At 68.0% G+C, this 205,801-nt stretch carries 198 protein-coding genes, 1 tRNA gene and 3 pseudogenes; 104 read left to right on the top strand and 98 right to left on the bottom strand.

Annotation, left to right across the window (positions count from 1 at the left end; genetic code table 11):
- Positions 1 to 297 precede the first annotated feature (297 nt).
- A complete protein-coding gene (locus ACLJRL_RS33320) occupies positions 298 to 513 on the top strand; it encodes a hypothetical protein (protein ID WP_410660311.1) in 216 nt (71 codons plus the stop codon).
- A gap of 216 nt (positions 514 to 729) precedes the next feature.
- Positions 730 to 1,035: pseudogene (locus ACLJRL_RS33315) on the top strand (glycosyltransferase); the annotation flags it as partial.
- A gap of 123 nt (positions 1,036 to 1,158) precedes the next feature.
- Here the strand turns inward: ACLJRL_RS33315 and ACLJRL_RS33310 are convergent.
- Positions 1,159 to 3,057, bottom strand: coding sequence for an FAD/NAD(P)-binding protein (locus ACLJRL_RS33310; protein WP_410660310.1), 1,899 nt, complete (start codon positions 3,055 to 3,057; stop codon positions 1,159 to 1,161).
- Between the two features lie 586 nt (positions 3,058 to 3,643).
- Between ACLJRL_RS33310 and ACLJRL_RS33305 the strand changes: the two genes are divergently transcribed.
- Both ACLJRL_RS33305 and ACLJRL_RS33300 read left to right on the top strand, forming a co-directional pair.
- Positions 3,644 to 4,897 (top strand): MFS transporter, encoded by a 1,254-nt coding sequence (locus ACLJRL_RS33305; RefSeq protein WP_410660309.1) that lies wholly within the window; start codon positions 3,644 to 3,646, stop codon positions 4,895 to 4,897.
- A 200-nt stretch (positions 4,898 to 5,097) separates the two neighbouring features.
- Positions 5,098 to 6,411 carry a GGDEF domain-containing protein gene (locus ACLJRL_RS33300; protein WP_410660308.1) on the top strand — a complete coding sequence of 438 codons (1,314 nt, stop codon included), beginning with the start codon at positions 5,098 to 5,100 and terminating at the stop codon, positions 6,409 to 6,411.
- A gap of 3 nt (positions 6,412 to 6,414) precedes the next feature.
- Here ACLJRL_RS33300 and ACLJRL_RS33295 read toward each other — a convergent pair whose 3' ends face one another.
- Positions 6,415 to 7,059 (bottom strand): TetR/AcrR family transcriptional regulator, encoded by a 645-nt coding sequence (locus tag ACLJRL_RS33295; RefSeq protein WP_410660307.1) that lies wholly within the window; start codon positions 7,057 to 7,059, stop codon positions 6,415 to 6,417.
- Positions 7,060 to 7,127: 68 nt separating this feature from the next.
- Here ACLJRL_RS33295 and ACLJRL_RS33290 point away from each other — a divergent pair, with 68 nt between their 5' ends.
- Positions 7,128 to 8,354, top strand: coding sequence for a lipase family protein (locus ACLJRL_RS33290; protein WP_410660306.1), 1,227 nt, complete (start codon positions 7,128 to 7,130; stop codon positions 8,352 to 8,354).
- A 67-nt stretch (positions 8,355 to 8,421) separates the two neighbouring features.
- On the opposite strand, the gene ACLJRL_RS33285 is transcribed toward ACLJRL_RS33290, so the two are convergent.
- Positions 8,422 to 8,829 carry a DUF3151 domain-containing protein gene (locus tag ACLJRL_RS33285; protein ID WP_410660305.1) on the bottom strand — a complete coding sequence of 136 codons (408 nt, stop codon included), beginning with the start codon at positions 8,827 to 8,829 and terminating at the stop codon, positions 8,422 to 8,424.
- Positions 8,830 to 9,060: 231 nt separating this feature from the next.
- On the opposite strand from ACLJRL_RS33285, the gene ACLJRL_RS33280 reads away from it, so the two are divergent.
- Positions 9,061 to 10,278: a hypothetical protein gene (locus ACLJRL_RS33280; RefSeq protein WP_410660304.1), complete on the top strand. Its 1,218-nt coding sequence runs from the start codon at positions 9,061 to 9,063 to the stop codon at positions 10,276 to 10,278.
- Between the two features lie 10 nt (positions 10,279 to 10,288).
- Here ACLJRL_RS33280 and ACLJRL_RS33275 read toward each other — a convergent pair whose 3' ends face one another.
- From ACLJRL_RS33275 to ACLJRL_RS33265, 3 genes are all read right to left on the bottom strand, one after another.
- Complete coding sequence (locus tag ACLJRL_RS33275) at positions 10,289 to 11,548, bottom strand: ATP-binding protein (protein ID WP_410660303.1); 1,260 nt, start codon at positions 11,546 to 11,548, stop codon at positions 10,289 to 10,291.
- A gap of 196 nt (positions 11,549 to 11,744) precedes the next feature.
- Complete coding sequence (fbaA, locus tag ACLJRL_RS33270; protein ID WP_410660302.1) at positions 11,745 to 12,776, bottom strand: class II fructose-bisphosphate aldolase; 1,032 nt, start codon at positions 12,774 to 12,776, stop codon at positions 11,745 to 11,747.
- An 83-nt stretch (positions 12,777 to 12,859) separates the two neighbouring features.
- A complete protein-coding gene (locus ACLJRL_RS33265) occupies positions 12,860 to 13,681 on the bottom strand; it encodes an LLM class F420-dependent oxidoreductase (RefSeq protein WP_410660301.1) in 822 nt (273 codons plus the stop codon).
- 50 nt (positions 13,682 to 13,731) lie between these two features.
- Here ACLJRL_RS33265 and ACLJRL_RS33260 point away from each other — a divergent pair, with 50 nt between their 5' ends.
- The 6 genes from ACLJRL_RS33260 (at position 13,732) to ACLJRL_RS33235 (ending at position 19,579) form a co-directional block, all read left to right on the top strand.
- Complete coding sequence (locus tag ACLJRL_RS33260; RefSeq protein ID WP_410660300.1) at positions 13,732 to 14,643, top strand: aldo/keto reductase; 912 nt, start codon at positions 13,732 to 13,734, stop codon at positions 14,641 to 14,643.
- A 147-nt stretch (positions 14,644 to 14,790) separates the two neighbouring features.
- Positions 14,791 to 15,681 (top strand): SDR family oxidoreductase, encoded by an 891-nt coding sequence (locus ACLJRL_RS33255; protein WP_410660299.1) that lies wholly within the window; start codon positions 14,791 to 14,793, stop codon positions 15,679 to 15,681.
- A gap of 6 nt (positions 15,682 to 15,687) precedes the next feature.
- Positions 15,688 to 16,161 carry a pyridoxamine 5'-phosphate oxidase family protein gene (locus tag ACLJRL_RS33250; protein WP_410660298.1) on the top strand — a complete coding sequence of 158 codons (474 nt, stop codon included), beginning with the start codon at positions 15,688 to 15,690 and terminating at the stop codon, positions 16,159 to 16,161.
- Between the two features lie 81 nt (positions 16,162 to 16,242).
- Positions 16,243 to 17,712: a flavin-containing monooxygenase gene (locus ACLJRL_RS33245; RefSeq protein ID WP_410660297.1), complete on the top strand. Its 1,470-nt coding sequence runs from the start codon at positions 16,243 to 16,245 to the stop codon at positions 17,710 to 17,712.
- Complete coding sequence (locus ACLJRL_RS33240; RefSeq protein WP_410660296.1) at positions 17,709 to 18,587, top strand: metal-dependent hydrolase; 879 nt, start codon at positions 17,709 to 17,711, stop codon at positions 18,585 to 18,587. Before ACLJRL_RS33245 ends, ACLJRL_RS33240 begins: the two co-directional genes overlap by 4 nt.
- On the top strand, positions 18,584 to 19,579 hold the full coding sequence (locus tag ACLJRL_RS33235; RefSeq protein ID WP_410660295.1) for a PDR/VanB family oxidoreductase: 996 nt from the start codon (positions 18,584 to 18,586) through the stop codon (positions 19,577 to 19,579). Before ACLJRL_RS33240 ends, ACLJRL_RS33235 begins: the two co-directional genes overlap by 4 nt.
- A gap of 4 nt (positions 19,580 to 19,583) precedes the next feature.
- Here ACLJRL_RS33235 and ACLJRL_RS33230 read toward each other — a convergent pair whose 3' ends face one another.
- Entirely contained in the window at positions 19,584 to 19,868 is a 285-nt protein-coding gene (locus ACLJRL_RS33230; RefSeq protein WP_410660294.1) for a YciI family protein, read from the bottom strand.
- Between the two features lie 152 nt (positions 19,869 to 20,020).
- Between ACLJRL_RS33230 and ACLJRL_RS33225 the strand changes: the two genes are divergently transcribed.
- The 4 genes from ACLJRL_RS33225 to ACLJRL_RS33210 all read left to right on the top strand — a co-directional run bounded on the left by ACLJRL_RS33225 (position 20,021) and on the right by ACLJRL_RS33210 (position 23,142).
- On the top strand, positions 20,021 to 20,596 hold the full coding sequence (locus tag ACLJRL_RS33225) for a SigE family RNA polymerase sigma factor (protein ID WP_410660293.1): 576 nt from the start codon (positions 20,021 to 20,023) through the stop codon (positions 20,594 to 20,596).
- A 91-nt stretch (positions 20,597 to 20,687) separates the two neighbouring features.
- The gene (gene nagA, locus ACLJRL_RS33220) at positions 20,688 to 21,899 is read left to right on the top strand and encodes an N-acetylglucosamine-6-phosphate deacetylase (protein WP_410660326.1); all 1,212 of its coding nucleotides are present in this window, start codon (positions 20,688 to 20,690) and stop codon (positions 21,897 to 21,899) included.
- Between the two features lie 22 nt (positions 21,900 to 21,921).
- Positions 21,922 to 22,368 carry a hypothetical protein gene (locus tag ACLJRL_RS33215; RefSeq protein WP_410660292.1) on the top strand — a complete coding sequence of 149 codons (447 nt, stop codon included), beginning with the start codon at positions 21,922 to 21,924 and terminating at the stop codon, positions 22,366 to 22,368.
- A 51-nt stretch (positions 22,369 to 22,419) separates the two neighbouring features.
- On the top strand, positions 22,420 to 23,142 hold the full coding sequence (locus ACLJRL_RS33210) for a DedA family protein (RefSeq protein WP_410660291.1): 723 nt from the start codon (positions 22,420 to 22,422) through the stop codon (positions 23,140 to 23,142).
- A 79-nt stretch (positions 23,143 to 23,221) separates the two neighbouring features.
- Here ACLJRL_RS33210 and ACLJRL_RS33205 read toward each other — a convergent pair whose 3' ends face one another.
- Positions 23,222 to 24,610 (bottom strand): FAD-binding oxidoreductase, encoded by a 1,389-nt coding sequence (locus ACLJRL_RS33205; protein ID WP_410660290.1) that lies wholly within the window; start codon positions 24,608 to 24,610, stop codon positions 23,222 to 23,224.
- A gap of 19 nt (positions 24,611 to 24,629) precedes the next feature.
- On the bottom strand, positions 24,630 to 26,114 hold the full coding sequence (locus ACLJRL_RS33200; RefSeq protein WP_410660289.1) for an MFS transporter: 1,485 nt from the start codon (positions 26,112 to 26,114) through the stop codon (positions 24,630 to 24,632).
- An 89-nt stretch (positions 26,115 to 26,203) separates the two neighbouring features.
- Here ACLJRL_RS33200 and ACLJRL_RS33195 point away from each other — a divergent pair, with 89 nt between their 5' ends.
- Complete coding sequence (locus ACLJRL_RS33195) at positions 26,204 to 26,734, top strand: TetR/AcrR family transcriptional regulator (protein WP_410660288.1); 531 nt, start codon at positions 26,204 to 26,206, stop codon at positions 26,732 to 26,734.
- Positions 26,735 to 26,803: 69 nt separating this feature from the next.
- Here the strand turns inward: ACLJRL_RS33195 and ACLJRL_RS33190 are convergent, their stop codons facing one another.
- The gene (locus ACLJRL_RS33190; protein WP_410660287.1) at positions 26,804 to 27,229 is read right to left on the bottom strand and encodes a PPOX class F420-dependent oxidoreductase; all 426 of its coding nucleotides are present in this window, start codon (positions 27,227 to 27,229) and stop codon (positions 26,804 to 26,806) included.
- A gap of 244 nt (positions 27,230 to 27,473) precedes the next feature.
- On the opposite strand from ACLJRL_RS33190, the gene ACLJRL_RS33185 reads away from it, so the two are divergent.
- The 3 genes from ACLJRL_RS33185 to ACLJRL_RS33175 all read left to right on the top strand — a co-directional run bounded on the left by ACLJRL_RS33185 (position 27,474) and on the right by ACLJRL_RS33175 (position 31,108).
- Positions 27,474 to 27,992 carry a MarR family winged helix-turn-helix transcriptional regulator gene (locus tag ACLJRL_RS33185; protein WP_410660286.1) on the top strand — a complete coding sequence of 173 codons (519 nt, stop codon included), beginning with the start codon at positions 27,474 to 27,476 and terminating at the stop codon, positions 27,990 to 27,992.
- Between the two features lie 4 nt (positions 27,993 to 27,996).
- Positions 27,997 to 30,273, top strand: coding sequence for an MFS transporter (locus ACLJRL_RS33180; protein ID WP_410660285.1), 2,277 nt, complete (start codon positions 27,997 to 27,999; stop codon positions 30,271 to 30,273).
- A gap of 151 nt (positions 30,274 to 30,424) precedes the next feature.
- Positions 30,425 to 31,108 carry a DedA family protein gene (locus ACLJRL_RS33175; RefSeq protein ID WP_410660284.1) on the top strand — a complete coding sequence of 228 codons (684 nt, stop codon included), beginning with the start codon at positions 30,425 to 30,427 and terminating at the stop codon, positions 31,106 to 31,108.
- On the opposite strand, the gene ACLJRL_RS33170 is transcribed toward ACLJRL_RS33175, so the two are convergent.
- The 7 genes from ACLJRL_RS33170 to ACLJRL_RS33140 all read right to left on the bottom strand — a co-directional run bounded on the left by ACLJRL_RS33170 (position 31,105) and on the right by ACLJRL_RS33140 (position 36,825).
- Positions 31,105 to 31,518: a VOC family protein gene (locus tag ACLJRL_RS33170; RefSeq protein WP_410660283.1), complete on the bottom strand. Its 414-nt coding sequence runs from the start codon at positions 31,516 to 31,518 to the stop codon at positions 31,105 to 31,107. The genes ACLJRL_RS33175 and ACLJRL_RS33170 overlap by 4 nt on opposite strands.
- Before the next feature lie 182 nt (positions 31,519 to 31,700).
- Complete coding sequence (locus ACLJRL_RS33165; RefSeq protein WP_410660282.1) at positions 31,701 to 32,447, bottom strand: SDR family oxidoreductase; 747 nt, start codon at positions 32,445 to 32,447, stop codon at positions 31,701 to 31,703.
- Between the two features lie 7 nt (positions 32,448 to 32,454).
- Positions 32,455 to 33,102 (bottom strand): nucleoside/nucleotide kinase family protein, encoded by a 648-nt coding sequence (locus ACLJRL_RS33160; protein WP_410660281.1) that lies wholly within the window; start codon positions 33,100 to 33,102, stop codon positions 32,455 to 32,457.
- Positions 33,099 to 33,995, bottom strand: coding sequence for a PfkB family carbohydrate kinase (locus tag ACLJRL_RS33155; RefSeq protein ID WP_410660325.1), 897 nt, complete (start codon positions 33,993 to 33,995; stop codon positions 33,099 to 33,101). Before ACLJRL_RS33155 ends, ACLJRL_RS33160 begins: the two co-directional genes overlap by 4 nt.
- A 6-nt stretch (positions 33,996 to 34,001) precedes the next feature.
- Complete coding sequence (locus ACLJRL_RS33150; RefSeq protein WP_410660280.1) at positions 34,002 to 34,823, bottom strand: ATP-binding cassette domain-containing protein; 822 nt, start codon at positions 34,821 to 34,823, stop codon at positions 34,002 to 34,004.
- Positions 34,820 to 35,809, bottom strand: a complete 990-nt coding sequence (locus ACLJRL_RS33145; protein ID WP_410660279.1) for an ABC transporter permease — start codon at positions 35,807 to 35,809, stop codon at positions 34,820 to 34,822. The genes ACLJRL_RS33150 and ACLJRL_RS33145 overlap by 4 nt, the downstream gene beginning before the upstream one ends.
- Entirely contained in the window at positions 35,806 to 36,825 is a 1,020-nt protein-coding gene (locus ACLJRL_RS33140) for a substrate-binding domain-containing protein (protein WP_410660278.1), read from the bottom strand. The genes ACLJRL_RS33145 and ACLJRL_RS33140 overlap by 4 nt, the downstream gene beginning before the upstream one ends.
- A 115-nt stretch (positions 36,826 to 36,940) precedes the next feature.
- Between ACLJRL_RS33140 and ACLJRL_RS33135 the strand changes: the two genes are divergently transcribed.
- The 3 genes from ACLJRL_RS33135 to ACLJRL_RS33125 all read left to right on the top strand — a co-directional run bounded on the left by ACLJRL_RS33135 (position 36,941) and on the right by ACLJRL_RS33125 (position 39,514).
- Entirely contained in the window at positions 36,941 to 37,975 is a 1,035-nt protein-coding gene (locus tag ACLJRL_RS33135; RefSeq protein WP_410660277.1) for a LacI family DNA-binding transcriptional regulator, read from the top strand.
- Positions 37,976 to 38,063: 88 nt separating this feature from the next.
- A complete protein-coding gene (locus ACLJRL_RS33130; RefSeq protein ID WP_410660276.1) occupies positions 38,064 to 38,933 on the top strand; it encodes a LacI family DNA-binding transcriptional regulator in 870 nt (289 codons plus the stop codon).
- A 47-nt stretch (positions 38,934 to 38,980) separates the two neighbouring features.
- Positions 38,981 to 39,514, top strand: a complete 534-nt coding sequence (locus tag ACLJRL_RS33125) for a GNAT family N-acetyltransferase (RefSeq protein WP_410660275.1) — start codon at positions 38,981 to 38,983, stop codon at positions 39,512 to 39,514.
- Positions 39,515 to 39,539: 25 nt separating this feature from the next.
- Here ACLJRL_RS33125 and ACLJRL_RS33120 read toward each other — a convergent pair whose 3' ends face one another.
- Entirely contained in the window at positions 39,540 to 40,568 is a 1,029-nt protein-coding gene (locus tag ACLJRL_RS33120) for a glycoside hydrolase family 76 protein (protein WP_410660274.1), read from the bottom strand.
- 73 nt (positions 40,569 to 40,641) lie between these two features.
- On the opposite strand from ACLJRL_RS33120, the gene ACLJRL_RS33115 reads away from it, so the two are divergent.
- Positions 40,642 to 42,786, top strand: coding sequence for a molybdopterin oxidoreductase family protein (locus ACLJRL_RS33115; protein WP_410660273.1), 2,145 nt, complete (start codon positions 40,642 to 40,644; stop codon positions 42,784 to 42,786).
- A 39-nt stretch (positions 42,787 to 42,825) separates the two neighbouring features.
- Here the strand turns inward: ACLJRL_RS33115 and ACLJRL_RS33110 are convergent, their stop codons facing one another.
- The 5 genes from ACLJRL_RS33110 to ACLJRL_RS33090 all read right to left on the bottom strand — a co-directional run bounded on the left by ACLJRL_RS33110 (position 42,826) and on the right by ACLJRL_RS33090 (position 47,923).
- On the bottom strand, positions 42,826 to 43,479 hold the full coding sequence (locus tag ACLJRL_RS33110; protein ID WP_410660272.1) for a TrmH family RNA methyltransferase: 654 nt from the start codon (positions 43,477 to 43,479) through the stop codon (positions 42,826 to 42,828).
- Positions 43,480 to 43,493: 14 nt separating this feature from the next.
- Positions 43,494 to 43,886 (bottom strand): DUF2784 domain-containing protein, encoded by a 393-nt coding sequence (locus ACLJRL_RS33105; RefSeq protein ID WP_410660271.1) that lies wholly within the window; start codon positions 43,884 to 43,886, stop codon positions 43,494 to 43,496.
- Positions 43,887 to 44,004: 118 nt separating this feature from the next.
- A complete protein-coding gene (pyrE, locus tag ACLJRL_RS33100; protein WP_410660270.1) occupies positions 44,005 to 44,568 on the bottom strand; it encodes an orotate phosphoribosyltransferase in 564 nt (187 codons plus the stop codon).
- Positions 44,569 to 44,627: 59 nt separating this feature from the next.
- Positions 44,628 to 47,162, bottom strand: coding sequence for an FtsX-like permease family protein (locus tag ACLJRL_RS33095; protein WP_410660269.1), 2,535 nt, complete (start codon positions 47,160 to 47,162; stop codon positions 44,628 to 44,630).
- Positions 47,162 to 47,923 carry an ABC transporter ATP-binding protein gene (locus ACLJRL_RS33090; RefSeq protein ID WP_410660268.1) on the bottom strand — a complete coding sequence of 254 codons (762 nt, stop codon included), beginning with the start codon at positions 47,921 to 47,923 and terminating at the stop codon, positions 47,162 to 47,164. The genes ACLJRL_RS33095 and ACLJRL_RS33090 overlap by 1 nt, the downstream gene beginning before the upstream one ends.
- Positions 47,924 to 48,056: 133 nt before the next feature.
- On the opposite strand from ACLJRL_RS33090, the gene ACLJRL_RS33085 reads away from it, so the two are divergent.
- The gene (locus tag ACLJRL_RS33085; RefSeq protein ID WP_410660267.1) at positions 48,057 to 48,644 is read left to right on the top strand and encodes a dihydrofolate reductase family protein; all 588 of its coding nucleotides are present in this window, start codon (positions 48,057 to 48,059) and stop codon (positions 48,642 to 48,644) included.
- A 22-nt stretch (positions 48,645 to 48,666) separates the two neighbouring features.
- Here ACLJRL_RS33085 and ACLJRL_RS33080 read toward each other — a convergent pair whose 3' ends face one another.
- Complete coding sequence (locus tag ACLJRL_RS33080; protein WP_410660266.1) at positions 48,667 to 49,434, bottom strand: SDR family NAD(P)-dependent oxidoreductase; 768 nt, start codon at positions 49,432 to 49,434, stop codon at positions 48,667 to 48,669.
- A gap of 68 nt (positions 49,435 to 49,502) precedes the next feature.
- Here ACLJRL_RS33080 and ACLJRL_RS33075 point away from each other — a divergent pair, with 68 nt between their 5' ends.
- Positions 49,503 to 50,645, top strand: coding sequence for a hypothetical protein (locus ACLJRL_RS33075; RefSeq protein WP_410660265.1), 1,143 nt, complete (start codon positions 49,503 to 49,505; stop codon positions 50,643 to 50,645).
- A 4-nt stretch (positions 50,646 to 50,649) separates the two neighbouring features.
- On the opposite strand, the gene ACLJRL_RS33070 is transcribed toward ACLJRL_RS33075, so the two are convergent.
- From ACLJRL_RS33070 to ACLJRL_RS33055, 4 genes are all read right to left on the bottom strand, one after another.
- Positions 50,650 to 51,366, bottom strand: a complete 717-nt coding sequence (locus ACLJRL_RS33070; RefSeq protein WP_410660264.1) for a hypothetical protein — start codon at positions 51,364 to 51,366, stop codon at positions 50,650 to 50,652.
- 191 nt (positions 51,367 to 51,557) lie between these two features.
- Positions 51,558 to 54,155, bottom strand: a complete 2,598-nt coding sequence (clpB, locus tag ACLJRL_RS33065) for an ATP-dependent chaperone ClpB (protein WP_410660263.1) — start codon at positions 54,153 to 54,155, stop codon at positions 51,558 to 51,560.
- 89 nt (positions 54,156 to 54,244) lie between these two features.
- Positions 54,245 to 55,429 carry an MFS transporter gene (locus ACLJRL_RS33060; protein ID WP_410660262.1) on the bottom strand — a complete coding sequence of 395 codons (1,185 nt, stop codon included), beginning with the start codon at positions 55,427 to 55,429 and terminating at the stop codon, positions 54,245 to 54,247.
- A gap of 75 nt (positions 55,430 to 55,504) precedes the next feature.
- Positions 55,505 to 55,936 carry a MarR family winged helix-turn-helix transcriptional regulator gene (locus ACLJRL_RS33055; RefSeq protein WP_410660324.1) on the bottom strand — a complete coding sequence of 144 codons (432 nt, stop codon included), beginning with the start codon at positions 55,934 to 55,936 and terminating at the stop codon, positions 55,505 to 55,507.
- A 346-nt stretch (positions 55,937 to 56,282) separates the two neighbouring features.
- Between ACLJRL_RS33055 and ACLJRL_RS33050 the strand changes: the two genes are divergently transcribed.
- From ACLJRL_RS33050 to ACLJRL_RS33035, 4 genes are all read left to right on the top strand, one after another.
- Positions 56,283 to 57,488 (top strand): globin domain-containing protein, encoded by a 1,206-nt coding sequence (locus tag ACLJRL_RS33050; protein ID WP_410660261.1) that lies wholly within the window; start codon positions 56,283 to 56,285, stop codon positions 57,486 to 57,488.
- Positions 57,489 to 58,023: 535 nt separating this feature from the next.
- Positions 58,024 to 59,124 carry an FAD-binding oxidoreductase gene (locus tag ACLJRL_RS33045; protein WP_410660323.1) on the top strand — a complete coding sequence of 367 codons (1,101 nt, stop codon included), beginning with the start codon at positions 58,024 to 58,026 and terminating at the stop codon, positions 59,122 to 59,124.
- A gap of 175 nt (positions 59,125 to 59,299) precedes the next feature.
- Entirely contained in the window at positions 59,300 to 60,049 is a 750-nt protein-coding gene (locus tag ACLJRL_RS33040) for a lytic polysaccharide monooxygenase (RefSeq protein WP_410660260.1), read from the top strand.
- Entirely contained in the window at positions 60,046 to 60,651 is a 606-nt protein-coding gene (locus tag ACLJRL_RS33035) for a DUF305 domain-containing protein (RefSeq protein ID WP_410660259.1), read from the top strand. The genes ACLJRL_RS33040 and ACLJRL_RS33035 overlap by 4 nt, the downstream gene beginning before the upstream one ends.
- Positions 60,652 to 60,718: 67 nt before the next feature.
- On the opposite strand, the gene ACLJRL_RS33030 is transcribed toward ACLJRL_RS33035, so the two are convergent.
- The 7 genes from ACLJRL_RS33030 to ACLJRL_RS33000 all read right to left on the bottom strand — a co-directional run bounded on the left by ACLJRL_RS33030 (position 60,719) and on the right by ACLJRL_RS33000 (position 68,080).
- Entirely contained in the window at positions 60,719 to 61,147 is a 429-nt protein-coding gene (locus ACLJRL_RS33030) for a heat shock protein transcriptional repressor HspR (protein ID WP_410660322.1), read from the bottom strand.
- 5 nt (positions 61,148 to 61,152) lie between these two features.
- Positions 61,153 to 62,322 carry a molecular chaperone DnaJ gene (gene dnaJ / locus ACLJRL_RS33025; RefSeq protein WP_410660258.1) on the bottom strand — a complete coding sequence of 390 codons (1,170 nt, stop codon included), beginning with the start codon at positions 62,320 to 62,322 and terminating at the stop codon, positions 61,153 to 61,155.
- 33 nt (positions 62,323 to 62,355) lie between these two features.
- Complete coding sequence (gene grpE, locus ACLJRL_RS33020; RefSeq protein ID WP_410660257.1) at positions 62,356 to 63,129, bottom strand: nucleotide exchange factor GrpE; 774 nt, start codon at positions 63,127 to 63,129, stop codon at positions 62,356 to 62,358.
- Positions 63,126 to 65,009, bottom strand: coding sequence for a molecular chaperone DnaK (dnaK, locus tag ACLJRL_RS33015; RefSeq protein WP_410660256.1), 1,884 nt, complete (start codon positions 65,007 to 65,009; stop codon positions 63,126 to 63,128). Before dnaK ends, grpE (ACLJRL_RS33020) begins: the two co-directional genes overlap by 4 nt.
- Before the next feature lie 167 nt (positions 65,010 to 65,176).
- On the bottom strand, positions 65,177 to 66,619 hold the full coding sequence (locus tag ACLJRL_RS33010) for an alpha/beta hydrolase (protein ID WP_410660255.1): 1,443 nt from the start codon (positions 66,617 to 66,619) through the stop codon (positions 65,177 to 65,179).
- Positions 66,616 to 67,287, bottom strand: a complete 672-nt coding sequence (locus ACLJRL_RS33005; protein WP_410660254.1) for a hypothetical protein — start codon at positions 67,285 to 67,287, stop codon at positions 66,616 to 66,618. Before ACLJRL_RS33005 ends, ACLJRL_RS33010 begins: the two co-directional genes overlap by 4 nt.
- Before the next feature lie 25 nt (positions 67,288 to 67,312).
- Positions 67,313 to 68,080: a DUF4097 family beta strand repeat-containing protein gene (locus tag ACLJRL_RS33000; RefSeq protein ID WP_410660253.1), complete on the bottom strand. Its 768-nt coding sequence runs from the start codon at positions 68,078 to 68,080 to the stop codon at positions 67,313 to 67,315.
- A 160-nt stretch (positions 68,081 to 68,240) separates the two neighbouring features.
- Between ACLJRL_RS33000 and ACLJRL_RS32995 the strand changes: the two genes are divergently transcribed.
- Positions 68,241 to 68,780, top strand: coding sequence for a YbhB/YbcL family Raf kinase inhibitor-like protein (locus tag ACLJRL_RS32995; protein ID WP_410660252.1), 540 nt, complete (start codon positions 68,241 to 68,243; stop codon positions 68,778 to 68,780).
- Between the two features lie 63 nt (positions 68,781 to 68,843).
- Here the strand turns inward: ACLJRL_RS32995 and ACLJRL_RS32990 are convergent, their stop codons facing one another.
- Together ACLJRL_RS32990 and ACLJRL_RS32985 are read right to left on the bottom strand one after the other, a co-directional pair.
- Positions 68,844 to 69,275, bottom strand: coding sequence for a GNAT family N-acetyltransferase (locus ACLJRL_RS32990; RefSeq protein ID WP_410660251.1), 432 nt, complete (start codon positions 69,273 to 69,275; stop codon positions 68,844 to 68,846).
- A 22-nt stretch (positions 69,276 to 69,297) separates the two neighbouring features.
- Positions 69,298 to 69,858: a TetR/AcrR family transcriptional regulator gene (locus ACLJRL_RS32985; protein WP_410660250.1), complete on the bottom strand. Its 561-nt coding sequence runs from the start codon at positions 69,856 to 69,858 to the stop codon at positions 69,298 to 69,300.
- A gap of 239 nt (positions 69,859 to 70,097) precedes the next feature.
- Here ACLJRL_RS32985 and ACLJRL_RS32980 point away from each other — a divergent pair, with 239 nt between their 5' ends.
- From ACLJRL_RS32980 to ACLJRL_RS32970, 3 genes are all read left to right on the top strand, one after another.
- On the top strand, positions 70,098 to 72,392 hold the full coding sequence (locus tag ACLJRL_RS32980; RefSeq protein WP_410660249.1) for a (Fe-S)-binding protein: 2,295 nt from the start codon (positions 70,098 to 70,100) through the stop codon (positions 72,390 to 72,392).
- Between the two features lie 193 nt (positions 72,393 to 72,585).
- Positions 72,586 to 73,107, top strand: a complete 522-nt coding sequence (locus ACLJRL_RS32975) for a DUF742 domain-containing protein (protein ID WP_410660248.1) — start codon at positions 72,586 to 72,588, stop codon at positions 73,105 to 73,107.
- A gap of 30 nt (positions 73,108 to 73,137) precedes the next feature.
- The gene (locus tag ACLJRL_RS32970) at positions 73,138 to 74,133 is read left to right on the top strand and encodes a cation diffusion facilitator family transporter (protein WP_410660247.1); all 996 of its coding nucleotides are present in this window, start codon (positions 73,138 to 73,140) and stop codon (positions 74,131 to 74,133) included.
- Here the strand turns inward: ACLJRL_RS32970 and ACLJRL_RS32965 are convergent.
- Positions 74,127 to 74,816 (bottom strand): CAP domain-containing protein, encoded by a 690-nt coding sequence (locus tag ACLJRL_RS32965; protein ID WP_410660246.1) that lies wholly within the window; start codon positions 74,814 to 74,816, stop codon positions 74,127 to 74,129. The genes ACLJRL_RS32970 and ACLJRL_RS32965 overlap by 7 nt on opposite strands.
- A gap of 121 nt (positions 74,817 to 74,937) precedes the next feature.
- The gene (locus tag ACLJRL_RS32960) at positions 74,938 to 75,420 is read right to left on the bottom strand and encodes a MarR family winged helix-turn-helix transcriptional regulator (protein ID WP_410660245.1); all 483 of its coding nucleotides are present in this window, start codon (positions 75,418 to 75,420) and stop codon (positions 74,938 to 74,940) included.
- A gap of 73 nt (positions 75,421 to 75,493) precedes the next feature.
- Here ACLJRL_RS32960 and ACLJRL_RS32955 point away from each other — a divergent pair, with 73 nt between their 5' ends.
- Positions 75,494 to 76,684, top strand: a complete 1,191-nt coding sequence (locus ACLJRL_RS32955; protein WP_410660244.1) for an FAD-dependent oxidoreductase — start codon at positions 75,494 to 75,496, stop codon at positions 76,682 to 76,684.
- On the opposite strand, the gene dcd is transcribed toward ACLJRL_RS32955, so the two are convergent.
- The gene (gene dcd, locus ACLJRL_RS32950) at positions 76,681 to 77,262 is read right to left on the bottom strand and encodes a dCTP deaminase (RefSeq protein WP_410660243.1); all 582 of its coding nucleotides are present in this window, start codon (positions 77,260 to 77,262) and stop codon (positions 76,681 to 76,683) included. The two genes, ACLJRL_RS32955 and dcd, sit on opposite strands and share 4 nt — an antisense overlap.
- Positions 77,263 to 77,275: 13 nt before the next feature.
- Positions 77,276 to 78,481 (bottom strand): oxygenase MpaB family protein, encoded by a 1,206-nt coding sequence (locus ACLJRL_RS32945; RefSeq protein ID WP_410660242.1) that lies wholly within the window; start codon positions 78,479 to 78,481, stop codon positions 77,276 to 77,278.
- Positions 78,482 to 78,593: 112 nt separating this feature from the next.
- On the opposite strand from ACLJRL_RS32945, the gene ACLJRL_RS32940 reads away from it, so the two are divergent.
- Both ACLJRL_RS32940 and ACLJRL_RS32935 read left to right on the top strand, forming a co-directional pair.
- Positions 78,594 to 78,664: transfer RNA gene (locus ACLJRL_RS32940), tRNA-Gly, on the top strand.
- 416 nt (positions 78,665 to 79,080) lie between these two features.
- On the top strand, positions 79,081 to 79,593 hold the full coding sequence (locus tag ACLJRL_RS32935) for a hypothetical protein (RefSeq protein ID WP_410660241.1): 513 nt from the start codon (positions 79,081 to 79,083) through the stop codon (positions 79,591 to 79,593).
- 4 nt (positions 79,594 to 79,597) lie between these two features.
- Here the strand turns inward: ACLJRL_RS32935 and ACLJRL_RS32930 are convergent, their stop codons facing one another.
- On the bottom strand, positions 79,598 to 79,867 hold the full coding sequence (locus ACLJRL_RS32930; protein ID WP_410660240.1) for a DUF3892 domain-containing protein: 270 nt from the start codon (positions 79,865 to 79,867) through the stop codon (positions 79,598 to 79,600).
- Positions 79,868 to 79,917: 50 nt separating this feature from the next.
- Between ACLJRL_RS32930 and ACLJRL_RS32925 the strand changes: the two genes are divergently transcribed.
- Together ACLJRL_RS32925 and ACLJRL_RS32920 are read left to right on the top strand one after the other, a co-directional pair.
- Positions 79,918 to 80,406, top strand: a complete 489-nt coding sequence (locus ACLJRL_RS32925; RefSeq protein ID WP_410660239.1) for a GNAT family N-acetyltransferase — start codon at positions 79,918 to 79,920, stop codon at positions 80,404 to 80,406.
- 26 nt (positions 80,407 to 80,432) lie between these two features.
- Positions 80,433 to 80,798 carry a hypothetical protein gene (locus tag ACLJRL_RS32920; protein WP_410660238.1) on the top strand — a complete coding sequence of 122 codons (366 nt, stop codon included), beginning with the start codon at positions 80,433 to 80,435 and terminating at the stop codon, positions 80,796 to 80,798.
- On the opposite strand, the gene ACLJRL_RS32915 is transcribed toward ACLJRL_RS32920, so the two are convergent.
- Positions 80,795 to 81,448: a hypothetical protein gene (locus ACLJRL_RS32915; RefSeq protein ID WP_410660237.1), complete on the bottom strand. Its 654-nt coding sequence runs from the start codon at positions 81,446 to 81,448 to the stop codon at positions 80,795 to 80,797. The two genes, ACLJRL_RS32920 and ACLJRL_RS32915, sit on opposite strands and share 4 nt — an antisense overlap.
- 86 nt (positions 81,449 to 81,534) lie before the next feature.
- On the bottom strand, positions 81,535 to 81,936 hold the full coding sequence (locus ACLJRL_RS32910; protein WP_410660236.1) for a DUF4279 domain-containing protein: 402 nt from the start codon (positions 81,934 to 81,936) through the stop codon (positions 81,535 to 81,537).
- 36 nt (positions 81,937 to 81,972) lie between these two features.
- On the opposite strand from ACLJRL_RS32910, the gene ACLJRL_RS32905 reads away from it, so the two are divergent.
- The gene (locus ACLJRL_RS32905; RefSeq protein ID WP_410660235.1) at positions 81,973 to 82,365 is read left to right on the top strand and encodes a pyridoxamine 5'-phosphate oxidase family protein; all 393 of its coding nucleotides are present in this window, start codon (positions 81,973 to 81,975) and stop codon (positions 82,363 to 82,365) included.
- Positions 82,366 to 82,401: 36 nt separating this feature from the next.
- Positions 82,402 to 82,929, top strand: a complete 528-nt coding sequence (locus ACLJRL_RS32900) for a GNAT family N-acetyltransferase (RefSeq protein WP_410660234.1) — start codon at positions 82,402 to 82,404, stop codon at positions 82,927 to 82,929.
- Here the strand turns inward: ACLJRL_RS32900 and ACLJRL_RS32895 are convergent.
- The 4 genes from ACLJRL_RS32895 to ACLJRL_RS32880 form a co-directional block, all read right to left on the bottom strand.
- Positions 82,926 to 83,264 (bottom strand): MmcQ/YjbR family DNA-binding protein, encoded by a 339-nt coding sequence (locus ACLJRL_RS32895; RefSeq protein WP_410660233.1) that lies wholly within the window; start codon positions 83,262 to 83,264, stop codon positions 82,926 to 82,928. The genes ACLJRL_RS32900 and ACLJRL_RS32895 overlap by 4 nt on opposite strands.
- Positions 83,265 to 83,422: 158 nt before the next feature.
- The gene (locus ACLJRL_RS32890) at positions 83,423 to 85,111 is read right to left on the bottom strand and encodes a bifunctional metallophosphatase/5'-nucleotidase (RefSeq protein WP_410660232.1); all 1,689 of its coding nucleotides are present in this window, start codon (positions 85,109 to 85,111) and stop codon (positions 83,423 to 83,425) included.
- A gap of 107 nt (positions 85,112 to 85,218) precedes the next feature.
- The gene (locus tag ACLJRL_RS32885; RefSeq protein ID WP_410660231.1) at positions 85,219 to 86,007 is read right to left on the bottom strand and encodes an alpha/beta fold hydrolase; all 789 of its coding nucleotides are present in this window, start codon (positions 86,005 to 86,007) and stop codon (positions 85,219 to 85,221) included.
- 15 nt (positions 86,008 to 86,022) lie between these two features.
- Positions 86,023 to 86,526 (bottom strand): GNAT family N-acetyltransferase, encoded by a 504-nt coding sequence (locus ACLJRL_RS32880; RefSeq protein ID WP_410660230.1) that lies wholly within the window; start codon positions 86,524 to 86,526, stop codon positions 86,023 to 86,025.
- Positions 86,527 to 86,676: 150 nt separating this feature from the next.
- Between ACLJRL_RS32880 and ACLJRL_RS32875 the strand changes: the two genes are divergently transcribed.
- The 7 genes from ACLJRL_RS32875 to ACLJRL_RS32845 all read left to right on the top strand — a co-directional run bounded on the left by ACLJRL_RS32875 (position 86,677) and on the right by ACLJRL_RS32845 (position 92,799).
- Entirely contained in the window at positions 86,677 to 87,324 is a 648-nt protein-coding gene (locus tag ACLJRL_RS32875; protein ID WP_410660229.1) for a VanZ family protein, read from the top strand.
- A 247-nt stretch (positions 87,325 to 87,571) separates the two neighbouring features.
- A complete protein-coding gene (mug, locus tag ACLJRL_RS32870; protein ID WP_410660228.1) occupies positions 87,572 to 88,150 on the top strand; it encodes a G/U mismatch-specific DNA glycosylase in 579 nt (192 codons plus the stop codon).
- A gap of 287 nt (positions 88,151 to 88,437) precedes the next feature.
- Positions 88,438 to 89,238 (top strand): response regulator transcription factor, encoded by an 801-nt coding sequence (locus ACLJRL_RS32865; protein ID WP_410660227.1) that lies wholly within the window; start codon positions 88,438 to 88,440, stop codon positions 89,236 to 89,238.
- A 141-nt stretch (positions 89,239 to 89,379) separates the two neighbouring features.
- A complete protein-coding gene (locus tag ACLJRL_RS32860) occupies positions 89,380 to 91,224 on the top strand; it encodes an acyl-CoA dehydrogenase (protein ID WP_410660226.1) in 1,845 nt (614 codons plus the stop codon).
- Positions 91,225 to 91,349: 125 nt separating this feature from the next.
- On the top strand, positions 91,350 to 91,625 hold the full coding sequence (locus ACLJRL_RS32855; protein WP_410660225.1) for a GlsB/YeaQ/YmgE family stress response membrane protein: 276 nt from the start codon (positions 91,350 to 91,352) through the stop codon (positions 91,623 to 91,625).
- 75 nt (positions 91,626 to 91,700) lie between these two features.
- Positions 91,701 to 91,994, top strand: a complete 294-nt coding sequence (locus ACLJRL_RS32850) for a GlsB/YeaQ/YmgE family stress response membrane protein (RefSeq protein WP_410660224.1) — start codon at positions 91,701 to 91,703, stop codon at positions 91,992 to 91,994.
- Positions 91,995 to 92,019: 25 nt separating this feature from the next.
- Positions 92,020 to 92,799, top strand: a complete 780-nt coding sequence (locus tag ACLJRL_RS32845; protein ID WP_410660223.1) for a leucine-rich repeat domain-containing protein — start codon at positions 92,020 to 92,022, stop codon at positions 92,797 to 92,799.
- Between the two features lie 3 nt (positions 92,800 to 92,802).
- On the opposite strand, the gene ACLJRL_RS32840 is transcribed toward ACLJRL_RS32845, so the two are convergent.
- The gene (locus tag ACLJRL_RS32840; RefSeq protein ID WP_410660222.1) at positions 92,803 to 93,267 is read right to left on the bottom strand and encodes an ester cyclase; all 465 of its coding nucleotides are present in this window, start codon (positions 93,265 to 93,267) and stop codon (positions 92,803 to 92,805) included.
- 70 nt (positions 93,268 to 93,337) lie between these two features.
- Between ACLJRL_RS32840 and ACLJRL_RS32835 the strand changes: the two genes are divergently transcribed.
- Entirely contained in the window at positions 93,338 to 93,814 is a 477-nt protein-coding gene (locus ACLJRL_RS32835) for a MarR family winged helix-turn-helix transcriptional regulator (protein ID WP_410660221.1), read from the top strand.
- 4 nt (positions 93,815 to 93,818) lie between these two features.
- Here ACLJRL_RS32835 and ACLJRL_RS32830 read toward each other — a convergent pair whose 3' ends face one another.
- The 3 genes from ACLJRL_RS32830 to ACLJRL_RS32820 are packed head-to-tail and all read right to left on the bottom strand — an operon-like array spanning position 93,819 to position 97,836.
- A complete protein-coding gene (locus ACLJRL_RS32830) occupies positions 93,819 to 95,666 on the bottom strand; it encodes a VanW family protein (protein WP_410660220.1) in 1,848 nt (615 codons plus the stop codon).
- A 27-nt stretch (positions 95,667 to 95,693) separates the two neighbouring features.
- Positions 95,694 to 95,987 carry a GroES family chaperonin gene (locus ACLJRL_RS32825; RefSeq protein WP_410660321.1) on the bottom strand — a complete coding sequence of 98 codons (294 nt, stop codon included), beginning with the start codon at positions 95,985 to 95,987 and terminating at the stop codon, positions 95,694 to 95,696.
- A 40-nt stretch (positions 95,988 to 96,027) separates the two neighbouring features.
- Positions 96,028 to 97,836: an NHL domain-containing thioredoxin family protein gene (locus ACLJRL_RS32820; protein WP_410660320.1), complete on the bottom strand. Its 1,809-nt coding sequence runs from the start codon at positions 97,834 to 97,836 to the stop codon at positions 96,028 to 96,030.
- Between the two features lie 179 nt (positions 97,837 to 98,015).
- Here ACLJRL_RS32820 and ACLJRL_RS32815 point away from each other — a divergent pair, with 179 nt between their 5' ends.
- Entirely contained in the window at positions 98,016 to 98,585 is a 570-nt protein-coding gene (locus tag ACLJRL_RS32815; RefSeq protein WP_410660219.1) for a hypothetical protein, read from the top strand.
- Between the two features lie 63 nt (positions 98,586 to 98,648).
- Here ACLJRL_RS32815 and ACLJRL_RS32810 read toward each other — a convergent pair whose 3' ends face one another.
- The 6 genes from ACLJRL_RS32810 to ACLJRL_RS32785 all read right to left on the bottom strand — a co-directional run bounded on the left by ACLJRL_RS32810 (position 98,649) and on the right by ACLJRL_RS32785 (position 104,614).
- Positions 98,649 to 99,113 carry an SRPBCC family protein gene (locus ACLJRL_RS32810; protein ID WP_410660218.1) on the bottom strand — a complete coding sequence of 155 codons (465 nt, stop codon included), beginning with the start codon at positions 99,111 to 99,113 and terminating at the stop codon, positions 98,649 to 98,651.
- Between the two features lie 35 nt (positions 99,114 to 99,148).
- A complete protein-coding gene (locus tag ACLJRL_RS32805) occupies positions 99,149 to 101,494 on the bottom strand; it encodes an oxidoreductase (RefSeq protein WP_410660217.1) in 2,346 nt (781 codons plus the stop codon).
- A 162-nt stretch (positions 101,495 to 101,656) separates the two neighbouring features.
- On the bottom strand, positions 101,657 to 102,424 hold the full coding sequence (locus ACLJRL_RS32800; protein WP_410660216.1) for an amino acid ABC transporter ATP-binding protein: 768 nt from the start codon (positions 102,422 to 102,424) through the stop codon (positions 101,657 to 101,659).
- Positions 102,421 to 103,224 carry an amino acid ABC transporter permease gene (locus ACLJRL_RS32795; protein WP_410660215.1) on the bottom strand — a complete coding sequence of 268 codons (804 nt, stop codon included), beginning with the start codon at positions 103,222 to 103,224 and terminating at the stop codon, positions 102,421 to 102,423. The genes ACLJRL_RS32800 and ACLJRL_RS32795 overlap by 4 nt, the downstream gene beginning before the upstream one ends.
- Before the next feature lie 70 nt (positions 103,225 to 103,294).
- Entirely contained in the window at positions 103,295 to 104,110 is an 816-nt protein-coding gene (locus tag ACLJRL_RS32790) for a transporter substrate-binding domain-containing protein (protein ID WP_410660214.1), read from the bottom strand.
- Between the two features lie 216 nt (positions 104,111 to 104,326).
- Complete coding sequence (locus tag ACLJRL_RS32785; RefSeq protein WP_410660213.1) at positions 104,327 to 104,614, bottom strand: hypothetical protein; 288 nt, start codon at positions 104,612 to 104,614, stop codon at positions 104,327 to 104,329.
- A gap of 210 nt (positions 104,615 to 104,824) precedes the next feature.
- Between ACLJRL_RS32785 and ACLJRL_RS32780 the strand changes: the two genes are divergently transcribed.
- The 3 genes from ACLJRL_RS32780 to ACLJRL_RS32770 are packed head-to-tail and all read left to right on the top strand — an operon-like array spanning position 104,825 to position 108,284.
- A complete protein-coding gene (locus ACLJRL_RS32780) occupies positions 104,825 to 106,486 on the top strand; it encodes a circularly permuted type 2 ATP-grasp protein (protein ID WP_410660212.1) in 1,662 nt (553 codons plus the stop codon).
- Positions 106,487 to 106,497: 11 nt separating this feature from the next.
- Positions 106,498 to 107,445, top strand: coding sequence for an alpha-E domain-containing protein (locus tag ACLJRL_RS32775; RefSeq protein ID WP_410660211.1), 948 nt, complete (start codon positions 106,498 to 106,500; stop codon positions 107,443 to 107,445).
- Positions 107,442 to 108,284 carry a transglutaminase family protein gene (locus ACLJRL_RS32770; RefSeq protein ID WP_410660210.1) on the top strand — a complete coding sequence of 281 codons (843 nt, stop codon included), beginning with the start codon at positions 107,442 to 107,444 and terminating at the stop codon, positions 108,282 to 108,284. Before ACLJRL_RS32775 ends, ACLJRL_RS32770 begins: the two co-directional genes overlap by 4 nt.
- 330 nt (positions 108,285 to 108,614) lie before the next feature.
- Here ACLJRL_RS32770 and ACLJRL_RS32765 read toward each other — a convergent pair whose 3' ends face one another.
- Positions 108,615 to 109,475: an alpha/beta fold hydrolase gene (locus ACLJRL_RS32765; protein ID WP_410660209.1), complete on the bottom strand. Its 861-nt coding sequence runs from the start codon at positions 109,473 to 109,475 to the stop codon at positions 108,615 to 108,617.
- Between the two features lie 84 nt (positions 109,476 to 109,559).
- On the bottom strand, positions 109,560 to 110,972 hold the full coding sequence (locus ACLJRL_RS32760; RefSeq protein WP_410660208.1) for a M20/M25/M40 family metallo-hydrolase: 1,413 nt from the start codon (positions 110,970 to 110,972) through the stop codon (positions 109,560 to 109,562).
- Positions 110,973 to 111,344: 372 nt separating this feature from the next.
- On the opposite strand from ACLJRL_RS32760, the gene pdhA reads away from it, so the two are divergent.
- From pdhA to ACLJRL_RS32725, 7 genes are all read left to right on the top strand, one after another.
- Positions 111,345 to 112,550 carry a pyruvate dehydrogenase (acetyl-transferring) E1 component subunit alpha gene (pdhA, locus tag ACLJRL_RS32755; RefSeq protein WP_410660207.1) on the top strand — a complete coding sequence of 402 codons (1,206 nt, stop codon included), beginning with the start codon at positions 111,345 to 111,347 and terminating at the stop codon, positions 112,548 to 112,550.
- 1 nt (position 112,551) lies between these two features.
- Positions 112,552 to 113,544, top strand: coding sequence for an alpha-ketoacid dehydrogenase subunit beta (locus tag ACLJRL_RS32750; protein ID WP_410660206.1), 993 nt, complete (start codon positions 112,552 to 112,554; stop codon positions 113,542 to 113,544).
- Between the two features lie 16 nt (positions 113,545 to 113,560).
- Positions 113,561 to 114,934, top strand: coding sequence for a dihydrolipoamide acetyltransferase family protein (locus ACLJRL_RS32745; RefSeq protein WP_410660205.1), 1,374 nt, complete (start codon positions 113,561 to 113,563; stop codon positions 114,932 to 114,934).
- A 148-nt stretch (positions 114,935 to 115,082) separates the two neighbouring features.
- The gene (locus tag ACLJRL_RS32740) at positions 115,083 to 115,649 is read left to right on the top strand and encodes a TetR/AcrR family transcriptional regulator (protein WP_410660319.1); all 567 of its coding nucleotides are present in this window, start codon (positions 115,083 to 115,085) and stop codon (positions 115,647 to 115,649) included.
- Positions 115,650 to 115,672: 23 nt separating this feature from the next.
- A complete protein-coding gene (locus ACLJRL_RS32735) occupies positions 115,673 to 117,622 on the top strand; it encodes an ABC transporter ATP-binding protein (RefSeq protein ID WP_410660318.1) in 1,950 nt (649 codons plus the stop codon).
- A gap of 258 nt (positions 117,623 to 117,880) precedes the next feature.
- A complete protein-coding gene (locus ACLJRL_RS32730) occupies positions 117,881 to 118,363 on the top strand; it encodes an FxsA family protein (protein WP_410660204.1) in 483 nt (160 codons plus the stop codon).
- A gap of 74 nt (positions 118,364 to 118,437) precedes the next feature.
- A complete protein-coding gene (locus tag ACLJRL_RS32725; RefSeq protein ID WP_410660203.1) occupies positions 118,438 to 120,174 on the top strand; it encodes an ATP-binding protein in 1,737 nt (578 codons plus the stop codon).
- Positions 120,175 to 120,186: 12 nt separating this feature from the next.
- Here ACLJRL_RS32725 and ACLJRL_RS32720 read toward each other — a convergent pair whose 3' ends face one another.
- A complete protein-coding gene (locus ACLJRL_RS32720; RefSeq protein WP_410660317.1) occupies positions 120,187 to 120,795 on the bottom strand; it encodes an SCP2 sterol-binding domain-containing protein in 609 nt (202 codons plus the stop codon).
- Between the two features lie 67 nt (positions 120,796 to 120,862).
- On the bottom strand, positions 120,863 to 121,498 hold the full coding sequence (locus tag ACLJRL_RS32715; protein ID WP_410660202.1) for an SCP2 sterol-binding domain-containing protein: 636 nt from the start codon (positions 121,496 to 121,498) through the stop codon (positions 120,863 to 120,865).
- Positions 121,499 to 121,625: 127 nt separating this feature from the next.
- Here ACLJRL_RS32715 and ACLJRL_RS32710 point away from each other — a divergent pair, with 127 nt between their 5' ends.
- Positions 121,626 to 122,291: a TetR/AcrR family transcriptional regulator gene (locus ACLJRL_RS32710; protein WP_410660201.1), complete on the top strand. Its 666-nt coding sequence runs from the start codon at positions 121,626 to 121,628 to the stop codon at positions 122,289 to 122,291.
- Here ACLJRL_RS32710 and ACLJRL_RS32705 read toward each other — a convergent pair.
- Positions 122,274 to 123,119, bottom strand: coding sequence for a MaoC family dehydratase (locus tag ACLJRL_RS32705; RefSeq protein WP_410660200.1), 846 nt, complete (start codon positions 123,117 to 123,119; stop codon positions 122,274 to 122,276). The genes ACLJRL_RS32710 and ACLJRL_RS32705 overlap by 18 nt on opposite strands.
- Positions 123,120 to 123,121: 2 nt before the next feature.
- Entirely contained in the window at positions 123,122 to 124,459 is a 1,338-nt protein-coding gene (locus ACLJRL_RS32700; protein WP_410660199.1) for a 3-oxoacyl-ACP reductase, read from the bottom strand.
- Positions 124,460 to 124,551: 92 nt separating this feature from the next.
- Between ACLJRL_RS32700 and ACLJRL_RS32695 the strand changes: the two genes are divergently transcribed.
- The 4 genes from ACLJRL_RS32695 (at position 124,552) to ACLJRL_RS32680 (ending at position 128,134) form a co-directional block, all read left to right on the top strand.
- Positions 124,552 to 125,841 (top strand): acetyl-CoA C-acetyltransferase, encoded by a 1,290-nt coding sequence (locus ACLJRL_RS32695; protein WP_410660198.1) that lies wholly within the window; start codon positions 124,552 to 124,554, stop codon positions 125,839 to 125,841.
- 70 nt (positions 125,842 to 125,911) lie between these two features.
- Positions 125,912 to 126,865, top strand: a complete 954-nt coding sequence (locus ACLJRL_RS32690) for an ATP-binding cassette domain-containing protein (RefSeq protein ID WP_410660197.1) — start codon at positions 125,912 to 125,914, stop codon at positions 126,863 to 126,865.
- On the top strand, positions 126,862 to 127,665 hold the full coding sequence (locus ACLJRL_RS32685) for an ABC transporter permease (RefSeq protein WP_410660196.1): 804 nt from the start codon (positions 126,862 to 126,864) through the stop codon (positions 127,663 to 127,665). The genes ACLJRL_RS32690 and ACLJRL_RS32685 overlap by 4 nt, the downstream gene beginning before the upstream one ends.
- 97 nt (positions 127,666 to 127,762) lie before the next feature.
- Positions 127,763 to 128,134: a YciI family protein gene (locus tag ACLJRL_RS32680; protein WP_410660195.1), complete on the top strand. Its 372-nt coding sequence runs from the start codon at positions 127,763 to 127,765 to the stop codon at positions 128,132 to 128,134.
- 76 nt (positions 128,135 to 128,210) lie between these two features.
- Here ACLJRL_RS32680 and ACLJRL_RS32675 read toward each other — a convergent pair whose 3' ends face one another.
- A complete protein-coding gene (locus ACLJRL_RS32675; protein WP_410660194.1) occupies positions 128,211 to 128,717 on the bottom strand; it encodes a DoxX family membrane protein in 507 nt (168 codons plus the stop codon).
- Positions 128,714 to 129,880: a glycerophosphodiester phosphodiesterase family protein gene (locus ACLJRL_RS32670; RefSeq protein WP_410660193.1), complete on the bottom strand. Its 1,167-nt coding sequence runs from the start codon at positions 129,878 to 129,880 to the stop codon at positions 128,714 to 128,716. The genes ACLJRL_RS32675 and ACLJRL_RS32670 overlap by 4 nt, the downstream gene beginning before the upstream one ends.
- Positions 129,881 to 129,951: 71 nt before the next feature.
- Between ACLJRL_RS32670 and ACLJRL_RS32665 the strand changes: the two genes are divergently transcribed.
- The 5 genes from ACLJRL_RS32665 to ACLJRL_RS32645 all read left to right on the top strand — a co-directional run bounded on the left by ACLJRL_RS32665 (position 129,952) and on the right by ACLJRL_RS32645 (position 135,453).
- Positions 129,952 to 130,713 (top strand): MerR family transcriptional regulator, encoded by a 762-nt coding sequence (locus tag ACLJRL_RS32665; protein WP_410660192.1) that lies wholly within the window; start codon positions 129,952 to 129,954, stop codon positions 130,711 to 130,713.
- A 280-nt stretch (positions 130,714 to 130,993) separates the two neighbouring features.
- Complete coding sequence (locus tag ACLJRL_RS32660; protein WP_410660191.1) at positions 130,994 to 132,184, top strand: AAA family ATPase; 1,191 nt, start codon at positions 130,994 to 130,996, stop codon at positions 132,182 to 132,184.
- 673 nt (positions 132,185 to 132,857) lie between these two features.
- The gene (locus ACLJRL_RS32655; protein ID WP_410660190.1) at positions 132,858 to 133,781 is read left to right on the top strand and encodes a GNAT family N-acetyltransferase; all 924 of its coding nucleotides are present in this window, start codon (positions 132,858 to 132,860) and stop codon (positions 133,779 to 133,781) included.
- 77 nt (positions 133,782 to 133,858) lie between these two features.
- A complete protein-coding gene (locus ACLJRL_RS32650; RefSeq protein ID WP_410660189.1) occupies positions 133,859 to 134,215 on the top strand; it encodes a YciI family protein in 357 nt (118 codons plus the stop codon).
- 23 nt (positions 134,216 to 134,238) lie between these two features.
- Positions 134,239 to 135,453, top strand: coding sequence for an RNA polymerase sigma factor (locus tag ACLJRL_RS32645; RefSeq protein ID WP_410660188.1), 1,215 nt, complete (start codon positions 134,239 to 134,241; stop codon positions 135,451 to 135,453).
- Between the two features lie 69 nt (positions 135,454 to 135,522).
- On the opposite strand, the gene mctP is transcribed toward ACLJRL_RS32645, so the two are convergent.
- A complete protein-coding gene (gene mctP, locus ACLJRL_RS32640; protein WP_410660187.1) occupies positions 135,523 to 137,166 on the bottom strand; it encodes a monocarboxylate uptake permease MctP in 1,644 nt (547 codons plus the stop codon).
- Positions 137,163 to 137,441, bottom strand: a complete 279-nt coding sequence (locus tag ACLJRL_RS32635; RefSeq protein ID WP_410660186.1) for a DUF3311 domain-containing protein — start codon at positions 137,439 to 137,441, stop codon at positions 137,163 to 137,165. The genes mctP and ACLJRL_RS32635 overlap by 4 nt, the downstream gene beginning before the upstream one ends.
- Positions 137,442 to 137,643: 202 nt before the next feature.
- On the opposite strand from ACLJRL_RS32635, the gene ACLJRL_RS32630 reads away from it, so the two are divergent.
- Together ACLJRL_RS32630 and ACLJRL_RS32625 are read left to right on the top strand one after the other, a co-directional pair.
- Entirely contained in the window at positions 137,644 to 139,260 is a 1,617-nt protein-coding gene (locus ACLJRL_RS32630; protein ID WP_410660185.1) for an alpha/beta hydrolase, read from the top strand.
- A 378-nt stretch (positions 139,261 to 139,638) separates the two neighbouring features.
- Positions 139,639 to 139,917, top strand: coding sequence for a helix-turn-helix domain-containing protein (locus tag ACLJRL_RS32625; RefSeq protein WP_410660184.1), 279 nt, complete (start codon positions 139,639 to 139,641; stop codon positions 139,915 to 139,917).
- Positions 139,918 to 139,921: 4 nt separating this feature from the next.
- On the opposite strand, the gene ACLJRL_RS32620 is transcribed toward ACLJRL_RS32625, so the two are convergent.
- The 11 genes from ACLJRL_RS32620 to ACLJRL_RS32570 form a co-directional block, all read right to left on the bottom strand.
- Entirely contained in the window at positions 139,922 to 140,497 is a 576-nt protein-coding gene (locus ACLJRL_RS32620) for an EndoU domain-containing protein (protein ID WP_410660183.1), read from the bottom strand.
- Positions 140,498 to 140,573: 76 nt separating this feature from the next.
- Complete coding sequence (locus ACLJRL_RS32615) at positions 140,574 to 141,818, bottom strand: DUF6297 family protein (RefSeq protein ID WP_410660182.1); 1,245 nt, start codon at positions 141,816 to 141,818, stop codon at positions 140,574 to 140,576.
- Positions 141,815 to 142,420 carry an ATP-binding cassette domain-containing protein gene (locus ACLJRL_RS32610; RefSeq protein WP_410660181.1) on the bottom strand — a complete coding sequence of 202 codons (606 nt, stop codon included), beginning with the start codon at positions 142,418 to 142,420 and terminating at the stop codon, positions 141,815 to 141,817. Before ACLJRL_RS32610 ends, ACLJRL_RS32615 begins: the two co-directional genes overlap by 4 nt.
- Positions 142,417 to 143,313: an LLM class F420-dependent oxidoreductase gene (locus ACLJRL_RS32605; protein ID WP_410660180.1), complete on the bottom strand. Its 897-nt coding sequence runs from the start codon at positions 143,311 to 143,313 to the stop codon at positions 142,417 to 142,419. Before ACLJRL_RS32605 ends, ACLJRL_RS32610 begins: the two co-directional genes overlap by 4 nt.
- Before the next feature lie 87 nt (positions 143,314 to 143,400).
- Positions 143,401 to 145,224, bottom strand: coding sequence for a phosphoenolpyruvate carboxykinase (GTP) (locus tag ACLJRL_RS32600; protein ID WP_410660179.1), 1,824 nt, complete (start codon positions 145,222 to 145,224; stop codon positions 143,401 to 143,403).
- Positions 145,225 to 145,655: 431 nt separating this feature from the next.
- Positions 145,656 to 146,381: a hypothetical protein gene (locus ACLJRL_RS32595; RefSeq protein WP_410660178.1), complete on the bottom strand. Its 726-nt coding sequence runs from the start codon at positions 146,379 to 146,381 to the stop codon at positions 145,656 to 145,658.
- Positions 146,382 to 146,589: 208 nt separating this feature from the next.
- Positions 146,590 to 148,425, bottom strand: a complete 1,836-nt coding sequence (locus ACLJRL_RS32590) for a dynamin family protein (RefSeq protein ID WP_410660177.1) — start codon at positions 148,423 to 148,425, stop codon at positions 146,590 to 146,592.
- The gene (gene grpE, locus ACLJRL_RS32585; RefSeq protein ID WP_410660316.1) at positions 148,422 to 148,934 is read right to left on the bottom strand and encodes a nucleotide exchange factor GrpE; all 513 of its coding nucleotides are present in this window, start codon (positions 148,932 to 148,934) and stop codon (positions 148,422 to 148,424) included. The genes ACLJRL_RS32590 and grpE (ACLJRL_RS32585) overlap by 4 nt, the downstream gene beginning before the upstream one ends.
- Positions 148,935 to 148,974: 40 nt before the next feature.
- On the bottom strand, positions 148,975 to 149,631 hold the full coding sequence (locus ACLJRL_RS32580) for a TetR/AcrR family transcriptional regulator (protein WP_410660176.1): 657 nt from the start codon (positions 149,629 to 149,631) through the stop codon (positions 148,975 to 148,977).
- Complete coding sequence (locus tag ACLJRL_RS32575) at positions 149,628 to 150,107, bottom strand: hypothetical protein (RefSeq protein WP_410660175.1); 480 nt, start codon at positions 150,105 to 150,107, stop codon at positions 149,628 to 149,630. The genes ACLJRL_RS32580 and ACLJRL_RS32575 overlap by 4 nt, the downstream gene beginning before the upstream one ends.
- 123 nt (positions 150,108 to 150,230) lie before the next feature.
- Positions 150,231 to 151,865 (bottom strand): dynamin family protein, encoded by a 1,635-nt coding sequence (locus ACLJRL_RS32570; RefSeq protein WP_410660174.1) that lies wholly within the window; start codon positions 151,863 to 151,865, stop codon positions 150,231 to 150,233.
- Positions 151,866 to 151,980: 115 nt separating this feature from the next.
- Here ACLJRL_RS32570 and ACLJRL_RS32565 point away from each other — a divergent pair, with 115 nt between their 5' ends.
- The 3 genes from ACLJRL_RS32565 to ACLJRL_RS32555 all read left to right on the top strand — a co-directional run bounded on the left by ACLJRL_RS32565 (position 151,981) and on the right by ACLJRL_RS32555 (position 154,348).
- Complete coding sequence (locus tag ACLJRL_RS32565) at positions 151,981 to 153,174, top strand: sensor histidine kinase (RefSeq protein ID WP_410660315.1); 1,194 nt, start codon at positions 151,981 to 151,983, stop codon at positions 153,172 to 153,174.
- A complete protein-coding gene (locus ACLJRL_RS32560; protein WP_410660173.1) occupies positions 153,171 to 153,827 on the top strand; it encodes a response regulator in 657 nt (218 codons plus the stop codon). The genes ACLJRL_RS32565 and ACLJRL_RS32560 overlap by 4 nt, the downstream gene beginning before the upstream one ends.
- 107 nt (positions 153,828 to 153,934) lie before the next feature.
- Entirely contained in the window at positions 153,935 to 154,348 is a 414-nt protein-coding gene (locus tag ACLJRL_RS32555; protein ID WP_410660172.1) for a VOC family protein, read from the top strand.
- A gap of 7 nt (positions 154,349 to 154,355) precedes the next feature.
- Here the strand turns inward: ACLJRL_RS32555 and ACLJRL_RS32550 are convergent, their stop codons facing one another.
- Together ACLJRL_RS32550 and ACLJRL_RS32545 are read right to left on the bottom strand one after the other, a co-directional pair.
- Positions 154,356 to 155,267 (bottom strand): SDR family NAD(P)-dependent oxidoreductase, encoded by a 912-nt coding sequence (locus ACLJRL_RS32550; RefSeq protein WP_410660171.1) that lies wholly within the window; start codon positions 155,265 to 155,267, stop codon positions 154,356 to 154,358.
- Positions 155,257 to 155,847 carry a TetR/AcrR family transcriptional regulator gene (locus ACLJRL_RS32545; RefSeq protein ID WP_410660170.1) on the bottom strand — a complete coding sequence of 197 codons (591 nt, stop codon included), beginning with the start codon at positions 155,845 to 155,847 and terminating at the stop codon, positions 155,257 to 155,259. Before ACLJRL_RS32545 ends, ACLJRL_RS32550 begins: the two co-directional genes overlap by 11 nt.
- A 190-nt stretch (positions 155,848 to 156,037) precedes the next feature.
- Between ACLJRL_RS32545 and ACLJRL_RS32540 the strand changes: the two genes are divergently transcribed.
- The 6 genes from ACLJRL_RS32540 to trmB all read left to right on the top strand — a co-directional run bounded on the left by ACLJRL_RS32540 (position 156,038) and on the right by trmB (position 160,995).
- Positions 156,038 to 156,976: an ABC transporter ATP-binding protein gene (locus ACLJRL_RS32540; protein ID WP_410660169.1), complete on the top strand. Its 939-nt coding sequence runs from the start codon at positions 156,038 to 156,040 to the stop codon at positions 156,974 to 156,976.
- Positions 156,977 to 157,005: 29 nt separating this feature from the next.
- On the top strand, positions 157,006 to 157,737 hold the full coding sequence (locus ACLJRL_RS32535) for an ABC transporter permease (protein ID WP_410660168.1): 732 nt from the start codon (positions 157,006 to 157,008) through the stop codon (positions 157,735 to 157,737).
- Between the two features lie 150 nt (positions 157,738 to 157,887).
- Positions 157,888 to 158,808 carry an ABC transporter ATP-binding protein gene (locus tag ACLJRL_RS32530; protein WP_410660167.1) on the top strand — a complete coding sequence of 307 codons (921 nt, stop codon included), beginning with the start codon at positions 157,888 to 157,890 and terminating at the stop codon, positions 158,806 to 158,808.
- Complete coding sequence (locus ACLJRL_RS32525) at positions 158,805 to 159,557, top strand: hypothetical protein (RefSeq protein ID WP_410660166.1); 753 nt, start codon at positions 158,805 to 158,807, stop codon at positions 159,555 to 159,557. Before ACLJRL_RS32530 ends, ACLJRL_RS32525 begins: the two co-directional genes overlap by 4 nt.
- A 215-nt stretch (positions 159,558 to 159,772) precedes the next feature.
- Entirely contained in the window at positions 159,773 to 160,267 is a 495-nt protein-coding gene (locus ACLJRL_RS32520; RefSeq protein WP_410660165.1) for a hypothetical protein, read from the top strand.
- Positions 160,268 to 160,287: 20 nt separating this feature from the next.
- Complete coding sequence (trmB, locus tag ACLJRL_RS32515; RefSeq protein WP_410660164.1) at positions 160,288 to 160,995, top strand: tRNA (guanosine(46)-N7)-methyltransferase TrmB; 708 nt, start codon at positions 160,288 to 160,290, stop codon at positions 160,993 to 160,995.
- Positions 160,996 to 161,273: 278 nt separating this feature from the next.
- Here the strand turns inward: trmB and ACLJRL_RS32510 are convergent, their stop codons facing one another.
- The gene (locus tag ACLJRL_RS32510; RefSeq protein WP_410660163.1) at positions 161,274 to 163,523 is read right to left on the bottom strand and encodes an FtsX-like permease family protein; all 2,250 of its coding nucleotides are present in this window, start codon (positions 163,521 to 163,523) and stop codon (positions 161,274 to 161,276) included.
- Complete coding sequence (locus tag ACLJRL_RS32505) at positions 163,523 to 164,218, bottom strand: ABC transporter ATP-binding protein (RefSeq protein WP_410660162.1); 696 nt, start codon at positions 164,216 to 164,218, stop codon at positions 163,523 to 163,525. The genes ACLJRL_RS32510 and ACLJRL_RS32505 overlap by 1 nt, the downstream gene beginning before the upstream one ends.
- 180 nt (positions 164,219 to 164,398) lie before the next feature.
- Here ACLJRL_RS32505 and ACLJRL_RS32500 point away from each other — a divergent pair, with 180 nt between their 5' ends.
- The 3 genes from ACLJRL_RS32500 to ACLJRL_RS32490 are packed head-to-tail and all read left to right on the top strand — an operon-like array spanning position 164,399 to position 168,144.
- The gene (locus tag ACLJRL_RS32500; RefSeq protein WP_410660161.1) at positions 164,399 to 166,174 is read left to right on the top strand and encodes a sensor histidine kinase; all 1,776 of its coding nucleotides are present in this window, start codon (positions 164,399 to 164,401) and stop codon (positions 166,172 to 166,174) included.
- Positions 166,171 to 166,821: a response regulator gene (locus ACLJRL_RS32495; protein WP_410660160.1), complete on the top strand. Its 651-nt coding sequence runs from the start codon at positions 166,171 to 166,173 to the stop codon at positions 166,819 to 166,821. Before ACLJRL_RS32500 ends, ACLJRL_RS32495 begins: the two co-directional genes overlap by 4 nt.
- Positions 166,822 to 166,836: 15 nt before the next feature.
- Entirely contained in the window at positions 166,837 to 168,144 is a 1,308-nt protein-coding gene (locus ACLJRL_RS32490; RefSeq protein WP_410660159.1) for an amidohydrolase family protein, read from the top strand.
- A gap of 295 nt (positions 168,145 to 168,439) precedes the next feature.
- On the opposite strand, the gene ACLJRL_RS32485 is transcribed toward ACLJRL_RS32490, so the two are convergent.
- The 9 genes and pseudogenes from ACLJRL_RS32485 to ACLJRL_RS32445 all read right to left on the bottom strand — a co-directional run.
- A complete protein-coding gene (locus ACLJRL_RS32485; RefSeq protein ID WP_410660158.1) occupies positions 168,440 to 169,333 on the bottom strand; it encodes a trypsin-like serine peptidase in 894 nt (297 codons plus the stop codon).
- A gap of 139 nt (positions 169,334 to 169,472) precedes the next feature.
- On the bottom strand, positions 169,473 to 170,159 hold the full coding sequence (locus tag ACLJRL_RS32480; RefSeq protein WP_410660157.1) for an SDR family oxidoreductase: 687 nt from the start codon (positions 170,157 to 170,159) through the stop codon (positions 169,473 to 169,475).
- A gap of 14 nt (positions 170,160 to 170,173) precedes the next feature.
- Positions 170,174 to 171,904 carry a hypothetical protein gene (locus tag ACLJRL_RS32475; RefSeq protein ID WP_410660156.1) on the bottom strand — a complete coding sequence of 577 codons (1,731 nt, stop codon included), beginning with the start codon at positions 171,902 to 171,904 and terminating at the stop codon, positions 170,174 to 170,176.
- Between the two features lie 54 nt (positions 171,905 to 171,958).
- Complete coding sequence (locus ACLJRL_RS32470; protein WP_410660155.1) at positions 171,959 to 172,579, bottom strand: class I SAM-dependent DNA methyltransferase; 621 nt, start codon at positions 172,577 to 172,579, stop codon at positions 171,959 to 171,961.
- 33 nt (positions 172,580 to 172,612) lie between these two features.
- A complete protein-coding gene (locus tag ACLJRL_RS32465) occupies positions 172,613 to 174,274 on the bottom strand; it encodes an SdrD B-like domain-containing protein (protein ID WP_410660314.1) in 1,662 nt (553 codons plus the stop codon).
- 163 nt (positions 174,275 to 174,437) lie between these two features.
- Positions 174,438 to 176,540 carry a PhoX family protein gene (locus ACLJRL_RS32460; protein ID WP_410660154.1) on the bottom strand — a complete coding sequence of 701 codons (2,103 nt, stop codon included), beginning with the start codon at positions 176,538 to 176,540 and terminating at the stop codon, positions 174,438 to 174,440.
- Between the two features lie 178 nt (positions 176,541 to 176,718).
- Positions 176,719 to 178,773: a PhoX family protein gene (locus tag ACLJRL_RS32455; RefSeq protein WP_410660153.1), complete on the bottom strand. Its 2,055-nt coding sequence runs from the start codon at positions 178,771 to 178,773 to the stop codon at positions 176,719 to 176,721.
- Between the two features lie 97 nt (positions 178,774 to 178,870).
- Complete coding sequence (locus ACLJRL_RS32450) at positions 178,871 to 180,088, bottom strand: MFS transporter (RefSeq protein ID WP_410660152.1); 1,218 nt, start codon at positions 180,086 to 180,088, stop codon at positions 178,871 to 178,873.
- Positions 180,078 to 180,227 (bottom strand): annotated as a pseudogene (locus tag ACLJRL_RS32445) (MarR family transcriptional regulator); the annotation flags it as partial. The pseudogene ACLJRL_RS32445 and the gene ACLJRL_RS32450, both read right to left, overlap by 11 nt.
- A 117-nt stretch (positions 180,228 to 180,344) precedes the next feature.
- Here ACLJRL_RS32445 and ACLJRL_RS32440 point away from each other — a divergent pair.
- Positions 180,345 to 180,977, top strand: a complete 633-nt coding sequence (locus tag ACLJRL_RS32440; protein ID WP_410660151.1) for an HAD family hydrolase — start codon at positions 180,345 to 180,347, stop codon at positions 180,975 to 180,977.
- 231 nt (positions 180,978 to 181,208) lie between these two features.
- Here ACLJRL_RS32440 and ACLJRL_RS32435 read toward each other — a convergent pair whose 3' ends face one another.
- Positions 181,209 to 182,291, bottom strand: coding sequence for an inositol-3-phosphate synthase (locus ACLJRL_RS32435; protein ID WP_410660150.1), 1,083 nt, complete (start codon positions 182,289 to 182,291; stop codon positions 181,209 to 181,211).
- A 62-nt stretch (positions 182,292 to 182,353) separates the two neighbouring features.
- Positions 182,354 to 182,899 carry a PadR family transcriptional regulator gene (locus ACLJRL_RS32430; RefSeq protein ID WP_410660149.1) on the bottom strand — a complete coding sequence of 182 codons (546 nt, stop codon included), beginning with the start codon at positions 182,897 to 182,899 and terminating at the stop codon, positions 182,354 to 182,356.
- Between the two features lie 246 nt (positions 182,900 to 183,145).
- Here ACLJRL_RS32430 and ACLJRL_RS32425 point away from each other — a divergent pair, with 246 nt between their 5' ends.
- From ACLJRL_RS32425 to ACLJRL_RS32415, 3 genes are all read left to right on the top strand, one after another.
- Positions 183,146 to 183,550, top strand: coding sequence for a DUF5318 domain-containing protein (locus ACLJRL_RS32425; RefSeq protein ID WP_410660148.1), 405 nt, complete (start codon positions 183,146 to 183,148; stop codon positions 183,548 to 183,550).
- A gap of 484 nt (positions 183,551 to 184,034) precedes the next feature.
- A complete protein-coding gene (locus tag ACLJRL_RS32420; protein WP_410660313.1) occupies positions 184,035 to 186,410 on the top strand; it encodes a transglycosylase domain-containing protein in 2,376 nt (791 codons plus the stop codon).
- Positions 186,411 to 186,572: 162 nt separating this feature from the next.
- Positions 186,573 to 189,128: a transglycosylase domain-containing protein gene (locus ACLJRL_RS32415; protein WP_410660147.1), complete on the top strand. Its 2,556-nt coding sequence runs from the start codon at positions 186,573 to 186,575 to the stop codon at positions 189,126 to 189,128.
- A gap of 70 nt (positions 189,129 to 189,198) precedes the next feature.
- Here ACLJRL_RS32415 and ACLJRL_RS32410 read toward each other — a convergent pair whose 3' ends face one another.
- On the bottom strand, positions 189,199 to 190,239 hold the full coding sequence (locus ACLJRL_RS32410) for a Gfo/Idh/MocA family oxidoreductase (RefSeq protein WP_410660146.1): 1,041 nt from the start codon (positions 190,237 to 190,239) through the stop codon (positions 189,199 to 189,201).
- Between the two features lie 55 nt (positions 190,240 to 190,294).
- Between ACLJRL_RS32410 and ACLJRL_RS32405 the strand changes: the two genes are divergently transcribed.
- The 3 genes from ACLJRL_RS32405 (at position 190,295) to ACLJRL_RS32395 (ending at position 193,728) form a co-directional block, all read left to right on the top strand.
- Positions 190,295 to 191,368: an ROK family transcriptional regulator gene (locus tag ACLJRL_RS32405; RefSeq protein WP_410660145.1), complete on the top strand. Its 1,074-nt coding sequence runs from the start codon at positions 190,295 to 190,297 to the stop codon at positions 191,366 to 191,368.
- 349 nt (positions 191,369 to 191,717) lie between these two features.
- On the top strand, positions 191,718 to 192,038 hold the full coding sequence (locus tag ACLJRL_RS32400; protein WP_410660144.1) for a hypothetical protein: 321 nt from the start codon (positions 191,718 to 191,720) through the stop codon (positions 192,036 to 192,038).
- Between the two features lie 136 nt (positions 192,039 to 192,174).
- Positions 192,175 to 193,728, top strand: a complete 1,554-nt coding sequence (locus tag ACLJRL_RS32395) for a glycosyltransferase family 87 protein (protein WP_410660143.1) — start codon at positions 192,175 to 192,177, stop codon at positions 193,726 to 193,728.
- On the opposite strand, the gene ACLJRL_RS32390 is transcribed toward ACLJRL_RS32395, so the two are convergent.
- The 3 genes from ACLJRL_RS32390 to ACLJRL_RS32380 all read right to left on the bottom strand — a co-directional run bounded on the left by ACLJRL_RS32390 (position 193,685) and on the right by ACLJRL_RS32380 (position 195,517).
- Positions 193,685 to 194,023, bottom strand: coding sequence for a hypothetical protein (locus ACLJRL_RS32390; RefSeq protein WP_410660142.1), 339 nt, complete (start codon positions 194,021 to 194,023; stop codon positions 193,685 to 193,687). The genes ACLJRL_RS32395 and ACLJRL_RS32390 overlap by 44 nt on opposite strands.
- 44 nt (positions 194,024 to 194,067) lie before the next feature.
- Complete coding sequence (locus ACLJRL_RS32385; RefSeq protein WP_410660141.1) at positions 194,068 to 194,583, bottom strand: hypothetical protein; 516 nt, start codon at positions 194,581 to 194,583, stop codon at positions 194,068 to 194,070.
- 154 nt (positions 194,584 to 194,737) lie between these two features.
- Positions 194,738 to 195,517, bottom strand: coding sequence for a deoxyribonuclease IV (locus ACLJRL_RS32380; RefSeq protein ID WP_410660140.1), 780 nt, complete (start codon positions 195,515 to 195,517; stop codon positions 194,738 to 194,740).
- Positions 195,518 to 195,636: 119 nt separating this feature from the next.
- Here ACLJRL_RS32380 and ACLJRL_RS32375 point away from each other — a divergent pair, with 119 nt between their 5' ends.
- The 13 genes and pseudogenes from ACLJRL_RS32375 to ACLJRL_RS32315 all read left to right on the top strand — a co-directional run.
- Complete coding sequence (locus tag ACLJRL_RS32375; protein WP_410660139.1) at positions 195,637 to 196,443, top strand: hypothetical protein; 807 nt, start codon at positions 195,637 to 195,639, stop codon at positions 196,441 to 196,443.
- Positions 196,444 to 196,565: 122 nt separating this feature from the next.
- Positions 196,566 to 197,450: a hypothetical protein gene (locus tag ACLJRL_RS32370; protein WP_410660138.1), complete on the top strand. Its 885-nt coding sequence runs from the start codon at positions 196,566 to 196,568 to the stop codon at positions 197,448 to 197,450.
- Positions 197,451 to 197,567: 117 nt separating this feature from the next.
- Positions 197,568 to 198,440 (top strand): hypothetical protein, encoded by an 873-nt coding sequence (locus ACLJRL_RS32365; RefSeq protein ID WP_410660137.1) that lies wholly within the window; start codon positions 197,568 to 197,570, stop codon positions 198,438 to 198,440.
- A gap of 100 nt (positions 198,441 to 198,540) precedes the next feature.
- Positions 198,541 to 198,861 (top strand): 30S ribosomal protein S6, encoded by a 321-nt coding sequence (rpsF, locus tag ACLJRL_RS32360; protein WP_174720483.1) that lies wholly within the window; start codon positions 198,541 to 198,543, stop codon positions 198,859 to 198,861.
- A gap of 17 nt (positions 198,862 to 198,878) precedes the next feature.
- Entirely contained in the window at positions 198,879 to 199,397 is a 519-nt protein-coding gene (locus tag ACLJRL_RS32355; protein ID WP_410660136.1) for a single-stranded DNA-binding protein, read from the top strand.
- Positions 199,398 to 199,473: 76 nt separating this feature from the next.
- Positions 199,474 to 199,722, top strand: a complete 249-nt coding sequence (rpsR, locus tag ACLJRL_RS32350) for a 30S ribosomal protein S18 (RefSeq protein WP_009085242.1) — start codon at positions 199,474 to 199,476, stop codon at positions 199,720 to 199,722.
- Between the two features lie 12 nt (positions 199,723 to 199,734).
- A complete protein-coding gene (gene rplI / locus ACLJRL_RS32345; RefSeq protein ID WP_410660135.1) occupies positions 199,735 to 200,190 on the top strand; it encodes a 50S ribosomal protein L9 in 456 nt (151 codons plus the stop codon).
- A 161-nt stretch (positions 200,191 to 200,351) separates the two neighbouring features.
- Positions 200,352 to 200,762: a hypothetical protein gene (locus ACLJRL_RS32340; protein WP_410660134.1), complete on the top strand. Its 411-nt coding sequence runs from the start codon at positions 200,352 to 200,354 to the stop codon at positions 200,760 to 200,762.
- Entirely contained in the window at positions 200,762 to 201,346 is a 585-nt protein-coding gene (locus ACLJRL_RS32335) for a DUF3558 domain-containing protein (RefSeq protein ID WP_410660133.1), read from the top strand. The genes ACLJRL_RS32340 and ACLJRL_RS32335 overlap by 1 nt, the downstream gene beginning before the upstream one ends.
- Before the next feature lie 2 nt (positions 201,347 to 201,348).
- Positions 201,349 to 202,716 carry a hypothetical protein gene (locus ACLJRL_RS32330; RefSeq protein ID WP_410660132.1) on the top strand — a complete coding sequence of 456 codons (1,368 nt, stop codon included), beginning with the start codon at positions 201,349 to 201,351 and terminating at the stop codon, positions 202,714 to 202,716.
- A 97-nt stretch (positions 202,717 to 202,813) separates the two neighbouring features.
- Positions 202,814 to 203,614, top strand: coding sequence for an ESX secretion-associated protein EspG (locus ACLJRL_RS32325; protein ID WP_410660131.1), 801 nt, complete (start codon positions 202,814 to 202,816; stop codon positions 203,612 to 203,614).
- 475 nt (positions 203,615 to 204,089) lie between these two features.
- Positions 204,090 to 205,499, top strand: a complete 1,410-nt coding sequence (dnaB, locus tag ACLJRL_RS32320; RefSeq protein ID WP_410660312.1) for a replicative DNA helicase — start codon at positions 204,090 to 204,092, stop codon at positions 205,497 to 205,499.
- A gap of 55 nt (positions 205,500 to 205,554) precedes the next feature.
- Positions 205,555 to 205,801: pseudogene (locus ACLJRL_RS32315) on the top strand (alkaline D-peptidase); the annotation flags it as partial.

Below are 205,801 nucleotides of genomic sequence, written 5' to 3'. Positions count from 1 at the left end.
CGACGGTCTTCACGAAGGTCTCGCAAAACCCAGGCCTCACGAGTGCTCACCCGCCAGCAGCCACCACATCCAAGCCTGCCAAACCCAGCTCGAACACAACCCATTAGGCCTCCTTGAGGGACTCTGAGTCCCTCAAGGAGGCCTTCACGGACTTTCGGGGCTGTCAAGCGGGAGGGTGCGGGGTTTCGTGGGGTGGGAGTGGCGCTCAGCATGTGGGCGGGTCTCAAGTGGCGTGATTAGCGTGAATCGGGTCGGCGCAAGTAAAAGCGCGCCCCGTTCCCCGCTGGAGGCCACCCGGTGTCCCGATCCGCCGCCACGTCCGCACTGGCCTTGTCCGCCCTGTTCCTCACCGCCTGCTCGTCCGCCGGCGGTTCCACGGGCGCCGACGCCGGGCCGCCCAAACCAGGCGGCACGCTGCGCCTGGGCATTTCGTCGAGCCCCGACTGCATCGACCCGCAGCAGGTCGGCACGAACGCTTCCCTCAACGTCGGCGCCAGCTGGTCGATTCGCTGACCGACCAGGATCCGTCCACCGACGCGATCAAGGCCCTCGGCCCGAAATCCCAGCTCGGCTCCGGCTACCTGGCCGTCTACAAGGGAACGACGGTCGTCGACCCGAAGACGGTGAAGATCGATTTCTCCGTTCCCAGCGCCCAATTCCTGCAAGCCAGCTCGACGATGTCGCTCGGGCACGCTGCCGTCGTGGCTCGACGGCCGTGACCGTCCTCTGGTGTACCTGACGCTGGGCACCGTCGCGTTCGGTGCCACCGAGGTGCTGCGCGCGGCGATCGACGGGCTTTCCCGGCTCCCGGTGGACGTCCTGGTCGCGGCGGGTCCCGGCGATCCGGCCGCTCTCGGTGACGTGCCCGCGAACGTGCACGTCGCCGGGTTCGTGCCGCAGAACGAAGACCTGCCGCGTGCGGACCTCGTGGTGCACCACGGCGGCATCGGGACCGTGCTCGGCTCGCTGTCGGCCGGGCTGCCGCAACTCGTGCTGCCTCAAGGCGCGGATCAGTTCGTCAACGCCGAAGCCTTGGAGACGGTCAACGCCGGGAGGGCGCTGCTCGGCGATCAGATCAAAGCGGACGCCGTCGAAGACCGGGGCTCGCGTGCTCCTCGACGATGGCCGGGTGCGCGAGGTCGCGGAGTTCGCGGCGCGCTAGCTTTCGGAGGTCAGGCGCAGGATCTCGCGGGCGACGAAGTCGTTCTGCCGGAAGGGAATCGCGTTGGTCCGGGGGCGAGTGAACGCTCCGGCGGACCGCGCCGAAGTGTGCGGCCCGAGCGCGAACCGGCGCTGATGCGGACGGCCCTCGCCGTCGAGCATCCGGCCGTCGGAGACCCGGGTGTGGATGCGGCCGGCGAGCAGCCTGTCGCCGGTGACGGTGTCGAGCACGGTCTCCTCACCGAGCGCGCCGCCGTCCCGTAACTGTCGCAAAAGGACGTCGGAGGCGCGGGTGATACTCGGTTCGGGCAGTCGTGCCTCGACGAGCGTGCGCGCCTCGGTCTCGCCAGGAAAGCTGTCCCCGGAGCCGACGAACACCTGACGGTCTTCGTCGGCCGTCACCCGCATGCCCGCGCCCAGGAAGGAAACGATCCCGGCTTCCTGGAGCGCGAGGAGTTCTTCGAGCCGTCGCGGTGGCGGCCCGCTGGCGAAGTACGAGAAGAAGCCCAGGAACCAACCGTCCAAATCAGACAGTTGCGAGGCCGCGTCGAGCCTTCCTGTCTGCAACAACGCGGGAAGCTGACCCATCACGGACAGGAGCGCGGTGAACGCGCCGAGATCCGCGCTGTACTCGGAATCCGCGCGGCGGCTCAGGTCTGCCTCGACGTGCTCACGTAGTTCCTTACCGAACTCCTCGGCCGAGCCGAACCGGACGTTTTCCATCGGGCGGTCGAGCCGGTCGAGATCGAGCCGGTCTTCCGGCGCCGGAACCGCCCGCGCCACCAGCGCGCCGATCTCGCCAGGTGACGTATCCGCGAAGGCGTCGGCGAAGACGGCGAAGTCCATGCGGACCCGTTCGGGATGCGCGGTGAACAGTTCACTGTAGTAGGCCCAGGCCAGTTCTTTCGAGATCAGTGGCCAGACATCGCGGCGGAAGTCGAGCTGTCCGGGTACGGAGCAGAGCCGCTCGATCGCATAGGAGTCGAAGAACCTGGGAAGCTGCAACGGTTTCCCACGCGACCGATAGCCGATCTTCGCGTGGTACGGCACGCCTCGACGCGATCCGATGTGGAGGATGGGCTCGGCGCCGCTGGCGTGGTACTTCAGCCCGCCGCACACCTGCTCTTCGAACCGGCCGCCGCGCCCTTCGGTCAGCAGCAGCATCAGATCGACGAACGCCAGACCGAATCCGCGCACCAGCACGGTTTCCCCGGGATCGATGGCCGAATAGTCGACGTCGGCGGTGTATCCGGCCGGGTAGTAGGCGAGCTCGTTGCGCACGGCGAACTTCGCCAGTTCGCTCTCACGCTCGTCCGGCTCCGCGTCGAGATGCCCGACGGTGAACAGGACGGCGTCCACCTTCAGCGGTTCCGCGCGGTCTTCCAGCCACAACGTCTGCGGCTCGCCGTCTTCGAGCCGCACCGCGCGGGTCCGGTGCTCGACGACGTCGATCCCCGGCGGGAGTTCCGTACGGACCTTACGGTGGAACCAGGCGAGATAAGCACTTTGCAGCCGCCGCGTCGGGAAGTGATCGCTCTGCAGTGCGTCGAGTTCGGCACGCAGGCTGTCGTCGACCTCGGCCGCGAGCGCGCCCGACCGGACAAGGCGGGCCCACTCGATCAGCGAAGGCCCGGGACGCACCGGGCCGTCGATCTTGACCGTGTCGTCGGTGAAGACGGTGACGTCCTCGGGCATCGAGTTCATCCGCAGCAGCGGCGACTGGTCGTATCGCCAGACCCGCCCCGCGCCGGCGGGAAAGGGATCGACGAGATGCACGACCAGCCGCCGCCCGCGGAGCAGCTCGGCGGCGTTCGCGCCGATCCGCTCCAGGACCCCCACCCCACGCGGACCGGCGCCCACCACCGCGAGCACATAGGGCAGGTCTGCGGTCCTCACGAGGCCGAAGCTACGCCCGGATTCCGGCAGGCGTCCGGCTTCTCAAAGGGCGGAACTCGTTGCCACAGCGAGGAGAACAGGCGCAGGCGGTGGCATCTCCGATCGCGCGCGAAGAGGTCGTCAAGCGCGAAGCCCCCGAAGGTCGTCCAGACCGTATCCGCACCGGAAGTGCCGGTGATCGACGACCATTAATCCGATCGGCCTAGTCGTTCACCCGTTCAGAGCACAGGCATCAGCGGGCTTTGTGACGCTGTCAGCGGTACACGGCGCGCACGGCACGGCCTGAGAGCACCTCACGCCGCGCCCTGGCCCGACGCCGGAATCCTCAGCGAACGAGCGCCGCCGGGCCTGGTTTTCCCCTCAACGGGACCGAAAGCACGCGAATCGACGGCGGATCGGCAAGTCACGACCCGGCGGGCGAAGTACGAAAAAGATCTCCAACTCCAGAAACCCGGCGAAAGAACCTAGCCAATCACCAACAGTCAGGAGACACTTACGTGAACGAATGACGCTTCGTGACGAGCTCGTGACCGCGTTACTCTCGGTCACGAGTTTGTCGCGTAATAAGGACCCTATTGGGGGCAGCATGGCTTCGGCCGGACGGGTCACCTACCGCCAGGTGTTCGGTGTAGCCGAGTTCCGCGCGCTCTGGTTCGCCGAACTTTTTTCGATCTTCGGTGATCAACTCGCCCGAGTCGCGCTCTCGGTCCTCGTCTTCACCGAAACCCGCTCCGCGACCCTCACCGGTCTCACCTACGCGCTGACTTACGCCCCGTCGCTGCTCGGCGGCATCTTCCTCACCGGGTTCGCGGACCGCTTCCCCCGGCGGACCGTGATGATGGTCGTCGATCTCGCGCGGGCCGGGGTGATCGCGCTGGTCGCCGTCCCGGTACTGCCGTTCTGGGTGCTGTGCGTGCTGGTCGGCACGGTCTCCCTGCTGAATCCGCCGTTCAAGGCCGCTCAGCTGGCGCTTCTGCCGCAGATCCTCGAAGGCGACCGCTTCGTCGTCGGCATGGCGATCCGCAGCATGACCGTCCAAACGGCACAGCTGGCCGGGTTCGCCGGCGGCGGTTTCCTGCTGACCGCGCTCGAACCCCATCTCGCCCTCGCGCTGGACGCGGTGACGTTCCTGATCTCGGCGGTGTTCGTCCGGATCGGCCTGGCGGCGCGCCCGGCCGCGGCGACCGGCGAGAAGCGCAAGTCGTTCTTCGCTTCGATCGGATCCGGCGGAAAGATCGTCTTCGCCAGCTCAGGGCTGCGCGCGCTGCTGCTGTTCACCTGGCTCATGGGCCTGCTGCCGGTCTACGAAGGGATCGCGGCGCCCTACGTCGCCTCGTCGGGCGGCGGCCCCGAAGTCATCGGCCTGCTGCTGGCCGCCGACCCGGTCGGCAGCGTGATCGGCGCGTTCATCTACTCACGCTGGGTGCCGGCGCACATCAGGCCGAAACTGATCGGGCCGCTTTCGGCACTGACAGCCGTCCCTCTGCTGCTGTGCTTCCTGCAGCCGGGTCCGGTGTCGTCGATCGTGTTGTTCGTGATCTGCGGCGGCTTCGGCACGGTGGCGCTCATGCAGGCGACGGCGTCGCTGACGCTGGCCGTGCCGGACGAGAGCCGCGCTCAGGTGATGGGGCTTTCGAACACCGGGCTGACCACGACGATGGGCGTGAGTCCGCTGATCGGCGGCGTTCTCGCCGACCAGGTCGGCCCGCAGTCGACAGTCGGAATCTTCGGGATTGCGGGATTGGTGCTGACGATCCCGCTGGCACTGGCCTGGTGGCGAGTGCTCGGTAGTGATCCGGATCGATGGCAGGAAAAAGATGCCGCACGCGCAGAACATTGAGGTTCCGCGCGCCGGCTCGATCGCGCGGCCTGCCGGCACGCGCCCCAGTTCACTGATCCCTACCGGCCATCGCTGGCACCTTTCCCTCGACCTCTCAGAGAAAAGTACACACCTAGGGAGCTTGTCGACAGCCCGCAAGTCGGTGGAAGCTGTCGGTAAGTAGGGGGTTTCGGAGAATGACGCAAGAGCCAGGGGGAAAGATGATCACATCGGAGGAACACGCTGGACATCGTTCGGCTCTCACGGTAGCGACGTGGGAGCTGTGGAAACGGCCTAAACACTGGATCGCCTACACCGGGCTGTCCGTGGTGACGATGCTGGCACTGACGGGGGTCTTCGCCGCATCGATTTCGATCACTTCTTCGCAGGTCCTGCTGTGTTTCCTGCTCGCGGGACTGGCGATCGCGCACACCGAGGCGACCCGCCGGATCGAGCGGCAGCGACGCAGCATGAGCGTCACCCCGCACATCAACATGACGTCGGTCTGGGTGCTTCCGGGAGCGATCCTGCTGCCGCCGCAACTGGCCGCGCTTCTCGTGACAGTGATCTACCTGCACCTCGGATACCGCAGCTGGGCGGGCCTCCGGACGGTCAACCCACACCGAACTGTGGCGAACGCCACATCGATGACGCTCACCGCGTTCGCCGCGTGGGCGGCCGTCCACTTCGCCGGCAGCGAGGATCCGACGTCGGTGACCTCGATCTGCGCGGCCAGCCTCGCGTTCTTCCTGATGAACGCCGTCTTCACCGGGACTGGCCTTTACTTCGCAGCTCCGAAGAAGGCTTCGACCCAGACGCTCCTCGGCTCCTGGGACGACAACATCCTCGAGGCCTCCACGGTCTGCATCGGCGGCCTGGTGCTCGCCGTGCTGCCGCACCAGCCGGTGCTCGTGCTGCTCGTCTTCCTGCCGCTCTACCTGCTGCAGCGCTCGGTGCTGATCAAGCAGCTGGAAGAGCTCGCGACGACCGACCAGAAGACCCAGCTGCTCAACGCCACGACCTGGCAGCAGGGCGCCGTCCGCGAGGTCGCCCGCGCCGAGCGCGAGAACGGCCAGTTCGGCGCGCTGATGATCGACCTCGACCACTTCAAGAACATCAACGACACGTACGGCCACCTGGCCGGCGACGACGTCCTCAAGGGCGTCGCGGCGCTGGTCAAGGCCGAAACCCGGGCCCAGGACCTCGCCGGCCGCTTCGGCGGGGAGGAGTTCGTGGTGCTCCTGACATCCTCGTCGAAGCAGGAGGCCGTCGCGGTGGCCGAGCGCATCCGGCAGCGGATCAGCGAGATGGTCATCAAGACCCGGGACAACGAGGGCAACTCGGTGATCATCGAGCAGCGGACGGCGTCGGTCGGCGTCGCGACGTACCCGCTCGACGGTCGTTCGATCGACGACGTGATGGCTTCGGCCGACGCGTCCGTCTACGCGGCCAAACGCAACGGCCGGAACAAGGTCGTCTCGTCGCCGGACCTCGGAAAGGTCACCGAGGAAGCCAGGGAGGCCGTCGCGGCCTGATCGCTACCTCAGCCTTTCCATCACGTCGGTGGCCGCGGTCCGAAGACGCACCACGCCCCCGACGGTGAACTCGGTGAGCAGGTCGATGAGCGCGTCCGAGTCGGGCGGCTCACCGTCCCAGCTCGCCTGGACGAGCGCTTCGGTCATCGCGAAGAACAGGGTGACCAGCGCCTTGTCCGCGCGGCCCGCGTCGACGCCGTGGCGCGCCCAGCGCTGCCTGCTCGCCTCGGTGTAGACCGCGGCGAGCCGCTCCCGCAGGCGGGTGAGGGCCGGGTCGCCCATGCGCTCGGCCTCGCGCAGGACCGGGAACGCCTCGGGGTTCGCCGCGACGAAGGCGAACATGTTGGCGTAGTTGCCGCGCGCCCAGGACCGGAGTTCCGGTTGCGAGAGGTCGAGCGCGGGCGCGCCGATGGCCGCGAAGGCCCGCTCCTCGATATCCGCCGCGACCTGGGCGAACAGCGTCATCCGGTCGCCGAACTGCTCGTAGACGGCCTGCCGGGACACCCCCGCGCGCCGGGCGATCTGCTCGATCGTCGCGGCCTGCGCGCCGTGCACGGCGAAGACACCGGCGGCCGCGCTCAGGACCTTCGCGCGCTGCTCGCCGACGGGGACCTTGCGCGGTCTCCCTCTCGGCGCCGGGCTTGACATTGTGCGCCACCTCACTGACTCTCTTTTTCGACACCCCTGTCGAAAATGTTGCTCAACGAGGAGCAAGCATGCGTCCAGGTTCCCGGCGCGGTGTTTCCGCTGCCGTCTCAGCGGCCACCATCGCGGCTCTGCTGACCTTCGGGGCTCAGCAGGCCACCGCGGCGCCGTCCTTCTACGACCCCCCGTCGCCGCTGCCCGCCGGTGCTCCCGGCGACATCATCCGGCACGAACCGTCCACGTTCTACGTCGATCCCGTGAAACTCATCAAGGCCGACGCCAACGTCCAGCGGATCATGTATCGCAGCACCGACACCCACGGCAGGCCGAACGCCGTGACCGGCACCGTCCTCACCCCGAAGAAGGCGTGGACCGGACGGGGCGAGCGCCCCGTGATCGGTTACGCCGCCGGGACGCAGGGCGTCGGTGACCAGTGCGCGCCGTCGAAAGCGCTCGCCGCGGGCATGGAATACGAAGGGCCCTTCATCGCCGGACTGCTGCTTCGCGGCTACGGCATCGTCGTCACCGACTACGAGGGCCTCGGCACCCCCGGCGTCCACACCTACGTGAACCGCGTCGCCGAGGGCAACGCCGTCCTCGACTCGATCCGGGCGGCGCAGCGCCTGCCCGAAGCGAACCTCCCGGACAGCGGCCCGGTGGCGACCGCGGGCTATTCGCAAGGCGGCGGGGCGTCGGCGTCGGCCGCCGAACTCCAGCCGTCGTACGCGCCCGAACTCGCTCTGAAGGGCTCGTACGCGGGCGCCGTCCCAGCGGATCTGGCCGAGGTCGGCAAGAACATCGACGGGCACTACGCGTTCGGATTCCTCGGCTTCACGCTGGTCAGCATGGACGCCGCGTACCCGGAACTGAACATCGCGGGCGTACTCAACGCCAAGGGCGTCGAAGCGTTCGAGAAGGTCAAGCAGGAGTGCACGGTCGACGCGATCTTCGGGCACGCGTTCACCCAGTCGAAGAACCTGACCAAGGACGGCAGGCCGCTGACCGCGTACCTCGCCGAGGAGCCGTACAAGACCCGGGTCGGCCAGCAGCTCATCGGCTCGCGGAAGCCGGGGCCGCCGACGCTGGTCGTCCACAGCGCACTCGACGACATCGTGCCGTACGCACAGGGTCGGACGATGGCGCGCTCGTGGTGCGCGAAGGGCGCGAAGGTGCAGTTCTCGACTTCGCTCGTCCCGACGCACGTCGGCGGGGCTATCAGAGCGTTCCCGGAGGCTTTCGCTTGGCTTGAGGGACGCTTCGCCGGACTGCCCGCGGTGGGGAACTGCGGGTTGTTCTAGGGGTCCCGGAGGCTATGAACGACTCGTTACTTGCAAATTTTGCAAGTAACGAGTCGTTCATAGCAGCTCACTTGAGGCCGGTCGCCTCAGCAGCGGCGGGGTCCGAGTCGCTGAGGAAGGTCCGGCAGCGGTCGTACTCCTCGGTCTCGCCGATCTTGCCCGCGGCCTTGCCGAGGACGGCGAGCGCGCGCAGGAAGCCCTGGTTCGGGCGGTGCGACCACGGCACCGGGCCGTGGCCCTTCCAGCCGGCGCGGCGAAGCTGGTCGAGACCGCGGTGGTAGCCGGTGCGGGCGTAGGCGTACGCGGCGACGGTCTCGCCGGCGTCGAACGACTTCTCGGCGAGCGTGGCCCAGGCCTCGCTGTAGTCAGGGTGTTCGGCGGCGACGGCGGCCGGGTCGCTCCCGGCGTCGAGCGCCGCCTGCGCGGCGGTGTGCTCGGGAAGGTGCGTCGGCTGGGGGCCGAGGAGGTTCGTCATGCGACCCATTTTCCTCGGGACCTGTGGCTAGAAGAACAGGCTCCCGAGAATGCCCCCACCGGCCAGTACCAGAGCGGCGACGAGTACCGCCGCGACGAGTCGTTTCGGCATCATGGCGGCACACCTTGCCTTGGTTCGCACGCTGGGCGCAAATCCACCACCCCTACGGGTGAACCCTGGTTTTCGACCCCAAATGCCCATCCCGTGATCTGTAGCAGGGAAGATGACTCCATGACAAAGGCGACAGAAGTGACCGGGGACCTTTCGCCGGGTGTCATCCCCCGCAGCCCCATCGCGAAGACGAGGCTGTTCTTCAAGCTCCACTGGCACCGCGGCGCGCCGGGACAGGCGACACCGGATTGGGTGCTGAACTTCTGCTACGGCATGTGGCTCGCGGCGTTCGCCTTCAAGATGGTGGGCTCGTCCTGGGACATGTCGTGGCATTTCATGTGGCTCCGGGACGACCTGGCTCCGCCGCATCTGATCAACACCGTCGGCACGGTGATCATCATGGTGCTCGTCGCGATCCACAGCTACACCGGGATGGGCGCCGACCGCCGCTCGCTCCGGCTGATGCAGATCGGGCTCGTGGTGTTCCTCATCGCGGCACCGCTGGACGTCATCAACCACCGCGTCAACGGCCTCGACCTGACCGCGTGGAGCCCGTCGCACATGATGCTCTACATCGGCACGGGCATCATGCAGGCCGGCGTGATCATGGGCTGGCTGAAGTTCGCCAAGCCGGGCCGGATGCGCACCGGCGTGCTGATCGGCCTGTGGGTGTTCTTCCTGGAGAACACGTTCTTCCCGAACGGCCAGCAGGAGTACGGCATCCTCGGCCTGCGCGCCTGGGAACGCGGAGCGCCCGAGGCCGAGCCCGAGCTGCTGAACTTCGCCGCGAGCCAGATCGGCCACGTCGTCGACCGGGCCGCCGTCGAGCACTTCACGATGCCGATCAACGACTGGGTCTACCCGCTTTGGGGCATCGGCGTGATGGCGCTGATCCTCGCGCTGGCGCGGCACACCACCGGTTTCCGCTGGGCCGGGACGACGGTCGCCGCCCTGTACCTCGCCTACCGCCTGGTGATGTGGCCGCTGCTGCTCGGGATGGGTTTCCCGGTGTCGGTCGTGCCGTTCTACCTGCTCGCCGTCGGCCTCGCGGTGGACCTGACGTTCCGCATCGGACGGGGTCATCCGCTGCTGACGGCCGGTGTCGGCGCGCTGCTGGTGACGGCGTTCGGCTACGGGATGTTGTGGGTGCAGTCGCAGTTCCGGCCGTGGATCCTCGGCGACGCGCATACGGAATCGGCGCCGCCGACCGCCTATTGGACGGCCGTGGTCTGCCTGGTCGGCGTCGGCGTGCTGTGGGCCGCCGCCGGGCCGGGGACGCGTGCGGCGAACTCTTGGCTTGAGCGACGTCGCGCGCGGACCGAGGTTCCCGCCGCCTGACCTCCGCGGGTCAGGCGAGCCACAACGAGGCCAGCGGGAGCGCCATCAGCCGGTCACCGAAGCTGATGGCGCCCTGCCTGCCTGTGTGCAGCACGATTCCCTGGGTGAACTGATCGCCGAGACGGTCGCGCAACTCGGCGAGGCCACGGAAGTCGGCCGCTGTCACCGTGTCCCGCGCCTTCGATTCGATGCCGACGACCTGGCCGTCGTCCCTTTCCAGGACCACGTCCACCTCCGCTCCACCGCTTACCCGCCAGTGGTACAGCCGCACCTCGGCATCGCTCCAGGTCGCTTGCTTGGCCAGCTCGTTGACGATGAAGGTCTCGACAAGCGGTCCCCGTGCCGGAGCCACCGGTTGGGCCAGGGATTCCGGGGACACACCGAGCAAGGAAGCGGCGAGTCCGGTGTCCGTGAGATGGAGCTTGGCGTGCTTTACCGCACGAGAAGTCAGGTTCCGTGACCACGCAGGGAGCCGATGGACCAGGAACACCGCTTCGAGCAATTCGACGTACCTGTTCACCGTCGTCCGATGAAGCCCTGTCTTGCTCGACGTGTTCACGCTGTTGTGCTCTTGCGCGGTGATGGAGGCGAGGTAGGACAGCAAGGCCGTCATGGCACTCGGTTCGTTGACCTTGGCCATCTCCCGAATATCGCGCTCCGCGATGGCTTGTACGTAGGCGCGGAACCAGGCTTTGCGCGCACGCGCGCCACCGAGCAACGCGGGCTCCGGAAATCCACCGCGGCAGATGCGGGTGAAGTAGTCCTTGCGATCGGCGTCCGGCACACCGAGTTCGAGCAGGCGGCCGGGTTCGTCGAAAGCAACATCGATGAATCGCTCGAAGATGCCTTCGAACTCGCCTTGGGAAAAGGGCCAGACGTCGACCACGACACCACGTCCGGCCAAGGACTCCGACAGGCTCGGGGTCGCCAAGAACCGGGTGGAACCTGCGAGAACGTAGCGCCCGGGCCTGCCTTCGGCATCGACCTCGGCCTTGATGGCCCTGATCAACGGGTCTCCCGCCCGTTGCACTTCGTCGATCAGCCTCGGCTCTGAGCCGGTGCCGGCGAAAGCGACGGGATCGGCGATGGCAGCCTGCAGGAGTTGCTCGTCATCGAGGTTGAACGAAGTCCCGCCACGCTGCTCGTGGAGGTGCCTGAGCATGGTCGTTTTGCCGGCCTGGCGCGGACCGTTGAGGATCACGACCCGGAAGCTCGACAGGTACTCCTCGGTGAGGGTGCAGCAGGCTCGCACCAGATCCTGATCGCCCATAGCTCCTCGAGACGTCGTTCATGTACATCTCACAGTACTCTGAACCGACATTTCACGATCGAGTGAACCGACATTTCACAGCAGCAAGAACCGACATAGTGCTGATCTTGACTTGGCACGTTCGGCTGCCCACCGGGGCATGAAAAGGGCCGTTGAGAACGAGTCCTGTCCTCAACGGCCCTCTACATCAGTCAGGTCAGGAGAGCTTGTTGCCCGCCGAACCCAGGGACTGCGCGGCCTCGACGATGCGCGCGGCCATGCCGGTCTCGGCGGCCTTGAGGTAGCTGCGCGGGTCGTAGACCTTCTTGTTGCCGACCTCGCCGTCGATCTTCAGGACGCCGTCGTAGTTCTTGAAGAAGTGTTCCGCGATCGGCCGCGTGAACGCGTACTGCGTGTCGGTGTCGACGTTCATCTTCACGACGCCGTACGACACCGCCTCGCGGATCTCTTCCGGCAGCGAGCCGGAACCGCCGTGGAAGACCAGCTCGAACGGCTTCGACCCGGCCGCGAGGCCGAGCTTCACCGACGCCGCTTCCTGGCCGCCCTTGAGCACGTCCGGACGCAGCTTCACGTTGCCGGGCTTGTAGACGCCGTGCACGTTGCCGAAGGTCGCGGCCAGCAGGTAGCGGCCGTTCTCGCCGGAGCCGAGCGCATCGATCGTCTTCAGGAAGTCGCCCTCGGCGGTGTACAGCTTCTCGTTGATCTCGGCTTCGACGCCGTCTTCCTCACCACCGACGACACCGATCTCGACCTCGAGGATGATGTTCGCGGCCGCGGCCTTGGCGAGCAGTTCCTGCGCGATCTCGAGGTTCTCGTCGAGGTCGATCGCGGAACCGTCCCACATGTGGCTCTGGAACAGCGGGAGCCCGCCGTTCTTGACCCGCTCGGCCGAGATCTCGATCAGCGGGCGGACGAAGCCGTCGAGCTTGTTCTTCGGGCAGTGGTCGGTGTGGAGCGCGACGTTCACGTCGTACTTCGCGGCCACGACCTGCGCGAACTCCGCGAGCGCGACCGAACCGGTCACCATGTCCTTGACCCCTTGGCCGGACGCGAACTCCGCACCGCCGGTGGAGAACTGGATGATCCCGTCGCTCTCCGCCTCGGCGAACCCGCGGAGCGCGGCGTTCAGGGTCTCCGACGAGGTCACGTTGATGGCCGGGTAGGCGAATTCATTCGCCTTCGCCCGGTCGAGCATCTCCGCGTAGACCTCGGGGGTGGCGATGGGCATCGTTTACTCCTCCTCGAAGCAGGCTGGTGCACCTCTCGGCCGCATCGTACGAGGTCGGCCGGGAGGTGCCTACAGCCGTTGCGTCAGAGAAGGACGGCGGCGAGCGCCCGGTAGACCGGCAGCGGGTCCTGGTTCAGTACCTGGACGCCCACGTGGTCCGCACCGGCTTCGATATGCGCGGTGATGCCGCGGGCGATCGTCTCGGCGTCGCCGTGCACGGCGAGCGCGTCGATCAGCCTGTCGCTGCCCTCGCCCGAGAGGTCCTCGTCGGTGAAACCGAGGTTCCGCAGGGAGTTCGTGTAGTTGACCAGGCCCAGGTAGAACTGGACGGTCGGTCGCGCGATGGCGCGGGCCTTCACCGGATCGGTCTCGAGGACGACCTTGTGCTCGGGCAGGAGCAGCGGACCCTCGCCGAGGATTTCGCGCGCCTGGCGGGTGTGCTCGGGCGTCATCAGATACGGGTGGGCTCCCGCTGTGCGGTCTCCTGCGAGTTTGATCACCTTCGGGCCGAGAGCGGCCAGCGCGCGGCCTTCGACGGGCACTCCGGCCGCGTCGAGCGCGTCGAGGTACTCGACCAGGGCGCCGTAAGGCTTCGTGAACTGCGAGGTGTGCTCCGGGTGCCCGGCCCCGACGCCGAGCAGGAAGCGGTCCGGGTGCTTCGCCACGATCCGCTTGTAGGACTCGGCGACCGTGGCCGCGTCGTCCTTCCAGATGTTGACGATGCCGGTGGCGACGGCGATCGACGTCGTCGCGTCGAGCAGTTCCTCCGCCTTCGAGAGGTCACCGTCCGGCGAGCCGCCGAGCCACAGGGTGCCGTAGCCGAGTTCCTCCAGTTCACGTGCGAGCTCCGGAGTGAACACACTCTCGTGCTGCCAGATGCCGATCCTGCCGAGTTCGAGTCCCATGATCCGAGCTAACACCTGTCCCCGCCGTTGTCTTCCCTTAAGTTCGAGACATGGCGAAACTCGGCAACACCGACCTCGACGTCCGGGGGATCAACCTCGGCGGGAACGTCTTCGGCTGGACCGCGGACGAAGAGCAGTCCTTCGCCGTCCTCGACGCCTACACGGCGGCGGGCGGCAACTTCATCGACAGCGCGGACCTGTACTCCGGCGGCGGTTCCGAAACGATCATCGGCACCTGGCTGACGAAACGCGGCCGACGCGACGACGTCGTCATCGCGACCAAGACCGGTATGTGGGACCAGCGGAAAGGGCTTTCCGCGGCGAACATCGCGGCGGCGGCCGAAGATTCGCTGCGCCGGCTCCAGACCGACCACATCGACCTCTACTACGCGCACATCGACGATCCGGAAACCCCGATCGAAGAGACCCTGCAGGCCTTCGACGTGCTCGTGCGCGCCGGCAAGGTCCGCTACATCGCGGCGTCGAACTACTCCGCGGAACGACTGAGCGAAGCACTGTCCATTTCGGACCGCGAGGGTCTGGCGAAGTACGTCGCGCTACAGCCGCACTACAACCTCGTGGAGCGCGGCTACGAAAGCGACCTGGCGCCGACGGTCGAGCGTGAAGGCCTGACAGTCCTGCCGTATTTCGCGCTGGCCAAGGGCTTCCTGGCCGGGAAGTACCGGTCGGCGGACAATCTCGGCGACAGCCCGCGCGCCGCCCGCGCGTCGTCCTATTTGGACGATCGTGGCAAGCGGGTGCTGGCGGCACTGGACGACGTCGCGGCCGCACGGGGTGTCTCGGTCGCGGCGGTCTCGCTGGCGTGGCTGTTCGCGCAGCCGACCGTCACCGCGCCCATCGCGAGCGCCCGCACGGTCGAGCAGCTGAACGATCTCCTGCCCGCCGCCGACCTCGACCTGACCCCCGCCGAGGTCGACACCCTCACCACCGCTTCGCGCTAGAACCCCCGCGTTTCGTCCTCTGGTTGCGGTGGTTCGCACCACGAACTACCGCAACTAGAGGACGAAACGCGTACTTACTTGTGGGTAGCTTACTCCGGGTAGGTTGGGGTACCGTCCGAGCGCAAGGGGCTCGGACGAGGAGGCAACGTGGCCAAGAACAGCGTGAACGGCAAGGTCGTCCTGATCACCGGCGCCGCGAGGGGCATCGGCGCGGGACTCGCCGAACGCCTGGCCGCGCAGGGCGCGAAGGTCGCACTGGTCGGCATCGAGGCGAAGGAGCAGCAGGAGGTCGCCGACAAGATCGGCGACAGCGCCCACGCCTGGGAAGCCGACGTCACCAGCTGGGACGACCTCGAGCGGGCCACCGCCGGCGTCGTCGAACACTTCGGCGGCATCGACGTCGTCATCGCGAACGCCGGTATCGCGACCTCCGGCTTCGTCCGTTCGGTGGACCCGGCCGCCTTCGAGAAGGTGATCGAGGTCGACCTTCTGGGCGTCTGGCGCACCTTCCGCGTCACCCTTCCGCATGTCATCGAGCGCAAGGGTTACCTGCTGGCGATCTCCTCGCTGGCCGCGATCACCCACGCCCCCGGCATGGCCAACTACGCCGCCGCGAAGGCCGGCGTCGAGGCGTTCTCCAACAGCCTCCGCGCCGAAGTCGCCCATCTCGGCGTGAAGGTCGGCGTCGCCCACCCGACCTGGATCCGCACCGACCTCGTCGAGAGCGCCGACCAGCACCCGGTGTTCGGCAAGCTCCGCGCCGGCATGCCGGGCCTGCTCGGCAAGACCTACCCGCTGAAGGTCGCCCTCGACCTTCTCCAGGCCGGCATCAACAAGCGCTCACGCACCATCCACGTCCCGCGCTGGGTCGGCGGGCTCAAGCTCATCCGCGCGTTCCTGCCGCCGATCATCGAGATCGGCTCCCGCGGCCGGATCAAGAAGGCGGATGCGGCCGCACTCGTGGACATCAAGGAGCGCGGCGCGTACGAATCTTCTGTGACCGGTCAGGCAGGCCGGGCCGCCACGAAGAAAGGCTGACCGCATATGTCCCGTCGCGACCAGATCCGCATGACACCCGACGAACTCGCCGCGTACCTCGACGAGCAGAAGGTCATCAACGTCGCGACGATCGGCCCCAACGGACGCCCCCATCTGGCCCCGCTCTGGTACTACCCGTACGAGTCCGGCATCGCGACCTGGACCTACGGCTCGTCCCAGAAGGCGAAGAACCTGGAGCGCGACCCGCGCGCCACGGTGCTCATCGAGGACGGCGAAAGCTACGACAAGCTCCGCGGGATCTCCCTCGAAGCCGACGTCGAGGTCATCACCGATACCCCGAGGGTCACCCAGATGGGTATCACGCTGATGCAGCGCTACGCGGGTGCGAAGCCGGGAGACCCGGTGCCCGACGAACTCGCCGGGTTCATCGGTAAGCAGGCCACGAAGCGAATCGGCCTGATCTTCCGCCCGACCAAGATCGTCAGCTGGGACCATTCGAAGCTCGGCGGAACGTACTGACAAGTAAGTAGTACTAGAAAGTAACTGTTACTTCCGGTAACGTCATCTGCGCACTCAAGGCCTCGAAGTGGAGGACGCCAGATGACCGAGCGGTTCAAGGTCGTGATCGTGGGCACCGGGTTCTCCGGGCTCGGCCAGGCCATTCAGCTCGAAAAAGCCGGAATCCGGGATTACGTGATCCTGGAGAAGGCGGACGAAGTCGGTGGTACGTGGCGGGACAACTCGTACCCCGGCTGCGCCTGCGACGTCCAGTCCCACATGTACTCGTTCTCCTACGAGCAGAACCCGGACTGGTCCCGGTCGTTCTCACCCGCGCCGGAGATCTTCCAGTACCTCAAGGACGTCACCGACAAGTACGGCCTGCGGCGCAAGATCCGGTTCGGCGTCGAACTCACCGGCGCCGACTGGGACGACGACGCCCGCCTTTGGCGCGTCCATACGAAGTCGGGTGACTTCGAGGCCCAGTTCGTGGTCTCGGGCGTCGGCGGCCTGCACATCCCGCAGGTCCCGAAGCTCCCCGGAATCGAAAAGTTCAAGGGCCAGACCTGGCATTCCGCGCAGTGGAACCACGAATACGACCTGCGTGGCAAGAAGGTCGCCGTGGTCGGCACCGGCGCCAGCGCGGTCCAGTTCGTCCCGGAGATCGCCCCCGAAACCGCCGAACTGACGCTGTTCCAGCGCACGCCGCCGTGGATCATGCCGAAGCCCGACCACGCCATGCCGGGCTGGGCCAAGACCGCGTTCCGGCGTATCCCCGGCGCGCAACGCCTGTACCGCAACGCGTTGTACTGGTTCCTCGAAGTGCGGGCGGTCGGCTTCAACGGCCATCCCGCGCTCATGAAGGCCGGGGAAATGGTCGCCCGGCGGCATATCGGCCGCAGCGTCAAGGATCCCGCGCTGCGCAAGAAGATCACCCCCGACTACACCATGGGCTGCAAGCGGGTGCTGATCTCCAACGACTACTACCCGGCGATCAACCGGTCCAATGTGGACGTCAACACCGAAGGCGTGCGCGAGGTCAAGGAGCACAGCGTCGTCGACGGGAACGGCGTCGAGCACGAGGTCGACGCGATCATCTACGGCACCGGGTTCAAGGTGACCGATGCCTTGGAATACCTGGACATCACCGGGATCGACGGCCGCGACCTCGCCAAGGAGTGGGCCGCCGAGGGCATGCACACGCACAAGGGGATCAGCGTTTCCGGCTTCCCCAACCTGTTCTTCCTCCTCGGCCCGAACACCGCGCTGGGCCACAACTCCGTGGTGTTCATGATCGAATCGCAGGCGCGGTACGTCGTCGAGGCCATCAAGCTCGCCGGCTCGCGCGGCGCCGCGGCGCTCGACGTCCGGCCCGGCGTGCAGGAGAAGTTCCAGCGCGAGATCCAGGACAAGCTGGTCAAGGGCGTGTGGACCCAGGGCGGCTGCAAGAGCTGGTACCTCGACGCGAAGGGCGTCAACCGCACGATCTGGCCCGGGTTCACCTGGCGCTACTGGCTCGAAACCCGGAAGGTCGATCCGAGCGACTACGAACTCAGCGGGAGGGCGTCATGACCGCTCAACCCGAGGAGCACGAGCAGATCGTCCTGCACGCGCGCGACGTCAAGTTCGACTGGGCGTCGCTGCCGATGCACTGGATCCCCGGCGAACCACAGGCGACGCACACGATCAACGTGCTGCACCTGGCGCTGCCGGAGGGTGAACGCTGGTTCGTCGAGGTGTTCAAGCAGGCCGTTCCGCTGATCCGCGACGAGCGGCTCAAGGAGGACGTCCTCGGGTTCATCGGCCAGGAGGCCATGCACGCCGAGGCACACGACGGCGCCGCCGGCCATCTCGAAGCCGCGGGCGTCAACGTGCGCCCGTACATCGCGCAGATGGAGTGGATGTTCCGGCGCCTGCTCGGCGATCGTGACCTTTCCGCCCAGCGGCGCGAAGAATGGCTCATCGAGCGGCTCGCGATCATCGCCGCGATCGAGCACTACACCGCGTTCCTCGGCCAGTGGATCCTCGACGCCAAAGCGCTCGAAGACGCGGACGCCCACCCGACGATGCTGGACCTCTTGCGCTGGCACGGCGCCGAAGAGGTCGAGCACCGCTCGGTCGCCTTCGACCTGTTCATGCACCTCGACGGGCGCTACGGCCGCCGCGTGCGCAGCATGCTCGTGGTGACCCCGGTGCTCGCGTGGGTCTTCTTGCGGGGCACCAGGTTCCTCATGCGCAACGACCCGACCCGGCCGGGCAAGACGAGTTTCCGCACGTACCTCCGGGTGGCGAAGCTCGGGCTGCTGCCGTCGGGCAGGCAACTGCGGCGCGAACTCGTGCCGTACTTCAAGAAGTCGTACCACCCCACGGAAACCGGCAACACCGATCAGGCGGTGGCGTACCTCGCGAGTTCGCCGGCCGCGCTCGCCGCCGACGACCCACGATGACGCGCCCGCTGCGGCTCGACGGCAGCGGGCGGACCGACCGCGTGATGGCGTCGCTGACCGGCGTCGTCGCGGTGTACCGCAGGCTCAGCGGGGTAAGCGGACGGCGACGGCCGCCGGTGCTCACCGTCGGCCGTGACCTCCCGCTGGTCGTGGACGATCTCCGTGTCGAAGCCGAGGGTGTCGTCAGCCTGCGCCTGGTGCACGAACGCGGCGAGGCCCTGCCCCGCTGGCGGCCCGGCGCGCACGTCGACCTCTCGCCGCGGCCGGGGCTCGTCCGGCAGTACTCCCTGTGCGGCGATCCGGACGACCGCTCGGCCTACCGCGTCGGCGTCCGGCTGCTGGGCGAAGGATCGACGGCGGTGCACGGCCTGAAGAAGGGCGCGAGGATCACCGCGCGCGGCCCGCGCAACGCGTTCCCGTTCGTGGCGAGCCCGGCCTACCTGTTCATCGCGGGCGGTATCGGGATCACGCCGATCCTGCCGATGGTGCGGCAGGCGGCGGCCGCGGGCGCGGACTGGCGATTGGTCTACACCGGCCGCGACCTGGCCTCGATGCCGTTCCAGGAGGAGCTTTCGACCTTCGGGGACCGCGTCTGGGTCCGGCCGGACTCCGAATACGGCATCCCCGCTTCGGGCGCCGAACTCCTCGAAGGCGCGCCCGGGAACGCTCCGGTTTACTGCTGCGGTCCGGTTCCGATGATCGTCGGCGTCCGGACGGACGCGGCGCTGCGGACGTCCGGGCCGGTGTTCTTCGAGCGATTCTCGACGCCGCCGATCGTCGGCGGGAAGCCGTTCCAGGTCACGCTGGGCCGCAGCGGCGTGACGCTGGACGTCCCGGCCGACCGCACGACGCTCGACGTCCTGCGCGAAACCGTGCCCGGTATCGCGTATTCGTGCCGTCAGGGGTTCTGCGGGACCTGCGAACTGCCGACGGTGACCGGCGACCGCGTCCGGATCTGCGTCGAACGCGAGCCGGTCACCCTCGATATCTGATGTTTCAGACCTGCTCGGGCAGCCAGGAGCCCAGGACCGGCTTCCACTCGCGGACGATTCGCTCCGCGACGACGCCTTCGAGGTGGTACGGGTCTTGCTCGAGGATCTCGTTCAGCGCCGCCTCGTCCGTCGCCTGATAGAGGGACAGGCCGCCGGAGCCGTCCCCGAGCGGGCCACCGAGCGCGACGACGCCCTGTTCGGCGAGGTCGGAGAGGAATTTCCGGTGCCGGGGGCGCACGTCCTCGAGCTTTTCCCGCACATACCGGATCTCCACCAGGAACCAGGCCATCGACGTCTCCAAGATCGCTTCAACAGGGCTGTGCTGAACGGTACCGACCTTCTCAGGATCCGATCAGGCAAGAGTCCTGCCCAACCCGATACGCTGACCGGGCGCCATGCACAGGTTGTGCTTCAAAGGGGTAAATGAACAGGTAGGGGTACATGCTCGAGGGCAACGCGGAACGCAGTGTCGAGGTGACCCTCGGCCAGCTGCGCACCATGGACGGACCGGTTACGCCACCGCCGCCTGCGGCGCCGCTGACCCTTGAAGACCTCTACCGCCAGCACCGGATGCGGCTCGTCCGGCTGGCCATCCTGCTCGTGGACGAGCCCGCCACCGCCGAGGACGTCGTCCAAGAGGCGTTCACCGGGCTGCACCGCAACTGGGGACGGCTGCGCGACGCCGCGGCGGCCGTCGGATATCTGCGCACCGCCGTGGTCAACGGATCACGCAGTGTGCTGCGGCGCCGCAAGACGGCCCGCGAGTACGTCGCCCCGCACGCGGTCAACGCGCGTTCGGCGGAAAGCCTCGCCATGCTGTCGAGTGAACATCAGGCCGTTGTGAGCGCTTTGTCCAAACTGCCCCCTCGCCAGCGCGAAGTTCTCGTCCTCCGTTACTACGGTGGGCTGAGTGAGGCCGAAATCTCCGAGGCCGCCGGTATTTCGAAAGGTACCGTGAAGTCAACCGCCAGCCGGGCGCTCGAGGCGCTGCAGAAAGCGATGCAGTCACCGAACTGATGCCCGGCCTTCATCTCGACCGCTGGGTTGTGCCGCCATGCTTGGTCCAGACCAATATATGCTGGGGGGCGTGAGAGGCGCCGGAGATTTCGTGATCGTGGGCGGCCGGGTTGTCACCCCGGACCGTGTACTCGACGACGGCTGGCTGGTCATCGCCGGCGGCAAGATCGTCCAAGTCGGCTCCGGGGCACCCCCGGACGTCGGCGATATCGAGTACGTCAATGCCGACGGGTGCTTGATCGTGCCCGGTTTCGTCGACACGCACTGCCATGGCGGTGGGGGCGGTTCGTTCTCCAGCGCGAATCCCGAGGAGCTGATGCGCGCCGTGCGCGCACACCGGCGCCACGGGACCACGACTATGCTCGGCAGCCTGGTCTCGGACCCCATCCCGGTGCTCAGAGACCAGATCGCGGCGCTCCGGGAGCTGGTCCAAGAGGGTGAACTTGCCGGTATCCACCTCGAAGGCCCCTTCATCTCGAAGGCGCGCTGCGGGGCGCACGACCCGGCGACGCTGATCGAACCGGACACGGCCACGGTCAACGCGCTGCTCGGCGCGGGCCGCGGTGACATCCGGATGGTCACCCTCGCGCCGGAACTGCACGGCGGCATCAAAGCGGTACGCCAGCTGGCCGAATCGGGCGTCATCGCCGCGATCGGACATACCGACGGCGTCGAAGACCAGATCATCCCCGCGATCGACGCGGGCGCTTCGGTCGCGACGCACCTCTTCAACGCCATGCGGCCGCTCCACCATCGCGAACCCGGCCCGATCGGCGCCCTCCTCGACGACGAGCGGATCACCGTCGAGCTGATCTGCGACCTCGTCCACGTGCACCCGACGGTGCTGCGGCTGGCCGCGCACCACGCCGGCAAGGGCCGCACGGTGCTCATCACCGACGCGATGTCGGCCACCGACGCCGCCGACGGCAGCTACATCCTCGGCCGTCTCGAGGTCGACGTGCGCGACGGCGTCGCCACGCTGGCCGGGAACGGCTCGCTCGCCGGCAGCACGCTGACCATGGACGCGGCCTTCCGCAACCTGGTCCGCGGCGCGGGTATCGACCTGCTCGACGCCGTCCGCGCGACCTCCGGCCGTCCCGCCGAACTGCTCGGCATCGCCGACCGGACCGGCTCGCTGCGCGCCGGGCTCGCCGCCGACCTCGTGCTGCTCGACCGCAACCTGCGGCCGGTGAAGGTACTGCGCCAGGGCGAGTGGGTCAGGGAGGCGGCTGCGGCTAGATTGGGCGCCACGGCCCCGCTGAACGGTGCGGTCGAAGGCGGTGTGACGGTCAGCGACGGGTAGCGGCGGAAGGGAGCGAGTCCGGATGAGCGAGCCCAAAGACCCTGAGAAGCTCCTTGCCGACGCTCTGCGCGCTCAAGCCGTCTTCGCTCCTTCGGCGGAGCGGATCACCGAAAAGTCCCCCGAAGCGGACACTGCGGATATTCCAGCCACTTCAGGCTCTTCGGACACTCCGGGCTCTTCGGACACTGAAGACACGTCGGCGACGCCGACCACCGAGCTGGCCCCGTCACCCGGCGGGAGCGAGCTGCCGCTGCAGTACGGGCTGCTTTCCGGCGCCGGCGCCGGCTCGCTCGAACGGGAGCGCGTCGCGCTGGAGGACGCCGAAACGGCCCGGCTCGCCGACCGTCCGGCACCGCCCCGAGCGGCCTCGACGGGCAGCGCGCCGCTGCCCGCGTACTGGGTATTGCTGCTGGCCGTGCTGCTCGGGCTGGCCGCCGGTTCCGTGATCGGGCTGCTCACGCTGATCTGAGCCGCCTCCCGTCGAGTGAAGGCACTCAGCGTCACCCTGTACCGTTTTGGTGTGATTCTCGCGCAGAACAACGTGACGACGATGGGCCTCCTGCCGGAGTGGCTCGACCCGCAGCACCTGCTGAGCGGGCTGACCGTCCCGGTCATCACCGTGCTCTGCCTGATCATCTTCATCGAAAGCAGCATCTTCCCGGTGCTGCCCGGTGACTCCCTGCTGTTCACCGCGGGCCTGCTCATCGCTTCGGGCCAGATCGAGGCTCCGCTGTGGCTGGTCTGCGTACTGGTCACCGTCGCGGCGCTGCTCGGCAACCTGCTCGGCTACGGCCTCGGCTGGAAGATCGGCCCCTGGCTGTTCCGCAACCCGGACTCGAAGTTCTTCAACAAGAAGTACGTCGACCAGACACACGCTTTCCTGGAGAAGCACGGGCCGAAGGCGGTCGTGCTGGCGCGGTTCGTGCCGTTCGTGCGGACGTTCATCACCTGGATCGCCGGCATCGGCAAGATGGACCCGAAGAAGTACTTCACCTACACCGTCATCGGCGGCATCCTGTGGGCCGCCGGGATCACCGCGCTCGGCCACCTGCTCGGCGACATCCCGTTCATCCGCGACAACATCGACGCGATCTTCATCCTGATCGTGCTGGTGTCGGTGGTGCCGATCGTGCTCGAGTACCTGAAGGCGCGCCGCGAGAAGAAGCACGCCGCCGCGGCCGGTCCCGCCGCTCCGGCCGTGGACGTCGACGCGACGCAGCAGCTCCCGCGCGTGCGCGACTGACCCTCTTCGCAATGCTATGAACGGCCCGTTACTTGCAAATTTTGCAAGTAACGGGCCGTTCATAGCGTCTGGGGCACGTTCAGAGGGAGAACATCGAACCCGGGTTGAAGAGGCCTTCCGGGTCCAGGGCCTGCTTGATCTGCCGGTGCACGCGAAGGCCGATCTCGCCGATCTCCCGGGCGAGCCACTCGCGCTTGATCTTGCCGACGCCGTGCTCGCCGGTGACCGTGCCGCCCAGTGACAGGCCGACTTCGAGGATCGCGTCGAAGGCCTTCTGCGCCCGTGCGAACTCGTCCTCGGAATCCGGCGAGTAGACGATCGTCGGGTGCATGTTGCCGTCACCGGCGTGTCCCACGACGGCGATCCGCAGCCCGACCTCCTCGCTGATCCGCTCGCAGCCGGCGATCAGTTCGGCGATCCGGGTGCGCGGCACGCAGACGTCGTCGGTCAGCCAGACGCCGTACAGTTCCAGCGCGTTGAGCACGACCCGCCGCGCCTGCAGCAGCATCTTGCCTTCTTCGAGATCGTCGGTGGCGTAGGCCAGATCCGCGCCGCAGTCGACGCAGATCTGTTCCAGCGCGGCGAGTTCGCGTCGCGCGACCTCGCCACCGGAGTCGGATTGCGCGAGCAGCAAGGCCTTGCAGTCCGAACCGGCGCCGAGATCGGTCTTGAGATAGGCCTCGGCGGCCTTGATGGACGTCGCGTCCATGATCTCCAGCAGCGACGGCACCAGCCCCTCGCGCACGACCCGCGCGACGGCTTCACCGGCGGCCTCGGTGCTGCTGAATCCCGCGACGAACGTGGAAGGCAACTGTGGCAACGGTTTCAGCGCGAGAGTCGCTTGGGTGATCACGCCGAGCGTGCCCTCACTGCCGACGAAGAGCCGGGCGAGGTCGTAGCCCGCGACGCCCTTCACCGTGCGGCGTCCGGTCTTCAGCAGCGACCCGTCGGCGAGCACGACTTCCAAGCCCAGCACGGAATCCGTGGTGACGCCGTACTTCACGCAGCACAATCCGCCCGCGTTGGTGGACAGGTTGCCGCCGAGGGTGCACCAGTCGTAGCTGGAGGGGTCCGGCGGGTAGAACAGGCCGTGTTTCTCCACCGCGTTGCGGAAATCGAGGTTGACCACGCCGGGCTGCACGACGGCGAGGCGGTTGCCCGCGTCGATCTCGACGATCTGGTCGAGTTTGGTCAGCACCAGCACGACGCAGCCGTCGATCGCGTTCGCGGCGCCGGACAGACCGCTGCCGGCGCCGCGCGGCACGATCGGCACCTCGAACTCCGCACAGGCCTTGACGACGGCCTGCACACCCTCCACATCGGACGGCAGCGCCACCGCGAGGGGCTTGCCGACCGGGGCCAGCGGCATCATGTCGCGGGAATACGCGTCCGTGACGTCGGAGTCGGTGAGCACCGCGGACTTGCCGAGATGCTCGCGGAGCCGGGTGACCAAGGCGTCGTTGCTCATGCCCTCATCGTAAGCCCCATCAGATCCGCACTGTGGAATCTTTCTTCCGATTGAGCAGAAGGTAGGCCTGAACACCTGTATAGACGAGCACGGCGGTACCCGCCCATGCGGTGACGTGCATCCCCTGAGTGAAGGCCTCGCGAGCCGACTCCAGGAGCGCCTGCCCCTCGTTCGGGGCGAGCTGGTGCGCGGTGGCGACGGCGCCGCCGAGCGTGTCCCGGGCCGCCTCGGCCGTGCCCTCGGGCAGGCCGGAGCGGTAGACCGCGGTCGCGACACTGCCGAGGATCGCGGTACCCAGCGCGCCGCCCAGCTCGAAACCGGTCTCCGAGATCGCCGACGCGGCACCGGCCCGCTCGGCCGGGGCGGCCGAGATGACGAGGTCGTTCGTCAGCGTCTCCGACAGGGCGACACCGCCGCCGAGCAGCGTGAACGACACCACGACGTACGCGAGCCCGCCGCCGGAGGAGACCTGCGTCAGCGCCAGGAAACCGACCGCGCCGATCAGAAGACCGACGCTGACCAGCACGGACACCCGGATCCGCCTGGCGAGCCAGGCCGCCAAGAGCGCTCCGGCGATACCCGCGACCGTCGCCGGCAGCATCCACAGCGCGGCCACGACCGGGGACAGCCCGAGCACCAGCTGCAGGTACTGCGGCACCAGGAACAGCAGGCCGACCATGGCGAACACGCCGAGCAGGTTCGTCACGACGGAACCACTGAAGGCAGGGTTCGAGAACAGCTTCAGGTCGAGCATCGGCTCGGCGAGCTGGTTCTGCCTGCGAACGAACACCACACCGAGCGCGAGCCCCAGCAGGATGCTGAGCCCGGCCTTGACCGTGAAGCCGTCTTCGGCGATCAGCTTGATGCCGTAGACGGCCGGCAGCATCGCGGCCAGCGAGAGCAGCGCCGACAACGGGTCGAACCGGCCGGGCTTCGGGTCACGCGCCTCCGGCAGCACGAACGGCCCCGCGACCAGCAGGATCACCATCACCGGGACGTTGATGAGGAACACAGAACCCCACCAGAAGTGCTCCAGCAGCCAGCCGCCGAGCACCGGCCCGAGCGCCATACCGCCGGAGAACCCCGCGCTCCAGACCGCGATCGCGATCCGGCGCTGCTTGGGGTCGAGGAAGATGCTGCGGATCAGCGACAGCGTCGACGGCATCAGCGTCGCGCCACCGATACCGAGCAGCGCGCGGGCGACGATCAGCATGAACGCGCTGGTCGAGAAGGCCGCGAGCACCGACGCGGCACCGAACGCCGCGGCGCCCATCAGCAGCAGTTTCCGCCGTCCGATGCGGTCGCCGAGCGTGCCCATCAGGACCAGCAGGCCCGCCAGCATGAACGAGTAGATGTCGACGATCCACAACTGCTCGGCACCGGTGGGCGCCAGATCCTCGGACAGGAACGGCAGCGCGAACCCGAGCACCGTCATGTCCACGCTGATCAGCAGCACCGGCAGCACCAGTACCGCCAACGCCCACCACTGCTTGCGCCTCGCCATGGCGCACTCTCCTTTAGCTAAACCGTCCAGACGGTACAGTTACCGCCCTGACCCGAAGGTAAACCGTCCAGACGGTATAGTCAACTGATATGGCGAAGCCCTCAGCGAAGGAACGCATCCTCGACTCGTACGAGGAGATACTCATCGATCAGGGCCCAGGCGGGGTCACGCTCGAGGCCGTCGCCGCGCATGCCGGGGTTTCGAAGGGCGGCCTGCTCTACCACTTCGGCTCGAAGGACGCCCTGGTCGAAGGCCTGATGGATCGTCTGGCCACCTTTTCGGAGGCGGACATCGAGCTGGCACTGGCGGCACCCGAGGGCGTCGTTTCGTATTACCTGCGCACCGCGATCACCGACGTCACCCAGCGCAAGCCGCTGCACCGTACGACCATGGCGACGATCCGGATCATGCTCAACGAGCCGCGGGTGTCCGACGTCGTGCAGGTCTACAACCAGCGGGTCCACGACATGATCAGCGAGAACGTCGACGACCCGCTGACCGCCGAACTCGTCATCCTGGTGGGCGACGGCCTCTACCTGCGGGCGGCGCTGGGCCGGGACGACCCCAGCTACCTGCTCGACCAGATCGACGAGATCAAGGCCCGCATCCAACGCAATTAGTCCTCTAGTTGCGGCCCTTGCGCGTGCAACTACCGCAACTAGAGGACGAATTGCGGAGGGGTGGGGCGCTTACATCTGGAGGCCGTAGAGGCGCTCGATGGGAATGGTCAGCAGGACACGCTGGTCGGCGACCATGGCGTCGCGGAACTCGTCCCAGTCCGGGTGCTCGCCCCGGGCCCGGCGGAAGTGGTCGACCAGGGCGTCGACCGTGGCGTCGTCGCGAGAGGCGGCGGTCGGCGTCAAGACGGCCGGGCCTTCGGCCACGACGTAGCCGTTGCCGCTCTCGGTCGCCACGTGGAAGGTGGCGCGCGGGTCGCGCCGGAGGTTCTTGGTCTTGGCGCGCGGCGCGGTGATCGAGATCAGGATCGCGCCGGCGTCCGCGTCGTAGAGGTAGTTGACGGTGGAAAGCTGCGGCCTGCCGTCACGCTTGATGGTGGCGAGGGTGCCGAAATCGCGGTCGGCGAGGATCGCGCGGAGCGCGGAGTCGTCGGTCATACCCCCTTCAAAGCGCCGCGAGCCCTTCTTGTTCCGCGAACCCCCAAAAGGACAAAAGGCCAGCTCAGTGTCCCCAAGACGGATGAACCGGACAGACCGGCACGAATAAATGTGCTTGCATACGGCAACTAAAGTGTTGTCCGACACACAAGGTGACTTTCGCCTTGCGAAGCACCCCCTCGGAGGAACATCCTTGCTCTAGGCAACTAGTTGCAGTGACCAAGCAATCGGCGAGAGAGACACCATGACACCCACGACACCCGGTACACGGTCGAAGGCCGATCTCGACCTGGCCGACACCCTCGGGCACGAACTGGTGCGACTCGTACGGCTGGTCAACCGGGCCAAGTCCCAGGTGTCCAAGCAAGGGCCGGACGGCATCGAGAGGGCCGCGTACGCGATCCTCTTCTGCCTCATCCACGTCGGCCCCCAGCGGACCAGCAAGCTCGCCGAGTTCCTTCACTCCGAGATCTCCACCATCAGCAGGCAGTCGAGTTCGCTGGTCCAGCACGGGCTCATCGAACGCCTCGCCGACCCCGAAGACGGCCGAGCCTGCCTGCTCGCACCGACCGCCGAAGGACTCCGGGTGTTCGAGGAGAACCGCAAGCAGCGGAACCAGTGGCTCGCCGAAGTGCTCGGCGACTGGTCCGACGCCGACCGGCAGACCCTCAACTCCCTGTTCAACCGGCTGAACAACGACATCGAACAAACATCTCCACAGTTCGCCGACCCCGCGTCGGCGTCGAAGGCCAAGGGGGCCTGAACAAATGAGTTCCGCAGTAGAAAGCCCGCCAAAGGGAATCCCGCCCGAAACTGAGGCAGAGGGACCCCGGCTCAGCCACCGACAGATCGTCACGATCCTGATCGGCCTGATGTCGGGCATGTTCCTGGCGGCACTCGACCAGACGATCGTGGGCACCTCGATCGTCCGGATCGCGAATGATCTCAACGGGTTCGACCTGCAGGCGTGGATCACCACCGCCTACCTGATCACCTCGACGATCGTCACGCCGATCTACGGCAAGCTGTCCGACATCTACGGCCGTAAGCCGTTCTACATCGCCGCGATCTCGATCTTCCTGGTCGGCTCGGTCGCCTCGGCGTTCGCGACGTCGATGTACGAGCTGGCCGCGTTCCGCGCGATCCAGGGCCTCGGCGCCGGCGGTCTGATGTCGCTGGCGATGACGATCATGGGCGACATCGTGCCGCCGCGGGAACGTGCCCGCTACCAGGGCTACTTCCTCGCCGTGTTCGGTATCTCCACCGTGCTCGGCCCGGTGCTCGGCGGGTTCTTCGCCGACTTCGACAGCCTCGGCAGCTTCTTCGGCAGCCCGATCGACGGCTGGCGCTGGGTGTTCCTGATCAACGTGCCGATCGCGATCGTCGCGCTGTTCGTCGTCGCCCGGGTGCTGAACGTGCCGCACCAGCGCCACGACCACAAGATCGACTGGTGGGGCGGGCTCGCGCTCGTCGTCGCCGTGGTGCCGTTCCTGATCGTCGCCGAGCAGGGCAACAAGTGGGGCTGGGGCTCGCAGAGCGCGATCATCTGCTACGTCATCGGCGCCATCGGCGTGGTCGCCTTCATCTTCATCGAGAAGCTGATGAAGGACGCGGCGCTGATCCCGCTGCGGCTGTTCAAGAACTCGACCTTCTCGGTCGCGATCATCGGCGGCGTCATCGTCGGTGTGGCGATGTTCGGCGCGATCATGATGATCCCGCAGTACATGCAGGTGGTGCTGGAGTTCTCGCCCACGGAGTCGGGTCTGCTGATGATCCCGCTGATGGCGGGCATCATGAGCGGTTCGATCATCTCGGGCCAGATCACCAGCAAGACCGGTCGCTACAAGGTGTTCCCGGTGGTCGGCACGCTGCTGATCGCGGCGGGCTCGTTCTTCTTCGCGCAGGTCGAGTACAACAGCGCGCTGTGGCACCCGCTGGTCGCGGCCGCGATCATCGGTCTCGGCCTCGGCGCCTGCATGCAGACGCTGATCATCGCGGTGCAGAACGCGGGCCCGCGCAGCGACATGGGCGTCTCGACCGCGTCGGCGACGTTCTTCCGGCAGATCGGTGGTACCGCGGGTGTCGCGGTGTTCCTGACGATCCTGTTCAACGTCCTGCCGGGCAACATCACCAAGGCGTTCGGCGGCAACGCGCCGACCGGTGAAGGCGCGGCGGCGCTGGGCGACCTGACGACGAACACGAGCGGTATCGCGAACCTGCCCGAGGCCATCAAGACCCCGGTCCTGATCGGCTTCACCGAGTCGATCACCACGGTGTTCTACGTGGCGGGCGCTGTCGCGCTGCTGGCGACGCTGGTCCTGATGTTCATGAAGGAGATCCCGCTGCTCGGCGGCTCGGCACCTTCGGCGGCTTCGGCCCTCGAAGGCGGCGAAGCACTCCTTGAGGAGGACAGCACGCCCACCTTGGTGACCACCCCGGTGGCTCCCGAGCCGGGCAAGCACGCCATGACCAACGGCCACTCCGGCAACGGGAACGGCGTGTACCGGGCGGGATCCGCGCAGATCAGCGGGCACGTCCGCCGGGACGACGCGACGAACGTGGCGGGGGCCGCGCTGACCCTGATCGACCACAACGGCAATCAGGTCGCCCGGACGAACACCGGCGAAGACGGCGTCTACTCCTTCACCGGGATCGTGGGCGGGCGGTACACGATCGTCGCCAGCGGACGCTGGTTCCGGCCGGTCGCGGCGACGCTGACCGCCTCCGGTGCCGGGGTGCTGCGCCACGACGTCGAACTGGTCAGCACGATCCTGCTGAGCGGGGTCGCCCTGACCGACGACAACCGGGTGGTGCCCGACGCGCGGATCACCGTGCTCGACTCCTCGGGCGGCGTCGCGGCCGTGGCGAGGACCGACGCGGAGGGCAACTACACGATCAGTGACCTGCCCGCCGGGACCTACACGGTGATCGCCAGCGGTTACCCGCCCGCCACGAGCCGGGTGGAACTGCTGGGCGGTGACCAGGCCGAACACGACGTCCGGCTGAGCTACGACCAGGCGCTGGACGAGCTGGTCCAGCACTAGTCACCAGCGCTATGAACGACTCGTTACTTGCGAATTTCGCAAGTAACGAGTCGTTCATAGCATCCGGCGGGGTGGGTGCCGGGCCTCTTGGACACCCCGAATCCACCGTTCGGCCGCGTGCGGTTCGCGGGGTACACGTAGGCTCGCGGACGTGAGTGAGGTGTACACCGAGGCCGCGGGTATCGGGGTGAGCTGGCTCGACACCGCCGGACCGGTACTCGTCTGGGTGATCGTGCTCAGCTTCATCTTCGTGGAATGCGCGCTGATCGTGGGGCTCTTCCTGCCCGGCGATTCCCTGCTGTTCGCGGCCGGGGTCGTCCTCGCGCAGCACGGCTCCGACCTGAACGCGTGGCTGCTCTCGGCCGCCGCCCTGCTCGTCGCGATCCTCGGCAACCAGGTGGGGTATTACATCGGCCGGACGACCGGGACGAAACTGATCGCGCGGCGCGGCGGCAAGGTGCTCAACCGGCACAACCTGGACCGCGCCAGGGCCTTCCTGGACCGCAAGGGATTCTTCGCCATCGTGGCCGCGCGCTGGATCCCGTGGATCCGCACGCTGGCGCCGCTCATCGCGGGGGCCGCGCGGATGGATCCGCGCCGGTTCGCGCTCGCGACCGCGCTCGGCGGGCTGCTCTGGGTGCCGACGCTGGTGTTGCTCGGCTACTACGGCGCCGGTCTGCTGGACGAACTGCCGTGGGTGAAGACCGTCGCGCTCTGGGTCAGCATCGCGTTCTTCGTGGTGGGCACGGCCTACGGCGTGATCCGCTACCGCCAGGAAATGCGGCGCCCGGTCGACGAGGTCGAGGACAGCACGACCACGCAGGACGCGGCCTAGACCTCGCGATCCGCCCAGATCTCCAGCTGGATCCCGTCCGGGTCACGGAACACGATGACCGCCGAACCCTCGAGCGTGCGTGACTCTTTCGCCGAGGTGTAGACGACGCCGTATTCGGAAAGCCGCGCCTCCCATTCGGCCAGTTCCGACCGCGAAGAGACCTTGAACGCCACGTGGTCCAGACCGGTTCTCCGCTCGTCGAACCGCGGGCGTTCGGTGTCCTGGTGCTCGACGAGCACCACGGCGAAGCCCTCGCTGGGCGAACGCAGCACGACCTTCCGCAGCCCGGTGTCCGGGTCTTCGCGACGGGTGTACTCCTCGAGCTCGAGCACACGGGCGTACCAGGGCACGCTCCGGTCCACGTCGGTCACGGTGAGTGCCAGGTGATGCACAGACATGAGCTTGGACATCGGGGGAGACCGTCCTGATCAAGAAGCTTGGGGGCGCCACCAGGGTGACACAGGCACATCGGACGGCGAGTGGTTCCGTCCGAGTTCCCACATGAATCGTGATATCGCCCCGGAAACACCGTTAAAACGTGGCTGAACCGACCGCGGACCCGATATCGAGCCGTGACCGCCGTAGTGATCGGCTAACGTCCTCCGCCGACGGTCAGCACCGTGCCCGTGCTGTACGAAGCAGCCGGAGAAAGCAGCCACAGCACGGCTTCCGCGACTTCCGCGGGTTCGCCGGCGCGTCCCATCGGGATGGTCGGGGCGAGCCGGTCCATACGGTCGGGCAAGCCCGCCGCGGCATGAAGTCCGGTGTGGATCATTCCCGGAGCAACCGCGTTGACCCGTACGGATTCTTTCGCGACTTCTTGCGCCACACCGTAAGTCATTGTTTCGACCGCTGCCTTGGTTCCCGCGTAATGCACCCACTCACCGGGTGATCCGGTTCGCACGGCAGTGGACGAAAGCGTCACTATCGCGCCGCCCGAACCGCCGTAGCGGGTGGACATCCGGCGAATGCCCTCGCGGACGCACAGGAAAACGCCCGTGATGTTGACGTCCACCACGCGGCGGACGACGTCCACTTCGTACTCGTCGAAGCGCCCGGGCGTGTTGCCGGTGACGGCCGCGTTGGCGACCACACCGGCGAGCGGGCCGAGTGCGACGGCGGCGTCGAACAAGGCCACGACGTCGTCTTCGGAAGCGACGTCCCCGCGTTGGGTGATCGCCTGCCCGCCGTGTTCGCGGACGCGGGCGGCGACGTCTTCGGCCGCGTCGGCGTCACCCGCGTAGTTGACGACGACGTCGTAGCCGCGCGCGGCGGCCAGTTCGCAGACCGCCGCGCCGATGCCCTTGCTGCCGCCCGTGACGATGAGAACCCCGGTCATAGGGCGATCATATGGCGAAGTTGACCAGGGGAAGGTTCTCCAGGACCAGGTCGGCCCGGTCGCTGGTCGACGCGATGAGGTCGGCGTTGCGCTGGTCGGAGCCGAGCGCGCGGCGGCGTGCGTCGACGAGCGAGCGGCCGTAGCGGCGGTGCCGCGAAACGAGCCTTTCGATACGCTCGGGTTCGTCCGGCGCGAGGAACCAAGCCTCGGCGAGGATCGGCTTGACGCCACTCCACGGGTCGTCCTGCATCAGCAGGTAGTTGCCCTCGGTGATCACCAGCGGGACGTCCGGCGTGACCGCGACGGCACCGGCGATCGGCTCTTCGATCTCACGACGGAACTCGGGCGCGTAGACGGTCTCGCGACCTTCGGCGAGCCTGCGCAGCATGTGCACGTACCCGGCCGCGTCGAAGGTGTCCGGCGCGCCTTTGCGCTCCACCCGGCCGAGGCGCTGCAGTTCCACCTGCGCGAGGTGGAAGCCGTCCATCCCGACCACGGCCGCCCTCGTGCCCAGCGCCTTCGCCAGGCCCCAGGCCAGCGTGGTCTTGCCGGACGCCGGCGCGCCGACGATCCCGAGCACGCTCCGCTGTCCCGGCTTCGCCATCGCCTGCGCCCTGGTCAGCAGGTCATCGAACACCGTAGGCATTGCAGTCATCGCATTCCCTTTCCCATTCCCGCGACCGCGGCCGTCCACGACCTCGGTCCCACATGCCGCACCCGTTCGGCGGCCACCTCGTTGGCGAACCCGATCCACGCGGGGACATCCCCGAAGCGCTCGTTCCCGTGAAACTGTGAGACCGCGTACGCGAAAGCTCCATGCCAGACATCGCCCGCGCCCAGCGTGTCACGCGCCTGGGTGACGGGGACGCCGACTGCACCGGATCCGTCCGCCGTCGACCAGCGGACCGGTTCGGGGCCCGCCGTCGTGATCACCACCGGGACGCCGTGCGCACGCGGATCGTCCCCGCGGTAGAGCGAGGAGCACGCGGCGATGTCCACCAGCGGCAGGAGTTCTTCGAAGACCGGCTTCCAGCTTCCGGCGTCGAGCACCACCGGTACCTTCCGCTCCCGCGCCCAGCGCGCGACGTGCACCGCGACCTCCGGATGGTGCCCGTCGACGAGCACACACCCCGGCAATTCGTCCTCTAGTTGCGGTAGTTGCGCGTGCAAGGACCGCAAGTAGAGGACTAATTGCGCAGGGGTGGAGGAGGTCGCGTGGGCGTTGCGTGAAACGACGGTGCGCTCACCGTCCCGCTCACGGACGACGATGGCGCTGATCGCGGGCGGGTCGGGCAGATCGGGATCGAGGTCGACGAGGTCGACGCCGTGCGCTTCGAGGTCGGCGCGAGCGAGTGCTGCCAGCGGGTGCGCACCGGCGATCGTCAGGAGCGTCGCGCCGGCACCGAGCGCGGCCACGGTCACCGCCGCGTTCGTCGCCGGCCCCCCGGCGGCGACGTCCATCGACAGCGAACGCACCTTCTCGCCCGGCGCCGGAATCTCGGCGACGCGCTGAACCTGGTCGACGGTGCACAGGCCCGCCAGCAGCACTCGCACTCACAAACCCGTGTGCACGGCTGAAGCGACCTCTTCGACCTCGCCGTTCTCACCGATCGTCAGCGCACCCGTGAGCAGGCCGACGACCTGGTTCATAGTGTGCGTCTTCGGCGAGACGACCGCGACACGCTTGCCGAGGCGATGCACGTGGATACGGTCGGCGATGTCGAACACGTGCGGCATGTTGTGGCTGATCAGCACCACCGGCAGGCCGCGGTCACGGATCCGGTTGATCAGATCCAGGACCTTGCCGGATTCGGCGACGCCGAGCGCGGCGGTGGGCTCGTCCATGATCACCGCCTTGGTGCCGAACGCGGCCGCCCGCGCGACCGCGACACCCTGGCGCTGCCCACCGGACAGCGTCTCCACCGGCTGCGTGATGGACTTGATGTTGATGCCGAGTTCGTCCAGGATCCGCTGCGCGTCGGCCCGCATCGTCGCCGTGTCCAGTTTCCTGAACAGCTGCCCGAACAGGTCCTGACGCCGTTTTTCGCGGCCCAGGAACATATTCGACGCGATGTCCAGCGCGGGCGCGACCGCGAGATCCTGGTACACCGTCTCGATACCGTAGTGGCGAGCATCCAAAGGGGACTTGAAGTGGACGGTCTCACCGTCCACTTTGATCTCACCGGAATCCGGGATCACCGCTCCGGACAAGGCTTTGATCAGGCTCGACTTCCCGGCGCCGTTGTCGCCGACGACGGCGAGCACCTCACCGGGGAACAGTTCGAAGTCGGCGCCGTCGATGGCGGTGACCCGGCCGTAGCGTTTGACCAGTCCCTGAGCGGCCAGAGTCGGTTCAAGCGTCGTGGGCGTCGTCATGACTGCTGCCTCCTCGCGAAACGGTCGACGCAGACAGCGCCGATGAGCAGGGCACCGGTGGCGACGTCCTGGTAGAGCGCGTCCACCCCGAGCTGGGTCAGGCCGGAGCGCAGGACCGCGACGACCAGTGCGCCCATCATCGTGCCGAGAACCGAACCCCGGCCGCCGAACAGGCTCGCGCCGCCGAGCACCACCGCGGTGATGGAGTCGAGGTTGCCGAGCTGGAAGGCGTTCGGGTCGGCGTTCGGCACGCGGCCGAGCGCCTGCCAGGCCGCGATCCCGACGATCACCCCGGCGACGATGTACACCGAAAGGATCGTCCGGTTGACCTTGATCCCGGACAGTCGCGCGGATTCCGGCGCGTTGCCGACCGCGTAGACGTGCTTGCCCCACGGCGTCCGCGTGAGCGCGTACCAAAGCACCAGGTACATCAGCAAAGCCAGCGTCATGCCGTAGGTGATCGGGATGCCGCCGAACAGGTACCGGCGGGTGCCGAGCCACTTGAGCAGGGTGTCGGCGACCGGGACGGCCTGTCCGCTCGCGAACAGTTTCGCGGCCGCGGTGAGCACGGTCAGCAGGCCGAGCGTGACGATGAACGGCGGCAGTTTGATCCGGGTGACCAGCGAACCGGTGACCATCCCGATCACGACCGTCGCCACGATTCCCAGCAGCAGAGCCCAGATACCGGGCACTCCGCCGACGATGAGCTTCGCCATGATCAGCGTCGCGAGCACCATCGCGGCCGCGTTGGCCAGGTCGATGCCCGCGGTCAGGATGATCAGCGTCTGCCCGAGGGCGAGCGTGCCGACCACCAGGGACTGTTGCACCACAAGGGAAAGGTTGTCGAGATCAAGGAAGGTGTCCGTGGACAGCGAGAACACCACGATCGCGACGAGCAGGGCCAGCGTCGGCCCGACGGCAGGCGCGCGCAGGAAGAACTCACCGACAGTCGGCCGTTCGTTGCCTTTGAGGGTCAAGGTTGTCATTTCGTCCCCCAGCAGTTCTCGAGGCCCCACTTGGTGTCCTGGCTTTCCACGCCGGAGATCGGCTTGTCCGTGATCACCGTGGATCCGGTGTTGACGAACCCGCTCGGTTTCTTGCCGGTCTTCGCGTATTCGACGGCCGCGAGCACACCCTGTTCGGCCATCTTCTTCGGGAACTGCATGACCGTGGCGGCGTACTGGCCGTCGCGCACGTTCTTGACGCCTTCGCAGCCGCCGTCGATCGAGCCCATCACGATCTGGTTCACCAGGCCGCGGGCCTGGAGCGCGGCATACGTGCCGCGGCCCATCGGCTCGTTCATCGAGTAGACGGCGTTGATGTCGGTGGTGCGCTGCAACAGGTTCTCCACGCCCTGCTGGGCGAGGCTCTGGTCGCCGTTCGCCGGCGTCTTGCCCTTGATCTCCGGCGAGGCGTCGGTCAGGCCGATGCCCTTGAGGAAACCGGTGTGCCGCTGAGTGTCCACTGTGGAACCGGCGGTGCCGTCCACCATGAACAGCTTCGGCGCCTTGCCGTTGAGCGCGGTCTTGACATAGGCGCCTTGCTGACGTCCGGCTTCGAAGTTGTCCGTGGCGAAGGTGGCGTCGACGGCGGTGTCGGGCTCGGTCGCGGTGTCGAGCGCGATGACGAGGACACCGGCCTTGCGCGCCCGGTCGATGGCGTCGAGGACACCGGTCGACGAACTGGGCGTGATGAGGATGGTGTTCGCACCCTGTTGCATGAGGTTCTCGATGGCCCGGACCTGGCCGTCGTTGTCACCGTCGAACTGGCCCGCGAGCGCGCTGAAATCCGCGCCGTTCGCTTCGGCGGCGGCTTTGGCGGCCGCTCTCAGTTCCACGAAGTAGGGGTTGGTGTCGGTCTTGGTGACCAGGCCGACCTTGGCCTTGCCACCGCCGCCCGCGTTCGAGCCGCCACCCCAGTGGCGTTCGACGGTGCACGCGCCGGTCGTGGTCACCGCGAGTGTGGTGACCAGGGCGAGCACTAGGAGACTGCGTTGTCTCATTGGGGATGCCCTCCGATTCGAGGCTATCGGCGATGGACCGGAAGGTAGACAGGGTTATGCTCACTCGCAAGCGTTTGCGCAAACGCTTGCAGGCAGACCTGACCGAGGATTGGTAATGCGGCCGTCACGCTCCTCCCGCCCCACCCAACGCGACATCGCCGAGCTGGCGGGAGTCTCGATCACCACGGTTTCGCATGTGGTCAACGGGACGAGAGCGGTGGCCGAGGAGACCAAGGCCGCCGTCCTCCGCGCGATCGAACAGACCGGCTACACCGGCGACGCCATCGCCCGTTCGCTGGTCACCGGCGGCACCCGCTCGATCGGCGTCGCGATCTCCCTGCTGGCGAACCCGTACTTCGCGATGCTCATGCAGGCGATAGAGCGCGAAGCCGCGTCGGCGGGGTACACCGTCCTGCTGGCGGACACGCACGACACCGTCGACACCGAGCGTGAGACGGTCCGGACGCTGCGCTCCCGCCGCGTCGACGGGCTGCTGATCACGCCGTCGCCGGGCGACGGTTCGGTGATCGGCGAACTCGTTTCGCTCGACGTCCCGACGGTGCTCATCGACCGGCTCTCCACCCGCACCGACGTCGACCAGGTCGGCACGGAGAACATCCAGTCGACGTCGGCGCTCACGGCGCATCTGGCGTCGCTCGGGCACCAGCGGATCGGCATGATCAGCGGCGCGGCCGGCCTGAGCACCAGCGAGGAGCGGATCCTCGGCTACCGGCTCGGCCTCGGCCGCTCAGGACTCACCTGGTCGGAGGATCTGGTCGCGTGCGGCCAGTCGTCACGAGCGGGCGGGTCGCTGGCGCTGAGCACACTGCTCGCGCTACCGGAACCGCCGACCGCGCTGGTGGTCGGCAACGACAGCATGATGGTCGGAGTACTGCACGAGCTGCGCCGCCGCGGGCTGCGCGCGGGGATCGACCTGCCGGTGGTGGTCTACGACGACGTCGAGTGGGCCGACCTGGTCGACCCGCCGCTGACCACGATGGCGCAGTCGATCGAGGAGATCGGTACCCAGGCCGTCCGGCTGCTGCTGGCCCGGATCAACGACCCGGCGCGCAAGGCCCAGACGATTCGGATTCCGCCTACGCTCCGCCATCGGGCGTCGTGCGGATGCGTACACGTTCACTCACATTGATGATTGTTGCGAGACTTTCCGGCCTCACCGGCGAGTGATGCTCGGTCAGCCGTTACCTTCATTCAAGCTCGGATGAAGGCGTGGAGCCATGACCGCACTATCCCCGGAGTTACCCCTGTGGGAGGACACCCCTGTCACCCACCGGTTCGGGGTGGCCATGGCGGTGCACGCGAACCCGTATTCGGGTGAACTCATCCGCGCCATCCGCCGGGCCGCACGCCGTCACGGTTGCGAAATCACCCTCGCCGACACCGGCGACAGCGTCGCCGAAGAGGCCGCGGTGGTCCGCGCGCTGCGAGCGGACCGCGTCGACGGTGTCCTGCTCGTCCCGGCCGCCGGCGACGAAGCGGTGATCAACGGACTGGTCCGAATGGGTGTGCCGACCGTGCTCGTCGACCGGATGGCCGGACGCAACGACGTCGACCAGGTCGGCTCCGAGAACATCCAGGCCGTCTGCGCGCTCGTACGGCACCTCGCCGGGCTGCGGCACCGCAAGATCGGCTTCATCTCGGGCGAAGACGACATGGCCACCTACGAGGAGCGCGCGCTGGGCTACCGGCTCGGCCTCGGCCGCTCCGGCATCCGGTGGACGTCCCAGCTGGTCGCGTGCGGACAGTCGACCCCGGGCGGGGCGGCCGCGGCGACCGCGAAACTGCTCGACAGCTGGCCTTCGCCCACCGCGCTGGTGGTGGCGAGCGAGGCGATGATGATCGGCGTCCAGTACGAGGCGCACCGGCTCGGCATCCGGATCGGGCGCGACCTCGCGATCGTCGGCTACGGCGACATGGAATGGGCGGGGCAGGTGACCCCGGCGGTGACCACGATGGCGCAGCCGATCGAGGAGATCGGGCGCAAGGCCGTCGAACTCCTGCTGGCCCGGATCACCGACCCTGAGCGACGACCCGAATCCGTACGGCTCGCACCGCGCTTCATACACCGTGCGTCGTGCGGCTGCTGAGTCACAACCCGCTGGTCAGAACCTCGCCGCCGGGTGAAGATGGCGGTATGACCGACCTGTGGACCGTGCACACCGCCGATCTCGAAGCCACCGTGCTGACCGCGGCGCGCGCTCTGCTGGACGACGCCTTCGACGGCGATTTCAGCGACGACGACTGGGCGAACGCCCTCGGCGGCATGCACACGCTGGTGTGGGAAGGCGGCGAGCTGATCGGGCACGCGTCGCTGGTCCAGCGGCGGCTGGTGCACAACGGGCGGGCCCTCCGGACGGGGTACGTCGAAGCGGTCGCCGTCCGCTCGGACCGACGTCGGCGCGGTCATGGCGACGCGATGATGGACGCGCTGGAGCGGGTCACACGGAAGGCGTACGACGTTGGCGCGCTTTCGGCGTCCGACGAGGCGCTGGAGTTCTACGCGTCGCGCGGGTGGCAGCTGTGGCGCGGTCCTTCGTCGGCGATGACGCCTTCGGGCGTGAAGGCGACGAAGGAGGAGGACGGGTCGATTCACGTCCTGCCGGTGGGCGGCGCTTTGGATCTGGACGGAGAACTCACCTGCGACTACCGCGAAGGCGACGTCTGGTGACCCCGCACCCGCCGCAAGTAGTCCTCTAATGGCGGGTGTGTTCGAGGGTGGCGGCGGCTTCGAGGAGCATCCAGGCGCTGGTCTGGACGGAGAGGTCGCGTTCGGGGGCGTCGGGAGCGAGGGGCAGCGAAGGCGCCGGAGTGGCCCAATCGGCGCTGAAGAGCGGTCCGTGCGGGGTTTCGGTGGCGCCGGACCAGCACGCTTCAGCCGACCGGATGACGATGTCGCGCGCCACCCCGCTGGGCAGAAGCGGCGCCGCGAGCGCCAGGTACCGCGCCAGGATCCCGGCGAACAGGCCGCCGTCCCCACCACCCTGACCCCGGATCACCCCGTTCGGCGCGACGTGTTCCGCGACCGCGTGAATGGTGTGCTCCACCCTGTCCATTTCGGACAGTTCGAGGCAGGCGCCGAGGTAGACCCCTTGGCAGTACGTGAAAATATGCTTGACCAGCTCACCGGTGTCGACGCGTAGCCCGTCCCACACCAGCCCCGTATCGGGATCGACGAGCCGCTCGGTCATCCAGCCGGTCAGCCCCTGCGCGTGCTGGGTCGAACCTTCGCGGGCGTGGAAGATCGCGGCCGGGCCGTTCGCGGGAGCGTTCTTGAACTGGTCGCCGACACGCCACCAGATACCGCCGCCCGCGTCCTCCGTCCAGCCTTCGCGCAGCCGCGAACTGATCGCCTCCAGCCCGCCGCGGACATCCAGCCCGAGATGCCCCACTCGCTGCAGCGCGAGGCCGAGCCAGGCGATGTCGTCGTAATAGTCGTTGGTCCACTTGCCGAAGTTGCGCAGCCGCACCGAGGCCACGAACCGCTCGATCAGCTTCAGCCGATCCGGTGAGGGGTCCCGCACGTGCGCATCGACGAGGGTGTCCAGCAGGTGCGCCTGCCACCAGTAGTTCCAGTTCCAGTGGACCCGCTGGCGTCCCGCGGGCGGCCAGCCGCTGCGGCCCAGCACGGTCCCGGGCAGTCCCCACACCCGGCGCAGATGCCGCTCGCGAAGCGCACGCTCGGCCGACGCGGCCCGTCCGGCGAGAGGTCTGTCCGCACTCATCGCGCCATCATCCCTTGCCCGCTGACATACCGCTCAGTATGTTGAGACGACCACCGACCCCGCGAGGTGCTTCATGACCACGGCACATGTGACCTGCCCCCTTTGTGAAGCCACCTGTGGCCTGGAGGTGACGATCGACGAAAAGCAGCTGGTCACCCGGGTCCAGGGCGATCGCGAGGACGTCTTCTCGCAGGGCTACATCTGCCCGAAAGGCGCCTCGCTCGGCGCGCTGCACCATGATCCGGACAGGCTCACCGCGCCGCTGGTCAAGCGCGACGGCGAGTTCGTCGAGGTCACCTGGGACGAGGCGTTCGCCGAGGTCGAGAAGCGGCTCCGGCCGATCATCGACCAGCACGGCAAAGACGCCGTCGCGGTGTACTCGGGCAATCCGACGGTGCACAACGCGTCGCTTGTGCTCTACGGCCGTGTGTTCTTCAAAGCCTTGGGCACCAAGAACTTCTACACCGCGACCACGGTCGACCAGATGCCCAAGCACTTCTCGTCCGGGTACCTCTTCGGCGACCCGCAGACCATCCCCGTCGCCGACCTCGACCGCACTGAGCACCTGCTTATTCTGGGCGCGAATCCGTTGGTGTCCAACGGAAGCCTGATGACGGCGGCCGACACGCGCGGCAGGCTGCGCGGGATCCAGAAGCGCGGCGGCAAGATCGTCGTCCTCGATCCGCGCCGTACCCGGACGGCCCAGCTCGCCGACGAGCACCACGCGATCCGGCCCGGCACCGACGCACTGTTCCTGTTCGCACTGGTCAACGTCCTGTTCGCGGAGAACCGCGTCGATCTCGGCCGGCTCGCGGAGCATGTCACCGGTGTCGAAGAAGTGCGCGCGCTCGCGGAGCCGTTCACCCCGGAGGCCGTCTCGCCCGCGACCGGGATCGACGCGGCCGAGATCCGCCGGATCGCGATCGCACTCGCGGACGCCGAACGCGCCGCGGTCTACGGCCGGATGGGGACCACGACCCAGACCTACGGCACGATCGCGAGCTGGCTGGTCGACGTCGTCAACACGCTCACCGGCAACCTCGACCGCGAGGGCGGCGTGATGTTCGCGCTGCCCGCGGCGTGGAAGCCGCGGCGCACGTCGCCGTTCACCAGCGGTCGCTGGAAGAGCCGCGTGCGCGGGTATCCCGAGGTGCTCGGCGAGCTGCCGGTGGCCACGCTCGCGGACGAGATCGAGACGCCCGGCGAGGGCCAGGTCCGCGCGCTGGTGACGATCAGCGGCAACCCGGCACTGAGCACGCCCAACTCCGCGCGGCTCACGGAAGCGTTGCGGCAACTGGACTTCATGGTCTCGCTCGACGTCTATCTCAACGAGACCACCCGGCACGCCGACGTCATCCTGCCCGGTCCGTCGCCGCTGGAGCGGCCGCATTACGACGTCGCGCTGTACACGCTGGCCGTGCGGAACGTCGCCAACTGGACGCCGGAAACGCTCGAGACGGACATGCCGCAGGAGTGGGTCACTCTGCTGCGGATGGCCGGGATCGCCGCCGGTCAGGGCCCGGACGTCGACGTCGCCGCGTTCGACACGATGGTCGCGGGAGAGACGGCGCGACGTACCGGCGTCGACCTCGCACTCGCGGAAGGGCGTGTCGGGCCGGCGCGGATGATCGACCTGATGCTGCGCGGCGGTCCGTACGGGCTGAAGCTGGCCGACCTCGAAGCCGCGCCGCACGGCATCGACCTCGGCGCGCTGAAGCCGCGTATCCCGGAGGTGCTCACCACCGCGAGCGGGAAGGTGGAACTGGCCCCGGACGCGGTGACCGCGGACGTCCCCCGGCTGCGCGCGGAACTCGGCAAGACACCGGACGGCGGCCTGCTGCTGATCGGGCGGCGGCACCTGAGCTCGAACAACTCGTGGATGCACAACCTGACGCCGCTGGTGCGCGGCGGCAACCGGTGCACCGTCCAGATTCACCCGGACGACGCCTCCCGACTCGGGCTGACCGACGGCGGGCTCGCCTCGGTGACGTCGCGGGCGGGGAAACTCGAAGCGCCGGTGGAGGTCACGGCCGACGTCCGGCCGGGTGTGGTGAGCATGCCGCACGGCTGGGGGCACGAGCCCGAAGGAATGCGGACGCGGGTCGCCACCGCGCACGCCGGGGTCAACTCGAATCTCGTCGCCGACGAGACCCTGCTCGACGTCCCGTCGGGCAACGCCGTGCTGAACGGGATCCCGGTCGAGGTCGCCCCCGCGTGATTGAAGGCGTGACTCGCGTGATTGAAGGCGTGACTCGCGTTACCAGGCTTGGGTGAGGTCGGCGTGCTGCCGGACCCAGGCGTGCATGACGATCCCGGCGGCGACGCCGGCGTTGATGGAGCGGGTCGTGCCGAACTGCGCGATCGAGACCACCAGCGCCGCGGCCTTCTGCGCCTCGGCCGACAGACCGGGCCCTTCCTGGCCGAACAGCAGCACGCACTCGCGCGGCAGTTCCGCGGTCTCGACGGGTTGCGACCCGGGAGTGTTGTCGACGGCGACCAGGGCGAGCCCCTCCTCGGCGGCGAACGACAGCAGCCCGGTGACGTCCTCGTGGTGGTGAAGGTGCTGGTAGCGATCGGTCACCATGGCGCCGCGCCGGTTCCAGCGCCGCCGTCCGACGATGTGCACCGCGGCCGCGGCGAACGCGTTCGCCGTCCGGACGACGGTGCCGATGTTGTGGTCGTGCTGGAAGTTCTCGATCGCCACATGGAACGGGTGCCGACGGCCGTCCACATCGGACACGATGGCCTCGCGCCGCCAGTAGCGGTACGGGTCGACGACGTTGCGGCGGTCTCCGCCGGTCAGGAGTTCGGGGTCGTACCGCTCGTCAGCGGGCCACTCGCCCTCCCACGGTCCGACGCCGACCTCTTCCCGCGCCACCCATTCGGTGGGGCCGGCTTCATCCGAGTTCACCCGGTGATTGTCACTCAGCCCATGCTGACGCGGTGCGCCGGTGCGTCGGCGTCGTCGTGCCGGTGACGCCAGCGCTGGATCGTTCCGACATACGAGACGATCACGGTCGCCATCGCGATCACGATGACCAGCGGCAGCGACGAGCGCGGGAAGATCGTGTCGTAGAGGTAGTAGGCGTTGAAGCCGCCGGGCAGGTCGCCGAGGCCTTGCTGGTGGCGGAACATGTTCTCCAGCGCGGTCAGCGGGCACGGCCACGGGAACACGTTGACCAGGACACCCCATGCGGCGAAGAACACATGCACGAAGATCACTTTCGGCCACCGCCAGGCGAGGAATCCGCCGAAGCCGATGAACAGCAGTGCGAAAATGTGCACCGCGACCGTGATGTTCGCGAGAAACGCCGACACCTCGAGCCCCCTTTCACGCCCCCACCAGCGACGTTACCCCTCTCTTATTGAGAAACGCTCACGAAAAAAGGGGACGTTCACCGCATTGATGCGGTGAACGTCCCCTCGAAACCGAGAGTTACGACAGACCGAGGTCGTCCTTGTTCAGAATGTAACGGTATTCGAGGCCCGCCTTCTCGATGGCCTCACGCGCTCCGGTGTCCCTGTCGACGACGGTCGCGACGCCGACGACGTTCGCTCCGGCCTCGCGCAGCGCCTCGACGGCGGTGAGCACGCTGCCGCCGGTGGTCGAGGTGTCCTCGACGGCCAGCACCGGCTGCCCCAGCACCTCGACGCCTTCGATCCGGCGCTGCATGCCGTGCTCCTTGACGGCCTTGCGCACCACGAACGCGTCGAGCACGACACCGTCGGTGGCTGCGGAGTGCAGCATCGCCAGCGCCACCGGGTCCGCGCCGAGGGTCAGCCCGCCGGCGGCGACGTAGGACCAGTCGTGGGTGAGCTGACGGAGCAGCTTCCCGATGAGCGGAGCGGCCGCGTGATGCAGCGTCGCTCGCCGGAGATCGATGTAATAGTCGGCTTCCTTGCCCGAAGACAAGGTCACTTTGCCGTGCACGACGGCCAGTTCGCCGACCAACCTGGCCAGTTCGAGTTTCGCCGCTTGATCCAACCCGGGGTACGCCACGGCCGAGAGTCTTACATACCTCTCGCCGGGCGCCCCCGGGGTGGATCCCCGATGCGTACTCAGTCACTGCCGGACGTCGCGGCGTCCACGGCCGGGCCACGGGTCGCCGCCCAGGCCGGGAGCAGCGTCGCCGTCAGGGCGAGCGCCGCGGCGATCCCGATGATGCTCAGGTAGATCAGCGGGGACCCCATCGGCAGCAGGGAATCCGTCGCCACCAGGCAGAACGGGACGATCGCGCCGGCCGAGACGACGGTGCCGAGCACGATCCCGATCAACGCGACGAGCCCGCCTTCGAACCCGGCCATCCGCAGCACCTGTGCCCTGGTCGAGCCGGTGAGCCGCTGCAGGCCGAATTCGCGACGCCGCCGCATGGTCGCCATCACCAGCGTGTTGGCCACCGAAATCACCGTGTAGGCGATGATCATCCCGACCAGCAGGTAGTTCACCCACGCGCCGACGGCCTGGTCCTTCGCGTGGGCCGCGACGAGCGCGTTCCGGTCGCCGACGGACACCGGCTGCCCGGCCGTCGCCTCGCGGAGCCGTTCGGTCAGCGCCGCCGGATCGACGTCCGGCGCCGCGCGGACGAGCACCTGCTGGGCGAGCCCGGCGGTGGTGTGCGGGGCCAGCAGGCCGGCCGGGAGCAGCAGGCTCTCGAAACCGGGACGCTGACTGGTCAGCGCGACCACCCGGACGTCGATCGGGGTGCCGTCACCGAGCCTCAGGCTCAGCGTGTCGCCGACTCCGCGGGAGAAGTCCTTCGCGAAGACCTCCGGGAGCGCGATCGTGGCGCCGGTCAGCGCGTCGAGGCTGCCCTCGGTCACCTTCGTGGCGGTCGTCGCCCCCGCGCCGGACGCGGTGAGGCCGATCGCCGGGCGCCCCTCGTCGGAGTCGTCGTACGGCGCCTCGACGAACACGTTGCTCGTGACGTACTCGGAAGCACCGGCGACACCGGGAACGGACTGGATCCGCCCGACGAGGTCCGGTGACAGCCCGCCGGCCGCCGAGCCGATCACGGCGTCGGCGCGGACGTCTTCGGTGAACGCCTGATCCGCCAGTTCCTGCTGGGTGGTCTGCAGGTAGATGTTCGCGGTCGCGATGCCCACCGCGAGCATGATCGGGGTGACCGCACCGGCCGCCCGGACGATTCCGGCGCGGGTGTTGAGCACGGCGAGACGGCCGTCGATGCCGCCGAGCAGGCGCATCGGCCACTGCAGGATCGCCGTCATCACCTTCGCGACGCCGGGCGTGATCATCGCGACGCCGAGCGCCCACAGGATCACCGCCGGGCCGGCGGTGCTGGCCGCGACCGGGCCGCTCATCACCGCGACGGTCACGATGGCCAGCGCGGTGCCGCCACCGAAGCAGAGCACGGCGAGCACGACACGCGTCGGCGTCAGCCACCGGCGGGTGACCGCCGCTTCGGCGAGCGCCTCGGTCGGCCGGATCTTGCCGGCACGACGGCCGGCGACGAAGGCGGCGATGAACACCGCGAGCATCGCGGCGCCCGCACCGACCACGGCGGGGAGCCAGCCTTGGTAGAACCGCAGCACCCCGGGCACGACACCGTTTTCGACGAGCTGATCGAACAGCCACTCTCCGAGGAACGGACCCAGTACCGCGGCGAGCGCGGTGGCGAGCAGGCCGACGGCCAGCGCCTCGCCGAGCACCATGCGCCGCAACTGGCGCGGGGTCGTGCCGATCGCCCGCATCAGCGCGAGTTCGCGTGAGCGCTGCTGGGTGGACAGGCTCAGCGTGCTGGCGACGACGAACATCGCGACCATCACCGAAAGCCCGCCGGACACCGCGGCGATGACGATCAGGTTGGAACCACTCGAATCGGCCTCGGGGAATTCCGCGACGCCGCGGTCGAGACCGCTCAGAACGGTCGCCCCACCGGCGGCCTTGACCACGCTTGCCCGCACCGCTTCGACGTCGGCGCCCGGCTCGGTGAAGACGCCGATGACGTCGGCCTTGCCCGGGTAGCCGGAGAGCCGGGCCGCGTCGGTGCCGGAGAAGAACACCGCGGACTGGGTGATCGAACGCGGCGCACCGGCCACGCCGGCGACCCGGAAGGTCTCGGTCTTCCCGCGGGAGGCGACCTCGACCCGATCGCCGGACTTCAGCCCCGACGTCGACTCGACGACGACCTCACCCGCGGCCGGTGCGGCGCCCTCGACCAGGGCGTACGGGGTCAGCGCGGCGGAATCCCAAGCGTGACCGAGCGCCGGCTGTCCGGCCGCCGCGAGCGGGAAGCTCACTTCGCTGACGACGTCCGAGACGCCGGGGACGGACCGCAGCCGCGAGACGAGGCCGCTGTCGAGCCGGACCCGCTCGGAAAGCCGCGCGGTCTCGAACTTGCGCTTGTCGTCGGAGTCGAGGGAGGCCGGGTCTTCGTTGGGCATGTCGAACGACTGATCGCCGGTGACGAGGATCGGCGCCGCCGCGAGCCGCTGCGGCTCCGCGTTGCTCCGGATCCCGGTCTCCATCAGGCCACCACAGGAGGCGACGATCAGCGCGCCGAAGAAGACGGCGATGAAGGTGCCGATGAAACCGCCCTTGCGCAGGCGCAAGGTCCGGAAAGCGAGTCGCAGCATCACGCACCCGCCGCAGATACCGGACGGCCCCAGGCACCCAGGTGGGTCATGCGTTCGGCGACGACGTCCGCGGTCGGCGCGTGCAGTTCGTCCGCGATCCGGCCGTCGGCCAGGAAGACGACACGGTCCGCGTACGAGGCGGCCATCGGGTCGTGCGTCACCATGATCACGGTCTGGCCGGTCGTGCGGACCGAATCGCGCAGGAGCCCGAGGACCTCGGCGGCCGTGCGGGTGTCGAGCGCGCCGGTCGGTTCGTCGGCGAAGACCACGGCGGGCCGGGTGACCAGCGCCCGCGCGATCGCGACACGCTGCGCCTGCCCGCCGGAGAGTTCGCCGGGAAGGTGCTTGCGGCGCCCGGTCAGCCCGACGCGGGCGAGGATCTCCTCGACGAGCCGCCGGTCCGGCCTGGTGCCGGCGAGCTGCTGCGGGAGCGTCACGTTCTGCTCGACGGTCAACGCCGGGAGCAGATTGAAGGCCTGGAAGATGAAGCCGACCCGGTCGCGGCGCAGCTTGGTCAGCTTCGTCTCGCTCATCCCGGCCAGCTCCTGCCCGTCGAGCACGACGGACCCCGACGTCGGCCGGTCCAGGCCGGCCGCGCAGTGCAGGAAGGTGCTCTTGCCCGAGCCCGACGGGCCCATCACCGCGGTGAACCCGCCGCGCGGGAACGCGAGGCTCACCCCGTCCAGGGCGATGACGCCCTTGCCGTACTCCTTGCGGACGCCGTCGAGCCGGACCGCGTCACCGTTCCACCCAGTGTTCATGGGAAAACCCTAGGAATCCCAGGTCGGAAGCACCCTGGGGCGAGCGTCCGTCTCCGGGGTAGGGCGAGCCCTACCCCGGCCTGGCGGCAAAGGACGGCGGGCATACTCGGCTCGACTCGAAAGGATTCTCTGGATGCGCAAGCTCGTGTACTACGTCGCCACCACCCTCGACGGTTTCATCGCGGGACCGGACGGCGCCGACCCCACCGGACCCGACGGGTTCTGGCCGATTCCGTCGGACTACCTCGAGCATCTGATCGCGGAGTACCCGGAGACCCTGCCCGGTCCCGCCCGCGCGGCGCTGAACGTGACGGCGGAGGGCACGCACTTCGACACCGTCGTCGAAGGACGGCGCAGCTACGAGATCGGGCTCAAGGCCGGCGTCACCGACGCCTTCCCGCACCTGCGTCACCTGGTCTTCTCGCGGACGCTCACCGAGAGCCCGGACGCCGCCGTCGAACTGGTCGCCGACGATCCGATCGCCACGGTCCAGAAGCTGAAGCAGGAGGACGGCAAGGACATCTGGCTGGTGGGCGGCGCCGAACTCGCCGGGGCGCTCTACCCCGAGATCGACCGGCTCGTCCTGAAGATGGCGCCGCTGACGATCGGCACCGGAATCCCGCTCTTCTCCCGCAAGGCCACCTTCGACCCGCAAAGCTGGAAACTCGCCGGGCACAAGGTGCTCGAAAGCGGCGCGGCTTTCGTCACCTACACGCGCTGACCGGTCGGCAGGGGTCGCGCCCTCAGGTGCGGCCCTTGCCACCGAAGCCGCCGCCGAGCTTGCGCAGCACGGCCCGCGGCAGCAGGCCGCCGACGGCCACCAGCGCCTTGTACTGCAGGCTCGGTACCGAGATCACCTTGCCGCGGCGCAGATCCGCGAGCGCCTCGTCCACCACCTGCTCGACGCCGAGCCAGAACGCCTTGGGGCCCGGCCGGTCGAGACCCGCGCGTTCGTGGAACTCCGTGGTGGTGAACCCGGGACAGAGCGCCATCATCCGCACGCCCTTCGGCAGCGAAGCCGCGATGCCCTCGGTGAACGACGTGACCCAGTTCTTGCTGGCCGTGTACGTCGAGCCGCGTCCGCTGAAGAACCCGGCGACGCTGCTGACGTTGATGATCGCGCCCTCACCGCGTTCGATCATCGCGGGCAGCGCGGCACGGGTCAGCCGCAGGACGGCCGTGACGTTGACGTCCAGCTGACGCTGCAACGCGTCCTGCGGAATGGTCCAGAACTCGCCGTTGAGACCGAAGCCCGCGTTGTTCACCAGGAGGTCCACCGGCTCCTCGGCCAGCCGCGCCTCGACCAGCGCCCGACCATCCACTTCGGACAGATCGGCGGCCAGCACGACGACGTCGACCCCGTGCGCCTCGATCAGTTCCGCGGCGAAGCTCTCCAGCCGGTCGAGATCGCGGGCGACGAGCACCAGGTCGTACGCCTCGGCGGCGAGCCTGCGCGCGAACTGCGCGCCGATGCCGGCGGTGGCGCCGGTGATCAGGGCGGTGTGTGTCATACCGGAAAACTACCCCTCGTGGGGGTCTGACATGCGACGATTCCGGTCGGGAAGTATCGTCCCGGATCATGGGGAAGCACAGTCGGCGCAAGCCCAGCTATCTGCCCAAGGTCGCGGCAGGCGCGGCGCCGCTGGCGCTGCTGTTCGCCGGCCCGGCCACGGCGCTGGCCACCCAGACAGACCAGTTGATCCCTCTCGGCAGTGTCCCGCTACCGCTCGATCACCACCGCGAAGGCACCCTCGATCGCGGTATCGGCGTCACGTCCGAGGGCGACAACTCCGTCCTCCGCGGCTTCGTGAACAGCACCGAACGGAACGTCTACAGCAAGAGCCTCGGCGACGCGAAGATCATCGCGGACGTCCGCCGGTCGACCAGCGAAAGCGTCGAGAGCCGCGACGGCGTCGTGGTCCGCCCGGACAAGGTCGGCGCGCTCACCGCGTCGAAGACCGCCGAGACGATCACGCAGGGCCAACGGGACACCGTCAAACTCGACCGCTACGGCAGCGTCGTGGCAGGTAACGAGACCAAGCTCGAACGGACCGGCGCGCGGCTGACCGAAGCCGCGCTCGATCCTCGCACCGGCCAGGCCTCCCTCGTCACCGCGGACGGCCGGGGGTTCGGCGCGTCCGAAGGGACCTATCACGCCGTCCGCCCGCTGCCCGGGTTCGGCGTGATCAACGAGACCGAACAGCACACCGGAGGCGGGACCGACCGCGCGCTGCGGCTCGACGGCGGATTCGCCGGCGACCTCGGCGGCGCACTGGAAACCGGACGCTCGTCCGGGCACGCTGTCGATCTCGGCGAGTACGCCGCGGTCGGGACGACGTCGGCGCAGCACGGCGGCGGCCGGTTCAGCGGCGTCCTGGACTCCTCGGGGGCCGGCCTCGGCCAGGAGCACGCCCTCGGTGGCAGCGCCGGTCCGGTGGCCGGGCTGGTGACGACCTCGCAGGACGCGAACCTGGCCCAGCGGGGCGCCGGGCTGACCGGCTCGGGCGCGAACACGATCAGCGGCGATCTCGGCGTCGACGAGCTCGCGCACGTCCACGGCACCACGACGACGTCGGCTCGCGGGCTCCTGCCCACCACCGATCCCACGCAGGCGGGCAACGTCCGGCAGTCCGGGACACTCGACCTGACGCTGCTCGGTCAGCAGCCGACGCACACCGGAGTGACCTTCGGCGCGCTGCCGCTGGAACTCAAGCAGTCCTGAATTTCTAGACGCTGTCCTGCGGCTCGACGTCGTCGGCCGTCTCGGACTGCCAGTGACGGCCCGGGGTCGGGGCGTTGTCGTAGTCCTCGTCGAACGGGTCCACGATGTCGGCGATCTCGCCGAGGTCGCGCAGCAGCCGCTCGAGCCGCGACGGCCCGGCGTTCGGGGCGACGCTCGCGAGCACCCACTCGTTCTCCAGCCACGCCACGCCGACGTCGCCGCCGAGCGAATCCGCCGCGTCGACGAGTTCCTGCGTGATCACCTTGCGGGCGCCCTCGGAATCGTCCGCGAAGGCGTAGCGCTGGCCGATCGGGCCGAGCATCTCCGGCATGTCCTGGCGCTGGAACGGCACGCTGGACAGCCACAGCTCCAGCGGCACCTCGTGCACCCGGTTGCAGCGCACGGCGACCACGACGGCCGGGATCTGGCCCTCGGTCTCGATGTCGAAGATGAAGACGGGACGGCGCCCGTCGGAGGTGAAGGTGGACCCGGCCACGACGTTGACCGCCGCCTGCGCGCCGAAGTAACCGATGGCGCCGCCGGACCACTGCCGCGGCAGCCGATCGTCCTCCTCGACGAACTGCCAGCCGCGCAACTCGGCCCAACGCATCCTCTCGCGATTGCGAGAGCCTTCCTTCGCCCGGTCGGCCGCGAGCAGCCCCAGCCCCGCCACCAACGCGACGGCGGCGACGACGAACCAGATCCACGCCGGAATACCCACGACCGTCAGGGTATCCCCCTGCGCTCGACGGAGGTGATCGCCGGGCGCCGTGTCGCGCCACCCCTTTCGGTGTGGCACGCCGGAAGAGCCGCCGAAACGTCGACAAATCGCTGTGTCGCCACCGAATCGGGCAGAAGTCCGTGAAGGCCTCCTTGAGGGACTCAGAGTCCCTCAAGGAGGCCTTCACGGACTTAGTCCACCCGGGCGACCGTTAAGGAGTCGGATGCCTCCTGGGCGGGGATGTCGACCCGGACGGTGTCGCCGTCCCGGACCTCACCGCCCAGCAACTGCTTCGCCAGCTTGTCGCCGATCGCCGACTGCACCAGCCGCCGCAGCGGCCGCGCGCCGTAGATCGGGTCGAAGCCGTTCAGGGCGAGCCACTCGCGCGCCCCGGCGGTGACCTCCAGCGTCAGGCGACGCTGGGCGAGCCGCGACGCGAGCCGCTCGACCTGAATGTCCACAATGGACGTCAGTTCGTCGGTGCCGAGCGCGTGGAACACCACGATGTCGTCCAACCGGTTCAGGAACTCCGGTTTGAACTGCCGCTGCACCACCGCCATCACGGCGTCGTGCCGCTGCCGCTCGTCGAGCGCCGGGTCGGCGATGGCCTGTGAGCCGAGGTTCGAGGTCAGCACCAGGATCGTGTTGCGGAAGTCCACCGTGCGGCCCTGGCCGTCGGTGAGCCGTCCGTCGTCGAGCACCTGCAGGAGCACGTCGAACACGTCGGGGTGGGCCTTCTCGACCTCGTCCAGCAGTACCACCGAATACGGCCGCCGCCGGACGGACTCGGTCAGCTGCCCGCCCTGGTCGTAGCCGACGTAGCCCGGCGGGGCACCGACCAGGCGCGCCACCGAATGCTTCTCGGCGTACTCGCTCATGTCGATCCGGAGCATCGCGCGCTCGTCGTCGAACAGGAACTCCGCCAGCGCCTTCGCCAGTTCGGTCTTGCCGACACCGGTCGGGCCGAGGAACAGGAACGAACCGGTCGGCCGGTCGGGGTCCGCGACGCCGGCCCGGGTGCGGCGCACCGCGTCCGAGACGACCTGCACGGCCTCCTTCTGCCCGACGACCCGCCTGCCGATCTCGTCCTCCATCCGGAGCAGCTTGCCGGTCTCGCCCTCCAGCAGCCGTCCGGCCGGGATACCGGTCCACGCGCTGACCACGTCGGCGACGTCGTCCGCGCCGACCTCTTCCTTCAGCATGACGTTCTGCTGGCTGACCTCGCTCTCGGCGGTCGCGGCCTCGAACTCCTTCTCCAGCGCGGGAATCCGGCCGTAGCGGAGTTCGGCGGCCTTGCCGAGGTCGCCGTCGCGTTCGGCGCGCTCGGACTCGCCGCGCAGCTGCTCCAGCTGCTCCTTGAGTTCGCGGACGCGCTCGATCGAGCCCTTCTCGTTCTGCCAACGCGCTGTCAGCGCTGTCAGCGTCTCCCGCTTCTCGGCCAGCTCCGAACGCAGGACGGCGAGCCGTTCCTTCGAGGGGACGTCGTCCTCTTTGGACAGCGCCATCTCCTCGATCTCCATCCGCCGCACGGCGCGCTCGACCACGTCGATCTCGACCGGCCGCGAGTCGATCTCCATGCGGAGCTTCGACGCGGCCTCGTCGACCAGGTCGATCGCCTTGTCCGGCAGGAACCGGGCGGTGATGTAGCGGTCGGACAACGTCGCGGCGGCGACCAGCGCGGCGTCGGTGATGCGCACCCCGTGGTGCACCTCGTACCGCTCCTTGAGCCCGCGCAGGATGCCGATGGTGTCCTCTGTGGACGGTTCGCCGACCAGCACCTGCTGGAAGCGCCGCTCCAGCGCGGCGTCCTTCTCGATGTGCTGGCGGTACTCGTCGAGCGTGGTCGCGCCGACCATCCGCAGTTCGCCGCGGGCGAGCATCGGCTTGATCATGTTGCCCGCGTCCATCGCGCCTTCGCCGGTCGCACCGGCGCCGACGATGGTGTGCAGCTCGTCGATGAAGGTGACGACCTCGCCCGCGGAGTCGGTGATCTCCTTGAGCACAGCCTTCAGCCGCTCCTCGAACTCGCCGCGGAACTTGGCGCCCGCGACCATCGAACCGAGGTCCAGTGAGATGACCCGCTTGCCGCGCAACGATTCCGGCACATCACCGGCGATGATGCGCTGTGCGAGGCCTTCGACGATGGCCGTCTTGCCGACGCCGGGCTCGCCGATCAGCACGGGGTTGTTCTTGGTGCGCCGCGACAGCACCTGCACCACCCGGCGGATCTCGGTGTCCCGGCCGATCACCGGGTCGAGTTCGCCGGCGCGGGCGCGCGCGGTCAGGTCGACGCCGTACTTCTCCAGGGCCTTGAAGGTGCTCTCCGGGTCGGCGCTGGTGATCCGCGCGGACCCGCGGACCTTCGCGAACGCCTCGCGCAGCGCGTCCGGGGTGGCGCCGTGCCGCTTGAGCAGGTCGGCCACCGGGCCGCCCTCGGTGGCGAGGCCGACGAGCAGGTGCTCCGTCGAGACGTACTCGTCGCCGAGTTCGGTCGCGAGTTTCTGCGCGTGCGTCAGCGCCTTGACCGCGTTCGCGTCGAACTGCGGGCTCGACACGGTGGCGCCGGTCGCCGACGGCAGCGCGCCGATCAGCGGCTCGAGCTCCTTGTGCACCTGCTCGGGGTCGGCCCCGACCGCGGTCAGGAGCGGCGCGGTCAGCCCCTCACCCTGCGCCAGCAGGGCGCCGAGCAGGTGTGCGGCCGCCACGTGCGGGTTCCCCGCCATCGTGGCCGCCTGCGCCGCCGACGAAATCGCCTGCTGGGTCTTCGTGGTCGGGTTGAAAGCGTCCATCCCTCACCTCGTACTGGGTAATGCTCGTTGGTCGGTCGACAGGTACAACGTCAGGAAAGTTGAGTCTGTTCCGCTCAACTCTGAATCGGTCAGCCTCCGCCCGGCGAGACGGCCTCGGCGGGCAGGCGCGGGCCCACCCGGCCGAGGCCGACGACGGCGGCGCAGGCGCACGCGGCGACGAGCACCCACGGGATCCAGACTGCCACGGAGAACAACGCGACGAGGGCCGGAGCGATCACGGCGGCGAGGGTGAACGCGTATTGGAAGGCCGCCAAGTAGCGCCCCCGCGCCTCCGGCGGCGCCGCGGCCTCGGCCAGCGCCCCGGACCGCGGGCCGAACGCGAGATCGCCCGCGGCCAGGACCAGGGTGGCGCCGAGCAGGTAGACCGGCTGGAGCACGCGCGGCACGAACACCACCGCGAGGCAGGCCAGGCACCACACCGCGAACAACGCGGAGCCCGTGCGCATGGCGGCGATCCGGGTCATCTTCCTGGTGACCCGCAACGCGACGACACCACCCAGACTGGTGACGACGGTGAGCAGGGCGATGATCGCGCCGGGAAGCCACCGCGGGCCCTGCAGCGCGTTGAAGACGTACACCGGCATCCCGATGAGGAAGAAGTCCATCGTGAGCGCGAAGAGCCCGCTGAACACGATCAGCGCCAGGTACGGCCGGTTCCGCCAGACCCGCGCGGGCGTCGAGAGGCGCCGAGGGCAGCGCCGGACGGACGGGACCATCGTCGCGAGGATCGCCGCGGCGACGACGAAGGTGAAGACGTCGACCAGGACCGCGACGTAGAGGCCTTGGGGCCCGATCCACACCAGGAGCCCGGCCGCCGCGAGGCCACCGAGCCCGAAGCCCGCGGAGCGGACCATCGCCGCTTCGGCGAACGGCCGGTCCTTCGGGCCATCGCCCGCGACGTCGGCTATGAGCGAGAACTGCGAGCTGTAGAACAGCTGCTGCCCGGCCGCGAGCATGACCGACGCTCCGACGATCCCGGTGAACCCGCCGGCCAGCAGATACGCGCCCACGCCACCGGCCTGCAGGAGGTGGGAGCAGATCATCACCGTCCGAGGGCCGACCAGATCGACGAACCGCCCGGCGATCGCGGGAACGAGGAGACCGGCGAACGCACCGAGCGTGACCGCCGCCCCTGCTTGGGCGAGGGGAAGACCCACCACCCGGATGACGAAGACAAGGCCCAGCGGGAGAAACAGTCCCGAGCCGAAGTTGTCGATTCCCAAGGCGACCAGCAACGCGACCCGGTTACGCACCGCTTCGACGCTACCGGGGTGAGAGCGCTACGAAAGGTCCGTTCAGTCAAGACCCACGGGTAAGAACGGCCGCCGTCAAACGTCGCAGGGTTGCGCGCCGAGCGCCGCACGGACATCCGTGTTCATTTCCGCCAGCCGCGTGGCCAGTTCGACGACCTTTTCCTCGTCCCAGTCACCGAGCGCGCGTTCCATGAACGCCAGATACCCGGCCCGGCGGCGGGACAACTCCTCGTGTCCCTGCGCGGAGATGCTGATGATCGACGCGCGGCCGTCCTCGGGCGCGGGGCGGCGGTCGACCATCCCGGCGGCGGACAGCTGGGCGATCTGGCGGCTCACCACCGAAAGGTCCACGAACCGTCGTTTGGCCAGTTCCGAGGGCCGGGCTTCGCCGTACTTCGCCAGGTCGGAAAGCAGCATCGCGGCGGCGGGATGAAGCCCCGGGTCGGCCTGCCAGGCCTGCATGATCCAAGCGTGCTGCAGCTGGGAGGCGGCCTTCAGCTCACGCATCAGTTCGACCCTGGCGTCGTCGGCGGAGCTGACCACTTGTCCTCCAAGCTACTTGTACAGTACAACTTTATTCGGCGACACTTGCGTAAGGCAACTATTAACCTCGTGAGATCCCCCACTGCCACCTGGACTCCAGTACACCCGTCCGGAGCAACGATGCGGGCAAAAGGCCTCCCGGCAGCTAGTCTCGCGGGCGAGCCGGAACCAGCCGACCGGCCGACAGGCACTGACCGGAGAGGTGAACGATCTGTGAATTCTTCTCCAGTGGTCCACCGCGGGGCCCAGATGTCAGAAAAGCCGTCTTGTCCGGCGTCTCGTTCGTGAAGAATCGGAATCCCCTTCCGGTATGCACTATCCGATCAGCGAATCCCAGCCCATGACAGCCGACGCGGTCAGTCCCCTTCCCCGGTCTTCAGCGCCGAGGGAAGCCCCACCAGCGGTCACCGCGATGGTGCGGCTCATCCGTGACACCTGGGCGAAGTCGGAACCCTTCGTCCCGGAGATCTCGCAGTTCTTCTACGGGATGCTGTTCACCCTCGCGCCCGCCACCCGGGACTTCTTCCCGATCAACATGGAGGTCCAGCGGGGCAGGCTGGTACGCGCGCTGGTCCACATCGTGCAGATGGTGGACCGGCCGGACGACCTCGTCCCGTTCCTGACGCAGCTCGGCCGCGACCACCGCAAGTTCGGTGTCATCCCGCGGCACTACGAAGCCGTCGGGACGGCGCTGCTCGCGTCGCTCAAGAACCACCTCGGCCCGGAGTGGACCCCGGATGTCGAACGCGCCTGGGCGGAGGCGTTCACCATCGCCGCCCGCGCGATGCAGGAGGCCGCCGCGGCCGACGTGAATCCTGCGTCGTGGTCGGCCACCGTGCTGGAACACCGCCGGCTCACCTGGGACCTCGCCCTGGTCCGGCTCCAGCCCGAGTTCCCGGTGCCGTACCAGCCGGGCCAGTACATGAGCGTCGAAGTCCCGCAGCGGCCGCGGCTGTGGCGCTATCTGTCCCCGGCGAACGCTCCCCGCGAGGACGGTGGCATCGAGTTCCACGTGCGCGCCGTCGACGGCGGCTGGGTCTCGCGGGCCATCGTCAGCCACACGCAGTCCGGCGACGTCTGGCGTCTCGGCCCGCCGCTCGGCAGGCTTTCGGTCGACCGGGCCGCCGGCCGCGACGTGCTGATGATCGCGGGCGGTACCGGGGTCGCGCCGCTTCGCGCCATTCTGGACGACCTCGCGCAGTGGGGCGACAATCCGAAGGTGCACCTGTTCTACGGTGGACCGTCGCGTGAGGACCTGTACGACCTCGACGAGTTGCGCGCGCTCGCGGCCACGAACCCGTGGCTCACCGTCACCCCGGTGGTCGAGCGCGGCGACGACGTCCCGGGATGTGAAACCGGCACCCTCGCGGAAGCCGTTACCCAGTACGGATCCTGGCCCGGTCACCGCATTCTCGTCTCCGGCTCGCCCACGATGATCCGGGCCACGGTGTCCCGGATGCTGGTCGCCGGCAGCGCGCTCGACCAGATCACATACGACCCCTTCACCATCGACTAGCAGGCCTTTCTCCTCGCTCGCCCAAAGATCACCGGCTGTGCTTTCACCGCGTCAGTGAATGCGATTTCGCAGTGCTGATCAGTACACCGCCGCGCATCGTTACGTTACTCGGTATTCACGGAAAGAAAGCCACCCGATCGGCGGATCACGTTTTGCCGAGAACTGGCGAAAACCACTGGTGGGGCACGAAAATCGTCCTGCATGATCACCTTTACCGAGCGCCAGATGGGGTTGACGGCGCGTATATATCTTGGTCCGATCGAGCGGGAAACATCCATTGGTGGATCCTTTTACGACGTTCGGGCATACAGTCGGATCCCCTCGGGGGAACACGAGCACCATCACGACATCGGGTCTGGAGAATATGCCCGATACAACTGGAGAACATCGTTCACCCATGACTGCCGAATCCGTGAAATACGAGCATCCACCGAGTTCGTCGAGATCTTCACCGTCGAGAACCCGGCCACCTGACACCGTCCCCGTTCCGGTCCCGCCCCTGGTCGAAGTGCCGGCGGCCGACAAGACCGTTCGGATGGCCGAACTCATCAGAGAGAGTTTTGCTTCTGTCGAAGCGAAAGCCGACGAGCTGTCCCAGTACTTCTACGGGGTCCTCTTCTCCGTTTCGCCGGACGCCAGGGCGTTGTTCCCGATCAACATGGCGACACAAAGGAATCGCCTGCTGCGGGCCTTGGTCTACGTCGTACAGATGGTGGACCGGCCCGACGAGCTGACCACCTTTCTCTGCCAGCTCGGCCGCGACCACCGGAAGTTCGACGTGCTCGGCCGGCATTATGACGCCGTCGGCGTCGCGTTGATCGCCGCCCTCAAACGGTTCCTGAAGGACGACTGGACGCCCGAACTCGAGGACGCCTGGGTCACCGCGTACGGCATCATCGCGAAGAGCATGCGGGAAGCCGCGGGCAAGGAGGTCGGCCCCGCGTGGTGGAAGGCCACCGTGGTCGAGCACCGCCGCGCCGCCCGCGACGTCGCCGTCATCAAGGTGCGGACCGAACAGCCGCTGCCTTATCGGGCCGGCGGTTACGTCAGCGTCGAAGTCCCGCAGCGGCCCCGGATGTGGCGGTACTTCTCGCCGGCGAACGCGCCGCACGACGACGGGACGATGGAGTTCCACGTGCACGCCGTACGCGGCGGCTGGGTCTCGCGCGCGATCGTCCACCACACCAGGGTCGGCGACGTCTGGCGCCTCGGCCCGTCACTGGGCGCGCTTTCGGTCCATCACACCGAAAGCCGGCCGCTGCTGATGATCGGCGGCGGCACCGGTGTCGCCCCGCTGCTCGCGATCCTCGACGAGATGTCGCGCTGGAAGCACAACCCGCCGGTGCACCTGTTCTTCGGCGGCCGGAAGCCGGAAGACCTCTACGCCCTCGACGACCTCCGCGGACTGGCCGTCATGTGCCCTTGGCTGACAGTGACCCCCGTGACCGAGGAAGGCACCATCGCCGGCGGCGATCGAGGCACCCTCTCCGCGGCGGTCGCCCAGCGCGGCGGCTGGAAGGACCGCGACGTGTTCGTCGCCGGCTCGCCGTCGATGATCCGCGCCACCATCGCGAAGCTGCTCGCCGGCGGCACCGACCTGGCGAGGATCAAGTACGACCCCTTCACCCTGGACTGAGCGCGGGTAGTTCGTCCGTATTAGGCCGATCAGCCGCTATGCCTGGGCTGTCCGGACCAGTAGGTCGGCGAATCATTGACCGCGGTCTCGGGCGGATTTATGGTCTAGACCACATTGCTCTAGACCACCTTGCTCCCCTTCACGGGAACACCGTCGTTCCATCCCAGGAGCCGGCATGACCGTCAAACGCAAACTCATGGCAGCCGCCGCCGGTGCGATCCTCGCCCCGATCGCCATCGTGGCCATCCCGCAGGTGGCCAGCGCGCACGGCTACGTGTTGTCCCCGCCCAGCCGCCAGGCGAACTGCGCACAGGGCAAAGTCTCGGGTTGCGGCAGCATCGTCTACGAACCACAGAGCGTCGAAGGGCCCAAGGGCCTCCGCAGCTGCAACGGCGGAGTCCCGGGATTCGCGCAGCTCAACGACGAATCGAAGCCGTGGCCCGCCGCCTCGGTCGGCAACAGCGTGACCTTCAACTGGAAGTTCACCGCCTACCACCGGACCACGAACTACGAGTACTACATCGGCGGCACCAAGGTCGCCGACATCAGCGGCAACAACGCCGCGCCGAAGGACCCGACGTCGCACACGGTGAACCTGAGCGGGTTCAGCGGCCGCCAGAAGGTGCTCGCCATCTGGAACATCGCGGACACCCCGATGGCCTTCTACAGCTGCATCGACCTGCAGATCGGCGGGGGCGGCAACCCGCCGACCACCACCACCAGCAACCCGCCGGCCACGACGACGCAGAATCCTCCGTCCAGCACCACCAACCCGCCCACGGGCGGCACCTGGGCGGCGGGCGCGGCCTACTCGGTCGGCAGCACGGTCACCTACGGCGGCCAGAGCTACCGCTGCCAGCTGGCACATACGGCGATCCAGGGCTGGGAGCCGCCGAACACCCCGGCGTTGTGGACTCGCCAGTGAAGTTCCGCCTGATTCTCGTCGCCGGTCTCGTGGCCCTCGCGGGCTGCGGGACCGGTGATGGCTCACCTTCCACCGCCGGTGCTCCGCTCTCCCCGGTGCCCCAGTCGGCCACGGGTGCCCCGGCGTCCGCGGAGTACAACGACGCCGACGTGATGTTCCTGCAGATGATGGCCGCCCACAACGATCAGGGGGTGGAGATCGTCAAGCTGGTGCACGCCAAACAGGCGCAGCAGCAACCGCTCAAGGACCTCGCGGCGGCCATCGAGGCGACGCAGCAGTCCGAGACGTCCGACCTGCGGAACCGGCTGAAGGCCTGGGGCAAACCCGAGACCGGCTCGGTGGATCCGCACGCGCACCATCACCACGGCGGCGACGGGCTCACGGACAAGGGCCTGCTCGAAGCACTGTCCAAAAAGGATGGCCCGGAGTTCACCCTCGACTTCGTGGACATCCTCGTCGCGCACCAGCACAACGGGGTCGCGCTGGCGAGGACGGAATTGAAGGACGGCAAGAACCCGGACTCGAAGGCCTTCGCTCAGCGAGTCGTCGACTCGCGCACCGGCGAAGTCCAGCAGCTCCGCGCTCTTGTTCCCGGCCAATGACGCAATTAGTCCTCTACTTGCCTTCTGACCGTGGTCAGGCGCCGGAAGGCGTCAGGCAAGTAGAGGACTAATTGCGCCTCTTGGGTTTCCAGACCACGAGTGCCGTCTGCTGCCTCAAGGTCACGAGGTCCTTGCGGTAGGAGGCGTGCACGGTCGCGGCCGTCTGTTCGGCGGTGAGATACGCGGCCCTGACCTCTTCGGTCAGTTCCGCGATCCGCGCCCGGAGCGCGTCGACCTGGTTCTCCAGCTCGATGATCCGCTTGATGCCGGCGAGGTTGACACCGTCCGATTGGGACAGTCGCTGCACTTCGCGCAGCAACGCGATATCCCGCATGGAATAGCGCCGTCCACCGCCCGAAGTCCGGCCCGGGGACACGAGCCCCTGCCGGTCATAGGACCGCAGGGTCTGCGCGTGCAGGCCGGAAAGCTGCGCCGCGACGGAGATGACGAACACCGGGGTGTCCTCGTCCGCATCGTTCGGAAGCCCGCCGAACATCATGCTCACCTGCCTTCGAGAAGTTCGGTGATCTCCGGTCGTGGGTCGTGCTCGGACATGGCCTCCGCGTAGGCCTCCAGGGCCTCACGGGCCTTGTCGTCCATTTTGGACGGAATGGACGCCTGCAGGGTGACCAGCAGATCGCCCTGCGCACCGTCCCGTTTCGCGATTCCCTTGCCTCGCACACGAAGCACGCGGCCGCTCGCCGTGCCCTGCGGCACCTTCAGCGAGACCTTGCCCTCGAGCGTCGGCACGGTGATCGTGCCGCCGAGGGCCAGTTCCGCGAAGGACACCGGCACGGAGATCGTCAGGTCGAGATTCTGCCGCCCGAACACCGGATGCGGTGCGACGTGCACGCGGACGTACAGATCGCCCGGCTGCGCGCCGCCGCGGCCCGGTTCACCCTGGCCGGCGAGCCGGATCCGCTGGTCGTCGTTGACGCCCGGCGGGATCCGCACGGTCAGCGTGCGGGTGCGGGTGCTGATGCCCTCGCCCGCGCATTCCGGGCAGGGGTCGTCGATGATCGTGCCGCGGCCGCGGCAATCGCGGCACGGCTCGGAGAAGGCGAAAGCGCCCTGGCTCCGGCTGACCAGCCCGGACCCCTGGCAGGTCGAACACGTCCTCGGGGAAGTCCCCGGCTTCGCGCCGCTGCCGCTACAGGTCGAACAGGTCGCCGGGCTCGACAGCCGCAGCGGCAGGGTCGCGCCCTTGACCGCCTCGGTGAAGTCGATCCGGACGTCGGTCTCGACGTCCGCGCCGCGCTGCGGCCGGTTCGCCGTGGCACCGGCGGCGCCGCGGCGGCCGAAGAGACCGCCGAGGATGTCGCCGAGCCCGCCGAAACCGGCCTGCTGCTGGCCCTGCTGCCCGAAGATGTCGCCGACGTCGAAACCACCGCCACCGCCACCACCCGGGAAGCCGAAACCACCCGGGCCGCCGGAGCCGAAGAGGCGACGTGCCTCGTCGTACTCCTTGCGCTTGGACGCGTCGGAAAGCACACCGTAGGCCTCGGAGACCGCCTTGAACTTCTTCTCCGCCTCCGCGTTGCCCGCGTTGGCGTCGGGGTGGTTCTCCTTGGCCAGCTTGCGATAGGCCTTCTTGATCTCGTCCGCGGTGGCGTCGGAGGAGACGCCCAGCTCACGGTAGAAGTCCTTACCGATCCATTCCCGTGCACTCACCGAACGTCTCCTCCTTTCACGCCGTTTCGCTGATCAGCGGTTGTTCTCATCGAAGAGCTCACCGTCGAGCGGGAGCTCGCCGCCCACGGGCGGGTCCACCGGGACGGCCTCGGCCACCGGAGCCGCACCGGGCTCGTGGTCGGTGACCCCGACCATCGCCGGACGCAGGACGCGCTCGCCGAAGCGGTAACCGCGGCGCATGACGGTGGTGACCGTCGGGCCCGCGACGTCCGGCGACGTGCTGTGCTGGACCGCCTGGTGCACGCTCGGGTCGAAGGGCTCGCCTTCGGTTCCGAACGGCTCCAGACCCGAGCGCTGCAGGCTGCCGACCAGCTTTTCGCCGACGGCCTTGAAAGCGCCGGTCAGGTCGCCGTGCTGCTCCGCGCGCTCGAGGTCGTCGAGCAGCGGGAGCAGGTCACCGACGACCGACGCCTTCGCGCCGGCGACGACCTGTTCGCGGTCGCGGTCCACCCGCTTGCGGTAGTTGGCGTACTCCGCCTGGAGACGCTGGAGGTCGGCGGTGCGTTCCGCCAGCTCCTTCTCCAGGCCGGACGCCACCGACACCGAATCGTCCACCAGGGAATCCCCGAGGCCGGGGCCCGCGTGGGTCGCGGGCTCCGGCTCGATGGGGGCCAAGGGCTCCACGGCTTCGTCGATCGGGGCGGCGTGCTTGGGGCCATCCTGATTTTCGGCGGCCGGGGCGGCCGGGCGGATTTCACCGGTCAGCGGATCGATCCGCCGACGGTCCCGCACGACTACCGGTTCCTCCGGGCCCCGGCCCGCGGTTTCGTCGTAGCGTTCAGTCACTTCTTGTCCTTCTCGTCCTCTTCGACGATTTCGGCGTCAACGACGTCATCGGCCTTGGCCTGCGAGCCGGCGCCCGCGGTGCCACCGGCGGCACCGGTCGCGCCTTCGCCCGCGGCGGCCTCATCGGCGGCGTTGCCCGCCGCGTTGGCGTAGAGCGCCGTGCCGAGTTCCTGCGAAGCGGTGTTCAGCTTCTCGATGGACTCGCGGATCTTCGCCGAGTCGGTGCCCTTGAGCGCCTCGTTGGCCTCGTCGATCGCGGTCTTGACCTTGCCCTTGAGGTCCTCGGGCAGCTTCTCGTCGTTGTCCTTGACGAACTTCTCCGTCTGGTAGACGAGGGTCTCCGCCTGGTTGCGGGTCTCCGCCTCCTCGCGGCGCTGCTTGTCCTCTTCGGCGTGCGCCTCGGCGTCCTTGACCATGCGCTCGATGTCGTCCTTCGGCAGCGCGGAGCCACCGGTGATCGTCATCGACTGCTCCTTGTTCGTGCCCAGGTCCTTCGCGAGGACGTGCACGATGCCGTTGGCGTCGATGTCGAAGGTGACCTCGATCTGCGGCACGCCACGCGGGGCGGGCGGCAGGCCGGTCAGCTCGAACATGCCGAGCTTCTTGTTGTGCGCGGCGATCTCGCGCTCACCCTGGAACACCTGGATCTGCACCGACGGCTGGTTGTCGTCCGCGGTGGAGAAGATCTCCGAACGCTTGGTCGGGATCGTGGTGTTGCGCTCGATGAGCTTGGTGAACACCCCGCCCTTGGTCTCGATGCCCAGCGAAAGCGGGGTCACGTCGAGCAGCAGGACGTCCTTGACCTCGCCCTTGAGCACGCCGGCCTGCAGCGCGGCGCCGACGGCGACGACCTCGTCCGGGTTGACGCCCTTGTTCGGCTCGCGGCCGCCGGTCAGCTCCTTGACCAGGTCCGACACGGCGGGCATGCGGGTGGAACCACCGACGAGCACGACGTGGTCGATGTCGCCGACAGCGACACCCGCGTCACGGATGACGTTGTTGAACGGCTTGCGGGTGCGCTCGAGCAGGTCCGAGGTGATCTTCTGGAACTCGGCGCGGGAAAGCTGCTCGTCGAGGAACAGCGGGTTCTTGTCGCCGTCCACGGTGATGTACGGCAGGTTGATGCCCGCGGAGTTCGAGCTGGACAGCTCGATCTTCGCCTTCTCGGCGGCCTCACGGATGCGCTGGAGCGCCATCTTGTCCTTGGTGAGGTCGATGCCGCTCGACGACTTGAACTTGTCGACCAGCCAGGTGACGATGCGCTCGTCCCAGTCGTCACCACCGAGGTGGTTGTCACCGGAGGTCGCGCGGACCTCGACGACGCCCTCGCCGATCTCCAGCAGCGAGACGTCGAACGTGCCGCCACCGAGGTCGAAGACCAGGATGGTCTGTTCCTTCTCGCCCTTGTCCAGGCCGTACGCCAGCGCGGCCGCGGTCGGCTCGTTGACGATGCGGAGCACGTTCAGGCCGGCGATCTGCCCGGCCTCCTTGGTGGCCTGCCGCTGTGCGTCCTCGAAGTAGGCGGGGACGGTGATGACCGCGTCGGTGATGGTCTCGCCCAGGTACGCCTCGGCGTCCCGCTTGAGCTTCATCAGCACGCGGGCGCTGATCTCCTGCGAGGTGTAGGACTTGCCGTCGATCTCGGTCTTCCAGTCCGTGCCGACGTGCCGCTTGACCGACCGGATGGTGCGGTCGACGTTCGTCACGGCCTGGTTCTTCGCCGGCTGTCCGGTCAGCACTTCGCCGTTCTTGGCGAAGGCGACGACGGACGGGGTGGTGCGGGAACCTTCGGAGTTGGCGATGACCGTCGGCTCGCCGCCCTCAAGGACGGCTACGACCGAGTTGGTCGTGCCGAGGTCGATGCCGACCGCTCGCGCCATGGTGTGATCCTCCTGCTTTGCTTGTGACCTGGGTGTTCGATCCCACCTTGAGTGGGTACTACGCAAGTTCTATCCGGATGGTGCGGCTTCCGTCAAGCCAGACTTGAGCCACCTGCACTCAACCTTGTACCCGGCTCAACGAGCGACCTGGGCTTCTTGTTCCCGACCTACCGGCAGACCATGCCGGGACCGGGTGTGAGCCCGCTCACCAGGTATTTCACCTCTTCGGTGCGGACACAGGCCGAGTTGAGCAGACCGGTGTGCCCGTACCCGGCGTCGACCAGCAACGCCGAATTCTCGATGTTCCGCGCGAGCCCTCGGGCCCACACCAGCGGCGTGGCCGGATCGTGCTCGCCACCGACCACGAGGATCGGCGCCGCGCCACGGACCTTCTGCGGTCGCGGCAGGTAGGCCGACGCGACGGGCCAGCCGGCACAGCCGCTCGCCATGTCCCAGAACTCCGAATACCGCCAGCTGTGCGGCGCGAGGACCTTCACGGTCAGTTCCATGGCCTTCAGGTCGGCGTACCCGGTGAAGGGCGAGCCGAAGTCGTGGCAGCCGATGGAGCGATACGCGCCGTACGTCGGGTCCAGCTGGGAGTGGGGCAGGAGGCCGTAGGCGTCCGGCTTCCCGGCCGTCGCGGCCTCGATCCCCTTGGCCAGGTAGGGCCACAGGAACGGCAGGGTCAGGTAGCCGTAGGCCCCGGACGACATCTCCTCGGCGGTCACGTTGCGGCCGAGTTGCTTCGAAGGGACACCTCCGGGCGTCCGCATGAGCGCGTCGTAGGTCGCGAGGACGTCTTTGCCGCGAAGCACGCACTCGTCCGACGTCGTGCACCACTTCGCGAAGTCGTTCAGCGCCCGTTCGGTCGCGACGGCTTCGTCGAGGACGGCCTGGCGCGTCGGCCGCGAGTGGTCGACGGCGCCGTCGAGCACCATCGTCCGGATCCGCTTCGGGTACTTCTCCGCGTACGCCGCGCCGAGTTCCGTCCCGTAGGAGACGCCGAGCCAGTTGACCTTCGGTTCGCCGAGGGCGACCCGGATCGACTCGATGTCCTCGGCGGCGCTCCAGGTGTCCACATGGGACAATTCCGGTCCGGTCCTCTTGAGACAGTCCTGGCCGGAAGCCCGGTTGTGCGCGATGAGCTTTTCGTAGTCCGCGCGGCTCTTCGGGAACCGGCTGACCGCGGGGTCGTGCAGGTTCGGCCCGCAGCTGACCGCGGGTTTGCTGTTCCCGACACCGCGCGGGTCGAAGCCGATGACGTCGAACCGCTGCCGCGCCTCGGCCATTTCCGGTTTGTCCAGCGCGAAGCCCTGGCCGCCGTACTTGAGCACCTCGACCCCGGAACCGCCCGGTCCGCCCGGGTTCGTCAGCAGGGAGCCGATGCGGCGCGCGGGATCGGTCGCGGGCAGTTTCGCCAGCGCGATCGAAATCGTCTTGCCGCTCGTCCGGTCCAGCGGGACAACGAGGTCCGCGCATTCGAGGGTCGGCGACGCTTCGGTCGCGCACGGTTTCCAGTCGAGCCGCGGCGCGGCGGACGCCGGCAGCGCGGAAAGCGGAAGAAGGGTCAGGGCGATGACGGCGGCGAGCGCCTTCGTGGCCGTCCTCATACCGGCTTCACCGTGACCTTGCCGGTGCCCGCCCTGAGGTCCAGGACGTTCGGCGAAGCCTGGTCCTGCCGCACACCGCCGGTCTCGACACCACCGGTGTCCGCGCTGGCGTTGATGCGATACGCGCCATCGGGAACAGTGACGGTGACCTTCCCGGTATCGGCCTTCGCGGTGACCGCACCCGGCCTGGCCAGCCCGACCTCGATATCCCCGGTACCGGTGGTCAGTTTCACCGGACCGGTCGAACTCAGGACCTCGAGATTCCCGGTTTCGCCCCGGAGATCCACCGCGGCGGCGCGGGCGAGCCGGACCGTGCCGGTGCCGATTCCGCCGGAGACCGCCATTTCACGCGGGATCACGACCTCGTATTCGACCCCGCACTGGCTGCAGCCGCCGAGGACCAGCGTGCCGTTCTCGACGCTGTGCGTCTTGCCGGGATTCCGCCCGGTGTAAGTCACCTCGCGGCGCAGCGACACCGGGGCCCCGTCCTCCACCCGGACGTCGACCCGGCCGGTCGGGACGTCCACCCGGATCGCGGTGATCTGCGCCGTGACGGGCTCGCCGTCGCTCAGCGTCTCGCGGCGTTCGATGGTGCAGCCGACGATGCCGAAGGCCACCAGCGCACCGAGTGCGAGCGCGCCGAGGACGCGCCGTTCTTTGTTCCCCATGAGAAAGAGTTCCCCCGATTGTCCGTCAGGCCGCTTGGACCTTGACGCTTCCGCTGTCGGTGTTGAGATCGAGCTTGTACTGGGCCGAGCTGGTCTGGTTCACGTCGATGTCGCGCCTGCCGCTGTCGGAGCTGCCGGTGACGTTGTAGTCGCCCGACGGGACGGTGACCTCGATCGAGCCGCTGTCGCTCTGCGCCTTGACGTTGGCGGCCTTGACCAGTTCGAGTTCGATACGGCCGCTGTCGGCGCGCACGTCGACGTTGCCGCCGAGCCGCTCGCCCTTGATCGAGCCGGAACTCGCGTTGACGGTGGCGTCCTGCCCGATGTTCGCGAGTTCCACGCGGCCGGAGTCGGACTGCACCTTCACCGTGCCGGGGACGTCGCTCACCTCGACGCTGCCACTGTCGACGCGGACGTCCACAGTGGACACACCGGCGATGTCGAGCGACCCCGAGTCGAGGCTGCCCGTGACCGGGATACCCGCCGGGATCATCACGTCGTAGCGGACCTCGCAGTTGTTCCCGCAGTCCGCCAGGACCAGGGTGTCGCCGTCCATGCGGAAGGCGTCACCCGGCTTGTTCCAGCGGTACTCGAACTCCTGGTGGACCTTCGCCGGACCGTTGCCCGTACGGATCTTGATGCCGCCCTCGCCGTTTTCGATGCGGACACTCTTGATCGTCTGGGTCAGTTCGGCGGTCGCCTCCGCGTCGGACGGCCACCACCAGCCGAGGCCGGTGAAGACACCGACGCCGATCAGGGCGATGCCTCCGATTGCGAGGAGTGGGCGCGCCATGGTCTTGAGTCCCTCCGGAGCAGGTTTCGTGTAGCTCGACGCTAAGGGCACCGCGGCGGACTGAACATAGGGGTAACCCCCGGGATCGTCCCTGATCCCGCGCCGGGGTCCTCGGGGTCCTAACCTGGCGGAGTCACCGGTTCCACACCCAGGAGGACGCATGCCGCAGGCACCCGATCCGTACGACTTCCTGCCCGATCTGCCTGCCTTCACGGTGAGCAGCACCGACATCGAGGAAGGCGGCTTCCTGCCGACACCCCAGGTGTCCGGGATCTTCGGCGCGGGCGGCGAAGATCGGTCACCGCAGCTCTCGTGGGACGGCTTTCCCGCCGAGACCAAGAGTTTCGCCGTGACTTGTTACGACCCTGACGCCCCGACCGCGAGCGGTTTCTGGCACTGGGCCGTGTTCGACATCCCCGCGTCGGTGACCGCGCTGGCGGCGAACGCGGGCGACGAGGCCGGGTCCGGGCTGCCGGAGGGCGCCATCACCCTGAAGGGGGACGGCGGCGTGAAGCAGTTCCTCGGCGCCGCCCCGCCTCCCGGGCACGGGCCGCACCGGTACATCTTCACGGTGCACGCGCTCGACGTCGAGAAGCTGGAAGTCGGCGAAGACGCGACGCCCGCTTTCCTCGGCTTCAACATCTTCGGCCACGGCATCGCCCGGGCCACCCTCACCGCCCTGTACGAAAACAAGGGCTGAGCGCAAGCTTCCCCAAGCGCGTGAGGGCCACCCTCAGGGACTCAGAGTCCCTGAGGGTGGCCCTCACGCACCTTTAGGGCGGGACCGTTCCATGTACTGGCCGGCCGGGGGGTCACCGAAGCCGAACGGGCGGTAGAGGTCGTGCGCGTCGGCGGTGTGCAGCATCCACCGGAACTCGGCGCCCGGCCCGTTGTCGACCATCTCCCGGACCAGTTCCTTGCCCAGTCCCGTGCCGCGCGCCTCTTCGACGACGAAGACGTCCGCGAGGTAGGCGCTGCCGATGCTGTCCGAGAACGCCCGCGCGAACCCGACCAGACGGCCGCTCGAAGTCTCGTACGCGCCGACGACGCGCCACGAGTTCCGGACGACCTTCTCGATCATCTCCCGGTCACGCCACTTGCCCCAGTAGGCGTCGGTGGAGAGGAACTTCCACACCACTTCGAGATCCACCCGCGCCGGGTCGTCGTCCAGTTCGTAGTCGCCGACAGTCCTCATGATCCGAAAGTTACCGGGAGGGTCAACGGGGTTTCAGGAGGTAGTCCACCACCGGCCGCAGCTCATCGGCCGAGGGCGGCTCGTCGTCGATGAGGCCCTGGATCAGCAGGCCGTCGATACCGGCGAGGAACACCCGGAAGGCGACCTCGTCGTCGTGCCGGACCATCGAGGTGAGCACGTCCAGCCAGCGCCGCGCGGCGGGCCGCAGCTCGGGTTTGCGCGCGGCCAGCAGGTACAGCTCGTACTCCGCCATCGTCCGGCCTCGCTGCGGGCCCAGCGCCTGCGCGAGCAGCCCGGCGACCTCTTCGGCGCCGCGGCTGCCGCGGGAACGGGCGCGGTCGATCATCCAGTAGACCTCGGTCGCCATATCCCTGGCGCACGAGATGAGGGTCGCGATCAGCAGGTCGTCGAGGCTGGAGAAGTGGTACGTCGTCGAGGCCGTCGGCACGCCCGCCTCGGTGGCGACCGTCCGGTGCGTGACGCCGGCGACGCCGTCGCGTTCGATCACGCGCAGCGCCGCCGCGATGATCTCCTCGCGCCGCTTCTCCCCGCGGGCCTTCCGGCCGTCGACCTGGATCTTCACTTGGTGCGCGCTCCCGACCTCGATCAACACGACACCACGGGGGCGCCTCTACGGCAATGGCCAACGCGAGCAGAAGGTGCGCTCGCGTCACAAAAACTACCTGGACGATCGTCCTAAAACAAAGAGAGGCGTACACCACATCGGTGGGACTTGGGCGCGGTCAGTGGGTTACCCATCAGTAAGAAGCATTAGTCTGCCCGAACCACCACACGCTTCATTCGGACGAAAGGCACCCGACGATGGGCGCTGTACAGCTGACGCTCGGCGGGATCGCGGTCCTGCTCGGCGTCGTCGCCTGGGGAATGTTCTTCGCGACCATCGCCCGCTTCGTGCGGGTGATCCGCCTCGGTCAGCCGGACTCGACCCGCAACGGCCCGATCACGGCGCGGATGAAGACCTTGATCAAGGAATTCGCCGCGCACACCCGGATGAACAAGGTCAAGAGCGTCGGCCCGGCCCACTGGCTGGTCATGTGGGGCTTCCTGATCGGGTCGCTCGCCCTGTTCGAGGCGTACGGCGAGGTCTTCGTCCCCACCTGGGGCTGGCCCATCCTCGACGACTGGTCGCTGTTCCAGCTGCTCATGGAACTGCTCGGGGTCGGCACCATCGTCGGCATCCTGGTCCTGATCTGGGTGCGCCAGAAGAACCACCCGCGCCGCGCCGACCGGCAGTCCCGCTTCCAGGGCTCCAACTTCAAGTGGGCGTACTTCATCGAAGCCGTCGTGCTCATCGAGGGCATCGGCATCATCGGCGTCCGCGCCGCGAAGTCCGCGCTGCACGTCCACGACACCCCGGTCTGGGCCGCGTTCGTCTCGCACCCGGTCGGCCTGCTGCTGCCCGCCAGCCCGAACCTGGTCTCGGTGTTCGCGTTCGTCAAGCTGATGAGCGCCACGATCTGGCTGATCGTCATCGCCCGCACGATGACCATGGGCATCGCCTGGCACCGGTTCAGCGCCTTCTTCAACATCTACTTCAAGCGCGAGGCCGACGGCGGCGTCGCGCTCGGCGCGCTCAAGCCGATGATGAGCAACGGCAAGGTCCTCGACCTCGAAGAGGCGGACCCGGACGAGGACACCTTCGGCGTCGGCAAGGTCGAGGACTTCAGCTGGAAGGGCTGGCTCGACTTCTCCACCTGCACCGAATGCGGCCGTTGCCAGTCGCAGTGCCCCGCGTGGAACACCGGTAAGCCGCTTTCGCCGAAGCTGCTCATCACGCAGCTTCGCGACCACGCCTACGCGAAGGCGCCGTACCTGCTCGCGGGCGGCAAGCGCGACATGGCGGGCGACGAGGTCGGCCTGTCCGGCGACGACATGTACGCGGGCATCGACGTGCTCGCGATCGCGGAGTCGCAGAAGGCGCTCATCGGCGACGACGGCGGCGTCATCGACCCCGACGTGCTGTGGTCCTGCACCTCCTGCGGTGCCTGCGTCGAGCAGTGCCCGGTGGACATCGAGCACGTCGACCACATCGTCGACATGCGCCGGTACCAGGTGATGATCGAGTCGTCGTTCCCCAGCGAGCTGAACGGCATGTTCAAGAACCTGGAGAACAAGGGCAACCCGTGGGGCCAGAACGCCAAGGACCGGCTCGCCTGGACCGAGGACCTGGAGTTCGAGGTGCCGGTGTTCGACGGCGACCTCGGCGACGCCGAGTACCTCTTCTGGGTCGGCTGCGCCGGTGCGTTCGAGGACCGCGCGAAGAAGACGACGCGCGCCGTCGCGGAACTGCTGCACATCGCGGGCGTCAAGTACACGGTGCTCGGCTCCGAGGAGACCTGCACCGGTGACCCGGCCCGCCGTGCGGGCAACGAGTTCCTCTTCCAGATGCTCGCGCAGCAGAACGTCGAGGTGCTGAACTCGGTGTTCGAGGGCCGCGAACGCAAGGCGCGCAAGGTGGTCGTCACCTGTGCGCACTGCTTCAACACCCTCGCCAACGAGTACCCGGAACTGGGCGGCCAGTTCGACGTCGTGCACCACACGCAGCTGCTCAACCGCCTGGTGCGGGAGAAGCACCTGACCCCGGTGGCCGCGGTCGCCGAGGACGTCACCTACCACGACCCCTGCTATCTCGGCCGCCACAACAAGGTCTACGACGCTCCGCGCGAGCTCGTCACCGCTTCGGGCGCGCAGCTGCGGGAAATGCCGCGGCACGGCGACCGCTCGATGTGCTGCGGCGCCGGCGGTGCGCGGATGTGGATGGAAGAGAAGATCGGCAAGCGGATCAACGTCGAGCGCGTGGACGAGGCGCTCGGCACCGCGCCGTCGAAGATCGCGACCGGCTGCCCGTTCTGCAAGGTGATGCTCAACGACGGCCTCACCGCGCGCCAGGCCGACGGCCAGGCGAGCGAGAAGGTCGAGATCGTCGACGTCGCGCAGCTGCTGCTGACCGCGGTCAAGCGGAAGCCGGAGCCGCAGCTGGTCCCGGCGGGCGCGCCGTCACTGGACGCCGTCTCAGATGCTGAACTCGACGGCGACACGGAAGTGCCGACCGACGAAACGCCCACCGGAACCCCGCTTCCGGAGGAGGACAAGTAGAACGTCAAGGCCGGAGGGGACTTTTCTCGCATTATGTGCGAGAGAAAGTCCCCTTCGAATTTATTTGGACTAGACCATTCCCTTCCGATACCCGTTCGGCGGTACACGGCGGCGATAAGCTGGCGTTTCCTCGTTGCCGTCGCCGTCCGCGAGGTTCCTTTCGGCGATCGCAGAAAAGGGGCGAGGAATTTCAATGGGCAACCGTCACGAACTCCGCACGGGCACCGAACACCGCCTCGCGATGCCGGGATCGTCGACAGGTCGCCAACCGTCCCGCTTTCCCTCCGCCATCGCGCTGGCCCGCCTGGCGCAGGAAGCGACCATCCCCAGCATTCCGGCCGCCCGCCGCCCTCCGCGCCAGCAACCGCCGCGCCAGCAACGCACGCGCGTTCGCCCGTACGTCCGCACAGGCGGACGCACGCAGTCCAAGCGGAACTTCGCCATCGAGGCGATGATCTCGGTGCGCGCCGACGCGCCCTGGAGCGCGCCGGGGTTCAGCGTCGAATTCCATTCGGTCCGATCACTCTGCCGCCGTCCGACTTCGGTCGCGGAAGTAGCCGCTTCACTCAGTGTTCCGCTCGGCGTTGCAAAGGTCCTTTTGGGTGATATGGCCGAACTCGGTCTGGTCACCGTTCATGAAACGCAAGCTGAATTCGATGGACATCCGGCGCTCGCGCTGATGGAACGGGTCCTGCAGGGTTTGCGTCAACTGTGAGATCCGCCATTCGGCGCTACGCTGCCGAAGGTGAGTGAAGAATCCGGCGGCGAAAGCACCCTGACCGTCCTGCTGGCCGGCGGGGTCAACCTCGCCATCGCGGTGATGAAACTGATCGCCGGGATCATCACCGGCTCCGGCGCGATGCTCTCGGAGGCCGTGCACTCGGTGGCCGACACGATCACCGAAGTCCTCCTGCTGACCGCGCTGAAACGCTCGGACCGGCCCGCCGACCGCGTCCACCCCTTCGGCTACGGCAAGGAGCGGTACTTCTGGTCGTTGCTGGCGGCGGTGTCGATCTTCGCCTCCGGAGCGATGTTCGCGCTCTACGAGGGCTTCTCGACGGTGTTCGGCGAAGCGACCGAACAGTCCGACCCGATCGTGGGCTACATCGTGCTCGCCATCGCTTTCGCGCTCGAATCGGTCTCGTGGCTTCAGGCCGTCCGGCAGGTGCGGCGCGACGCCGCCGAGTCGGGCCAGAAGGTGTCGGTCTACCTGCGGATGATCGACGACCCGGCCCCGAAGACCGTCCTGTTCGAGGACTCCGCGGCACTGATCGGCCTGCTGCTCGCGTTCGCCGGGATCGGCCTGCACCAGCTCACCGGTTCGCATGTCTGGGACGGTGCGGCGTCGATCGCGATCGGTGTCCTGCTGGCGCTGGTCGCCTACGTGCTCGGCCGCACCAACCGCGGCCTGCTGATCGGCAGGCAGGCCGACCCGAGGCTGGTGCGCGGAGTGCGGGACCACCTGGTGGCCGCGCCCGAGATCGAGGCCGTCGTCGACCTGCAGACCATGCTCATGGGCACCGACCAGGTCCTCGTCTGCGCCCGCGTCGACTTCGACGACTCACTGGGCGCGTCGGACGTCGAACGTGCCTGCGTCCGGCTGGCGGCCGAACTGACGGAGGCGTTCGGCGATGTCACCGAGGTGTTCCTCGAACCGGTCCCGCGCACGGATCCCGAGCTACGCGCGGCGGTACTGGCTCGCTACGGCGACATCGCCGAACGATGGGAAAAGGGTCAGTAGCCGAAGTTCTGCGTCCAGACCATGCCCTTGGTGGCCACGCCGACGCCGATCTTCTTCAGCTTGCAGTTGAGGATGTTCGCGCGGTGGCCTTCGGAGTTCATCCACGCGTCCATCACCTTCGCGGGCGTCGTCTGGCCCTTGGCGATGTTCTCGGCGCCGGGCTTGTCGTAGCCGGCGGCACGGATGCGCTGGTCGAAAGTGACGCCTTCGGGCGTCGTGTGCGAGAAGTAGTTGCGCGCGGCCATGTCGTCGCTGTGCCCCTGCGCCGCGGCGGCGAGGTGCGACTCGTTGCTGACCGGAGAGCAGCCCGCGTCGGCACGCTCGGCGTTCACGAGGTCGATGACCTGGCCGGCGAGCGAGCTGTCCGAAGAACGGGGCGGCGCGGGCGCCTTGCTGGGGACGGGAGCGGGCTTCTCGGGCTCCGGAGCGGGCGGCGGCGCGGGCGCCGAGGACGAACTCGGCGGGGCCGAAGAGGAAGTGGGGGTTTCCGAGGACGTCGGGGCGGGCGAGCCGGACCCGGGGGCGCCTGGCGCCGGGGAGGACGTCTGACCGAAGTACGAAGGCGGTTTCGCGAGCGAATCGCCGGCTCTGCCCTTGGTGTCGGGGACACTCAGGGAAAGGTTACTCAGCGCAGTGCCCTCGAACCGATCGGTCACCATCAAGTAGCTCGCGCTGGCGATCACACCGCCCAACAGGAAGCTGAGTGATACAAGCAGTAACCGGCTTCGCGCTCTATTGGGGGACACGGGGCCGAAAACTATCACGAACTGGTTACGGCAATACCCCCGAAAGTAGTAATACCGGTCAGCGGTCGCGCTCGGGCTCGCGCCTTCGGGTGATCAGACTTGTCGAGTCGTGAGTGATAGCGGTGGCGTCCGCGAGGAACCTGATCACCGCGTCAAGTTCACTGTCCGTGTACTTCTCGCAGGCTTCGCGTACCGATTTCACCAGGTGATCCCACAGCGGAGCGGCGGCGGCCATCCGGGCGCCGTCGATCTCGATGAGCACCTTCCGCCGGTCTTCGGGATGCGGCTTCCGCGCGACGATCCCCTTGCCTTCGAGCCTGTCAATGAGCGCGGTGATCGACGCCGGCGCGAGTCCCGAGAGCTGCGAGAGCGCCTTCGGCGTCTGCGGGCCGAAGCGGGCCAAGTAATCCGACACCTTCGCCTCGACGGCCGAAAGCCCGCTCTGCTCGGCGATGACCGTATGGAACATGACCGTCTCGGTCGACAGTGCCCGCGACCCGCTGAGGATCCGCTCGACCAGTTCCGCTCGCTCACTTGACACGCCCTCCAGCCTAACCGAGTATTTAGTTCGACAGAACGAATTAGTTTCTAAGAGATTCGATGAGGTGAACGATATGGCGAAGGTACTGATCGCCGGTGGGGGTATCGCGGGCACGATCACGGCGATCGCACTGCACGAGACGGGGCACCAACCGGTGATCCACGAGGCGTACGGCCGGACCGCTGAAGGCGTCGGCGCGTTCCTGACGCTCGCGGTGAACGGGCTGGACGCGCTGGCGCCGCTCGGCCTGAAAGACCTGGTCAAGAACCTGGGGTTCGACACCCCGAGAATCAAGATGCACCTGGGGAACGGCCGCGAGGTCGGAGACTTCCCCCTCGGCGGGCCGCTGCCGGACGGGACCGTGAGCCAGACCGTGCTGCGCTCGGATCTCTACATCAGCCTTCGCGACGAAGCCGTCCGACGCGGCATCGAGGTCCGCTACGGCAAGCGTCTGGCCGAGGCGAGCGAGACCGCCGGTGGCGTGCGTGCGACGTTCGAGGACGGCACCTCGTCAGAGGGCGATCTCCTGGTCGGCGCGGACGGTCTGCGGTCGCGGGTGCGGCGGATCATCGATCCGCAAGCGCCTTCGCCGCGCTACGTGCCGCTGCTGAACACCGGCGGCCTGGCCGAGGGGTTGCGACTGGACGCCGAACCCGGAGTCATGCACATGACCTTCGGCAAACGGCTGTTCTTCGCCCACGTCGTCCATCCGGACGGTGGTGTCTGGTGGTTCGCGAACGTCCCCCGGAAGCATGATCCCTCCCAGGCCGAGCTCGCCACGATGACCGGCGACGCCTGGCGCGAAGACCTGATCCGGCACCTGGCGGTGGACCGCACCCCGGCCGTCGAGATCGTGCGCGCGACGCGGGAGGTCTACCGACCTTGGGCGACGTATGACTTCCCGAGCGTGCCGACCTGGCGGACCGGCCGGATGGTGATCATCGGCGACGCCGCGCACGCGACCTCACCGGCCGCGGGTCAGGGTGCCGCGATGGCCATCGAAGACGCCGTCACGCTGGCGCGATGCCTGCGTGACGTGCCTTCGATCCCGGAAGCACTGGGCGTCTACGAAGGACTCCGGCGAGAGCGCGTCGAAGCCGTCGTCGAGCGCGGCAAGCGCAACGGCGACGCGAAGGCGGCCGGACCCGTCGGACGGGTGATCCGGGACTTCTTCATCACGCGGGCGTTCAAGAACCCGCCGGCGGAGGACCCGAACGCCTTCATGTGGCAGCACCGGATCGAGTGGGAAGCGCCGGTGGCTTAGCGCCAGGTGTCCACGCGGTGGAAGTTCTTGTACGCGCGGCTCGGGGTCGGCCCCCGCTGCCCCTGGTAGCGCGAGCCGGCCTCGTTGGAGCCGTACGGGAACTCCGCGGCGCTGGACAGGCGGAAGATGCAGAGCTGGCCGATCTTCATTCCCGGCCAGAGCGTGATCGGCAGGTTGGCCACGTTCGACAGCTCCAGCGTGATGTGGCCGGAGAAGCCGGGGTCGATGAAGCCCGCGGTGGAGTGGGTGAGCAGGCCGAGGCGGCCGAGGGAGGACTTGCCCTCCAGGCGGCCGGCGAGGTCGTCGGCGAGCGTGACGGCCTCGAACGTCGAACCCAGCACGAACTCACCCGGGTGGAGGACGAACGGGTCCTCGCCCTCTTTTTCGACCAGCGACGTCAGCTCGTCCTGCTGAAGCTGCGGGTCGATGTGGGTGTACTTGCTGTTGTCGAACACGCGGAAGTAGCGGTCGAGGCGCACGTCGATGCTCGACGGCTGGACCATCGTCGGGTCGAACGGGTCGACGCCGAGACGGCCGGCGTCGAGCTCTTTACGGAGGTCACGGTCGCTGAGGAGCACGCGATCAGCGTAGTCAAGCGGCCTTCATGTGCCTGCCGTAGGTGGGGTCGAGCCGGAAGACCTTGGTCAGCTGCCGGATGTAGTGCCGCCGCCCGACGGCCCCGAGCCGTTCCTGGAGCGCCGTCGCGCCCGGCACCATCCGCCGGACGGTCTCGGCGGCGAAGTTGACGCCGGCCACCGCGACCACCGCCGCCTGCGCGATCGGGTCGTCGGGCAGGTCGAGGAAGTCGGCGTTGGTCTTGCCGAGCAGCAGCCTGCTGATCGACCCGTGCGCCACGACCGAGACATGCGAAAGCACCTTGCCCGCCACGCCCCGGCCCTCGCCGATCGCGGCATGGGACTTCATCAACGCGCCGGCGAGCCGCTTGGAGTCGTCGTCGGGAATGAACTCGGTCGCCGCGAGCAGCCACAGCAACCGCCACGCGTCGTCCTCGCCGGCGGGCAGGAGTTCGTCGTCGACGCCCATCAGCCAGCCGATGTAGCGCCACAGATGCAGGATGTCGGCGCGCTCGCGGGCGCTGTAGCGGATCCCGAGCAGCTGCGTGCCGAAGACGTAGACGAGGGAGAAGAGGAGGAGCGTGCCCGCGGTCTGGACCTGATTGACCGGGCGGTCCCAAGCCGCGTAATCCCAGTCCTTGCGACGATTCATGGCCGCGCGGACATGCGCGTGCACCACCCGCACCCGCAACGCGGAGGCGTACCCGCGCTCGCCGAGCCCGAGCGCGCCCGGCGTCGTCACATGGATCCACCAGGTCGCCGTCTCGACCAGCCGCCGCGCCGCCTTGTACTCGATCTCGCCAGTGCCGACGAGCGATTTCGTGGCGCGCGAAGCGAGATAGCCGCCCATCAGCGAGACGTCCCCGAGCGGGAAAAGCCCGAGCAGCCCGGCGCGAGTGACCGCGCGCGCTCCCCTGTCGAGCCTGTCCGTGTCGACCCAATACGGCGTCGCCTCGACATCCCTGAAGAACGCTTCGAGCTCCTTCGGCGGGTCTTCGACGCTGTCGATACCTTGCCGCAGCGCCTGTTCGAACAACCCGTGGCCACCCTTTCGCAACAAGGGCACCAACGCGTCGGCGGCCGGATCCTGCACCTGCGCGAACCGCCGCAGCCGGGCGACCTGACGCTCATCACCCCTGATGTCGCCTTCGATGAACAGCCTCGACGCGACCCGGAACCCGCCTTCGCGGAACAGCTCGGGGTCGGGCAGCCTCTCGTCCATCCGGCTCACCTCCGACGTAGACAACAAGTGTTGTCACTTGGAGGCGGCGACGTCAAGGTCGGCCGGGGGCTTGGCAAGGAGAGATCCGGACCATGTATGCTGGCCGAGCACTGCGGATGTAGTTCAATGGTAGAACATCAGCTTCCCAAGCTGAATACGCGGGTTCGATTCCCGTCATCCGCTCAGATGCGAAAGCCCCAGGTCAGTGGATGTCCACTTTGGACCTGGGGCTTTCGCTTTGTCTCGCTGACGCTGCTCGCCGGGCCATTAACGTGCCCTTAGCCGACCGGGACCGGTTGGCCGTCTTGATCTTCGTCTGGGGCATCAGCTTCTTCTTTCGTGCTGCCCTTCCGGTGCTTGTCGACGAGCTTCGACAGCCTGCCGGCGATCCGTTCGTCGGCGTCGCTGGTCGCTCGCTGGTAGATGAGCGCCGCCCGAGGCCGCGAACTTCGTTACGTTCTGAACGTTCGATAATTCACCAAGCTAATCCGTTAAGGCTTGACGGCTGACTACATCGTGGCATGGGCCTGTGTGGAAATAGGGACGTTGAGTGTCCCTATTTCCACACAGCCACGACCGCCGCTGTTATCGTCTGGCGCGTGAAGAGAAGGTTCGGCGACAGCACCGCGGCCGGCGTGATATTCGTGTTACTGGCAGCGCTGGCACTTCCGCTGTTGCTCGTCGGTGGGATCCTCTTCATGGTCGGCCGGACGTTGGACAACGCGCCGGGGCCGTACACCCTTGTTTTCGCCCATGTGAACGACGAATGCGGCCCGACCGCCCGCTATGTCGATGCGACCACTGGTGAACCTCTGAATTGCACGGGCTCCGGCATTATCGGGAGCTCCTCACTCGATTTCCCGGGCTTCTCTTCGGCGCAGAACAATCAGGTGAGGAAGTCACTTGCCGAGGCTGCATATGACGGCGTATTGGATGAACAAGACCGCCAAGGAATACAAGCGATGGCAGACCGGATCTCGGCCGAACTTCCTCCTGGAACACGGAAGGAGAAGGAGAGCGGCACGACCATGGGCCGGGTCGGCCTCTCACTCGCGGGCGCCGGACTGGTCGTGGGCCTCATCTTCTTCTGGCGATGGCTCCGGAATCGCTGAGCCGTCAGCCACAGAGCGGCAGGCTGTCCAGGTTGTTCCGCAAGGTCGCGTCGGCAGTGGACTTCAGCGTTCCCGCGCCGCAGGGGCAAGCCCATTTCCGCACGTAGGCCTTGAGGCCCTCGGCATAAGTGAAATAGCGGTCACCCTTGTCCATCGAGCGATAGACCTCGAGGACTCCCATTTGGTAGTCGGTGTCGACACGGCCGACGGCCAGGATGTGGCCACCGGCGGTACAACCGGTCTGAACCGTGCAGACGATCTCGTACTCGGCCATGCTCAAAAGTCGGGCCGGGCGGAGCGGTTGTTACGGGTAGCGTGCGGGACATGGAGATCCGGGGGTTCATCGAAGACGACTGGGCTCAGGTGTGGCCGATCGTGCGCGAAGTCGTTCGAGCGGCGGATACATACACCTACGAGCCGGACATGAGCGAAGAGGACGCGCGCGGGACCTGGGCCGAGGCGCCGCCGAGCCGGACGGTGGTCGCGGTCGAAGACGGCCGAGTGCTCGGGACGGCCAAGATGGGCCCGAATCGCGGCGGCCCCGGGTCGCACGTCTCGACGGCCAGTTTCATGGTGGCCGAGGACGTTCGCGGCAAGGGAGTCGGCAGCGCACTGTGTGCGCACGTCCTGGATTGGGCTCGGGAACAGGGCTTTGCGGGCATGCAGTTCAACGCGGTCGCCGAATCGAACGTGGCGGGGATCCGGGTCTACGAACGGCTCGGGTTCAAGATCGTCGGGACGGTCCCGGGCGCGTTCGCGCACCCGACGCAGGGGCGCATCGGGCTGCACGTCATGTACTGCGATTTCAGCTGAAGCAGCGAGTCCACGCAGGGAGAGACGTGAACGGGAAACTCAAAAGGCACGCGGTCACCGCCGCCGTCGCCGGAGTCGCGGTCGCCATCACGGCGACCTGGCTGCTGAACCGGGACGTCCAGCCGGCCACCGTCGAAGGCTGGGCCTCGCCGAACGCCGCAGGAAGCGCGATCTGGCTCACCGAGACACCCGACGGCCACTCGAAAGGTGCCGGCTACATCGTGGCCGGCGCCCGCTGGACCGGCTCCGACAACATCTGGCGCGACGGTGCCTCAGGGCCGACCTGCATCGGCACCGACACGATGTCCTCCACCCGCGTGGAACTCGGGGTGGTCGATATCGAGGCCGACGGTGCGTCCTGGCGGCACGCGGTCTGGCTGCGCTGCCTCTAGCCTTCGACGAGTTCCCACGGGGCATCGGCGGAGGCACGGTCGTAGACCTGGCCGGGCGCGGCGCTCAGCACGAGGGCGACGTCCGGGTACAGGGTGACGGCGTGCTCCATCTCCAGGGTTTCGACCTCGAAGTCCTGATCCTCCGGCACCTGGAAGCCGACGAGCAGCCACGTGCCGTCGGCCTCGCGCACGACCTGGCGCACGGCGCGGGCCGGGGCGGCGGGGTCGGTGGAGATCTCGGCGAGTTCGGTGCTGATCTGGACCTCTTCGAGCGGCGAGCCCGGGTGCGTCCACGCGGCGAGGCGGGCGGCGCGCACCAGGAGGTCTTCGTCGTCGTCATCGGAGTCGGCGACCGAGCTCAGCAGCCACGTGCGCCGCTCGGGGTCCCAGTCGGCGGCCATGCCGGTGGGGAGCCCCGCGAGTACGGCGAGTTCGGGGATCAGGTCCAGCGCGTCACGCAGGGCCAGCGAGCCGAACGCGTCGCGGTTGAGTTCCATGTCCTCGGAGAACTCGTTGCCGTCGCTGATGAACCAGTCGCCGTCGTCGTCCAGCACGACGAACGCGAGGTTCGAGCTGTCCTCCACCAGCGACCGGGAGATGATGACCGGCGATTCCGGGTCCTGACGCAGCGGCCAGTTCTCGCTCGACATGCGGGCTCCCAACGGGGGTTGTCCGGCTGTGGGGGCCCATCCCACCATCTCGGGCGATCACACCGCGAACCGGGCTCGACCGGATCTCATTCACTGAGGTCGTATTCGTCGACGTCCAGTGCGGCGGCGGCTTCGGCGAGGAACGCGAGCACCGCCGGCGAAAGGTGCCAGCCGAACTCTTCACCGCCGTCCCGGTGATGGAAGTAGCGGACCACCTGCAGCACCGCTGTCGCGCCTTCGTCCACCAGCGCCCGGATTCCCGGGCGGACCGGGGCGAGCCTGCCGATCAGGCGCTCGATCTGGTCGTCGACCGGATCCGCGCCGCGGTACACGATCTCCCACGAGTGCATCCGCGGCACCCGGTGCTCGGGAGACTTCGAACCCAGCACCAGGACCTCGTCGGGCCGCATGCCGAGCCGCGCCGTGATCTCCGCGGCGGACACTGCTTCGCTCTTCAACGCGAAGTAGCAGTACTGGTGGACCTTCATACGCCCCGGACCCTAGCTTTCGGGCACGCTGACTAGGTGAAACGTGATCAATCGCTTATCGAACGGCTCGGGCGGGAGCGGAACGTCTGGTTCTGCACGCTTCGCGCGGACGGTTCTCCACACGTCACGCCGGTGTGGTTCGTCTACCTCGACGACGTCTTCTGGGTCAGCAGCGGCGAGCGGAACGTGAAGGTGCGCAACGTCGACAACGACGCCCGCGTCAGCCTCGCGCTCGAAGACGGGGACGCGCCCGCTGTCGCCGAAGGCCTGGCTCGCGTCCATCGCGACAAGTTGCGCGAAGACGTTCTCGCGGCGCTTGCGGCCAAGTACGACGGCTGGGCGGCCGGCGAGGAGATCGAGCCGTTCGGGGCCCGGGTTCTGCTGGAAATCCCGGTAAACCGATGGCTGCTCAAGGGTGTCGCCCCCTAGGCTCGACCGACGTGGACCTGATCATGGGATGGGACGATGCTGACCGGTGAACTGATCCGTTTGCGGCCGCTGGAGCCCGAGGACGTCGACGCGCTGTGGCGCTGGCACAACGATCCGGAGGTCATGCGCTGGCTGACCGCGGACCATCCGGAGTCGCTCGCGCAGATCCGCAAACGCTTCGAGGAGAAGAAACCCAACCGCTACGAGTCCGTGGTCTTCGGGATCGAGACCGTCGCCGTGGGCACGCTGATCGGTGTCATCGGCCTCCGCGACGCGACGCCGGAACAGGGCCGCGCCGAGCTGGACATCTACCTGGGCGAGAAGGATCACTGGGGTGGCGGGTACGGCACCGACGCGATGCGCGTGATCTGCCGCTACGGCTTCGACATGATGCGGCTGCACATGATCGCGCTGTGGGTCGTCGCCGGCAACGAGGCCGCGCTCCACGTGTACAAGAAGATCGGCTTCCAGGTGGACGGCAGGCATCGCCAGTCGTTCCGCGGCCAGGACGGCCAATGGCACGACGAGTACCTGATGAGCCTGCTCGAAGGGGAACTCCGCTAGTCGTCCAGTCCTTTCGTGAGCCTGGCGGGCGCCTTGAGCCGCCAGGCCTCTTCGATGAGTTCACGCAACTGCGTCGAGTCGACCTTCTCCAGGTCGACGAGGATCGCGCCGTACCCGTCGTAATGCGGCGTGGTGAAGTACGCGGGATCGCCGGAGGCCAGCAAGGCCTCCTTCTCCGCGTGCTCGCACAACAACATCAGCCCGCCCTCGGCCTCGGTGCGCAGCCGGGCGAAGCTCTTGCCCGCGACCTTGAGCGACGGTGTGCGGTACGACGTGGACTCCTCGACCTCCGGCAGCACAGCTGCCAGACCCACGACTTCTTCCCAGGTCGTCATGGCGGCCATTGTGCCCTGGGTCACTGACAAAACCACCCCCGAATGTCCGCATCGGACCGGACGGCCATCGGGGTCACTTGGCGAACCCGCTGCTATGAACGGGCCTTTCCTTGCAAATTTTGCAAGGAAAGGCCCGTTCATAGCACTCGAAAGACCCGCTACGGCAGGACGGTGATCCGGTCCGCGGCCGGCGGTGCGACGTTCGGGTGCGCCGCGAAGTACGCGATCAGCGCGTCCAGGTCCACCGGACCACCGGCGAGGTCGGTCCCCTTCGTGAGCTCGGTGAAGCCGTCCCCGCCGGCGGCGAGGAAGTTGTTCACCGAAACGCGGTACGACGCCGCCGGGTCGATCGGCGTGCCGTTGAGCGTCAGGTTCGAGATACGCGAACCCTGGGCCGCCGACGCCGAGTACGAGTACTTCAGCGACTTCGAGATCTGCAGGATCCGGACGACGCCGTTCGCCTGCCACTGCTGTTCGAGCACGTTCTTCAGGTTCGCCCCGGTGAGCGTGATCGTCTGCATGATGTTCGCGAACGGCTGCACGGCGAACGCTTCGCCGTAGGTGACGACGCCGTCGCCCTCGCCGTTCGGCGAGGACGCGTAGCCGAAGTCCGTGCGGATGCCGCCGGGGTTCGTCATGGCGATCTGCGCGCCGTTCGACTGCGTGGCCTCGAGCTGGGCGTCCGCGATGACGTCGCCGAGCGGCGATTCACCGGAGGCCGCGCCCTTGGCGACCAGGTCGGCGGTGATGGTGCCGACGGCCTTGTTCGCGATCGGCGCGGCCTTGGCCTTGGCCTCGTCGATCAGCGTCTGCACGTCGTGGTCAGGCTTGACGTCGCGGGTGACGATCTCGTTGTGCGCCTTGGTCTCGCCGCGCACGACGTCGCGGGTCCGGCGGTCGATCTTCAGGTCGACGACCGACAGCAGCCGGCCGAACGACGCGCCCTGGGTCACGGTGCGCGGCTGGCCTTCGGGGTCGTTGATCACGCAGTTGTACTGCTGGTGGCTGTGCCCGGTGAAGATGGCGTCCACCTTGGACGTCACCTTCTGTGCGATGGCGGTGGCGGCGCCCGGCTTGACCTTGCACTCGTCCGGGCCGGCGGTCTCGGAGTTGTCGCCCTGGTGCAGCAGCACGACCTGCGCCTTGACGCCGAAGAGGTCGAGCAGCTTCGCGGTGCGGTCGATCGCCTGGACCTCGTCGCCGAACTTCAGGCCCTTGATCGCCTCCGGGGTGACGACCTGCGGCAGGTCCTTCAGCGTCGCACCGATGACGCCGATCGGGACGCCGCCGGAGAACTCGATGCTGAACGGCAGCAGCGCGGGGAAGCCGTTCTCGTAGTACACATTGGACCCGAGGAACGGGAAGTTCGCGCCCTCGAAGGACTTCTGGAACTGGCAGCCGTCGGTCGGGTGGCAGCCGCCGTTCTGGATACGGCGGAGTTCCTTGAGCCCCTCGTCGAATTCGTGGTTGCCCACCACGGAAGCGTCGACGCCGAGCATGTTCAGCAGTTCGACGGTCGGCTCGTCGTGGAACAGCGCGGAGATCACCGGCGAAGCGCCGATGCTGTCTCCCGCCGACAGGACGATCGAGTTGCGGACCTCGCTGCGAAGCCGCTTCAGGTGCGTCGCGAGGTATGCGGCACCTCCCGCGTTGACGGTCGTGCCGTCGGGCAGCGTGACACGGCCGCTCGAACCGGACGGCGGTTCGAGGTTGCCGTGCAGGTCGTTGAACGTGACGATCCGGACGTCGGTGGTCGCACTCGGCGCGGCCGACGCGGGCGCGGCGACGGTGGCCAGCGCGGTCAGCACGGCACCACCGGCCACGGCCAGCCGGGTAGAGAACTTCATTCTTCCTCCGATTCGCGCCCCGAGATCCCCAATTGGGCGCACGGCGGAGGAGTTTGCCTTGCGAACCTGGCGATCACCAGGGTCGAAAGCAGGACGATAAGCAAACGTCACATGGCGCGTGAACTGCCGTCCAGCAGGACCCTCGCCACCAGTTCGGGCTCGTCGTTCATCGGCACGTGCCCGCATCCGGGCAGGACCAGCAGTTCGGCCTTCGGCGCGATCCGGCGCAGTTCGACGGCCTTCGGGCGGGCGAGGATGCGGTCGTGCTGCGCCCACGCGATGGTCACCGGGATGTCCTGGACGACCCCGGCGAACCGGAAGCCGCCCCGGGCCTGCGCCAGCGTCGGGCGGAAGCCGGGGCAGCCGGCGAGCGCCTGTATGTCGTCCATGACGGCCTGGGTGCTGAGCCTGTCGGGACGGCCGACGATCATCCCGGTCAGCACCGAACGACCCGCGGGTGTCGCGGCGAGGCGGCGCGCGGTGCGTTCGGGGATCCGCTCTGCGAGCACCCGGTGGGTGCGCAGCATGCTCAGCGCGTACCGCTGCTGCCTCGGCGTCCACAAGCCGGCCGGGGACAACGCCGTCACGCTGCGGACGAGACCCGCTTCCCCGAGCGCCAGCGAGAGCAGGCCGCCTAGCGAGTTGCCCGCGACATGCGGCTTGCCGAGACCGAGTTCGCCGAAGAGCCGCCCGAACATCTCGACCGCGGACTCGACGCCGTAGCCGCTCTCGTGCGGCGCCGATTCGCCGAACCCGGGCAGGTCGACGGTGATGACGTCGCGATACGGGGTGAGCAGCGGGATGACCGGTGACCAGGCCTGACGCCGGTGGCCGACCCCGTGGATCAGCACCAGCGGCTCACCGTGGCCCGCGCGGTCGAAGACGACGTTGTCCATGAACGCGAGAGTAGACTATTTGCTGCTACCGGCGGTAACAGGTAAATGCGGTAACACGAAACAGAGCCGCTCTCTCCGCCGGGTGATGTCGTTCGGCATCGGCTCCAGTTCACCCGTCGGGACGAAACCGAGCCTCAGGTACAGCCGCCGCGCCCGGTCGTTGTCCTCCGCGACGTGCAGCCACACCTCGCGCGCGCCGCCTTCCTCGGCGGCCGAACGCACCTCGTCCACCAGCCTCTCGCCAAGGCCTCGGCCACGCGCTTCGGGTGCGACCCACATCGAATAGAGGATCCAGCCGTCGTCACGCGGCCGCCCGGCGACCAGGCCGACCGGCCGATCGTCGTCGAAGGCGGTGAACCAGGCGTCGCCGTCGAGCCTCGCGAGCCACTCCTCGTCGGACTGCGCGCGCTCGGCTTCGGCGACCGAGCCGTAGTTCTCGGGAGTGTCCGTCAGGGCGCGCAGGCGGATCTCACGGAAGACGTCGACGTCCCCGGCGGTCAAGCGGCGAACCAGCACCATCCGGCGAGAATCCCACGGTCCGCTGAAGTGCCGGTAGCGAATTTCGCCGATCGGCCAAGATCAGGATCGGCCACTTGGCCGATCCTGCCCGGCCAGGCGCGACTCTTCGACCGAAGTGCCGCCACCCTCTTGATCCATAACGTCGGTGCCATGACGAACGCACAGGTCACCGCCCTGCAGTACGGCTTGATCGGCTTCTTCGCGCTGTGGGCGACGCTGCTGATCCCGCAGCTGATCGTGCTGCACGCCCGGCACGGCCAGGTACGCCTTCGTCCCGTTCTGACCATGGCCGCCGTGCTGCTCTACGCCTGCATGACGCTCGCGGTGACCTTCCTGCCGCTGCCCGGCCCCGGCGCCCACCGCCTGAGCCAGACCGTGCAGCTGCACCCGTTCCAGTGGATCGCCGACATCCACACCGAGCTGCTCAAGCACGGGCTGCCGATGGCCGACTGGTTCACCACCCAGACCTTCCAGCAGGCCACCATGAACGTGCTGCTGTTCGTGCCGCTCGGCTTCTTCGCGAGGACGCTCTGGAAGCGCGGCCTCATCGGCACGACGCTGATCGGCCTCGCCGCCTCGTTCCTGATCGAGATCACCCAGCTGACCGCGAACTTCGGCACCGCGCCCTACGTCTACCGGATCTTCGACGTCGACGACCTGCTCAACAACACCGGCGGCGCGATGCTCGGCTGGATCGCCGGGGCACTGCTGCTCAGCCTCGTGCGGAAGCCCGTTCCTTCACCGATCGGCGTGCAACCGACAAGCCGTCAGCGGATCGACTTCGCCCAGGTTCGCTAGTCTCGTCCGCCGCTGCTGGGCCGCGCGCCGCGCGGCCCGCCGGTCTTCCATGACCACCAGCACCACGGCCACCGTGAAGACGAGCGCGACCAGGCCGAGGATGAGCGAGAACTGCAAAACTCCTCCTCGAAGACGACCTTGTGTGCGAGATCACAAACAGTACGCATGTCGTGGTGAGTTGGCCACCCCCGGTGATCCGGCCCGGAGGCCTCCGCCCGACGTTCTCGGGGTGCCGGAGACTGGCTTGGTGACGACTCGACCGACCAAGGAACAGCAGGCCGCCGCCCACGGCAAGACCATCGACGACGTCATCGCGCCGGGACTGGACGTCTTATTCTGTGGGATCAACCCCGGCCTCTACTCCGGCGCGCTCGGCCTGCATTTCGCCCGGCCGGGAAACAGGTTCTGGCCCGCGTTGCATCGCGGCGGCTTCACCCCGCGTCAGCTCGATCCCAGCGAGCAAGACGCCTTGATCGGCTACGGGCTCGGCATCACCAACGTCGTCGCGCGGACGACGGCGCGGGCCGACGAGCTGTCGGCGGACGAGCTCCGCGAGGGCGGACGGCTCCTCGTCGCGAGGGTCGCCGAGTACCGCCCGCACTGGCTCGCAGTGGTCGGGATCACAGCCTTTCGTACCGCGTTCGGGCTACCAAAGGCCGCCATCGGCCCGCAGGAGGGCGAAATCGGCGGGGCGCGGGTGTGGGTCCTGCCGAATCCCAGCGGTCTGAACGCCCATTGGACGCCCACGACGCTCGGGGAAGAGTTCGGCCGCTTCTTTAAAGAGCACGGTCGAATTCAGGCCCAGCCGGGCCGAAGTCCACTCTGAGTAGTGAACGTGCCGAGATCCACTCTGGCCGCGCTCATTCGAGCGGGAGATCACCTACCTGCACATACGCAGAGTTTGCTGCGACGAGGGGATACATCTATGAGGGGGATACCGCGTCACGCGCGCCGGGCTACCGACTCGTAATAGTTACGAGGTGTTATTTCCGTCCGGTCCCGCAGGGGGGACCGGTTGACGAGGGTGACCACGCCGGGGGGCCATGGTCACCGAATGGACTTTCAGGTCCTCTCGTCCGGAGATGACGGGGCAGGAAAACGGAGGGGTCCGTGATGCGAGGCATCGAGCCGAACCGAACGCAGGCCAGCAGGCCTGGCGGACTGTCACCAGGCGGCCGAGGCCTCGGCGTGGCCGCCGTCGATCCGATCCCGATCTTCTGCGAGGGCCTGAGTTCGCTCGTCCACCGCACGCCCGGCCTGCAGTGGCTCGGCCACGCGGCCAACCACCACGCCGCGCTCCAGCTGTGCGAACAGCTCAAACCGGACGTCATCGTGCTGGATTCGGCGCTCGACCCGAACTGTCACCTGTCCCGGCTGCTCAGCGCCGGCGACCCGGCGCTGGTCATCATCACGCTGGTCCGGGACACCAACCGCACGCAGCAGTACCTCGCCGCGGCGATCGCCGCCGGAGTGCACGCGATCGTGCCGAGGGCGACCGACGGGCGGCATCTGACCGAGGCGATCCGGCGCGCGCACAGTGACCGCCGCTACATCGACCCGACGCTGGCCGCCCTCACGGCGCGGCCGAAGCGTCAGCCCGTGCTCCCGAAGCCCGGCGATGCCCCCAAGCCGGCGACCGCCCGCGGCCTGATGCCGCTGTCCCGGCGCGAGTACCAGGTCCTGCAGCTGGTCGCCGAAGGACTGGAGAACTCGGGTATCGCGAAGATCTTGTTCCTGTCCGTGGAAACCGTGCGGACCCACGTGAAGAGCATTTTGCGCAAGCTTTCGGCCCGCGACCGCACACACGCGGTGACTATCGCGTTCCGCTCGGGCATCCTGGTGACGAGTCCCGACGACGCGCACAACCCGCCCGACGCCCCTTCGGCTTCTTCGATCGCGCCGTCATCCCGCTGAAGCCCCCCGTTCTGCTGATTTCCACGTCACAACAGTGGCCTTTTACTTGCCGCCGGTTACCCGCAGGTAATATCCTGAAGTTACCGGCGAGTAGGGGACGTGTGCCCGGCCGGGGAGCCGAGAACACATTGGAGTGACGACATGGGCCACTACAAGAGCAACGTCCGAGACCTGGAGTTCAACCTCTTCGAGGTACTCGGCGTACAGGACCGCCTCGGCAAGGGCGTCCTCGCGGAGTCCGACGAGGAGACCGCGCGAGGCGTGCTGTCCGAGCTGAACAAGCTCGCCTCCGGTCCCCTCGCCGATTCTTACGCCGACGCGGACCGCAACCCGCCGGTCTACGACCCGAAGACCTTCTCGGTGAAGATTCCCGAGTCGTTCAAGAAGAGCTACCAGGCGCTGATGGACGGCGAATGGTGGCGTCTGGGCCTGCCGAACGAGCTGGGCGGCTTCGGCCTGCCCCCGACCGTGCAGTGGGCCGCGGCCGAGCTGATCCTCGGCGCCAACGCGCCGCTGTTCATGTACATGGCGGGCCCGAACTTCGCCACGATCGTCGACAAGAACGGCACCGACGAGCAGAAGCGCTGGGCGCAGTTCATGATCGACCGCGCCTGGGGCGCGACGATGGTGCTCACCGAGCCCGACGCCGGTTCCGACGTCGGCGCCGGCCGCACCAAGGCCGTCCCGCAGGAAGACGGCTCCTGGCACATCGACGGCGTGAAGCGCTTCATCACGTCCGGCGAGCACGACATGAGCGAAAACATCATGCACCTGGTGCTGGCCCGTCCCGAGGGCCCCGGCATCGAGACCAAGCCGGGCACCAAGGGCCTTTCGCTCTTCCTCGTGCCGAAGTTCCACTTCGACTCCGAGACCGGTGAGCTGGGCGAGCGCAACGGCGCCTTCGTCACCGGTGTCGAGCACAAGATGGGCATCAAGGCCTCGACCACCTGTGAGCTGACCTTCGGCCAGCACGGCACGCCCGCCCAGGGCTGGCTGCTCGGCGAGGTGCACGACGGCATCGCGCAGATGTTCCAGGTCATCGAGTACGCCCGCATGATGGTCGGCACCAAGGCCATCGCGACGCTGTCGACCGGCTACCTCAACGCGCTCGAGTACGCCAAGGAGCGCGTCCAGGGCGCCGACCTGCCGAACATGCTGAACAAGGCGGCGCCGCGCGTCACCATCACGCACCACCCGGACGTCCGCCGCTCGCTGATGCTGCAGAAGGCGTACGCCGAGGGCCTCCGCGCGATCTACCTCTACACCGCGACGTTCCAGGACCAGCTGTGGACCGGCGAGGGCGACGAGGCTTCACAGAAGGTGGCGCACGGCGTCAACGACCTGCTGCTGCCGATCGTCAAGGGTGTCGGTTCGGAGCGCGCGACCGAGCAGCTCGTGCAGTCGCTGCAGACCCTCGGCGGGTCGGGCTTCCTGCAGGACTACCCGATCGAGCAGTACATCCGTGACGCGAAGATCGACTCGCTGTACGAAGGCACCACGGCCATCCAGTCGCTGGACTTCTTCTTCCGCAAGGTCGTCCGCGACAAGGGTGCTTCGCTGGCCTACATCGCCGGTGAGGTCACGAAGACCATCGAATCCGAGGTCGGCAACGGGCGCCTCAAGAACGAGCGCGGGCTGCTCAAGCAGGCGCTCGAGGACACTCAGGGCATCCTCGGCTCGCTGATCGGCTACCTGACCTCGTCGCAGGAAGACCCGCAGAACATCAACAAGGTCGGCCAGCACACGGTCAGCCTGCTGATGTCGGTCGGCGACCTGCTCATCGGCTGGCAGCTCATCAAGCACGCCGAGGTCGCCATCGGCAAGCTCGACGCGGGCGCGTCGGCGAAGGACACCCCGTTCTACGAGGGCAAGATCGCCGTGGCGTCGTTCTTCGCGAAGAACGTGCTGCCGGAGCTGACCTCGCGCCGCGCGATCGTCGAAGCGGCGGACAACAGCCTCATGGAGATCTCCGAGGCCGCGTTCTAGACCGTTCGGACTCAGAAAGGCCCCCTTCGCACGCGGAGGGGGCCTTTCTGGTTTCGAGGGGGTTCGCCGGGGGAATTTCCGTGCTGAGTCCGCCTCCGCGCGGAGCACTCGGCAAAGGAGTCTTCATGACAGTCACCGGCATCATCACGGCGATCGTGGTCGGCTTGATCCTCGGTGTGCTCGGCAGGTTCTTCGCCCCGGGGAAGCAGTCCATCCCCCTGTGGCTGACGATCCTCGTCGGGATCCTGGCCGCTTTCCTCGGGACGGCCATCGCCCGCGGCCTCGGCTACGCGGACACGGACGGGTTCGACTGGCTAGAACTCATCACCCAGATCGTCGTCGCGGCGATCGGTGTCACCCTGACCGCGAACCTCTACGGACGCCGCGGCGTCACCCGGTAAGGGGTATCGAGGCGCGACGAGCCGGATTTGGTGTCACCGTGGGGCCCAACTCGATTCTCCAGCGAAGGAGGAACCATGTTGGGTGGCCTTTGGGGCATCATCACCACGATCGTGGTCGGCCTGATCCTCGGCATCATCGGCCGGATGATCGCTCCCGGCGATCAGAAGATCCCGATGTGGCTGACGATCGTGACCGGGATCGTCGCCGCGTTCATCGGCAACTGGCTGGCGGGTGTGTTCGGCGTCCGCGACACCGCGGGTATCGACTGGATCCGCCACGCCTTCCAGGTCGGCGCGGCCATCATCGGCGTCATCGGTGCGGCCGCGATCTACGCGAAGATCAAGGGCGGGCACCGGGCGTCGACCTGACGCCCGCCCGCTAGGGTCGGCCCCTGTGACCGCTTGGCTCGATTTGAGTGGCCAGGGGCTGACCTCCCTGCCCGACGTCCCGCTCTCCGGCGTCGTCCACGCCGACCTCGACCGGAACGCCTTCGCCGAGGTGCCGTCGCGGCTGCTTTCGGCGCCGCTCGAGTATCTGAGCCTGTACGACAACGGGTTGACGTCCGTTCCCGAAGCACTGTGGTCGCTGTCCGGGCTTCGGGTGCTGAACCTGGCCGACAACCGGCTGACGTCGATCTCCCCGTCGATCGGCTTGCTGAAGCACCTGCACACGCTGGATCTGGGGCACAACGAGCTTTCCTCGCTGCCGGACGAGCTCGGGGAGCTGTCCGGGCTGACGGAATACCTGTACTTGAGCGACAACCGGTTGACAGAGTTCCCTCCGTCGCTGTGTTCACTGGGGCGGCTGAAGTACCTGGGGTGCACGGACAACCGGATCTCGACGCTGCCGGACGACCTCTCCGGATTCTCGTCCTTGCGCGAACTTCGCCTGTACAACAACGGTTTGACCGCGCTACCGGAGTCGCTGGGGACGCTTTCCTCGTTGCGCGAGCTGCATTTGCGAGGAAACCGGCTGACGTCGTTGCCGTCGTCCATCGGCGAACTGAGCGATCTGCGGCAGCTGGACCTCCGCGAGAACCAGCTCACCTCGCTGCCGGCTTCGCTCGCCGGTCTGTCCAAATTGGACAAACTGGATCTCCGGTGGAACAGGGACTTCCGGGAACCCGGCTGGCTGGCGGACTTCGAAGCCCGCGGCTGCATGGTGCTGCGCTGAGCCCTACGCGGGCCGAGCGGGCCCGTTCGGCCCGGCGATCGCGCCGAGCTGGGTGAGTCCGTCCAAGATGTCGGTGCAGGTCCAGTACTCGACGAATTTCCCGTCGGCGGCTCGCAGGATGTCGTGACCACTGAACGCGATCTCGGTGCCGGCGGGCGCGGTGGCTCCGGGAAGGCCGCCGGAATAGGTGGCGCGCATGGTCCACCTGGCCGAGACCAGGTCGCCGTCGACGATCGGGCCGAGGTCCACGCTGATGGTGATGTCTCCGAACGCCGCCCTGGTCTGCTCGATCTCCGGGAGCAGCCGCGCGGGGCCCGTCGTGGCCTCCGAATCGGTGCCGTCGGGACGCGCCTGGTGCACGACGAAGCCGGGGTCGAGGATGTCTTCGGCCTGGCTGAAATCGCCGCGCCACAACTCGGACCAGCGGGCATAGAGCTCTCGAAGCTCGACATCGGGCAAAGTGTCCACGCGGGAACTCCTCTTGTCAGCGTTATCTGCGTCACGCAGTATCTGTGTCACACAGATACAATAGGAATGGATGTCGACCGTGTCAAACGAGAAGCACGCGGAACTGCTGACGGCCGTCACCGTGGCCGCACGACGGCATTACGTCGCCTACACCCTGTTCAACCAGGCCCTCGCCCACCGGCTCGGCCTGCATCCGACGGACCTGCAGTGCCTCGGCCTGCTCGAACTCGAAGCCGAACCGCTCTCCACCGGCGAGATCGCGAAACTGATCGGCCTCACCTCGGGTTCGGCCACCCGCCTCGTGGACCGGCTGGAGAAGGCGGGCTTCATCGAACGGATACCGGACCCGCAGGATCGCCGGAAAGCCCTTGTCTCACTCGCCACGAGGCGCAAAGCCGAGGTCGATGCCGCCTGGGACGAGCCCGGCGACGCCTTCGCCGACGTGCTCGCGGGGTTCAGCGCCGAAGAACTCGCGGTGATCGAGCAGTACCTGCGGCGGACGGCGGAGGTCGGCACCGAGCAGGCCGAGCGGCTTTCGAAGCGCTGAGGGGTCAGGCGCAGATGACCGTGGGACGCGGCGAGTAGGTCGCGTTGCGCGTCTCCCGGCGGACTTCCGTGCCGGAGACGACGTCGACGAGCACGCGGGTGTCCGACGTGCTGAAGCCGGCGACGCCGGGATCCGGCAGGCAGCCGGGGCCCGAGCCGAGCTGGACCGCCGGCGGGACGAACGAGTGCCGTTCACCGCCCGCGCTCTGGACCGAGAACCGTTTCGTGCCCCAGATCCGCACGGTCACCGAACCGTTGGCGGGGATCGCCTGGATCGCGATCCCGGTCGGGGCGTCGTTGACGATCTGCATCTCGACCGGTGCCCCGTCGGCGCCGATCGCCTTCACGTCGCGCGCGACCGGATAGCGGTCGAGGTAATGGTCGTGCTCCAGATGCCCGCCGTCGGCCAGGCCCGCGAGGTAGGCGGCGTTGTAGAGCGTCGTCGCCAGCTGGGAAACGCCGCCGCCGACCACGACCGGCCCGGTGGCGTCCTCGTTCACCGGCGCGGGAACGTAACCCGCGGCCGTCGTCCTGGCCCCGGACCGGCCGCCCAGGCTGAACGTCTCGCCCGGTTTCACGATGGCGCCGGAAACGCGGGCCGCCAGCGTCTGGACGTTCGTCATCGCGGGCCCGTTCAGGCCCGACGTGGTGAACTCGCCGATGACCTCGTTGATGCCGAGCACTGTCGCCGCTTCGGTGCTGACGCTCGGGCTGCTGGCGTCGTAAACCGCCTTCAGCTCCCGGTCTTCGCTCCTCGAAAGCACCGACGTCAGCGACGTGAACGTCAGATCCCAGTTGACCTTCCGCGCGTCCTTCGACGGCTGGACCGCGGGCCGGTCGCCGACGAAGACGATCTGCGCGTCCGCCCCGTCGGTCTCGGTCGCCCGCAGCTGCGGCTGCACCGCCGCGCGCAGTTTGCCCTGGTCGATCCGGACCTCGAGGTTGCCGTCGTCGCGCGCGGCGAACTGGAACGAACCCGCGATCGTGTCCGGCTTCAGCGTCGCGTCCTTGCCCTCGCCGCGGACCACGATCGGCTTGGCCACCGCCGGGACGACGATCTTGTCCAGCGCCGCGTGCACACCCGGCGAGTTCGCCTTCACCGGCGCGATGTCGACCTTCAGTTCGACGCCGGCGTCGCTCAGCCAGCCGTCGGTGACCTTGGTGACCGCCGCCTTGACGTCGCTCAGGGTCTGTCCGGACCGCGGTTCGACCGCGACCGGCAGGACACCGCCGTCGCTGCCCGCGATGGGCCGGAAACCGATGTCGCCCTCGACGGCGGGGCGGTTCAGCTTCGCGGCGGCGAGATCGGCGACGGACTTTTCCAGCCGCGGCGCGTCGGTCCAGGTGACGACGCCGACCTCGCGGCCGGAGAAGAACGACATCACTCGCGTGTACGGGCTCAGCGGCTGGTGACCGGCCCGGCCGAGCGTCTGCGGCCAGTCCAGGCCGAGGCCCGACGACGTCGGATACAGGACGGTACGGACGTCACCCGCACGGATCCGCACCGGCTCGATCAGCCTCGGCTCCAGTTCACGGCGGAGCTTCGACTCGGCTTCCTTGTGCGTGAGACCGCCGACGTCGATCCCCGCGACGGTGACGCCGCGAGGGACGTCCCCGGCGCTGGCGATCAGATCCACGGCGTACGCGAGTACGAAGAGGCCCATCAGGACCCCGGCGGCCATGAGGGCCTTGCCGAGTCCCGTGCGGAACTTCGACCTGGGCGCCGGCGGCGGATGCGCCACGAGATCGCCCTCGAAGAGCTCGTCTACCAGGCCGGGGTCGTTCTCGGGGGCCGGGAGGAGTTCGTCGGTGAACAGGTCGGTGCCCGGTTCGTCATGATCATCGCGCGCCAAACCTTCACCACCCCTCCCACGGCACGGTTACAGGTACAGCCCCGTGCCGTCCTCGGTCCGCTCGGTCGCCACGGCATGGATGTCGCGCTCCCGCATCACCAGGTGCCCCTCACCCTGGATCTCGACCTCGTGCTGGTCGTCCGGGTTGAACAGCACGCGGTCGCCGGTCTTGACGTTCCGCACACTGTTGCCCACGCCCAGTACATCACCCCAGGCGAGCCGCCGCGCGACCTGCGCGGTGGCGGGGATGACGATGCCGCCGGAGCTGCGCCGCTCGCCGTCCTCGGGGGACAGCTTCACGAGCACCCTGTCCTGCAGCATCTGAATTTCGAGTTTCGGCCCGTCTGACACGAAGATGACTCTACTTACCCGGGTCGCCCGCCATGACCAGGCTCAGCGCGCTTTCTCCACCGTTTTGGAAGCGCACCGGGACGCCCCAGTCCTGCCGGGTGATGCGGCAGACCGGGTGCTCGCCACCGTCATCACAGCTCGCGGCCTGCGCCACGACCTGCAGCACGCCTTCCGTGACGCCCTCGGCGAAGCGGAGCTTCCGGAACAGGTCGGTGCCCACGCCGGCGCCGTCGGCGAGCAGTTCCGGCGGCGACGCGGTGATCTCCAGCCGCGTCGACGGGCCGTAGCGGTCGTCGAGCTTCTCGCCGGGCGGCGGGGTGAAGACGACGGAGAACTCCAGTTCCCCCGGCGCGAGCAGGGTCGGCGGGCGGCGGACCGTGTGCGCGTCCCCGGCGACGGCCTGCTCGCCGAGGGGCACCGGACCGATCCGGCTCCCCGCCGACTCGACGACCAGCAGCTCGCCGTCGTGCACCAGCAGGCCGGACGGCTCGGCGAGACCGGTCGCGAGCGTGGTCACCCGCCGGGTGAGCGGGTCGTAGCGGCGGATCGCGCCGTTGTAGGTGTCGGCGATCGCGATGGTGTCGCCGGGCAGCACGGCGAGGCCGAGCGGGTGCTGCAGGAGCGCCTCGTCCGCCGGGCCGTCGGAGTGGCCGAAGGAGAACAGGTCGACGCCGACCGCGGTGTGCACGGTGAACGACTCGCCCTCGGGCTCGATCCAGCGCAGCGCCGACGTCTCCGCGTCCGCGAGCCACAGCTTCTGGCCGTCGGGCGTGAGACCGGACGTCTGCGCGAAGAACGCTTCGTGGACGTCGCCGTCCTTCAGACCCTCGACGGTCGTCCCGGCGAAGCGGCGGATGGTGCCCGAGACCGGCTCGAACACGCTCAGCGTGTGGTTGCCCGCCATGGCGACCACGACCCCGCCCGCGGGTCCCCACCAGGCGACGTCCCAAGGGCTGGTGAGGTCGATGTCGAGCGCTTTGCCGGTGTCGACGCCGTCACGCCACTGGCGGCCGGTGCCGGCGACCGTGGAGACCTCGCCGGTGATCAGGTCGATACCGCGCAGCCGGTGACCGGCGGTGTCGGCGACGAGGGCGTGATAGCCGGCGCGCTCCGCGACCTCGTACGGCAGCAGCGTCAGCCCGGACGGCTCGGTGAAACTCGCCAGGTCGAACGGCCCGTCCTGCGCGCCGCGGGCGCCGCTGCCGAACCGGCGGATGATCGTCTCGCCGTCGGAGGCGAATTCGACGATCGAGTGATTGCCGGTGTCCGCGACCAGGATGCGGCCTTCCGCGGTGGTGACGGCCTTGCTCGGGAAGCGCAGCTCGGTGTGCTGCTCCTCGACCGGGACGTACGGGCTGCCGCCGCGGCGCAGCGTGCCCTTGATCTCGTGCGTCGAGACGAGGTCGGCGATCACCCGGCGCAGCGCCTCGCCGTGCCCCTCACCGGCGGCGACGTGCACGACGTAGCCCTCGGGGTCCACGACGACCAGCGTCGGCCAGGCCTTGACCGCGTACTGCGACCAGGTGGTCATCTGCGGATCGTTGAGCACCGGATGGTGCACCTCGTAGCGCCGCACCGCCGCCTCGATCGCGGCGGCCTCACCCTCGTGCAGGAACTTCGGCGAATGGACGCCGATGGTCACCAGGACGTCGGCGAACTCGGCCTCCAGCGGGCGCAGCTCGTCCAGCACGTGCAGGCAGTTGACGCAGCCGCTCGTCCAGAAGTCGAGCAGCACGATACGGCCGCGCAGCCCGGCGAGCGTGAGCCGCTCACCGCCGGTGTTGAGCCACACGTCACCGGCGAGCTCGGGAGCCCGCACGCGGGACTGCGTTCGTGGAGAAGTCACGACATGAGTGAACTACACCAAGAGCCGCTCTGTTCCGTGCTCCAGGCGTTGAGAGGGCGAGCTCACCCCAGGGGAGGAGCCTCATGTGGGTGATGAGGGAGCGGCGTTAAAAGAGAAGGCGTCTCCGCGTCGCGCGACTTAGGCTCGAACACATGTCCACAGTTGAGCCCGCCTTCACCCTCAAGGAGGCACATGACCTCCAGGCGAGCTTGGCCGAACCCGTGCGTCCCGGGTTGAGCGAGGCCGAGCTCGACGACGTCGAAGCAAGCTTCGGCTTCCGGTTCGCCGCCGACCACCGGACCTTCCTCGCCGCCGGGGTCCCGATCGGCGACCGCTGGCCCGATTGGCGCTGCGGCAACCACGAACAGCTGCGAAAACGCCTGGACTGGCCGGTCGACGGGGTGCTCTACGACATCGAGCACAACGGCTTCTGGACAGCGGACTGGGGAATGCGCCCGATCGACCTGGCCGACGCGCTGGAGCGGGCCCGTGAGCACCTCGCGCGCGTCCCGCAGCTCGTCCCGGTCTGCGGGCATCGCTACCTGCCCGGGATCGCCGGGAGCACGGGATATCCGGTGCTCTCGGTGTACCAGACCGACATCGTTTATTACGGCTATGACCTGCGCGGATACCTGCAGCACGACTTCTGCGACCAGCCGCTGGGCACGCCTCCGCCGGGCGGGCCGCGGCACGTCGACTTCTGGTCCGGGTTCGTTGATTAGTCCTCTAGTTGCGGTACATGCGCGTGCAAGTACCGCAACTAGAGGACGAAACGCGATGGCGCGTCAGGACTCGGCGGTGACCTTGAGCCGGGAGAGGGTCGCGGCGATGTTCGCCCGGTTGGCGTCGTCCCGCTGCCAGACACCGGTGAACAGCGACGTCGGCCCGCGGAGCCAGCCCGGCCGCCGGTCCCAGGTGCTTTCGACCGCCACGCAGCCGCCGTCCGACGCCTCGATGTCGTACTGCCAGCGTGCGACGGGGAGGCCGGCGACGGTGGTCACCTCGAACGCGAATCGCTTGCCCTCGTCGGCGTCGGTGATCGTCGAAAGGGTGCTCCAGCGACGGAGCCCACGGCGGTTGCGGCCGCGGAACTTGGCGCCGACGACGGCGCCGTCCGCATCGCCGACCCAGCGATGTCCCTCGTACTCCTCGGCCATGCCCGCGAGTGCGCCCGGGTCACTGACTAGGGCGTACACCTTCTCGGGCGGGGCCACGATCGCGATCTTGCCGGTGGCGCTGGGTTCCGTCATCACATACCTCCGTACTGAGGGTATGTGAAATACCCTCAGTTGTCGCGGCGGAGCATGCGGCTTATCCCGGCCGCGACCGTCGTCGCGAGCACCCAGCCCGACGCGGTGAACCCGGCCGCGACCCAGTTGTCCATACCGTGCATGTACCACCGCGACTTGTTCCCGAAGTCGACGATCGGGACCAGCAGGTCGATCGTGTACAGCACCGGGTTCCACTGCAGACCGGTGTCGTCCTGGTTGACCAGGCACCGCGGCCCGCTCACGGTGAGTTTGGGATTGGTGATGCAGTCGTCGACGCCGAGCCCGAAGTACAGGCTCCCCAGCACGAGCAGCGTCAGCAGCCAGCCGAGCGCGCGCACCGGACGGAAGCCGTAGCCGACCATCGACCGCTGCAACCAGCTCCACACGTGCACGCCGGGACCGAAGAACTTGAAGCCCTTCGCGAGCGCCTCGTACCGGAATCGCTGCTTCTTCAGCAGCACCGTGGAGGCATGTTCTTCATTACCTGACGCGCGCAGCGTTGCCGCCAGCTGGTCGTAGGGTCCCGGTCGGTAGCCGTCCATCGCCTTGCGCAGCAACAAGATCCGATGGTCGATCGCCCGGTCGTCGTCGAGGGCGATGTCCTCCTGCAGCGCGTCGTAGCGGAAATCCTCCAGCTCGATCCCCGCCGTCGACGCCCAGAACTGCTCGTTGTCGCCCAGCGTCCCGCAATGCGCGCGCCGCAACACGATCCGGCCGTCCGGCGGGGTGGCCGGGGTGAGCAGGAATTCGTCGGCCGAGACGTCGCTGCCGTCGAGCGCGATCCCGTGCTGGGGCAGAGAACCGAGCCGCGCGCCACGGAAATCGACGCGCCTCGCGACCTGCGCGCCGTCGAGGTTGACGCCGCCCTGCGCGACGAACGGGCGCTCCTTGTCCTCGGTGAGGACGAGGTCCCGGCCGATCCGCGCGGTACGGACGTCCAAGGAATAGCTGGTGTTCGTACGCGCGCCCGGCTCGGTCAGGCTGGTGCCGAACAGGTTCACGCTGCCGCCGACCTCGGCACCCTGCAACCGCAGCGTTCCCTGGACGGTCGCGTCGGTGAGCTGGAAGTTGCCCGCGATCTTCGCGCGCCGTGCGGAAAAGACGTCGCGGTGAGGGTGCAGGAACATCGAGTTCCATGCCAGCACGTTGCCGCCGACGGTGATGTCTGCCATGCGCAGCTGTCCCGACGGAACACGCAGGCTAGTCGCCTCGATGTCGCCGCCGATCGTGGTCCCGTCGAGGTGGATCGCGCGGTCGTAGTACGGCGTGCTCTGCCCGCGGACGACCTTCACCTCGGCGCCGGCCAGCCGCAGTGAACCACCGATCCGCGCGTTGACCATCCGCAACGTCCCGGTCGCCTGCAAGCCGTCACTGAGTTCGAGGTTTCCGTTGACACTCAACCGATCCGCGACCAGCGCCGGCCGCGGGTCGATGTACGGATCGTTCGACTTCCACGCGTCGACGACGATCGGCCCGGCCTGGTTCACCGTGAGCTTGGCCTCGCGCAGAATGATGTCACTGTCCACAGTGGCGCTCGGCAGGAACATGATCCCGTTGGCGGAGAAGCGTTTCCGCTGCGCCGCAGGCCCGTAGTTGTCGACCTCGCAAAGCAGGCTGCCGCCGATGTGGATACCGTTGCCGTTGAGCGCGAAACCGTCCCGGTTGTTCAGTGTCGCGCCGGAGAAGTTGACGTTACCGCCGGCCCGCATACCCGGAATGCGGACTTCTCCGTTGGCCACCAGGCGATACGCCAGCAACGCGCCGACGATGTTGACCCGGTCGGCCTGGATCGCCTTGCCCCGCGGGTGGGAGATCACCGTGCGGGTCAGCACGACCGAGCCCTCGATGACCGCGTCGGTGAGGTTGACCGCCGCGTTCGGCATCCCGCGTTCACGGTCGTCACCGCGCTGAACGGTGGTCTCCTCGATCTCGTGGTCGCCGTCGACGTGCACGACACTGCGGATCAGGCGGACGTCGTTGCGGGTACGGAGATTTCGCGCCTTGAGCCCGGGCAGCCAGCACTTGCGGAACACCAGCCCGAGCAGATGCGCCTCACGGACGTCCGGCGGATGCTCGAACCGGCACCGCTCGAAGCGGAACAGATACTTGATGTCGGCGGCACGCAGGTCGAGCGTCCCGGTGATGTAGGCGTCCTCGACCTGCACGATCGGCGCGTTGGTCGCCTGACGGCGCCACCGGAGCAGCCCACCCGTGCCCGGCTTCATCAACTCGGACGCCGGGACCTCGTACCGCTTGTCCGGGTTCGGATCGAACGGGTCGAGCGGCGGCAGGGCCGAATCGCCGTTCGCCTCACCCTCCCCCGGATCGCGCGGACCGTTGTTGCGCCGAAAGCCCGGCATCGCTCGTTCCCCTCCCCCGTCGTTCCCCGCCCCCAGCGAAGCCGATCACACACCGGATTCGCAAGGCTCCCAGGGCATCAGACCGGAACCTGCCATGGGAGTACGACGGCAGAACGACCGCCGGGGTTCCAGATCAACGCTGTCCAGGCGGCTCAGCGGCGACTAGTCCTGGTGGTTCGGGTTCAGGACCCGGGACAGGAATTCCCTGGTCCGCTCCTCCTGCGGGTCGCCGATGACCTGGTCCGGCGCGCCCTGTTCGACGACGACGCCGCCGTCCATGAACAGCACGGTGTCGGCCACCTCGCGGGCGAACTGCATTTCGTGCGTGACGACGAGCATCGTCATGCCCTCGTGCGCGAGCTGCCGCATGACCGCGAGAACGTCCCCGACGAGCTCGGGGTCGAGCGCCGACGTCGGCTCGTCGAACAGCATCACGTCGGGGTCCATCGACAACGCCCTGGCGATCGCGACCCGCTGCTGCTGTCCACCGGACAGCTGCCCTGGCAGGGAAGTCTCCTTCTCCGCCAGGCCGACCTTCGCGAGGTTTTCCCGCGCGATGGTCTCCGACTCTTCCTTGCCGCGCTTCAGCACCTTCCGCTGCGCCACGGTGAGGTTTTCGAGCACGCTCAGGTGCGAGAAGAGGTTGAACGACTGGAAGACCATGCCGATCTTCGTGCGGGCGGCGTCGATGTCGACGTCCGGATCGGTGATCTCGCTGCCGTTGACCACGATCTTGCCCTGCTGCGGTTCCTCGAGGAGGTTGACGCAGCGCAGCAGCGTCGACTTGCCGGAACCCGACGGGCCGATGATGCAGACGACCTGGCCGCGCTCGACGTGCAGGTCGATGCCCCTGAGTACCTCGAGTTCGCCGAACGCCTTGTGCAGCCCCGAAACCTCGACGATCGGCCCGGTCTCCGTCTGGGTGCTCATACCGTTCCTCCGCCGGACACGCCGGCTCCGTATTTCTTCTCAAGCCGCTGCTGCAGGATCGACAGCGGGATGGTGATGACCAGGTAGCAGAGACCCGCGACGACGATCGGTGTCAGGCCCTTGGCTTCCAGCAGCGCCTGACGGCTGAACTGGGCGAGCTCCTGCTGCGCCGGCGTGGTGCCGAGCAGGAACGCCAGCGACGAGTCCTTCGTCAGCATGATCAGCTCGTTGGCCAGCGGCGGCAGGATGATCCGGAACGCCTGGGGGATCACGACGGTGATCATCGTCCGGGCGGGCGACATACCGAGCGAGCGAGCGGCCTCGACCTGTCCGCGCGGCACCGCCTGGATCCCCGCGCGGATGGTCTCGGCCATGTAGGCCGAGGACACGATGCCCAGCGCCAGCATGATCGCGACGTTGCGCGGCAGCGTCGTGTCGAACGCCGTCGGCACGCCGATGCCGACCGCGAGGAAGATCAGCAGCGCGGGCAGGCCGCGGAAGAACTCGATGTACCCGCGCGCGAACCAGCGGTACGGGGCGACCGAGGAAAGCCTCATCAGGGCGAGCAGAAGGCCCAGCCCCAGACCGAGCGCGAAACCCAGTGCGGTGAAGATGATGGTGTTCTTCAGCGCGACCGTGATGACGTCCGGGAACTGCTTGGCGGCGACGTCGAGATCGAAGAACGCTTTTCCGATCCTGCTCCAGTCGGCCAGCAACGCGAGCACGATGATGATCACCAGCAGCAGGACGTATTGCCCGGTTCGGAACGCCGAACGTCGCTGGCGGCGGCTCAAAGCCATTTCTCTCCTCAAACAGGTGGCGACAAACCTGTGGCCGGTGCACTGGGCACCGGCCACAGGGGACGGATTATCAACCGGCGGTCGGGCTGCCCGGCTGCCAGGTCGGCGCCTTGCCGAACCACTTCTGGTAGATCTGCGCGTACGAGCCGTCCGCCACGGACGCCTTGAGCACCTCGTTGACCTGGCCGAGCAGGGCGGTGTTGCCCTTCTTCACGCCGATACCGTAGAACTCGTTCGTCTTGAACTCGGTGACGACCGTGGTGTCGGGGTTCGCCTTCACGAAGTCGTAGAGCACGCCGTTGTCGTTGACTCCGGCGTCGACCGTGCCGTTCTTGACGGCCTGCTCGAGCAGCGGGAGGTCGTCATAGGTGACGATCTCGGCGCCGGCGGCCTTCTCTTTGGCGTAGTCGGCACCGGTGGTGGCCGACTGGACACCGATCTTCTTGCCGGCGACGTTCGACAGGTCCTTGATCGGCGAGCCGGTCTTGACCAGCAGCGCCTGGGTGGCCTCGAAGTACGGGTCGGAGAAGTCGAACTTCTCCTTGCGCTTGTCGGTGATCGTCATGCCGGCGGCGGCGAGGTCGCACTGGCCGCTGTTCATCGCTTCGCCGGACTCGATGTTCTCGAAGGCGATGTCGATGATGCTCTGCTCGACGGCGAGCTTCTTGCCCACCAGGTCGACCAGGTCGACGTCGAAGCCGACGATCTTGTCGCCCTGCTTGACCTGGAACGGCTGGTACGGCAGGTGCGTGCAGGTGGTGACCTTGCCGGAGGCGACGAGCTGGACGCCGCCCGCCGCGGTTCCGCCTTCCTCACCGCAAGCGGACAGCGCACCCGCAGCTAGGGCGAGCGCCGGGATCAGGGCGAGCGCTTTCAATCGGGCCACGTCGTCACTCCTTGTAGTTCCCATGTGTCGAGAGCACGCATATTGCCACTCATCCGGCGGCAAGCCCAGCACTGGGACGTTACAGCGACGTTTCTACCGAAGATCGTCCCAACGAGGGGATCGAGCCGACCTCGGTCCTGGTGAGTCCCGACAGGGGTTCAACTGGCCCAGCACGGGAAACACGGTGGGGCGCCGAAGCGCCCCACCGCCGCCTTACTACTTGTTCCAATAATCGAACACGTAGCCGCTGTAGCAGATACCCGCACAATCGGGGTCACGAGGGAAGTACTGGAGCGGACCAACCTTGTAATATCGGGCGAAGTCGCTCCGCTCACGGACACAGTAATCGTAGTTCTCGCCGCACCAACGACTCCTGACATCCGCTACGCCGACACTGGTCGACTGCGCCGCGGCACCGTCCTGAGCAGCCATCGCGACACCCGGAACAGCCAACGCCGCCACTGCGGCACCGGCCACGATGAACGCCTTTACGAGATTCTTCACAATTCCCCTTGAAAATTGCATGGAAAATTCAGAGTCTGCTTATCCAGCAGGTAATTGCGTGAGTTATCGAGTTCTAGACATGGCGAAACGCCAAAGAGAATCCAACCTTCCCCAGTCAGGTTTGAATACGCCCGGCGAGGCTAGCATCAGGTTGATCATTCCAACAAGCCAACCCCGATGTCTCGCGCTGGACGGGGTCCATGAGCCACGATGGCGAGCATGAACAACAACTCGGCGCCGCGCCTTCCCCCGGCAGGCCGCCGTCCCCGGGCGGCGACGTCGGCGAGGCGGGCGGCGAAACCCGGTGCGCAGTTCGACGGTTACCTCTCGCCGGTCCGGCCGCACGCCGACGCGTACGACGAGATGTTCACCGCCGACGGCACGGTCCGCCAGCCGTACCGGGCGCTGTACGAGTCGATCTCCGCGCTGACCTCGACCGATCTGTCGTCCCGTTCGGCCGCGATCGACCGGGCGATGGTGGACCAGGGCATCACGTTCTCGCTGTCCGGCCAGGAGCGCCCGTTCCCGCTCGACCTGGTGCCGAGGGTGATCCCTTCGGCCGAATGGAGCAAACTCGAACGCGGTGTGGCGCAACGGGTCCGTGCGCTGGAGGCCTTCCTCGCCGACATCTACGGGGACCGGCAGATCCTGCGCGAGGGTGTTCTCCCGCGACGGCTGATCACCTCGTGCGAGCACTTCCAGCGCGAGGCGTTCGGGATCACCCCGCCCAACGGCGTGCGCATCCATGTGTCCGGTGTGGACCTGGTGCGCGACGAGGAGGGCACGTTCCGGGTACTGGAGGACAACCTCCGCAACCCGTCCGGTGTGTCGTACGTGATGGAGAATCGCCGCACGATGGCGCGCGTGTTCCCGGACCTGTTCGCCCAGCACCGGGTCCGCCCGGTCGGCGACTACGCCTCCCACCTGCTGCGCGCGCTGCGGGCCGCGTCCGCGGCGAACGTCGCGGACCCGATGGTCGTCGTGCTCACCCCCGGTGTGCACAACTCCGCCTACTTCGAGCATTCGCTGCTGGCCCGGCTGATGGGCGTCGAGCTGGTCGAAGGCCGCGACATGTTCTGCCGGGACAACGTCGTCTACCTGCGGACGACCGAGGGTGAACGCCAGGTCGACGTCATCTACCGGCGGATCGACGACGAGTTCCTCGATCCGGTGCACTACCGGCCGGACTCCGTGCTCGGTGTCGCCGGGATCCTCAACGCGGCCCGCGCGGGCAACGTGGTGGTCGCGAACGCGATCGGCAACGGCGTCGGCGACGACAAGCTCGTGTACACCTACGTGCCCGAGATGGTGAAGTACTACCTCAACGAGAAGCCGCTCCTGCCCAATGTGGACACCTTCCGGTGCTGGCTGCCGGACGAGTTCGACTACGTCATGGCGCATATGGACGAGCTGGTCGTCAAGCCGGTCGAAGGCTCGGGCGGTTACGGCATCGTCTTCGGCCCGGACGCGTCGCAGGCCGAACTGGCGACGCTCAAACGCAAGGTCCGCGCGCACAAGCGCGGCTGGATCGCCCAGCCCGTGGTCCAGCTGTCCACCGTTCCGTCCCAAGTGGACAATCGACTGGCGCCGCGGCACGTCGACCTGCGGCCGTTCGCGGTCAACGACGGCAAGGAGATCTTCGTCCTGCCGGGCGGGCTGACCAGGGTCGCGCTCCCGGAGGGCAGCCTGGTGGTCAACTCGTCACAGGGCGGCGGCTCCAAGGACACCTGGGTGCTGGCGACGCGTTCCTCCACGGCGGAGCGCGAACTGGAGCGGCCCGCGCTCGGCACTCTGTCCCAAGTGGACGGTCTGGTCGCCGACCAGGGACCCGAGCTGACCACCACCCAGCAACAGCAGCAACAACAGGCATAAGGGAGGTTGATGTGCTCGCCCGTAACGCGGAATCGCTGTACTGGATCGGCCGGTATGTCGAACGCGCCGATGACACCTCCCGGATCCTCAACGTCTCCGTGCATCAGCTGCTCGAAGACGCCAGTGTCGACTCGGACCACGCGAGCCGCCAGCTGCTCGCCGTCCTCGGCATCTCGCCGGAGGGCATGGACTCGCTCGACGTGTGGAAGCTGACCGAACTGGTCGCCTACGCCAAGGACAATCCGGCGTCGATCGTCGGCTCGATCAACTCCGCCCGCGAGAACACCCGCGGCGCGCGCGAGGTCGTCTCGACCGAGCTGTGGGAATGCCTGAACGCGACGTGGAACGCGGTGCCGGACAGGCAGCGGTACGCGCGCCGGGCCGGTCCGCACGCGTTCCTGTCCTTTGTGGAGGAGCGCGCCGCGATGTTCGCCGGGCTCGCGGATTCCACGATGAGCCGCGATGACGGCTGGCTGTTCATGGTGCTCGGCCGGTCCATCGAACGCGCGGACATGGTGGTGCGCCTGCTGCTTTCGCGGGTCCAGGACAGCGCGTCCTCGCCGGGCTGGATCACCGTGCTCCGCTCGGCGGGCGCGCAGGACACCTACCTGCGCACCTATCGCGGCGCGCTCGACGCGGGCCGTGTCGTGCAGTTCCTGCTGCGGGACACGCTCTTCCCGCGTTCGGTGTTCCACGCGCTGCGCCAGGCCGAGGAATGCCTGGAGCGGCTGGATCCCGCGGTCAACTCGCGTGCCCACGAGAAATCCGAGGCCCTGCGGCAACTCGGGCGCGCCCGCAGCGAACTGGAGTTCCTGCGCTCCTCGGACCTGCTGGACGACCTGCCGAAACGGCTCGGCGCGCTGCAGACGTCCATCAAGGAGATCGGCGACGCGGTTTCGGTGCAGTACTTCCATTCGTCACCGTGGGTGGCCTGGAGCGGTGCGGAGGTTTCGCTGTGACCTGGCAGCTTCGGGTGGCTCACCGGACGGGATACCGGTATGCGACGCCGGCCACGCAGTCGTACAACGAAGCGCGGCTGACCCCGCGTTCGGACCGGCGGCAGAACACGGTCGCGACCCGTGTCGAGACGACGCCCGCGACCCGTGCTTACCGGTACACCGACTACTGGGGCACCGTCGTCACGTCCTTCGACCTCCACGCTCCGCACACGGAGTTCACCGTGCTCGCGACGTCGGTGGTGGAGACGGCGGACGAGAGCGAGCCGATCCGGTCGGCGGCGTGGCGGGACCTGCGCAGTGAGACCGTCGTCGACCACCGCACCGAGTACCTGACCCCGACTCCGTACACGCCACGTGATCCGGATCTGACGAAGGTCGCGCGGGAACTGCGGAAGGGGCTCGACCCGGCGGAGGCCGTGCTCGCGGTGTGCGAGTGGGTCAACAAGCAGCTGAAGTACCAGCCGGGGACGACCGGCGTGCACAGCACGGCGACCGACGCCTGGCGTGCGCGCGAAGGGGTCTGCCAGGACTTCGCGCACGTGACCCTGGTGATGCTGCGCGCGATCGGCGTCCCGGCGCGGTACGTCTCCGGGTACCTGCACACGAAACCGGAGGCGAAGCTCGGCGAGACGGTCGAAGGCGAAAGCCACGCGTGGGTCGACGTCTGGACCGGCGGCTGGTGGGCCTACGACCCGACGAACGCGATCCCGGTCGGGCCGCGGCACGTCTGGGTCGCCTACGGGCGCGACTACGCCGACGTCGCGCCGCTCAAGGGCATCTTCACCGGCGGCGGACAGTCCACTTTGGACGTTTCGGTGCAGCTGACCCGGCTGACGTGAGCTTTCAGGCCCGGCGGCGTAGCAACAGCTAACGCCCGGTCGCCGCGGTGGCCGCGGCCACCAGTGCGCCTCGGCGAGCTTGGACACGTAACTCACGTGATCGGACGCGTAACACGCGTGATCAGGCAGCGATCACGCGTGTCGCCCTGCAATCACGTGAGTTCGCTGTCTGATCACACGTGTTCCGGCTTCTCTCACGTAAGTGCCAGGTGTGAGCACCCGCAAGCGCGGCCTCCCGTCACCGACGTCACGTGAGACACACCAGTAACAGCCCACAATGCACCTCAGGCCACGCGACGAAGGTCATGAGCGGCGATCGACCCAAATCACTTACGACCCCAGGAACTCGCGGAGCGCGGCGGCGAGGTCGGCCGGGTTGTCCTCGGCCATATGGTGCCCGGATTCGATGGCGAACCCACGGACGTCCTCGGCCCACTCGCGCCAGACGGCGATCGGGTCGCCGTACAGCTCGGCCATGTCGTCGCGGCTGGACCACAGCATGAGCAGGGGACAGGCGAGTTTCCGCCCGGCCGCCTTGTCGGTGTCGTCGGCTTCGCGGTCGGGACCGAGGCCGGCGCGGTAGTCCTCCAGCATCGCGTGGACCGTCTCGGGATCATGGATCGCGCGCAAGAAGTCGGCGTGGTTCTCGGCGCCCATCGCTTCGGGATCGCCGCCGTACCAGGCGTCCGGATCGGCGTTGATCACGCGCTCGGCGGGTTTCGCGAGCTGGCCGAAGAAGAACCAGTGCCACCATTTCCGCGCGAAGTTCGCGTCGGCGCGGGCGAGCGCTTCGCCGATCGGGACGCCGTCGAGGATGACGAGCTTGGTGACGTTCTCGGGATGGTCCATCGCCAGCCGGTGCGCGACGTAACTGCCGCGATCGTGCCCGGCGACGGCGAACCGCTCGTGGCCGAGATGCCGCATGAGCGCGACGATGTCGCCCGCCATGGCGCGTTTCGAGTGGGCGGAGTGGTCTTCGGTGCTCGCGGGCTTCGAGGACTGGCCGTAGCCGCGCAGATCCGGGCAGACGACGGTGAACGCGTCGGAGAGCCGGGGCGCGACGTCGTACCAGGTGGTGTGCGTGCGCGGGTGTCCGTGCAGGAGAACGAGGGGTGGGCCCGAACCGCCGTGCCGGACCCTGAGGGTCACTTCGCCGACGTCGACCTCTTCGAGTGCGAATCCTTTGAACATGATCCTCCCGTGAATGCAATGAACGGGCCTTTCCTTGCAAATTTTGCTAGGAAAGGCCCGTTCATTGCAGTGTGAACGAGGAGATCAGCTCTTCGCGTGCGCGTCCAGGATGTGCGCGACAGCCTCGGTGACCCGCTGGGCGAAGTCGATGTTCAGCCATTCGTCGGGCACGTGGATGTTCGAGTCCGGGCCGCAGGCACCGGTGACGACGAACTGCGCCTCCGGGTACTTCTCGCCGAGCAGGCCCATGAACGGGATCGACCCGCCCATGCCGTAGCTCTTGTGCGGCGCGCCGAAGACTTCGCCGCTCACGTGGTGCAGGACCTCGTCGAGCCACGGCGCGGTGGCCGGCGCGTTCCAGCCGTTCTCGGCCTGGAATTCGCTCAGCTCGACGGACGCGTCGTAAGGAACGTCGGTGGTGAGCACGCGGCGGACGGCGTCCCTCGCGGCCTTCGCGTCGGTGGTCGGCGGCAGCCGGAAGCTCAGCGTGAGCGTGGTGCTGTCGCGCAGCACGTTGCCCGCTTCGGCCGGGAGCGGGAAGCCCTCCGCGCCGATCACCGACAGCGTCGGCCGCCACGAGTTGTTGAGCAGCAGTTCGAGGTCGTCGTCGGACATCGGGCGGCCGACCACCGGGAACAGCGTCTTCGCCGCGCCGGGCGCGATCTCGACGACGCCGCGTGCCTCGTCGACGCGGTTCTCCGGGATGTCGACGCGCAGTTCGGCGAGCTTGATCTCGCCGGTCTCGACGTTCTCGATCCGGTCGATCAGCGCGCGCAGCACGCGGAACGAACTGGCCACGATGCCGCTGGCCATCCCGGAGTGCTGCGCGGATTCGAGCACCTTCACGGTGACGTTGACGTGCAACATGCCGCGCAGGGAGGTGGTCAGCCACAGCCGCTTGTAGTCGGTGCCGCCCGCGTCGAGGCAGACGACCAGCGACACCTCGCCGAGCTGCGCCTTCAGATGCTCGACGTACGCGGGAAGGTCCGGGCTGCCGGACTCCTCACCGGTCTCGAGCAGCACGACCGCGCGGGAGTGCTCGCCACCGGCGGCGCGCACGGCCTCGATCGCGGTCGTCGCCGCGTAGCCCGAGTAGCCGTCGTCGACGGCGCCACGGCCGTACAGCCTGCCGTCGCGGATCACCGGCGTCCACGGGTCGAGGCCCTCGGACCAGCCACCGACCGGCGGCTGCTTGTCGAGGTGCCCGTACATCAGCACGGTGCCCTTTTCGGCCGCTTCGGACGTCGCCGGGATGTCGACGACCAGCAGCGGGCTACGGCCTTCGAGTTCCACGACCTCGATCGTCGCGCCGGGGATCGCCCGGGCTTCGATCCAGGCGCGGACATGCTCGACGGCGGCGGCGAGATGCCCGCTCGCCGCCCAATCGGTATCGAAGACGGGCGACAGGGCGGGGATCGCCACCAGGCCGGACAAGCTGGGGAGGACGTCGTGCGTCCAGTTCGAAACCACGGTTTCGCGTACGGATTTCTGCTCCACGTCCGCCATCCTGCCACGGGTCCGCGAGGGTGTGATGGGTCACAACGTCCACTCCGGATCGTGAGCGGCCAAGCCGGGCACAACGCCCGGCGGTACTCGTCAGCCGCTGGTCGGCCCCCGGGTGAATCCCCTACTTTAGGCGGCCCCACACTCGGGCTTCCTAGCATTTCCGCTGTTCAGGCACCCTTTCTCAGCAACAAATCAGCATCCGCCACTGACCAAAACGGCGTCCGGCGTGCCAGGATGTCGGCGTGAACCGTCAACGCCGATGGTGACCGAGCGCTTCAGACCCGACGCGCTGGTCCCGCCGGCGCAGTCCCTGTGGCCGCCACAAGTGGCCGCCAGAGGCGCCGACATCAAGGAGAACAGCGCATGCCGTCCGAACAGTGGACGCACCCGGAACCTGGAGACGGTCCCGCCGCGGTAGCGGCGCAACCTTCCCCCGAACAGGTGATCGCCGGTTTGCGAGCAACGAGTGAAGGTGGAGCTGAGCTGACTCAGCTGCTCACCCCCGAAGGCGAACGGGTCTCCTCGCCGCGATTCGACCGGTACGTCGACGACATCGACGCCGAGGCACTCCGTGGCCTGTACCGCGACATGGTCCTGGTCCGCCGCGCGGACCGCGAGGCCAACGCGATGCAGCGCCAGGGCCAGCTCGGCATCTGGGTCCCGCTGCTCGGCCAGGAGGCCGCGCAGATCGGCTCGGGCCGTGCGCTGCGGCCGGGGGACATGGCGTTCCCCAGCTACCGCGAACACGGTGTCGCGTACGCCCGCGGCGTCGACATGAAGGATCTGCTGGGCATCTTCCGCTGCACCGATCACAGCGGCTGGGACTACAAGGCCCACGGTTTCCACCCGTACACGATCGTCATCGGCAACCAGGTGCTCAACGCCGCCGGTTACGCGATGGGCCAGAAGTTCGAGGGCAAGGTCGGCGACGACGACGGCGAAGCCACCATCTGTTACTTCGGTGACGGAGCCACTTCGCAGGGCGACGTACACGAAGGCTTCGTCTGGGCCGCGGTCTACGACGCTCCGCTCGTGTTCTTCTGCCAGAACAACCAGTGGGCGATCTCCGAGCCGACCGAACGCCAGTCACGTCTGCCGCTCTACCAGCGCGCACGCGGCTACGGCTTCCCCGGAATCCGCGTGGACGGCAACGACGTCCTCGCCTGCCTCGCGGTCTCCCGCTGGGCACTGGAGGAATGCCGTCACGGCAACGGCCCGGTGCTGATCGAGGCGTTCACCTACCGGATGGACGCGCACACCACCACCGACGACCCCACCCGCTACCGGCTCTCCGACGAGCTGGAGGAGTGGAAGCTGAAGGACCCGATCGAGCGCGTCCGGGCGTATCTCGCCCGCGGTGGCGGCGCCGACCAGGCCTTCTTCGACCAGGTACAGGCGGATTCGGACGCGTTCGCGGCCGAACTGCGCGAGTACTGCTTCAACATGCCCGAGCCGCCGCCCGAGCGGATCTTCTCCAACGTCTACGCGGAGTCGACCCCGCTGCTGGACGCGCAGCGCGAGCAGTTCCTGTCCTACATGGACGGTTTCGTCGGGGCTGGTGAGCACTGAAATGAGCGACCTCCAGAAACTCACCATCGGCAAGGCCATCAACCTCGGCCTCCGGCGCGCCATGGAAGAGGACCCCAAGGTCCTGGTCATGGGTGAGGACGTCGGCAAGCTCGGCGGCGTCTTCCGCATCACCGACGGCCTGCAGAAGGACTTCGGCGAGATGCGGGTCATGGACACCCCGCTCGCCGAGTCGGGCATCATCGGCACCGCGGTCGGCCTCGCCGTCCGCGGTTTCCGCCCGGTGTGCGAGATCCAGTTCGAGGGCTTCATCTTCCCCGGCTTCGACCAGATCGTGAGCCAGGTGGCGAAGCTGCACTACCGGACGCAGGGCAAGATCAAGATGCCCATCGTGATCCGCGTGCCCTTCGGCGGCGGCATCGGCGCGGTCGAGCACCACTCGGAGTCGCCGGAATCGCTGTTCTCGCACGTCCCCGGCCTCAAGGTCGTCTCGTGCTCGAACGCGATCGACGCGTACTGGATGATCCAGCAGGCCATCAAGTCCGACGACCCGATCCTGTTCTTCGAGCCGAAGCGGCTGTACCACTCCGGCACGATGAAGGCCGAGGTCGACACCGCCGGCACGCCCGGCCCGCTGTTCAAGTCCCGCGTCGTCCGCGAAGGCACGACGGCCACCGTCGTCGCGTACGGCCCGTCGGTGAAGGTCGCGCTCGACGCGGCCACCGCCGCCGAGGACGAGGGCAAGTCCCTGGAGGTCATCGACCTGCGGACGCTTTCCCCGCTGGACCTGGTCCCGGTGTTCGAGTCGGTGCGCAAGACCGGACGGCTCATCGCGCTGAGCGAGGCACCGTCGGAGACGTCGCTGACCTCGGAAATCGCCGCGCGCGTGCAGGAGGAATGCTTCTACTCGCTCGAGGCCCCCGTGCTGCGGGTGACCGGTTTCGACACGCCGTACCCGCCGGCCAAGCTCGAGGAGCACTACCTCCCCGACCTGGACCGGGTGCTGCACACCGTCGACCGCTCACTCGCCTGGTAAGGGGGACGTTCCCGAAATGCCCGATTACAAACAGTTCCCCTTGGCCGACACGGCAGAGGGGCTGACCGAGGCCGACATCATCGCCTGGCAGGTCAAACCGGGTGACACCGTGACGGTGAACCAGATCGTGGTCGAGGTCGAGACCGCGAAGGCCGCCGTCGAACTGCCCATCCCGTGGGCCGGCGTGGTCACCGAACTACTCGTCGAACCGGGTCAGACGGTGGAGGTCGGCGCGCCGATCCTCACCATCGACGTCGACCCCGGCGGCAAGGCCGCTCCGGCCGCCACCCCGGCACCCGCCGCGGCGGCGAAGGAAGAGGAACCGGCCGAGGAGGAGATGAAGCCGCTGGTCGGCTACGGCTCCAAGGCCGTCGTCGCACAGCGCCGGGCACGGAAGGGCGCGGCACCCGCCGCACCTGCTGCCGCGCCCGTCGCCGCGGTGGCCCCGGAGGCCGTGGCTCCTGCTCCTGCCGTCGCGGCCAAGCCCAAGGGCGGGTACGTGCCGCTGGCGAAGCCGCCGGTGCGCAAACTCGCCAAGGACCTCGGCGTCGACCTGCACGAGCTCACCGGCACGGCCACGGGTGGCGTGATCACCCGGGACGACGTGCAGGCCGCCGCCAACGGTTCCACCGCACCGGCCGCCGCTGCTGTGTCCACTGTGTCCAATTCGGATAGTGGCTACGACCCGGCGACGCGGGAACGTCGTGTCCCGATCAAGGGTGTCCGCAAGGCCACCGCGGCCGCGATGGTGCAAAGCGCTTACACCGCCCCGCACGTCACGGAGTTCCTCACCATCGACGTCACGCCGATGATGGAATTCCGGGAGAAGCTCAAGAAGTCGCGTGAGTTCGCCGGGGTCAAGGTCACTCCGCTGACCTTCGCGGCGAAGGCCGTGTGCATGGCGGCCAAGCGCACTCCGGACGTCAACGCGGTGTGGGACGAAGCCGCGCAGGAGATCGTCTACAAGGACTACGTGCACCTCGGGATCGCCGCGGCCACCCCGCGCGGGCTCGTCGTGCCCAAGGTCCGTGACGCGGATTCGATGTCCCTCAAGGAACTCGCGAACGCGCTCACCGAGCTGACCGACGTCGCCCGGCAGGGCAAGACCACTCCGGCGGCCATGCTCGGCGGCACGATCACCATCACCAACGTCGGCGTCTTCGGCGTCGACACCGGTACGCCGATCATCAACCCCGGCGAGTCCGCGATCCTGTGCCTCGGCGCGATCAAGGACACCCCGTGGGTCGTCGACGGCGAGATCAAGGTGCGCAAGGTTCTCCAGCTCTCGCTGAGCTTCGACCACCGCGTGGTCGACGGGCAGCAGGGTTCGGAGTTCCTGGCCGACGTCGGCGCCTTGCTGGCCGACCCGGCCGTCGCGATCACCTACTGACGTAAGTACGTGAAGGCCCCCTTCCCTGCGCTAGACGCAGGGAAGGGGGCCTTCACGTAGCTTAATCGCTTGACGGAGTGAGCACTCACTCCGCACACTGGATCGCATGACCGCACCAGACACACCCACCCGGCGGAGAGCGCCGGGGATGAGCGCCGACGAGCGGCGCCGGATGATCGTCCAGTCCGTGCTGCCCTTGATGGTGGAGCACGGCGCGGGCGTCACGACCAGCCAGATCGCCCGCGCCGCCGGGATCGGCGAGGGCACCGTCTTCCGCGTTTTCAAGGACAAGGACGAACTCTTCGCCACCTGCTTCGCCGAAGCGCTGAAGCCCGACCAGGTCCTCGACGCGATCGCGGTGATCGACCTGGAGCAGCCCCTCGACGACCGGCTCGTCGAGGCGGCCGACGCCCTCAGCGCGCACCTCCAGCGGATGGGCGCGCTGATGGCCGCGATGCACGGTTCCGGCAAACACCCCGAGCGCGGCCAAGTCCGCCGGGACGGGCGGCGGGAATCGATGAGCGCGATGCGCGACGCCATGACCGAACTGTTCGAGCCCGAAAAGGACCGGCTGCGGCTGCCCGCGGCCCAGCTGGCGGGCCTCTTCCTTTCGCTGCTGTTCAGCGGCCGGATGCGCTTCGGCGACACGGCGGACGAACCCACCACGATGGAACTCGTCGACGTCTTCCTCAACGGCGCCATGGGGGCCGCGTGATCGGCCCGCCCGGTGGGGGCGGCATGGAAATGCTGCTGGCCCGCGGCGGCAGACGACGCCGTCCGCCGTCGACGGTGCCCGACAGCGGACTGACCGGCCCGGTCGACATCCCGGAACCCGAACCCGAAGCCGGCCCGAAAGACCTGAAGTCCCGGCTCGGCCGCATGTGGGTCAACGTCGCCGGCACCGTTCGCGGATTGCCCAAGGTCGCGAAGCTGACCTGGCAGGCAAGCCCGTTGCTGACCATCATGATCACCGCGGTGACCCTGCTTTCCGGTCTCCTGCCCACCGCGACCGCCTACATCGCGAAACTCCTGATCGACTCGGTGGTCGCGGCGATCCAGGGCCACGGCACCAAAAGCGCGATCGTCGGGGTCGCGCTGTTCCAGTTCGGCGTCCTCGTGCTCACCGCGCTCTCGCAGGCGCTGACCACCTACGGCCAGTCGCTGCTGCAGGAACGGATGACGCTGACCATCCGCCACCAGGTGATGAGTCACGCGAGCGAACTGCACCTCTCGTACTTCGAGGGCTCCGCGTCTTACGACATGTTGCGCCAGGCTTCGCAGGAAGCTCCGACCCGGCCGTTGTCGATGATGAACTCGGCGCTGGGCCTGGTGCGGACGACGATCACCTTCGGCAGCATGATCGCGCTGCTGGTCTCGATCAGTCCGCTGCTGGCACTGGTCGCCTTGCTGGCTCCGATCCCCGCGTTCATCTCGCAGTCGAAGTACGGCGCCCGCGCTTTCTGGCTGACACTGATGATGTCGCCGCTGAAACGCCGGATGGACTATCTGTCCTCTTTGGTCACCACGGACACCTATGCCAAGGAGACCAAGCTCTTCGGCCTCGGCCCGTACTTCGTCGACCGGTTCCAGCGGCTCGGCCAGGTCTTCTACGACCGCCAGCGGAAACTGACCCGCAGCCGCAGCATCAGTTCGACGTCGTGGGGCCTGCTGAGCACCGCCGCCGGATCCGCGATCGCGCTGTACATCGCGCTGGAGGCCGTCGGCGGCAGGCTCACTCTCGGCGACCTCGCGCTGTACACGGCCGCCGCGGCGTCGGTGCAGGTGTCGGTCCAGGGCCTGTTCCTGGCGTTCTCCGGAATGTACGAGAACAACCTCTACCTCGACACGCTGTACCGTTTCCTCGGCACGGAACCGGAAATCGTCGCACCGGCGAAGCCTCGCCCGCTTCCGTCCACTGTGGAGGGACACATCGAGTTCGAGGAAGTGTCCTTCAGCTACCCAGGCGCCACCGAACCCGCCCTCGACGGCGTGACCTTCGAGATCCGGCCGGGCGAAACGGTCGCCGTCGTCGGCCGCAACGGCGCCGGGAAGTCGACGCTGTTCAAGCTGCTGTGCCGGCTCTACGACCCGACCGGCGGGCGGATCCTGCTCGACGGCGTCGACATCCGTGAGTACGACCCGGCGGAACTGCGGCGGCAGATCAGCGCGATGTTCCAGGACTACGTGACCTACCAGGGCACCGCGTCGGAGAACATCGGGCTGGGCGACCTGACGCATCTCGTCGACCGCGAGCGGATCGAGGAGTCGGCGAAACGAGCCGGCGCCGACGAACGGATCGAGCGACTGCCCAGCGGGTACGACAGCCCGCTCGGCCGTTGGTTCGACCAGGGCGTCAGCCTGTCCGGCGGCGAATGGCAGAAGATCGCGCTGGCCAGGGCATTCCTGCGGGAGGCGCCGATCCTGATCCTCGACGAACCGACGTCCGCACTGGACGCGCAGGCCGAGCACGATCTGTTCTCGCGGCTGCGGGAGCTTTCGGAGGGACGCACGACGCTGTACATCTCGCACCGGTTCTCCACCGTCCGGCAGGCGGAACGGATTCTGTTGCTGGAGCACGGGAAGGTCGCCGAATACGGCACGCACGACGAACTGATGGCGGCGAAGGCCGGCTATGCGGAGCTGTTCACCCTGCAGGCCGCCGCGTATCTCGACGACGCCATCAGCTGACGAGTCAAGATCACCTTCGCACTCGGCACGGGTTGCGAAAGCCACTTTCACAACCTTCAACGTTGCGAAAGTGGCTTTCGCAACTCTCGCGGGCGGGCTTGTGCCGCCAGGGCTCGACCAACCGGAGCCCGTCTCGGCTCCGACGCCGGCGAAGGCGCCGGAGCCGGCCGATGGCCGCCGCGACCCAGCCAGGTCCACACGATCGACCACCGTATCGGGGGTTGGGAGCAAAACGGGCAAGCCGTACGTTGTTCAGGTATGGCTGTCGCGTTCCTGCTCTATGTCGTCGCCGAGATCGCCGCCGTGTGGGCGGTGGGATCGGCCGTGGGCGTGCTCGGCACGATCGCCCTGCTCTTCGCCGGTGCGTTCATCGGATCGTGGCTCGCGCGCCGCGAGGGCGGCCGCGCTTTCCGGGCCTTCGCCGAGTCCGCGCGGCTCGGCCGCCCGGCCGACGCGGAGAAGGAACTCACCGACGGGATGCTGATCGGCTTCGGCGGCCTGCTGATCCTGCTGCCCGGGTTCGTCAGCGACGTCTTCGGCCTGCTGCTGATCCTGCCGCCGACCAGGAGCGTCGCGCGCAAGATCTGGCAGAAGCGCATGGCGCGCCGGGCGGTCAAGTTCGCCGACCGGACCCGCGGGCCGGTGATGGTGGTCGACAGCGAGGTCGTCACGGACACACCTCCGGCCGAGGCCACCAAGCAGCAGCCGCAGGTGATCGAAGGCCGCATCGTCGAAGGCTGAACCCCTCAGCTTCGCCACTAGCTTCGCCACTACACTGCTAGTGGCGAAGCTAGTGGCGAAGCTAGGACGGCGGCATGCTCCACGACGAACTCATCGAGATCATCTCGAATCTCCGCGCGCTCGGTGGTGATCATGCGTTCGTAGAGGCGAAACGCGCGGAGACGAAGCTGCCCAAGAGCGTGCGCGAGACGCTTTCGGCCTTTGCCAACACCAGCGGCGGCATACTGATCTTCGGCCTCGACGAAACCCGTGGCTTCGAGGCGACCGGTGTTCAAGATCCAGCCAAGCTGGAGGCCGATCTGGCCGCGATGTGTTCCGAAAACCTCGAACCACCCCTCCGGCCGCTGATCGGAACGCACCGGTTCGAGGATGCGGACCTGGTGGTCGCCGAGATCCCTGAACTGCCTTCCGGCAGCAAACCCGCGTACAACCGCGGGACGGGCATGACGCAGGGAAGCTACATCCGGGTCGCCGACGGCGACCGAAAACTGAGCCCCTACGAAGTCCAGCTGATGGTGGCGAACCGCGGCCAGCCGCGAGACGACGAACAGCCGGTTCCCGGAAGCTCGGTCGCGAACCTCGATGGCTCGCTCACCGAAACCTTCCTGAATCGCCTTCGCCAGCATCGCCGGAGAGCATTCGCGAACCTCGACACCACCGCGGCCCTACGCCGGGCGAAGGTGCTCATTGGCGATGAGCTGTCCTTGGCCGGTCTTTTGGCCTTGGGCGAGTACCCGCAGGAATTCTTTCCGCAGGTCATGTTGACGTTCGTCCACTATCCGACCAAGTCGGGACCTGACCCGCGAAGTGGCACGAGGTTCGTCGACAACGTCGCGGCCGAGGGGCCGATTCCGGCGATCGTCGACGAAGCCCTCATCGCCCTCCGACGCAACATGAAGCGCCGATCGACGATTCGTGGCGCGGGGCGGGCCGAGACTTGGGAGTACCCCGAAACGGCATTGCGCGAAGCAGTGGTCAACGCGCTGGTGCATCGCGACTACTCCGGTCCCTCACTGGGGACTCAAGTGCAGGTCGAGATGTATCCCGACCGCCTGATCATCCGCAATCCCGGCGGCCTCTACGGGTCGGTCCGCGAGGAGAATCTCGGTGTCGAAGGCACGTCTTCGACTCGCAACGCGACCTTGCTGAAACTCCTGGAGGACACGCCGCTACCGGGGTCGGACCGCCCGATCTGCGAAAACCGCGGATCCGGGATCCCGGCGATGCTGGCGGCGATGCGAGACGCCAAGCTCAGTCCGCCGCGGTTCGCCGATGACATCTCCACCTTCACGGCGACCTTCCCCAACCACACCCTGATGGGCGACGGTGCCGTCCAATGGATCGCGTCGCTTCGTGAGCATGGGCTGACCGACAGCCAGTGTCACGGCCTCGCGATGCTGTTCCACGGCGAGACACTCAATAATCAGGCCTACCGCAACGCGAACGATCTCGACTCGCGCGTGGCCACCGAAGAACTCGGCGATCTGGTCGCTCGCGGCCTGCTCGTTCCGGCCGGTGGACGTCGGTACGCGCAGTACACCCTCGCTGACGACGTCGTCCCGGCCCCCGCGGATGGTCCGGTGCACGAGCGGCGACGTGCCGATCGCCGCGAGGAAATCCTTCTCGCACTGGGCGAAAACGAGGCGACCCGTGCCGATTTGGTGGCGGCGACGGGACTTCCCGATCGAACGGTGTCACGGTGGTTGAGCGCTCTACTCCGGCAGGGACTGATCGAAGCGACGGAACGAAATCTGCGTAGCCCCAACGTCCGATATCGCCGCACCCCACAGCGCACTCTCGACGAGGGCTGAGAATTCCGAGGGCTAGCTCCCGCGAGGTTTCGGAATGTCGAAATAGCCGCTGAAGCGGACGGCAGGCGCGTACTCGCCTTTGACCTTCACCTTGCCGGTCACGAACATCGCCGCGACGGCCGCGTTGCCGGTGGCCATCCGGATGAAGTCGTCGACGGACAGCGTGATCGTCGTGTCCGGGGTGCGCGCGAGATCGGTGCTGGAAACACAGACGCCGTCTTCGATGACCGTTTGAAAACGATCGAAACCGTCTTCTCCCTCACCATCGGTGAATCGCCATGCGACAACGAAGTCGACGTGCCGGGCGCGTTCCGGAACGAAATGATCCGACATTCTGCGGAAAATCTCGTCGAGGAACACCGAGCGCAGTTCCGGGTGGTCGGCGATCGCCTTGAGTTGTTCTCGCGACGCCCGCTGCACGACGTCGACGAGCACCTCGGTCTCGAGTGAGCTCAGCTCGATGCCCGCGCCGGTTTCTCCCAGCATGTGCAGGGTTTCCAGCACCTGGGCGAACTGCTCGGGGCTCAGCTTCGGAAGCTCGAGCTTCTCCGCGAAGGCATTGACGACGTGCTCGCCGCGGGTGCGCGTGTGGTGCAGTCGTAACGGGCGGGAAAGGCGCACCTTGTCCCGCCAGCGCTTGTTCCTCGAATTTCGGGACACGATTCGGGAGTATATCCGCTCGGCGGGCTCAGGAAGGTTTCGGAAGGTCGAAGAAACCGATCAGACCGGCCGCGAACGCCAGATCACCTTTTACTTTGATCTTTCCGGTGACGAATAGCACAGCGGGGGTGGCCTGGTGGGTGATGAGCCGGAAGAAGTCGACGGGCGCGATCGTGATCGTCACCCTCGGTTTCTCCTTCATGTCGCGACCTACCGTGCACTCGCCGTGGGAAATCACCGTCTCGTAGCGGTCGTACCCGCCGTCGCCGGTGCCGTCGGAGAGCCGCCAGTGGACGACGGCGTGCAGCGTCTTCGCCCGGTCCTGCCGGATGTGGGCGCCCATGCGGTCGAAGATCTCGCGGAGCACGCGCTCCCGAAGCGGCCGTTCGGCGACGACGCTCTCCAGCTGCGTGCGCGAGGCGCGGGCGACGAGGTTCGCGAACCGGGCCGGGTCGACCTTGCGGAGGTCGAAGGCGGGCGCCGACTCGGCGAGCCGTCCGAGTGCGGCCAGCAGCCGCCGGACGTCGTCCTTGCCGAGGTCCTTCGGGTCGATGGCACCCGCGACCTCGTTGACGTCGAGCGCGTGCGCTTCGGCCGAATCCGGCTCGATCCGTTCCAGCGCGTCGACCAGCGCGCGGCCGGTCAGCCCCACGATCTCGGTCATCTGCCCTCCACCTCCGCCTACCCACGCGTAAGGCTACCCGCGAGTAGGTAGGCGGGCAAGCGTGCCGAAATCACCCTCAGGAGTGGTAGCCCGGTAGCGTCTCACGCGAACTAAAGGGAGGTCCTGAGTGTCCGAGGAAGTACCGCGTCCCGCCGAACGCGCCAAACGGCTGCCGAGAGCGGTGCGGGAACGCCAGATCCTGGACGCAGCGGTCTCGGTGTTCTCGCGCTACGGCTATCACTCCGCGTCGATGGACGAGATCTCCGAGGTCGCCGGCGTGTCCAAGCCGATGATCTACACCTACCTCGGATCCAAGGAAGATCTGTTCGGCGCGTGCATCCGCCGCGAAGCGACGCGCCTGCTCGAAGCGGTGCAGGGCGGGATCAAACCCGATCTGCCGCCGGACATGCAGCTTTGGCACGGGCTCCGCGCGTTCTACCGGTTCGTCGCCGACTACCGCGAGTCCTGGACGGTGCTGCACCGCCAGGCGATGACGGTCGGCGGCGCCTTCGCCGCGGAGATCACCGACATGCGCACCCGCGCGATCGAACTGGTCGCCGCGCTCGTCGTCTCCGCGGGCACCCGCAAGGGCCTCGGCGAACAGGCCGAGTTCTCCGGCGCCGGGCTGTCCGCCGCGCTGGTCGGGGCGGCCGAGTCGCTGGCCGACTGGGCGCTCGACCACCCCGATGTCTCCGACGGCGTACTCGCCTCGTGGCTGATGAACCTCGTCTGGCTCGGGTTCAACGACCTCGTCGAGGGCGATGTCTGGAAGCCGTCAGAGAGCGACGACTGAGCCCTCCAGGTGCGGCTTCGGCTTGCGCGCGTTCCACAGTTCGAAGGCCCAGCCCTCGCCTTCCTGCCACGTGGTCAACGCCGCTTTCGCCGGCAACAGCACCGGCTGCTTGAACTTGACGTCGACGGTGAAGGCGTCCGGCAGCCTGCCCTCGAACGCCGCCAGCGCGTGCGCCTTCGTCCACATGCCGTGCGCGATGGCGGCGGGGAATCCGAACGCCTTCGCGGTGATCGCGTGCAGGTGGATCGGGTTGCGGTCACCGGAGACCTCGGCGTAGCGGCGGCCGATGTCACCGGGCACGTGCCAGATCGCGCTGGGGGACGGCTGGGAAAGCTGACCGCGCGCGGACTTCTCCCCGCTGCCGCCACCACGGCTCAGGTACGTGCTCACGTCCGTCCACACAGGACTGTCGCTGACGAGCAGCTCGCTGACCACGTCGAACTGCTTGCCCTTCTCGTGCGGCCGCAGGTCTTCGGCGCGCACGCGCAGGGTGAACGACTCGTCGAGCCGCAGCGGCCGGTGCTGGGTGATCCGGTTGGCGACGTGCACCATGCCCAGCAACGGGAACGGGAAGTCGCGTTCGGTCATCAGGGCCATCTGCAGCGGGAACGCGAGGATATGCGGGTACGTCGCGGGCAGGACGTCGTCCAGCCGGAATCCGCACACCTGGTTGTACGCGGCGAGGTGCGCCGGGTCGACGACCACGCCCTCGCGGACGAATTCGGTCCCCGGCAGCGTGCTTCCGCCGCTCTTGCGCAGCGAACCGAGCAACGCCTTGGGATACAACGAAGACAGGCTCGGCGTCTCGTGAAGTTCCTTGACCGCCATGATCACGCCCCCAGCAGTGCCTGGCCGCAGACGCGGACCACGTTGCCGTTGACGGCGGCCGAAGCGGGGTTCGCGTACCAGGCGATCGTCTCGGCGACGTCGACCGGCAGCCCGCCCTGGCCGAGGCTGGCCAGGCGCCGCCCGGCTTCGCGGATGAACAGCGGTACCGCGGCGGTCATCTTGGTTTCGATGAATCCGGGCGCGACGGCGTTGATCGTGCCGCCATACTCGGCGAGCTCGGACGCGCCGACGTTCACCATGCCGATGACGCCCGCCTTGCTGGTCGCGTAGTTGGTCTGGCCGACGTTGCCCGCGATCCCGGCGATCGAGGAGACGCCGATGATCCGGCCGTTCTCCTTGAGCACCTTGGCCGCCAGTAGCTTGTCGTTCACCGCGAGCTGCGAAGCGAGGTTGACCGCGATGACCGAGTCCCAGCCGCCTTCGGTCATGTTGCCCAGCGTCTTGTCCCGCGTGATGCCGGCGTTGTGGACGACGATGTCGACGCCGTCGTGGCGCGTGGTCAGGTATTCGGCGAGCTTCTCCGGCGCGTCGGCGGCGGTGATGTCCAGCTGCAGCGCCGAGCCGCCGACCTTGTTGGCCACCTTCGACAGATCCGCGCCCTGCGCGGGAATGTCGAGCGCGACGACGTGGGCGCCGTCGCGGCCCAGCAACTCGGCGATCGCGGCGCCGATCCCGCGGGAAGCGCCGGTCACCAGCGCGACCTTGCCTTCGAGCGGCTTCGCCCAGTCGGCCGGCGCGGAGGCGGTCTTGGTCTGGGTGCCGACCCGGATGACCTGGGCGTCGACGAAGGCGGACTTCGCCGACAGCAGGAACCGGAGCGTGGACTCGGTGGCCTCTTCGGCCCCTTCGGCGACGTAGACGAGCTGGGCGGTCGCGCCGCGCTTCAGCTCCTTACCCACCGAACGGATGAAGCCTTCGAGTGCGCGCTGGGCGATCCGCTCGCGTCCTTCGGCCAGCTCAGGCGGCGATCCGAGGACGACGACGCGGCCCGACGGCCCGACACTGCGGATCACCGGGTGGAAGAAGGCGTAGACCTCTCGAAGCTGCTTCGGGTCCTTCACGCCTGTCGCGTCGAAGACGAGCGCGGCGTGCTTGCCGTCGGACGGCGTGGAGACGACCTCGATGCCCGCACGGTGCAGCTGTGCCTCGATCACCTTTTCGAGGCGACCGCCCGGCGCGGCACCGAGAAGTGCGGGACCCTCGAGGGCGGACTGGCCGGGCTTGTACCGGCGAAGCGTCGCGGGGTTCGGCAGGCCGAGCTTCGGCACCACGAATTTCCCCACCGGGGATTTCGTGAACTGCTGGTACCTGTCAGCCATTACGTGCCTCCCGTGCAGTTTGCATCACGTCGCATTCTAACCTACTCACTAGTAGGTTACAGTGTGAGAGAGCCTACGGAGGAGTGGAAAAAATGGCCACGAAAAGGACGGCACCCGTGCGCAAGGTCGCGATCATCGGCGGTAACCGGATCCCCTTCGCGCGCTCGAACGGTCCGTACGCGAAAGCGTCGAACCAGGACATGTTCACGGCCGCCCTCGATGGCCTGGTCAGCCGCTACTCCCTGCAGGACGAGGTGATCGGGGAGGTCGCCGCCGGCGCCGTGCTCAAGCACGCCCGCGACTTCAACCTCGCGCGTGAGAGCGTCCTCGGCAGCAAGCTGAACCCCGCCACTCCCGCCTCCGACGTGCAGATGGCCTGCGGCACCGGTCTGCAGGCGATCGTCAACGTCGCCAACAAGATCGCCCTCGGCCAGATCGACTCGGCCATCGCGGGCGGCGTCGACACCACGTCCGACGCCCCGCTGGCGGTCAACGACGACCTGCGGCAGATCCTCGTCGAGCTCAACTCCGCGAAGACGCTGGGCGACAGGCTCAAGCTGGCCGCGAAGCTGCGCCCCGGCCACATCGTCCCCGAGATCCCGCGCAACTCCGAGCCGCGCACCGGCCTGTCCATGGGCGAGCACGCCGCGCTGACCGCGAAGGTCTGGGAGATCACGCGTGAGGCGCAGGACGAACTCGCCGCGACCAGCCACCAGCGTCTCGGCGCCGCCTACGACAGCGGTTTCTTCGACGACCTGGTGACGCCGTACCTCAAACTGGCCCGCGACCAGAACCTGCGGCCGGGCTCCAGCGTCGAGAAGCTCGCGAAGCTGAAGCCCGCTTTCGGCGGTGCCGACGGCACGATGACCGCGGGCAACTCGACGCCGCTGTCCGACGGCGCGTCGACCGTCCTGCTCGCGACCGAGCAGTGGGCGAAGGCCCGGAAGCTGCCGGTACTGGCGTACCTGACGTTCTCGCAGACGGCGGCCGTCGACTACGTCCACGGTGACGAGGGTCTGCTGATGGCGCCCGCGTACGCCGTCCCGAAGATGCTCACGCGCGCCGGGCTTTCCCTGCAGGAATTCGACTTCTACGAGATCCACGAGGCCTTCGCCTCGCAGGTCCTCGCCACCCTGAAGGCGTGGGAGGACCCGGCGTTCGCCAAGGAGAAGCTGGACCTCGACGTGCCGCTCGGCTCCATCGATCGGGCGAAGCTGAACGTCAACGGCTCCTCGCTGGCGGCCGGGCACCCGTTCGCCGCGACCGGCGGCCGCATCGTCGCCACCCTCGCGAAACTGTTGAACGAGAAGGGATCCGGCCGCGGACTCATCTCTATCTGCGCGGCGGGCGGCCAGGGCATCACCGCGATCCTCGAAAAGTAATCCGTTCGCCGGGAGCGGATCAGGGTAAAACCCGGGTGCCTTTGTCGGTGCCCGGGTCTAGCGTGGCGCCATGTTCGCAGTTCAGGCGAAAGCGCTGGTCAAGACCTATGGGTCCACCAAGGCGCTCGACGGGGTCGATCTGTCGATCCCGACGGGCAAGGTGCTGGGCCTGCTGGGGCCGAACGGCGCCGGCAAGACGACGACGGTCCGCATCCTGACCACCCTGCTCCGCCCGGATTCGGGCGAGGCGCAGGTGGCCGGGCATGACGTGCTGGCCCAGCCCGACGCCGTCCGGCGGTCGATCGGGCTGTCCGGGCAGTACGCCGCCGTGGACGAGAACCTCACCGGGTTCGAGAACCTGTACATGGTCGGAAGGCTGTACGGGAGCAAGAAGGCGGCAGCGAAGGCGAGGGCGCGCGAACTGCTCGCGCGGTTCCGCCTGGAGGACGCGGCGGACAGGCCCGCCAAGACGTACTCCGGCGGTATGCGGCGACGGCTCGACCTCGCGGGGGCGCTGGTCGCCGAGCCGACCGTGGTGATCCTCGACGAACCGACCACCGGGCTCGACCCGCGCGGCCGGATCGAGACCTGGGAGGTCATCAAGGAACTGGTCGCCGACGGCACCACGGTCCTGCTGACCACGCAGTACCTGGAAGAGGCCGATCAGCTCGCCGACTCGATCGTGGTGATCGACAAGGGGAAGGTCATCGCGCGCGGCACGGCCGACGAGCTCAAGCAGGAGATCGGCGGCGAGCGGCTGGAACTGGTCGTGGCTTCGGCCGACGACCTCGCCGCGACCACACAGGTGCTCACCGAGGTCGGCTCGGGCATCCCGACGGTCGACGAGCACACCCGCAAGGTCGACGTCCTCGTCGAGGGCGGGCCGAAGGCACTGATCGAGGCACTGCGACGGCTGGACGCTCAGAACGTCGCCGTCCTGGACGTCGCGCTGCACCGGCCGACGCTCGACGACGTCTTCCTGTCGCTGACCGGGCACGCCACGGACGAGGGGGACAAGAAGTGAGCGCGGTCGCGAAGGCCTTTTCCGACGGTGGCGTGATCACCTGGCGGAACCTGAAGAACGTCCAGCGCAACCCGGACTGGCTGATGGCCGCGACGCTGCAGCCGATCATGTTCGTGCTGCTGTTCGCGTACGTCTTCGGCGACGCGATCGGCGGGGCGGCGGGCGGGCTCGCCTATCGCGAATTCCTCATCGCCGGCATCTTCGCGCAGACGGTCGCGTTCAACTCCGCGTTCACCGTGATCGGCTTCGCGAACGACCTGCAGAAGGGCATCATCGACCGCTTCCGTTCGCTGCCGATCTCCCGGCTCGCGGTGATCTTCGGCCGGACGACGTCGGATCTGGTGATCAGCGTGGTCGCGCTCATCGTCATGTCGCTGTGCGGGCTGCTCGTCGGCTGGCGGATCCGCGGCAGCTTCCTCGACGCGGTGCTCGGCTATCTCGTGATGCTGATGTTCGCCTGGGCGCTGTCCTGGGTCGGCGCGTGGATCGGGCTCGTCGCGCGCAGTGTCGAGGTCGCGCAGAGCGCCGGGCTGATGTGGATGTTCCCGCTGAGCTTCATCTCCACGGCGTTCGTCCCGGCGGACAAGCTGCCGGGCGTGCTGAAGGCGATCGCCGACTGGAACCCGTTCACCGCGGTGATCAACTCGGCCCGTGACCTGTTCGGCAACCGGTTCGGCGCGCCGCCGACGGGCTGGCCCGCCGAGAACGCGTCGCTCTACGCGATCCTGTGCTGCATCGCCATCATCGCGATCTTCGCGCCGCTGGCGACGGCCCAGTACAAGAAGGTCGCGAGCCGCTGAGAATTCTTCGAACACAAATGTCGAACCGTCGTCGAGCCGGTCGACGCGCTGGTGAGGGCGGGATGGACAAGGCCCGCCACGACACTGAGGAGCAGCGATGCGGTTTCTGATGATGCACCGGCTCGACGAGAGCGCCCCGGAAGCCTGGAACCCCAGCAAGGAGTTCATCGAGCAGATGGGCGCCTTCATCGAGGACTCGTTCGAGAAGGGCATCCTGATCACGGCCGAGGGCGTGCACCCGTCCGAGCGGGGCGCGCGGGTCCGCAAGGTGCGCGGCGCCAAGATCACCGCCACCGACGGCCCGTTCACCGAGGCCAAGGAGGTCATCGGCGGGTTCGCGCTGATCAACGCCAAGGACCTGGCCGAGGCCGTCGCGTTCGCCGAGACCTACGCGGCGCTGTTCGACGAGATCGAGGTCGAGGTCCGCACGGTCGTCGAGGCGGAGGACATCGCGGCCTTCACCGAGTGAGGCCGCGATCTCGAGAGTGTCATGAAAGATCCTTTCCTGACGTTTTTCGTCAGGAAAGGGTCTTTCATGACACGCGCTACTTGGTGATGGCCTTCTCGGCCTTCTTCGCCAGCTTCTCGGCGCGCTTCTCCGTCTTGGACGCGGCCCGCTTGGCGCGCCAGCCGAGTGACGGCTTCCCGGCGGTGTCTGCGGCGGCCAGGAGGAGCCCACCGGCGAGGCCGGCGTTCTTGATGAACTGGATCTGCTGCTGCTGGCGCTCGGCCGGTTCCTTGATCTCCCAGAACCGGTGCGCGGCCAGCGTCGTCGGGACCAGGCTGCCGAGCAGCAGCAGCGAGGCCAGCCGCGGCGCCTTGCCGGCGGCGAGCGCGACACCGGCGCCGATCTTCACCGCGGCGTCGATCCGGATGAGGGTGGCGGGGTCACGCGGCACCGACTCCGGCACCACGCCTTCCAGCTTGTCGAAGGACTCGGTGAGGAACGGCTCTGCGGCCTTCGCGTGCCCCTGGGTGTCCCTCAGCGCGCCGATCCCGCCGGAGATGAAGATCGCGGCGAGGAGCGGACGTGCGACGCGGCGGAGAATCACGGTCGTAGCCTTTCTGGATCCGGACCCGGGAAAACAAACTTATCCCCAGACTTCCCGCCCGCCACTCCGCCGAACCGCGCTAACGGTGTATCCGGAAATATTTCTCTGATGCTAGATAGCGCTAGATTCCGTTGGCGAGCCGGATACGCCCTCGGCAGCTTGAAGCCGCGGTCCGCCGCGACCGTCCGCAGCCGGTCCGGGTAGTCCGTGATGAGGCCGTCCACGCCGTCGCCGATGAGCTTGTGCATCGTCGCGGGGTCGTCGATCGTCCACGGCACGACCTTGATCCCTGCCCGATGCGCCTCACTGACCAGCGCCTTCGTGGTGAACGGGCGGTAGTCCGGGTCGCCGACCTTGCCGCCCTGCGGATTGCCGTGCACCGGCGAGAGCGCGCTCGCGCCGAACGACTTCACCGCGCGGACGGGACTGCCGCCGAAGTCGTCGATGTCGAGACCGCCCAGCCACGGCGACTTACCGGTCTGGCCGACCTGGAGGAACTCCGGCTGGGTCAGCGCGACCGTCGGGATCCACGGCGCGACCTTGCGCAGCAGCATCAGCGCACCCCAGTCGAAGCTCTGGACGGTGACGTTGTGCGCGAAACCGGAGAACAGGATCTCCCGCACCGCCCGGTGGACGAACTGCTCCCGCGGCGCGGTCTCGTGCGGCGCGGCGGCCTCGACCTTCGTCTCGATGTTGAACTTGACGCCCCACGCGCGCCGCTCGCGGGCGAGGTGGAACAACTCGGCGAGCGTCGGCATCTTCGCGCCGGGCGACAACGTCTGGCCGGGGTGGGCAGGCTGCCGGATCGACCCGCAGTCGAGGGTCCGGACCTGCGCGAACGTCAGGTCCTTCACGTACTTGCCGACGTACGGGTACGCCGGGTCGCCCGGCGTCGCGGGCGCGGTGTCCCGGCACTTCGCCGCTGTCGTCTTGCGGTCGTGAGTGATCACCTCGCGACCGTCCTTGGTGATCTGGATGTCGAGTTCCAGCGTGGTGACCCCCAGGTCCAACGCCTTGCCGAACGACGCGAGCGTGCTCTCCACCGTGAGGCCGAGCCCGCCGCGGTGGGCCTGGACGTCGAAGGCGCGACGCGGATGCGCGTCGGCGACCCCGGCCGTGCCCAAGGTCAGCGCAGCGGCCATGACCAGCGCAAAGGTCTTCATGAGTGAACCATGCCACGGCCGGGTGAACTTCGATTGACTTTGACGCAACGTCAACCTCTACCTTCAGGAACATGCCGAACGAGACGGAGTGGTCGATCCAGGACATCGCCCGCTCGGCCGGGACCACGAGCCGCACGCTGCGTCACTACGGCGACATCGGGCTGCTCGAACCGAGCCGGGTGGGGAACAACGGATACCGCTACTACGACCAGGACGCGCTGGTGCGGCTGCAACGGATCCTGTTGCTTCGCGAACTCGGGCTGAGCCTGCCCGCGATCGGCGAGGTACTCCAAGGGGAACAGGACACGACAGCGGCCCTGCGCACGCACCTGAAGTGGCTGGAGCAGGAGCGACAGCGGCTCGGACGGCAGATCGAATCGGTCAGGACGACCTTGAAGAAGACAGAGAGAGGTGAACAGCTGATGGCAGCGGAAGTGTTCGACGGCTTCGACCACACGAAGTACGAGAAGGAGGTCACCGAACGCTGGGGCGCCGACGCCTACAAGCAGGGTGACCGCTGGTGGAAGTCGCTGAGCGCCGAGGACAAGAAGGCGCACCAGCAGGAGCAGACCGACATCGCGACCGCGTTCGGCGAGGCTCGCGAGCGGGGTCTGCCCGCGGGCGGCGACGAGGTCCAGGCGATCACTCAGCGGGTGTACGAATGGCTCCGGCCGGCCGTGCGGGCCGTGTCGAAGGGCTACTTCGCCGGTCTCGGGCAGCTTTACGTCGACGACCCGCGCTACGGGAAGTACGACGAGAAGCACGGCACGGGTACCGCGGAGTACATCCGCGACGCGATGGCGGTCTACGCCGAGCGCAATCTGAGTGACTAAGCCAGGTGACTAGAACGAGGGACGGGGCTGCAGACCCGTCGTTCGACTGAACCGCGAGGTCTCCCCAAGGGCGCCCGGCGCCCGACGGAGACTTCACCGTCGCGCGCCTCTTTAGGGCCGAAGGCCCACGGAAATGCGATGAAGGGGCGCCATTCTTGATCAAAGTGAGGGCGAATCCAGCACTGCGCCTCTTCGGCGCGTTTCCGTCAGCGCGCGACACGCCGTAGGCCTATATCACCGAATATCGGGTCAGGGCTAGAAACGCCGATAGCTTGTGAGAGTGGATCCCATCCGCAACCCCTTCGCGCCGGGCGCCGGTCAACGGCCGCCCGAGCTGGCCGGTCGTGTGCGTGAACTCCAGGCCTTCGAGGTCGTCCTCGAACGCGTCGCGCGCGGGAGACCGGAACGAAGCCTGATGCTGACCGGCCTGCGTGGCGTGGGGAAGACCGTGCTCCTGGGGGAGCTGCGGTCCATGGCGATCAAGCACGGCTGGGGGGCGGGCAAGATCGAAGCCCGCCCCGACACCGAACTCCGGCGGCCGCTTTCGGCCGCGTTGCACCGCGCGATCCGCGACCTCGCCGTCCGCCACCGCGCGCCGGACCGGGTGGAACAGGTGCTGGGCGTGCTCAAGGCGTTCGCGCTGCGCGCCAACAAACCGGACGCGAAACTCCGCGACCGCTGGCAGCCCGGCATCGACGTGCCCGCCGCTCAGGGCCGGGCCGATTCGGGCGACATCGAGATCGACCTGGTCGAGCTGTTCACCGAGGTCGCGGAACTGGCGGCCGACGTCGGCACCGGCGTCGCGCTGCTGATCGACGAGATCCAGGACCTGCTGCCCGAAGACGTTTCCGCGCTGTGCGCCGCCTGCCACGAGCTCTCGCAGTCCGGTGCGCCGCTGGTCGTCGTCGGGGCGGGGCTGCCGCATGTGCCGGCGGTGCTTTCGGCGTCGAAGTCGTACTCGGAGCGTCTCTTCCGCTACGCGCGCATCGACCGGCTCGAGCGCGAAGACGCCGACCTCGCGGTGATGGCTCCCATCGAACGTGAGGACGCGGGGATCGAACCGGAGGCGTTGGACGCGTTGTTCGACGCGTCCGGCGGCTACCCGTACTTCATCCAGGCCTACGGCAAGGCCGCCTGGGACGCCGCCCCGGCGGATCCGATCACCGTGAAGGACGTCCAGGTCGCCGCCCCGGAGGCCGAATCGGAACTCGCTGTCGGCTTCTTCGGCTCTCGCTACGAGCGCGCGACGCCCGCCGAACGTGAGTACCTGCTCGCGATGGCCGAGCTGACGCAGGGCCGGGACGAGTCGGCCGGCACCGCTGATGTGGCCGTCTACCTGGGGCGGAAGCCTTCGTCGCTCTCGCCGGCCCGGGACAGCCTGATGAAGAAGGGCCTCGTGTACTCCGCCGAGCGAGGGAACATCGCCTTCACCGTCCCGCACTTCGGCCACTACCTGCTCGGCCGGGACTAACACTCTCTGGCTCTTTATAGCGCTTTCACTAGAAAGTCGTAGATATCGCTACTCGGCACGACTAGCGCTTCATCACGCCATATTCCGGTCTCTCGAACGAACGCTAGACGGCCCCAGCGTTAGCAAGACGTGACCGGTGACACCAAATACCTTCGGATTTTCCCGCTAGTTGCCGATGATTCATCGGCGAGTGTGCGAGGTCACCGAACAATCGTTGGCATCCTTGTGAAAAGAAGTGCATACTAGGAGCACAGCCCAAAGAACACAAGACCCTCAAGGGGATGACTTAAACCGATGAACAACATCGCCGCCAAGCTCCGAGCCCGTCGCGCCGAGGCTCGCACTCGCCGGGCCCTGAACCGGGCGATCGACACCGCGGCCACCGCGACCGTTCGTCAGGAACTCATCGCTATCTCTCAAGCGCGTCACACACACATGCGCTGATCTCGACACCACCGTTGTGGCGGTCGCCCATTCGAGTGACCTACGACACATAGTGTGTGGGGTGTAACGCCGCGGAAAGCCGCGTCGATACCCATTACGACCCCGTGATGCTGGCGGACCCCCGACCTGGCAGCATCACGGGGTTTCCATTTGCCCGGATTCTCCTCTTGTCATCGCCGACTTGCGCGGTAATCTTTGACCTAGTCAACGATTTTGTTGAGGTGGTCAAATGACTGAGCAGACCGACCGGGTGGCGACCGTCCGGGCGTTCAACCGCCTGTACACCGGCGTGATCGGCGTCCTGGACGAAGGACCGGCCGACGCCGAGTACTCCCTGAGCGAGGCCCGGGTCATCTTCGAACTCGCGCAGCAGGACACGACCCAGGTCACCGATCTGCGCAAACGCCTCGATCTCGACGCCGGGTACGCCAGCAGGCTGCTCACCCGCCTCGACGGCCGAGGCCTACTCGTCCGTGAACGCAGCGACGAGGACGCCCGCCGCCAGGTCATCCGGCTGACCGAAAACGGCCGGAAGGCGTTCGCCGTCCTCGACGCGCGCTCCGTGGACCGGATCGGCTCCCTGCTCGGCCGCTTCGGCGACGACGAGCAGGGACGACTCCTCGGCGCGATGGACACCATCACCTCGCTGGTCGGCGAGCGGCCGTCGGATCCCACGCTGGTCCTGCGCCCGCCGCGGCCCGGGGATTTCGGCTGGGTCGTCCACCGCCATGGCGCGCTCTACTCCCGCGAGTACGGCTGGGACGAACGCTTCGAAGCCCTCGTCGCGAGGGTCGTCGCGGACTACGTCGACCGGCGCGGTGAGCCACGCCAAGCGGGCTGGATCGCCGAACTCGGCGGGGAGCGCGTCGGCAGCATCTTCTGCATGCCCGGCGAAGACGAGCGCACCGCGAAACTGCGGATGCTGCTGCTCGAACCGGCCGCGCGCGGCCGCGGCGTCGGGAAACGCCTCGTCACCGAATGCGTCGAGTTCGCCAGGGCCTCCGGCTACGCGGCGATGGAACTCTGGACGGTTTCGCTGCTGGACGCGGCCAGGGCGGTCTATCAGAAGGCCGGCTTCCAGCTGGTGAGCGAAGAGACGATCCCCGGTTTCGGACACGAACTGACCGGCCAGACCTGGCGCCTGGAGCTCTGAGCGCCCGATCGTGACCACTAGTGTCGATTCGCGGCGCGCTTGTTCGTCTAGGGACCATCGATCCCGAGGAGGACGCCATGCCCCACTACATCGGATTCATCCGCTCGACCGAGGATTCCCACACGCATCTTGGCCCCGACGAGGCACAACGCGTGCTTGAGCAGTACATGGCCTGGGCCGACGAACGCACTAAGGAAGGCCGGTTCGTCGGCGGTGGCGGCCTGTCCAAGAGCGGCCGGGTGCTGCGCGGTTCGGGCGGCGAGGTCGTCGCGGCCGGCGGTCCGCATACGGAGGCCACCGAGATCGTCGGCGGCTATCAGGTGATCGAGGCCGACGACCTCGATCAGGCGGAGAAGATCTTCGCGACGCATCCGCATCTGGACTTCGGGCCGATCGAGGTGCGCAAGGTCGGCGAACGCGGTTGCGAGGACTGACCGATGCCGAAATTCGAGCGGTCGTGAGCCGCCCGGCCGGCGTGGTCGAGCATCTGTTCCGGCACAGTGCCGGGCGGATCGTCGCCACGCTGGCCAGGGCGCTCGGCCCCGAGCGGCTCGACCTCGCCGAGGAGGCCGTCGCGGACGCGCTGGAGCAGGCGCTGCGCAGCTGGCCGCAGTGCGGAGTGCCGGACAATCCGCAGGGCTGGCTGTTCCGGGCCGCGCGGAACCGGGCGATGGACGTCGTCCGGCGGGAACGGACCTTGCGGACGCTGCTGCCGCAACTGGCCGGTCTCGACGTCGTCGAGGTCGAGCGGCACACGGACGACGAACTCGTGCTGATGCTGTTGTGCTGCCATCCCGCGTTGCCGATGGTCTCGCAGGTGGCGCTGACGCTGAAGACCGTCGGCGGGCTCGGGGTGAACGAGATCGCGGCGGCGTTGCTGACGAAACCGGCGACTGTGGCGCAACGGCTGGTGCGGGCGAAGAAGTGGCTGCGGGAATCCGGCAAACCGCTCACACTGCCGGGGCCGGACGCGCTCGAGTCCCGAGTGGACAGTGTGCTGGCCGTGCTCTACCTGTTGTTCAACGAAGGCTACGACGCGACGACCGGCGAGGTCGCGGTGCGCGGGGAGCTGTGCGGTGAGGCGATCCGGCTGGGGCGGCTGCTCCTGGCCGAGCCCAAAACCGATCTGCCGAGGGTGCGGGCGCTGGTCGCGCTGATGTTGCTGCAGGCCAGCAGGTTGCCCGCGCGCGTGGACTCCGGCGGTGATCTGCTGCTGCTCGACGAGCAGGACCGCGACCGCTGGGACCACGCGATGATCGCCGAGGGAACGCGGCTGTTCGAGCGGGCGTGCCGCGGGCCGGAGATGTCGGCGTACCACGTCGAGGCGGCCATCGCGCTGTGCCACAGCACCACTTCGCCGCCGGACTGGCGCCGGATCGTCGGGCTGTACGACGACCTGCTGGCGCTGCGGCCGTCCCCGGTGGCGCGGCTGAACCGGGCGATCGCACTGTCCATGGTGGACGGTGCCTTGAGTTCGGCGATCGCGGAACTCGAAGCCATCGAGGCCGATCTGCCGAGCTACACGCTGCTGCCCGCCGTCCTGGGTGCGCTCTGGCTCCGCGCGGGCGACCCGGCTCGGGCCGCCGATCACTACCGGCGGGCGCTGGCGCTGCCGTGTTCGGATCCGCAGCGCCGGTTCCTCATGCGCCGCCTCGCCCGCTGCAGTCCGTGAAGGCCCCCTTGAGGGACTCTGAGTCCCTCAAGGAGGCCTTCACGGACAATCGTCTTCCGGCGAAACTGCCTAGTGGACGCCAATTTCTCGAAGGTCCTTGTCGTGCTCGTCGGCGTGGTAGTCCTCGGGCTCGGTGTCGTCCGTGCCGTTGAAGACCTTCATCTGCCGGGCGACCAGGGTGAAGATGATCGCGACCAGCAGGTTCGCGGCGATCGCCACGAACCCGACGTAGATCTGCAGCTGTACGCCGCTGAACGGGTGCCAGCCGAAGACCGACAGCTTGTCCAACGCCAGCGCGGACCCCCCGAAATGCTTCTGGCCGGTGCCCGGGTTGGGGATGTTGTAAAGCATGATCAAGCCCCAGCCGATGCCGACCACCCAGCCCGCGATCAGGCCCCAGCGGTGGAACCAGCGCGTGTACAGCGAAAGCGCCACGGCGGGCAGTGTCTGCAGGATCAGGACACCGCCGATGAGCTGCAGGTCGATCGCGTACTGCGGGTCGATGAACAGGATGAACGCCACCGCGCCGAACTTCACGACCAGTGAAGCGATCTTCGCCTGCTTCGCTTCCTGACCCGGTGTGGCGTCCTTCTTGACGTACTCCTTGTAAATGTTGCGGGTCCACAGGTTCGCCGCCGCGATCGACATGATCGCCGCCGGGACGAGCGCGCCGATCCCGATCGCGGCGAACGCGATCCCGGCGAACCACGAGGAGAACTGCGAGTCGAACAGCACCGGCACGATCGTGTTGGTGTCCGGGCGACCCGTCGCGTTGTTGGTGATCGGCTTGACCCCGGCGCTGATCGCGACATAACCGAGCAGGGCCAGCAGACCGAGGACCAGCGAGTACGCCGGAAGCGCGACCATGTTCCGCTTGATCACGCTACGGCCGCGCGAGGCGAGCACGCTGGTGAGCGAATGCGGATACAGGAACAGCGCGAGGGCCGAACCGAGCGCCAAGGTGGCGTACTGCAGCTGGTTATTGCCGTTGAGCAGGATGCCGTCCGACTGCGACGGCGACGCGTCGAACTTCGCGTCGGCCGCACCGAAGATCGCCGACCAGCCGCCCAGTTTCGAGGGCAGGTAGATGATCGCCACGATGATCACGAGGTAGATCAGGATGTCCTTGACGAACGCGATCAGCGCGGGCGCCCGGAGACCCGACTGGTAGGTGTAGACGGCCAGGATGACGAACGCGACCGCCAGCGGCAGGTGACCGACGAGGCCGGAACCGTTGATGCCCATCGTCCGCAGCACCGCTTCGAGGCCGACGAGCTGCAGCGCGATGTACGGCATCGTGGCGATGATGCCGGTGATCGCGATCAGCAGCGCCAGCGTCGGCGAACCGAACCGGCCGCGGACGAAGTCGGCGGGCGTGACGTAACCGCGGACGCGGGAAACCGACCACATCCGCAGCGCCGGCATCAACACGATCGGGTAGACGATGATCGTGTACGGCAGCGCGAACATGCCCATCGCGCCGGCGCTGAACATCAGCGCGGGCACGGCCACGAACGTGTAAGCCGTGTAGAGGTCACCGCCGAGCAGGAACCAGGTGATCCACGACCCGAACTTGCGGCCGCCCAGGCCCCATTCGTCGAGGTGGTCGAGGGTGTTGCCGGCCTTCCATCGCGATGCCACGAAGCCGAGCACCGTGACCACGGCGAACAGCACCGTGAAGATGATCAGCTCGGGCCACTGGATGTTGGTCACTTGGCGTCCCCCTCGTCGAGCTTGTCCACGGACAGCTTGTCGGGACGTTCAGTGGTCGGCTTGTCCCTCGTCATCGCGTAGACGATGCCGGTGCAGAGCACACCGACGGCGACGAAGGCGAATTGGAACCAGTAGAAGAACGGCATCCCGAACAGCCGAGGGCCGTCCGTATTGAACAGCGACGTGATCAGCACCAGCAACGGGATGATCAGCAGGAGGTTCCAAGGGCTGAACTGAAAGCCCCTCACCTTCCCGTCTGCCTTACCTGACGCCATCTGACCTCACCTAACATTCCCGTAACCCCGGATGGTCCCGATGACCCTAGAACCTCGGCCCCACCTGGGTCACGCGCGCCCGATATCGATTTGATCAGCGCCGCCCATCCGACGAAGGGCGGTTGCCGCCCGCATCAGGAGCGGATATCAATAGCCCAGTCGCGAACAGGAACTTCGCACGCAAAGATCAAAGGGGCATCGGATGACCAGACTCCGCTACGCGGTGGTGATCCCGGCAATCGCCGGCACCATGCTGGCCGGGTTCACTCCTGCGTTCGCAGGACAAGAGGCGGCCAAGCAGCAGCCTCTGAACTCCACCAACATTCCGGGGAAGTACGCGGGTCAGAAGCTGGACTGGCACAAGTGCACGGCCGACGAGCTGCCGACAGCGCCGCCGCCGGGGGCCGAGAACATGGAGTGCGCGACCTACCGGGCGCCGCGCAACTGGTATCGGACGAACGAGAACATCGACCTGACGATCGCCGTCAGCCGCCTGGCCGCGACCAGCGGCAACGCGACCGCCAGCGTGATCACCAACCCGGGTGGCCCGGGCGCTCCCGGCCGGAACTTCCCGGCGCGTCTGCGCAACCAGACGAAGCTGCGCGCGAACCAGGAGATCATCGGTCTCGACCCGCGCGGTACCGGCAAGAGCACGAACATCACCTGCGGCAACGCGATCGGCACCGGATCCGACCTCGACCCGCGTGACCGCAGCCGGGCGAACCTCAACCTGATCCTGGACGCCACCAAGTACGCGGCGGACTCCTGCCAGGTGAAGTCCGGCGAGCTGGGCCCGCTGATCAACACGGCCCAGACCGTCCGCGACATCGACCTGCTGCGCGTCCTGCTGGGCCGCGACAAGATCAACTGGGTCGGCTACTCGGCGGGTACCTGGATGGGTGCGCACTACGCGCAGCAGTTCCCCACCCGGACCGGCCGGTTCCTGCTCGACTCGGCGACCGAGTTCACCACCACCTGGCAGAACTCGTTCGACTGGCAGCCGCTCGGCTTCGAGCGCCGCTGGCGGCAGGACTTCCTGCCGTGGATCGGCAAGTACGACAAGGTCTACGGCTTCGGCAAGACCGGTGAAGCCGCTCGCAAGACCTACGAGAAGGTCCGCTTCGCGCTGACGCAGAACCCGGTCGAGGTGGACGGCGTCCCGGTGTCGGCCAACGCGCTCGACTCGACGATCGCGGGGTACCTCTACTCGAAGCGCAACTTCACGGCGCTGGCCGACTACCTGGTCAACCTGAAGACGCTGACCGAGGGCACCGCGACCCAGGCGCAGAAGGCCACGGCCGCGCAGAAGGTCAAGGCGGAGACGGTGGACGGCGACGGCGTCATCGGCCCGCAGCCGCTGTTCGTCCCGAGCGACGGCGACTCCTACAACGCCAGCTTCTGGTCCATCCCCTGCAACGAGGGTCCGTGGAGCGGAAACCGGCAGAGCGTGATCCGGCAGTCGCAGAAGCTGATCGACCGCGATCTGCCCCTGCTCGGCGCCGGCTGGCTGATCCAGCCGTGCATCTTCTGGAAGAACAAGCCCGTCGATCTGCCGCGTCTCGACGGCCGCGGTGTCCCGCCGGTGCTGATCGTCCAGTCGGTGCACGACCCGGCGACCCCGCTCGAAGGCGCCACCCGGGCGCACCGCGCGTTCGCCAACTCGCGCATGGTCACCGTGACCGGTGAAGGCGACCACGGTATCTACGCCGGCGGCAACACGGGTGTGGACAAGATCGTGGAGGACTTCTTCGTCGACGGCAAGGTGCCGAACGACCAGAGCGTCCCCGGACTCCCACTTCCGGTGCCCGCGGGCGGCTGATGCCCCCAGGGATTGTGGCCCCGTCGAGTCTTGACTCGGCGGGGCCCTTTTCTGTGCCCGGTCCACAACCTGTGCACAGAGTTATCCACAGGTTGTGGGTAACTCGATAGGGGTAACCCGACGGGCCACGCGATGGAGGGGCCGGGTGGTCGTGAGTGGCGATACGAGTCCTGGCGGACCCTGCTCCAAGGCTGGCGGAACCTCGTGAGTGTGGAGGATTTGGGACGTTGAGTGTCCCAGTTCCTTCATCGTCAGTCTGCGACCACGCGAGCGCGGCACCGCTTTCGGTTGACGCCGTGGAAGACGGGGCGAAGGGGCTCGTTACCGCCGCACCGGGGTAACTCGACCGCGTTCGAGACCGGTATTAGTATTGGGTTCATGGTGCGAGTGCCGTTGACGGACGAGGAACGCGAACGCGGAGAGCGGCTGGGGCTGGTGCTCCGGGACGCCCGCGCGTCGGCCTCGCGGAGCATGGTCGAGGTCGCGGCGGAGGCCGGGATCTCGGTGGAGACGCTCCGGAAGATCGAGACCGGCCGGATCCCGACGCCCGCCTTCTTCACGGTGGCGGCGATCGCCGACGCGGTCGGTCTGCCGCTGGAGTCTCTGCGCGCCGCCGCGGACACCGAAGTGACCGGAGAAGTCGCCGAAGCGAGCTGAGCCGTCAGGGACGCAGAACGCTCAGCGAGTGCGCCCGGTCGTTCAGGTAGAGGAAGCCGTCGACGGGCAGGTCGAAGCTGTTCAGCAGGCTTTCCAGGGTGGCGTATTCGTCCACGCTGAGCCGCAGGGTCTCGTTCAACGCGTGCGCGACGAGGACGTCGGCCAGCTCCTCCCACTCACCCGACCAGTGCAGGGTCCGGTAGTAGGCGAGGACGTCCGGCGCGATGCGGTCGGTCAGCTGGTCGAGCAGGCTTTCGCCGAAGAAGCTGATGCGTCCGGCGGCGAGGTCGGCGACCGTCGGGTTGGCCGGGTCCGCCGCGGCGTCGGCATTGCGGACGACACCCGGTCCCGCGACCGGGTAGCCGGTGTGGACGTTGCCGTTCTCTTCGACCAGCACGATCAGGTGCACGCCGTACCGCTCGCCCGCGCAGCGCCAGCGGCCGTTGTGCTGTCTGCGACGGGGTTCGCTGGGATCGTTCGCGACATCCTTGATGACCGCGATGATCTGCTCGTCGGTCCAGCCCACGGGGAACTCACTGGTCGCCCGCCGCCCCTTGCCCGGTGCGTGCCCGCCGCCCACTCGTGCTCCTTTCGTCGCACCGAGGGTAACCCGCATTCGGAGTATTCGAATGATCCGAACGCGGGAACGGGTGACTTCAGCCGATCACGCTGAGCAAAGCCGAACCGACGAACAGGACGTCGACGCCCCGCAGCGCCTGGAACGCCGCGCTCCCGCCGCTGACATCGTAGTTCATCGGCGGCCGGGTCGCGGTCCGCAGCGCGGCGAAGAAGGCGAGCGGGATCGCGAGCCACGCCGGCCAGGCCGGGCTCACGCCGAGCGTCACGGTCACCAGGGCGAGCAACACTCCCCAGACGAGGCTGAGGAAACCGATCACCAGGCCGTTGACCAGCCGCAACTCCAGGTTGGACGCGCCGAGCCACCGGCGGCGGCCGGGGTTGCGCCACAGCTCGCCGAGCCCGCCGACGAAGGGCACGAGCGCCGCGTACGCGCCTATCGCGAACAGCGGGCCGGCCGGAATGGCCGGGAACGCCAGGTGCCCGACACCGACCAGACAGGCGACCACGACACCGGCGGCCGCGTAGCGCATCCTACCCAGGACGCCCGCCCACGCGAGCCGCAACGTCGTCGGGCGGCGCAGCGACAGCCGGGGCACCGGGCTCGATTCCGGGATCAGCAGCATCGGGTCGAGGAAGACCATGGCCATCGCCCGCAGGAGCCGCGCGTTCCAGCCGTCGACCAGCTCCTGCCGCCCGACCGCCGACATCGGTTCGCCGCCGAAGGCCACCGCCACCGCGACGACGAACACCACGGCCGCCAGTACCTCGACGGCCACCGGACCCAGCCCCGTCGCGGCCACCAGCAGGCCGGCCACCGCGAGTACCACCGGGCCCGCCGTCTCCCCGCGGATCGCCGTCCGACGCGCGGTGACGGCCGCCAGGATCGCCCCGGAGCCGGTCAGCGCGGACATCGCGATCCAGACGTCCATCGAACCGCCGCCGATCGCGGTGACCAGCGCCCCGGTATAGCCGACCACCAGCACAAGGCCGAACCACAGCGTCCACATCCGCTTGGCGACGACGCGGCGCCTGTCGACCCGGGTGAAGTCCATCCACGTCAGCGCCGCGGGTTCGGCCCAGACGAAGCCGCGTCGCAGCAGGCTCCGCCAGAAGAGCGCGCACAGCACGACCAGCAGCCCGAAGACGGCCGAGAAGTCCACAGCGGACAGTCCAAAGAGGAATTCCCGCAGTTTCGGCAGGTTCTGGAACGCGGTGAACAGCGCCCCGAAACCGAACAGGGCCAGGAAAGTCTGGTAGTCCCCGTTGAGCAGTCCGCCGAACCGCTGCCTGCCCGGAACGTGAGTGGGGGCCTTCGTGGTCACAACAGCTCGAGGGTGGAGTCGGCCGCCGCGAGCAGCGGAGGATGGTGGGTGGCCACGACGACGGCCGCACCCGCCCTGGTCGAACGCGCGATCAGCGACGTCAGCCATTCCTTCCCGGCGACGTCGAGTGCCCGCTCGGGCTCGTCGAGCAGCAGGACGTCGTGCGGCCTCGCCGTCGCGCCGAGGAGCAGCAGACGACGGCGCTGCCCGGCGGAGAACTTGCCCGCGGTGACCTTCGCCCGCTCGGAAAGACCCGCGTCCGCCAGCAGGGCGTCGTGATCGCCGACAGCGGTGCCGAACGAGCCCTCCAGCAGTTCGAGATGCTGGACCGGGGTCAGCTCGGCGAAGAAATCGGAATCGTCGAACAGCACGGAAACCTTGCGGCGAAAGGCGAAATCGCGTTCATCGGGCTTTCCGCCCGCGACGACGACCCGGCCCCGCTGCGGGGTCTGCGTTCCGTACAGACAGCGGAGCAAGGTCGATTTGCCGACCCCGTTCGGGCCGACGATCACCGCGCATTCACCCGCCTCGACCTCGAAATCGAGGTCGTCGAACAACCAGTGCTCCCCGGCCTGGACGCCGAGCCCGCGTACGTCGATCATCGGCCGCGCAACAACTCGATCACCGGCGCGAAGGGCTCCATATTCTGCTCCAGGACGGTGAAATAGGTGATACCGAACCGCTCGCGATGTGCGATCAGCTGCTCGGCGATCTGTTCATGGGTACCGACGAGCGCCGTCGGCAATTCCGCGATCTGCTCGACGGTGTGCGAGTCCTTCAGGAAGCCGCGCACCTTCTCCAATCCCGCCCGTCGATCTTCGCCGACTTCGACGAAATGCGAAAGAATGTTGAATTCGGCGTCGCGCCCGTTCAGCTTTTCGCGGACGAAGTTCGCCCGCTCTTCGATTTCGGCCGCGTCGGCGGCCACGAGCGGACTGCCGTCGGGAACGGCCGCAGTACCGGTGAACCCGATGATGTCGGCGTGTTCGGCGGCGAGGGTGAGCAGCCGGTCGCCGCGGCCGGCGATCAACAACGGCGGGCCCGGTTGCTGCACGGTCAGGGGCCGGTGTTTCTCATCGGCGAAGTGACGCTTGAGTTCCTTGACGGTGTGCTCGAGGTGGTCGACGCGCTTGCCGGCCCTCGGGAACTCCAAACCCGCCACTTCGAACTCGGACTTCACGTTCCCGGCGCCGAGGCCGAGCTCCAGCCTGCCTTCGGTGAACAGGTCCGTGCCCGCGGCATCGCGGGCGAGCAACGCGGGATTGTGAAAGGCGGTGTTGATGACGAAGGTGTTGAGCCGCACCCGGCTCGTCGCCTCGGCGGCGAGCACGAGCGCGGGGAACGGCGGTGCCATCCGCAGGTGCTCGGCGACCCCGATGACATCGAACCCGAGGCCCTCGGCCTTCCGGCATTTCTCGACCCAGACCGGACGGCTGTCCGGAATGACCATGTTCATGCCGAATCTGAACGGCTTGCTCTTCCCTCCAGAAGTCATGAGGCCACGTTACCCACGGCTAACGCCGAAAGGCCTCATCCTCAGGAATGACCATGAGGATGAGGCCTTTCGGCGCGATCAGGGTGATCAGCCGAGACGCTGCTTCAACGCATCCAGCTCGTCACGGAGCGACGACGGGACCTTGTCGCCGATCTTCTCGAACCACTCCTCGATCAGCGGCAGTTCCTGGCGCCACTCGTCGGCGGAGACGTCGAGCGCGGCCTGGATGTCGGCCAGCGGCTCCTTGAGACCGTCGGTGTAGAGGTCCTCGGCGTTCGGCACGAAACCGACCGGGGTCTCGTTCGCGTTGCCCTTGCCCTCGACGCGCTCGATGACCCACTTCAGGATCCGCGAGTTCTCGCCGAATCCCGGCCACAGGAAACGGCCGTCGTCGCCACGGCGGAACCAGTTGACGTAGAAGATCTTCGGCAGCTTGTCCGCGTCGGCCTTCTTGCCGAGGTCCAGCCAGTGCTTGAAGTAGTCACCGGCGTGGTAGCCGAGGAACGGCAGCATGGCCATCGGGTCGCGGCGCACGTTGCCGACCGCGCCGGCGGCGGCCGCGGTGGTCTCCGACGACATGGTGGCGCCCATGAACACGCCGTGCTGCCAGTCGCGGGCCTCGTTCACCAGCGGGACCGTGGTCTTGCGGCGGCCACCGAACAGGATCGCCGAGATCGGCACGCCCTGCGGGTCGTCCCACTCGGGCGCGAGGATCGGGCACTGCGACATCGGCGTGCAGTAGCGCGAGTTCGGGTGCGCGGCCTTCTCTTCCGACTCCGGCGTCCACTCCTGCTGCTTCCAGGAGGTGGCGTGCGCGGGCTTCTCGCCCATGCCCTCCCACCAGACGTCACCGTCGTCGGTGAGCGCCACGTTCGTGTAGACCGTGTTGCCCTTTTCGATGGTGCGCATCGCGTTGGGGTTGGTGTGCCAGTCGGTGCCCGGCGCGACGCCGAAGAAACCGAACTCCGGGTTCACCGCGTACAGACGGCCGTCCTCGCCGAACCGCATCCACGCGATGTCGTCACCGAGGGTCTCGGCGCGCCAGCCCGGGATGGTCGGCTGCAGCATCGCGAGGTTGGTCTTGCCACAGGCGCTGGGGAACGCGGCCGCGACGTAGTGGACCTTGTTCTCCGGCGAGATCAGCTTGAGGATCAGCATGTGCTCGGCCAGCCAGCCCTCGTCACGGGCGATGACCGAGCCGATGCGCAGCGAGTAGCACTTCTTGCCCAGCAGCGAGTTGCCGCCGTAGCCCGAGCCGTAGCTCCAGATCTCACGGCTCTCGGGGAAGTGCGAGATGTACTTGGTGGTGTTGCACGGCCAGGGAACGTCCTGCTGGCCGGGCTCCAGCGGCGCACCGACGGAGTGCAGCGCCGGGACGAACGACCGCTCGGTGCCGTCCTCGGTGACGAACTTGTCCAGCGCGGCCTTGCCGGCGCGGGTCATCACGCGCATGGAGGCGACGACGTAGGCGAAGTCGGTGATCTCGATGCCGAGCTTGGGGTCCTCGGCTCCGAGGGGACCCATGCAGAAGGGGATCACGTACATCGTGCGACCGCGCATGCACCCGCGGTACAGCTCGGTCATCGTGGCCTTCATCTCGGCCGGGGCCATCCAGTGGTTGGTGGGGCCCGCGTCCTCTTCGTCGTCCGAACAGATGAAGGTGCGCTCTTCGACTCGGGCGACGTCATTCGGGTCGGAGGCGGCCCAGTACGAATTGGGCTTCGCGTCGAGCTGCACGAACGTGCCGGCGGCGACCAGTTCGGCATTGATACGCGCGGCCTCTTCGTCGGACCCGTCGACCCACACCACGCGGTCCGGGGTGGTCAGCTCGGCGACCTCCCGGACCCAGGACAGGACGCCGCTGTGCGTCGTCGGCGCTTTTTCCAGTCCAGGGATGGCGACTGCGGTCATCTCTACTCCTGACTTCCGACGGCGAGAGGCCCACACCGGGAACGACGCTGTTCCGATGCGGGCCTCGTCGCCGGCGACCGAATGGCTTCGCACACCGGCGGGAAGACCGGTGTGCAGGTTTTGGGATTCCCCGAGAGTAGCCGGATGACCGGCAGGTAACCGAGAGCTGACCTGTCGGTTCTCTCACAAGAACGATAAGGGAATCGATTCAGTATCACCGGAATGGGCCATTCGCAGAAATTCTTCCGGTGATCGACAGCACAACAGCCGGGCACTCGAACGCGGCGGTAGGACCGAATCGGACATGAGAAAGCCCGGCACGAGGCTCGTGCCGGGCCGTTCTGTGACCAGAATTACATCAATTCGACTGAAAGGAATGGACTAAACCACTCACGAATGGGTATCCGTATTGGTTTAGTCCATTCTGGGCTTTAGTTGGGGCTGATCCACTGACCGGTGGCGGAATCGATCTTCGCGACGCCTTCCAGCGTCTGCGTGCCCGCGCCGCCCCATGCCGCGTCGCCCGCGGGGTCGCCCTCGACGGCGGCCGGGGTGCTCACGAAACCCGAGCCGACCTCCGAGTTGACCACGCCGCTGCTGGTCTCGGTCCACTGGCCGGGGCCGGTGTGCTCGTAGGTGGTCGAGTTGCCGGAGGCGTCGGTCTCCACCGCGATGTCGGCTTTGCCGTCGCCGTCCTTGTCGGTGAAGGCGATGGTGCCGCCGTCCTTGGTCTGCACGATGGCAGTGTCGTTGGTGCCGTCACCGTCGGTGTCGATCGTCGGCGGGCCGACCTCGACGTCGCCGTTGGGCAGGTCAGCGTGCATGGAGCCGCTGGTCCCCGCGTCACTGCCGTCGTCGCTGCCGGCTCCACCGGCTTCGACCCAGGCGCCGGAGGCTTCGTCGTAGACGGCTTCCTGGACGACCTTGCCGTTTTCGTCGAGCACCGCGTACTGGTCGGCGTCGCCGTCGCCGTCGGTGTCGACGAACGCCTGGCCGGTGCCGTCGTCGTGCTGGATGACGGCGGCGTCGTTCACGCCGTCCTTGTCGAGGTCGTAGTTGAGCTCGGCCTGGTACTCCTCGCCGTCAACGCTGACCGTGACCGCGTCGGCGGACGCGCCGGCCTCGGTGTCCGTGCCGCCGCTCTCGTCGACCCACATGGGAAAACCCCCTTGGAATACCTGGCCTCGCCGGACTCCCCGACGTCTGCGACCTGCTGGTGTCGAAGCTTATGACTCACCGTAGGCCCGTTCGGTTCCCGTCCACAACAGCACCACCCGCCTGGGCCGACCGGATGCATCGCAACTAGTCCTCTAGTCGCGGTGTATGCGTGTGCAAGTACCGCAACTAGAGGACGACTTGCGATGGTCAGCTGTCTCGCAGGGACCGAATGCGGCCAAGGAGCGCCTCGGCGCGGTCGCGGCCGTCCGAGACGTCTTTCAGCCGCTTCGCGACGGAAGAGACCTTCTTGGCTCGCTCCTGCGCGCCCATCTTGATCGTCTTGTCGACTTCCTTCAGCTCGGCCTCGATCGCGTCGATCCGGCGGCCGAGTGCCTCGTCCAGGGCCATCGACAGCTGCTGTTCGGCCTCGATCAGCTGCTCCGCGACCAGCTGGTCCAGGGTGGACCGTGCGTCGGCGATCGCTTCGACCAGCCACTGCTTCATGTGCTGTTTGTCCGAGGCGTGCTTGCGGGTGCGCGCCATCCACCAGCCGGCGCCGAGGCCGATGATGATCGTCGCGGGCAGGATCACCGGGTTCAGGATCGCGACGCCGGCCAGCGGCAGCGCGGCGACCTTCCCGGCGCCGAGACCACCGGAAACGCCCATGAAGATGAGCAGTTTGTCCTCGGCCGTCGGCGGTTTCTTGTCCGGCGGGCGCAGCACGACCGGCGGGCCGCCCGCCCTGGCGAACTGGCCGCGGATGATGTCGAGTTCCTCGGCCGAGAACAGCTCCGAAAGCGCCACGTTGGTGACCTGGTTGAGCCGCTGCGAAAGCAGCATCGAAACCCGCTGCGACGTCGTCTGCAGCGCGATGTCCACCTGCTGCGGCAGCGCGGCGAGTTCGTCGCGTTTCGCGCCGTCGATCTTCTGCCGGAAATGCGTCTGCGCGTCGCGCATCTGCCTGCTGGTCTCGTGTCCGACCTCGACGCGGGTCCGCTGGATCTCGGCGCGCAGTTTCAGCTGCCAGCCTCGGGTCGACGACCGCCGCTCGGTGGTCAGGTCGTCGCGGCGCTGGCGCAGCTGTTCCGCCTCGGCCTCGCCGGCGGACAGCGCGCGGCTTTCCCCCTGCAGCTTCGCCTTGAGCTCGGCGAGCGCGCTCGAAAGCGCGCGCAAGGTGTTGGCCTCACCCAGCATCGCCGAGCGGCCGACCAGCATTTCCTGCAGCGCGCCCTGAAGCGCGGCGATACCGGCCTTTTCCCGCAGCATCGCGGCCATCTGCTCGTTCGGGGCCTTGGCCGCCGTCTCGAACATGCGCGCGGACACGGGATGGAACACCGCGTCGGCGAACCGGGGCGCGTGCTCGGCGAGCAGCCGCCGGTTGGCCTCCAGGACTTCACGCCAGCCGCGGAACTGGTCGGTCTTGGTCAGCGCGAACAGCACGGTCTCGACACGCTCGCCCATGCCCTGCAGGAAATGCAGCTCCGGCGCGGTGAACGGCGCGGAGGCGTCCACGACGAAAAGCAGCGCGGTGGCGCCGGCCGCCGCCTCCTTCGCCAGCTCGCCGTGCAGCGAATCGAGCCCGCCGACACCCGGCGTGTCCACAATGGACACGCGTTCGAGCAGCGGGACCGGGCCGGAGACCTCGACGTAGCGAGGCGGGATCTGGCCCTCCGGCAGCTCGTGCGCGGCGGAGACCCAGTGGATCAAAGCGTTGAGGTTGATCGGCACCGACGCCAGCTGGCCCGGATAGCAGGCCTGCGCGGACCACTGCGCGGCGTGCTCGAAGACCAGATACGTCGCCGTGGCGACGTCAGCGTCCACAGGGGACAGTCCGGGCATGGAGAGAAGCGCGTTCACGAGCGAGCTCTTGCCGCGGTTGGTCTCGCCGACCACCACGACCGACGGCTTCTTCGGCCGCGTCTTCCCGATGTCCTCGACCCATTTCGCGGCCTGCGGATCGGCGTCGCGGACGACGGTCAGCAGCTGTTCGCGGGTGCTCTTCACGACCGCCGGCAGGCCGGCCGCCGCGCTCGGAGCGGTCACTGGGCCTTCTTCGCGTAGACGATGACGATCGGCGCGCGCAGGACCCGGTCGTGATCGGCGAAACCGACGACCTCCGTCTCCGCGACGAGCCCTTCGAGTGCCGGGTCTTCCGTCGCGACGGCGCCGCCCGCCTCGTGCACGGCGGGGTCGAACCGCTGACCGTCCGGGCGCAGGGCGCGGACGCCGAGGCCGGCGAGCCCGTGTTCGAGCCGCTCGACCACGCCGCCACTGCGGGCGCGATCCAGCGCGTACAGGCAGAGCTGGATCAGCGCCTGCCTGTCGGCGAGGGCCTGTTCGAGGTCTGCCGGACCCGTGGTCGTGGACTCCACATCGGTGTTCGACGTGGCTTCTACGTCCTCGGTTCCCTCTTTCGGAGAAGTCTCGCCATCCACCTCGGCGATGATCGCCGCGATGCTGACCGCCGCTATCTGGCCGGTCGGCACTTCGTCCGGATTCGCTTCTTCGATATCCACAGTTTCGACAGCTTTCTTGCGAAGCCAGGCTCCCACAGCCACCGACCCCCGTTACTGGTGTTCTCGAGCCGCCCGATCAGCTCGGAGAGATTTCACCAGTGTCGGGTACCGCCGCGCCTGCCGGGGGTGAAATCGGCAGAACGGGACGAAGGAATCTGGTGAGGACCACCTTCATCACCGCGAGTTCCGCGGCCGTGTCGAGGTCCGGGTCCAGAATCACGCGGGAGAGCGGCGCGTCGACCAACGCGACGAGCCAGCTGGCCACCGTCTCCGGTTCCAGCCCGGGGTCGATCCGGCCCGCCTCCACCGCCGTCGTCACGAGACCGACCAGTGCGTCGCGCAGGGCGCGATCGTTGCCCTGGACGAGTCCGGCCAGTTCGGCGTCGCGGGCGCACTGCGCGGCGACTTCGAGGACGAGCCTGGCCGCGACCGGCTGGAGGAGCTGTTCGGACACGTGGGCGATGACGTGGAGGATGGCCTCCCACGGGTCTTCGATCTCGGCGGCGGCCGCGATCAGTGCCGCCGTCTCGTCGCCGTCCTGCTCGAAGATGCCGACGAACACGGCGCGCTTGTTCGGGAAGTAGTGGAACAGCGTGCCGGTGCTGATCCCCGCGGCCCGGCAGATCTCCGCCGTCGTGGTCTTCTCGAAGCCCTTCTCCGCGAAGCACATCGTGGCGGCGTCGAGAATCCCTCGGCGCTTCGCCTCGTGTTTGGCCGGGTCGACCGTCCTCATTTCACCGCCGGCGGTTCGTCGTGCCAGGGGTAGCCGTGTTCGGTGAAGGCCTTGGCGACGGCTTGACGATCGACGTCGCCCTTCTCCCGTGCCAGCTCCCGGCCGTCGGCGGCGAGCAGGACGAGTTCCTTGCCGTCGAGGAAGACGGCCTGCAGCTTCGCCTCGTAGGCCCGGGTGCGGCCCTTGATGGTCAGCGTGATCCGGAGGGGCGTCACCTTGACGATCAGCCGTTCGTGCGCCCAGACCCCGGCGAACAGCAGGCCGAGCACCACACCGACGGCGATGCCGGTGACCGAACCCCATGGCTGGGGGATGTCCGAGACGAGCTGGAACGGGCCCTTGAACGGGACCCAGCTGAGCGAGGCCACCCAGCCGGAGATCGACTGGAGGAACCAGCCGAGCGCGGCGCCCAGCAGCGGGCAGCCGATCCAAGAGCCGGTGCGCAGCCACTGCGGCTCGTCGACGATCGTTTCCATGGTCTCCATTATTAGACCGAGCGCTCGGTTTATCAATCCCTGCCGCAATTAGTCGACTACTTGCCTGAACGCCTTCCGGCGCCTGATCGCGGTCGGGGCAAGTAGTCGACTAATTGCGGCAGGTCAGGCTTGGGGGTCGCGGATCTGCTGCCAGATGAGGAAGTACGCACGGTGGACGACGTGCGCGACGCGGCTCTGGGCGGGCGTCGCGCCGAAGGACGCGAAGGACCGCCACCAGCCGGCGCGCTCCAGCGCGTGTGCCGCGAGGTCGGGCCGGGAGGCGCCCGGCTTGCCGAGCTGCGCGCCGATGTCGGCGTTGCTGCCGACCCGCAGGACCTCTTCGGACAGGTCCTCGGGCATGTCGACGGCGCCGGACGCGACCAGGGTCAGCGCTTCGAGCAGCCTCAGCTGGTGTGCTTCGGGCTTGGCGAGCAGGACCTCGATGGCGTCGTGCACGCGCTGCCGCTCGGCCGGGTCGCCCGAGGCGTGGGCCAGCGCGGTGACCGACGCCAGCGCGGCGGCCGCCTTGATGCCGTCGGCGCGGGCGGCGAAGACGATGCTCAACCGCTGGCGGACGGCTTCGAGCCCGGAGGCGTCGAGCAGCTTCCGCCGCAGCGAGCCCGCGGTGACCTCCGGTTCCGCACGGATCGCCTCGACGGCGTACCGGACGCCGAACAGGTCCAGCTTCTCCAGCAGCCGCAGCCTGGTACCCGCCGCGACGTCGCAGTCCCAGCTGGTGAAGATGTCCGCCGAGATCAGCATGGTCCCGAGGATGTCGTCGTCCATTTCGGACAGCTGGCGCAGCGCCTCGGCGTCGCCGGAGGTGAACCCGCCGGACTCCGCAGACTCCGCGATCAGCCCGATCACCGGCAGCACGTCCGCGATCCGCGGCTTCAGCGTCGCGGCCTGCTTCTCCGAGAGCAGCATCGCGGCCTTCCAGACGTCGCCGCCCGAACCCTCGACCGACTCCGGCGCGATCGTGTCCGCCTTGTTCAATACCGCGATCGCGTTGACCGGGCCGGCCTCGCGGCTCGCGGTCGCGGCGGTGAACGCGGCCAGTGCCTGCTGGTCGTCGGCCCGCACGCCCTGGGTGACGACGTAAAGGACGGCCTCGGCACCGGCGACGGCGTTGCGCGAGGTGTCGTCGAGCTCGTCAGAGCCTTCAGAATCAGCACTGTCCTCTTCACCGTCTGGCTTGCGGTGCTTCGCCGCGCCCAGCAGCAGCTCGGTCCGCGACACCGACGCGGCGTCGAGCGAACCGAGGCCGGGGGTGTCGATGACGGTCATGCCCTGCAGGACCGCGTTGGTCAGGTACGCCTCGATATGCGACACCTGCTCGATGTCGATCCCCAGCTCGGCCGGGATCATCCCGTCGGCGGCGAAGGGCAGCACCTGCTTGCGGCCGTCGTTGAAGACGATCTCGACGCGGTCGACGGTGCCGTACTGGAACCTGGTCACCAGCCGGGTGCACTCACCGACGTCCGTCGGCGCGACCCGGCGCCCGATCAGGGCGTTGACCAGCGTGGACTTCCCCGATTTGATCCGGCCGGCGACGGCGACCTGCAGCGGCCCGCCCAGCCGGCGCAGCACCTCGGCGAACCCGGCCGCGGTCCGCGCGGACACCTGCGGCTGCAGGCGATGACACAGGTTCGCCACCGACATCGACAGCGGGCCGGCGAGACGGCCCTGCTCCGTCGCTGACGTCACGGCGCCTGCCCCCTCCCCGGTCGTCAAGCTTGCCGACCCGAATCGTGCCATGCCGCTCATCCTCGGGTCGCACCGAAGGTGGTACCGGCGACCGACGCGCGAGCGGCCCAGGTGGACATAGTGTTACCAGGTGCGACGGTTAAGCCTCTGGATGCGTGCCCACCCCATGGCCGGGGACAGTTTCATCGCCGTCGTTCTCCTGCTGACCGACCTGCTGTTCTACGTGGCCGCGGCCGAGACGCCGGAAATACCGATGAGCCCCTGGTATGTGGTCGTCCCGCTGGACATCGCCATCGTCGTCCCGCTGGTCTTCCGGCGGAAGGCGACGCTGTGGTCGGCGTACCTGCTGCTCCTGATCGGCATCCCGCACAGCGCCCTGGAACTCGGCGCGGCGAGCGGGCTGGCGGGGATGATCAGCATCTACTCGGTCCTCGTCTACGTCGGGCGTAAACAAGGACTGATCTACCTGCTGGCCACGCTCGCCACTTCGGCGATCCAGCTGTGGGTGGACACCCCGGAGGACCTCTGGGTACTGGCGATCATCGGTGTCTTCGCCATCGCGTTGTGCTGGACGCTCGGCGAGTTCGTCGGCGCGAGACGCGCCTATCACGAGGAGGTGGAAGCCAGGTTGCATCTTTTGGAGACGGAACGGGACCAGGCGACCAGGATCGCCGTCGGTGAGGAACGCGGGCGGATCGCCCGTGAGCTGCACGACGTCGTCGCGCACGCGGTGAGCGTCATGGTCGTCCAGGCCGACGGCGCGTCCTACGCGGTCGACGGGAATCCCGAGATGGCGAAACGGGCCTTGCAGACGATTTCGGAGACCGGCCGCGGCGCGCTCGCCGAACTGCGGCGGCTGCTGGACGTGCTCCGCAGCGACGGCGACGACGAGCCGCGCGTGCCGCAGCCGGACGCCAGCGCGCTGACCGACCTCGCGGACCGGATCCGCCAGGCGGGTGTGCCGGTGACGCTGGCGATCGGCGACGACGCGCTGGCCGGCCTGCCCGCCGGTGTCTCGCTCGGCGTGTACCGGATCGTGCAGGAATCGCTGACGAACACGCTGAAGCACGCCGGACAGGGCGCGCAGGCGGAAGTGGTGGTGCGCCGGGAGAAGGACGTGATCGACGTCCGGGTCACCGACGACGGCGCCGGGCGCGCCCGGCAGCTGGTGCCCACCGCCACCAAGACGGCACCCCACGCCGCACCGGGCGGACCGCGGAAACTGTCGGTCCCCGGTGGCAACGGATTGATCGGAATGAGAGAACGGGCGAACGTCTTCGGCGGCACGCTGGAGGTCGGCCCGGCGTTCGGTGGAGGGTGGCAAGTGCACGCGAGGCTTCCGGTTAGGTTGACGACGTGATCCGAGTGGTGGTCGTCGACGACCAGGAATTGATGCGTGTCGGGTTCCGGATGGTCCTGGGCGCGCAGGCCGACATCGACGTCGTCGGCGAGGCGGGTGACGGTGCGCAGGCGATCCGCCTGGCGGAGGAACTGCGGCCCGACGTCGTGCTGATGGACGTCCGGATGCCGGTGCTGGACGGGGTCGAGGCGACGAAGCGGATCGTCGAGGCCGGGACGGCCCGGGTGCTCGTGATGACGACGTTCGACCTCGACGAGTACGTCTACTCGGCGTTGCAGGGCGGCGCGAGCGGGTTCCTGCTGAAGGACACGCAACCGGACCACCTGGTTTCGGCGCTGCGGGCGGTCGCTTCCGGCGAGGCCGTGGTCTCGCCGTCGGTGACCCGGCGGCTGCTCGACCGGTTCGTCGGCAGCGGCGGGAAGCCGATGCGGGACGCGGCCGAACTCGACGTCCTCACCGAACGGGAGCGGGAGGTGCTCGTGCTGATCGCGAAGGGCCTTTCGAACCTGGAGATCGCCGAGACGCTGTTCCTGTCCGAAGCGACGGTGAAGACGCACGTCGGCCGGATCCTGTCCAAGCTCGACCTTCGCGACCGGGTGCAGGCCGTGGTGCTCGCCTACGAGACCGGCCTGGCGAGGCCCGGGATCACCTGAGAACCAGCTTCGGAAAAAGAAGTTCGCAGTCCCCCTCAAAGTGCTCATTCGGTGAGCACTTTGAGGGGGATCCTTGTCTTCAGGGTCACCTACCGGAGGAGAAGGAAATGCTGCGAGGCCTCACCACCACCACGTTCTACGCCGACGACATGACCGCCGCGATCGAGTGGTACTCCGACCTTTTCGGGATCGAGCCGTACTTCGTCCGCAACGGCCCCGACGACAAGCCGGCGTACGTCGAGTTCCGGATCGGCGACTACCAGCACGAGTTCGGCCTGGTCAGCGGCGCGTACCGGCCGTCGCAGGCCCAGCCCGGACCCGGTGGGGCGATCGCGAACTGGGCCGTCGACAACGTCGAAGACGCCTTCGGGAAGCTGCTCGAGAAGGGCGCGAAGGAGTACGAACCGATCACCGAGCGCGGCCCGGGTTTCGTCACCGCGGCGGTCGTCGACCCGTTCGGCAACGTCCTCGGCGTCATGTTCAACCAGCACTACCTCGACGTGCTGGCCGGCAAGAAGTAGCCCTGGTTCAGCGGAACGGAGCGGGATCCGTCGTCTCCGGGTCCTTGCCCGCGTCCCTGACTTCGGCCATCCACTTGCCGAAGTCGGGGCGCGAGCCGTCGACGTCGGTCAGGCCGTACTCGTTCATCAACGTCCACGACGCCAGCGTCTTGCCCGCGAACCGGGAGACCTCCGGGTCGGACGCCAGTTTCGCGACACCTCGCCCGAGCAGCGTCGGCGTCTCCGAGATGGCGAAGTCGACCGGCGCGGTCTTGCCCACCGCGTCACGCCAGGTCTCCTCGGTGACCTCGAAGTGGTCCAGCATCGACTCCGACCGCAGGAACCCCGGGGTGACGGTCATCCCGGTGCAGCCGTACTTCTTCAGTTCGGCGCCCAGCGCCCGGCCGATCGCGCGGATACCGGACTTCGCCAGGAAGTACGGGATCCCCGCGCCGACGTACTCGTCGTGGTCGCCGTCGGTCACCTCGATGACGAGGCCGCCCTCCCGCTTCACGACCAGCGGCAAGAGCCGGTGCAGGGCGATCAGATGCGTGTCGATCGCGTTGTGCACCAGGGTGAGCGCGTCATCGAGGCTGGAGTCCCAGTACGCCCGCTCGAAATCGGCGAACGGGTCGCCTCCCCAGACGTCGTCGACCAGGACGTCGACGCGGCCGTCCACTTCGGACTCGATCCGTGCCTTCAGCGCGTCCACATCGGACACCGAGGTGAAGTCGCACCGGACGGCGATCCCCCGGCCGCCCGCCGCGTCGACGAGTTCCGCCGTATCTTCGATCGTCTCCGACCGCTTCATCGGCGACTGGTGCTCCCTCGTCGTGCGGCCGGTGACGAACACCGTCCAGCCGAGCCTGCCCAGTTCCACCGCGATCGCCCGGCCACAGCCACGAGTCGCGCCCGCGACCACCGCTACCTTAAGATCCACTTCGGACACTCCCTTTCCACGCGGTCAGCACCGCGTCCACGTCTTGCCCCATGCGGTCGACGTATCGGCCCTTCGGCCGGATCGACCAGTCGAGCGAGGCCCCGTTGGCCACCCCCATCAGCACTCGCGCCGCCCGGACGACACCCGGAGCGTTCGGCAGGTCACGCGCCGCGACGCGCACCAGCCGCCGCAATTCCGCCTCCACGGCGGTGAAATGCGCTCCCAGCAGCGCGCGGAGTTCCGGATCCCCGATGTCGGCACCGAGTTGCCCGAGGTGATTCGCCGCCGTGTCCGCGGAACCGATTCCCTCGTAGACGGCCACCAGCGCCGCCCGAAGTCCCTCGACGGGATCGGCCACCTCGCCGCACTCGCGCATCCTCCCCACGACGGACTGCGTGTTCAGTCGGCTCAACGCCTGCAACAAGCCACTTTTCGAGCCGAACCGCTGCGCCACGGTGCCGACCGCGACCCCGGCCTCCGCCGCCACCTGGGCGAGCGTGAAACCGGGCCCGACCTGGCCGATCACGGTTCCCGCCGCGGTCAGCAGCCGTTCGTCGGTGATGGTGCGAGGCCTCGCCATGCCATTAGTGAACCATGGTTCATTAACCCTGGCAATTCAGGGTCACTCTCAGGGGTATCACCGATCGCGTACATCGCCAGGAGACGGCAAGCTACGTCTCAAGTCGGGTACCAGGTTGGCACCTCAGGATGACGCGCTCGCCCACCCGGATGGACGACGATTGGTCCTGCAATCGCCGAGGGGAGCACACATGATCGAGGCAGCGGGCCTCACCAAGCGGTACGGCAAGACACTGGCGGTGAACAACCTTTCCTTCTCAGTCGCGGGAGGACAGGTCACCGGGTTCCTCGGGCCGAACGGCGCGGGCAAGTCGACGACCATGCGGATGATCCTCGGCCTGGACAACCCGACCTCGGGTTCGGTGCGTATCGGCGGCAAGCTCTATCGCGAGCTGAAGGAACCGCTGCGGACGGTCGGCGCGCTGCTGGACGCCAAGTGGGTGCACCCCAACCGGTCGGCACGGGCGCACCTGCTGTGGATGGCGAAGTCCAACAAGATCCCGGCGTCCCGGGTCGACGAGGTGCTCGAGACGGTAGGCCTCACCAGCGTCGCCGGAAAGCGCGCCGGTGGTTTCTCCCTCGGCATGTCGCAGCGACTGGGGATCGCGGCGGCACTGCTGGGCGACCCGGAGGTCCTCCTCTTCGACGAGCCGGTCAACGGCCTCGACCCCGAGGGCATCCTCTGGATCCGGAAGTTCATGCACCGGCTCGCCGACGACGGCCGCACGGTGTTCGTTTCCTCCCACCTGCTTTCGGAGATGGCGCTCACCGCGACCCAGCTGATCGTGATCGGCAAGGGGCAGCTGATCTCCCAGTCCTCCACCGAAGACTTCGTTTCCCGCGCCGCCGAGAACACGGTCAAGGTCCGGTCGCCGCAGCTGCCGGCCCTGCGTTCCGTGCTGACACAGGCGAGCGCGGAGGTCACCGACGCCGACCGCTCACTCATCGTGTCCGGTTTGGACAGTGACAAGATCGGCGAGATCGCCGCGGCCAACCAGATCGTGCTGCACGAGCTCAGCCCGCAGACCGGCTCTCTGGAGCAGGCCTTCATGCAGATCACCGGCGATTCGGTCGAATACCACACCGGTATCGACGCCGAAGCCGCCGAAGTGGTCGCCGCCGCCAAGTAGCCGCTCACTCTTCAGAGGAAAGAAAAGTCATGACTCTGCTCGCTGTGGAACGCATCAAGCTGTTCACCACACGCTCGCCATGGTGGTGCGCGCTGGCCGCCCTCGCCGTCGTGATCGGTTTCGCCGCCATCATCTCCGGCGCCGCACCCACCGGTGAACTCACCGACGTCAGCCTGACCCAGTTCGGCTACGGCTTCGGCATGGCCGTGATCATGGTGCTCGCCGCGCTTTCGGTGACCACCGAATACCGCTTCAGCACCATCCGGACCACCTTCCAGGCCGTGCCGAACCGCACCGCGGCGCTGCTGGCCAAGACCGGCGTGGTCGCGATCCTGTCGCTCGTGATCGGCGAGATCGCCGCGTTCGGCGCCTGGGGCCTCGCTTCGGTCATGCGGCCGGAAGACCTCGCACTGAACACCACCGTGGAGTGGGCCAGCGTCGCCGGGGTAGGTGTGGTGTTCGCGCTCGCCTCGGTGATCGCGGTCGCCGTCGGCATCCTGATCCGGCACAGCGCCGGCGCCATCTCGCTCGTGCTGATCTACGCCCTCGCGGTGGAGAACCTGATCCAGCTCATCCCGAAGATCGGCAAGGACATCTACGAGTGGATGCCGTTCCACGTCGCCGACATGTTCCTCAACGGCGCGGGAAGCGCCGCGACCGAATCGGCGTTGAGCCAGGGCGGGGCGCTGGCCTACTTCGCCGGTTTCGCGGCGGTGCTGCTGGTCACCTCGCTGGTCGTCGCGAACAAGCGCGACGCGTAAGGACTTCCACAGGGGAGAAAGCCGGACGCTCGGCTCGGGGGAGTGAAGCGTTCGGACGGGGAGAAAAGGGGAACAAGGACCGGGCCGCCTAATCGGGGGGCAGCCCGGTCCTTTCCCGCGTAATGTCGGAATCCACCGGAGGGAGGGCCGATGATCGAGGCCACGAGGCTGACGAAACGCTATGGCGACAAGGTCGCCGTCGATGACCTTTCCTTCACCGCCGAAGCAGGCCGTGTGACCGGGTTCCTCGGTCCCAACGGGGCGGGGAAGTCCACCACGATGCGGATGATCCTCGGTCTCGACAACCCCACCTCGGGTTCGGTGACCATCGACGGAAAAGCCTACCGCGAGCTGCATGATCCACTTCGGACGGTCGGTGGGATGCTCGACGCCACCTGGCGGCACCCCGGCCGCCCGGCTCGCGACCACCTGCGCTGGATCGCCGCGACCAACGGGCTGCCCGACAAGCGGGTCGACGAGGTGCTCGGGCTCGTCGGCCTGACGTCGGTCGCCGGCAAACGGGCCGGGCAGTTCTCGCTCGGGATGTCGCAACGGCTCGGGATCGCGACGGCGCTGCTGGGCGACCCGCGCGTGCTGCTGTTCGACGAGCCGGTGAACGGCCTCGACCCCGAGGGCATCGTGTGGATCCGGAAGGTGATGCACGCGCTCGCCGCCGAAGGGCGCACCGTGTTCGTGTCCAGCCACCTGCTGCCGGAGATGGCGCAGACCGCGCAGGACCTCGTGGTGATCGGCCGGGGCAAGCTCATCTACCAGGGCACGACGGAGGACTTCGTCGGCCGCGCGAAGGGTCTCGGCGTACGGGTGCGCACACCGCACCTGACCGAACTGAGGACGGCGCTGACCGAGAAGGGCGCCGAGTTCCGCGAGGAGGACGGCTCGCTCATCGTGTCCGAAATGGACAGTGACGACATCGGCGAGCTGGCGTTCGCCGCCGGCGCGACCCTGCACGAGCTGAGCCCGCTCACCGGTTCACTCGAGCACGCGTACATGCAACTCACCGCCGAAGCCGTCGAGTACGGCACCGGCCAGGTTCCGGAGGTCGTCCGATGACCACGGCGAACATGCTCCGCGCCGAGCGGATCAAGCTGCTGAGCACCCGCGCGCCCTGGTGGTGCGCCGGTATCGCGGTGGCCGTCGCGCTCGCTTACACCGCGTTGTTCTTCGGTTTCGTCCCGCTCGAAGACCAGACCACCGTCAGCTCGACGCAGACCGCCAGCGCGCTCGGCCGCACCGTGGTCCTGGTGCTGGCCATTCTGGCGGCCGCGACCGAGTTCAACTGGGGCACGATGAAGCTCACCTTCCAGGCGGTGCCTTCGCGGGTGCCCGCCCTGCTGGCGAAGGGCGTCGTCGTCGGGGTGTTCTCGGGGCTGATCGGTCTCCTCGTGGGCTTCGGCTCGTGGGCGATCGCGTACTTGATCAAACCGGCCGCGGACCTCGGGCTGGCCTCGGGCGCCGACTGGCGCGCGGTGGCGGGCCAGGGGCTGACCTTCCTGCTGACCGGCTTCCTCGGCGTCGGGCTCGGCCTGCTGTTCCGCAGCCCCGCCTTCGCACTCGGCTTCGCGTTGGTCTGGACGCAGTTGATCGAAGGTCTCGTCATGCTGATTCCGCGCGTGGGCGACGACATCTACCAGTGGATGCCGTTCTTCGCGGCGAATCAGTTCTCCGGCCCGGATCTGACGGTTTCGATGTTGAAACTCGAACCACCGCTGGGACCGTGGGGCTATTTGGCTTATTTCGCCGGCGTCTGCGTGATTGTCTATACAGCGAGCCTCATGATCACCCATCGAAGGGATGCATGAGCTTTTACCGCCTCCAAAGGAGTTAAGTCCACGTTAAGAGCCTGTGGCTTCTCTCACAGGAAGCGGACATACTGTTCCTGACCGGGCGATGCTCGGGATGAGCCTATTTCGGCTCTCGGCCCCGGAGGTGATCCTTGACGGTGGATTCCGGTCAGGGAGTAGAACGCACGATCCCGAAAGCCCGCACTGACAGCCCGCGACCCCGGCTCGAGCCCATGCTCGACCTCGAATGGTCACAGGCGATCGAACTCCCGCGCGCGGTGGAGTCCGCGACCCGCCCGTCCGAACTCCGCCGCGCATGGGTACATCGGGCCCCGGAAGATCTCGTTGTCGCGCTGTATCGCGCGTCCAGCGGAATGCACGGTGAAATTCCCGCCCCTTGGTGGCTTCGGGCCATCGTGGAAGGCAGGCTCGAATCACGAGAACTCGGTTTTCGCATCGAAGACCGCATCGCCGGACTGCTCGGCAGGCGCCCGGGTTGGGAATTCGTCCCGTGGGCCGCGGACGGCGAATCCGGCTACTGGGAGTTCATGCCTTCCGAACGCGGCGCGTCCGGGCATTCGATCCCGACCACCGCGCTGAACACCAGCCGCCACGACGGCTGGATCGACGTTCTGCCCGCGCACTCCAGCACGACACCGCCGCCGATCTCGGTCGCCGGATTCGCCGGGCTGCGGTCGCGACTGGGGGAGTTCGAAGCGGTCCGTTAGCACCCACGTTTAATGGGCGGGTGGAGAACGAGGACCAGCCACGGCTGCGCAGCGTGGTCAGCTATGTCAATCGCGGTGGCCGGATGACCGTCGGCCAGCAGCGAGCGTGGGAAGAACACTGGCCCTCGCTCGGCCGCACCGTGGGCGGTCTGCCCGAAGGCCCGGTGGATTTCGACGGCTGGTTCGGCCGGTCGGCCCCGGTGATGCTGGAGATCGGCTCGGGCATGGGTGAGACCACGTCCCAGCTGGCGGCCGCCGCGCCGGAACTCAACTACGTCGCCGCCGAGGTGTACGAACCGGGTCTCGGCCAGCTGATGTTGCGCGCGGAGAAGCTCGGCGTGGAGACCCTGCGGCTCCTGCACGGCGACGCCGTCGTGCTGCTGACGGAGCATGTCTCGCCGGGCACGCTGTCCGGGGTCCGGCTGTTCTTCCCGGACCCGTGGCCGAAGAAGCGGCACCACAAACGGCGGATCGTGCAGCCCGCGTTCGTCGCGCTGGTGGCCTCGCGGCTCGCGCCGGGCGGGACGTTCCACATGGCGACCGACTGGGAGAACTACGCCGAGCAGATGATGGAGGTCTGCTCCGGCGAGCCTCTCCTGCACAACCGTCACGCCGGCGAGCCCGGCGGCTGGGCCCCGCGCCCGGACTGGCGGCCGATCACCAAGTTCGAGAACCGCGCCGACGTCGAAGGCCGTGTTTCGCACGATCTGATCTTCGAGCGGGTCTAGACGCGCGGGACTCGTGAGTGATTTGGGTCGTTAGCACCCGACCCAAATCACTCACGATGCACTAGACGCCTGAAAGGGCCGGTCCGGACGGTTTCCCGTCCTGACCGGCCCTTTCTTACACCCGTGAACTCCGGGATGCCCCCTGCGCATCCCCGGCGCCCGTTCGTCCCTCCCCCGACAGAGGGACGACCGGGCCACCCGGCTCGTGGGTGGAACCACCGACTCCACCCACGAGACTCCGCCGCCCCGGCGCCATGACGCGATCGGGGCGACCCGGATCACTCGTCGGCCAGCGGCTCCGCCTGCACCCGCTTGAGCGCCGGGGTCGAGACGGATGCCCCGAGCAACGCCACCCCGATTCCCAGCACCACGGGCGCCAGCAGCCACGGGCTCAGCACGACCGAGTTCTCCTCGACCATGCTGTAGAGCCCCATGCCGACTCCGATCCCGACCACACCCGCGCCGATGGTCGCCACCATCGCGGGCAGGGCCGCCTCCATCCGCAGCGCCCTCGCCAGCACCCGGACCGGTGTCCCGGCCGCGATGAGTGCCCCGAAGGTGCGACGGCGGTCCATCACCGAGCCCGCTGTCGCCACGGCCGCGCTGCAGCCGGCGAGCACACCGGCGGCGATCAGGCCGATGACGGTGACCCGCCGCAGGTCGGCGAGTTCCTGCTGCTGGCCCATCATGTGCAGGCCACGGCTGCCGACCTCTTGGCCCGGCGCGGCCCCGACCAGCGCCGTCCGCACGACCTCGGCGTTCGCCGGGGTCGTCGGCACGACGACGTCGACGTTCTCCGGCTTGACCCCCGCGGGCACCAGGGCCGGGTCGATCACGATCGTGTTGTAGGTGTCCTTCTCGGACTGGGGGAACGTGCGCACCGGGACGTTCCCGAGCTGCACACCGGCCTGGTTCCACTCTCCGGTCACGCGGTACTTCGACGGATCGATCGAGGACGAGCTGTAGACCGCCGGACCTGGTTGGCAAGAGCCGCCGATATTGACCCGAAGCAGCTTCGTGGCGTCCTCGCAGGTCGCCACGAAGGCGCGTTGGAGCGACTGCGAGCCATCGGCCCGCATCTCGCCGCTGGCCAGGTAGACCTGGCCGACGACGACGGCCTTCTCGGCCACCCCGTTGCGGGTGAGCGACGCGTTCGTCTGGTCGGCCACCTGCTGCGAATGGGCCGCGTCGGAGTTGGCGTAGAGGACGTCGTCCTTGAAGGTCCGGCCGCCGCCCGCCATCGATTCGAACGACGGCAGCAGCGTCAGCGCCATCGAACCGGTGAACACCGCCAGCACCACGCCCGCCGTGGCGCGGTACGCGCTCTTCGGGTCATCACGGAGCCTGCGTCCCGCCAGCAGCGAGGCCGGTTTCCGCCAGATCTGGACGAAGGTGCCGCCCACCGCCGAGGTCACCCACGGCCCGACGATCGCCGCCGACCCGACCAGCAGGAAGAGGCCGAGCATCACCATCAGCATCCCGCCGTCGCCGTCCTGGTTGACGGCGAAGAGGAAGAACGCACCGGCCGCGGGCACCGCGAGCAGGCGCCACCAGTGCAGCGGCTTGCGAGCGTGTGCCGACGCGGCGAACAGCGGCGTCTTCAGCACCCGCCGGATCCCCATCACCCCGGCGAAGACGACCAGCAGCGGGATCGCCACCGCGACCGCGATGGTCGAGCCGACCGAAAGGCTGAAGTCCGAAGCCAGCCACGTTCCCCCTCCCCAGGGGACGAACGTCGAGAGTCCTTGTAGCGCCGGCGCCACGAGAATGCCGAGCAGGGCACCGACGACCGCGGACAACGCCGTCTCGGCGGCGACCATCTTCGTCACCTGGCCCGGGGTCGCCCCGGCGAGCCGCAGTGCCGCCATCCGGAGCTCACGCCGGGCGGCGGTGAGCCTGGCCGAAGACGCGACGAGCACCAGGCTCGGCACGAGGAGCACGATGACGCCGACCCACGCGAGCAGTTCGAGCATCGGGTCGGGTTTCGCCTGCTTGTTGGGGAAGCCGTCCGCGGCCAGCGCCGACTCCGGCATCGATTCCGGCGTGTGGCCGACGACGGCGACGAGCTGCTCCGGATACATCAGGGCATCCGGGCCGAGCGCGTCGACGAGTTTGCCGAACCGGTCCCCGAGCTGGGCCTGCGGCGTCGACTGGATCAATTTCCCGAGCGCGGGCGAAACGATCGACTCGCCGGGGCCCGGCAGCTTCGGGATACCCGGCGGCAGGCTCAGCATGGGCGACGTCCCGGTCTGGGCGACGTCGACCCGGATGATCTGCTGATCACCGGTGAAGTCCTTGTTCGCCGCCATCAGCAGCGGCGCGGGCCGGGGGTTCGATTCCGGCGAGTTGTAGCTGTAGATGTCCTGCCAGATCGCTCGCTGGGAGCGAGCCTGCGTGGCACCCGGAAGGGAGGCCAGCAGGAGCACCAGACTGGTCGCGACGGCGACCCCGACCGCGGTGAGGATGGCCGAAGTGCGGGTCCGGCGGTCGACCCGGAGCACCCGCATGGCCAGCTGGAAGCTGTTCATCAGGCAGCCAACCTCGTCGCGATCAGTCCGTCGCGGATGGAGACGGTCCTCGGCATGGATTCGGCGAGTTCACGGTCGTGGGTCACCACGATCACCGCGGCGCCGCTGTCGGCGGCCGCCACGAGCAGCGCGTCCATGGTGGCGCGGCCGGTACGGGTGTCGAGCGCCCCGGTCGGCTCGTCGGCGAAGATCACCTTCGGCCGGTGTGTCAGCGCCCGTGCGATCGCGACGCGCTGCGCTTCACCGCCGGAGAGCTCACCCGGACGCCGCTTCTCCTTGCCGGCGAGACCGAGCTTGGCGAGCCATTCGCGGCCCGCTTCGATGGATTCCTTGCGCCCCTTGCCACTGAGCAGCGAAGGCAGCGCGACGTTCTCTTCGGCGCTGAGTTCGGCGACGAGCATTCCGGACTGGAAGACGAAACCGAACTCGGTGCGCCGCAGTTCGCTGCGCTTGCGTTCGTTGAGCTGGTCGACCCGCTGCCCCGCCAAGAGAATCTGTCCCGAGTCGGCGCGCAGGATGCCGGCGAGCACGTGCAGCAGGGAGGTCTTGCCCGAGCCTGAGGGCCCGACGATGGCGACCGCGTCACCCGCCTGGATGTCGATGTCGATCCCGGCCAGCGCGTGCTGCGTACCGTATCGCTTCACCAGCCCGCGCCCCGAAAGGACCGGCTGACCTGTCCATTGTGGATCCGCCACCGTGATTCTCCCTAGTCAGTCACTTGTGTTCCGCTTCGGGGAAGAGCTTCGCTGTGAACCACCTGTGTCCACTTCGGGCAGACGGCCAGTGCTGATCACCGCCGCATCGGCCGATCGGCCGACCCGGGTCGAGCCGGTCGGCCAAGGTGCGGACGGCGCCGGATCCTCTACCGTCACGGTGTGACACCAGGTCCACCCCAGAACACCTTCTACGCCCGCGCGAGTTCGCTGGTGCGCCGTCTCGGCATGCCCACGGTCGTGCTGCTGGCCGCGCTCTTGTTCGATCTGTTCTTCATCACCGACGCCGCTTTCGACCGGACCGGCCCCCGCGGAATCGACCTGTTGTTGTTCCCTGGCATCTTCGCGATGGTTTTCTGCGCGCTGTGGGCGCGGAAACGGGCCGCCGTCGCCGCCGTCGCCGCGTCGGCCGTCCTGGTGGCCTTTACGCTCGTCATCCGGTATTTCGGTGTCCCGACCTACTCGAGCGTGCTCGCCCACCTGTCCATCACCGAGGTGGTGGCGGGAGTCGAAATCCTGTTCTACGCCGCACGCCGGACGCGGCCGGGCGTCGCGTTCGCCGTGATCGCCGGCCTCGTGATGGCGACCCTGGCCGCGGTGTCCGGCCGCTACTACTACGGCGGCACCTCGAACGGCTCCATGGCGCAGGCGATGCTCTTCGGCGGGATCCTGCTGGGCGGAACGCTGGTCTTCGCGATTCCCGGGCGCGACCGCATGACGAATCCGAAGCGCTACGAGAAGCTGCAGAAGCTCAACAGGCTGGTGATGGGTCAGTGGCCGCTCATCGGTCTGCTGGCCTTCGCGCTGCTACTGGAGTTCGGCTTCACCTACGCGACCGGGGCGCATGGTCTGCCCGTGCTGGTCTGCTCGATCGTCGCCGGGGTCATCGCGGTCGCGGCGCCGAGGCGACCCTCCGACGCGATGATCGCGCTCTCCGCCGTCACGCTGCTTTCCACACTGGTGACACCTTTCCTCCGGCTCGGCTACGACTACCCGATGCCCGGCGGCGTGCCGGGGACGCAGATCGTCGCGGGGATGGGGCTGGTCGTCACGCTGGTCCGCTCGGCCGGGCTGAGCAAAGCCTTGTCGCGGATCGCCGGACTGTCCGGGGTGGTCGCGGTGGCCTCCATCGTCAACACCAAACGGCCGAGTGACCGTCTGCTGACAGACCCCGACGACATCGCCGGGTACGGGATCGCCGCGCTGCTGCTGCTCGGCATCTCGGTGGCGATCGGCCTGGCGCTGCGTTCACGGGATTCCGAGCGGACCCAGGTCGTCCAGTCGGCGATCACCGACGCGCAGACGTCGGAACGGATGGCACTCGCGCGGGAACTGCACGACGTCGTCGCCCACCACGTGACCGGGATCGTCGTGCAGGCACAGGCGGCGAGGATGATGGGCGAGAAGAACCCGCAGGTCGCGGTCGAGGCGATGGGCCGGATCGAGGACGCCGGGGTGGAGGCGCTCGCGGCGATGCGGCGGCTCGTGCGGAGCATGCGCGGGGACGCCCCGGCCGGGAGCAGCGAATTCAGCGAACAGGCCACCACCGATCTCGCCGCCGACCTGCGGACACTGATCGAACGGTCCAACCACGGTGTGCAGACGTCGATGAAGCTCGAACTGCCGTCGAACGTGCCGCACGAGGTCGGGCGGTCGGCGTTGCGGCTGGTCCAGGAGTCGCTGACGAATGTCGGCAAACACGCGTCCGGTGCGACGGAGACGCTGGTCATCGCCGAGGTGATCGGGCGGGAACTGCACGTCCAGGTGACCGACGACGGACGCGAACGGGAGCACCGCCCGGCCGGTGGGTCGGGCGGCTACGGTCTGATCGGCATGCGCGAACGCGTCGCCCTGCTGCACGGCCGGCTTTCCGCCGGGCGCGCGCCGGGCGGCGGGTGGCGCGTCGAAGCGTGGCTACCGCTTGAAGGAGAAGAGTGATCCGGGTACTGATCGCCGACGACCAGGAGATGGTGCGGACCGGCTTCCGGATGATCCTGGACGCGCAGGACGGCATCGAAGTGGTCGCCGACGTGGCGGACGGCGTCTCGGCGGTGGCAAAGGCGCGCGAACTGCGGCCGGACGTCTGCCTGCTGGACATCCGCATGCCCGGGATCGACGGGCTCGAGGTCACCCGGCAGCTGGCCGGTCCGGACGTCGTCGACCCGCTGAAGGTGGTGGTGGTCACGACGTTCGACCTGGACGAGTACGTGCACGCCGCGCTGCGGAACGGGGCGAGCGGATTCCTGCTGAAGGACGCCGGGCCCGCGCTGCTGATCGAAGCGGTGCGCGCGGCCGAGCGCGGGGACGCGCTGGTGTCGCCGCAGATCACCGTCCGGCTGCTGAAACACTTCAACGGCGCGAACGTGAAACGCGAGGTCAGCCCGCCTTCGGAGCCGCTGACCGCGCGGGAGATGGACGTGGTCAAGGCGGCGGCGAAGGGGCTGACGAACACCGAGATCGGGGCCGAGCTGTTCCTGTCGCTCTCGACGGTGAAGACGCATCTGGCCTCGGTGCAGGGCAAGGTCGGTGCGCGGAACCGGGTGGAGATCGCGGCCTGGGCATGGCGAAGCGGCGTCGTGGACTGAAAGTAAGCTCTTTCCATGCAACGCCGTTTCCATGCTCCTGTCGTTCTGCCCGCCGACCCCGCTTGCTCCTTGCTGCGTGACGCCGTGGTCGACGTGGACGAGACAGGGCGTATCTCCCATGTCGGGGTCGCCTCCGAGGCGCCCGAAACGTCCGCTCCCGTGACCCGGTTGAGCGGCATCCTCCTGCCCGGACTGGTCAACGCGCACGCGCACAGCCCGATGACGCTGCTGCGCGGGATGGGCGGCGACCTGCCGCTGCTGCGCTGGCTGACCGAGATCATCTGGCCGGCCGAAGCGAAGCTGAGGCCCTCGGACATCCGGACCGGCATGCTGCTGGGCTCGGTCGAGATGCTGCGGCACGGCGTCACGACCAGCGCGGAGATGTACTTCGAAGGCGAGCAGCTCGCCGACGCGGTGCTCACCACCGGCGGCCGTGTGGTGCTGGGCCCGCCGATCATGGAACTGCCCGGCATGGACTGGCGCGAGATGCTCAAGGAAATCGACCGCTGGATCGACACCGACGGCCTGCGGTTCGGCCCCGGCGAGCGCATCGAGATCGGCTACGGGCCGCACTCGGCGTACATGCTGAACCCGGAGGCGCTGCGCGCGACCGCGGAATCGGCGGCCGAACGCGGTGCGCTGGTGCAGATCCACGTGGCCGAGGCGGCGCTCGAAGACGTCCAGCAGCGCGAGGAGCACGGTTCGGTGCCCGCGTTGCTGGAGAAGGTGGGGATGCTGCAAGGCCGGACACTGGCCGCGCACGCCATCCACCTGTCGGATGAGGACATCGCGCTGTTCGCCGCCCGCGGGGTCGGGATGGCGCACTGCCCGGGCTCGAACGCGAAGCTCGCTTCGGGCATCGCGCGGGTGACGGACCTTCGGAAGGCCGGGGTAGCCGTCGGGCTGGGCACGGACGGCCCGGCGTCGAACGACGACATCGACCTGTGGGAGGAACTGCAGCTCTCGGCGATGTTCGCGCGGCTCGCGACCGGCGACTCGACGGTGCTGACCGCGGCCGACGCCTTTCTGCTCGGCACCCGCGGCGGCGCCGACGCCCTCGGCCGGACCGACATCGGCGCGCTGGAAAGCGGCCGCTGGGCGGACATGGTGCACGTCGACCTGGACGACCCGGCCTTCGCCGCCGGACTCGACGTCCCCGACGAGCAGCTGCTCTCGAACCTGGTGTGGGCCGCGGGCTCGCGCCGCGTGCGCGACGTCTGGGTCGCCGGCGACCAGGTCGTCGGCGACGGCGAATCGCTGCGCGTCGACCGCGCGAAGGTCCAAGCCGAAGTAGCCGAAGTCTCCGCGCGGCTGCGCTCTTAACTCACTTACGCAGCCCCCCACCCATCCCAGGGGGCGGCCCCGAGGCCAGTCTATCGGCGACCCCCGACGGAAACCGCAGGTCAGGCCGAGTTATCCACAATGGCGAGTCACTGTGGATAACTCGGCTGCGGGGGGCGGCACGTCGGGGAGCGGGGTCGGCCGCCAAAGGGGAGTTGGGGACGCTCAACGTCCCCAAGGTGGCATTGGAGACGTCGGGCCGGACGGACGTGTTGTGAAAGTGGCTTTCGCAACGTTGAAGGTTGTGGAAGTGGCTTTCACAACATCCCGAGAAGGGTCAGCGGTTCGTGGCGCCGTTGTAGACCTCCAGAGCCGCGTTCCGGTAGTACGCGAAGTACGAATCGCCCCAGCTCCCGAAGTAGCTGGCGGTCTGTGTGCCCGACTGGTCGCTCTGAAAGTTCACGATGAACGCGCCACCGCTCGCCCCGCCGCTCAGGCCGTTGCAGTTCGGGATCTGCACGCCGCCCGACTGTCCGTTGTACGGCTTCCCGCCGCACCAGACGGCGGTGTTCGTCGCGCCAGGGATCCCGAAACCGTAGGCCTGGGTCGCGAGACCCCAGTTGAACCCGAGACCGGAACTGCCGACGGCGTCCTGCACGTGCCCGCCGTTGTTCCCGCCGGTGTTGAGCACGATGAAGGCGTTGTCGCCGCCGGGCCCCTTGTCGTCGATCCGCCAGCCCGCGGCGCGCCAGTTCCACCAGCCGTGCGGGGTGTTGCCGTTGCTGTAGCCGGGCGCGAAGCGGAAGTTCTGGAACACCTTCCCGGTCGCGATGTCCATCACGCAGTGCCGCGCGGTCGCGAGGACGTCCCGGTTGTTGCTGGTGACCACGTTCGCCGTGCAGATGTAGTCACCCACGCCGGGGTTCGTGAAAACGAGCCGCCCCAAGGTGTTCCACACGCTTGCTTGCGCGGCGAAATCGCCGGCGGGTTTCGTCGCCGGAATCGACACCGGTGGCCCGTCGGTGGTCTGGACACCCATCGCGCCACCGGATCTCGCCGGGGCGGGCGCGGGTTTCGCGTTGGCGAGACGTTCGGGTGTCCAGTAGGAGTCGGTCTGGGCGGGCGACGCGTGGTTCGTCGCGGTGCCGATGACCGGGTCGGCTTGGGCGATGCTGATCGTGGACAACGTGGCGACGGCCGCGGTGGCGATCGCGAGCAGGGTTCGGTACACGATGGGATTCCTTGTCTGCACAGGGACTGACCAAGGTGGAGCGAACCGCGGCCACGGTCGGGACAGCATGACAAAGAAAGCCGGGATTTCGTGAGGACGTACCGGGTTTATGTCCGAAAGCGGACAGTTTCCGACACGTCTAGACCAGTCCGCGTGGCCGGAGGGTCACGTCGGTCGGGTGGGCGTCGCCGGTGGCGGTGACGGCGCCGAGTACGGCGGCGGCGACGGATTCGGGGCGCAGGAAGCGTTCCGGTTCGTAGTCGCGGCCTTCGTCGGCGATGATCGCCTGCTGCATCTCGGTGTCGGTGCGGCCGGGGTAGATCGACGTCACGCGCAGCGTCGGCTCCTCGTCCCGCAGAGCGTCGGCGAAGGCGCGGACAGCGAACTTGCTCGCCGCGTACGGACCCCAGCCCGGACGCGCGTTCTGCCCGGCGCCCGAGTTGATCACCACGACGTGCCCTTTCGCGACACGCAGCGCGGGCAGCAACTGCCGGGTCAGCGTGACGACCGCGAGCACGTTGACCTCGAAGTTCGCCCGCCAATCGGCGTCGGTGGCGGTTTCGGTCGTACCGAGCCGCGCGACCCCGGCCGAGTGCACCAGCACGTCCAGCTCGCCGAACTCGGCGGTCGCCGCTTCCAGCGCCTCGACGTCGGTCAGCTCGACCGGCCACGCCCGCGCGCCGGGCAGGGTTGCGGCGAGTTCGCCGAGCGCGGTGGCGTCGCGGCCGCCGAGCAGCAGCCGGTGGGTGGGGGCGAGCGCGCGGGCGACGGCGGCGCCGATGCCGCGGGTGGCGCCGGTGACGAGAGCGAGGGGAAGATCAGCCATACCCGTCACGCTAGTCACCCGCAGACGACCGGTACCGACGCCACTCGCGAGAACCGTACGGAGCCCCGGGTGAACGAGCCGGCGAAGTTGTCCGCGAACCGGCCTGCCGTCAGCGGATCCCGCACCGACGCGTCGATCTCCGCGATCTCCGGGCAGCTGAGCACCGCTCGCGCGGCGGCGACGTCTTCGGGTTTGACCGGGCCGCCGGTACCGATCGGCAGCCGCGCCGAATTCGCCAGTTCCCACACCGGGGGCAGCCACTTCTGGTGCCCGGTCCGGCCATCGGGAAGCGACGTCGAATGCGCGGCGAACGGGTTCGCGAGCCCGTAACCGTCGCGCAGCCGCATGTCGAGCGGGATCAGCAGGCCGAGCGCGCCCATGCTGTCCGCGGCGACGGTCACATACGGCCGGTCGGTCGGATAGGCATACCAGCGCCTGGTCGCGTAGTCCTGGAGCAGCACGGCCGGGCCGACCGTGCTGCGGATCGCTTCCAGCGTCGCCGGCATCGACGGGTAGTCGGCGTAATCCTCGGCCAGCACCGGATGCTCGTGCCCCGTCGAACGCGACCAGAACGAACGCTCGTCGGTGATGCCGACGGCGCGTGGCGCGGCGGAATACGGCGGGCGCAGCGATCCGGCGGCCACGAACGCCCAGATCCCGACGACGACGAGAAGCACCGTGGTCACCCTCGTCACGGGCAGGGCCAGCACGGGCAGCAAAAGGCAGAAGAGCGCCGGAAGCAGCATGCGTCCGTGCATGAAATCCCCGCCGACCCGCAGCACGTACAGCATGAGCAGCACCGCGCCGACGACCGGGACCGCCGAGAGCACCACGAACGTCTTGTCCACAGTGGACACTCGTGCGATGGCGAAGGCCGCGGCCGCGAGTACCAGCAGCGGAAGCCACAGCCAGTACGGCTGGACGAGATCGGTGAAATACGCCCAGCCGCGACCCCAGTTGGCCTCCGACGCCTCCTTGACCAGCGCGGTGTTCGGCGTCAGCAGACCGTAGTAGCCCATCCGGAACACCTGGTACGCCAACGGGAGCACGGCCGCCGCGGCCACCAGGCCCAGTGCGCGGCGGAGTCCCGGCCGCAAAAGCACGAGCAACGCCAGCAGCGCGACACCGCTGAAGAGCGCGAGATCCGGCCGCACCAACGGCCCGAGCCCGGCGACCACGGCGACCGGCCACGTGCGCAGTTCGTCCATTGTGGACGTACGCCGGACGAGCAGCCACCACGTGCCGCCCAGCCACAGGGTTATCAGGCCGGTCTCCAGGCCGGACGTCGCGAAGTCGCGGAACGGCGGCAACGCGCAGACCACCAGCGCCCCGGCCGGGGCGAGCCCGTGGAACGCGAGCGGCTGGTAGAGCCGTCGTGCCCCGTCCAGGCCGAAGACCAGGCCCGCGACCGAGAAGACCAGCCCGGCGACCACGGAGATCCACTCCAGCGGCACCCCCGGCACCAGGCCGAGAACACTCATCACCGCCGTCCACAAAGGACTGGTATTGGTCTCGACGCGCTCGCCGATGTTGAACACCGGACCGTTGCCCGCGAGGATCTGCCGGACCGTCCGCAGCACGATCAGCCCGTCGTCGCTCATCCAGCGGCGACGCCAGGCGAGGTCGGCGTAGACCACCAGCACCAGGCCGAACCCGAACCACGTCCAGGTGGACGGCCGCCTGAACCAGGCACGCGAAGGCCACGCGGACGTGTTCCCGTCCGCGGTCGTACTCGTCTGCGTCATGGCCCCGCCCGGCTCGGTTTGCCCTGGCAGGAGATCAGGTTCGCGCACCGCGAGTCAAACCGCGCGGGCGAGCAGACAGGCCTGGGGCAGCTTCTTTCCGTCCATGGTCAGCCGCGCGGTGACCTCGAAGCCCGCCTGGCCGAGCAGCCCGGCGACCCGATCGGGTTGCAGGAGGTAGGCGTCGTAGGAGACCGGGTGGCCGTACGCCGTCTCCGGGCTCAGACGGGCGTCGCCGACGTGGAACCCGATCAGCAGGTGCCCGCCCGGCGCGAGCGTCCGGCGGAACTCCGCGAACACCGCCGGGAGCACTTCGGGTGGCAGATGGAAGATCGACCACCAGGCGACGAGGCCGCCCAGCCCGCCATCGGGGACGTCGAGCGCGGTCATCGAGCCGACGTCGAACCGCAGGTCCGGGTACTGACGGCGGGCGATCTCGACCATCTTCGGCGCGAGGTCCACCCCGGAGACGTCCACGCCTAGCGAGGCCAGGTGTGCGGTGACATGCCCCGGGCCACAACCGACGTCGACGACCGGGCCGCGCACCCGTTCGGCGAACGCGGCGAGCATCGCGCGGCTCACCGGCTCCTGGTCGAAGAGCGGCTTGACCCGGGTCGTGTAGTCCTCGGCGACGGTGTCGTAGGACTCGCGGGTGGTGGCTAGATAGGAAGGCTCCACGGTGGGCGACAGTAGCGCCACCCACCGACGCGTTTAGTCCTCTAGTTGCGTTTCACCTGGCTCGATCAGGCCGGCGTCCCTGGTCAGGTCTTCCCTCGGGCCCGGCCCGAGTTTCGTCACCGGTGTGCAGCCGGTCGTGGGGTCCGCCGCCGAATCCGTACCGTTGTGCTGTGCGACGCCGAAGCGGGTCAGCTGACGCGCGCCGCTGTCGAAACAGACCTGGTAGGAGCCCGTACGCAGGCGATCGAACACGTACCGCCCGTCCGGCCCGGTCACCGTCGAGCCGACCGCCTTGCCCGAAGCGTCCTTCAGCGTCACCTTCACCTCGGGGACGCCGATCTCGTCGCGGCTCTGCAGGCCGTCCTTGTCCTTGTCCAGCCAGACGAAGTCGCCGAGTTTGTTCAGCGGCGCGACGATACCCGCGCCGAGCGTCAGGTCCTGGCGTTTCTTGGGGCCGACCGTGGTGGTCGCGGTGCAGCCGGTCGCCGGGTCGGCGTCCGAGTCCTTCGCGTCGTCGCCCGCGTCCTTCGCCGTGAACGTGTAGTCCGCGTACTCCGGCGGAAGCGCGCCGATGTCGAAGCAGACCTGGTAGATGCCGTCCTTCAGCTTGGCGAAGCGGTACTTGCCGCCGGCGTCCGTGGTGATCGTGCCCAGCGCCTTGCCCGAAGCGTCCTTCAACGTCACCTTCACGCCCGCGACGCCCGGCTCCCTGGCGTCCTGCAGGCCGTTGCCGTCGGTGTCGTTCCAGGCGAACTCGCCGATCTCGTCGATCGCGGGCGGCGGGGTGACCTTGATGGTCGTGGTGGCCGTCTTCTGCGGCAGGGTGCCGCCTGGATGCTTCGCGCCGGAGACCGTCACGGTGCTGACGTGCCCGTTGTCCGCTTCGGTGACGTTCTTGTGGTCGCAGGTGATCGTCGCGGACTTGCCGCCGTCGAGGCTCGCGATCGGCGCAGGCTTGACATCACAATACGGGTCGTCGACCTTGATGTCGGTCAGCGTCGCGGTGCCGTCGTTGGTCAGCGTGATCCGGTGGTTCACGGTGGCGCCGGCCTCGATCGTGGCCGCGGATCCCCAGGCGCCGCTCGCCGGATCCTTCACCTCGGCCTTCACCGAATACGACGCGACCTGCAGGTGGACGCAGTCCCACATGACCCAGTTGTGGTCGGTGGCGGCGAAGAACTTCACCGAGGTCGCCGACGGCGGGGCGGTCGACGGCGGGAAGTCCTGCCGGGCCAGCCTGCCGTCGGTCTCGACGGCGTGCGCGACCTTGAGCTTGTTCTCCAGGACGACCTTGCTCGACGCGCCGTAGAACCGCAGGCCGGTCTCCTGGACGGCGTCGGCCCGCCGGAGGTTGTCGTCGTTCGTGCCGGTCCAGTCGGTCAGCGTGTAGACGCCGCCGGGCACGAACTTCATCGGCGAGTAGGCCGTGCTGACCATCTTGTCCGGCGTCGCGATCAGGGCGTACTTACCGCCGTCCTGCTGGTAGCCGCCGGCGGTGGACAGCTTGGGCCGCTTGCTGTTCGGGGTGCCGGCGGGCACCGGGGCGGCCGGGTTGAACGTGTACCCGGCGGGTGGGCTGCCTTCCTCCACACTCGGGTTCGGCGCGACCCCGCCGGCGCATCCGGACGGGACGACCGGTGACTGCGCCTGCGCGGGAATGACCCCCGCGATCAGTACGAGCGCCCCTGCCGTCATCAACACCAGTGCCCTTTTCACAGGGCTGAAGCTAGTTACCCGGCGTCCGTTGCGTAATCGCTGAACGGTGTCGTCCGGCTCCCCGATCAGGCAGAACGGCCTTGCCGAGAGTGATCAAGGCGCCGCCGCCGTCTTCCCACGGCGGCGGCGCCTCGAGCACGGCCTACTTGATGCCGATGCGGCCGACCTGGCCCCAGCGACCCTTCTTCCACACCGAAACGATCGACGGCCGCGGCTGCGTGGTGCCGCCGTCCGGCCAGTGCGACGTCGGGCTGCCCGAGTTGGGCGCGTCCTCACCGGGGTGCTGCACCGCGATGAGCACCAGGTGGTCGGTCACCACGGGGCCGCAGCACTCCGCGCCGACCGGCACCGAGAGGAACTGCTTGACGTGACCGCGTTCCGGGCCGTCGACCGGCACCGAGAACAGGCCGTCGTGGGAGCCGAGCGCGTTGCCGTCGGTGGAGATCCACAGGTTCCCGTGCCGGTCGAACGCGACGTTGTCCGGGCAGGAGATCGGGCTGACCTGGTCCTTCGGGAAGCCGCCGAAGTAGGTGTCCGCCGTCTTCGGGTCACCGCAGACGAGCAGCAGCCGCCAGGAGAACTTCGTGGCCGCGGCGTCACCACCGTTCTCTTCCCACTCGAGGATGTGCCCGTTGCGGTTGTTCGGCCGCGGGTTCGCCTCGTCGACGTTCGCCTTGCCGGCGGGGCCACGCTGGCTGTTGTTGGTCAGCGCCGCGTAGATCCGGCCGTTGACCGGGTTCGGCTCGATGTCCTCGGGACGGTCCATTTTGGTCGGCTGGACCTTGTCCGCCGCCTGGCGCGTGAAGACGTAGACCTCTTCGGCGGTGAAACCGTCCACAAAGGACTTGTCGCCCGAGGCCAGCGGAATCCATTCGCCGACGCCGTCGAACTCGCCGTCCTTGGGCAGCTTGCCCGTGCCGTCGATCTCGCCCGGGCTGTCGCCGGTGAACCGGCCGACGTACAGCGTGCCGTCGTCGAGCAGCGCCGAGTTGTGGCGACGCGCGTGCGTGCTGTTACCCGGCTTGTACTTGCCCTTCGAGACGAACTTGTAGATGTACTCGAACCGCTCGTCGTCGCCGGAGTAAACGGCGACGCGGCGGTCCTTGGTGATCTTGATGTTCGCGGCCTCGTGCTTGAACCGGCCGAGCGCGGTGTGCTTGATCGGCGCGGAGTGCGGGTCGTTCGGGTCGATCTCGACGACCCAGCCGAACCGGTTGGCCTCGTTCGGCTCCTGCGCGAGGTCCCAGCGCTTGTCGTACCGCTCCCACTTGCGGGTGCTGGCAGCGCCGGAGAAGCCGTAGCGCTTCAGGCGGGCCGACGCGACCGGGTCGGTGACCTTGTCCGCGTTGGCGAAGTACTGGTTGACGTTCTCCTCGCCGGAAAGCACGGTGCCCCAAGGGGTCACGCCGCCGGCGCAGTTGTTCTGGGTACCGAAGACCTTGCGGCCGCTCGGATCCGCGGAGGTCTTCAGGTACTTCGAACCCGCCGCCGGGCCACGCACCTCGAAGGCGGTGTTCAGCGTGATGCGGCGGTTGTACCGGCTCGGCGTGACGTGCAGCGCGCCGCCGATCGGGTCGCGGAAGGTCTGCACGACGGAGAGACCGTGGGCGGCCCAGGCGATCTTGACCTGTTCCTCGGTCGGGTTGGCCGGGTCGTACTGGTCGGCCGGGAACATGTGGACTTCGGTGGTGTACTCGTGGTTGACCACGAGCAGGTTGCGGATGCCCAGCGGGTCCTGCGGGATCAGCCCGACGAAGTCGCAGTTGTAGCCGAACTGCTTGGCCTGCGCGGCCGCGGTCTGCTTGGCGAAGTCGAACTTCGGCGCACCGGGCTCGACGCCGTCGCCCCAGCGGATCACGACGCGCTGTTCGTAACCCTCGGGGATGGTGACCGTGTCGAGCGTGTTCGGCGGCACCGCTTCGAAGTCGGTGCCGGGCACCGGACGGCCGGGGCGGCCCGGCTTGCCGTGTCCCGCGACGGCGACCGGGTCCGCCGAGGTTTCAGCGGCGGCCGTGCCGGAGAGCGCCGCGAAACCACCGGCGGTCGCGGCCATCACCGCGCCGGCCTTCAGGGCGCCGCGCCGGGAGAGCACGTTCTTGACGACGTCACCGAAGTATTCGTTGTCGGAGGTGTTCGGCTCGGGGTGGGCGCACGCGTTGCCGCAGCGGTACTCACAGGTGACCGCGGAGCGGCCCCCGGGATGGGAGGTGATCAACGGCAGGAGCCGCTGAGGCTCGAAGGACACAAGGCCTCCATGTTCGCGGTGGGTTCACGTAATCCAGTCAGGGGAACGCCGTGACGTTAAGCGACCAAAACGATCCAGTCCCGACCAGCAGATGAACAGCACGCGAACGCGCGATGGCGCGCTGCCTGACCGGCAGCGCGCCATCGACGAAAAGTACTGCTAGGACGTTGCCTGCCGACTAAGAACCGATGTCGGACAAGCCGCGCCTGCCGGGTTTCCAGACGGCCACCACCGAGGGCCGGGGCTGATTTTCGCCGCCGTCGGGCCAATGGGAGGCCGGTTTGTCGGCGTTCGCTCCGTCCACTTCACCCGGATGCTGAACACAGACTGTGACGATCTTCTCTTCGACGATCGGGCCACAGGTCTCCGCGCCCCGGGGCACGGTGAGGAACAGCTTCAACTCCCCGCGGTTGCGGCCCTCCAGCGGCACCGAGTACAGGCCGTCGTTGATGCCCAGCGCACCGGCCGAGTCGGTGGAGATCCACAGGTTGCCGTGCTTGTCGAAGGCCACGTTGTCCGGGCTGGAGATCGGCGAGACCTGGTCCTTGGGGAACCCGGCGAAATAGGTGTCCGGCGAGGACGGATCACCGCACACCAGGAACAGCCGCCAGCTGAACTTCAGCGCGAGCGCGTCCCCGCGGTGCTCCTCGAATTCCAGCACCTGACCGTGTTTGTTGTTCAGCCGCGGGTTGGGCTCGGTGGCGCCTTCCTTGCCCGGGTTGCCGCGCTCGACGTTGTTGCTCAGCGCGCAGTAGATCCGGCCGGTACGCGGGTGGGCCTGGATGTCCTCCGGGCGGTCCATCTTGGTGGCGCCCACCTGATCGGCCGCCTGACGGGTGAACACGTACACCTCTTCGGCGGTCATTCCGTCCACAAAGGACTTCTTGCCCGACGCCAACGGGATCCACTCGCCGCTACCGTCGAATTCGCCGTCACTGGGCAGCTTCCCGGTGCCGTCGATCTCGGCGGCCGGACTGTCGCCGGTGAACCGGCCGACGTAGAGCGTGCCGTCGTCGAGCAGGGTCATGTTGTGCCGCCGGGCGTGGGCACTGTCTCCCGGCTTCACCCGGCCCTTCGAGATGTACTTGTAGATGTACTCGAAGCGCTCGTCGTCACCGGAATAGGCGACCACACGGCCGTCCTTGGCGATGCGGATGTTCGCCGTCTCGTGCTTGAACCGGCCCAGGTGCGTGTGCTTGACCGGGGTGCTGTCCGGATCGTTCGGGTCCAGCTCGATCACCCAGCCGAAGCGGTTGGCCTCGTTCGGCTCCCTGGCGATGTCCCAGCGCGTGTCGAACCGCTCCCACTTCCGGGTGGTCGCGGTGCCGTTGATGCCGTAGCGCGCGAGCCGCTTGCGCGCCACGGGATCGGTCACCGTGTCCGCGTTCCCGAAGTACTGGTTGAAGTTCTCCTCACCGGACAGGATCGTGCCCCACGGCGTGACGCCACCCGCGCAGTTGTTGATCGTGCCCAGCACCACCGTGCCGCTGGGGTCGACGGCGGTCTTGAGCAGGTCGCTGCCCGCCGCCGGGCCGGTCACCTTGAACGGGGTGTGCAGCGTGATGCGCCGGTTGTAGCGGGACATCTTCGGCCGCAGGTGCCCGGTGTTCCGCCCGCGCGTCACCTGGACGACGGTCAGCCCGTGGGCCGCCCAGGCGATCTTGACCTGCTCCGCGGTCGGGTTGTTCCGGTCGTACCCGCGGAACATGAACTCTTCCGACGTGTACTCGTGGTTCGTCACCAGGAGCGAGGAGAGCCCGGAATGGTCGAGTGGCAGCAGCGCGGCGAAGTCGCAGTTGTAGCCGAACTGCTTCGCCTGAGCCGCGGCCGTCTGGTTGTCGAAGTCGAACTCCGGCGCACCGGGCAGGACCGCATCACCCCAGCGGATCACGATGCCCTGCTGGTAGTCCTCGGGCACCACGACGGCGTCGAGCGTGTTCGGCCGCACTCGCTGGTAGTCGGTACCGGGTGGTGGCTTCGGCCTTCCCCGGCCCTGGGTGTCCGGCGCGGCGGAGGCGGGCCCGGCGAGCGCGAGTGGCGCACCGGCGGCCAGCGCGACGACGGCCGTCGCCTTCAACGCGCCGCGGCGGCTCACCGCGCCGAGCACGTCGGCGAAGGTCGGGTTGTCCGAAGTGTTCGGCGCGTCGTGGAAACACGCGTCGCCACAGCGATAGGTACAGGTCACTGACGCCCGGCTTGGTGAGTGGCCGGCCAGCAACGGAAGGAACTTCACTCGGACCTCCGGTCAGGCAGTTCGGGAGGTCGACGCTAAGGCACCGGACCAACGAGAGGAAACCCCTCATTGGTCCGATGTTCACCTTTTGTTCGATTTACATCTCTTCGCCGACGAGGACCGCTTCCGCCGGGATCGTGTGCGGATCCGCGGACTTTTCGCGCATCGTCAGCAGCGCGCCGGCGAGCACACACAGCGCCGCGGCCACCACGAACGGCGCCTGCTCGACCCCGAACCACTCGGCGAGGTGACCGACGACGGTCGCGGCGATCGCGCCGCCGAGCCAGCGGCAGAAGTTGTACCCGGCACTGGCCACCGGACGCGGGGCGTCGCTGATGGACATGGCCGTCCCGGTGAAGAGCGTGTTGAGCAGACCTGAGACCAGCCCCGACAGGATGATGCCGACCACCAGCACCGGCTTGCTCGGGATCGCCATGATCAGCAGCAGCACGGCGTAGCCGAAGACGGCGACCACGGTGGCGTGACGTTCGCCGAGCTTCGCGGCCAGTTTCGGCGCCAGCACCACCCCCGCGACGGCGACCGAAAGGCCCCAGCCGCAGAAGATCAGGCCGACGGCGACGGCGCTCCACTCCAGCACGAACGGCGACCAGGCCAGCACCACGAAGAACGCGGCGGTGTAGAGCGCGGAACCGATCGAGGTGCGCAAGAGCCCACCGTGCTTCAGCGCGCGGAACGGGTCGAGCAGCCGGACCTTCGGCCGCTCTTCCTTGGCGTCACTGGTCAGGAAGATCGAGCACAGCACGAGACCGCACGCCATCAGGATCGACGTGCCGAGGAACGGGCCGCGCCACGAGATGCTGCCGAGCAGGGCGCCCAGCAGCGGCCCGACCGCGAGGCCGACGCCGAGCGCGGCTTCGTAGAGCAGGATCGCGCCGGCCTGGCCGCCGGTCGCGGCGCCGACGATGACCGAAAGCGCGGTGGCGATGAAGAAGGCGTTGCCCAGGCCCCAGATCGCGCGCAGCCCGATCAGCTGCTCGATCGACCCGGACGCGGCGCACAGCGCGGTCGCGGCGACGACCAGCGTCAGCCCGACGAGCACGGTCCGCTTGGCCCCGAACCGGGCACTCATCGCGCCGGTCACCAGCATGGCGACCGCCTGCACGCCGAGGTAGGACGAGAACAGCAGCGTCACCTCGGACGGCGTCGCCTGCAGGCCTTCGGCGATCGACAACAGGATCGGGTCGACCAGCCCGATGCCCATGAACGCGATGACCGCGGCGAACGCGGTGATCCATACCTGTTTGGGCTGTCCTTTGAGGGCGTCCAACAGGCTCGAGTGGGACTCAGCGCTCATCGCGGATCAGTTCCTCCTTCTTGTCTTCCTGAATTTCCTGCCGCAGCAGCTTGGTGAGGGCGGGCAGCGCGGCTTCGATCGCGGCGCGGTCGGCGTCGTCCAGCCCGATCAGGCGCTCACGGAGGAATTCCTCCCTGGCGAGCCGGTGCGCGAGGTCGGCGACTTTCGTGACCACTTAGCCATGCTAACTAAAAATACTGAGCATGGCTAAGTAATTTGTCGCACAGGATCGCCCGGGACGTTCTAGGGTTGCGGTGTGGAAGCGGTGATCTTCGATCTCGACGGTGTCCTGGTCGACTCGGAAACGATCTGGGACGAGGTCCGGCGCGCCGTCGTCGACGAGTTCCACGGCACCTGGCGCGACGAGGCGACCAGGGCGATGCAGGGGATGAGCACCCCGGAGTGGGCGGCCTACCTGACGCACGACCTGGGCGTGCACCTCCGGCCACCGGACGTCGCGCAGGTGGTGGTCGAGCGGATGGCGCGCCGGTACGCGGAGAAACCGCCGCTCATCCCGGGCGGGCCGGACGTCGTACGCGAAGTCGCGAAGCACTGGCCGGTGGCGATCGCGAGTTCGTCGCCGCCGCTGCTGATCAAGGCGTTCCTGGACATCACCCGGCTGCCGGTGCCGACGGCGGTGTCCTCGGAGCAGGTCGGCGCCGGAAAGCCGGCGCCCGACGTGTACCTGCGGGCGGCGGAGCTACTGGGCGTGGACCCGAAGAACTGCGCGGCCGTGGAAGACACGACGAACGGGCTTCGCGCGGCACTGGCCGCGGGGATGACGGTGTACGCAGTGCCGAACCCGCACTTCCCGCCGGATCCGGCGGTGCTGGCGCAGACGACGGTGGTTTCGACGATCACGGATCTGCCGGCCGCGCTCGGCGTTTGACGACTGACCCGCGCTACCTCGCCGATGCTGCCGGTGGATCGCGAGTGGCGAAGGGCGGGTTCACATCGACGGACATCACCCGTGATTAGGCGGCGATCTCGCGTGATTGGGGGGCGATCACCCGTGGTTGGGGGGCGATCTCGCGTGGTTGGAACCTCGCCGATGCTATGAACGGCCCGTTACTTGCAAAATTTGCAAGTAACGGGCCGTTCATAGCGCGCTACTGAGGGGTCACTCTTCGCCGCGGATGAACTTCTCCACCTCGTCGCGGGCCTTGGAGTCGTCGTACTGCTCCGGCGGCGACTTCATGAAGTAGGACGAGGCCGACAGGATCGGCCCGCCGATGCCGCGGTCCAGCGCGATCTTCGCGGCGCGCACGGCGTCGATGATGATGCCCGCGGAGTTCGGCGAGTCCCACACCTCGAGCTTGTACTCCAGGTTCAGCGGCACGTCACCGAAGGCGCGGCCCTCGAGCCGGACGTAGGCCCACTTGCGGTCGTCGAGCCACTGCACGTAGTCCGACGGTCCGATGTGGACGTTGCCCTTGCCGAGCTCGCGGTCGACCTGCGAAGTGACCGACTGGGTCTTCGAGATCTTCTTCGACTCGAGCCGCTCGAGCTCCTTCATGTTCAGGAAGTCCATGTTCCCGCCCACGTTGAGCTGCATCGTGCGGTCGAGCTGGACACCGCGGTCCTCGAACAGCTTCGCCAGCACGCGGTGCGTGATGGTGGCGCCGACCTGGGACTTGATGTCGTCGCCGACGATCGGCACGCCGGCCGCGCGGAACTTCTCGGCCCACTCGGGGTCGGAGGCGATGAACACCGGCAGCGCGTTGACGAACGCCACACCGGCGTCGATGCACGCCTGGGCGTAGAACTTGTCGGCCTCTTCGGAACCCACCGGCAGGTAGGAGACGAGCACGTCGACCTCGGCCTCGCGCAGCGCCGCGACGACGTCGACCGGGGTCTCGTCGGACTCCTCGATGGTCTCGCGGTAGAAGCGGCCGAGCCCGTCGAAGGTGTGGCCACGCTGCACGGTGACGCCCAGCGGCGGCACGTCGGCGATCTTGATGGTGTTGTTCTCGCTGGCGAAGATCGCCTCGGAGAGGTCGCGGCTGACCTTCTTGGCGTCCACGTCGAACGCGGCGACGAAGTCGATGTCGCGGACGTGGTACTCGCCGAACACGACGTGCATCAAACCGGGCACGCGGGTGTTGGGATCTGCGTCACGGTAGTACTGAACGCCCTGGACCAACGAGGCCGCGCAGTTGCCGACGCCCACGATGGCCACCCGAACGCGGCGGTTCTCGCCCATGCCGGTTTCTCCTTCATTCGTCCAACAGTTGTAGGTAGTACTCAGCGGTCCCGGGGAGCGCCTCAGGTCTCCGGTCCACGCTGCTCGGCTTGTTCGTGCGCGATCAGCTCGTTGAGCCAGCGCACCTCCCGCTCGCTGGACTCCAGCCCGAGCCGGTGCAGCTCGCGGGTGTAGCGGTCGATCTTCTCCTCGGCCCGCGCCATCGCCGTCCGAAGTCCTTCGCGCCGTTCCTCGACCCGACGACGGCGGCCTTCCAGGATTCGCATCCTGACGTCGGCCGGTGTCCTCGAGAAGAACGCCAGGTGGACGCCGAAGCCTTCGTCGTCCCACGTCTGCGGGCCGGCGTCGCCGAGCAGTTCGGCGAACCGCTCCTTGCCCTCGGCGGTGAGTTTGTACACGCGCTTGCCACGGCGTGCCCACACCCGGTCCTCGACCTCTTCGAGCTCCTCGACGAGGTAACCGGACCGAAGCAGCCGACGCAGGGTCGGGTACAGCGAGCCGTACGAGAACGTCCGGAACATCCCGAGCGTCTCGTGCAAACGTTTGCGCAGCACGTAACCGTGCATGGGGGTCTCGTGCAGCAGCCCCAAGATCGCGAGCTCGAGCACACCGCACCCCCTTCCGGGAACAAACCGCGACCGGACGCGTTGGTCAACGCGACCGGCTCGGTCAACCTACCGGCCGACTATATCGCGCCGATACATCGAAGTGGCGTATCTAACCCCGATGGGCGCCGGAGAACCGGACGAAATTCATCGGAGAGTTATCGAATCGTCGGCGTGTCCGGCACTTGGGTCACCGGTCCGTCGCGAACGGGGCGTGGACCACACAGAAAGAGCCCGTACTCTATTGGCGTGCGAAACCAGCGGCAGGTCGTGGACTACGCCTTACAGCGGCGTGCGCTGCTGTCGGGCGTCCAGTCCGGGCGGGTCGGCACGAATGACGTCTGCGACGCGGGCCCGTACCTCCTGCGTGCCGCCAAGTTCCACGGGCGGCCCGGTGACCAGGACTGTCCGGTCTGCCGCAGGGAGGAACTGACCCTGGTGTCGTGGGTCTACGGCGACGAGCTCAAGCACGTCGCCGGATCGGCCAAGACACCGGAGGAGCTGGTGCGGATGGACGGGCTCTTCGCCGAGTTCACCGTCTACGACGTCGAGGTCTGCCGGAGCTGTCACTGGAACCACCTGGTGCGGTCCTACGTCCTCGGTACGGGAGATCCGCAACCACGGACCCGTCCACGAAGGACAGCGGGTCAGTGACAGGTATCGAAAACGCAGTTGAGCACAGAGCGGCGTGCCCCGAAGCGCCGGTCTGGGAGGCCCATTCGTGAACGACGATCGCAACCGCTCCTGGCCTGGTCAGGAGCCTGATGCACCTCGCCGTGCCCAGTGGCCGGGCGAAGACGACGGTCCCGGCTGGCCGGGCGAGGAGCCTCCGCGCCGCCCCCAGCGCCGGACACCTCCCAGTCGTGCCCCCCGGCCCCCTGTGGCCCAGCCCCCGGCCGCCGGGCCGCAATGGCCCGGCGGTGACAGTGCCGCCTCGGGCGGTCCGGAGTGGCCGTCCGACGAGGAAGCGCCTCGCCGTCCCGCCGCCCCGCGCCGTCCCAACGGCATGCCCCCGCGCAGGCAGGGACCCCCGCCGCCCGGTGGTGGCCGCCCCGGCGCGCAGAGCGGTGGCTACCGGCCCCCGCCGCCGCCTCCCCCCGCCGCCGATCGCCGTCCGCCCGCCGACGAGGCGACCGCGTTGGTCCGTCCGGTCGAGCCGGAGCCGTACGAACGCGAGCCGGACCTCATCACCCACCACGCGCACAACGGCACCGAGCATCCGTACGGCTACGACCCGTACGACGACCGCTATGACGATCGTCACGATGACGTCGCCTTCGCGGCCGAGGGTGACGACCAGTACGACGACGAGCCGGCTGAGGACGAAGAGGACGACAAGAAGAAGGTCCTCACACCGAAGCAGCGCAAGAAGCGACGCTGGAAGATCATCCGCCGGGTCCTCTACGCGATGTTCGGCCTGTTCGTCGTCGTCCCGGCGATCGCGTTCGTCATCACCTACTTCCTGGTGGACGTCCCGTCCCAGGAAAGCGTCGCGAGCCTGCAGAGCCAGCCGATCACGCTGATGTACGCCGACGGCAGCCCGATGGGCAAGATCGCGCCCGCCAGCGGCGGCAGCCGGTACCTGCTGCAGCCGGGCGAGGTCCCGGAAGCGGTCAAGCACGCCGTCTACGCCGCGGAGGACTCGTCGTTCGAGACCAACTCCGGCTTCGACATCGGCGGCATCCTGCGCGCGGTCTACAACAACGTCACCGGCGGCCAGGGCGGCGGCTCGACGATCTCCCAGCAGTACATCAAGAAGGCCACCGCCAACGAGGCGCCGACGCTCACCCGTAAATGGACCGAGCTGGCGAAGTCCTTCAAGATGAACAACCAGATGTCCAAAGAGGAGATCATCACCGCCTACCTCAACACCATCTACTTCGGACGCGGCGCGAACGGCATCGAAGCGGCCTCGCAGGCCTACTTCAAGAAGCCGGCCAAGGAGCTTTCGGCGTCCGAGGCGTCCCTGCTCGCCGGTCTGATCCAGGGCCCGAGCCGGTCGGAGAACGAGGCGTACGCCACCAAGCGGTGGACCTTCGTGATGGACCAGATGGTGGCGAACAACTGGCTTCCCCCGGCCGAGCGCGCCGCGGCGACCTTCCCGAAGCCGATCCCGAAGGCGCAGGCGAAGGCCGACGACGCCGGCACGCTGAGCCTGCACATCCGCAACCGGGTGATCGACGAACTCGAGGCCCGCGGCTACGACCAGGACCGGTTGCACCAGGGCGGTTTCAAGATCACCACGACGATCGATCCCAAGGCCCAGAAGATGGCCGAGGAATCCGTCGCCGAGGGGATGAAGGGCCAGACCGACGAGAACATCCTGAACGCGCTGGTCGCGGTCGATCCCAAGTCCGGCGGTGTGGTCGCCTACTGGGGCGGCCCGGACTGGACGAAGAACGAACAGGGCCAGGACGTCCAGGGGCTCGACTGGGCGAATATCCCGCACAACCCCGGTTCGTCGTTCAAGGCCTTCGACCTGGCCGCGTTCCTGAAGATGGGCAAGGGTCTCGGCGAGACCTTCGACGGCTCCAACAACCGGAAGTTCGACGGCCGCACGGTCCGCAACGCGGGTGAGAGCTCCAGTTGTGGAACGGATTGCACGGTCTCGAGGGCGACGGAGATCTCCGCGAACACCGTGTTCTACGACATGGTCCGAAACGTCACGAAGGTCGACCCGGTGGCGGACGCCGCCCGGGAAGCCGGCGTCATGACGGTGGACAAGGGCGGCAAGGCGAAGCTGAGCCCGGACATCAACATCGCCCTCGGCGGTGGTGGCACGGTGACCACCGCGGAGGACATGGCCGCCGGGTTCGCGACGTTCGCCGGTGAAGGCGTCCGGCAGAAGCAGCACTTCGTCTCCAAGCTCACCAACGCCCAGGACGAGGTCGAATTCGACGAGTCGGCCCCCCAGGGTTCGCCCGCGTTCAGCGACGACGCGGACAAGAGTAAGCAGATCGCCGGCAACGTCACCGACGCGCTCGAGAAGGTCATCCCCTACTCGAAGCTGAAGTGCCCGACAGGCCACGAATGCGCCGGCAAGACCGGGACGCAGCAGTACGACTTCAAGGACAGCGACCCGGCGAGCTATCGGGACCGCAACGCGCAGTCCTGGATGGTGGGCTACACGCCGTCCATCTCGACCGCGGTCTGGGTCGGCGGCGACGGCAACAAGCCGCTGCACGACAAGGGCGGCAAGCCGATCTACGGTAAGACGATCGCCGGCCCGATCTGGGAAGACTTCATGTCCCGGTACATGACCGGCAAGCCGTCGGAGAAGTTCGGCAAGGTCAAGGCGATCGGCAAGGACGCCCGTTCGGTGCCGTCGACGACGGCGCAGAGGCCGCCCCCTTCGTCAGCGCCGCCCGAGACGCCGACGTCCATCCCGACGCCGACAACGCCGACGACTCCCACGGAGCCGACCGAGCCGACGAAACCGACGAAACCCACCTGGCCGACCAGACCGGGCCCGGGAACTTCCGATCCGCTGTTCCCGAACCGGGAAGATCCGTGATGACCAGGCGAAACGAGTGAAGAAGGTGTGCCGGGCCGCGGCTCGGCACACCTTCTTTTTTCGTGCCCCGATGAACCTGAACGGTTCAGACACGTCTTGTATAGAAGGAGACCTGCGACCGCAGGACCGCGCTCACCATGGAAAGGTTCGGAGGACGTCACAGTGAACGACGCTCCCCACGGCGGTTGGCCAGGTCAGGACCCTGACCCCGCCCGTCGTCCGCAGCGCCCGGCCGGACCGCCTCGTCGCCCCGCCGGCGGGCCGCCTCCCGGGCAAGGGCCCCGGCAGGGCCCCGGTCAGCAGGGCCCCGGACAGGCACCGTGGCAGCGGCAGCAGTCGGGTGGCCAGCAGCCTCCGCCCCAGCAACGGCCCCCGCAGCGACCGCGGGTCGCGCCGCAGCTCGAGCCGGACCTCATGACGCACCACCAGCACAACGGCACAGAGCACCGGTACGACGCGGATAGCGGCTACGAAGAGCCCTACGACGATCAGTACGCCGACGCGACCACCGAGGACGGCAAGCCGGTCCTCACCCCGGCGCAGCGCAAGAAGCGCCGCTGGAGACGCATCCGGCGGGTCCTGCTCGCGCTGTTCGGCGTGTTCGTCGTCATCCCGGCGATCGCGTTCGTGATCACTTATTTCGCCGTCGACGTCCCCTCGCCCGCCTCCGTCGCGGCCACGCAGGGTCAGGCGGTGACCTACTTCTACGCCGACAACACCGAGATGGGCAAGGACGTGCCCAAGGGCGGGAACCGGCAGATCCTGACACCGGAACAGATCCCGGACATCGTCAAGAAGGCCGTCATCGCGACCGAGGACGCGTCGTTCGAGACGAACTCCGGGTTCGACGTCGGCGGCATCCTGCGCGCGGTCTACAACCAGGTGACCGCGGGCAAGGGCGGTGGCTCGACCATCTCCCAGCAGTACATCAAGGTCGCCAGCGGTGACGACGATTCGACGCTGACCCGTAAATGGACCGAGCTCGCCAAGTCGTTCAAGATGAACCAGACGTACGAGAAGAAGGACATCATCTCGGCGTATCTGAACATCATTTACTACGGTCGCGGCGCGTACGGGATCGAAGCGGCCGCGAAGGCGTTCTTCAACAAGCCCGCAGGCGAGCTGAACGCGTCCGAGGCGGCGCTGCTCGCGGGCCTCATCCAGCAGCCGGGCCGCTCGGAGAACGAGAAGGTCGCGACGGAACGCTGGACGGTGGCGCTGAACCGGATGGTGGAGAACGGTTTCCTCTCCGCCGCGGACCGCGCGAACCTCCAGTTCCCGACGCCGGTGCCGCAGGCCGACAACCAGCAGGCCGGCGTCGTCAACCCGTTCATCCGCGACAAGGTCAAGGAAGAACTGGCCGCGAACGGCATCACCGACGACGTCTATTACACGGGCGGCTACAAGGTCTACACGACCATCGACCCGAAGGCGCAGGCCGCGGCCGAGCAGGCGATCGCCGACGGGATGAAGGGCCAGACCGACGAGAACATGCTCAACGCGCTCGTCGCCGTCGACCCGAAGACCGGCGGGGTGAAGGCGTATTACGGTGGCCCGTCCATCGTGAAGGGCCCGAACGGGCAGGACCTGAAGGGCCGGGACTGGGCGAACACGCCGCAGAACCCCGGGTCGTCGATGAAGCCGTTCGACCTCACCGCGTACCTGAAGATGGGCAAGGGCCTCAACTCGACGTTCGACGGGTCCAACAACCGTGAGATCGGCGGCCGCAAGATCCGCAACGCCGGCCCCGGCAGCACCTGCTCGCAGCAGTGCACGGTGTCGGAAGCGATGCAGCGGTCGGCGAACACGGTGTTCTACGACATGGTCTACAGCGTCACCAAGCAGGGCCCGGTGGCCGAGGCCGCCAAGGAGGCCGGCGTCAAGCCTGCTCCCGACGGCAGCGCGGAACTGTTCACCGGGGACAACAACATCTCGCTCGGTGGCGGTAAGACGGTCATCAGCCCGGAGGACATGGCCGCCGCGTACGCGACTTTCGCGGGCGACGGACAGCGGCGTGCGAAGCATTTCGTCCTGAAGGTGAGCAACTCCCAGGACGAGACCGCGTACTCGGCTCCCGAAGAGGCGAACCCCGCGTTCGCCGACAGTGCGGACAGCAGCAAGCAGATCGCCGGGAACGTCACCGAGTCGCTGAAGGGCGTCATCCCGTTCTCGAAGCTCAAGTGCCCCAACGGACACGAGTGCGCGGGCAAGACCGGGACGCAGCAGCACACCTACCGCGACGGCGAGCCTGCGTCGGCGAAGGACTCCAACTCGCAGACCTGGATGGTCGGCTACACGCCGTCGATCTCGGCCGCTGTGTGGGTCGGCGGCGACGGTGACAAGGCGCTGAAGGGCAAGAACGGCAAGCCGATCTTCGGTTCGACGATCGCCGGGCCGATCTGGCAGAAGTTCCTTTCCCTGTACCTGACCGGGAAACCGGGGGAGCGCTTCGACAAGGTCAAGCTGATCGGCGGGGACGACAGCAACACCGTCCCGTCGACGCAGACGCCGCCCGACGAGGAAGGCACGAGCGAGACCGGCACTCCGTCGACAGGGCCGTCTACGTCTTCTTCGCGGAACGAGGAGGAAGAGCAGCCGTCGAGCTCGGAGAACCCCCCGACTTCCAGCGGTAACAACGAAGAAGAGCCCGGGAGCGGAAATGGCAACGGCAATGGGAACGGCAACGGTCCCGGCCGCGGCGGTAGAGGCGACAACTAACGCCTAGAAGTACATGAAGGCCCCCTTCCTTGCGTTAGGCGCGAGGAAGGGGGCCTTCATGTACTTGGGGCTAGCGGGCGCCTGAGCGGTGGGCTTCCTCGATGATCCGGAGCGTCTCGACCGCCGAAGCGGGATCGACCGGGAAGTCGCCCTTGCCGAGCAGCGCGTCCCGGACCTGGGCGTAGAAGTCTTCGTAGCGGCCGACCTCGGTGGGCACGGTCTCGACGTGGTTGACACCGTCGTTCACGCCGAGCACGCCGGCGTCCGACGCCGGTTCCACACCCCAGCCGGGATCGCCGGGCCGCATCCCGTCCTTGATCTGCGGCTCCTGGACGTCCAGGCCGTACTTCGTGAAAGTCGCCTTGTCGCCCAGCACCCGGAAACGCGGGTTCCGGGTCCCCGCGAGCGCCGACGCCCACAGGTGCGAGCGGACGCCGTTGACGTGATGCAGCGCGACGAAGACGTCGTCGTCGACGGAGACCCCGGAGCGACGCTTGTCGACCTCCGCGTAGACCTCCGCGACCGGCCCGAACAGCTGCAGCGCCTGGTCGACGATATGCGCGCCGAGGTCGTAGAGCAGCCCGCCCGCCTCTGCGGGGTCACCGAACTCGCGCCAGTTGTCGCGCGGCTTCGGCACCCAGCGGTCGTAGCGCGACTCGAAGCGGAAGACGTCGCCGAGCCGTCCCTCGTCGAGGATCTTCCGCACGGTCAGGAAGTCGGAGTCGAAGCGGCGGTTCTGGAACACCGTCAGGCCGACGCCCTTGGCCTTCGCGGCCTCGACGACCTTCTCCGCTTCGGCCGCCGTCGGCGCGAAGGGCTTGTCGACGACGACGGGCAGTCCCGCGTCGATCGCCTGGAGCGCGAGCGGCACGTGCGTGCGGTTCGGCGTGCTCACCACGACCAGGTCCAGCTCGTCCGCCTTCGCGAACAGCGCGTCCGCGTCCGGCAGCACCTCGGCGCCCGGGTGGTCGGCGCGAGCCTGCGCGACACGCTCCGGGTTCGAGGTGACGATCGCGGCCAGGGTCAGCCCCGGCGTCGCGCTGACCAGCGGCGCGTGGAAGACGCGTCCGCCGATGCCGTATCCGAAGATCCCCACTCGCAAGTCAGCCATACCGCTATTAAACAACAGTGTTGCGTAATTGGCCAGTCGTGGCAGGATGCGCGCTATGCCGGAGACCGGGGTCAATCTGCGCGGGCTGCGCCAGCACAACCGCGCGCTGCTGCTCGCGCATATCCTGCGCGCGGGCGGACTCAGCCGCGTCGAACTCGCCGAGCGCACCCGGCTCACCCAGCAGGCCGTGTCGAAGATCGTCCCCGAACTGCTCGACGCCGGACTGCTGGACGAGGAGCGTCAGCCCGCGGCCGGGGTCGGGAAGCCGCGCACGCTCCTGCGCATCCGTGCGAACGCTCGTTTCGCGCTCGGCGCCCAGCTCGACCGGGACTCCTTCCGCGTACTGAAAACCGACCTGACCGGGACCGTCATCGCGGCACAGGGCGGCCGGTTGTCCCCAGGGTTCACTCCTGACCAGGCCGTTTCCCTCATCGCCGAAGCAGCCGAAGCGCTGCTCGACGGCGTCGACCGGGAACGCGTGCTCGGTCTCGGCGTCGGCGCGGTCGGCCCGCTCGACCACCGCGAAGGGCTCGTCCGGGACGCCACGAACATGCCAGGCTGGCACGACGTCCCCCTGCGCGACCTGCTCGCGAAGCGCACCGGACTGCCCGTGCGGCTCGACAAGAACACCAACACCGCCGCCTTCGCGCAGCACTGGCCGGAGGGCGACCGGACCGCGACCGCCGTCGTCCTCGTCGGCACCGGAATCGGCGTCGGCCTGCTGATCGACGGCAAGCTGTATCGCGGACCGCGGACCAACGCGGGCGAATTCGGGCACACCACGCTCTCCTACGACGGACCGCGCTGCGCGTGCGGGCGCCGCGGCTGCGTCGAGGTCCTGCACAACGCGGCGCCGACCACCGAGGAGGCGGCCGGCCTGCTCGCGATCGGGCTCGCCGACCTCGTCCAGGTACTCGACCTCGAGCGCGTCGTGCTGACCGGCCGTTCGGTCCGCGCGGCGCCGGAGATCTACCGCGACACGGTCACCGCACGGCTGCGCGAACTGCTGCCTTTGCCGCACTGGCAACGGATCCAGGTCGATCTCGACGAAATGGGCGATGACGTGGTCGCGTTCGGGGCGGCGGCCGAAGTCCTCGCCGGCTTCTACAGCGGTGGCGAAATCACCTAGTAGTCACCGGCATACCGCTAACTGGTTTCGCTATCCGCTGTCAGACGGACGGCACGCGTGACTGGACGGACGACACCCGTGTTCAGCGGGACGACACACCCCGGAATGCGACCTCGGGCGTGTCGTCCATCCAGTCACGCTTGTCGTCTGTCTCGACACAAGAGTTCGTCGCTGTCTACCACCGGACGGGTATGGGCTGTAGGACCTGAAGGGCTCGCCGGCTTCTGCACAGCGGTGACGAAATCACCTAGGAGTCACCGGACTATTCGTAACAGTTAGCACTCACGCGACGACTTAGCATCAACACTCAAAGCCTAAGGGGATCTGGTTGCACATTCGAAGGATCGCAGTGGCCCTCGCCGCAGCCTCCGGTCTGCTGACCGCCTGCAGCACGGACGCCGACCCGCCTGATCCCAAGACGGAATGGACGGCCGCGATGAAGGTTGCTGGCTTCGAGCCGAACTCCCCTCACACATATGACGAGATGTTCGAGGCGGCGAAAAACTTCTGCGCCGCCGGGTCGGCACTCGCGATCAGCGGGCTCGCACGCACGGTTCTATCACCCGAAATGGTCGACCGGACGGCGATGCCCGCGCGTGGCAAAGACCCGGACGCCTCAGCAAAGTCCTATGGCGACGCCACATGGAAGTGGGCCTGCGGACACCAGTAGATCGCCGCTTTCGACTAGGGGCCGCCCCTCAGCGCCGCCCTGGTCCAACTGCTCGACAGGTCATCGGATGCTGACCCGTTTCTACAGCGGTGACGAAATCACCTAGTAGTCACCGGCGTACCGCTAACATCCCCTCGTGTCCGACCAGACGACCCCGCCGGAGCCCGAGGCCCCGCTCTCCCTCACCCCGGGTGAACGGGTCATCCCGAGCTGGAACGAACCACTCGTGGCCGCGGCCACCCGCCCGATCGGCGGCCCGCTCGGCGAGCACGCCGCCGTGGGACGGCACTGGTTCTGGTCGCCGCAGCGCGTCGGGCTGCTGCTGGCCTGCCTCGCGCTGCTGCTCTCGTGGTTCGGCAAGTCGTCCTGCATCCAGCAGTTCACCGACGAATCGGGAATGAACCAGCTCGACTGGCGGGCGGGTCGCCCGTTCGTCGCGATGTGCTACTCCGACATCATCCCGCTCTACAGTTCCGAGCGGCTGAACGACTCGGACACCTTCCCGTACGTGACTTCGTGGACCGAAGACGCCGGCACGCCGAAGGAGACCACCCGGTACATGGAGTACCCGGTCGCCACCGGGCTGTTCCAGTGGATCAACGCGAAGATCACCGAAGCCTGGCTTTCGGTCGCGGAATCGGGCTGGCTGCCGGGCGCGCTCCCGGTGGCCGTCTACTTCAACATCTCCGCGCTCTGGCTCGCGCTGGCCTGGCTGATCACGGTGTGGGCGACCGGCCGATCGTTGAAACGCCGTCCGTGGGACGCCGTGCTGGTGGCGATCTCGCCGCTGGTGCTGGTGCACACCTTCACCAACTTCGACGCCATCGCCACCGCGTTCACCGCGACCGCGCTGCTCGCCTGGTCCCGGCGACGGCCCGAGGTCGCCGGGCTCCTGCTCGGCCTCGGCGCGGCGGCGAAGATGTATCCGATGCTCCTGCTCATCCCGCTGTTCTTCCTGTGCCTGCGCGCGGGGAAGCTCAAACAGTGGGCGCTCGCCGCCGGGCTCGCGGTGGCGACGTTCGCGGTGGTCAACATCCCGTTCGCGCTCGCCGCGCCGACCGGCTGGTGGGAGTTCTTCCGGCTCAACACCGTGCGCCCGATGGACCCGGACTCGCTCTACAACGTCATCTCCCATCTCTCCGGTTGGACCGGTTTCGACGGGAAACTGGCCGCGGGGGAGACACCGGCCGTGCTCAACGTCGTGGTCGCGGTGCTGTTCCTGGCCGCCTGCGCCGGTATCGGGTACATCGCGCTGAAGGCGCCGCACCGGCCGCGGCTCGGCCAGCTGGCGTTCCTCGTGGTCGCCGCGTTCCTGCTGACCAGCAAGGTGTGGAGCCCGCAGTACTCGCTGTGGCTGGTGCCGCTGGCAATGCTCGCGATCCCGCGCTGGCGGCTGCTGCTCGCCTGGATGGTCATCGACGCGCTGGTCTGGGCGCCGCGGATGATGTACTACCTCGGCGTCGACCACAAAGGACTGCCCGAGGACTGGTTCCTCGGCACCGTCGTGGTCCGCGACCTCGCGGTGATCGGCCTGTGCGTGCTGGTGATCCGCGAGATCTACCGGCCACGCACCGACCTGGTCCGCCTCGCCGGGGACGACGACCCGGCGGGCGGATTCCTCGACGGCGCCCCCGACGCACGCGTGGTCAAGCGCGCTTCAGCACCTCAGGTCCAGGACTCTTCAGTGTGATCTGCCTGCCGAAATCTTCGGCTCCGAAGTCGTTGATCTGCACGACGACCACTTCGGGTGAGGTCTCGACCAGGCGGCAGGCGAGCCACTCGTCGCCGTGCTTGACCGACCAGCGGTCGGCGAGGACGGCCAGTCCTTCGGCCTCCAGCAACGCGACGGAGTCGTCGAAGGCGGCCGGCCCGCCGAGCGGGTAGCCGAAAACGGTCAGTGCCTGCCAATGGGCGTCCCGCAGGGGGACCACGTAGCCGACATGCTCCCCGTCGTCGGCCCGGTACACGGTCTGGTGCTCGATCATGCGCTTCAGGTTCGACCCTCCCGTGGCGTGAGGGTCAAGCCGATTCAACGCACGGTGTAGCCACCTTCGCTGGTCTGGAAGAACGGCACCGGGCCGGTGCACGGCAGGACGTCCTGTTCGAACGAGCCGTAGGCCCAGCTCCAGCCGATCCGGTCATGGCCGCGCGGTTCGTCCTGCACCGAGAAGCCGACTCGACGCCCGATGACGTTCACCGGCAGGCCGGGGATCTCGGCGCGTTCGATCACACCGGTCAGGATGGCGAGCCTGCCTGCCCGCGAGACGCAGTCGACCCGGCCGTCGAAATCGGCGACGAGCTTCCCGTCCTTGGTCACGTGATTCACGTGGAACCGCCCCGACGACTTGCCGGGCTCGCCGAACGCGGCGAAGTCGAACCGGACCGGGTCGTTGTCGTAGCCGGGGAACGTCAGCGGTCCGCCCGCCGACCCCACGACGACGGAACCGGACGGCCGGTCCGGAGCCGCGCTCGCCTGCGTCGCACCCAGCGCGCCGGCGGCGACGGCCAGCACGGCGACGGCGGCGATCTTGGTCTTGATGTTCATGGCTTTCCCTCCAGAGACCAGGAACGTCCCGGTCGAGGCCGAGCCTTCCGGGATTCGCCCGCGTGGCCCTCCCGCTGAAGAGGGAGCGATCTCCCGCTCCAGAGGGGTCGTGAGTGATTCGGGTCGTTCTAACGACCCGAATCACTCACGACCGTCAGGCGGAGGCGACTCGGTCTCGGAGGTAGGCGATGTCCGCGGCCTGGCCGTCTGCCGGTGTCTCGACGACCACGGGCGCACCGGCCTCGATCGCGACGGCCGCCAGCACCTCGGGGTCGATCGTGCCGTCGCCGCCGACGATGTTGGCGTGCCGGTCACGGGTCGAGCCGAATTCGTCGCGCGAGTTGTTGAGGTGGACCAGGTCGATCCGGCCGGTGATGGCCTTGACCCGCTTGACCGCCTCGGTCAGGTCCCAGCCCGCCGCGTACGCGTGGCAGGTGTCGAAGCAGAACCCCGCGCCGAATTCGCCGACCTTGTCCCAGAGCCGGGCGATGACGTCGAGGTCGCGGGTGATCGCGCTGTCGCCACCCGCGGTGTTCTCGATCAGGATCGGGACGGCGAACCCGCCCTTCTCCGCCTCGCGTTCGAAGAGCTTGCGCCAGTTGACCAAACCCTCCTCGACGTCTTCCCCGGCGCCGACGTGACCGCCGTGCACGACGAGCCCCTTCGCGCCGATCGCGGCCGCGCCGTTCGCGTGCTGCGTGACGTTCTTCCGCGAGGGGATGCGGATGCGGTTGTTCATCGAGGCGACGTTGATCAGGTACGGCGAATGGATGAACACCTCGACCGGCGACTCTTTGATCGCCTCGCCGTGCGGATGGGGTTTCGGGGCTTTCCAGCCCTGCGGGTCGGAAAGAAAGAACTGGAGAACCTCGGCGTCGCGTTCGGCGACCGCGGATAGGGGGTCGTCGTCGCGGACATGGGCGCCAATTTTCATGCAAGCAAAGTACTCCCGAGGGTTTCTCCCCTGCGCGCCCCAGGCGGTCACGCTCGTGAGGTAGCGTGAGCGCGTTCCGTTAAAACCGCGTTGGGTCTGAGGGGCGGAGGACGAACTCGATGGGGAAGACTGCCGGGCGGATCACGGCATGGGGATTCGCATTGTCGGTCTCGGCCGGGCTCGCGTTTCCGATGAGCGCGATGGCCGCCGAAGAACCGAATCCGACCCTTTCCGGCGATTGCGCCGCCACGCTGCAGAACGGGAAGTCCGCCAACGGGCTCGTTCTCGACGCGGGCGCTCCGCTCAACTCGCCCGAAGCGTTGACCGTCGGCCTCGACTCGAAGGCCAAGACCGCCGAGGGCCGCAAGCCGCTGCTGTCGCTGCCGGTCGGTGACCTGGTCAGGACGACCGGCCTCACCGACAACGCGGTCGGCGACCTCGCCGCGCAGGGCGTCTGCCCGGTGGCCCAGGGAACCGTGAACGCGGTCGGCGACCTGACCCAAGGCGTGGTCGAAGAGGTTCCGGGCGTCCCCGAGATCCCGCCGGGCCCGGGCCCCAACCCGCCGAACCCGAACCCGAACCCGCCGCAGCCCGAGCCCCCGAAGCCGGGCCAGCCTGGCGGACCGGGCACCGAACTCCCGGTCATCACCGACCCGGGTTCGTCCACCGGTATCGGTGGCGACTCGATCGCCGGCGTGATCAGCAACGCCGCGCTGCTCCCGGGCAACTTCGTCCAGGCGCCGGTGATCACCGAGATCATCCCCGGCGAGGTGCCTCCCACCGTCGACGAGAAGGACACCGGCAACGCGCAGGCCGTGCAGGCGCCGATCGCCCCGGCCAAGCTGCCGCTGCTGCTCGCGGTGCTGGCACTGGCCGTCGTCGCCGCGGCCCTGGTCCGCGCCTGGCTGCGCGGCAAGCCCGCCTGATCTCACTTTCGGTAACGCCCGCTTCCACTCGAATGCCTGACCTCTTCGAGTGAGCGGGCGTTACTCGTCTCCGTTAGCGTCGTTATCCGGGTAGGAACCCCGACGACGGAGGAGTCGAAGGCATGCGCGAGCGGACACGGAGGGCTACCGCCCTGGGTGCATCGGCCTTCATTCTCGCGGGCTCGGCCGCCCTCGCCATGCCTGGCACGGCGGCGGCCGCCGAAACCAAGACCGCCGCTTGCGGCGGTTCGGTGACCGCGAAGACCGGCGACAAGATCTTCGGGAAGACGCCGTTGCTCGGCATCCCGCTCGACCTCGGCCACGCCGGCCCGGTCTCCGGAATCCTCACCGGCACGATCAACGCGCTGCTCGGCACGGTCTGCAAGGTGACGGTGACCGTGGTGAACGCCGTGATCGCCCCGGTCCCGGTGATCGGCGAGCCCGCCGCGGACGCGCTGAACGGCGCCGTCACGGGTACCACCAAGGCGTTGACCGGCGGCGAAAAAGCACCCGGCGCCCAGCCCGCTCCCGGGAAACCGGCACCGGGCGGCGACCCGCAGCAGGGCGGCCCCGGCGCTCCGGCGCAGGGCGGCAACCCGGCGGGCGGCCCCGGAATCCCGGCGGCGAACAGCCCGCTGCTGCCCGGTTCGTTCACCCCGAACTTCGGCGGCCTGCCGTTCGGCGTCAGCACGGGGTACGCCCCGATGCGCGACTACAGCTCCATCCCGATGGCGATGGCCGGTCTCTTCAGCCCGTCGCCCGGATTGCGCTACGGCGGTCAGATCCCGGGTTACGCGCCGCAGTTCGGCGTTTCGGCCGAGAACGAAAACGGTGCCGGAAACCCCGACGTCCAGAATGCGGGACAAGCCGAGGCGCTACCCACCGTGAGCGGCGGATTCACTCAGGACGGGCAGATTCCGTTGCTGATAGCCGTTTTGGCACTCTCCGGAGTCAGCGCGGGCCTGGTTCGCACCTGGGTACTCCGCCGAATGGCCGCTACAAGTTAGCCCTACCGCCTAGTATCTTTCTGGTCACTCCCTCGTTATCCCCGTTGGTGGTGCTTTTCTCCCCGGCGAAAGCCTGATGCACTGCCACCTGCCCCACCGACCCGGAGGATCGCGCTCGTGCGGAAGACCACCTTTTGGCAGACCACCCGCAAGGCGCTCACCGTCACCGCCCTCGCGGGCATGGTCACCGGTGGCGCGTTCCTGACCGGCGGCACCGCTTCGGCGGCGACCACGCTGGCGAACGCGTGCAGCGGAACGGTCAACGGCGGAATAGGCGACACCGTCGCGATCACCGGCACCTCGGTCAAGGAACTGGTGCGGGCGGGTGCGCGCGAAGCGGGCACGCTGGCGCTCTGGGACGTCGCCGCGAACGACATCGCGAAGGTCAACACCATCTCCGTCGGCCTCGTGCCGAACGCCGCGAACGGCCCGGTCGAAGGCAAGGCCATCGGCGCGGCCGTGCGCCAGGCGGTCAAGGAGACCAAGTCCTGGGGACTGGGGCTCAACCCCGAGAAGACCCTCGACACCATCGCGCACAAGGTCGCCGGCAGCTGCGGGCTGACCACCGTCGCCACGAACTACGTCGCGCCCGCGCTGCCTTCCCCGGGTACCACCGGCCCGCAGCAGGGCGGCACCGGCGGCGGCACCAACGCCCTCCCGTCGTCCCCGAACCTGCTCCCCGGCGGCACCGGCTACGCGCCGCCGCGCGAGTACGGCAACCTGCCGGTCGCGCAGCCGGGTGTCGCGGTGGCGCCGGGCGTGCGTTACCCGGCCAACAGCCCGCTGCCCGGCGAGGGCGGCCCGCAGTACGGCATCCCCGGTGCCGAAGGCCAGGGCCCCGACGTCCGCAACGCCGGCAACGCCGAGTCGCTCGCGACCGACGGGATGCCCGGTGGAGACGTCGAACTGCCGATGCTGCTCGCCGTGCTCGTGCTCGCCGGCGTGACCGCCGCGCTGGTCCGCACCTGGGTGCTGCGCCGCGTCTCCTGACCTGAGGCAAGGGCCGCACAGGCCGCCAGGTACGCTTACCTGGACAAACCCTCCTGTCACGGATTGTCCGTGACCGCGAGCCCATAGGAGGTGAGTGGTTGTGTCACGCCATTACGAGGTAATGGTCATCCTTGACCCTACGCTCGACGAGCGCACGGTCGCCCCCACGCTTGACACCTTTCTCAACGTGATCCGCACTTCGGGCGGAAGCGTCGAGAAGGTCGACGTCTGGGGCCGTCGCCGGCTCTCTTACGAGATCAAGAAGCACGCCGAGGGCATCTACGCGCTCCTCGACCTGAACTCCAGCTTCGAAGCGGTGAAGGAGCTGGACCGTCAGCTCTCGCTGCAGGAGACCGTGCTTCGCACCAAGGTCATGCGCCGCGAGATCAAGCGCGCCGCTGCCGTCGCCGCCAAGGCCTGAGCCGAAGGACTTTCCCGATGGCTGGAGACACCGTCATCACGGTGATCGGCAACCTGACGTCCGACCCGGAGCTTCGCTTCACCCCTTCCGGTGCGGCGGTCGCGAACTTCACGGTCGCGTCCACCCCGCGCACGCTGGACAAGCAGTCCGGTGAGTGGAAGGACGGCGAAGCGCTGTTCCTGCGCTGCAACATCTGGCGCCAGGCCGCGGAGAACGTGGCCGAGTCGCTGACCCGTGGCGCGCGAGTCGTCGTGCAGGGGCGCCTGAAGCAGCGGTCTTTCGAGACCAAGGAAGGCGAGAAGCGCACCGTCGTCGAGCTCGAGGTCGAGGAAATCGGCCCCTCGCTGCGTTACGCCACCGCCAAGGTGAACAAGGTCAGCCGTGGCACCGGTGGCGGTGGAGGCGGCGGCTTCGGTGGCGGCGGCGGCGGTGGCCAGAGCGGCCCGCCCGCCGACGACCCGTGGGGTTCCGCTCCTCCCGCCGGTGGCAACACCGGCGGCGGTGGCGGTGGCTTCTCCGACGAGCCGCCCTTCTAGCCAGGCGCTCCACCGCGGGCTCCGGCCCGCGAGACGCCTCGACACAACCACTACGTAGGAATTCAGGAGTAATACCGTGGCCAAGCCACCCATCCGCAAGCCCAAGAAGAAGGTCTGCGTGTTCTGCAAGGCCGAGAAAAAGGGCCGCCCGGAGACCATCGACTACAAGGACACCAACCTGCTGCGGAAGTACATCTCCGACCGCGGGAAGATCCGTGCCCGCCGGGTGACCGGCAACTGCAGCCAGCACCAGCGTGACATCGCCATCGCGGTCAAGAACTCCCGCGAAATGGCGCTGCTGCCCTACACCTCGACCGCACGCTAAGGAGGCACGTCAATGGCGAAGATCATTCTCACCACCGACGTCGCCAACCTCGGTGGACCCGGCGACATCGTCGAGGTCAAGGACGGCTACGCGCGCAACTTCCTGCTCCCCCGCGGCTACGCGATCGTGGCCACCAAGGGTGCGGAGAAGAACGTGCGCACGATCAAGCGGGCGCAGGAGAGCCGTCGCATCCGCGACCTCGACCACGCCAAGGAGATCAAGGCGACGCTGGAGGGCCTCGGCGCCATCCAGCTGGCCGGCAAGGCGGCCGAGGGCTCGAAGAAGCTCTTCGGTTCGATCACCACCGGCGAGATCGTGGACGCGATCAAGGCCGCCGGCGGCCCGCTTCTCGACAAGCGCGTCATCGACCTGAAGGACCACATCAAGACCGTGGGCAAGCACTCGGTCGGCGCCCGCCTGCACCCCGACGTCCGCGTCGACGTGCGGCTCGAGGTCAAGGCCAAGTAACACCGCTTTCCGCGAGGGCGGGACATCTCCGGCTGGAGGTGTCCCGCCCTTTGCTTTGCGCGGAACCCCACCCGGCCGGGCTGCGTCCGATACTTGACTGGGGATCAGGGCATTATGAGACTCGACGTTGAGGCACGGGGACTCAAAAGGGGATCTGGAGCATGGCTTACGACAGCAACGCCGAGCGGAACCGGCAGGAGAAGGTCACGGTGTCCGCGCCGGCCAATCCGGACAAGCCGGCGGGCACTTCGGGCGGAGGTGGCGGCGGGTTCTCCTTCGACAAGGACAAGATCGACGGCATCATCAAGAAGTGGACGGACCTGCAGGCCGAGCTCAAGAAGGACTACAACGACGCGACCCTGATGGCGACCGTCAAGGCGCCCGGCAAGGAGTTCGCGAGCGGCGACTGGGAGAAGCTGGCGAACCCGTCGGGCAAGGCGTTCCTGGAGCAGAACCAGAAGATGCAGGACTACGTCAAGAACTACATCGACCAGCTGACGGCCGCCAAGCAGAAGATCGCCACGAACGAGGCCGAGACGCAGTCTTCCCTCAACAAGCACAAGGCCATCTGATGCGCCGTTCGGTTGTCCTTCTCCTCGCCGCAGCCGCCTTGGTGGCGGGCTGCTCGGGGACCAAGAGCGGTACGGCGTCGACAGCGCCCTCCTCGGCCCCTGCCGAGTCGAGCGGCTCCGCCGGCGCCGCGCCGAAGGTCTCGAATCCCCTGAACACGACGGCCATCGACAGCGACGCCTGCGCCGCGCTCTCGGCCGCCAAGCTGGCCGAACTCGGCTACGGCGAAGGCGAGAAGCGGACCACCAGCCGGGGCCCGGGGTGCAGCCTGTTCGCCCAGGACGACCGGTTGAACCAGGTCGAAGTCAGCTCGGTGACGGACGCCAGTGACGGCCTCGAAGCCGTCTACGCCAAGCGGGCGGACGATGCCTACTTCGAAGAGACCCAGGTCAGCGGCTATCCGGCGGTCTACGCGGAGGCCATCGACGGCCGCCCGAACGGCAAATGCGGGCTGTTCGTCGGCGTGAGCGACCAGCGGGTCGTCTACATCCTGGTGCAGTACGACAACGGGGCGGGCGCGAGCGCACCGTGCCCCGTCGCGCTCAAGGTGGGGGAAGCGATGATCGAGACGTTGAAGGAGGGCTGACCGTGTTCCTGCTGCCGATCATTGCCGGGTACTCGGCCTACAACATGGCGACCACGAAGTCCGGGGACTTCGAAGCGTCGGGTGGCGATCGGAAGATCGATTGCTACAACATCTGGGAGAAGATCGTCACCGGTCCGGGCACCGGGTCGATCTCCGAGGGCCAGGCCGCGGCGACCCGGCTGAAGGCCGGTTACCAGGACAGGCTGACCACCATCGACAACCTGTCGAAGGAGATGGACGCCGCCTGGACCGGTAAGAGCGCCGAAGCCGCGCAGCAATCCGGCGCGCACCCGCTGCGGACGTGGATGGAGGACTCCGGCAAGAAGCTGGTGGACTCCGACAAGTACCTCGGCGAGCAGAACACCGCGTTCACCACGGTGAAGGCGAAGGTCCAGCAGGTCCCGAAGGACCCGCCGAAGAACAACCTGCTCAACTCGGTCACCCCGTGGACGACCGACACCGACCGCTCGATCCGGGACTACAACCAAAAGGGTCAAGCGAACGTCGACGCGTTCAACGAGTACTTCAAGTCCAGCAGTGAAAACGGCAAGAAGATGCCCACCTACAACAAGATGGACGGGCAGAAGAGCAACGTCGACGTCAACGGTGGCGGCGGCAACGGCAAGGACAAAGACAAGGACGGCGGCGGCCAGGGCGACCGCAACGGGAACAACGGCATGCCGGGTATCTCGACGCCGCCCGGTTCGATGCCGCCCGGCGGGATGCCGAGTATCCCCGGATCGAACATGCCGGGCTCGAACATGCCGGGCTCGAACATGCCTGGCGCCAACATGCCCGGGTCGAACCTGCCGGGTGCCGGCATGCCGGGCTCGAACATGCCCGGGGCCAACATGCCCGGCTCTAACCTTCCCGGTGGGCAGTACAACCCGAACATCCCCGGCAGCGACTACAAGCCGCCGTCGTGGAACGACGGCACGAGCGCGTCCGGGTTCACCCCGCCGAAGATCCCCGGTGCCGGCGGTTTCGGCCCGGGTGGCGGCGGAGGCGGTGGCGGCGGCTTCGGCGGTACCGACATCCCGGGCGCGGGCGGCTTCGGTCCGGACGGCGGCTTCGGCCCCGGTGGCGGCGGATTCGGTCCCGGCGGCGGGAGTGGCGCGGCCATGCCCGGCAACGCGGGTGCGATGGGCGGCGCCGGTACGGGCGGTGGCGCGGGCGGTTCCGGTTCCGGAGCGGGTCGCGGCATGGGCGGTATGGGCGGCGGCATGGGCATGGGCGGCATGGGAGCCGGCGGCGCCAAGGGCAAGGGCGGCGAAGACGAGGAGCGCAGCTCCAAGTTCCTCGTCGGCGACGACCCCAACGACATCTTCGGAACCGACGAACTCACCGCACCGCCGGTGATCGGCGAGTAGCACGTACGGGCCGGCCGGGCACGTGCCAAGATTGGTGCGGCCCGGCTTGTCCTGTTTCAGGGACAACGCGAGCAAGGACTACTAGGGGGAAGCACCGGTGCTGGACAAGCAGGTCACGATCACGACCGGCACCCTCATCACGCTGATCCGCCGCCGTGGCGGCGAGCCGCACACGGTGCTGTCGGAAACGCCGGTCTGGTACAGCGACGAAGCGCAGCGTTCCGAGGACGAGCGGACCAACGAGGAACTCGCCGGCCAGGGACTCTTCGGCCCCCGGGGGATGCATCCCGGATTCAAGGCGACGATCGAAGCGATCGCCAGGCCGAATCTGGAGTACTACGGCTGGGTCGACGGCGGTTTCGAGGGCAAGGCGCTGAGCTACTCGCTGCTCGCGGGCAGCGTCGGCGGCGAGGGTTTCGTCCTCGCCCGCCACAGCGACCACGACGGCATCGCGCTCGCCACGGTCCGGCCGGAAGAACTGCTCACCGAGTTCCTCGACCAGATCCCGAAGCTCGCACCCGGCCGCGGCCGCCCGATCGCCGTGCCGAAGAGCCAGGTCGAAGCGCCGCGTTCTTCGTCGTCGTCGGCGCAGGAAGACGGCTTCGAGGTGCTCCGCAGCGGACGGCAGAGCGCGGGCGGCCAGGAGGCCGACGAGCTTCGCCGCATCCTCGCGCTACGCCGTTTGGGTACCGGGAGCCTGTACGTCGCCGCCCGCGGCCGGAGCGGCGCGCGGCAGCGGATCGAACGTCCGGTTAACTACATCGATACGACCGAGGGACGCTGGCTGACCGAAGAGGTACCGGGGAGTGGCGAACCGAGGATCGCCTTCACGCCCGCCGACCAGCACGTTCTCGCAGAACGACTACGGAGCGCACAGGGCAGGTTGTTCGCATCCTGAATCCGGCACCGTTCAGCCCAGCGGGTTACACCTCTACCCTCCGTAGCATTCATCCACAGGCCGCCTCTGGGGACGGCCGAGGCCCGGCCCGCGACACGCCGAACGACGAGTTTCGCCCGACACGCCGCACGGATTTGAATAAAGTTCTCCACAGTGTCTCCACAGGCCCTGACCAGCGGTTTTGTCAGACCGTCCCAACGTTGCCCACAAGTTGTACACAGGGTTTGGGCTACCTGTGAAAGGTTGCCCTCATTCATCCCCAGGTTGTCCACAGGGCGGTCCCCAGGCGAAATTGCGCTGGTCCTTTCGGGGGGCCTACCGTGCCCGCCGGGCGGGTACGCACCGTGGCGTTCTTCCGGCCCAGGGGAGCATCGTGGGCCGCGGGAGGGCGGCCAAGGGGACACAGGCGGACTGACCGGGGAAGTTCTGGCATAATCGAACGCGTGTTCGATGCCTTGAGGAGGTGGCAGCAACGGTGGCGTTGACCGACGACCGCAATCCGATGTACGCGGAGTCCGACCCGGGTCCCAGTGACCCCGGTCCGCGTGGCGGCGAATACGACCGCCAGCCTCCGCAGGACATCGCGGCCGAGCAGTCCGTGCTCGGCGGCATGCTGCTGTCGAAGGACGCCGTCGCCGACGTCATCGAAGCCCTCGGCCCCGACGACTTCTACAAACCCGCGCACCAAGCGATCTACGACGTCGTCCTCGACCTCTACGGCCGCGGCGAGCCCGCCGACCCGATCACCGTCTCCGCCGAACTGGAACGCCGCGGCGAACTCGGCCGCGTCGGCGGCGCCCCGTACCTGCACACCCTGATCGCGACGGTGCCGACGGCGGCGAACGCCGGGTACTACGCGGAGATCGTCTCCGAGAAGGCGGTGCTGCGGCGCCTGGTCGAGGCGGGCACGCGGATCGTGCAGTACGGCTACGGCGCGGCCGCGGCCGACGGCGCGAACATCGACGAGGTCGTCGACCGCGCGCAGGCCGCGATCTACGACGTCACCGAGCGGCGCACCAGCGAGGACTACGTCGCGCTGGAAGAACTGCTCCAGCCGACCATGGACGAGATCGACGCGATCGCGTCGCGCGGTGGGCAGTCGCAGGGCATCCCGACCGGATTCGCCGACTTCGACGATCTGACCAACGGCCTGCACCCCGGGCAGATGATCATCGTCGCGGCACGTCCCGGGGTAGGGAAATCGACACTGGGACTGGATTTCGCCCGCTCGGCGTCCATCAAACACGGTCTGACCAGCGTGATCTTCTCGCTGGAAATGAGCCGGACCGAGATCGTCATGCGCATGCTCTCGGCCGAGGCTCGGATCCGCCTGGCCGACATGCGCGGTGGAAAGATGTCCGACGACGACTGGACACGGCTCGCGCGCCGGATGAGCGAGGTCTCCGAGGCGCCGCTGTTCGTCGACGACTCGCCGAACATGACGATGATGGAGATCCGCGCGAAGGCCCGGCGGCTCAAGCAGCGCAACGACCTCAAGCTCGTCGTCCTCGACTATCTGCAGCTGATGTCCTCGGGCAAGCGCGTCGAGTCCCGGCAGCAGGAAGTCTCGGAGTTCTCGCGGCAGATGAAGCTGCTGGCCAAGGAGATCGAGGTCCCGGTGATCGCGATCAGCCAGCTGAACCGTGGTCCCGAGCAGCGGACCGACAAACGCCCGATGCTGTCCGACCTCCGTGAGTCCGGTTCGCTGGAGCAGGACGCCGACCTCGTCATCCTGGTCAACCGCCCCGACGCCTGGGAGCGGGACGACCCTCGCGCGGGCGAAGCGGACCTGATCATCGCCAAGCACCGTGCGGGGCCGACCGCGACGATCACCGTCGCGCACCAGCTGCACTACAGCCGTTTCGTCGACCTCACGCACGACTAGGTCGTGTCAGTGCCGTGGCCGTCCCGTGTCAGCGCGGCACGCGAACGTAGTCGCCATGAGCACTTCACTGAGGGGTACCAAGAAGACCATCGCCCGGCTGGGCGTCACCGCGCTGGCGGCCACCCTGCTGGCCGGTGTCGCCGTGCCGACGGCGTCCGCCGCCGGACAGGATCGCCCGGAGCTGCGGCAGGCCGTCGAGGAGTTCGTCGGCGCCGGGTTCGCCGGGATGCAGCTGCGCGTCCGTGACGAGCGGGGCGAGTGGACCGGCAGTGCCGGGGTTCGCGAACTGGGCGGGACCGCGA

The sequence above is a fragment of the Amycolatopsis sp. lyj-112 genome, assembly GCF_046549055.1.
Lineage (GTDB): Bacteria > Actinomycetota > Actinomycetes > Mycobacteriales > Pseudonocardiaceae > Amycolatopsis.
The sequence above is the reverse complement of the archived record's forward strand: the minus strand, read 5'-3'. Positions and strand labels throughout refer to the sequence as shown.

Excerpts from the sequence above, each read along its gene's own strand:
- dnaK (WP_410660256.1), bottom strand. The coding sequence starts at position 65,009 with ATGGCGCGAGCGGTCGGCATCGACCTCGGCACGACCAACTCGGTCGTA.
- ACLJRL_RS32490 (WP_410660159.1), top strand. The coding sequence starts at position 166,837 with ATGCAACGCCGTTTCCATGCTCCTGTCGTTCTGCCCGCCGACCCCGCT.
- ACLJRL_RS32405 (WP_410660145.1), top strand. The coding sequence starts at position 190,295 with ATGCCGGAGACCGGGGTCAATCTGCGCGGGCTGCGCCAGCACAACCGC.
- ACLJRL_RS32855 (WP_410660225.1), top strand. The coding sequence starts at position 91,350 with ATGACAGTCACCGGCATCATCACGGCGATCGTGGTCGGCTTGATCCTC.
- ACLJRL_RS32655 (WP_410660190.1), top strand. The coding sequence starts at position 132,858 with ATGACTGAGCAGACCGACCGGGTGGCGACCGTCCGGGCGTTCAACCGC.
- ACLJRL_RS32565 (WP_410660315.1), top strand. The coding sequence starts at position 151,981 with ATGGCCGGGGACAGTTTCATCGCCGTCGTTCTCCTGCTGACCGACCTG.
- ACLJRL_RS32510 (WP_410660163.1), bottom strand. The coding sequence starts at position 163,523 with ATGAACAGCTTCCAGCTGGCCATGCGGGTGCTCCGGGTCGACCGCCGG.
- ACLJRL_RS32910 (WP_410660236.1), bottom strand. The coding sequence starts at position 81,936 with ATGAAGGTCCACCAGTACTGCTACTTCGCGTTGAAGAGCGAAGCAGTG.
- ACLJRL_RS32815 (WP_410660219.1), top strand. The coding sequence starts at position 98,016 with ATGTCCACAGTTGAGCCCGCCTTCACCCTCAAGGAGGCACATGACCTC.
- ACLJRL_RS32875 (WP_410660229.1), top strand. The coding sequence starts at position 86,677 with ATGACGAACGCACAGGTCACCGCCCTGCAGTACGGCTTGATCGGCTTC.
- ACLJRL_RS32835 (WP_410660221.1), top strand. The coding sequence starts at position 93,338 with ATGTCGACCGTGTCAAACGAGAAGCACGCGGAACTGCTGACGGCCGTC.
- ACLJRL_RS32630 (WP_410660185.1), top strand. The coding sequence starts at position 137,644 with ATGACCAGACTCCGCTACGCGGTGGTGATCCCGGCAATCGCCGGCACC.
- ACLJRL_RS33050 (WP_410660261.1), top strand. The coding sequence starts at position 56,283 with ATGCACTATCCGATCAGCGAATCCCAGCCCATGACAGCCGACGCGGTC.
- ACLJRL_RS32795 (WP_410660215.1), bottom strand. The coding sequence starts at position 103,224 with ATGGCTTTGAGCCGCCGCCAGCGACGTTCGGCGTTCCGAACCGGGCAA.
- ACLJRL_RS33305 (WP_410660309.1), top strand. The coding sequence starts at position 3,644 with ATGGCTTCGGCCGGACGGGTCACCTACCGCCAGGTGTTCGGTGTAGCC.
- ACLJRL_RS32530 (WP_410660167.1), top strand. The coding sequence starts at position 157,888 with ATGATCGAGGCCACGAGGCTGACGAAACGCTATGGCGACAAGGTCGCC.
- ACLJRL_RS32545 (WP_410660170.1), bottom strand. The coding sequence starts at position 155,847 with ATGGCGAGGCCTCGCACCATCACCGACGAACGGCTGCTGACCGCGGCG.
- ACLJRL_RS32525 (WP_410660166.1), top strand. The coding sequence starts at position 158,805 with ATGACCACGGCGAACATGCTCCGCGCCGAGCGGATCAAGCTGCTGAGC.
- ACLJRL_RS32555 (WP_410660172.1), top strand. The coding sequence starts at position 153,935 with ATGCTGCGAGGCCTCACCACCACCACGTTCTACGCCGACGACATGACC.
- ACLJRL_RS32880 (WP_410660230.1), bottom strand. The coding sequence starts at position 86,526 with ATGGTGCTGGTTCGCCGCTTGACCGCCGGGGACGTCGACGTCTTCCGT.
- ACLJRL_RS33150 (WP_410660280.1), bottom strand. The coding sequence starts at position 34,823 with ATGACGACGCCCACGACGCTTGAACCGACTCTGGCCGCTCAGGGACTG.
- ACLJRL_RS33095 (WP_410660269.1), bottom strand. The coding sequence starts at position 47,162 with ATGCTGCGACTCGCTTTCCGGACCTTGCGCCTGCGCAAGGGCGGTTTC.
- ACLJRL_RS33140 (WP_410660278.1), bottom strand. The coding sequence starts at position 36,825 with ATGAGACAACGCAGTCTCCTAGTGCTCGCCCTGGTCACCACACTCGCG.
- ACLJRL_RS32605 (WP_410660180.1), bottom strand. The coding sequence starts at position 143,313 with ATGACTTCTGGAGGGAAGAGCAAGCCGTTCAGATTCGGCATGAACATG.
- ACLJRL_RS33290 (WP_410660306.1), top strand. The coding sequence starts at position 7,128 with ATGCGTCCAGGTTCCCGGCGCGGTGTTTCCGCTGCCGTCTCAGCGGCC.
- ACLJRL_RS33260 (WP_410660300.1), top strand. The coding sequence starts at position 13,732 with ATGGCGAAACTCGGCAACACCGACCTCGACGTCCGGGGGATCAACCTC.
- ACLJRL_RS32595 (WP_410660178.1), bottom strand. The coding sequence starts at position 146,381 with ATGTGGGTCGACGAGAGCGGCGGCACGGACACCGAGGCCGGCGCGTCC.
- ACLJRL_RS33245 (WP_410660297.1), top strand. The coding sequence starts at position 16,243 with ATGACCGAGCGGTTCAAGGTCGTGATCGTGGGCACCGGGTTCTCCGGG.
- ACLJRL_RS32355 (WP_410660136.1), top strand. The coding sequence starts at position 198,879 with ATGGCTGGAGACACCGTCATCACGGTGATCGGCAACCTGACGTCCGAC.
- ACLJRL_RS32335 (WP_410660133.1), top strand. The coding sequence starts at position 200,762 with ATGCGCCGTTCGGTTGTCCTTCTCCTCGCCGCAGCCGCCTTGGTGGCG.
- ACLJRL_RS33215 (WP_410660292.1), top strand. The coding sequence starts at position 21,922 with ATGAGCGAGCCCAAAGACCCTGAGAAGCTCCTTGCCGACGCTCTGCGC.
- ACLJRL_RS32980 (WP_410660249.1), top strand. The coding sequence starts at position 70,098 with ATGGGCGCTGTACAGCTGACGCTCGGCGGGATCGCGGTCCTGCTCGGC.
- ACLJRL_RS32375 (WP_410660139.1), top strand. The coding sequence starts at position 195,637 with ATGGGGAAGACTGCCGGGCGGATCACGGCATGGGGATTCGCATTGTCG.
- ACLJRL_RS32535 (WP_410660168.1), top strand. The coding sequence starts at position 157,006 with ATGACTCTGCTCGCTGTGGAACGCATCAAGCTGTTCACCACACGCTCG.
- ACLJRL_RS33195 (WP_410660288.1), top strand. The coding sequence starts at position 26,204 with ATGGCGAAGCCCTCAGCGAAGGAACGCATCCTCGACTCGTACGAGGAG.
- ACLJRL_RS33240 (WP_410660296.1), top strand. The coding sequence starts at position 17,709 with ATGACCGCTCAACCCGAGGAGCACGAGCAGATCGTCCTGCACGCGCGC.
- ACLJRL_RS33135 (WP_410660277.1), top strand. The coding sequence starts at position 36,941 with ATGCGGCCGTCACGCTCCTCCCGCCCCACCCAACGCGACATCGCCGAG.
- ACLJRL_RS33190 (WP_410660287.1), bottom strand. The coding sequence starts at position 27,229 with ATGACCGACGACTCCGCGCTCCGCGCGATCCTCGCCGACCGCGATTTC.
- ACLJRL_RS32915 (WP_410660237.1), bottom strand. The coding sequence starts at position 81,448 with ATGTCGAGCGAGAACTGGCCGCTGCGTCAGGACCCGGAATCGCCGGTC.
- ACLJRL_RS33180 (WP_410660285.1), top strand. The coding sequence starts at position 27,997 with ATGAGTTCCGCAGTAGAAAGCCCGCCAAAGGGAATCCCGCCCGAAACT.
- rplI (WP_410660135.1), top strand. The coding sequence starts at position 199,735 with ATGGCGAAGATCATTCTCACCACCGACGTCGCCAACCTCGGTGGACCC.
- ACLJRL_RS32370 (WP_410660138.1), top strand. The coding sequence starts at position 196,566 with ATGCGCGAGCGGACACGGAGGGCTACCGCCCTGGGTGCATCGGCCTTC.
- ACLJRL_RS33275 (WP_410660303.1), bottom strand. The coding sequence starts at position 11,548 with ATGGGCGATCAGGATCTGGTGCGAGCCTGCTGCACCCTCACCGAGGAG.
- ACLJRL_RS32850 (WP_410660224.1), top strand. The coding sequence starts at position 91,701 with ATGTTGGGTGGCCTTTGGGGCATCATCACCACGATCGTGGTCGGCCTG.
- ACLJRL_RS32900 (WP_410660234.1), top strand. The coding sequence starts at position 82,402 with ATGCTGACCGGTGAACTGATCCGTTTGCGGCCGCTGGAGCCCGAGGAC.
- ACLJRL_RS33160 (WP_410660281.1), bottom strand. The coding sequence starts at position 33,102 with ATGACTGCAATGCCTACGGTGTTCGATGACCTGCTGACCAGGGCGCAG.
- ACLJRL_RS32340 (WP_410660134.1), top strand. The coding sequence starts at position 200,352 with ATGGCTTACGACAGCAACGCCGAGCGGAACCGGCAGGAGAAGGTCACG.
- ACLJRL_RS32465 (WP_410660314.1), bottom strand. The coding sequence starts at position 174,274 with ATGACGGCAGGGGCGCTCGTACTGATCGCGGGGGTCATTCCCGCGCAG.
- ACLJRL_RS32885 (WP_410660231.1), bottom strand. The coding sequence starts at position 86,007 with ATGGACAACGTCGTCTTCGACCGCGCGGGCCACGGTGAGCCGCTGGTG.
- ACLJRL_RS32635 (WP_410660186.1), bottom strand. The coding sequence starts at position 137,441 with ATGGCGTCAGGTAAGGCAGACGGGAAGGTGAGGGGCTTTCAGTTCAGC.
- ACLJRL_RS32665 (WP_410660192.1), top strand. The coding sequence starts at position 129,952 with ATGCCGAACGAGACGGAGTGGTCGATCCAGGACATCGCCCGCTCGGCC.
- ACLJRL_RS33115 (WP_410660273.1), top strand. The coding sequence starts at position 40,642 with ATGACCACGGCACATGTGACCTGCCCCCTTTGTGAAGCCACCTGTGGC.
- ACLJRL_RS32860 (WP_410660226.1), top strand. The coding sequence starts at position 89,380 with ATGGGCCACTACAAGAGCAACGTCCGAGACCTGGAGTTCAACCTCTTC.
- ACLJRL_RS32680 (WP_410660195.1), top strand. The coding sequence starts at position 127,763 with ATGCGGTTTCTGATGATGCACCGGCTCGACGAGAGCGCCCCGGAAGCC.
- ACLJRL_RS32895 (WP_410660233.1), bottom strand. The coding sequence starts at position 83,264 with ATGACGACCTGGGAAGAAGTCGTGGGTCTGGCAGCTGTGCTGCCGGAG.
- ACLJRL_RS32450 (WP_410660152.1), bottom strand. The coding sequence starts at position 180,088 with ATGAGCGCTGAGTCCCACTCGAGCCTGTTGGACGCCCTCAAAGGACAG.
- ACLJRL_RS32995 (WP_410660252.1), top strand. The coding sequence starts at position 68,241 with ATGCCGCAGGCACCCGATCCGTACGACTTCCTGCCCGATCTGCCTGCC.
- ACLJRL_RS32475 (WP_410660156.1), bottom strand. The coding sequence starts at position 171,904 with ATGACGCAGACGAGTACGACCGCGGACGGGAACACGTCCGCGTGGCCT.
- ACLJRL_RS32695 (WP_410660198.1), top strand. The coding sequence starts at position 124,552 with ATGGCCACGAAAAGGACGGCACCCGTGCGCAAGGTCGCGATCATCGGC.
- ACLJRL_RS33080 (WP_410660266.1), bottom strand. The coding sequence starts at position 49,434 with ATGACACACACCGCCCTGATCACCGGCGCCACCGCCGGCATCGGCGCG.
- ACLJRL_RS32700 (WP_410660199.1), bottom strand. The coding sequence starts at position 124,459 with ATGGCTGACAGGTACCAGCAGTTCACGAAATCCCCGGTGGGGAAATTC.
- ACLJRL_RS33185 (WP_410660286.1), top strand. The coding sequence starts at position 27,474 with ATGACACCCACGACACCCGGTACACGGTCGAAGGCCGATCTCGACCTG.
- ACLJRL_RS32740 (WP_410660319.1), top strand. The coding sequence starts at position 115,083 with ATGAGCGCCGACGAGCGGCGCCGGATGATCGTCCAGTCCGTGCTGCCC.
- ACLJRL_RS33130 (WP_410660276.1), top strand. The coding sequence starts at position 38,064 with ATGACCGCACTATCCCCGGAGTTACCCCTGTGGGAGGACACCCCTGTC.
- ACLJRL_RS33250 (WP_410660298.1), top strand. The coding sequence starts at position 15,688 with ATGTCCCGTCGCGACCAGATCCGCATGACACCCGACGAACTCGCCGCG.
- ACLJRL_RS32625 (WP_410660184.1), top strand. The coding sequence starts at position 139,639 with ATGGTGCGAGTGCCGTTGACGGACGAGGAACGCGAACGCGGAGAGCGG.
- ACLJRL_RS33265 (WP_410660301.1), bottom strand. The coding sequence starts at position 13,681 with ATGGGACTCGAACTCGGCAGGATCGGCATCTGGCAGCACGAGAGTGTG.
- ACLJRL_RS33145 (WP_410660279.1), bottom strand. The coding sequence starts at position 35,809 with ATGACAACCTTGACCCTCAAAGGCAACGAACGGCCGACTGTCGGTGAG.
- ACLJRL_RS33090 (WP_410660268.1), bottom strand. The coding sequence starts at position 47,923 with ATGAACACTGGGTGGAACGGTGACGCGGTCCGGCTCGACGGCGTCCGC.
- ACLJRL_RS32800 (WP_410660216.1), bottom strand. The coding sequence starts at position 102,424 with ATGAGCACCCAGACGGAGACCGGGCCGATCGTCGAGGTTTCGGGGCTG.
- ACLJRL_RS32520 (WP_410660165.1), top strand. The coding sequence starts at position 159,773 with ATGCTCGACCTCGAATGGTCACAGGCGATCGAACTCCCGCGCGCGGTG.
- ACLJRL_RS32810 (WP_410660218.1), bottom strand. The coding sequence starts at position 99,113 with ATGACGGAACCCAGCGCCACCGGCAAGATCGCGATCGTGGCCCCGCCC.
- ACLJRL_RS33045 (WP_410660323.1), top strand. The coding sequence starts at position 58,024 with ATGGCCGAACTCATCAGAGAGAGTTTTGCTTCTGTCGAAGCGAAAGCC.
- ACLJRL_RS32930 (WP_410660240.1), bottom strand. The coding sequence starts at position 79,867 with ATGGCCGAGTACGAGATCGTCTGCACGGTTCAGACCGGTTGTACCGCC.
- ACLJRL_RS32690 (WP_410660197.1), top strand. The coding sequence starts at position 125,912 with ATGTTCGCAGTTCAGGCGAAAGCGCTGGTCAAGACCTATGGGTCCACC.
- ACLJRL_RS32380 (WP_410660140.1), bottom strand. The coding sequence starts at position 195,517 with ATGAAAATTGGCGCCCATGTCCGCGACGACGACCCCCTATCCGCGGTC.
- ACLJRL_RS33300 (WP_410660308.1), top strand. The coding sequence starts at position 5,098 with ATGATCACATCGGAGGAACACGCTGGACATCGTTCGGCTCTCACGGTA.
- ACLJRL_RS32730 (WP_410660204.1), top strand. The coding sequence starts at position 117,881 with ATGGCTGTCGCGTTCCTGCTCTATGTCGTCGCCGAGATCGCCGCCGTG.
- ACLJRL_RS33280 (WP_410660304.1), top strand. The coding sequence starts at position 9,061 with ATGACAAAGGCGACAGAAGTGACCGGGGACCTTTCGCCGGGTGTCATC.
- ACLJRL_RS32945 (WP_410660242.1), bottom strand. The coding sequence starts at position 78,481 with ATGGACGAGAGGCTGCCCGACCCCGAGCTGTTCCGCGAAGGCGGGTTC.
- ACLJRL_RS33170 (WP_410660283.1), bottom strand. The coding sequence starts at position 31,518 with ATGTCCAAGCTCATGTCTGTGCATCACCTGGCACTCACCGTGACCGAC.
- ACLJRL_RS33120 (WP_410660274.1), bottom strand. The coding sequence starts at position 40,568 with ATGAGTGCGGACAGACCTCTCGCCGGACGGGCCGCGTCGGCCGAGCGT.
- ACLJRL_RS32725 (WP_410660203.1), top strand. The coding sequence starts at position 118,438 with ATGCTCCACGACGAACTCATCGAGATCATCTCGAATCTCCGCGCGCTC.
- ACLJRL_RS33165 (WP_410660282.1), bottom strand. The coding sequence starts at position 32,447 with ATGACCGGGGTTCTCATCGTCACGGGCGGCAGCAAGGGCATCGGCGCG.
- ACLJRL_RS32480 (WP_410660157.1), bottom strand. The coding sequence starts at position 170,159 with ATGGCTGATCTTCCCCTCGCTCTCGTCACCGGCGCCACCCGCGGCATC.
- ACLJRL_RS33010 (WP_410660255.1), bottom strand. The coding sequence starts at position 66,619 with ATGAGGACGGCCACGAAGGCGCTCGCCGCCGTCATCGCCCTGACCCTT.
- ACLJRL_RS32650 (WP_410660189.1), top strand. The coding sequence starts at position 133,859 with ATGCCCCACTACATCGGATTCATCCGCTCGACCGAGGATTCCCACACG.
- ACLJRL_RS32575 (WP_410660175.1), bottom strand. The coding sequence starts at position 150,107 with ATGGAAACGATCGTCGACGAGCCGCAGTGGCTGCGCACCGGCTCTTGG.
- ACLJRL_RS32765 (WP_410660209.1), bottom strand. The coding sequence starts at position 109,475 with ATGTTCAAAGGATTCGCACTCGAAGAGGTCGACGTCGGCGAAGTGACC.
- ACLJRL_RS32925 (WP_410660239.1), top strand. The coding sequence starts at position 79,918 with ATGGAGATCCGGGGGTTCATCGAAGACGACTGGGCTCAGGTGTGGCCG.
- ACLJRL_RS32715 (WP_410660202.1), bottom strand. The coding sequence starts at position 121,498 with ATGACCGAGATCGTGGGGCTGACCGGCCGCGCGCTGGTCGACGCGCTG.
- ACLJRL_RS32410 (WP_410660146.1), bottom strand. The coding sequence starts at position 190,239 with ATGGCTGACTTGCGAGTGGGGATCTTCGGATACGGCATCGGCGGACGC.
- pdhA (WP_410660207.1), top strand. The coding sequence starts at position 111,345 with ATGCCGTCCGAACAGTGGACGCACCCGGAACCTGGAGACGGTCCCGCC.
- ACLJRL_RS32890 (WP_410660232.1), bottom strand. The coding sequence starts at position 85,111 with ATGAAGTTCTCTACCCGGCTGGCCGTGGCCGGTGGTGCCGTGCTGACC.
- ACLJRL_RS33200 (WP_410660289.1), bottom strand. The coding sequence starts at position 26,114 with ATGGCGAGGCGCAAGCAGTGGTGGGCGTTGGCGGTACTGGTGCTGCCG.
- ACLJRL_RS33295 (WP_410660307.1), bottom strand. The coding sequence starts at position 7,059 with ATGTCAAGCCCGGCGCCGAGAGGGAGACCGCGCAAGGTCCCCGTCGGC.
- ACLJRL_RS33075 (WP_410660265.1), top strand. The coding sequence starts at position 49,503 with ATGGGGAAGCACAGTCGGCGCAAGCCCAGCTATCTGCCCAAGGTCGCG.
- ACLJRL_RS32570 (WP_410660174.1), bottom strand. The coding sequence starts at position 151,865 with ATGGCACGATTCGGGTCGGCAAGCTTGACGACCGGGGAGGGGGCAGGC.
- ACLJRL_RS32385 (WP_410660141.1), bottom strand. The coding sequence starts at position 194,583 with ATGAACATCAAGACCAAGATCGCCGCCGTCGCCGTGCTGGCCGTCGCC.
- ACLJRL_RS32750 (WP_410660206.1), top strand. The coding sequence starts at position 112,552 with ATGAGCGACCTCCAGAAACTCACCATCGGCAAGGCCATCAACCTCGGC.
- ACLJRL_RS32610 (WP_410660181.1), bottom strand. The coding sequence starts at position 142,420 with ATGATCGACGTACGCGGGCTCGGCGTCCAGGCCGGGGAGCACTGGTTG.
- clpB (WP_410660263.1), bottom strand. The coding sequence starts at position 54,155 with ATGGACGCTTTCAACCCGACCACGAAGACCCAGCAGGCGATTTCGTCG.
- ACLJRL_RS32390 (WP_410660142.1), bottom strand. The coding sequence starts at position 194,023 with ATGATCGAGCACCAGACCGTGTACCGGGCCGACGACGGGGAGCATGTC.
- ACLJRL_RS33235 (WP_410660295.1), top strand. The coding sequence starts at position 18,584 with ATGACGCGCCCGCTGCGGCTCGACGGCAGCGGGCGGACCGACCGCGTG.
- ACLJRL_RS33030 (WP_410660322.1), bottom strand. The coding sequence starts at position 61,147 with ATGTTCGGCGGGCTTCCGAACGATGCGGACGAGGACACCCCGGTGTTC.
- ACLJRL_RS32865 (WP_410660227.1), top strand. The coding sequence starts at position 88,438 with ATGCGAGGCATCGAGCCGAACCGAACGCAGGCCAGCAGGCCTGGCGGA.
- ACLJRL_RS32745 (WP_410660205.1), top strand. The coding sequence starts at position 113,561 with ATGCCCGATTACAAACAGTTCCCCTTGGCCGACACGGCAGAGGGGCTG.
- ACLJRL_RS32780 (WP_410660212.1), top strand. The coding sequence starts at position 104,825 with ATGGCGAGCATGAACAACAACTCGGCGCCGCGCCTTCCCCCGGCAGGC.
- ACLJRL_RS33285 (WP_410660305.1), bottom strand. The coding sequence starts at position 8,829 with ATGACGAACCTCCTCGGCCCCCAGCCGACGCACCTTCCCGAGCACACC.
- ACLJRL_RS33225 (WP_410660293.1), top strand. The coding sequence starts at position 20,021 with ATGCTCGAGGGCAACGCGGAACGCAGTGTCGAGGTGACCCTCGGCCAG.
- ACLJRL_RS32975 (WP_410660248.1), top strand. The coding sequence starts at position 72,586 with ATGGGCAACCGTCACGAACTCCGCACGGGCACCGAACACCGCCTCGCG.
- ACLJRL_RS33040 (WP_410660260.1), top strand. The coding sequence starts at position 59,300 with ATGACCGTCAAACGCAAACTCATGGCAGCCGCCGCCGGTGCGATCCTC.
- ACLJRL_RS32825 (WP_410660321.1), bottom strand. The coding sequence starts at position 95,987 with ATGCTGCAGGACAGGGTGCTCGTGAAGCTGTCCCCCGAGGACGGCGAG.
- ACLJRL_RS32600 (WP_410660179.1), bottom strand. The coding sequence starts at position 145,224 with ATGACCGCAGTCGCCATCCCTGGACTGGAAAAAGCGCCGACGACGCAC.
- ACLJRL_RS33125 (WP_410660275.1), top strand. The coding sequence starts at position 38,981 with ATGACCGACCTGTGGACCGTGCACACCGCCGATCTCGAAGCCACCGTG.
- ACLJRL_RS32540 (WP_410660169.1), top strand. The coding sequence starts at position 156,038 with ATGATCGAGGCAGCGGGCCTCACCAAGCGGTACGGCAAGACACTGGCG.
- ACLJRL_RS32580 (WP_410660176.1), bottom strand. The coding sequence starts at position 149,631 with ATGAGGACGGTCGACCCGGCCAAACACGAGGCGAAGCGCCGAGGGATT.
- ACLJRL_RS32435 (WP_410660150.1), bottom strand. The coding sequence starts at position 182,291 with ATGGGCGAGAACCGCCGCGTTCGGGTGGCCATCGTGGGCGTCGGCAAC.
- ACLJRL_RS33000 (WP_410660253.1), bottom strand. The coding sequence starts at position 68,080 with ATGGCGCGCCCACTCCTCGCAATCGGAGGCATCGCCCTGATCGGCGTC.
- ACLJRL_RS32990 (WP_410660251.1), bottom strand. The coding sequence starts at position 69,275 with ATGAGGACTGTCGGCGACTACGAACTGGACGACGACCCGGCGCGGGTG.
- ACLJRL_RS32670 (WP_410660193.1), bottom strand. The coding sequence starts at position 129,880 with ATGAAGACCTTTGCGCTGGTCATGGCCGCTGCGCTGACCTTGGGCACG.
- ACLJRL_RS32735 (WP_410660318.1), top strand. The coding sequence starts at position 115,673 with ATGGAAATGCTGCTGGCCCGCGGCGGCAGACGACGCCGTCCGCCGTCG.
- ACLJRL_RS33055 (WP_410660324.1), bottom strand. The coding sequence starts at position 55,936 with ATGCGTGAGCTGAAGGCCGCCTCCCAGCTGCAGCACGCTTGGATCATG.
- ACLJRL_RS32805 (WP_410660217.1), bottom strand. The coding sequence starts at position 101,494 with ATGCCGGGCTTTCGGCGCAACAACGGTCCGCGCGATCCGGGGGAGGGT.
- fbaA (WP_410660302.1), bottom strand. The coding sequence starts at position 12,776 with ATGCCCATCGCCACCCCCGAGGTCTACGCGGAGATGCTCGACCGGGCG.
- ACLJRL_RS32955 (WP_410660244.1), top strand. The coding sequence starts at position 75,494 with ATGGCGAAGGTACTGATCGCCGGTGGGGGTATCGCGGGCACGATCACG.
- ACLJRL_RS33005 (WP_410660254.1), bottom strand. The coding sequence starts at position 67,287 with ATGGGGAACAAAGAACGGCGCGTCCTCGGCGCGCTCGCACTCGGTGCG.
- ACLJRL_RS32705 (WP_410660200.1), bottom strand. The coding sequence starts at position 123,119 with ATGGCGGTCAAGGAACTTCACGAGACGCCGAGCCTGTCTTCGTTGTAT.
- ACLJRL_RS33205 (WP_410660290.1), bottom strand. The coding sequence starts at position 24,610 with ATGAGCAACGACGCCTTGGTCACCCGGCTCCGCGAGCATCTCGGCAAG.
- ACLJRL_RS33230 (WP_410660294.1), bottom strand. The coding sequence starts at position 19,868 with ATGGCCTGGTTCCTGGTGGAGATCCGGTATGTGCGGGAAAAGCTCGAG.
- ACLJRL_RS33085 (WP_410660267.1), top strand. The coding sequence starts at position 48,057 with ATGCGCAAGCTCGTGTACTACGTCGCCACCACCCTCGACGGTTTCATC.